Consider the following 179,068-nt stretch of genomic DNA (forward strand, 5'->3'; position numbering starts at 1 on the left):
TCATCCTACTGCGTAGCGCACCATGGCTCCAAATACAAGAAAGCCCGACTCATTGAGTTGGGCTTTTTTACGTCTGTGGGAAAGTGAAATAGCAAGCGAGTTAGCGAGAGTAAAGCTAGCGAGAGTAAAGCTAGCGAGTTGCACAGCGTCAACCTATACACCGTAGCGTGGGTTGAGTATTTGATACCCACGGAGAAAAGAACGCCACTCCCTCTCAGGGCCAATATTCACTTTTAAAACAGTTTAATAGCCTGTATTTCAATCTTGAAAACTCGGACTCTTTATAAGTAACCTACAAACTCATAATATCAATCTTAATACTTATGATTACTCGGTGTGCTAAAGCGTTTATACATGCTCGATGTAAAAAGAGTTTTTAATGACTTTTTACATCGAGGGTCGTGTGCGGCAGTGTTTAATAGGTAAAGAACAAGGTTTATGTCTACCGATAAAAACTCATTCTTTTCTATTTGTGTAGCTTTTTACTTCTATGAGCCTATGCAGGCCATCTGTTATTAAATAGTGAATGCTAACTGTATACCAGCGCCAAGTTCATTATCATTGGCTTTTTGTGCTGTTACATCTAAACGAACTGTACCAAATGGTGAGAAGCCAAAGCCGACACTCACAAAGTCATCCTGCTCGCCTTTAAAGTCATGAGAATAACCTGCGCGAAGTTGCACCCAGTCAAAGCCATTTAGTTCTAGACCTACTCGGGCATATTGACTTTTTTCTTCAAGACTCAAACGCTCCGCAGCATTAAGGTCAACGTCTGCTGCAAATGTCACTGTGTCATTTGCGTAAGCAACACCTAATTTAAACTCAGGGCCCACAGTATAAATAGGAGTGAGTCCTCTATGGGTAATTGCTTTAAACTCGTTTTCTATCAAGTTGCTTGCAGTAAAGCCTAGAGTAACGTTTTCCATTAACTCTGTTGCTAAACCAAAGTCGATATTAAACTGGCTATCTGAATTAGTGTAATCGTTTGCATCAAAATCATCTTCATCAAATTCATCAACACTTACAACATAGTTAAACGTATCAACCTGTTGAAACTTAGGTGTAACGCTCCAATATATAATTTGCTCTGAAATACTATATTGATTGCTATAAGAAAAACCAGCATCAGTAATAGAGGCTCCCACAAATTGTGTCTCTGAGTCGATACTTTCAAGCTCATCAGGAGTATCTGCATTGGCGATAACAACTAAATCGTTATCATCAATCATTACGTTAGCAACTAAATCAAAGTCAGCATTTACAAAAAGCGAAAAACCACCGGCCTGCGTAGGAATAGCTGTTGCAGCTGCAATATTGCCTTCGATAAAGGCTTGCCCATTCAAACGAGCTAAATTAGCTGCAACTTCAGCACGTGCCCGCTTTAACTCATCTTCAGAAACTCCACCGTTTTGATAATTATTTTGCTCTAGTAAGTCTGACAAGTTTTCAAAGCTATCTTGGAAGTCGTCTATAGAGTCAAAGAGTTCATCTTGATCTTGGATCTGAAAGTTTACGCTCGGTAGTAAAATACCAAAATCATCGTTTTCTTTTACCGTTTTTTGGAGCAAAGAGGGGTTGGCAATACTTGCTGATAAGTAATTAGATGACGCCACTGATGTACCGCCCATTGCATGAGAGCGAGTATCAGATGCTGCAAACGCGGCTGATGAACTAAGTGCAAGTAGGGTTAGGGGAAAAATTATTTTCACGTTTGGTTCCTTATGTAAACGCTGAAGAACTTTAAACTATTATTTCAGGTTGCAATTTTAGCAGTAATAGGGGGGATCACTAGTTTTTATTGTTAAAAACGAAATTTTTGCTTTAGCTATAAAGCACGTTATTTTAATTTATTGAAATTCATCGCATTGTTATTATTTGCGCTTTACACTGACTACTCACACTAAAGCTAAGGAAATGAAATGATTACTCAAGGCCAAAACTTACCAGCTGTAAGTTTAACTAAATTGACTGATGACGGAATGCAGACACTTACAAACGAAGATCTTTTTGCAGATAAAAAGGTGGTTTTATTTGCAGTACCCGGTGCGTTTACGCCAACTTGTTCAAATGCACACTTGCCTGAATTTGTTACGTTTGCAGATAAAATCAAAGCGAAGGGCATTGATGCTATTTATTGTGTTTCAGTGAACGATGCTTTTGTTATGAAGGCGTGGGGTGAACAACATAACGCACAAGAAATAAATATGCTTGCTGATGGTGATGCTAGTTTTACCAAAGCGCTAGGATTAGATAAAGATAGTGCTGGCTTTGGTGGTGTGCGCTCGATACGTTACGCCATGGTTATTGACGACCAAACGGTGATAGGCTTATATGTTGAGCAGGGTAAAGAATTTATTGTGAGCCGCGCAGAAGCGGTATTAAATACACTTTAATAAAAAAGCCGAGAAAAAACTCGGCTAAAAATCACCAGGGGAAACTGGTTATGTCAGAGCGACTTTAAAGCCGCTCTCGCTTTATTTATGGTTGGTATTGAGCATCAAGGGTAAGGCCAGAGAATGTTCTATAAGCGTTAACGCTCATATGCCATGTTCCGGCCTGTGGATTGCTAAATGTGCAGGTTTCTGCATTGCCATTTTTATAAGGGCGGCAATCGTAACTTGATGCACTCGGTTGGCTACCAAACTTAACAAATAAATCGGCATCGCCTGTACCACCAGAAGTAGTCACAGTAAAGCTTGCCATACCCGCAGGTACATCAAGAGTATAGTGCTTCCACTGCCCTGCATTAGCAGATACGTTTTCAACAGTACCACCGCCTGCTTGTGGGCTGCCTGAACCACCACCGGTAGTTGTTAAATTACCAACTAAGCTAACACCAGAATAAGCAGAATAGCCTCGCAGCATTACATGATAAGTACCAGCTGTTGGACTATCGATAGAGCACTCTTCACTATTACCGCCTTTATAAGGACGGCAATCGTAGGTTGAAGTGGTTGGTGCATTGCCTGCACGCACATATAAATCTGCATCACCCGTGCCACCACTCATTGTGAACGTCACATTGCTTGCACCACTTGGTATGGTCATTGTGTAAAAGACTTCACTGCTTGCTGCACCGCTTAAACCAGTTTGTGCTTGGCCATCAAGAAGCTCATTGTTGCCAACAGGAGGAGTACCACCACTGGCAGCTGCCACCGCTGCTGCGGCATCAACAATACCCGTACCACAGCTCGTACATGTTGCTGCAAATGAGCGTGTAGTTGATTTCAAAATACTTTCGACTTCATCAGGTGTAGCAGATGGTTTAGCTTGCTTAATTAGCGCTGCAACACCAGCAACATGTGGCGCGGCCATCGATGTACCTTGTGAATAGTGATAGCTATCACTTGAAGGACTTGATGAACCAGAGTTATGTGTTGAAAGTACGCCTTCAGAATCATTTGCAAAGCTTTGTGCGCCTCCAGGAGCTGCAACATCAATATTACTACCGTAGTTGGAGTAGTACGCACGGCCACCATTACGGCCAACAGATGCAACGTTTACTACGCCGCTACAGTTACCGGGGTTGTAGTTAGCTGAGTTATCGTTATCGTTACCTGCAGCAATGACTATGACAGTGCCATTTCCACGAGCTTGGTTAATTGCAGATTGTGTTGTTGAGCTACACGAACCACTGCCGCCTAAACTCATATTAATGACATCAGCAGGGTTTGCATTGCTTGGGATGCCAGAAACTGAGCCACCGGATGCCCAAATAATCCCGTCAGCGATATCTGATGTTAAGCCGCCGCATTTACCCAGTACACGTACAGGTACTACTTTGGCGTCATAAGCGACACCAGCAACACCTTCGCCATTATTAGAAACAGCTGCAACAGTACCTGCCACATGCGTACCATGCCAACTAGAGCTTTGTGCACCATGAGTGTAGCCACATTCATTTGCGCTAATCGCATCACCTGGGTCGCGAGCATCGTTATCACGTGCCCCACCATCATTGGCAACAAAGGTATCTGAAATCATATCGTAACCCGGTAGAATATTACCGTTTAAATCAATATGTGGACGATAACCAGTATCAAGTACAGCAACAGTGACGCCTGCACCTGTTGCGGTATCCCAGGCTGTTGGTAGGTTTAAGCCGCCAGCTTGCTCATAGTAATGCCATTGATCGGCATACATTGGATCATTAGGCGTGGCGAATGGTTTTAGCATTTGGTCAATTTCAATATATTCAACATTGCCTGAAGCAATAACTTCTTGCATATATTCTTGTGCTTCATCAGGACTTAGCTTTTTCTCGGCACGCATAACATGGTGATTACTCAAGGCCATTGCACGTATATACTGCGCCTTAACTTTGCCTTTTTTACTGGTAAAGTTTTTAACAAAGCCCTGTGCTTTCTTATTCATTATTTGTGGGCTGGTATCTGCGGTAGAAAGTGTTGCCATTTCGCTACTATTGTTTTTATATTTAATAATAAAGCGAGTACCTAAAGGGTCTTGGCCTTGAAGTTTTGCCGCTGTTTCAGCCATTGATGGCATAATTGCTTGACTTGGATTTGCCATACTGGTGGTTGCGCTAAAGAGTGTGCCTAATGTAAGTGCTATCGCACATTTTTTGAAACCTGTTGTAGTTGTCATAATTATCCCTAGATTGTTATGGTTTTTCTTCGCAATGAATTATCGTGAAGGGGAACAAAAGTAAATGATCTGTTAAAATAGTTAAAATAACGTTTTATTATGATTATCTCGAATTTGGTTATATAGAGATGCTTATATGGCTAAATGAGCATTTAGTTGTTGTTTTTTATTGGGTGTTAGTTACAAAGTGCTGGCTTTTGGTGTGTTGATAGTTATTTGTTTATTTTATTGCGAATAACACAGTAATTAAATTCAACTCATGGTATTGCTCTAAATTTGTTATAATCTAGAAAATTTTGCTCGAGATAATTAAATGACCCAAGTTGATGTAATAGTGATTGGCGCCGGAGCCGCTGGATTAATGTGTGCAGCGCAAGCTGGCTACCGTGGCCGAAGCGTTACAGTACTTGATATGGGCAAAAAGCCGGGTCGTAAAATTCTCATTAGCGGTGGTGGACGCTGCAATTTTACTAACGAAAATGCGAGTCCTGAGAACTATTTATGTGGTAACCCTCATTTTGTAAAATCGTGTCTAAGTCGTTATACCCAGCATGATTTTATTGAGTTGGTTGACCGTCATGGTTTGGCTTATCATCATAAAACGCTAGGTCAGTTATTTTGTGATAACAGCGCTCAAGATATTGTTGATATTTTGCTTACTGAATGCGAGTGGGCGGGTGTTAATATAGCGCTTCGTAATGAAGTATTAAATGTTGAAAGAACAGATAGTGGCTACCGAGTAACCACTGAGCAAAACGCTTACGATTGTGAATCTCTAGTGGTTGCTGCTGGCGGCTTAACCATGCCAAAACTGGGCGCTAGTCCCATAGGCTATAAAATTGCTGAGCAGTTTGGTTTGAACGTTTTACCTACAATGGCCGCACTTGTGCCATTTACATTGCACCAACACGATAAAGAGCGCTTTGATGGCTTGTCTGGTATTAGTATTCCCTGTGTGGTGAGTAGTGAAGATGGCACGAGTTTCAAAGAGAACATACTCTTTACTCATCGAGGTTTATCGGGCCCAGCCATTTTACAAATAAGTTCATTTTGGCGAGCGGGACAGGCGGTAACAATTAACTTATTGCCTGACGTTGATTTAAAAGAGCTGCTAGCACAATGGCGAGAAACTCAAGCGCAAAAGTCATTGAAAAATAGTTTGTCGGCTATTTTACCAAAACGGTTTATTGAAATTTTACATGACAGTAAAGCAATCCCTGATTGTAATGTTAATCAGCTCACTCATAGCCAAATAGATGAACTAGCTCAGTATATTCATAATTGGCAAATCAAACCAAATGGCACTGAGGGATATCGGACCGCAGAAGTTACTTTGGGCGGAGTAGATACTGATGAACTTAGTTCAAAAACCTTTGAGGCTAAAAAAGCTGAAAGTTTGTATTTTATTGGCGAAGTAACAGACGTAACGGGTTGGCTAGGCGGGTATAATTTCCAGTATGCTTGGAGCTGCGGCTTTGCAGCAGGGCAGTATTGTTAGGAAATTGGGGAATGGCTTCAGCCGTGATGATTTTGGGTGTGCGTTAAAGCCAATCGGCGCTAAAGCGCTCTCCTACGAGGCGCTAGGGTAGGCCACAATTTTAAAATTGTTATCACTATAATAAACGGTGTTACGGCCATTGCTTTTAGCTGTAAAGAGTGCGCTGTCAGCTCTTTCTAGAGAACTTTTTACAGTATCATCGCAGTGTAGCTCTGTTAAACCTATACTTATAGTGAAAAATGAATCTTCAAATTTTTGCTCACTAATATATTTTTTCAGTTCATGAGCTAGTGCTGCAGCATCAGTTAGAGTTGTGTTGGATAAAATAACTGTGAACTCTTCTCCTCCCCAACGTGCAATTAACGAATTGGTTGGCATTTTGTGTTTGAGCACAGTGGCAAACGTACTCAAAATATTATCTCCGGCTAGATGGCCATATGTATCATTTATATTTTTAAAGTGATCGATATCACAAATTAGCAAGCTATTAGATGTTGTAGCGTCTTTATTATCAGCTAATAACAGCGATAAAGTTTGATCAAACTTTTGTCGATTATACAGCCCTGTTAACTTATCGGTTTCGGCTAAATGTTGAATTTCAATATTACGAGCTTGTAGATGTTGGTAAGCTGAAAAGCGAGTTTTTTCGTAAAATCTAAAAATTATAATATGTGCAACACTCACTTCAATCACATTAAATAAAGAGCCGAGCCCTATAGTAATGACTTGCTGTTGTTGTTTGTAGGTAAGATAAGCACAAATACAAAAAGCAATGCCACTGAGAACACTGCCCCAAGTTCTTCCTACTAAAAAAAATGTTAAAGGAGGGATTAAAGTAGCCCAAAATAAAGTGTGGGCCCGACCGCTGGTTGAAATCACAAACAGCATAATTAAGCTAACGATGATTATAGCCACGGCCCAAGCAGCCATATCTACATCAGCAGTTTTAGTAAACCATGAATAAACAGCTAATGTAATACAAAGGCCAACAGTATCAAATAAAGCAATATCGTAACTTGCAAAGTAGAAGATATTCAGCAAAGTTAAAATTACAAAGTAGCAGCTTGCCAATAACAAAGTGTGAGCTATTAACTTTGTACGCCAAAAGTCTTTATGATCTTTTGGGTGTTTTGGTAGTTTTTTGTACCAAAAATCGAGCATGCCACTGTTCCTTCAATTTGAGAAGCGTCTATAACTGATTATTACTTATATTAGGCTTTTATTATAGTTTTTGGACGCTTCAATTATTATCGGCCAATAATAATACGCTGGTCTGGAACTTGCTTGCATAATAAAAGCAAAAACTTTTACCTGATTGTATATGCAAAGTAAGGGGAAAATGTGAAGGTTTAAATTTTAATCTATATTACTCAACTTTATTGCTTTTTACTCTAGTGATCGCATGTTTTAAATACTATCGCTGTTGCCCTTGCAAAGTAGCAATGATGCGTCTGCTTCCGCCGTGATCTCTATGTTCACCTAGGTAAACACCTTGCCATGTACCGAGCTGTAGGCGACCATTGTTAATAGGGAGCGATAATTCACAGCCTAAGGTGCTTGCCTTAATATGGGCTGGCATATCGTCATCACCTTCATAATCATGGCGATAGTAAGATTGACATTCAGGTACAAATTTATTGAAGTGGCTTTCCATATCCATACGTACGGTGGGATCTGCATTTTCGTTGATTGTTAAACTTGCAGAGGTGTGTTGTATAAATAGGTGGAGTAAACCTATTTTATAATTGGTTAATTCGGGAAGTTTTGAAGTGATTTCGTCGTCAATAAGATGAAAACCTCGCGAGCGAGGTTTCAAATTAATGCTTTTTTGTAGCCAGCTCATAGTTTATCAAAGCTAACTTCGATATTTGCATTACCTGAGTCTGAAGTGAAAGGGATTAATATTTTGGCACCTTCACTTTTGTGGGTAATAGTATGCTCAGAACCTGAGACTACAATAGGTGTTGCCATATCAAAGTCATAGCCTTTTTCACCAAGTAGGTTTTTTGCACCACCTGTTACCATATTGGTAATTTCACCAACCATGTCAGTTACTTCTTCATTGACAGAGTCAGGACGTTCACCCAGCATTCGTTCCATAATGGTAAGCGCTAAACTTTCGTCAAAAGTAATCGAGAATGAGCCTCTGGTTTGCGGACCAACCATACCGATTAGCCCTGAAACATCACCACAGGCAATTTCATCTTTTTTAATTCTAGGCTTGCCTGGCTTTAACTCTGTTTGCGCCATGGTGCTCAATACATTTAATAATGATGCTAGAAAAGGATTGATGAACTCTACATTCATATTTAAATTATCCCTTAAGGTTTACAGTTACACTGTTATTATACATTTAAGTGTAGCGGCTATTTTTACCGCTGCACAAAACTATTCAATACAAGATGCACATCTACCATGTGCTTCAATAGTTTGCCCTGAAACAACAAAGCCACTTTCACCGGCTAAGCTATTTAGCTCATGTGATATAACAGTGGAATGAAGCTCTTTAACAAAGCCACAACTATCACAGATTAAAAGTTGCACCGGATGAATATGATCAAAATGATGGCACAACATAAATGCATTTGTACTTTCTATTTTGTGAATAAAACCCAGCTCGGCTAAAAAATCAAGAGCTCGGTAAATAGTCGCTGGTTTTGCCCCAGATTCAGTGAGTTTTAATTTCTCTAATAAATCATAGGCACCAACACCACCTTGCGCACTTGCTAGAAGGCGAAATACTTTTTCACGGATTGGTGTGAATCGTGCACCACGATTGTCACACACTTGTTTTGCTTTACTAACGAGTGATTCTATATTCATCTGCTCTTATCCTTACGCTACCACGATATACTAACATATTGTGTTGTAGTTGCAGCGTTTTTATTAGACAGTTTTATTTTAGGAAGTCTAGCTCTGAATTAATTTTTAGCGATATTTATCTTTTTTTCAGTTATTGGTCCAATAGGTACGGTCCCTGTTTTTATTGCGGTTAGCGACTCATGTTCATAAATTAATAAGAGATAGTGGAACAAGTATAATTAGTCGGAGTATGGGGTTAATTTTATCTAGATTGTAGTTTGATAATTTTAATGAACTTGATTTCATGGACGTTGAACTTGCTGGTATTAACTACGAAAACCTAGTAAAAGAAAACAGATAAACAGTTATTTTAGCTTCCCCTTATTTACGAAGAGCTTATCATTGAAGCGCTAGCGCTATTTGTGTAAAATGCAGCGCTTTTAATGTTGTTTTGCTGCCTAAGGATTTTACTTTGAATAGACGCTTTTCTGTTGCCCCCATGCTTGATTGGACAGATCGCCACTGCCGTACTTTTCATCGTAAAATGACAAAGCACACAGTGCTTTATACAGAAATGGTTACTACGGGCGCAATTTTGTTTGGTCGTGGTGATTATCTTCATTTTAATCAGCATGAAAATCCGGTTGCTTTGCAATTGGGAGGCTCTGATCCCCAAGCGCTGGCTAAATGCGCTAAGTTGGCAGCAGAACGTGGTTATGATGAAGTCAATCTGAATGTTGGCTGTCCGTCTGACCGTGTTCAAAACGGACGGTTTGGTGCGTGTTTAATGGGTGAGCCGCAACTTGTAGCTGAGTGCGTTGCAGCAATGAAGGCCGAAGTGAATATACCAGTAACGGTTAAAACCCGCATAGGTATAGATGAGCAAGATTCATATGAGTTTTTATGTCAGTTGATTGAAGCTAGCCACAAGGTTGGCTGTGATGACTTTATCATTCATGCTCGTAAAGCGTGGCTAAATGGCCTAAGCCCTAAAGAAAATCGTGAAGTTCCTCCTCTTGATTACCCACGTGTTTACCAACTTAAAAAAGATTATCCTCAGTTACATTTAAGCTTAAATGGTGGCGTAAAAACAATTGCTGATAGCCAAACACATCTTGAACACGTTGATGGAATTATGATTGGTCGTGAGGCATATAGTAACCCGTTTATTCTTAGCGAAGTTGATGAAGCCATTTATAATGAGCAACCTTTCACTTTATCTCGCCATGATGTAGTACGTTCAATGTATGACTATATTGAGTTAGAGATGCAACAAGGTGCAAACTTTTGGCATATCGCACGCCACATGCTAGGTATTTTTCAAGGTCAACCAGGCGCTCGAGGCTTTCGCCGTCACTTGTCTGAAAATGGCCATGGTAAACAAGCGGACTTGTCAGTAATGGATAAAGCATTAAGTTTCGTTCCTGAATAATTAATTTATATTCAAATTAATTAGCGTCATCATCCGAGTCAAAAAGCTGCTTAATGCGGCTTTTTTGATCTCAAATTTTAGTCAAAATATTAATTTTTTCGTCAATTTGACACTTTTATGTTCAGCTAAAAGTCATCTGAATTTATCTGTATTATATTTTAACTTGTTGATTTTTAATTTTATTATGGGTTTTTGATTAACTTGGCATAAGTCTTGGAATCTACTTATTGTAATCACCCATCATCAACAGGAGATAATCATGGGCATAATGAACCGCGTTACAGATCTTATTCAAGCAAACTTAGTTTCGGCGTTAGATAAAGCTGAAGATCCAGAAAAATTATTAAACTTACTTATTCAACAAATGCAACAAACACTTGATGAATGTCGCTCAACAGCAGCCGTAATTTTATGTGAAGAAAAGGCATTAAAGCGTGAACAAGCACAAAAGCAAGTTAGCATTGATAGCTGGCAAACTAAAGCAGAGCTAGCTGTGGCAAAAGGAAGGGATGACCTTGCAACTGCGGCATTAAAAGAAAAACAACATGTAAGCGATGAGCTTGCAGCTATTGAGCTAGAGCTTGTTAAATTAGCCGATTCACTGAAGAAACTTCAAGACGATGCCCAGCGTTTACAAAGTAAATTGACTGAGGCAAAAGCAAAGCAGGCAAGCTTGCAAAAAGTTCATAACCTACTTGATGCCAGAATGCGTGTTAATCATCAATTAAATAGTGAAAAAATAGCAGATGCGCTATCCCGCTTTGATGTTATTGAGCGCCGTGTTGAGTCAATAGAGTCACAAGTTGATGCTTATGATATGACTAAAACGCAAAGTAGCACAGCAGTGCAAATCGATGCGCTCGTTAAAGATGAAGCATTAGAGCAAGAATTTGCAGCATTAAAAGCAAAAATGAAGCAAACAGCTTAGGAGATAATATGATGAATACTTATAACAATGAAAAGAATTGGTACAAAGACGCGTTGAATAAAAAAATTTCGGGTGTGTGTAGTGGTTTTGCACGTCGGTTTGACTTTCCTATCTGGGCGACGCGGTTAGTGACTATTCTGCTCTTTATTCAATTTCCATTATTTATTGGTGGCGGTTATTTGGCTGCACATTTTTGCTTAGATACTAAGGCGTAGTGGGGGGAGTCATGAAAATAATTGCAATTTGCTTATTAATAATCGTATTTATAATATATAGCCCATTTCAGGTGGTGCAGTTTGATTCATGGCAACTACCGCTTATTATTGCTGATTTAAGCTGGGTAGGTATTGAATTATTTGGTGCGTTGCTGTCTGTTGTAGCTGTAATTGCTGTGATAGCTCTGGTAAGTGCTGGGTTATTAGGTGCAGGTATTATTGTTGGGGTGGGCGTGGTCTTAGCATTATTGTTTGGCTCTGTAATGATAGCTTGGCCTTTATTGCTTATAGTCTGCTTGTGTTGGCTTATTGCAGATAATAAAAAAGCGGCTTAATTTTTACGAACTGTGCTGGTGTTGCTAATTTTACTGACTATTTTTTCACAATTATGCTAAATTTAGCCAATAAAATGATTTTTTATAACAAGGATAGAGATGACATTTAAGCCACTAATCACATTGCTTTCATCGGCTCTTTTAGTAATGAGCCTATTTCCGTCAATGGTAAAAGCACACGCAGATCATCACCATGATGAGGATAGTGAGATCATTGTAAATAATGCGCAGGTAAGAGTCTTCTTGCCAGCCAGCAAATCGACGGTAGGTTACCTAAGTATTGTTAATCATGGTAATGCAGATGTAACGCTAACAAAAGCCGCTATTGATGGTTTAGGGCGTGTAGAAATTCATGAGCATGCTCATGTTAATGGCATGATGAAAATGCAGAAAGTCGACACATTATTAATCAAAGCACATCAACAACTCGATTTTAAACCTGGCGGATATCATTTGATGGCGTTTGAGCCAAGCGAAGCAATAAAAGCCGGGCAAGAATTAAAACTCACGCTATATTTTAGTGATGGAAACCGAGTTTTTACTCAAGCTCAGGTTGTTTCTTTAGAAAGTCAGGTAGAGCAAGCTTCACAATCTAAGCAGCATCACACGCATCATTAGGAGGTTAAATGTCACAACATAAAGGGAAAATTATTGGGGCAATTGTACTTATATTTATTTTGTTTTACGCATTAGCTGTTTATTGGAGCGCAGAGCCTAGCCGAGTAAATGTGTTAACTCAAGCTAAGCAAGATGCCCAGCAACGCGGTGAAAAACTTGTTACAGGTTATACCACTACATCGGCGTTAATAAACGTAACCAGTACATTGTTAAATAAGCCTGGAGGTTATTTATCTAATGATATGATGCCGCCGAGTATACTTATGGATAATATGCCAGCTTGGGAGTATGGGGCGTTAGAGATGTCTCGTGATCTTGCTTTATCTATGCGCAAAGATTTTAGCCGCTCTCAATCTCAGTCAACTGAACATGTAGCACTGAAAAAAGCACAGCCACAATTTAATATTAGCTCAGAGGCATGGGCATGGCCGAGTGCTGAGAGCGAATACCAAAAAGGTATTGATTTTTTAATTGCTTATCGCACGCAAATTGCAGATCAAAATGATCGTGAAAGCCAATTTTACGCACGTGCAGACAACCTACGCAGCTGGCTAAAAGAAGCTGAAAAACGCTTGGGTAGTTTAAGTCAACGTTTAAGCGCAAGTGTAGGCCAAGATAGATTAAATACCGATTTAGCCGGTGATAAAGAAGCTCATCAAGCAACTTATAGCCCACTACAGAATCAAGTTAAAACCTCATGGTGGGAAATTGATGACGTTTTTTATGAGTCTCGAGGAGCAACTTGGGCTTTATTACATTTTTTGCAAGCTGTAGAATACGATTTTGCTGATGTATTAGAAAAGAAAAATGCCCGTGTTAGCTTACAACAGATTATTCGTGAGCTAGAGGCAACCCAAGAAACTGTTTGGAGTCCGATGATTTTAAATGGTAGTGGTTTTGGACTTGTGGCAAATCACTCATTAGTAATGGCAAATTATATTTCACGAGCCAATGCGGCTCTTATTGAACTTAGCGAACTTTTAGCGCAAGGATAAAACATGAAAAAGTACTGTCTAGCTGCTGCCCTTTCAATGGCATGTTTGGCACCAGCAGCTCACGCTGACACTTTATTAGGCTTATACGTAGGGGTTGATGCTTGGCAAGCGGACAATTCGGGTAGCTTTGCAGATCGAGGGAATATGCAGAGCTTTAATTTCGATGATGAAACCTTCACAAGTTACTACGCTGCTTTAGAACACCCAATTCCACTGGTGCCAAATATAAAGCTAAAATATACCGAGCTTGAGTTAAATGGTAACACCACTATTAGTGGTGATGGCTTTACGTTTGATGGTTCTACTTTTAAACCTGGAACAGATGCAACAGCAATGACTGACTTCTCTCATGTTGATTATATTCTTTATTATGAGATTTTTGACAATGATTTAGTATCAATTGACTTAGGTGTGAATGCTAAGCAGTTTGATGGGGAAGTTGTTGTTACTGGTGATATTAATACTTCTGATGGGCAAGGAGATACGGTCACAGAAACCGTCGATTTCTCTGGTTTTATACCATTAGTATATGGTCGTGCAGAAGTGGGCTTACCTTTAACTGGTTTGAGTGTTTTCTTCGAAGGCAGCTTATTAGCAATTGATGATAGTAAAGTGCAAGATTATCAAGCTGGTATTGCTTGGGAATTAATTGATAACTTAGCTGTAGATGTAGCGATTAAAGCTGGTTACCGCCAAATGACTTTAGAGCTTGATGATATTGATGATATTTATACTGATTTAGATGCATCAGGCCCATTCGCGGGTATCCAAGTTCACTTCTAAATCACTTTAGATGTTCATCGTGGCATTACTTATTAGTGTGCCACGTAACTTCAAACTCTTCCTCTAGCGCCGTGCTTAACAGTTGTTTATATCCCTTGTTAATTGGGATGTTGATAAGTTTTCGTAGCTCATCACCAGTTTGTGTGAATTTATAGTAACTTAATACCAAATCATTGTTTTTAGATTTCAGTGTAACGCGCTGGTTTAAAAATATTAGATTAAGTTCCTGCTCGCTTTTAAGTGCCGCAGATTCTATTTCTTTACGATAAATTAAACCTATGTCCATTAAGGTGAGTACATCAGGAAAACTAAGCCCGGCTTTACCCAAATTAAGCGAGACCTTATTCCCTTTACGTAGTAAGTCAAAAATCGAGGGCTTTTTGTAAAATCCAAGTAAAATTAGGTGGCTGTCATCTTTTTCATTAAAACCGCATATTGCAGCGCACTTTTGTAATGCATCGGCTTCGCGTTGGGTCATTTGTTTGAGTGTTTGTAGGCTCTTAATTGAAAAAGTACCAGGAGAGACTGTTTCACCTGCTAAAATTTTAGCCCAGAGCCTTTGCATCGATTCGTTCGCAGTGTCTTCACACAGTGCTATAAAGCGTTCCACCCAGTCACTGTCAGGCTGCCCGTTACTGGTTACATCAGGACAAAAGCTCATTGCCATTGCCATTATAGCTTCGATATTTTTTTGTTGGTTTACTAAAAGCAATTGTTGTCGGTTTTGTGCGCGAGTCAGTACTGTATTGTCGCTGCTTATTTTATACGGCAATTGACTTTGCCCTTGTGCACTATAACTGACATCACTATCAGGGCTTATACGAGAGGAGCTGTTCTTTACCATCGCATAGCCAAGCTTTGATTCAATAATATGCGCTAGGTTAATTTTTGCCTGAGCTGCTTTGACTGTCATCGTGACTCTCGCTATTTATGATGTGTAACTGCATAGTGGTTTTTAAGTTATTAAGACCAAGCTCTACCGTATTTGTTAAAAAATATTGATTTAATACAGCAAGATAACCACCAACAAGCGGAGTTGTTACTTCTGCGGTGATCTCGCAAGTTACCTGTGTGTATGCTTTTTTTTCTAAAAAGCGTATTGCTCCGCTCGCAATATGTTCTTCATTAAATAAAATATTAAACTTTATGGCGGATTCACTAATACTTGTGATGGTCATTTCTCCAGCGCCCCATTGGCTTTGCCAAAATTGATGGGCACCTACTCCAGAGCTCGGTTTTGCGATGTGAAATTCAATACTAGGGTCGAGTTTTTCCCATGGGGACCAAACCTGCCATTTGGCAAAATCACTCACATAGGGTGCTATTTCGGTTGCTTTAGCATTTATTTTGACGCTTTTATTTACTTGGTATTGTTGCGGTAATAATAAGCCAACAACAACAATTACAATGCTAATAAAGAAAGTAAACCGTATAAATTTTTGTAAAATCTTAATATTCATTCCTTAAAATATAATTGATTTCGAGTGTAACAAGGTGTTAATCATTGACTATAATAGCTAATGTGTCATTCACCTATATTAAACATTATTACTGTACCATATGCCAAATAATGATAAGTTAAAATCTTATAGGACATGGTTTTAGTTTAGGTGCCGTGCGCAGTATTTATAATTGAAGGATTTATAATGTCGTCAGAGCACAATGATTTTTTATTTACTGATCATGAAGAAGAGCCGCTTACTGAAACTATACCTACAGGGTATTGGGATATCTTAATTGTTGATGATGACCCTGAAATTCATTCTGTTACTAAACTTGCACTATCAGGTGTAGAGCTCTGGGGAAAGGCGTTACGTTTTCATCATGCTTACTCCGGCAGTGAAGCCGTTGAATTACTTTGTGGTATTAGTGATGTGTCTGTTTTATTGCTTGATGTTGTTATGGAATCTGATGATGCAGGTTTAAAAGTAGTAAAAGAAGTGAGAGAGACATTACAAAATCATAATGTGAGAATAATCTTACGTACTGGTCAGCCGGGTTATGCGCCGGAAGAACAGGTAATACGTAATTATGATATTAATGATTATAAAACTAAAACTGAGTTGACCCGCAGTAAGTTAGTAACCTCCTTAGTGACAGCGATTCGTTCGTATGAGCAAGTTTGCAAATTAGAATATCAAAGCAAAGCACTGAATAATATTCTATGCGCTTCAAAAGCTATTTTAGGTTTTACGGATATTAAAGCCTTTACCATGGCTGTGATAAAACAGTTATCGGTGATACTCGATTGCAAACCAAGAGGCATTGTGTGCGGCACATTAGATGACAATAATCGGGTATTTGTATTAGGTGGTTGCAGCGAGTTTAGTGAATTTTTTGGTCAAGGAATTGAGCAGCTTGATGATGGCCGAATAATTCTACAAGTGCAAAAATGCTTAGAGCTGGGTGAACATCAATACACCGAACACGACACAACATTTTTATTAAAAAGTAAAAACCGTCAAGCAGCATTATTTTTAGACTATGCAAAACAGCCAAGTTTAGATCAATTACAATTTGCAGAAATATTTTTAACTAACGTTAGTGTGGGGTTAGATAACGTTAGGTTATTTAACCGGCTCAGGGACGCTGCGTTTAAAGATGCACTGACAGGTCTGGCTAATCGTACTGATTTTATTGAGCAAGTAGAAAAGTATCATAGAGTCAATAATAACGAACATGTCTTTGTAATAATAGATGTAGCTCATTTTTCAGATATAAATAATGGTCTTGGTCAAGAGGCTGGCAATCACTTATTGGTTGCCATCGTTGAGCGGCTAAAACAGGAATACCCAACAGCCAAGTTGTTATCACGTATTGGCGCTGATGTGTTTGGTTTTTTAATAGAACGCGAACGCTTTGATACAGAAGAATTGTTTGAACACCTAAATTTGCCTTTTCTTGCTGCTGAGCATGTGCTGCCAATTAAATTTAGAGTGGGAGTATGCGAGCAAAAGGATTTTCAAGCCGCTGGAATGCAAACATTAAAATTTGCTTATATCGCACTGAATCAAGCTAAGAAACAAAAAAGTAATTTGGCAGTTTACTATACTCCTGATATGGAAGAGCAGATGACGTGGCGATTAGGCATTATTCGTCAACTGCGCCAAGATTTTGAAAGTAATAAATTAGAAGTCTGGTATCAACCGCAATTTGCTCTTGATGATTTATCATTAATTGGTTGTGAAGCTCTGTTACGTTGGCCATCTGGGCGAGGTAATTATATATCTCCAGCTATTTTTGTACCGCTTGCAGAAGATGCAGGGTTGATTGTTGATATTGGTCAATGGGTTTTAGAGCAAGCATGCCAGCAACAAAAGCGTCTTGAGTCGATAGGGGTTTTTGCACGAATTGCAGTGAATGTATCAGTGCCGCAATTTAAAGTTAATGGTTATGCACAGCAAGTAATAAATACCTTATTAAAATATCAGGTATCACCAAAGTATATTGAGCTTGAAGTGACCGAAAGCGTGGTGATGGACGAGCTTTGTATGGTAATAGATACTCTGCAAGAATTAAAAAGCTTTGGTATTGAAGTAGCTATTGACGACTTTGGAACAGGTTTTTCGTCATTGAGTTACCTACAAAAACTACCCGTTAACCGCTTGAAAATTGATCGGGATTTCATAAAAGATATTCCTGAAAACGACTCGGGGGCTATTGCTGCGCTGGTTATTGCACTAGGTGCTCAGTTAGGTCTGAAAACAATTGCGGAAGGTGTTGAAACTCAAGCACAAGCAGATTTACTCAAGCAATTAGGTTGTAATGAAGTGCAAGGTTTTATGTACGCAAAACCAATGCCGGAAGCCGAGCTAATTCAATTTATTGAACAGCAAAAGTAGCCACAAAGGCTGCTATTAAAGTATTTAGGATAATCGTTAATATCGCTTAGTGATTTATTCGGGTATACTTTGCGACCTTTTTTAAAGCAATTGGTCATTAATTATGAGCGCACTAAAAGCCGAACGAGCCTTATTCTCATACCCGAAGTATTGGGCTGAGTGTTATGGCACTGCACCATTTTTACCAACAACTCGTCAAGAGATGGATGCACTTGGCTGGGATAGCTGCGATATCATTATAATTAGTGGCGATGCTTATGTTGATCACCCTAGTTTTGGCATGGCTGTGATTGGCCGAGTACTCGAAGCGCAAGGCTTTAGAGTCGGCATTATTGCCCAGCCAGATTGGCAATCAAAAGATGCCTTCATGGAGCTTGGCCGACCAAATCTGTTTTTTGGTGTAACAGCCGGTAACATGGATTCGATGATAAACCGTTATACGGCTGAAAAGCGTATGCGCCATGATGATGCTTATACACCGGGTAATGTGGGCGGTAAGCGTCCAGATCGTGCCGTTATGATTTACTCGCAAAAATGCCGCGAAGCCTATAAAGGTATCCCTATTGTTATTGGTGGTATAGAAGCGAGCCTTCGCCGTATAGCACACTATGATTATTGGCAAGAAAAAGTACGCCGCAGTATTTTATTTGATGCCAAAGCTGACATCCTTATTTATGGTAATGCTGAGCGCCCGCTGGTGGAAGTTGCCCATCGAATTGCGGCTGGCGAAACCATGGACACCATTCAAGACATTCGTGGTACTGCGGTTATTCGTAAAGAGCCAATCCCAGGCTGGCGTGGCAGTGACTCCACAGCCATCGATAAAATAGGTAAAATCGACCCGATCCCAAATCCATATGGTGCGGATGATGTGGGTTGTAGTAAAAGTGAATTTAAAAAAGCCGGCATTGATTTAAAAGCCGAAGCCGCTAAGCCTATAACCATACAGCCGGCACGCCCTAAACCTTGGGAAAAAACCTACGTAAAGTTACCTGCGTTTGAACAAGTAAGCGTTAACAAGCCGTTGTATGCACATGCTTCACGTATTTTGCACCAAGAAACTAACCCTGGCTGTGCCCGTGCGTTATTTCAACGCCATGGCGATCGCTCTATTTGGGTAAATCCACCGGCATACCCGTTAGAAACACATGAAATGGATGCTGTATTTGGTTTGCCTTATCAACGTATTCCGCACCCAAGTTATGGTGATGCCAAGATCCCTGCGTACGATATGATCAAAACCTCGGTGAATATCATGCGAGGGTGCTTTGGTGGTTGCTCTTTCTGTTCAATCACAGAGCATGAAGGGCGAATTATTCAAAGTCGCTCACAAGAGTCGATCATTGATGAAATTGAACAAATTCGCGATAAAGTACCGGGTTTTACTGGGGTGATCTCAGATTTAGGCGGCCCTACAGCGAATATGTATAAGCTGCGTTGTAAGAGCAAAAAAGCAGAGAGTACCTGTCGCCGTTTATCATGTGTTTACCCTGATATTTGTAAACATATGGACACCGACCATACTCCAACCATCGATTTATATAAAAAAGCCCGTGAAGTAAAAGGAGTGAAAAAAATCCTTATTGCTTCAGGTGTGCGATATGACTTGGCTGTTCAAGATCCTCGTTATGTAAAAGAGCTAGTAACTCACCATGTCGGCGGGTACTTAAAAATAGCACCGGAGCATACCGAAGATGGGCCATTATCTAAGATGATGAAGCCGGGCATGGGGGCGTATGACCAGTTTAAAGAGCTATTTGATAAGTATTCTAAAGAAGCGGGTAAAAAGCAGTATTTGATCCCGTATTTTATCTCAGCTCATCCAGGCACTAAAGATGAAGATATGGTCAATATGGCACTTTGGCTTAAATCAAATGACTTTAAGCTTGATCAAGTGCAAAACTTTTACCCGTCACCGATGGCCAATGCGACCACGATTTATCACACTGAGATGAATTCGTTACGTAATATTAAAAATAACACTGAGCAAGTAGCGGTGCCAAAAGGGGCGCGTCAACGTCGCTTACATAAAGCCATTTTACGCTATCACGACCCTGCTGGTTGGCCAATGATCCGTGAAGCATTACGCAAAATGGGTAAAGCAAAACTCATTGGTAAAGGCCCTAACTGTTTAGTGCCAGAAGAAAGCCGCGATGAAAAATCAGCTAAAGCAAGTAAGGGTGGCCGTCCTGCTTTAAGTCGTCACACTGGTTTTAGTCAGTTTAAAAAGGCGAATACTAAACCAAGGGTTGGCGGTAACCGTCAACGCGCAAGGTAGTTTAAGGACAAATAAAAACGCCCAGTAATTGCTGGGCGTTTTTGTTTATGATTTTTACTCTTCAATAAATGCTTCGCCTTCAGTCATCCACTTTGCGGCAGGTTTGCCTTTTAAGTAATGATCAAAGTATTGCATCATACGAATCGAGAAATCCAGTTGGTTCGGGAATTTCTTTAAGTGATGTGGCTCGCCTTCGTATTGTAAGAAGGTGGCATCTTTACCAGCACGGCGCAGTGCTAAGTAATATTGCACACCTTCATGCCATGGCACAGCGTCGTCTTTATCACCAAACATGATTAAGATCGGGGTATTGACTTTGTCAGCAAAAAACACCGGTGAGTTTTCAATATAAAGCTCAGGCGCTTCAAACAAGTTTTTACCGATACGGCTTTGCCCAGTTTCATATTGGAACTGGCGCGCAAGCCCTGACTTTAAGCGAATACCACTGTAGGCACTGGTCATGTTAGACACTGGTGCACCCGATACCACCGCTTTGAACATGTCGGTTTCGGTGATCATAAAGGCACTTTGATAACCCGCCCATGAATGGCCTTGTAAGCCAATTTTATCTGGATCGGCAATTCCTAAATCAATTAGCTTTTGCGTTGCGTTGATCATAGTTTGCGTTGATGATTTACCAGGGTGGCCTATTTCAAAACGAATATCAGGCAAAAAGATAGCGTAGCCGTTTGATGTGAACATCGGGAAGTTAGGGCGATGATTGAGTTCCATTTTAGGAAAGTCATACATGCGCTGACTCATATAGCGGTAAAAATATACCACAACTGGCACTTTATCGCCTTTTTTGTAGCCTGCAGGTTTAATAAGTACGCCCTGTAGGTCTTCTCCATCAAACCCTTTATAGCTAATCAGTTCAGGCTCTTGGCCCCACGCAAAGTTATCAATTTGTGGATTTAAGTTAGTGACCTTTTGCGGTTTATTAAAGCTAAAGTCGGTTTGGTAGATATCAGGAAACTGCTGATACGTTTGCTCAGTAAACAAGTACTTATTGGCGTGTTTAGCTTTTTTAATAACATCAAAGCGCTTGTTACCGGTTAAAACCTTAGCAATTGTGTTATCTGCTAAGTTTAATTTGGCAATTTCAGTTTGTTTATCTTTTAAATTGGTTGCACTGACGAGTAGTATTTGGCCTTTATTAAAACCAACTTGTTCTTTATCAAGCTTGATAACGCGATATTGGGTGTTGCTTGGTTTACCATTTGTTAAGCGTGTGGCTTGTTGCGTATTTACGTCAAACGCCCAAATATCGTACTTACTGTAAACAAGTACTTGGCTGCTATCGTTTAGCCAGCCGGCAAAACCATAACCTGGTTGTGCTGACGGGTAGTCGTGCTTGTCATCAGCAAACGTTGCTTTAATCGCTTTAGTTAAGTTACTAACCTTATTGCTACCTAGGTCTTTAAGCTGAACTTGGTTGTCATTAAAGTAAGCTGCAAACTCACCATTTGGCGAAAGGCTTGGTCTAAAAGGGTAATCTTGAATAATTGATTTTTGTGCGCCCGTTTTTACATCAACCGCATAGTAATCAGCAAAAAAGCCACCATACATAATACGCTCTAAATACGGTTGGTTAGAGTAGCCAAGTAGCGCATCGCGTTTTGTATTGAGTGCGACCTCAGGCATCTCAGGTGTACTTAGTTGTACTGATTTGTCACTAGCTAAAAAGTAAACACCTTGATAGTGGCGGTTTTTATTGGCTTTATTCCATTGCTGTTCTTCACGAGGTTTAATTTCAGCATCGTTATTGTGCCAAACATTTAAGCCTTTTTGGTCGCGAATAGTATCGTAATCATACAATGATGCTTCATCGGTATAGTCTTTTGCTTTTATCTTAGCTGCAAGCTTTGGTCTGTTTTCAAAATATAGGCGTTCACCGTCTTCTGACCATTCTAGCTTGGCCGTTTTACCTATTTGCCATGCTGTATCGGCCGATTTTATATCAGTCAGTTGCTCGTTTTTATAAAGCTTTAATTGGTAGTCACGGCGGCGCATATCATCATTAACATAATTGCCTAGAGTAAAGGCGACAATATTTTGTGTTGGGTGCCACGCTATTCTATTAACCACAACACCTGGCTCATCAATCAGTACACTGCTGGTAAAATCATTATTAAGCGTGAGCAAGGTAACTTGGTTATCAGTCCCGTCGTTGTCTATTTGGCTGGCGAGTAACTGGTTTGCATCACTGCTTATTGCGTAGCTGAATACTTGTGAAATAGTGTGGCTGGCTTTATTGTTTAAGTTAACAACGACTAAGTCATAAGCGGTGTCTTTTTTATCGGGTTTGATCTCGCTTGTTTTGTCGCTATCAGCACTAGTAGAACTGTCTTTTTTATCGGCTTTTTTGTGTAAGCGATAAGAGAGCCAATTACCATCATCTGAAAGTTTATAGTCTTTTACATCATCAAACTGTTGCTGTTCACCACTGAGGGTATTAACTAACACTAGGTTATTTTTCAGTGTATCTTTCTTTTTAGTGGTTTCTTTTTCGAGCAGGGTAGGAACTTGGGTAAACACAACCCAATTTGCCGCTTTATTAATGGTGGGCTTTGTACCGCGAGGTACTTGTGCAATCAATTTGTTATTAGTTAGGTTATAAACTTGGCCAGTCGCATCACCACGGTAAGGTGCCGCACTAAAAGTAAGAATATTACCATCTTCAGACAGCTGAGTCCCTTTGGCTGCTTTAAAATCGAATACATCTTTAAACTGCAGTGCATCTTTGGCTGTAGCCGTTGCACTACCTAAGCTTGCTACAAGGGCAATGCTGAGTAGAGAGAGTTGCGCTTTCATTATTAATTCTCGTTTTGTTTCATTACCCTTATCATAACGAGTTTGTTAAACAATTCGAGTAGAAGCGATAGGCGGACGAAAAACGAGGTTAAATGTAAACTTAAACCTTGTGAGAAAACCCACAAGGTTAATACTCTTACGAGCTACGAGCTACGAGCTACGAGCTACGAGCTACGAGCTACGAGCTACGAGCTACGAGCTACGAGCTATAGCCAAATCTTTTGCAGTTCTAGCCACTGCTTTTCAAATTGAGCGCTTGGTTTAACCTTAAAGTCACTACGAACAAATTGATTCATTTTACCTTCTATATAGGCTAGTAAAAAGTTTGCTATTGTAAGTTCATCACTTTGGAAGGTTTTGCCTTCGCGTAATTTTCGTTCACGTAGTACTTGTTTTATTTGAGTTTCTAGTTTTTCAAATAGACTTTGTACACGTTCTCTTAATCGCTCTTGCTCACCTTGTAGTGCATCGCCGGTTAGAATTCGGGTGATACCCGGGTTTTTTTCAGCAAACGCCAACAGCAGTAATAAAATATTGTAGATGCGGCTTTGGGTTTCTTTTTCATTTTCAAGTATGAGGTTTATACGTGAAAGTAATGTATCTTCAATAAATTCAATTAAGCCTTCAAACATCCGTGCTTTACTCGGGAAATGACGATAAAGCGCAGCTTCAGACACGCCTACTTCAGCAGCGAGTTTTGCCGTAGTTATACGTTGGCCTAGGCTGGTTTCTAGCATCTGTGCGAGTGCTTGCAGTATTTGCTCTTTGCGATTACTTCTTTTTGTCGCAGGCATGAACATTCCTTTCTTTTTAATTATTTATTGAGCTTTGCCAGTGTTGGCCACTCATTTTTTGAGCTAATGAGTGGGGGTATGTTAATGTTTTATTCAGTTTCTTTCCAGCCTTTTTACAAACGTTTAGCCAGCTCAGTCATAACATTTAATGCGAGCGCACTTTTTGTATCTATTGCTAATTCTTTTTGCTCAGTATGCCAATAAAGTGTTAAAGCATTATGATCTGAATTAAAACCAAGGCCTGATTGTGAAACATCATTTGCACAAATCATATCGAGGTTTTTATTGCTCAGTTTGCCTTTGGCGTAGCTAGCAACATCTTGTGTTTCAGCGGCAAAGCCTACTGTATATGGTCGCCCTTGAGTTAGGTTTGCTACCGCAGCAATTACATCTGGATTTTTTACTAATGTAAGAGTGAGCTCATCACCTTGTTTTTTCATTTTTTGTTCAGCAATATTTGCAGCACGATAATCGGCCACTGCGGCGCAGCCAATAAATACATCAGATTGTCTTGCCAGAGAAAGAGACTCTTGGAGTAATTGTTCTGCGCTTTCGATATTTATAAGCTTTGCTGTACTTGGCGGGGTGATAGTAACTGGGCCTGATATAAGGTTTACAGCTGCGCCTAAATCAAGTGCTGCTTGGGCAAGTGCGTAGCCCATTTTTCCTGAGCTATGATTAGATATAAAACGAACTGGATCAAGTGGCTCACGAGTAGGGCCGGCGGTAATTGTAATTGTTTTACCTGCGAGTAATTGCGGTTGAGCTGGCTTAGTACAAAGAGCCACTAACTCGTTTGGTTCGAGCATTCTTCCAGCGCCAACATCACCACATGCTTGCTCACCTTTACCTGGACCCCAAACCTCTACGCCGCGCTGAGCAAGCGTGGATAAGTTAGCTTGAGTGGCTGGGTGAGCATACATTTGTTGGTTCATGGCAGGCGCGATGGCTACTTTTGCTGATGTTGCTAATAATAAGGTTGTTAGTAGATCATCAGCGATACCAGCGGCCATTTTGGCAATGATATTGCTGGTGGCGGGGGCGACTAAAATTAAATCGGCCCATTTGGCAAACTCAATATGACCCATTGCAGCTTCTGCTGAGGGGTCTAATAATGAGTCTGAGACGATTTCACCGCTGACGGCTTGCATAGTTAAAGGTGTTATAAAATGTTTTGCTGACTCGGTCATAACCACTTTTATTTCGCAGCCTTGCTCTTTTAAGCGCCTTACTAACTCAGCACACTTATAAGCTGCAATACCTCCAGTGATCCCAAGTACAATTTTTTTATTTTCTAACTTTGTCATTAACTCTGTCATGTGCTGATAAAACCCTTTGTCGATATGCGCTAACGATAGCAAATCTTTGGCTTTGGCACGAAGTTTTTAATTTGAATTTTATTTACTGTTTAACAGGCGAAATTCTATTTTTAGATTACAGTTAAATGAAAGATTTATTTTAGGGACAAAATAATGCAACTGAACTTGTTACCTGCCCAGCAGCGTCCGCGTGAAAAATTATTAAGTAAAGGTGCTAAATCGTTAAGTGATGCTGAATTGTTAGCTATTTTTTTACGAACCGGCTTACCCGGCATGAACGTTGTGGAGCTTGCACAGCATTTAATGGCCCAAAACGAAACTTTACATAATTTGTTTAATGCATCTATAGAAGATTTTTGCGCCCAAAAAGGCTTAGGCACAGCAAAGTACGTACAATTGCAAGCCGTACTAGAGCTTAGTAGGCGTTATATGATGGAGCAATGCCAGCGAAAAGCGGTATTTAATTCACCGCAATCAGTCTACGACTATTTAACTCTTGAACTTAGGGGCTTACAGCAAGAAGTTTTTATGGTGCTATATCTTGATAGCCAAAATCGACTTATTAAAGAGGAGACACTTTTTTATGGCACTATTAACTCAGCATCGGTTTATCCGCGTGAGGTTGTAAAAGCTGCGCTTAAAAATAATGCCGGGGCACTTATATTAGCCCATAATCACCCATCTGGTATTGCTGAGCCGAGCCAAGCTGACAAACTTATCACTAATAAACTGCAACAAGCACTACAATTAGTCGATATAAATATCTTAGATCATATCATTGTGGGTGCAGATAATTGTATTTCGTTCGCAGAGCGGGGCCTTATTTAGCTTTGTTTGCTAGTTAAGTGTGTTAAAAATAAGCTGTTTAAGTGTTTTTGACAAATTAGTTTAATTTAAATGCAGTTTTTACTTTCCCTAAGGGCTTTCGATCTTTATAATTAGCCGCTATCAAATTTACATATGAGCTGATTGGATAGATCATTGTTTGATCTTTGCCTGTAAAAGCTGTATAAAGAGCGCCCTTCGATTTATTCTCTAGGGCAGAAATACATGGCCTTAGGTTAAATTAAGCTCGAGCGAAGTTATTGGAGATATATAGACATGTCTAAAGTATGTCAAGTTACAGGTAAGCGTCCTGCGGTTGGTAATCACCGTTCACACGCGAGAAACGCGACTAGACGTCGTTTCCTACCTAACCTACAAACACACCGTTTTTGGGTTGAAAGTGAAAAACGTTTTGTAACATTACGCACTACTACTAAAGGTATGCGTATTATTGATAAAAAAGGCATCGACGCGGTTCTTACAGAAATCCGTGCTCGCGGCGAAAAAGTTTAAGGAACTGAATCATGCGCGATAAAATCCGTTTAGTTTCAACTGCTGGTACTGGTTTTTTCTACACTACCGACAAAAACAAGCGTAACATGCCTGAAAAGATGGAAATCAAAAAATTCGATCCTAAGGCTCGTAAACACGTGATTTTCAAAGAAGCTAAAATCAAGTAATTTTAGTTCTCTTCAGAATCTTAAAAACCCAGCTTATGCTGGGTTTTTTGTTTTTAGCGAGTCCTACACTGCGGCTTTCGGCTATCATTACCTCTGTAAATCCTTTAGCATAATCAACAAATTGTCATAACGGTAAACTACTATGTATATTGATAATGCGGGGAAGCTGCAAGGAGTCATTCAGCGGGCATGCACTCATTTTGATGAGCGACCATGCACAGAAGACATTTCTTTATTAGTCATCCATAATATTTCTTTGCCTGCAGGGCAGTTTGCAACTCCTTATGTAGATGATTTATTCATGGGCAATATTGATTGCCTAGCCCATTCTTCTTTTGGCGACCTGCAGGGGCTTAGAGTATCTGCACATTGTTTTATAAAGCGTACCGGTGAGGTTATACAGTACGTGCCGTTTAGCAAGCGCGCATGGCATGCTGGGAAGTCTTATTTTTTAGGGCGTGAGCAATGCAATGATTTTAGTATTGGTATTGAGCTTGAAGGAACAGATGTGAGCGGATATACCCAAATGCAGTATAATGCATTACAATCATTAACTAAGTTATTGATGAATAAGTACCCGGCAATAACCAAAACACGTATTGTTGGACACTGTGATATTGCGCCAGGAAGAAAAACAGATCCAGGTGAAAGTTTTGATTGGCAATATTATTTTGCTGCCCTTGTTTAACCTGCTTTTAGCAAAGAGACCGCTATGATTTTAATTTCTATTATTATCGCATTAATTTTGGAACGCTTAGGCGCACGCTCAGATTATTGGCAAATAAGCCACTATGCGAAAGGATATTTGGCTCGCAGTAATAAACAGTTAAGTGAAAAGGGGTTATTTAATTCCGCTCACGGTTTTTTAATTTGGCTGGTATTGCCCGTTATAGCAGTCGCTTTGGTTTATACGTTTTCTGATTTTGTACTTTGGCAACTCATTATCAATATAGTGGTACTTTTAGTTTGTTTTGGCTGTGCAAAGCATCGGGCGTTATATAAGTCTTACTTAAATGCACTCACTAGAGAAGACAGTGAGGCGGCCAGCTTATATGCCTTGCAAATGGGACAAAACAAAACGGAAGATGAACCCGGTGGTGAAACGTTTGGTCAAACATTGGCGTGGATAAATTTTCGTTTTTATTGTGCGGTGATTTTTTGGTTTGTCATATTAGGTGCGCCTGGTGCTGTACTTTATGCGTTGGTACGAACCTATGCTGATTTAGTGCGCGAAGACAAAAAAGTCGCATATGTGGCACGCTTCAAATTGATTCACAAGTTATTATTTTGGCTTGATTGGCTACCAGCACGAATTACCAGCTTTGGCTTTTTAGTTATTGGTAATTTTAATAAAGGCACCAGTTGCTTACTGCGCTACGCATTTGACTTTTCAGTAAGTAATCGAAAAGTAGTGACAAATACCGCATTAGCAGCGGAGCAAATTGAGCAGCAGCACTTTGGTTGTGCTGTTGAAGCAACGTGTATGATGAAGCTGGTAAAGCGTAACGTTTTGTTTTATTTGGTACTGATTGCACTGCTTACCTTATTTGGTGGTTTGGCGTAAAAGATAGGTGTTATGTTTTTTGTGGCAACGGGCTTTAGCCGTGATGGTTCTAAGTTTTGTGTTGAAACCAATCGGCGCTAAAGCGCTCTCCTACGCGGTTTGGGGTGTGATTTTACTTGTGGGAACAGACTTTAGCCGTGATTGTATTTGGTTATGTGTTAAAACCAATCGGCGCTAAAGCGCTCTCCTACGATGGTATATAGTGTTAAATACATTTTTATAGCCCGAAGCTCGCTACCCTTAGCCCGTGGCTTTTTTCATTCACTTCTTTGTATATAAAAGTCTATAAGTCATTTATTGATAGTAAATCATCGGCTTCTCAGAGCTTAACTGTCTGGTCAGACCATTTAAAGACTTAATGAAAAACCTTCCCAAAGCCACTCGTTATCACCTGCTGTTTAATCTTTGAGCTAAATGCGTTAGGCTAGTTTTGTATGCGGGCTGCTCATGAAATTGACAGTAAACTTGCTTTTTGATAACGTATGACCAAAATTTGGTATGACCAATTTACCTTTTGGTTTCGGCTACAGGCACAAACTGGTAGTTATGAAGCCAGAGCCTATTACAACGCGGACGTTGATTAATGTCTTTAAAGATTAAAGCAGCAAAATTGTCGGATGTTATTTTACAGCAACTTGAGAATATGATTCTTGAGGGATCATTAGCACCGGGCGAAAAATTGCCGCCAGAGCGTGAACTAGCTAAACAGTTTGAAGTATCTCGCCCTTCATTGCGTGAGGCGATTCAAAAGCTAGAGGCTAAAGGGTTGGTCACGCGCCGCCAAGGTGGTGGTACGTTTGTAAAGAATCAGCTGGAAGAAGGATTAACTGATCCGTTATTTGATTTGATCAGTAAGCACCCAGAGTCACAGTTTGACTTATTAGAGTTTCGTCATGCACTCGAAGGTATTGCTGCCTATTATGCAGCACTTAGAGGTACTAGCACTGACTTTGAAAAAGTGAAACAAAGTTTTGAGTGTATTGCCTTAGCTAATGATGATTTACAGCAAAAAGCGAAGGCCATTAATGCGTTTCATTTTAGTGTTGCAGAATCGTCGCATAATGTTGTGTTGCTTCACTTAGTGCGCGGGATGCAAGCGCTACTTGAACAAAATGTATTACAGAATTTAACGGTATTGCTAGAAAAACCGCATATTAGTAAGCAGTTAGCAGAGCATCGCCGTTTATTAATGGATGCAGTTATTGAAGGGAATCCTGAACAAGCTCGTCTTGCCAGTAATGCTCACTTAGCTTTCATTGAAGAAGCGCTACTTGAAGCAGGCAAAGAGCACTCGCGTATTGAACGCAGTTTAAGACGCACTAAACAGAATTAGAAACAAGATAATAATTTAACCAAGTACGGTATTGAAACACACAATACACGGTATTAATTAAAAACATTCGTATTTTAAACATAAGGAAACCTCCGTATGTCTGAAGTCAATAAAATTGACGTAGACGCGCTAGAAACACAAGAGTGGTTACAAGCTCTTGAATCAGTTGTGCGTGAAGAAGGTGTTGAACGTGCTCAGTTTTTACTTGAGCAAGTATTAGAGCAAGCCCGTTTAGACGGTGTTGATATGCCTACAGGCATCAACACAAACTACGTTAATACGATTCCGGTAGAACAAGAGCCTGCTTACCCAGGGGATGTAAACCTTGAGCGCCGTATTCGTTCTATTATTCGTTGGAACGCAATCATGATTGTATTGCGTGCATCGAAAAAAGACCTCGACTTAGGCGGCCATATGGCGTCGTACCAGTCTTCTGCTGCTTTTTATGAAGTGTGTTTTAACCATTTCTTTAAAGCGCCAAATGACGTAGACGGTGGTGACTTAGTTTATTATCAAGGTCATATTTCTCCAGGTATTTATGCGCGTGCATTTGTTGAAGGCCGTTTATCTGCTGCCCAGTTAGATAACTTCCGCCAAGAAGTAGACGGTAATGGTTTACCTTCGTACCCACACCCTAAGTTAATGCCTGAGTTTTGGCAGTTTCCTACCGTATCTATGGGTCTAGGTCCTATCGCGTCTATCTATCAAGCGCGTTTCTTAAAATACTTAGATGGTCGTGGTTTAAAAAATACTAAAAACCAACGTGTGTATGCGTTTTTAGGTGATGGTGAAATGGATGAGCCAGAATCACGTGGTGCTATCTCTTTTGCTGCTCGTGAGAAGTTAGACAACCTTTGTTACCTAATCAACTGTAATCTACAGCGCCTAGATGGCCCAGTAATGGGTAATGGTAAGATCATTCAAGAACTTGAAGGCCTATTCAAAGGTGCTGGCTGGAACGTTATCAAAGTTGTATGGGGCAGTGGTTGGGATATCTTACTTGCTAAAGATACAACGGGTAAGCTTTTACAATTGATGAACGAAACCATCGATGGTGATTACCAAACTTATAAAGCGAAAGATGGTGCTTACGTACGTGAACACTTCTTTGGCCGTTACCCTGAAACAGCAGCACTTGTTGCTGATATGACAGATGACGAAATTTTTGCCCTTAAGCGTGGTGGTCATGAGCCATCAAAACTATACGCTGCATTCAAAAAAGCTGAACAAACAAATGATCGTCCTACGGTTATCCTTGCTAAAACTGTAAAAGGTTACGGCATGGGTGAAGCGGCTGAAGGTAAAAATATTGCTCACCAAGTTAAGAAAATGGACATGACACACGTTGAACACTTACGTTCGCGTTTAGGTCTACAAGATCTTGTGTCTGATGAAGCAATTAAAGACTTACCTTACTTAGAGCTTGAAGAAGGCTCCGAAGAGTACAAGTACTTACACGCCCGTCGTAAAGACTTAGAAGGCTACACGCCAACACGCATACCTAATTTCTCTGAAAAGCTACAGCTACCAGAAGTAGACGCATTCAAGCCATTACTTGAAGAGCAAAAGCGTGATATTTCAACAACAATGGGCTTTGTTCGTGCACTTAACGTGTTATTAAAAGACAAAGGTATTGGCAAAAACATTGTGCCAATCATTGCTGATGAAGCGCGTACATTTGGTATGGAAGGTTTATTCCGTCAAATCGGTATTTATAACCCGCATGGCCAAAACTATACGCCACAAGACCGTGATATTGTTTCTTACTATAAAGAAGCGACTTCAGGTCAAGTATTGCAAGAAGGTATCAATGAATTAGGTGCAATGTCATCATGGGTTGCTGCGGCAACGTCATACAGCACGAATGACTTACCAATGATCCCATTCTACATCTACTATTCAATGTTTGGTTTCCAACGTGTTGGCGACATGGCATGGATGGCGGGTGACCAACAAGCACGTGGTTTCTTATTAGGTGCGACTGCGGGTCGTACAACGCTTAATGGTGAAGGTCTACAACACGAAGATGGTCACAGCCATATTCTTGCGAACACAGTGCCTAACTGTATCTCTTATGACCCAACTTACGCGTACGAAGTAGCAGTAATCATTCAAGATGGTATTCGTCGTATGTACGGTGAAGATCAAGAAAACATTTACTACTACCTAACGCTAATGAACGAAAACTACGCTCAACCAGCAATGCCAGAAGGCGCTGAAGAAGGTATTCGTAAAGGTATTTATAAGCTTGAAAGCTACGAAGGCAAAAAAGCCAACGTACAGTTGTTAAGCTCAGGTACTATCATGACTGAAGTACGTAAAGCAGCAGCCATTTTAAGTGATGACTATGGCATTGCATCAGATGTTTACTCAGTGACATCGTTCAATGAGCTTACTCGCGATGGTCAAGATGTTGAACGCTCAAACATGCTTAACCCTGAAGGTGAGCAAAAAACTGCGTACATCACTAGCGTATTAAATGATTCAGTGACTGTTGCAGCTACGGATTATATGAAAAATTACGCTGAGCAAGCGCGTTCATTTATTCCTAGCAATAACTACAAAGTATTGGGTACAGACGGTTACGGTCGTTCAGACAGTCGTGAAAACTTACGTCGTCACTTTGAAGTTAACGCAGGTTATGTTGTTGTTGCTACGTTATCTGAACTTGCTAAACGTGGTGAAGTTGAAAAGTCAGTGGTTGTTGACGCGCTTAAGAAGTTCGACATCGACACTAACAAACTTAACCCACTGTACGCTTAAGAGGTTTTGCAATGAGTATTGAAATTAATGTACCAGATATCGGTGGCGATGAAGTTGAAGTAACCGAAATCTTAGTTAGTGTTGGCGACGTTGTTGAAGTTGACCAATCACTTCTTACTGTTGAAGGCGATAAAGCATCAATGGAAGTACCAGCTGCTCAAGCGGGTACAGTTAAAGAAATTAAAGTAAACGAAGGTGACACGGTTACCACAGGCTCTTTAATTATGATTTTTGAAGGCGAAAGCGCTGGCGAAGAAAAAGCGCCAGAAGCTCCGGCTCAATCTGAAGACGCAGCTCCAGCTGCCTCTTCAGGCTCAACGACCAAAGAAGTGACCGTACCAGATATCGGTGATGATGAAGTTGAAGTAACCGAAATCATGGTTGCAGTGGGCGACAGCGTTGAAGAAGAGCAATCTATCTTAAACGTTGAAGGCGACAAAGCCGCGATGGAAGTGCCTGCACCGTTTGCAGGTACTGTTAAAGAAATTAAAATTGCGACTGGCGATAAAGTAAAAACAGGCTCTTTAGTATTTGTTTTTGAAATCGCTGGTAGCGACTCAGCTGCACCTGCACAAGACGAACCAGCACAAGAATCTGCACCAGCAGCAAGTGCTCAGTCAAGCAGCAAAGAAGTCAACGTGCCAGATATTGGCGGTGACGAAGTTGAAGTAACTGAAGTCATGGTTGCGGTTGGCGACAAGGTTGAAGAAGATCAATCAATCTTAAACGTTGAAGGCGACAAAGCAGCAATGGAAGTACCTGCGCCATTTTCGGGCACAGTGAAAGAAATAAAAGTAGCTACAGGCGATAAAGTATCGACTGGTTCACTTATTTTTGTTTTTGAAGTTGCCGGTAGTGCTTCAGCTGCAGCTCCTGCAGAAAAATCAGCGCCAGCGCCAAAAGCAGAATCAAAACCTGCACCAGCGCAAGCAGCACCAGCAAAAGCCAGTAATGAAAGCTTTGAGAACAACAGTGCTTATGCTCATGCATCGCCAGTTGTTCGCCGTTTAGCCCGTGAGTTTGGTATTAACCTTGCGAACGTAAAAGGCTCAGGTCGTAAAAACCGTGTTGTTAAAGAAGACGTGCAAAACTATGTTAAAAGTCTAGTTAAGCAAGTTGAGTCTGGTCAGTTATCTGCGGGCAAAGGCAACGCGGGTGGTGGTGAGCTTGGTTTAATTCCATGGCCAAAAGTTGATTTCGCCAAGTTTGGTGAAATCGAAGAGAAAAAGCTGTCTCGTATTCAAAAGCTGTCGGGTAAAAACCTACATCGTAACTGGGTACAAATCCCTCACGTTACACAATTTGATGAAGCAGATATCACTAGCCTTGAGGCGTTCCGTAAAGAACAAAATGCACTAGCAGAGAAGAAAAAGCTAGGTGTTAAAATTACACCACTAGTATTTGTAATGAAAGCAGCAGCAAAAGCATTGGCTGACTTCCCTACATTTAACTCGTCTTTATCTGAAGATGGCGAAAGCTTAATCCTTAAAAAGTACATTAATATTGGTGTTGCTGTTGATACGCCAAATGGTCTTGTAGTACCAGTATTCAAAGATGTTGATAAAAAAGGCATCATTGAGTTATCACGTGAATTAATGGAAGTATCTGTTAAAGCGCGTGAAGGTAAGTTAACGGCATCTGACATGCAAGGTGGCTGTTTTACTATTTCAAGTCTTGGTGGCATTGGTGGTACTGCATTTACACCAATCGTTAATGCGCCAGAGGTTGCTATTTTAGGTGTATCTAAATCTGAAATGAAACCAAAATGGAATGGTAAAGAATTTGAACCTAAATTAATGGTTCCACTTTCAATGTCATACGACCATAGGGTGATTGACGGTGCACTAGCAGCACGCTTTACTGTAACCCTTGCAAGTTACATGAGTGATATTCGTCAACTAGTAATGTAATAATTGATACATGTAGCTAAATAAATAGAATCAAATCCCAGCCAGTTGTTTTTTGCTGGGATTTTTACCATTTGCAATGATACAATCTTTGTATACTTTGCATAAATTTTTGATCTGCTCTGACTTTCTGCCCATGCAGAAACATGGCAGTTAAACTTTAGGGCAGTGTCCCGTTCAAACAATTAAGGTAAAAGCATGAGCAACGAATTAAAAACTCAAGTTGTTATACTAGGCGGTGGTCCTGGTGGTTACTCTGCGGCTTTCCGTGCTGCTGACTTGGGCTTAGAAGTTACATTAGTAGAATCTCGCGACACATTAGGCGGTGTATGTCTTAATGTGGGTTGTATCCCTTCAAAAGCACTATTACACGTAGCTAAAGTAATTGATGACGCAGCTGAAATGTCATCTCATGGTGTTACTTTTGGTAAGCCTGAAATCGATTTAGACAAAATCCGCTCATGGAAAGAGTCTGTAATTGGCCAGCTAACTGGCGGCTTAGACGGCATGGCTAAAATGCGTAAAGTGAAAGTAGTTTACGGTTACGGCAAATTCACTGGCAGCAACACCCTTGACGTTGAAGGCGCAGACGGCAAAACTACAATCACGTTCGATAATGCTATTATCGCAGCGGGCTCTCAACCAGTTAACTTACCTTTCATCCCTGAAGATGACCGTGTAATTGATTCAACTGGCGCATTAGAGCTTAAAGATGTACCAGAAAAACTACTTGTATTAGGTGGTGGTATCATTGGTCTTGAAATGGGTACGGTGTACCGTGCTCTTGGCTCTGACATCGACGTAGTTGAATTTGCTGATCAATTAGTACCAGCAGCAGATAAAGACGTTATCAAGATTTATCAAAAATACGTGAGCAAAAAGTTCAACGTAATGCTTTCTACAAAAGTAACTGGCGTTGAAGCAAAAGACGACGGTTTATATGTAACGTTTGAAGGTAAAAATGCACCGGCAGAGCCTGTACGTTACGACAAAGTACTTGTTGCTGTTGGTCGTACACCAAACGGTAAATTACTTGATGCTGACAAAGCGGGCGTTAACGTTGATGAGCGTGGTTTCATTAATGTTGATAAGCAGCTTAAAACAAACGTTAACCACATCTTCGCGATTGGTGACATTGTTGGTCAACCTATGCTTGCGCATAAAGCGGTTCACGAAGCACACGTTGCTGCTGAAGTTATCTCAGGTCAAAAACACTTCTTTGACCCTAAATGCATTCCTTCAATCGCGTATACTGATCCAGAAATCGCTTGGGTTGGTGTAACTGAGAAAGAAGCAAAAGAGCAAGGCCTAAGCATCGAAACTGCGGTATTCCCGTGGGCTGCATCTGGTCGTGCAATTGCATCTGCTCGTACAGAAGGTCAAACTAAGCTTATCTTTGATAAAGACAGTGGCCGCGTAATCGGTGGTGCTATGGTTGGTATTAACGCAGGTGAAATGCTTGGCGAAATCGGCTTAGCAGTTGAAATGGGTGCAGATGGCGAAGATTTAGCGCTTACCATTCATGCTCACCCAACATTGAACGAATCAATCGGCCTTGCTGCTGAAATTTTTGAAGGTTCAATCACTGACTTACCAAACAAAAAAGCTGTTAAAAAGAAGAAGTAAGTTCTATTAATTAATAGTTTAAAACCCAAGCCTCGGCTTGGGTTTTTTGTTTTTATAGCCGTCAGTAAAAGACAAGCTCTCTTGGCACCTAAGTTAATATAAGCAAAATTTTGTAGCTGATAGCTGACCTAAAATATTTATTGCTTAATTATCCAACTAAGCGTAAAATGCGCGCTCATTTCGGCCTAATTAATATTAATTCCTTGCCTTAAACCGACTGGCTGAAACGGTAGAAGGCTCTATTAACCGTAAGGAATATCCATGCGTCATTACGAAATCGTATTCATGGTTCACCCTGATCAGAGTGAGCAAGTTGCTGGTATGATCGAACGTTATACTGGTTCTATCACTGAAGCTGGTGGTACTATCCACCGTCTTGAAGACTGGGGCCGTCGTCAATTGGCTTACCCAATCAACAAGCTTCATAAAGCTCATTATGTTCTTATGAACGTTGAAGCACCAACTGAAGTAATCAGCGAGCTAGAAACTACTTTCCGCTACAACGATGCAGTGCTTCGTAACTTAGTTATGCGTACTAAAAACGCTGTAACTGAAGCGTCTCCTCTTGTAAGAGAAGAGAAGAAAGAAGCACCAGCTGCTTAATTGTTTTGAGTCCAAGCATGGCGCTGTGCAGTTGAGTTATTAAGATGAGCCAAAAGCTTAACCCTTACATGAATCAACTAACATTATCTGGAGTCGTTTGTAAAACGCCCAAATATAGCCAAAGCCCTGCTGGTATCCCGCATTGTATTTTTGTTGTAGAACATAAATCGATGCAAATTGAAGCAGACCTTAACCGTAATAGTTATGTCAGACTTCAAGTGGTTGCTAGTGGTAAGCAAATGCAACAACAGACTCAACATTTGCACGTTGGGCAGGCATTGCAAGTGAGTGGTTTTTTAAATCGCCACGAAGGCCGTAACGGCCTTAGCCAATTGGTTTTGCATGCTCAGCATATAGAAAGAATTAATTGAGGAATTTATCTCATGGCACGTTATTTCAGACGTCGTAAGTTCTGCCGCTTTAAAGCGGAAGGCGTACAACAAATCGATTATAAAGATCTAGCTACTCTTAGAAACTATGTTACAGAAAGTGGCAAAATCGTACCTAGCCGTATCACAGGTACAAGCGCTAAATACCAGCGCCAGCTAGCAACTGCTATCAAGCGTGCTCGCTACTTAGCCCTTCTTCCATACACTGACTTACATAAGTAAGCAGCGGATTAACAGTTTTTAAAAGGTGTAGAAACATGCAAGTTATTCTACTAGATAAGATCGCTAACCTAGGTGGCCTAGGTGACCAGGTTGTTGTTAAATCTGGCTTCGCACGTAACTTCCTTTTCCCGCAAGGTAAGGCAGTTCCTGCAACTAAAGCTAACGTTGAAACTTTTGACGCACGTCGTGCAGAGCTTGAAGCGAAAATCGCTGAACAGCTTGTTGCTGCACAAGCACGCGCTGACAAACTTGAAGCATTAGCAGAAGTTACACTAGTTTCTAAAGCTGGTGACGAAGGCAAGTTATTCGGTTCAATCGGTACTCGTGACATCGCTGACGCTATCTCAGCTGTTGGTGTTGAAGTTGCTAAATCAGAAGTTCGTTTACCTCTAGGTACTATCCGTGAGACTGGCGAATTTGACGTTGCAATCGCAGTACACTCAGACGTAACGGCTACTATTAAAGTAATCGTAATCGCTGAAGCTTAATTTTTAAATTAAGCGAAAAAGCCGTGCTGAAAAGTACGGCTTTTTTATTTATTATATCACTTGCATCTTGATTGGGTGATTGCTTAAATTTAACCGCAAGACATTAAAATTCCTTTTTTAGATAACGTCTCTACCTTGTTTGATCTAAATCCAAAAAAATAAAATCAATAGTTTATACTTAGAATAATGTAACTACATTGTTATAAAATTACAGGATCTTGACATTGACAGCGTTGTCACTGTATATTGTTTGTGCACTGGGCATAGTGTTAAGGATGTAGAAATTGAAAGATCTGACAGTAAATAATGTAAAGCTTACAGGTTTCACATTAGTTGAATTATTAATTGTTGTGGCAATTTTAGGTATTTTATACAGTGTTGCTATGCCTTCTTATACTGAGCATATGCAACGTAGTCGTCGTGCCGATATTCAGCAGGTGATGCTACAGCATGGAGCTGTATTGGAACGTATTTATTCGCGTAATGGTGGCTATCCCAATACTTTTAATACTGCGGCGAATACTGAATTTTATACTTTTACCTATGTCGCATTTGATCGTGCTGCAGGTGGTGCTGCCAATGCAAATTTTAAAAGTCGGGCATTCACATTAACAGCAACACCAAAGGGGGGGACAGCTCAAGCGGAGGATCGCTGTGGAGCATTAGTCATAAAGCATGATGGCACACAGACTGCTGATGCCAATGGTTGCTGGGAGTAATAATGGCTAAAACAACAGGGTTTACCTTAGTAGAGTTGATGATTGTGGTTGGGATCGTTGCGATTATGGCGGTATTAGCGTTTCCGTCTTTTAGTCAACAAATCATGCAAGATCGTGTCGTGACTACGGCTAATCAGTTGAATAGCGTATATAAATACGCTCGTAGTGAGGCGGTAAAACGCGATCGCGATATTAAGTTAGTGGTCAGTGGCGCTAAGTGGCAAGTAAAAGCCCCTGTAGATGGTGTTGAAACCGTTTTAAAAGAATTTGTAATCCAACATCAAGGTATCTCGGTAGGTTTAGTTGATCGTACTGTGTGGGCTAGTGGTGAAATATCAGCAGCAAGCGAAATTTTAATTCAAGATGATAATCATAAAACGGTAGATTACTATTTGTGCATTTTAAAAAGCGGTCAAAATTGGCTAGCAGAGAAAACTGCGGCATGTGCATGATGACGAAACAAAATGGTTTTTCATTATTAGAAGTGATGTTATCGGTTGTGATAGCTGGCATTGCTTTATTAGGCTTGGCAGCTGCGCAGCTTAAATCATTACAGTACGCAACTAATAGTTTTAATTACACCGTATCACTAGTGCAAGGGCAAAATACGTTAGAACGTATTTGGCCGCGGTTATGTGAACTCCAAGTTACTAACCCAGACCTTTTTAATGACGTTGGATTTCGTGCTTCACTTGGACCTCAAACAAGTGATTATCAACTGGCTTTACCTGCTGTATATGCGGATGACATGCAATTAAGCGTCGCTTGGTCAGATGAACGAATGACGGACGCAGCGGAGAACCAAATTTCTTTAAATGCCAGTTTTCCTGCACTACCAGTAGGATGTATTTAAAGTGACAGGGCTAAGTAATCGAGGTTATACCTTAGTTGAGTTAATGGTTGCATTAGCTGCGGGAGCATTTTTATTAGCCGGGGTAAGCCTGTCTTACTCTGCAATAAAAGGCACGATTCTGGTGAGCAAAGAGCTGGAAAATGCACAAGAAGTAATACGGTATACCAGCAAAGTATTTACTCGTAGTATCAAGCAAACACCCGAATTACCGGTGGTTTCAGCAGATGGTTTGAGTATCACTATTAAACAACCTACAGGTGTTATCACTTGTATTGGAGAGGTGTCTGCTACGGCTGTTGATGAGATTTACAGTTTGCAGGGAGAAAATTTGATGTGCAAACTCGGAGCCGCAGATGCTGAGCGACTTTTAACAGGAGTTAAAGCGTTAACATTTTCAATTAATAATAATTTGGTCAGCATTAATGTTGGCCCTGAAAACTTACCAGCGCAGTTTGGTAATACAATTAAAATTGATGTCGCTGTATCTAATGTGATTTTAAATAATGCCTTTGGGGGAGTGTAAGTGAATAATAAACAACATGGTTTTACACTTATAACGGTACTTATACTGACTAGCATGGCAAGTATTGTGGTATTAAATTCATTACGTGAAAATATTGTTCAAGAACGCATGAGCGGTAATTTTCAAAAGAAAATGAACAGCCGATTACTTGCTGAAAAAGGCGTGTTTGAAGAAGCTAAACTGTTACAGCAAGCTTTATTAAATGATAAAACATTAGATATCGATGGCTTAATTGCTGCAACAGGCAGTACCTCAGGCAGTGGCCTAATTGGCGATGATGCAACTTATAATGCCAGTATTAGTAAAAATGCAGCTGGTGAACTGGAAATAGCCAGCCTTGGACAGCGTTATGATGGTGATGCGCAAAGCAATTTAGTTGCGCGGTTTGGCTTCTCACCTGGTAAAGCAGGCTCTCCTTTTGAAAATGCAATCGTGGGTTGTGAAGGGGTATCACTTAGTGCTAGTGGTCGTATTGATAGCTACGATTCGAGCTTAGGCGAGTATGAAGCAGATAAAGCAGAAGCCGCAGCAGTAATTGGCACCGTTTATAAAGATAAAGACGTGACGTTATCTGGCGCCTCGACTATTTGGGGGAGCGTTCATGCAACGGGGAGTATTATTTTCAGTGGCTCATCACCCATTACTGGATCATTGCGCGCGAATAATAATATCACTATAGACTCTAATTTCACTGTGTCTACAGATCCACTCTTACCTGAAGGGTTTCCTTTAGATACGGCTGTGGGCGGCGATGTATTATCGGCAGGTGACGTAATATGGAAGCAAGGGAAAATACTGGGGGTTGTTCGCGCTAATAACGATTTAATTTTTCCAAATAATAGTGCAAGCACAATCCTCGTAAATAAAAATAATGAACCACTTGATGTTATGTATGGTAATACATTAAAAGCGCCAGCGGGCTTAGCTGAACACTTAAAGCAAGATGGTATTGCATATTCGGATGCACGCTATAATAGCTCGCCTGATGTTGAATTTGTACCTTATCAAGATCCTGATAACTTTGAAGTTAGTAAAGTACAATGCGATCCTATTGATATTGAAAACGTTGTAAATGACCTAATCGACCCAACAGCTGAAGATATTGTAGTTAAGCACAGCACCACAACTTTAGTTGCTGGCAAACCCGAAACTCGAGTGATTTATGAGTTAGCCCCTGAAATTGGCCAATCTAAAATAGCGAACCCTGGAAGCTACACTTGGGAAAGTTGGTTAGGTGAGCCACCGGCAACGCTGAATTATCAATTGGCTACAATTAACGAACAAGTTGACCAAAAAGTACTTAAATCAGGAAGTTTCACTCTAAATAATGGCAACTTAAAGGTGACAGGTGGTGATGTTACTTTAATTGTTAATGGTGATTTTATCATGATAGGCGATTCCTTCATTGATATCGCCGTAGATAGCAGTTTAACTCTTTATATTTCAGGTATAGTTTCAATGAGCGCTGATGATGGAGCTATTATTATGAAGCACGGTTTAACTGAGTCTGGAAAGCCAGTGTTTAGTATCTACTCGGGGTTTACTGGGTCTGATGGGATAGATATTAGTGCTAATTCAGATTTATATGCAGCAATTTATGCGCCTAAAACAGATGTTAACGTAGTCGCTAATGGTGGGTTTAGTGGGTCGATTCGTGGTAAAACAGTTACAGCTTCTGGGGATGGAGGGATTCATCACGACATGAGCCTAGCAAATGTGAGCGGAGGGGGGGCTACAGCAGATGCAAAGCTAGTTTTCCTAGGTTGGTCATATAAAGTTCCTGACAAAAGCATCGAAGAACCGGTTGAATCAAAAATTTAAATAAATTCCGTAAAATGGCTAACTTTTGAGTTAGCCATATTTTTTAAAACTAAAAAAATTTCATTCCATTTAAACCTTTTCACCACCTGCGCGCGTCTAACTATTCAAGAAACATAAAAACTCTGAAAATCGTATTTCCATAGTACTTGGGTATACACTTAGCTCAGAATAAAAACCATAAAGGGACAACATCAACGATGTTGATAGATGCAAAGCATGCTTTTAGTGAACACACAGAGTCAGTGTTAATCGAAAAAGTAAAAAGTGGCGATCAACAAGCCTATGCGACTTTATATGCAATGCATGTAAAGCGAGTTTATGGTTTGTGCTTACGCTTATTAGCGGATCGTGAACACGCCGAAGATGCCACTCAAGAAGTGTTTGTGCAACTGTGGCATAAAATTGCCAGTTTTGAAGGGCAATCACAGTTTTCAACTTGGCTGCATAGCGTGACTAGCAATATTGCCATTAGTTATTTACGCAAGCACAAAAACTGGCTGCAAAAGGTCGTGAGTTTTGAACAAAGTGGTATGGATGAGCAAAGCGCCGCTGACTGCCAAGGGCTAAATGGGTTAGACAAACTGGTTTTACGGTTACCAGAGCGAGCGAGAATGGTGTTTGTACTCCATGCTATTGAGGGCTACCGCCATGAGGAGATCGCAACCATGTTAGATATGGCAGTTGGGTCAAGTAAATCACAATATCATCGTGCAAGGCAGTTGTTAAAAGAGTGGTATGAAAATGAATAAACCAGATTTCGAGCAGTTTTTAACTCAGTCATTAAATGACACAAAGCATGAACTAGCGCCTGAGAAAGATTTATGGCCCGGTGTTGAAAGAGCACTGGCAAAACATGAAGTAGCTAAACCAGAAAAAAGTGGCTGGAATAAATTAGCAGCTATTGCAGCCTGTACTGTTGCGGCGCTTTTGACTGCGCAGTTATTTATAAAAACACCGCAAACTAACAGTGTTGTGGCAATGAGTGATTTTTTTGCAAAGCAAAAACAAAGTTTACTGGTGCAATACGAAGGTAGCCCAGCGGTTACAGATAATTGGCAGCAACAATTGAATGAACTTGAAGAAGCTGAAAGCGCAATAAAACAAGCGCTTGAGAATGAACCTAATAACTCAGCACTGTTAAGTATGTTAGCGCAAGTTTATCAACAACAATTAGATTTAATTAATAAGGTGCATGCACCTAAGTGGCAAACAATTTAGGAGTAGGAAATGAAAGCATTAATTTTTGCATTAGGGTTGTTGCCACTGATGGCAACAGCAGGACAAAAAATCGATGAACAAATTAGTGTACCAGCTAGTAAGCGTATTTTTATTGATAACCAGCGTGGTGATGTGCGTGTTGAAGGTTGGGATAAAGCTGAGCTTAAAATCAGTGGTGAACTTGATGATAAAGCTAAAGGTTACCGCCTTGAAGTTGAAGACGATCGTATTGAGTTTATTGTAAAAATGCCACGTAGTGGTAATTTGGGTTGGAATAGTGGAGATGGCTCTGAGCTGGTTATTTTCATGCCTAACAGTAGTGAATTAGAGTTATCAGGCGTGAATGTAAATGTTATCGCTAGCAAATTAAGCAATGGAGCAGAGATTGATGTAGTGAATGGTGATATTACACTATCAGCCATTGAAGGGGATATAAGCGTAGAAACGGTTAATGGTGATGTGAATGCAACAAACCTAAATGGTGATATTCGTTATGAAACCGTGAATGGTGAAATTAACGATAAAAACTCACAAGGCACGTTACGTTTTACAGCTGTAAATGGTGATATTAAATCAACGTCGAAAGCGCAATATGTGCGATTAGAGAATGTTAATGGGGATATCGATTTTACCCTTGATACTATTAAAAAATTACGCATTAACACAGTTAATGGCGAAGCAGAAGTGCGTATTAATCGTCTACTTGATAAAGCAGATGTCCGCTTTGAGTCAGTCAGTGGAGATGCTGAGTTTTATTTCCCAGTCGATGTATCAGCAGAGTTTGAAATAGAAGCGCACGCTAATGGTAAAATTATCAACAAATTAAGTTCAGATAAAGTGAATAAGGCGAAGTATGGCCCGGCCAGCGAGCTTGAATTCAGTATAAATGGTGGCAATGCTGATGTAGAAATGGATACCATAAGTGGGCGCATTGAATTAAAAAAACATAACTAGTCATAAAGTCTTCAAAAGGCTAAGCAGGAAAAGAATTCCTGCTTAGCTATTTTCACAACCCCAGCAAGTCGATAGAATAGGGCTATTCACTGTTAGTATTGCGAAGTTATGGCTAAACCAGATAAACAAGTCGACACCCTTAAAGTTCCTCCCCATTCCATTGAAGCTGAGCAATCTGTTTTAGGTGGCTTAATGCTTGATAATCAAGCCTTTGACCGTGTTGCTGAATTGGTCGTTTCGCAAGACTTTTATACCCGTACCCATAAGCTTATTTTTGAAGCCATGGTTGAGCTTGCAGAAATAGGCGATCCGATTGATTTAATCACGATTTCTGAAAGCTTAGAAAAAAAGAATACACTAAGTAATATTGGTGGTTTTGCCTATCTAGCTGAAATTGCGAAAAATACCCCAAGTGCTGCAAATATCGATGCGTATGCCAATATCGTTCGTGAACGCGCTGTTGTTCGTGAAATGATTGGTGTTGCCAACGAAATTGCAGAGGCTGGTTTTAATCCAGAAGGGCGAACAAGCCACGATTTGCTCGACTTTGCAGAAAGCAGAGTATTTAAAATTGCTGAGCAACGTACTAAAAGCACTGAAGGCCCGCAAAGCATTCATAACATACTTGAAAAAACCGTTGATAAAATCGAAGAGCTTTATCAATCACCGCAAGATGGTGTGACTGGGGTAAGTACTGGGTATGCTGATCTAGATAAAATGACAACTGGTTTGCAGCCATCGGATTTAATCATTGTTGCAGCGCGTCCATCGATGGGTAAAACTACGTTTGCGATGAACTTAGCCGAACACGCCGCAATGACGCAAGACAAGCCCGTGCTTATTTACTCACTAGAGATGCCCTCAGAACAAATTATGATGAGGATGCTGGCATCCCTTGGTCGTATTAATCAAACCAAAGTACGTACCGGTCAATTGGATGATGAAGATTGGGCACGTTTATCGTCAACCATGGGTTTGTTAATGGAAAAAGGCAAAATGTATGTCGATGATGCATCAGGCCTAACGCCAACCGATGTACGCTCTAGAGCACGTCGTATTGCCCGTGAGCACGGCGGTATTAGTATGATCATGGTCGATTACTTGCAGTTGATGCGAGTGCCTAGTTTATCGGATAACCGTACTTTAGAGATTGCTGAAATATCACGCTCACTTAAGTCTTTAGCTAAAGAGCTAAAATGCCCCGTTGTAGCACTTTCTCAGCTTAACCGTACCCTAGAGCAACGTGCTGACAAACGTCCAATCAACTCTGACTTACGTGAATCAGGCTCAATCGAGCAGGATGCCGATTTGATCATGTTTATATACCGTGACGAAGTTTATAACGAAGACAGTACAGAAAAAGGCATTGCTGAGATTATTATCGGTAAGCAACGTAACGGCCCAATCGGTAAAGTTCGGTTAACCTTCCAAGGGCAATTTTCGCGCTTTGATAATTACGCGGGCCCAGCCGTTGATGATGAATACTAATGCGTTTAGCTGTCGCTCAAATTAACTTAACTAACCTTGCGCATAACCTTACGCAAGTGAAGCATTTTGCGCCTAACAGTAAAGTGATGGCAGTATTAAAAGCCAATGCCTATGGCCATGGCTTAGTTAAAATAGCACAGTATTTAAATGATGCAGATGCCTTTGCCGTGGCAAGAATTGACGAAGCATTAGCACTACGCGCTGGTGGCCTTACAAAGCCTATTGTATTGTTAGAAGGTGTGTTTCATCCTGATGATTTACCCATTCTATTAGCCAATAACTTCCAAACAATAATTCACGATGAAAATCAGCTCATCGCACTTGAGCAAGCAAAACTTGACGCGCCAATTAGTTGCTGGTTAAAAATAAATACTGGCATGCATAGGTTAGGTATTGCGCCAGAGCAATTAGATGATTTTTATCAGCGCTTAAGCGTCACCCAAAACGCTAAGAATAGCATTAATTTAATGACTCACTTTTCATGTGCAGATGATATTAATGATAGCAAAACAGCTAAACAAATTGCTTTGTTTGATACGCTAGTTGCAGGCAAGCAACAAGCACATTGTTTAGCAAATTCAGCAGGTATAATCGCCTGGCCTAATGGGCATGGTGACTGGGTGCGCCCAGGTTTGATGATGTATGGCGTATCACCTATGCTAGGTGCAATAGGCAGTGATCATGGGTTAAAACCTGTCATGCGTTTAACCACCCGCGTTATTGCGATTCGAGATGTAGATGCGCAGCAATGTGTAGGCTATGGCGGGCGCTGGAAAAGTGACACGCCAACTAAACTTGCTGTAGTTGCAATGGGTTATGGCGATGGATATCCACGTCATGCAAAGCATGGTACCCCAGTTGTAATTGGCGATAAACGCTATGGCATTGCCGGTAATGTATCTATGGATATGATAAGCGTGGACATAGGTAACAATAGCGACAATATCAAAGTAGGTGACGAGGTCGTAATGTGGGGGCCAGAATTACCTGTTGAAGAGATAGCGCAATGTGCAACGACTATCCCTTATGAATTACTGTGTAACATTACCCCGCGGGTGAGCTACGAGTATCTCGATTAAGGCTATTCTTTAATAAAGTAGATATCAGCAAAACCCATTCGAGCAAACTCTTGATCGCGAAAGTTACGCACCGCTGCAGAACCTTTAGAGGTCATTTCAATTTGGCGTACCATATTTAAATAGTTGGTTAAATCGATGCCTTCTGCTGCTGCAATTGCTTGATACATATCTTGGTACTTATCTTTAGCAAAATTGATTTCACGAGGTTGGTTTTTAAAGGTGTACGTAATGCGTCGTGCCATAGGGTGCTCAAAAGGAAAACTAAATTAACCTGATTTTACACCTTCTTTGCCATCCTCTCTACCTTTGAATGACTTGTAAGCAACGCCGAGTTACAATAACGACACTATTTTTAGTGATGGGAACAATTAACAATGAAATTATCTGTAGAGATCAGTAAATACCCACTGCATCAGGATTACATTCCATTTATTAAAGGGTTTATCGACCGTTTAAATACGTATGATGATTTAAAAGTCATCACAAACACGTTATCAACCCAAATTTTTGGCGATTACGATTTAGTTATGTCGGTACTGAATACCGAAATAAAACGTTCATATGAAGAGTTTGGTAAAGCCATATTTGTATGTAAGTTTTTATCTGGCGATCTTTCTCCTGAATAACCATTAATACCTTAGTGAGCCAATAATGGACTTTATAAATCAAACTCTGGCTGGTTTTACTGCAATGTCGCATTGGGAATATATCGCGGTGGCGTTGTCTATGGCCTACCTATTGCTAGCTATCAAAGAAAACCTTTGGTGTTGGCCCGCGGCATTTTTTAGTACATTAATTTATACCATAATGTATTGGAACGGCGCTTTATTAATGGAGTCGTTATTGCACTTTTATTATATGTACATGGCCGTTTATGGTTGGCTAGTGTGGCGCAAGGGGGGAGCGAATAAACATGAGTTGGCAATCACCTCATGGCGGTTAAATCAGCACTTAGTTATTATTGCTGTTACTTCTCTTGTTGCCCTCATTCTTGGGTATATCATGACAACCTACACTCATGCAGACTTTGCCTATTTAGATAGCTTTACCACTTGCTTTGCCGTGGTGACGACGTATTTAGTGGCTAAAAAAGTGCTTGAGAATTGGTTATATTGGATAGTCATTGATGCTGCATCAATGTATTTATATTATGAAAAGGGCTATTATCCAACGCTAGCCTTGTTTGTGTTCTACACCATTATGGCAGCGTGGGGTTTTAAAACCTGGTACGAAGAGTACGAGCAAGACCAAGCTAAACCATTAGCGCAGTTGTAAGACCCATTATGACTTTGGATAAAATAAGCGCTATCTTTAGCGCTTTTAACCCACAGCTGAATATTCTAAGTAGTGAACGTTTACACAGTGGATTAAGTAATGACAATTTTTTAGTGCGCACAGGCAACTGCGCCTACTTACTGAAATGTTATCGCGATCATTGGCCACAGGTTGGGTTAGCCGCACAAGCAACATTTGCAACGCAGCAAGTTTGCCCCGCGCCAATGTGGACAGATAAAGCGAACAGGCTCGCTATTTTTGAATATATTGAGGGCGATATAGCACAAGGTAGTTACACCGCAAAGCTTATCAATAAGCTGGTACGTTTACATCAGCATACAGTGTCAACAGAGCCGATGGATATAAAATACGAGCTTGACTATTACCGTAACAGCGCACTTTACCAAAGCTATCAACAAACTGTTGAGGCATCGCTTGAGTATATTTACAGTCAACCTAGAGATGATGGTTTTTGTCACAATGACTTAGTCAAAGAAAATATTATCGCTAACTCATCGGGTATGTATTTAATCGACTTTGAGTATGCTAAAAGCAATGATGTTTACTTTGACTTAGCTGCACTAGTGGTTAGTTTTGAGTTAAACCTTAAGCAAAAAATGGCGTTACTTAACACTTACCAATGCTGTTTGTCTCAAGGGCACCCGTTTAACTTCTCAATAGAAAAACTGAAGCACTACCAAGTGGTGTTTTTAGTGTTGTGTATATGTTGGTACCACGAGCGTGGAGTGAAGGAAAAAGTTGAGATATTGGATAAGCAGCTGGCGTATTTAATTAAATAAACCAGCAGTGAAACAGTAAAGAGTTTAGCTATAAACCACCAAATCGTGCAGCTAGCTCTTTATACTTCGTTACTTCATCAGCGTCAAACTGTGGTTCACCATTGGCATCTTCTCCTTTAGCAATAAGTAAACTCTCTCTTGCTAGGCGTTTAACACGCTCCACTTTAACTCCTAAAAACTCTGCCACTTGCTCGGTTGACATTAAACTCATAGATTTACTTCCCCGTGCTTAGCCCTTTTATAAAAGAAGGCTTCATAACCTGAGATATGTTACAAAATGGTTATTATTTTTTGTTCAGTATTATTTAATAGCCGTTTTTTACCCGCTTGTGAAGTAAATTATTATATTTAGTCTAATTAATGAGCATATAAGCAACAGATGCTAGCATTTAGTTGAAGATGTCTTTATTATTGCCCGTGCTAAAGCATCGATATCGCGAGTCGGTGTGGCGGCAACAAATGTGCTCTCGTGGTGAAATGGATATCACGTGGCTCTCCGGAAGCTAAGTTGCAGGTTCGATTCCTGCCGAGAGCGCCATTTGCTTTTCTCATATATCATCCAATTTCCTTTGTTATACTTTAACTTTACTCTTTTGAGAACAATTATGGCTTATCAACCAATTGCGTGTGGTGATTACGATCAGTTTGAGCTTTTTTGTATACAGCAAGCTAAGGTCACAATTACAACAACTGACGATGAAACACTAACAGGTAAAGCGATTAATCTTGAAAACCATAAAGGGCTGGGAGAGTTTTTGTTGTTGGAATTGCCTCAAGGCGAACATAAAGTCCGCCTAGATAAAATTAAAGCCATTGTTTATTTTTAAAATAAACGCCAATACCGCCAGTAAGCACGATTAAAAATATTACAAATGCGCTAAACGCATACGGGTTATCAGTGCCCGGGATCCCTCCCACGTTAACGCCGAGCAGGCCTGTTAAAAAGCCTAGTGGTAAGAATAACGCGGCAACAACAGACATTACATACATACGCTGGTTAAGTTGCTCTGACACTTGATTGGTGATTGTTTGTTGAATTATTTGGGCACGTTCAATTGCACTGTCCAATTCTTCAAGGTATCTGACTAGTAAGTTAGTGGTTTCATTTAGTTTGGCTTTATCGGTTTCTTCTAGCCATGTAAAACGGTGAGTTGCAAGCGAGCTTAATGCTTCTTTTTGTGGGCGTATATAGCGTTTTAAAGCAATGGTTTGTCTACGCAGTTGTGATAAGCCTTGGTTATCAAAGGGTTTTGTAGGCTCGTCAATTTCACCTTCAAAAATATCTACAGTATCGTCGAGTTCATCAATTACACTTTGCATTCGAGACGTCAAATTTTGTGTTAAATGACACACAAGCTCAGAAATATTACATGGGCCATCGTTTTGCATTAATGAATCCAGCACATCTTGCACTGATAACAAGCGACGTTTACGAGTCGTGATCACAATGTCGTCATTAATAAATAGCCGTAGTGACACCATGTCTTCAGGGCTTTGTGCTGGGTTTAAGTTTACTCCTCGTAAAAATAACATCGAGCCTTTAGCTGCTTTACTTAGGCGCGGTCTAGTTTCATCGGCAATTAATGATTCTAATTCATAATCAGTCAAAAGCTTGCTGTTTCTTAGCCAGTCAACCGCTTGATCTTGAGAGTAATCTAAATGCAGCCAAAGTTTTCCTTGCTGCGGTTGCCAATTATCAAGAGTGCTACTAGTGTCTAGTGTGCGTGCACCGCCTTTGCCATCGAGTAGCACTGCGTGAAGTAAGCCGTTGAACATAGAAGATTTCCATTAATGCTTTATGGTGAATATAGTTGACTATAGTTAAGGTCAGGTCAATTAAAGTTTTTTATCGATAAGAGTAATTTATTTCGTTGGTGTTTATTTGGCAATCGCGTATAAGTCATTTTTTTATTAAAGGGCACATTTATGACGGCAAAAATAACAGTTGGTTGGCGTGAGTGGCTAAGTTTACCCGAACTTGGTATAGCTAAAATTAAAGCCAAAGTTGATACGGGCGCCCGTACGTCATGTATACATGCAATTAATATTGAAGAATTTGACCGCGAGGGTGAAAAATGGGTGAAATTTATAGCTCAGCCTTTGCAAAATGACGAGCATACCGAGGTGGTATGTGAAGCAAAAGTAAAAAAAATAAAGTATGTCACCAGCTCTAGTGGAGAGCGCCAATTACGTTACTTTATTGAAACCATGCTCCATGCAGGTAACAACAGCTGGCCTATTGAGGTGACGCTTACTCGTCGCTCAAATATGAAGTTTAGAATGTTACTAGGGCGTACAGCAATGGAAAATCGCATAGTCGTTGATCCGGCTTTATCTCATTTATTAGGTAGTTAAGGTTTTAACTATGAAAATTGGTATTTTATCTCGTAACAGAAATTTGTATTCAACGCGTCGTTTAATCGAGGCCGCAGAGCAACGTGGTCATGAAGTAAAGGTCATTGATGCATTGCGTTGTTATATGAATATTAACTCTGAGCAACCGGAGATCCATTATCGTGGCGAAAATTTAAAAGATTTTGATGCGATTGTTCCACGTATTGGCGCATCGGTTACATTTTATGGTTGTGCTGTTTTACGTCAGTTTGAAATGATGAATGTATTTCCGGTAAATGAATCTGTGGCTATTTCACGTTCTCGCGATAAATTGCGCTCATTACAGTTATTATCACGTAAAGGCGTTGGCATGCCGGTAACAGGGTTTGCTAGTAAGCCTGATGACGTAAAAGACTTACTTGAGATGGTGGGTGGTGCGCCAGTGGTGATCAAGTTATTAGAAGGCACACAAGGCATTGGTGTTGTATTGGCCGAAACGCGTAAAGCTGCCGAGAGTGTGATTGAAGCATTTATGGGCTTAAAAGCGAATATCATGGTGCAAGAATACATTAAAGAAGCCGGTGGCGCGGATATTCGTTGCTTTGTATTAGGTGACAAAGTTATTGCTGCAATGAAGCGTCAAGCGCAAGAGGGGGAGTTTCGTTCAAACTTACACCGTGGTGGTAGCGCGACTTTGGTTCGTATCTCGCCTGAAGAGCGTAAAACTGCGGTCGCGGCTGCGAAAGCTATGGGGCTAAATGTCGCAGGGGTTGATTTACTGCGCTCATATCGTGGCCCGTTAGTGATGGAGGTAAACTCATCTCCTGGCCTTGAAGGCATTGAAGTTGCCACAGGTAAAGACATTGCAGGCATGGTGATCGACTTTATTGAAAAAGCAGCAGTAACAAAAGGGACCGCAACACGTGGCAAAGGTTAATATAAATAGTGCGTTTTCTTTATTAGGTGAAACAGTAGGGGTGGGGGAGCGAAAAACGCTAGCACTTGAGGCCGCAAAGCTTTATACCCACTCTCCGTTAAATATCCCTATTGAAGTGGTTAACGGGGTGCAAGAAGGCCCTGTGCTGATGGTGTGCGCTGCTATCCATGGTGATGAGCTCAATGGTGTTGAAGTTGTGCGCCAGCTGCTTGCTAAAATAGATGCCAGCCAATTGCGTGGTACTTTGATTGCTGTGCCTATTGTTAATGTTTTTGGGTTTATTCATAAATCTCGTTACTTGCCTGATCGTCGTGATATGAACCGTAGTTTTCCAGGTTCTATACGTGGCTCATTAGCGGGTCGCATGGCGCATATGTTTTTCTCGCAAGTGGCAGTCCACTGCACCCATATTATTGATTTACATACTGGCGCTATACACAGAACTAATTTGCCGCAAATAAGGGCAAACTTAAGCGACGAAGCGACGGCTGAAATGGCAAAAGCATTTGGTACGCCAGCGGTAATTGACGCTTCACTGCGTAATGGTTCTTTACGTAGTGAAGCGGCTAATTTAGGTATTCCAGTTATTACCTATGAAGCGGGTGAAGCGCTTAGGTTTGACCCCATTGCCATTGCAGCAGGTATGCAAGGGGTCGATTATGTGATGCGCCACTTGAAAATGATTCGAGGTAAACGCGCTAAAAAGCTACCAGAGCCGATTATCGCAAGTTCAACCAGTTGGGTGCGCGCTGAAGTTGATGGGATTGTTCGTGCGCAAGTATCGCTAGGAGAAAGAGTCACTAAAGGACAGATCTTAGCTTATATAAGCAGCCCTTTGGGGGATGCTGAGCTTGAGTTATTAGCGCCCAGAAGTGGTATTGTTATTGGTCAGCAAACTATGCCACTGGTTAATGAAGGCGATGCTGTGTTTCATATTGCTTACTTTGCTCATGCGAATAGCTTAGTGGAACAACAGCTCGAAACCTTTATTGATGGCATTAATGATTTAGACGATGAACTCAAAACAGCAGATTTAAATAATTAATTAAATCTGCTGTAATAAGGCGCTTGTTGGGTGACTGACAAGCGCCTTTTTAGTTAGGTTTTTTAGGGCCTAAGATTCTTTTTATTGCAGCGGGCTTCGTCGGTTTGGGCTCTTTGTTCAAAACCATAACAGGGCGCGTTACAAATAGGTTATTAGGGTAAATAACACGATGGCCATCAATATGTTCTAACACAACATTCATCAAGCCCATTTCAACAATACGGCCTTCAACAAAGTTAGCTCCATCAATGACTCGTACCCAGTAACCAACCCGGCAGTCGTTTTGTATAAACATCAATAAAAACGAGGTTAAGTTACTCAGCAGTGACCATGCGGCAAATAAAGCGACGCCGAGCATAGCAAAAAGAGATGAGCCTAGAACAAGTAAGCCACGTAGTTCAATGCCCCAAAATACTAATACTAAGCATATCATCACAATCGCGAGGATAATTTTTAGCAGTAGCTCTGCGCGATATTTTCGGTGAATATCGACTTTACCTTTGATGGTTTTTTCGAGTAATTTTTTGGTGAATTTTAACAGTAAAGGGAAGGTTAATAAGGCAACGAAGGTTACTACCCATTTATATTGCATACTAAGAATATCAAGTAATTCCACAGTTTATCCAAATCAGTTGCACAGTTTAGTTATTTTAGCCTTTCTAGCAGCCTTTAAAAGGAGTTTTTAACAGTTACCAACCATTGCACAGAATCAACATCATCACTTCTATCAATCGGAGCTGCGATATCTAAGTGGATCACTGTGCCTGCATTTGCACGGCTCGGCGCAAGCCTGAGACCCAAGCCTACATTTTTTAAAACTTGTCCGTTGGCGCCATTGTGTTTATCGTCGAACCATGCGCGTCCAATATCAACAAAGGCAGCACCACCGACCTTAAATAATTGCAATAAGTCGTATTCCCAGTAATAACGTTTTTCCAAGTTGATTAAAAAGCTTCGATCACCTTGCTGGTAATTAAGAGGGTAACCACGTAGGCCGTTATCACCACCTAAATTAAGCTGTTTATCGTGTGTGAGGTTCTTTGCGTAATCAAGACGTATTTTAGCGTACCAAGATTGCTCAAAACTGGTATTTAAATAATATTGCACTTGGCTGGTGGCAAACAGGTTTTCGACTTCGCTTTGTTGTTCGTTCCAGTAACCATCCAGGCTGGCATAAAAACGCCATAGGGTGTTGTCACCACTAAAGTGAGCTTTTTTAGCATTAAATGAATACACAGCACGGCTATCGTCGTCGCTTATTTCTTCGCTAGAGTAACCAATTAAACCTTTTACATTCCAGCCGAGGTTTAAATCTTCAGTGCGGTAAATGCTGTCAAAATTGCGCACTTTAATGAAATGATCTTCAAACCAATGACCGCGAACATAGGGATAACTCAAATCTCGGCTTTCGGCCAATGGTGTATGAGTCGCTGGTATAGCATTAAATGAGTGTTCTTCAAAAATGTAGCCAACACTCAAACGCTGCGTCCAACTATTACCTAATTGCTTTGAGTGGCCAAAATGTAATTGGTTGTAATTGGTTTTTTGTTCAAACTCACTATACACTTCACCACGTTTGTAAAGTGACTCAAGACGCTGATCTGAATAGCTAATAAGGCCATAACTATAAGGAGTATCGATTGAGTAAAATGGGTAGGTCAATTCTAATAAATGGCGTTTACCATCGTCGTTATCTGAATACTCTACACGACCACGGTAGCGACTAGAAAGTATATTAGGGTCATCATACACAAACAAATAGCCATCGCGGTCAGCATCACTAGTGCGAGAGATAGATAAGCGTTTACCCCACCCAAATAAATTAGATTCACGAAAACCAATACTGGATTTATTTTCTCCACCAGTTCGACTGAAGCTTATTTCTGGTAATAGAGTCCATAAATCACGGGTTTCAACGTTAACATCTATATTGCCATCACAGTTAAGCTCAGCACTAATATCTGCATCGTATAAGTAGTTTTGCTTGCGTAAAAGGCGCTCGGATTCTGAAAGTTTTTTGGGTTGGTATTCGTCACCTGGTTCAAAGAGTAAAATATTTTTTATTACGTCAGGCTCTGTCGTCATATGGACGCGGTTGGCGAATCTAAACAGCGCGTTGTTTTCTGCTTCTAATTGGGTATTGAATACGTTGAGCTGATCTAAATTGATATTTGCTATTTTAGCACTCGCTGTTTTTTTTGGGAGTCGCTCATCGCCTTCTAGTTGGCGGCGCAAATTTTGCTCTGCAGGGGTAATAGTTCGTTGGTTACTACATCCGCTACTTTCGATAGAATCAGCCTTTATTAGAGGGCTAAATATAACCATGCTACAGTAGCTAAGCAGTAATGTTTTCCGATACCTATTTACGACCATTTAATTCCCTCATTTAGTGTTATCTACTAAACACTATGTGGTCGCTAATGTCTAGTTGATTATTGCATCTGAGTTATTAAATAATGTGTTAGAGCCGCAAGTAAATGCTCAGCTTCAACGCCCTCACCATTGATCCACACACTATTACTATAATGTTCAAAGTTCAAATTGAAGTTTTGATGTTCATAGTTAAAACGCAACTGATGGCGATCTGCACCGGCTTCAAATTCAGCTATTTTGATCTGTGGCATATGTAATAATAAATGTGCCCAAAGCTCAAAATCATCGTCATTTGGCATTTGACTAGGGGTGACAATAATAGCGTTATGCTGATTATCTAATTGAAAGTCGGTCATTGTGTTTCTCGTTATTTATGGCTGTGCGAGGTAGTTTCGAATAGCTGTTAAAAATGGGCTGCCGTATTTATTAAGTTTGGTAAAGCCAACACCTGACACTTTTAAAAACTCGCTATCGTTAGTCGGCATTAGCTGTGCCATTTCTGCCAGTGTTTTATCGTTAAATACCACATAAGGTGGTACATCATCGTCATCAGCAAGTTGCTTACGCAAGGCTCGAAGTTTAGCAAATAGTTTTTTATCGTAATTAAATTGCGCGAGTTTATCTTGGTAAACATGTTTAGCTTGCAGGCGCGGTTCAGCCATTTGCAAAGCGTATTCACCTTTTAAAACCGCACGAGCGCCTTCGGTCAAACGCAGCGCTGAGCCTTGGGTGATATCTTGGCTTAATAAGCCTTGGTGTATCAATTGGCGCAAAATACTGAGCCAAAATTCGCTACTTCGCTCTTTACCTATACCATAAGTACTGAGCTGGTGATGATTGTTATCACGAATTCTACTCGTATTGGCACCACGCAATAGTTCTACTATATATCCCAAGCCAAAGCGCTGTTCAGCACGGTAAACACAAGAAAGTGCTTGTTGAGCCACGAGCGTACCATCAAAAGTTTTTGGCGGGTTTATACATATGTCGCAGTTGCCACATTGCTCGCGCTGATATTCACTAAAGTAATTTAATAAAATTTGTCGTCTACAAGTTGGGGCTTCGGCAAAGCTTGCCATCGCATTGAAACGTTGCTCTTCAACTCGTCTACGTTGCTCATCTTCAATATCTTCAAAAAATCGCCTAACTCGACCAATATCAGCAGGGTCGAAGTACATAATGGCTTCTGCAGCGAGTCCATCACGGCCAGCTCGACCAGTTTCTTGGTAGTAGGCTTCAATACTTTTTGGAATGTCGTAATGCAATACAAAACGTACATTGGGCTTGTTAATACCCATACCAAAGGCAACGGTTGCAACCACTATTTGAATGTCATCACGGGCAAAGCCTGTTTGTACAAATTGACGTTGCTCGTTACTCATGCCTGCGTGGTAAGCGGCGGCATTTAAGCCTGCGTCAGCCAGTTTTTCGGCAATATCGTCAACTCGTTTACGACTCGTGCAATAGATAATTCCGCTTTGATTTTGTTGTTCTTTTAAATAGCGAAGAAGCTGTGTTAGAGGTTTGAATTTTTCTTCTATGGTGTAACGAATGTTTGGCCGGTCAAAGCTGCCTGTATGAATATATGGGTTTTGCAGACCTAATTGTTGAACTATATCAAAACGAGTTGCTTTATCGGCGGTTGCGGTCAGTGCCATCATTGGTACTGCAGGAAAGTGCTGTTTTAGTTCACTTAGACGGCAGTAATGAGGTCTAAAATCATGGCCCCAGTGCGATACACAATGTGCTTCGTCGATTGCAAATAAACTGATATTCAAGTGATTAAGGCGTTCTAAGAACTCTCTTTGCAGAACTTTTTCAGGGGCAACATATAACAGCTTGATTACACCATTGTGTAATTGCTGATAGATTTGCTGTTGTTCGTCTCGATTAAGGCTGTTATTGACGTAGGCAGCTTTAACTCCAAGAGCTTGCAACTGTGCAACCTGGTCTTGCATCAAAGAAATTAATGGCGAAATAACGACTGTTAAACCATCGAAAGCTAGCGCAGGAACTTGATAGCACACAGATTTCCCGCCACCAGTAGGTAGCAGTACAAGAGAGTCTTGGCCGTTCAGAGCTGCATTAATTACTGCTTCTTGGCCATCACGAAATTCACTATAACCAAATACTTGTTTAAGTATGGCTGCTGGAGTGCGTACTATAGTGCTTGGAGTTGGGGTCTGTGTATTCATCGCAGCTATTTTAGAGCTTTTAGGCGACCTTGCATAGGTGCTTTTTATCGCACTTTTCTTTTAGTTGTGCTTTACTCATCTTACCAGTTATGAAAGACAGACAATAATAATGAATAAAACAATGTTAATTAGCCAGGTGGCAAACGTATTTGTAGAAAAAATGCCGTTTAATCAGTTTTTACAAATCAGTGTGAAATCACTTGATTCTGAGCAAGCACAAATTACGTTCCCATGGCAGGATGTTTTTATTGGCAACCCTACTCAAAAAATACTTCATGGAGGGGTTATTTCTGCTGTGCTTGATAATGTCGGCGGCATGCTTGCCGCGGCTTCTATTATTGATAAGCTAGAAGAAATTGATGTGTTAAGTATTCAAAAGAAGTTGGCCACTTTAGGCACGATTGATCTGCGAACTGACTATTTACGCCCAGGTAAAGGACTTGAATTTACAGCCAGTGCCAAGCTTATTCGTTCGGGTAATAAGGTATGTGTGTGTAGAATGGAACTGCATAATGAGCAGGGGGTGCAAATAGCATTCGGCACTGGGACTTATTTAGTTGGATAAAACCCTATTCGGGGAGTAAACTAGCCGCCTTTTCCATGTTTAGAATATTTTTATGCCAACTAACCCTGAACAACGTAAAGGCGTTATTTTAGCCTGCTTAGCCTTTTTTATGTGGGGCCTTGCGCCTATCTATTTTAAGCTATTACAGCATATATCAGCATTTGAAATACTCATGCACCGTGTTGTATGGTCCGTTTTATTTATTATTGTAATTGTCTCAGTGATGAGGCAGTGGCATAAAATTAAACATGTGATAAAGCAACCTAGGTTATTATTAATGCTTGCTTTAACGGCAACCCTCTTAGGCTTTAATTGGGGCTTATTTATTTGGGCTGTGAATAACGATCATATGCTTGATGCAAGCTTAGGCTATTACATAAACCCATTATTAAATGTATTACTTGGCATGGTGTTTTTAGGGGAGAAGCTACGTAAGTGGCAAGGGCTCGCGGTGGCTTTGGCATTGAGTGGTGTGGCAATACAGTTGATCAGTTTTGGCTCTTTTCCTGTTGTTGCATTTTCATTGGCGGGTTCGTTTGCTATTTACGGGTTATTACGCAAAAAGCTGCCAATAGAATCTTTGCCAGGCTTATTACTCGAAGCGGTAATTTTATTACCAGTTGCTCTTGCTTATTGGGGCTTTATGACACCCTCTACAAGCTCTAACTTAACGTTAAATGAGTGGCATACTAATTTATTGTTGATTAGCGCGGGTGTTATTACTACATTACCGCTGCTTTGTTTCACGGGAGCGGCTAAGCGTTTACAGTACACAACTTTAGGCTTCTTCCAATATATTGGGCCAAGTTTAATGTTTATCTTGGCAGTGATGTTTTATGGGGAAGTCTTTAGCAGTGAAAGAGTCGTGACATTTGCGTGTATCTGGAGTGCTTTAGCTATTTTTAGTTGGGATTCATACCGACAATCAAAAAAACGTAAGCGTGAAAATAATCCTATGCCAACCAAACCAGTTTAAGCAACGACTTTATTACGACCGGTTTCTTTGGCTTCATACAATTTTATATCGGCCTGTTTTAATAATTCGTCAATTTGATACACCGGCTCTTGAGCAAAACCGCCAGAGATAGTGAATTTAATTTTCTCTTTGCTAAACTCGGGGCTGTGTAATTCAATAAAGCTACGGAACGTTTCTAATTGTTTCATTGCATTATCTTTATTAGTATCGGCAAAGTAAATAGCAAACTCTTCACCACCTAATCGAGCAACCAAGTGTTGCTCAAAGTGCTTTGCAAAGCAAATTGATAACCCTTTTAGGACCTCATCGCCGGTATCGTGGCCGTAGGTGTCATTGATTGCTTTAAAATGATCGATATCAATCATGGCCATAGCAGAGGTTGATTGCTGTTTTTTTAGTTGCTTTAGCGATTTACTTGCTTCTTCAAAAAAGTACCGCCTATTAGGGAGTTTAGTTAAATAATCGGTATTTGCTTGTAGCCGAATAGTGTTTATTTGCTCAAGCATGTCAACGTTTTGGCTTAAACGGCAATAAAACTCTTCATTATTAAATGGTTTTCGTAGATAGTCGTTTGCTCCGCCTTTCAAAAAGCGAGCTGATAGATAGGGTGCATCTGAACCTGAAATGCCAATAATTGCTTTTTCATCATTACTATAAAGCCTGCGAATCTCGCTACATAATTCATCGCCATTCATTTTAGGCATTTCATTATCGGTAATAATAACGGCTATATCGGGTGTTGCTTCAAGCATCGTAAGTGCTTCGATACCGTTATTTGCTTGGAGAATTTGGTATTTGTGTCGTCTTAAAAGCTCACAGATGTGTAAGCGGGTAGCAACTGAATCATCAACCACGAGTACTTTAACATTTTCATTGCGTGGTAGGCGTTGTAACTGTTTTTCTAAATAATGGTAAGCTTGTTTATTTTCTTTGGTGATGTAATCAATGATGGGGTACTTTTCAACGGTGTCTCGTGTGGTTGAGTCTATATTACCTGTCATCACAATGGTGGGTATATCTGCTCCCACAGTACATGGCACGGCCTCACCATTAGGCGCGTCAGGCAAAATAAAGTCCACCACTGCGCAATAGTAGTTATTTTTACTTATTAAGTCCTGTGCGTCTGCCAGAGAGCCCGCTATGTCGGCATCATAGCCAATCTTCATGGCGATATGTTGTTGAACACGGGCGATGGTTGGCGTATCTTCAATAATGAGTATCTTTCGTGTCACGCAACACCTTGTTTACTAACTTGTATAAGAAAAATATCTTATACAAGTTGTAACTGGTAATGCGCAAAAAAGCAAATTACATTATGTGTAAATCACTTATTTTGATTCATATCCCATCTGACTCTGCATAATAATCTCGGTTTTGTGGTACAGGCCCCGACATTTTCGAGCGACCAAATAAAGTATGAAACTTGGTTTTACAGGTTGTTAATTTTAGATACTTTAGCCATGCTCTTTCTATGGCATTATGTGGTTCTAAGTTTCCATTTATCACTGCGATAAATTGTTTTTGAATTTCGTTTTGAGGTTCCAAGGTTTTATTGTATAAACCTTTTAGCACAACACCGTGTTGCTCAAGAATACTGGCTTCAAGTAAAGTGAAGTTACCACTGCGGCTAAAGCCTCGTGGAAAGTTTTGGTCATCATAAAACTGGCGTTGGCTTACGAACGCTTGGCGAAGTAGTGAAATATCATTGCTCATGGCTGTTTCCTCATGCCCTATTTTCATGCTGGAGTATGGATCAAGTTGCGCAATTTATTAAACAAAAAATTTTTATCGTGAGGATAAATAATTGGATATAGATTTATTAAAAACGTTTGTAGAAGTTGTGCGCACTCGCCATTTTGGTAAAGCGGCTGAAAACTTATACATAACTCAATCTGCGGTAAGCTTTAGGATACGTCAATTGGAGCAGGGGCTTGGAGTGAACCTGTTTATTCGCCAGCGCAATAATATTCAATTGACGGCTCCCGGTGAGCGTTTATTGCCTCATGCGCAAATGATTATAACCGGTATGCAAAGAGCAAAGGTTGATGTAGCGCTTGCAGATAATATGCATAAACAAGTTAGTTTAGCTGGGACTCCCAATATATGGGATGCATTTTTACAATTTGGTATCACTAATATTGTTTCAGCTATGCCTGGAGTTTCGTTAGTAGCAGAGGTTAAAGCACAACAAGAGAGTACTCGGCTGTTATTAGAGCGTACGCTCGATTTGGCCATTCTATTTGACCCACCAAAAGTGGATGAGTTGGTGGTTGAGCGAATATGCGAGTTGCCGATTATTCCAGTGAGTGCGTATGAAGTAGCAGCAAACGAAAATTTTTTTGATAACCAATATGTTTATGTTGACTGGGGTACGTCGTTTTCACTTTGGCATGCGCGTCAGTTTACTGGACGAACTCCTCCTTATTTTAGAACCAGTACAGGGCGAATTGCGTTAGATTTAATTTTGCAATGTGGTGGGAGTGCGTTTATACCTGAGGTATTAGTTAAAAGTCATATAGAACAAGGTGAATTATTTGAGGTTCCTGATGTTGAACATACATCGCGTGATATTTTTGTTGCTTACCATAAAGATAATGAGCAAAAACAGTTGCTTGAAAAGCTTGTGAATTTATTAGTTGATTTGGCGCCACGAATTGGTAGTTAAAATACATAAGTAACATGACTGTTTCATGTCTTTTGTATTTCATTTTTCGGTGTTTTTTATTAATAAAATAAGTCATAAATATTTCTGTTGTAATATTACTGTCATCTAAATTGGGCAAACTGCAGCTGTTTTACAAATTAGCCAGTTGCGTTTATTGAGGAATTATTATGAAATTTGCCAAGTCTAGCCTTTTACTAGCAGTGCTAAGCGGTATGTCTTGTTCTGCATTTGCTGATGTAGATGTGTATGGTAAAGCAAATGTAACAGTTCAATCTTCTGATGAAGGTGAAGGGTCGTTTACTGAGGTTAAGAGTAATGCATCTCGTATCGGGTTCAAAGGCTCAGAAAAGCTGCATGAAGGTTTAGAGGCTGTTTATAAGTTTGAATTTCAGGTCAATGTATCAGATGACTCAAAAGATACTTTCACTTCTCGTAATCAATATGTTGGTTTGCAAGGCGGCTTTGGACAACTTGTAATTGGTCGCAATGATACAGCTTTAAAGCAATCTCAAGGGAAGTTGGACTTATTTAACGATCTTGAAGGTGATATAAAGAATCTATTTAAAGGTGATAACCGCTTAAGCGATACGGTTACTTATTCTTCGAATGACTTTAATGGTTTAAAAGTACTTGCAACTTATGTTGCCGAAAAAAGCAGTGAAGGAGAGAATGGTTATTCATTAGCTCTTACATATGGAGATTCGGGTCTTAAAAAAAGCAAACTTTATGCATCTATTGCAGCTGATAGCGAAGTAAATGGATATGATGTCATCCGTGCAAGTCTTCAAGGTAAAGTGGCTGATATTAAATTAGGCGCTATGTATCAAAAACAAGAAAAAGTTGATGGGACTGGTGAAGCTGATGGCTATTTAGTCAATGCGGCATATGCTTTGAATAGCAATACGTTCAAATTACAGTATCAAACGATTGATTTTAAAGATGGTGATAATAACTCTGCGATCTCAGTAGGTGTTGATCATAAGTTTACAAAGAATATTAAGTTGTTTGGCTTTTATTCAACCTATGATTTAGAGAGTGATGTGGATCAAGACTATATCGCGTTAGGTATGGAATATAAGTTTTAAGATTCTATATTAATTATTAAGGCCCCATTGCTATCGCTTAGGGCCTTGTAGTATCTTTGTATATTTAATGCTTTAAGCTTTTGCGTAAGCCGATTTACCAGCAAGCCAGCGTTGGATGAGTTTTTCTACTTGTTCTGGGTATTGGCTAAGCATTTGCATTGCGATAGGTCTTACTTGATTGAGAATGTGTTTATCACGACTTAAATCAGCGATTTTAAATTCAGCTAACCCTGTTTGCTTTGTGCCAAGCACCTCCCCAGGGCCACGTATTTCTAGATCACGCTCAGCAATAACAAACCCATCATTACTGTCTCTTAACACACCTAAGCGTTTTTGTGCTGTCACAGATAGTGGCGCGTGGTAAAGTAGTACACAGTGAGAAGCAACAGCACCACGGCCAACGCGTCCGCGTAATTGGTGTAACTGTGCAAGTCCCAGTCGCTCAGGATTTTCAATAATGATTAAACTGGCATTTGGTACATCTACGCCTACCTCTATGACTGTTGTTGCCACTAATACGTGAATGTTGCCTGCTTTAAATTCCCCCATTACGGCTTGCTTTTCTGCGGGTTTCATTCGCCCATGAACAAGACCTACTTTTAGCTCAGGAAGGGCTTGGGTTAACTGTAATGCACTGTCTTGGGCTGCTTGGCATTGCAGTACTTCTGATTCATCAATTAAAGTACAAACCCAATAAACCTGCCTACCTTGTTCACTACAAGCTGTTCTTACTCGGTTAATAATTTCATCACGGCGTGTATCAGGTATTGCCACCGTCGTAATTGGTGTGCGCCCAGGTGGTAATTCGTCTATCACCGATGTTTCTAAATCTGCGTAGGCTGTCATCGCAAGTGTTCGAGGGATAGGGGTTGCTGTCATTACTAACTGATGCGGGTAGCAGTCGCCAAAACGACCCTTTTCACGTAGTGATAATCGTTGATGAACACCAAATCTGTGTTGCTCATCAATAATAATAAGAACGAGGTTATTAAACTCTACTTGTTCTTGAAATAACGCATGCGTCCCTACAATCATTTGCGCTTCACCTGAAGCGATTTTTTCTAGTGTTGTACTACGCTCTTTCCCTTTGGTTTTACCACCAAGCCAAGCAGTTGTTATGCCTAAATCTGTAAACCACTGAGTAAAGGTAATACCATGTTGTTCTGAGAGGATTTCTGTAGGGGCCATTAATGCAACCTGATAGCCTTGTGCAATTGCTGTAAGTGCACTTAATGCTGCTACCAAGGTTTTACCAGAGCCTACATCACCTTGAACCAAACGCATCATTGGATAAGCATGTTGTAAGTCGGCTTTAATCTCGTTCACCACGCGACTTTGCGCGTTAGTCGGAGCAAAGGGGAGCTGAGCAAGAAAGTTTTTCTCAAGTTGCTGGCTAGCACTAAGCGCGACGGCTTTTACTTGCTGACCTTGTTGGCGCAACTTTAATAAGCTTAAGTTTTGTGCCAATAGCTCTTCGAATACCAGCCTTTGTTGAGCTGGGTGAGTACCAAGCTCTAATGCGGTAACATCTACATCATTGCTAGGGCGGTGAAGTAGATGTAAGGCCTGTGTTAGTCCTATTCCTGCATGTTGAAACTGCTCGGGTAATAACTCTTCAATGTGATATTTCTCTAATAATGTAATGGCTTGATCACTCAAAGCGCGGATAGAGAGTTGTTTTAAACCTTCGGTTGTTGAGTATACAGGTGTTAATGTTGTTGCTGTAGGTTGCTCAGAGGGGGTGTCGCTAATACTGTACTCTGGATGAGTCATTTCAAAGCCAACACGCCCGCGGCGAATTTCACCAAAACAACGAATGACTTTCCCCCCGCTCATGGCATTTTTTTGTGCAGCACTAAAATTAAAAAATCGTAGTGTTAACCTACCAGTGCCATCGTTTACTTGGCACACCAGCATTCGGCGCTTACCAAAAGTTATTTGACTGGTTTCGATGGTGGCTTCAATACTGACATGGCTGTGAGGTTGTAGCTCATTGATGGCATATATTCGAGTGCGATCTTCATATCGTAACGGCAAATGAAAGAGCATATCTTGTACTGTAATAATACCTAACTTCTTTAGGCGCTCAGCCATTTTTGGCCCAACACCTTTGAGCTCGGTAATTGGGTAATGGCTTAAATCAGGTTTTGACAAAATAGGCTCAACACTTTCATTTTTAGATATTTTTGAGTTTACGTGCGAACAAGCAAGGCATCAAGCATGTTTTAGTGTATGCCAAAAAGCTTCATCTGCGATGATCTCGCCATTGTCATCCAGTGCAGGGTAAGGTAAAGATTTTTCTTTGCACTTTTGTGCAATAATTGGATGGCAGCCTTCAAATAGCATCGTATGCTTTATGCTACTTTGCAGCATATCACGGTTGTATAAGCCCGCCTTTAAGCGCTGGTGTTGTGCTTCGAATAAAATCAGTGCGGCAGCCACAGATACATTTAATGATTGTGCCATTCCTTGCATTGGAATAATGATATTTTTATCGGCGTGGGCCAGTGCGGTTGGCGAAATCCCGGTTTTTTCTTGGCCTACAATAATTGCGGTGGGCTTTGTGTAATCAATATCACGATAATCAATTGCATCTGGGCTCAAGTGTGTTGCAAGTATTTGTACGTTTGGGTTGTGGCTACGCATTGTACTGACTGCATCATCTATATTTTTATGAAGATGTGTATCAATCCAGTTCTTGCTTCCTCCAGAGGTATTATTGGTAAGCCACTTTTGATTCTCAGGCCAGACTGCATGCACATGGTGACAGCCCACTGCATCAGCGCTTCTTACTATGGCTGATAAATTATGGTGCTTATGCACATCTTCTAAGCATACAGTTAAATCTGTTTGGCGACGATCCAATACACTTTTAACTCGATGAAAACGTGTGTTTTCCATTCTTTATTTTCTCTTTTAACTCGTAATTAACGTGATTATACCTTAAGGCATAACACTGCGGCTAATGGGGTTTTGCAGTGAGATCAGCGTTTCTGTCGATTGTATTGCTTCTATGGCCTGTATTTTATTGATTAAAACATCTTGTAGATGGTCAATTGAGCGGGTCATTACCTTTATAAATATACTGTAGTTACCGGTGGTGTAATACGCCTCAACCACTTCTTCAAGTTCTTTTAGCAGTATCAAGGTTTGTGGGTAATCTCGAGCATTATTTAAGTTAATGCCAATAAAGCAGCACACATCATAGCCAAGTTGTTTTGCATCAATCTTTACTTGCGTACCAGTAATAATACCTGCTTGCTTCATTTTTTCCACGCGCACGTGAATTGTGCCGGCACTTACAGCAAAGCGTTTAGCTAATTCGGCATACGCTGTTCGGGCATTATCCATTAAGGCATGTAGGATCTGTTTGTCGAGATTATCGATTTGATAATTTTCCATATAAATTTGGCTCTATAATTATTGAATCTTTATTTTTTATACCACTATTTTAATTGTAATTATATGCTATGACTGTTTTTGTTGTGGGTTATTGAATTTTATTGCCAAATGATTGAGGATTGCTTTATTGAGTTTGTCGCCGCGGCAAAATAAGCAAGTAACAATAACTGGGAATGAGGCCAATTATTATGAGTTCACACTATGTGCAGCAACAGCAGCAAATAAGTAAAGTTAAGCAATTTTTTTCACAACAGCTGGAGCAGCAATTAGGACTAATTGAAGTACAGGCACCTATTTTAGCTAAAGTGGGTGATGGCATTCAAGATAACTTAAGTGGTACAGAAAACGCAGTAAGCGTATCGGTAAAAACGCTCCCAGGTAGTCAATTCGAAGTTGTACACTCGCTGGCTAAATGGAAGCGTAAAACCTTGGCGCAACATGGTTTCACTGTAGGTGAAGGGTTATACACCCACATGAAGGCATTACGCCCAGATGAAGACTCTTTGAGTCCGATACATTCTGTTTATGTTGATCAATGGGATTGGGAAAAGGTTATTTGTGCCACGTCAGAACGTTCACTCGAGAAACTAAAAGAGACGGTAAAATCACTCTATCAAGGTTTAAAAGCTACAGAGCAGTTCGTAGCTGATGAATTTGGTATTGCAGGTTTTTTACCTGAGGAAATTACCTTTGTACACTCTGAACAACTTCGTCAGATGTATCCAGATTTTACTGCAAAGCAGCGCGAAAAAGCGATTGCACAAGAGTATGGCGCGGTGTTTTTAATTGGTATTGGTGGTCAACTAGGTGATGGTAAAATACATGATGTACGTGCGCCAGATTATGACGATTGGTCTACCCAAACGTGTGAACAATACAGTGGCTTAAACGGTGATATTCTTGTCTGGAACCCAGTACTAGAAGATGCTTTTGAAATATCATCAATGGGCATTCGAGTAAGTCCTGATGCATTAATGAAGCAGCTTGAAATTACCGCCGATCAAGCGCGTTTAGAATTCGATTGGCATAAACAGCTACTGGCAAATGAATTCCCACAAACCATTGGTGGTGGTATCGGGCAGTCTCGACTAGCAATGTTGTTGTTACAAAAGCCACATATTGGTCAAGTTCAGGTTGGTGTTTGGAGCGAAGAGCTAAAGCAAGAAGTAGCAGGAATACTCTAAAGTAAGTGTAGATTCAGAGGCGTAAGGCCTCTGAATTTTTCACTTTGAAGTTAATTAGTTTTAAACTCTACTTCAATCTTACCTTCTTGTAATTTCACATTGCAAGGAGGGTAGTTACGGTTTGTTTTCAACACCTTATCAAAAATATGAATTTCAACACCAGAGTGCAGAACCTGATTAACAGCTAAATTAGCATTATTAAGTAAGTCATGCAGATGGTGCTCTAATTTTGAAAGACGTTGTTCAAGCTGCTCCGCCTGTTGGCAGTAATGCTGTTGAGTGGCACCTATTTTTGCAATAAGTTGCTTTTTCTTATCGGCATCTTTAACTAAATCTGCTTTTTCTAAGGCTGCTTGCAAGGTATCGAGCTGTTCGTCTGTTTTAGCTAACTCCTTAAAACAGTTGTCAGTCTCTTCTGTGATGTCTTTCCCTGATGCAACCATGTTGATTAACATTTTAGCCCCAGATTCATTACCTATTTCGCCTGCGATAACCATCCCCGCATCAAGAACTTCACCGCCAAATATTTTGCCTTGCGGGTTATCTTTTTGACCAACTTGTAATAAACGAGTGGCTTTCATCATACAGTGGCTCGCTTGGCGCTCAATAAAAATATTGTTGCCGCTGATGAAGCTATATTGAGCATGAGAAAGGTGGATATCACCAGCGCTGATAATTTTGCAAGATAAAGACTTATCATCTAGCTGGTGGCCGATAACCCCTTGCTTGATAGTAATATTGCCTTGAGCGGTGAGTTCGCCAGACTCAACAGTACCCAAGACAGTAATATCACCTTTTGCAGTGACTTTCATACCAGGTTCAATATTTTGGGTAACGATAACACTGCCATCAAAGTTAACATGGCCGCTTTTAACGTTTACGTCTTTAATGGTATAAATGTCATCAACGCGCATACCATTGGTTATTTCAACAGGCACTCCGGAAATAGTCGAGACCAGTTCTAAAGGGTTTGTTTTTGATATTTCAGTGCCTTCACCTGCCACTAAAGAGAAGCTTTCGCCTGGTTTTGCTGAAAGCGAATCCCCAGTCACCGTAAAGCCTTCTTTGCCGGGGGTTGCAGGTTGTTGTTGAATAAGTAGTGCACCCGGCTCAACACTTGCGAGCTTGCCGAAGTCACGCATATCAACGGTGCCATCTTCACGCAGTTTGGGGGCATTTAAACGTTCTTTTAAAGTTTGTACTTGTGGTATTAACCGAGATGATAACCCATCTACCGGAAGGCGCCCTTTAGCTAATATTCCTTTCGCAGTGTGTCCTGCAGGTAATTCAAATTGTTGTTGTAATAGTTGCTCTAAAAAGGCTTGCTTATACCCTCTTGCGATACCTGCTTTTATTAATTGTTGTTTGGCTGTATCCAAGTCGAGAACTTTACCACCTTGCGCTAATGTTAGTTCACCGGTTGCAAGCATTTTATCGTCACTGATAGCTACAACGAGAGTAGCATCATGTTTACTGGCAACGACAATAGTACGCTCATTACTAGGTGCATCAAAATAGGCTTTAATGGACTCTTGATCAACACGACATTCACAAAACTTAGAACGTTCAAGCGCTTCAATTACAAAGGCGGCGCTGGGAGGTGAATGCTCTATTACATCCAGTAATACGTTACCATTATGGGCTAGCTTAAACACACATTATCCTTTTGCACTGCTAAAGTTAAAGGTTTTATTTTTATCATTATAGAGTGCTAGAGAAATTAATAACTGTCAAGAAATTAGGATGGCTTTCGCGAAGGGGAAGGCATCCTAATAGTTTGGATGCCTGATATGTTTAGTTGGTTGAAGGCAATTCCATGATGCCATCTATTTCAACTTGTACGTTTTTAGGTAAAGCGCGAACGCCTATTGCTGCACGGGCAGGATAAGGAGCTTTAAAATACTGGCTCATTACTTCATTAACAGTAGCAAAGTTTGATAGATCGGTTAGGTAGATATTCACTTTTACTAAATCCTGAATAGTCCCACCGGCTTCTTTACAAACTGCGCTGACGTTTTTAAACACTTGATGTGTTTGCTCAGCAAAATCTTCTGAGATCACTTCCATTGTTTCAGGCACAAGTGGTATTTGCCCTGATAGGTAAACGGCAGTGCCGACCTTAACTGCTTGGCTGTATGTACCAATAGCTGCAGGGGCTTGTTCGGTAGAAATAAATGCTTTATTCATGATTTTCCTATTATTTTTTACGATAGACTTTTTGCACATCAGGCATTACGCGAATACGGCGCATGATGTTAGCAACGTGAACACGGTTTTTAACGGTGATCCCAAGGTCTATCACATAGAGATTACTTTCTTTTTCATCAGTCGTTATTTCAACTATATTTGCTTGTGTAGTTGCCACGACATTGGTTAGTTTTGCTAGTGCACCTTGATGGTTAATTATTTCAACGCGCAGGGCTGCAATATATTCTTTCTCAGGGTTATCATCCCATTTTACGACTAGGTATTTAGAGCGTTCAGACTCCCAGCCTCGAATGTTTTTACATTCTTGGCGGTGTACGGTAACGCCTTTACCTTGGCTTATATGGGCAGTAATGGCATCACCTGGCACTGGGCGGCAACATTTTGAGTAGTTAACCAGCATGCCTTCGGTGCCGATGATAGTTGCTTTGGCATTCTTCGCTATATCGCTTAAATCTTCATCATCGTTTTGCAGCAAGCGCCGAGCGATTAACATACTCATTAGATTACCAGAGCCAATTTCAACCAGTAACTCTAATACAGTGTTTAAATTATGCTCGTCCAATACTCGTGTTATATTTTCATCAGGTAAGTCACTGAATTTTGTTTCACCTAATGCTGAATCAAGTAAGCGCCTCCCTAATTGCAGTGCTTCTTCCTGATGTTGATTCTTTAAGTAATTACGAATCCCTAAGCGTGCTTTACCGGTAACAATAAAGTTAAGCCAAGTTGCATTTGGGTGTGCACCAGAGCTGGTTATGACTTCGACTGTTTGGCCTGTATCTAATGCTTGACTCAGTGGGTAAGGCTTGCGGTTAACCCGGGCTCCAACACAGGTATTACCTACGTCAGTATGAACAGCATAAGCAAAATCAACAGCTGTTGCACCCATTGGTAACTCGACGATGCGGCCATCGGGAGTAAATACGTAAATTTCTTCAGGGAATAACTCGGTTTTAACGTTTTCAACAAATTCAAATGATGAACCTGCACTTTGCTGCAGCTCTAATAAGCTTTGCATCCATTGACGAGCACGTTGTTGCGCCGTGTGGCCTGCGCCATCACCCGCTTTTTTGTACATCCAATGTGCTGCGACCCCTTTATCAGCCATATGATCCATATCGTGAGTACGGATTTGTATCTCAACTGGGATGCCATGAGGGCCGACAAGTGAAGTGTGCAGAGATTGATAACCATTGGTTTTTGGTACGGCAATATAATCTTTAAAGCGCGTTTCTATAGGCTTATATAAGTTATGCGCAACACCTAACACTCTGTAGCAGGTATCCATAGACTCTACGGCAATTCTAAAGGCGTAAATATCCATGACCTCATTAAATAATAGCTCTTTATTTAGCATCTTTTTATAGATGCTATATAAGTGTTTCTCACGTCCAGATACAGTCGCAGCAATACCCGCTTCTTCAAGGCGCGCTGTTATTTCTGTTTGAATATTTGAGATAACTTCTTTGCGGTTTCCGCGAGCTTTAGCAACTTCCGATTTTAGCGCTCTGTGGCGCATAGGGTAGAGGGCCTGAAAGCCTAAATCCTCTAGTTCATTTTTAATATCATGGATACCTAACCGGTTTGCGATTGGCGCATAAATTTCAAGTGTTTCTCTTGCAATTCGGCGACGCTTGTCAGGACGAAGCGCTCCCAAAGTTCGCATGTTATGAGTACGATCGGCAAGCTTAATTAAAATAACGCGGATATCCTGCGTCATCGCCATAATCATTTTACGATAGTTTTCAGCTTGAAATTCTTTTTTATCTTTAAAGCTGAGTTTATCGAGCTTGCTTACGCCTTCAACGAGCTCTGCAACTGTGTCGCCAAAAATTTCGGCTAAGTCTTGTTGGCTGAAGTCGGTATCTTCGATTACATCGTGCATCAAGGCAGCCATGAGAGTTTCATGGTCTAAATGCATGCCCGCAAGAATTTGGCTCACTTCAACTGGGTGAGTTATATAAGGTTCGCCACTTGAGCGAGTTTGACCTTCGTGCGCTTCTCGAGCAACTACATAGGCTTTTTGTACCAGTTCTACATCTGCCGGTGGCAAGTATTCTGATATTTTCTTTTTTAAACCTTCAAAAAGATACATTCACACTCCAATGTTCTCGTGAAGCAAATAGGTAACGGTATGTTAAGAATATACGATGAAAAGAAGGGATTGCCAACGGCTAGAGTAGAAATACTACACCGTTGGCTAAATCAGACCGGGAAGTCAGATTATTGGTTGCCACCTACGATAGCAGCAACGGCAGCCATTTCAGCCGCTTCTTGGTGTTGTTGCTCTTCACGATCAATAACATCCATTGATGAACTATCAACTAAACCAAGTTCAATTTCACGTAAAGCAACGACTGTTGGCTTATCGTTTTCAGGGTCAACCAATGGGTTTTTACCACCCACTGCGATTTGGCGGGCACGACGAGCCGCAACTAAAATTAAGTCAAAACGATTACCAATTGCATCTACTGCATCTTCAACAGTTACGCGAGCCATCTTCAGCACTCCAAATAAATTTTTAAGCAAAGACGTAGTTTACTGCACCCAGCAAGATTCGCCAATAGCTAGTGGTTAATTTTTATCTATAAATATATCAATAGTTATTTTATTAAGTCAGCAATTAGCTCTTGATGACGAACTGACTGACACTGCAACGACAAGCGTTTTGCAAGCACGATTGTTTCAATTTGTGCCAGTGCAGTATTAAAATCATCATTTACAACTACATAGTCATACTCATCATAGTGAGAGCTTTCAGATTGCGCCTGTGCCATACGTCCAGCAATTACTTCGGCTGAATCTTGACCTCGGCTATTTAAGCGTGATTCTAATTCTTGTTTTGATGGAGGCAGAATAAAAATAGTTTTAACGTCATCAACTAATTTACGCATCTGTTGTGCGCCTTGCCAATCAATATCTAAAAACACATCGATACCAGCAGCGAGTTGCTCTTCAATAGCTTGCTTAGAAGTACCGTAATAGTTATCGAATACTTGCGCCCATTCAAAAAAGTCATTTTGTTCAATCAAGCGCTTAAACTCATCGACTGTTACAAAATGATAGTGAACAGCATTTTCTTCACCTAGGCGCGGCGAGCGAGTCGTGTGCGATACCGATACTTTCATATCGTTATGTTTAGCTAGTAGTGCATTGATTAAGCTTGATTTACCAGCCCCAGAAGGAGCTGATAATATAAATAAATTTCCGCGAGTTTGCGCCATAATTTGGTTCTCTACTAAAAATAAATAGGCTTGAGTTACAAGTAACTCAAGCCTTTAATAGTTCTATTGTACTTTATTTAAGTAATTGTGCTCAAGTTGAGCGAATAAACACTTATACAATATTTTGGAACTGCTTATTGAGTAGCGGCCTGGGCCTTAACAAAATCAATGGCTTACCGAAAGCAAAGCGTTCAAAAATGCTTGTTTCCCCACCAAACTGCCTATGGCTTTTACTAAATTTTAGTGGTTAACAATGGAAAAACAGTGCTGTTTAACGCTGTTGTTGGGATTAAAACATAGCAGTTTTGAAGGGCTTTATCGAGCACGATTTCCATCAACATAGCCTGGCCACTTTTTGGTTGTTCTATGTGATAGCAAAGCTGGGGGCTGGCATGACAGCAAACGAATAGGTCGAGTCGGCACAAAAGCCATATGGGATGCCTGGGTGAAATTGGTATTTCTAGCCGAGTCCTATGCTTTTATGAAAGAACTCGACTTGTGATCAAGAGATAGGCTGAGAGTTACTTATGATATCCCAAACAGGTTTCGACTTCGTTTTTAGAGCCTAAAATCACTGCTACACGTTGGTGGATGGCATCTGGTTGAATATCCATAATACGCTCAGTGCCTGTTGACGCGATACCGCCAGCTTGCTCGATTAACATGGCCATTGGGTTTGCTTCGTAAAGTAAACGCAGTTTATTTGGTTTGTTAGGATCTTTAGTGTCGGTAGGGTAGGTAAAAATACCACCACGGCATAATACGCGGTGGACGTCACCCACCATAGCGGCAATCCAACGCATGTTGAAATTGCGCGCTCTAGGGCCTGTATCACCAGCAATTAAATCGTTAATATAGTTTTGCATAGCTGGCTGCCAGTGACGCTGGTTTGATGCGTTAATAGCGTACTCATTGGTATCTTCTGGTACTTTAGCGAAATCTTCAGTTAACAAGAACGTGCCGTGAGTTTTATCTAAAGTGAAAAAGCGAGTGCCTTTACCTGTCGTTAGGGCTAAAACAGTTGATGGGCCGTAAAGTACGTAGCCCGCTGCAACTTGATTTTTACCCGGTTGCATAAAAATGCTTTGATCTGCAGGATCAGAGCCTTCAGGCGCTTTCATTATTGAGAAAATAGTGCCCACTAATGAGTTAATATCAGTATTTGACGAGCCATCGAGCGGATCAAACGCTACGATGTAATCTGCATCTGGGTTGCCTGCAACCGTGTAGTCTTCTTCTTCTGATGCGATGGCTTTAACGTAACCTGATTCCAGTAATATGTCTTTTAGTAGCTGGTTGGTTAGTACATCAAGTTTCTTTTGTGTTTCACCTTGAATGTTTTCGTCGAGGGTTGAACCAAGTACGCCAGATAATGCGCCTTGGCCGACACGGAATGAAATTTCTTTACATGCCGCTAATACTGTTCTGATCAACGAAATTAAATCTCTAGGGCAACCGTCTTCAAGTAATACTGGGGGTAGTCTACGCATTCTATTTTCCTGATAACGTTAAGGGCCATGATAATCATAGGGTGAGAGGGATCATCAAAGCTAGCGCTGAATTTCGTCTTAAATAGATGTATTTTAAAGTGGATACATTATACTGTCATCACCTTTAAACTTATTTAAAACGCGAATAACAAAGATAAGATTATGCAAAAAATACCACTGATACGTTACATACTCTTTACTGTGTTGCTAACTATGATAACCCAAGCGCACGCAGCAATTAAGTCTATAAATGATTTTACTTCACAAATGAATCATTTTCCTGGCTATTTTTCATTCTTTTACGATACCGAAAATGGCAAAGTCTACTTAAAGGTAGACAAATTAGAGCAACAGTTTTTATTACAGCAAAGCTTACCTTATGGTGTTGGTTCGAATGATATAGGTCTTGATCGTGGCCAATTAGGCAATACTCACCTGGTGCAGTTTGAGCACTTTGGCGACAAAGTGATGCTCAGAGCAATTAATACATATTACCGCGCAAATACCAGTAATAAAGCTGAACAAAAAAGTATTCAAGAAGCCTTTGCGTCGAGTATTTTAGCAGGCTTTAAAGTGGTTGCTAAAAGCCCCAAAGCGCTATTAATTGACTACACACCTTATTTATTAAGTGACGTTCACGGTGTTAGCCGCACACTGGCTGCTCGTAAACAAGGTAGCTTTAGTTTAGATGAGCAGCGCAGTGCGGTATTTATGCCGCGTTCAAAAGCGTTTATGAAAAATACTGAGCTTGAAGCTGTGCTTACCTTTAAAGGTAGTAAGCCGGGTAAATATATTCGCCAAGTCAGTGCTGACCCATATGCTTTAACTGTACATATGCATCACTCGTTAATTGAACTACCTGATGATAACTACACACCACGTGCGTTTCATCCGCAATCTGGTTACTGGAGTGTTGAACATAAAGATTACGCAGCTTCATTAAGTGACTCTATGTTAGTGCGTTATATTCCGCGTCATCGTCTTACTAAAAAAGATCCGTCATTGCCGATTAGTGAGCCTGTTGAACCAATAATCTATTATTTAGATCCAGGTGTACCAGAGCCAGTAAAAACAGCGTTATTAGAAGGCGGCAAGTGGTGGAATGATGCATTTGCAGCGGCAGGTTACAAAAATGCCTTTATCGTAAAAGTATTGCCTGATAGCGCAGATCCTATGGATATCCGTTATAACGTAATTCAATGGGTGCATCGAGCTACGCGTGGTTGGTCTTATGGCAGCTCAGTAATTGACCCTCGTACAGGGGAAATTCTAAAAGGCCACGTTACTTTGGGATCACTACGTGTGCGCCAAGATATTTTAATTGCTGAAGCTCTAGCTGCGCCTTATTTAGAGGGCAATGAAGTAGCTAAAGCTTTACAAGCAATGGCGCTTGACCGTATTCGTCAATTAAGTGCACATGAGATTGGTCATACATTAGGGATTGCACACAACTTTGCTGCATCAGTGGCCGATAGAGCATCTGTAATGGATTATCCTCACCCATTATTAAGCTTTAATGATAAAGGTGAGCTTGATGTGAGCCGTGGCTATGCGCACGGTATGGGGCAGTGGGATACTCAAGTTATTAAATATGGCTACAGCGATTTTACTGGTTTTGACGAAGATACAGAGCTGGCTGCTATTTTAGCCGAGAACAAAAGCAAAGGGCTGGAGTTTATCTCTGACAGCGATGCACGAGCAAAAGGTGGTGCACACCCAACGGCTCACCTTTGGGATAATGGCACTTCACCCAGTGATGAGCTAACCCGAGTGCTTGAGGTGCGCAAACATGCATTAGCTAATTTTGGTATTAACAATATTAAAACAGGTACTGCACTGTCGCAGCTTGAGGAAATGCTGGTGCCGCTGTATTTATTTCATCGTTACCAAGTAGAATCTGCGGTTAAGCTGATTGCAGGTGTTGATTATGACTATGAAATACGTAGTGAAGGCGCTATAAAAGGCGCGCAAGTTGTAAGTAAAGAAGTGCAACAACATGCACTCACAGCAATGCTTAGCACGTTAAAGGCTGACAACTTAGTTTTACCAGAAAGTATTTTGGCTCTTATCCCACCTAAGGCTTACGGTGAGTCTAAAAACCGTGAGAGTATTGTTGGTCGCACTGGTTTAACACTGGATGCTATGGCGTTGCCGGAAGTCGCAGCACAGCATAGTTTATCGCTTATGCTAAATGGCCAACGGTTAAATCGGTTAGCTCAACAGCAAGCGCGCAGTAATGCGTTTTTCAGTCTTGATGAAATGCTTGCACAAGTATATGAGCAAGTGTTTACAGCGAGTAATGAAACGCCAATGGCCGCTAAAATTAACCAGCGTGTGCAACTATTAACGGCGAAACAGTTTGCTGACTTGGTAGCCAGTAATAGTGTTGCTCCAGAAGTTCAAGCACAGCTGCGTTATTATTTAGTTAAGCTTAGTAAAGACTTCCAACAAGGTTCACTGCTTAGCAGTGTCAGTATTGGTGAAAGCGCCTTTAAGCAATATTTAGCGGAGCAAGTTAAGCTGTTTTTAGCATCTGGGCAGTGGCCAGATAACTTTAAAGTGTTACCAATACCACCAGGTTCACCTATTTAAATCGGGTTATTATACCCAAACCACCTCAAGGTGCAGAATTCAGCGTTTCACAGGGGCTTAATATCAAGGCGTTACTTTGCAAGAATGGCAGTCCCTTTTAAGAAGTAACAACGATGAGAATAAGTGCCTGTGAAACGCCCAAGGGGTTGGTTTAAAAGCGATTTATACTGCGTTATTGATTTTAACAATAGAACCACTATTACTTGCAATCAATGCCTTGCCTAAATCGCTTTTAATTCCAACTGAAACTCGCATCTTAAAGTGGCTTGGGTATAAACTCATTTACTAAATATATAAAGGGAGCAAACATGCTCCCTTAAATTTACCCTAAATTATATTATTACCTTGCTCGGGGTCACGAGACTCTTCTGCTTGCTCTCTAATTTCATCTGTATCACTACTGACATCATCAATATTTGTGTCGTCATCTTGGTGAATCGGTGTATCGACTCTGTTAGCTCTTTTGGCTTTAAGAGCTGACTTTTCATCATGATCGAGCGTAGGATAAATATCATCGCCTTGGCTATTTACGAGTACACGCTCACGCGCATCGTCGGGCATGCTAATACCTTGCTCAGTGAAGTTATTGACCAACTCTCGCATTTGTTGTGATGCAACTTTTAATACGCTGTGCTGTTCACTGTTAACCCAAAAATAAATAGTGAAGTTAACAGTGGCTGAGCCTAAGTCGTTAATAAGTACTTGTGGGGCAGGTTCACTCAAAACCGGCGCTTGTTTGTTCAGAATATTTAATGCAAGTCGTTGAGCCGCTTTAATATCATTATCATAGCCAATACCTAAGGTGAAATGACCACGCATTTTCGGGTTGGCGGTTAAGTTTTTAATAACATTTTTATATACATTCGCATTTGGTATCTGGATATGATTACCATCAAAATCAACCAGAGTGGTGGCACGGGCAGTTACCTTTTTTACTACGCCAAGATGACCGTTTACCTCTATTACATCATCTATTTTGAATGGCCTTTGTACACTCAAGAGCATACTTGAAATAAAGTTTTCGGCAATGTCTCTAAAAGCAAAACCAAGTATCAAACCTAGTAAGCCAGTACCACTCATTACGGCCACAGCAAATTGGGTCAGCCCCGCTAAGCGAAGAAATAAATATACGCCAAATAATATAATTAATATGCTAATAAAGCGCCTAGTTACGACATGTAATAAGCGACTTTCACTAACATACCCCAGAGGTTTAATGAGTAAGTAAGAGAGTGGTCGAGCAAGAAAATAGCAACCAATAATCGCGAGTACACCTAATATTAATGCGGGTAGCATTTGCCCAGCAGCATGTAAAAACTGCATGACTTGAGAGTTAACACTTGCAAGAGTTAACTGCCATGTTTGCTCGTTTGGTAGTATTTTTTCATTACTAGCTAAAGTGCTAGCGTATTGATTTATATTGCTAAAAAAATTATACATGGCTTTTTCCTGATGCGTTCTACACTCTCCATCTCAGTTTCTTAATGCAAGACGAAGGCCATACTGTATTGGCAAGCTGATTGCTATATCTAAAAGATTACATAACGATAATTCAGAGTTCTCAAATGCCACAAAGTCAATATGGTTATCAAGCTAACAAGCCAAATGAAATCCCATTGCGGGGTTGGTGGAGTGTTTGTAAGCGCGTTTATACAAGCCTTGCTCAAGATAATTTATCTTTTGTTGCCGCGGGTGTGGCGTTTTATGCATTACTTGCTATTTTTCCGGCAATTGCAGCTTTAGTTTCTGTTTATGCTTATTTTGCGTCACCAGCTGATATATCGGCTCTATTGAGTAAATTCATCACCTTGTTACCACCAAGCACCAGTGAAATAGTACTTGAGCAAGTCACTGCGGTGAGTCAAAAGTCACAAGCATCATTAAGTTTTAGTGCTTTAAGTACTGTATTATTAGCGGTTTGGAGTAGCAGTAAAGGCAGTCAAGCGCTGATCACTGCATGTAACATTACTTATCATGAAGATAATAAGCGTCAGTTTTTTATAGCTCTACTCTTTCGATTTATTTTTTCAGTCGGTGCAGTTACAGTTGCTGTTGCAGCGTTACTTATTATTGGTATTTTGCCGATTGTACTTAATTTAGTTGGCTTTACTCAAAGTATTGATCTCATTATTCAATTGATATCTTGGCCGCTGCTCGCATTTATTTTTAATTTTGCGTTGGCTTGCCTATATCGTTACGCGCCCCACAGGCGAGCAGCTAAATGGCGATGGGTGACACCAGGTTCATTATTGGCAACTATATTATGGATTGTTGCGTCACTTGGTTTCTCATTTTATGTTGCTACATTCGCTTCATATAATGAAACGTATGGTTCAATAGGTGGGGTGGTAATTATGCTCATGTGGTTGTATTTAAGTGCATACATCATCATTTTTGGTGCTGCATTAAATGCCAGTATTGAGCAACAAACCATGCAAGATAGTACCAAAGGTAAAGCAAAAAAACGCGGTGAGCGTGGTGCTTTTGTTGCTGACGAACTAACGAGTAAGCAGCAACAAATAGACGATGAAGATCACTAAAGTTAGCAAGTTAGTTATTTAGCAGTGTTAAGAACTCAGCTTTTGGAAGTGGCTTAGAAAATAAGTAACCTTGGCCGTAGTCGCACCCAAGTTCGAGTAATAAGTGGTGTTGCTCTTGGGTTTCGATACCCTCTGCAATAACTTTTAAGTTAAATTGATGAGCCATTGTAATAATTGCTTTGCATAGGGCAAGCTCTTGATTACCTACTTTTATGTTATCAACAAAGCATTTATCAATTTTTAGATAGTCAGCATCCATTTGCTGTAAGTAAGCAAGGGATGAATAACCCGTGCCAAAGTCATCAAGTGCAAGCTCCATTCCTGAGCGTTCTAACGTTTTAAGACGTTTTTGAGTAAGCGGCTCAGGTGTGATCATTAATCCTTCAGTTATTTCAGCCACTATGGCACTAAGTGGTAAATCAGCACTCTTTAATAGTTCAGGCCATTCATCAATGCCGCTATCTAAACAACTAAATTGCACGGGTGATACGTTAATACTTAATTGAAAATCCTTATCGATTTGTGATCTCAACGTTTTTAGCGTGTCTATTGCGGTAGTAAAAACAAATTGACCCAATGGATTTATGTATCGAGACTCTTCAGCTAAAGGTATGAATTGCACGGGGCTTATTAGGCCCTTACTTGGGTGTTGCCAGCGTATAAGGGCTTCGGCTTTATGTGTTTTACCGGTATCAAGACTTACAATTGGCTGGTAATACAAGTCAAACTCTTGTCGTTCTATGCCGTGGCGCATATCCTTTAATAGAGCCATTCTAGCTTGCGCTTGCTCTCGTAAATCTACATTGAAAAACTTATAACAATTACGGCCATTTTGTTTAGCTTGAAACATTGCTTGATCGGCTGCTTTAAGTAATTGTTCACAGCTATCTCCATCATTAGGAGCAATAGCAATACCGATACTTGCTGCAATATAAACTTCTTCACCTTCTAATTTAAAGGATGCTGACATGGCATCAAGTACATCTTGGGCAACTTTTTTAATGTGCTCTTCGCTGATCAATTTGGAATGTACTATAACAAACTCATCACCACCAATACGGGCAATAAACTCAATATCGCTGATGCTATCGAGTAACCTTTGAGCGATTAATTTTAAAAGCTTATCACCATAAAAATGTCCTAGGGTGTCATTAATATCTTTAAAGTGATCAAGATCAAGTAACATGACCACCAGAGGTTCATTTACGCTAACGTTGCTAGCTAAACGTTGATTTAAACGCTCTTTTAATTCAATTCTGTTGGGCAAGTTCGTTAAATGATCAAAGTGGGTTTGATGCCAAATAAGTTCATCGGCTTCTTTTTTCTCTGTAATATCAGTAAAAATAGCAACCCTACGATGAGGTTGGTAATGTTCATCATAAACAGTGTCTATGGTTAACCATTCGGTAAATAGCTCGCCATTTTTACGTCGGTTGATGACTTCTCCTTGCCAGCGGCCTGTTTCTTCTATTGCTTGCCACATTTTTTTATAAAAGACTTTTTTGTGATTGCCTGAACTAAGAATTGATATTGGCTTCCCTAATACTTCATCTTTACGATACTGGGTTAAATCACAAAATGCGGGATTAACATCTAATATAATTGCATTAGGATCGGTAATAACCATGCCCTCACTACTATTAGCGTAAACTAAAGAGGCTAAATTTGAGGCATGTTCGGCTTTTTTTCTCTGGCTGATATCTTGTAATACAATAGTGTATTCATTACTGGTTTGTTTAGCGCTGATCCTGACTTCGTATATATGCTTAGTACTAGGGGTACTTTGAACTACCTCAAATTGTGCAGTATCATTTTGTGTGGGTAATTTTTTTAGTATTTGCTTACTAGCTTCTTCATCAAGCAGATCTCGTAAATGCAATTTTTCTCGCACTTTCAAAGGGCTATTTAGCTTAGAGGATTGGCCTCCTAAATTAAGTACATTACCATGGATATTGATACGAATATAAATATCGGGTAGAGCACTTAATAAGCCGTTAAGCTCGTCGTGCTGCCGTTTTATGTGTGCTTCAGAAGCTAAACGAGTTTGAGCCATATATTCAAAATGTTTATATAAATTATTAAGCTCTTCACTTTTAAGACTAAATTGTTTGGGTAAATCACCTTTTGCAAGGTCTTGTATTGCTGTAGTTAAGCGTGCTAAGGGGGTTAATACGACTTGTTTTAATTGTATACGGGCAAAAATGCAAAGTAGAACTATCATCAGGATAAAAGCGAGCAGAGTATTAAAAAATAATTGATTCGCTTTACCTATTGGCGCGTTAAAAGGAATAGCAACATAAACATTAAGTGAATTATTAACGTTATCCCTATACATTTGCTGACTATGAATTACATAGCTTTTGTTTTTAAAATCAACAATGTTACTCACACCTGAAGTGCTATCGCTAAATCCATACTGGTTTATGCTTTGACCAAACATGTCACTATCATGATTTGAATTAGCAACAATACGGTTGTGGTTATCGGTGATAACGGCTATAGCTCCATCAGGTAAGCGAAAGTTGGCTAGCTTTTTACTCCACCAATCTAAAGTGATTACAGTAACGACTGCGCCATATGGGGTCTGTTGAGTGTCGAGCAGCGGGTATGCGAAATTGACTGTATGTGTACCTAAACTTCGATCTTTTTGAAAAAAACCTATAGCAAAACTTTGAGTTTCGAGTGCGTTGATGTAGTACTGGCGATCTGAGATATTGATATCTTTATTCATTCCGCTTAGTAAACATTGCGGTTGACCCTTAAGGTTAATAATACCGATATTTGCAATTTCAGGATTAAGAGACTGTATTTTTTCGAGGTAAGGCGGACAACCAGACTGTAACGGAGCCGTAAAAGCGTCTAGTTGTGCAAGCTCTACAGTAAAATGTTCAATCTCATCGAGTAAGCTTGTTTGTTGCGCCGCTAACTGTTCTGCAATAGCTAATGCTTGCAAACGGCTTTCTTTGAGCACATTTTCTTTTGCATGCCAAAGACTAAATAGAATTACTACAACGCCGGGTAAGCTTAATAAGACGAATAAACGATAAAGACGCTCTTGTAATGATGATGATAAAATGACGACACTCTTTACTCTTAACATTTGGACCAAATTGTAGTCAATAAATCATTAAAAAACCATGCTTTTAATAAGGTTATAGCACTTTTGGTGTAACCGAATGTAATAAACTGTTTTATTCACAGGGCTTTTTAAAGGGTGTGATTAAAGTATGAGGCATTTTTATTTAACTATAAGAGAATATTAGTAAAAATATATCTGTTGGAAATCTATGCATTTAGACAAGCATAAGTTGATCGCGCACTCGGATTTATGGGTTAAAGATTTCTTTGATTTATCATGTCGTAATCAGTTTTGCTCTATTGGGGCTTTAATTATTACAGTAAGCGCAAAAGCCAAGTGAATTTACCCACAGTACTGATAACACCAGTTGAGTTCTCATTCGATTTTAAAGCGTGGTAACCTGCGCCTGCCGTGAAGGCACTGGCTAAACCTGCCTTAGAGACGGTAAAGCGTTTTAACCTGTATTTAAATGCTTGTTGATGTTGGCGTTTTAATTCATCTAAGGTATCCATTTCGGTACTGAGTTGGTCGACCTTGCTTTGGGGTTTATGAATAAAATAATCTATTAGCATGCTATGACTCCGCTAAGTAATTTAATCTTCGCTTACATTAAGTAGTTGTTTGATACTACGAGACGTTTTATCAAAACCAATTTTACTGCTTACATGATTAATATTTTTCCAAAGCCATGCTAAACAAAGTAGCTGCATGGTTATCAATAAAACTGCAGTTAACCATGTGGATTGAGTTGCAGCAAAAATCGCTAATCCAATTGCTGCTAAAAGTCCGGCCCACAATAAAACAAGACCGCCAGCAAAGCTGACTAATAATATAATAGTAAGCGCGAGTGAGCGGGTTGATAAGCGCCATTCTGCAGCGGCAACTTTCTTACAAATGCCCGCTTGTTGGCGGTAATCTTGATAAATTTGCTCACCGTACTGAGAAAGCTTAGCAAGATGATCTTGCCACTGATCTGCACCTTGCGATGCAGACTCAGTGGTTTGATGTTCATTCTTACCAGTGTTGGTAGACTGTTCCATAATGATTATTACTTATTACGAACAAGTGCTGAAACTAACATACCTGCGGCAAAAGCAATACCAGCCGTAGCAAGCGGGTTCTCAGAAGCAAACTTACGGGTTTTACCGCTGTATTGATTCAACTTCTCTCGAGCAATTTGCTGTTTTTCTGAAAGGGTTTCAGCTGAGCTGTTAGCGCCCTCACGGATGCTTTGTTCTGCTGTCGCAGCACGTGTTGAAAGAGCATCAACAGCATTGTGAGCAGCAGATGTTGCTTTATCAGTAAAAGGGGCTTCAGCATGTGACGTTTTAGGATCAACTTTGCTGTTTGCAGAGGTGTTAGTGTTGGTATTAGTTGTTGCAGTAGTCATAGAATTCCTTCCTTAAATAATGAAACTTGGTGTGTTATGAATGTTGCAGTCTTCATACCAATATTTAAAAGTCATAAAATTCAGCCTGTTAATAAAAAAATAAAAACAAAACTCTTCTTCATTGGAGGGGGTGGCGTAACAATTTCAGATCTATTGAGTAAATTTTACAACGACAGAATTCAGAAGGGCTACTGTGCTCTGTTTTTGTAACTATTCATTGTTCATTCATTAAGCAGTTTAATTTACAGAACAGAGCAAATAACAGCGAAAAAAATATTTTTCTGTGTTTTCCACTTTTTCCCACGTAATTCAGTAGCTTTGCGCAAGCCCTTATTTTTTCTGGCTTGAACAACGAATTATAGGATTTTGCCGACTTGACAAAATGGCTTGTCAAGCCCTAAACTGGAGCACTGTGGTAAAAAGTGGTTTTTAGTGGATCAAATTGGATCAAACTTAATCTAAATGGATTAGTAACTAATTTAAATAGGCTTTTATGTTTCGCGGTGCGAGTTCGCTCAGTATGGATGACAAAGGACGTTTTGCGGTACCGACCAAGTACCGAGATACTCTGCTGTCTGAAGACTTAGGTACGGTGATTTGTACTATTGCTCTGAATGAGCCTTGTCTGTGGTTGTATCCACTTGCGCAATGGCAAGATATTGAAGAGCGCTTAGCTAAAGTTTCTAATATGAACCCACGCGCCCGACGCATGCAGCGTATGTTGTTAGGTAACGCGACAGAATACCAACTAGACAAAAATGGCCGAATCTTACTTGCACCGTCACTTCGTGCGCATGCAGATTTAGGTAAAAAAATAATGTTGGTCGGTTTAATGAATAAATTTGAGATCTGGGATGAAGAGCGTTGGCATGAACAAATGCGCCAAGATACCGAAATAGAACGACTCGGTGAATTTGAATCCAGCCCTGATTTAGATAATTTTTCTCTCTGATCAGCGAAATAAAAAGGCAAAAACTAACTAATGACAGCGCAATTTGAACACATATCCGTGCTAATGGACGAAACCATCGATGCCCTTGCTATTAAGCCAGACGGTATATACGTGGATGGTACGTTTGGTCGTGGTGGACACTCAGGACAAATTTTAGCGCGTTTAGGTGAACAAGGCCGGTTGCAAGCGATAGATCAAGATCCTCAGGCAATTAAAGCAGCTGAAAAATTTGCAAATGACAGCCGTTTTTCCATTGCTCATACGCGTTTTTCAAATATATACGATGTTGCACAGCAAAACGATCTGTTAGGCAAAGTAGACGGTATTTTATTAGATATTGGGGTGTCTTCACCGCAACTTGATGACGCGGAACGTGGGTTTAGCTTTATGAAAGACGGCCCACTCGATATGCGAATGGATCCCACATCTGGACGAAGTGCGGCGCAGTGGCTCGCAGAAGCTGAGCTTGAAGATATCACCCATGTGATCAAAACCTACGGTGAAGAAAAGTTCGGTCGGCGTATTGCGCACAAGGTATTAGAGGTTCGTGAACACACACCCATCACTACGACTAAGCAGTTAGCTGATTTAGTTGATGAAGCGGTGCCAGTAAAAGATAAGTTTAAGCACCCTGCGACTCGAACATTCCAAGCAATTCGTATCTATATCAATAGTGAACTTGAAGAGATTCAAACAGCACTGCAAGCTGCGATCAATGTATTAAAACCAGGCGGGCGACTCGTTGTTATTTCATTTCACTCGCTTGAAGATCGCATTGTTAAACAGTTCATTAAAAAACAGAGTAAGGGAGCAGCATTACCCAGAGGTCTGCCTTTAACTGAAGCACAAATAAATAAAGACCTAACGTTAAAAGCAGTGGGTAAAGCTATTAAGCCAAGCAAAGGTGAAATTGAACGTAATCCACGTTCGCGTAGTTCAGTACTTAGGGTTGCGCAGAGGTTGGGATGAAGGCAAAAGCGAATCATCGTCAGCCCAATTTATTTTTAGAGATTATCAAAGGCCTAGGAGCAAATAAGCTAACCTCGGCCTTGTTGGTTGTGATATTCGCATCAAGTTTGAGCGTGGTGCAAATTACCCATTTAGCTCGCCAAGAGTTAATTGAGCAAGATCAACTGCTGCAAGAGCGGGATGAGCTTGATCTTGAATGGCGTTATTTACTCGTAGAAGAAGAATTTTATTCACAGCATGCGCGCATTGAAGAAATTGCCACTATGCAACTTGAGATGAAACGGCCTACTAGCCAAGATGAACAGGTGATAATACTGCCATGAGAAGTAAAGGGAAGAAACCAGTCAATAGTTTGATCACGTGGCGCTTTATGTTGGTGTGTTCTGTTGTGCTGCTTGTCTTTGTTACTTTGGTAGCGCGGGCAGCTTATTTACAAGTTATTGAGCCAGATAAAGCGCGCTCAGAAAGTAACAAGCGGACAGTACGAGTTGAAAAACTACATGTTCAACGCGGAATGATATTTGACCGTCACGGCAAAGAACTTGCTGTAAGTGTTCCAGTTGTAAGCGTGTATGCTGATCCAAAAGCACTACATAAATCCCTGGTATCTAAAGTATTAAAACAAGCTCGTAGAAATGGTGAAGATCATAAAGCATTAGCACAGAACACCCCTTTACTTGAACAACGAGTGGCACAATACTATCAAAACGATCTTCGTTGGCGAGAACTCGCTGATGTGTTACGGATTGAGCCGAACAAAATCGACAGCCGTTTACGTAATGATGCTAGCCGTCGCTTTGTCTATCTAAAGCGTCAGGTTACACCTGCTGTAGCTAATTACATAGGAGACTTACGTCTCCCTGGTATTCACTTACTGGATGAGTCAAAACGTTACTACCCAGCTGGCGAAGTAACAGCCCATGTTCTTGGCTTTACCAATATTGATGGTAAAGGAATTGAAGGTATCGAAAAACTGTACGAAAATGCGCTTACAGGTGAAGAAGGCCGGCGCACTATTCGTAAAGATGCTAGAGGCCGTGAAGTAGAAGTGCTTGACGAACGTGAACGCGTAGAGCCTGAAAATATCCAATTAAGTATAGATCAACGTATTCAAGCTATTGCTTATAAAGCTGTTAAATCAGCGGTGTTAACTTATAAAGCCACTTCGGGCTCTGCCATGGTGGTTGATGTTAAAACCGGCGAAGTACTAGCAATGGTCAACAGCCCTTCATTTAATCCGAACAACTTAAATGATGCTGCCCCACATAAACGTCGTAACCGCGCGATAACCGATTTGTTTGAACCGGGCTCAACTGTTAAGCCTCTAGCCATTTTGGCTGGATTAGACTACGGCACAATCCAACCGGATGACAAGGTCGATACTTACCCAGGCTGGATGCGTTTAGGCGGCAGCTTAGTACAAGATACGCGTAACCATGGTGAAATGACTCTGCGTGAGATTTTAAAATACTCAAGCAATATGGGCGTGACCAAAATAAGCCAAACAGTTCCTAAAGATTACTTTGTAGGTTTATATCAAAAAGTAGGCTTTGGTAGTGACAGTGGTACAGGTATGGTTGGCGAGAGTAGTGGGCTATTTTATCCAAACCGTCGTTGGTCTGATCATGAAATTGCAGCACTATCGTTTGGCTATAATCTTGCCGTAAGTACTGCTCAAATGGCGCGGTTTTATGCGATGTTAGGTGCTGGTGGTGTGAATCGCCCACTCACTATCTTAAAACAAGATGGCATTCCTGAAGGTGAACGAATCTTTCAGCAGCAAGATGTTGAAGCTGTGGTTCATATGATGGAAAGCGTATTTGATGAAGGCGGTACAGCTAGGCGCGTAAAGGTTGATGGTTATCGTGCAGCAGGAAAAACAGGTACCTCTAAAAAAGCCGCTGTGGGTGGTTATGGCGATGAATATGTTGGCTATTTTGCAGGCTTGGCGCCAGCAAGTAATCCACGTTTAGCTGTGGTGGTATTGATCAATGAGCCCGGTGGAGATGTTTATTATGGCGGTGCAACAGCAGGACCTGCATTTGCCGAGATAATCTCTAACTCACTAAGAATTTTAAACGTAGCGCCAGATAAAGATGCAATGGCATACGTAAAGGGTGAAGACGATGGTGCGTGATTTAAAAGCGATGCTAAAACATATTGAGATTGATGCAACCAGCCTAGTGGTTAATGAGTTGCGACTTGATAGTCGTGAGGTAAAACCTGGTGATGTATTTGTTGCCATTAAAGGTCACCAATTAGATGGTGGTCATTTTATAAAGCAAGCAATTGACAATGGCGCGGTGGCGGTTATTGCAGATCGATTGTGTGAATTTGATAGCGATTTTGAGCAATTATATCTTTCTTCGGATTTAGATAAAAAACTTCCTGTACTTGCTAATCATTTTTATCAAAAGCCTAGTAAACAGCTCGATTTAATTGGTGTTACTGGCACCAATGGTAAATCCACAACCACAGCGATGATTGCTCATTTAGCAAATTACTGTGTAAAGCCCGCAGCGATTATTGGCACCTTAGGGTACGGCGCACCTGAGCAGCTAACACCACTTATCAATACCACGCCTTCGTGTGTTGATTTACAACGTATTTTATCTGAATTGGTGACAGAGCAAAAACAGCTCGTGGCCATGGAAGTATCATCTCATGGACTAGTGCAACACCGTGTTACTGGTAGCCAATTCAAAGCAGCTGTATTTACTAACTTATCTCGTGATCATTTAGATTATCACGGTGATATGGCAAGTTATGCTGATGCTAAGTTAATGCTAATGCGAGACTTTGAGGCCGAATTAGTCATCTTAAATCAAGATGATAATCAAGTGCAGCAGTGGTTAGAGCAATACGATTTCAATAACTTAATATGCTATGGCCGCAAAAATTTAGTGCCCAAAGGCGCTAGGTTTGTGTACTTTACCGATGTAAACTATCACAAATCAGGTATTTCGGCACAGTTAACGACAAGTTGGGGCGATATCGCTATAGAATGCCCATTGTTTGGTGAGTTTAATTTATATAATTTAACTGCTGCGTTTGCCACCTTATTGGGGCTTGGTTTTCCACTACAAAACTTGGCAGCAGGCTGTGCAAGCTTGCAACCTGTCGCAGGGCGTATGCAGGCTTTTAGTGCAGCAAATAAACCAACATGTATTGTTGACTATGCACATACACCAGATGCCTTAGCACTGGCATTACAAGCATTACAACAACATGTGCCAGGTGGTGTAAGTTGTGTATTTGGTTGTGGTGGTGACCGTGATAAGGGTAAGCGCCCGATGATGGCTAAGGCTGCTGAGCAGTATGCGAATAAAGTGATTGTAACTAGCGATAATCCTCGTAGTGAAGACCCTGAACAGATCATGTCAGACGTCGCGGCAGGCTTAGATAAACCGCAAGCAGCACACTTAGAATCGGATCGTAGCGCAGCAATCGCATTTGCTATTGATAATGCTAAAGATAATGAAGTGGTTTTAATCGCTGGCAAAGGGCATGAAGATTATCAAATTATAGGGTCGCAAAAAATTGATTTTTGTGACCGCAAATTTGTACAACACTACTTAAAAGAACAAATAAGAGGATCGCAGTTATGATCCCTATGGATTTTGATTGGCTAGCGAGTGTGCTGGCAACTGATAGCCCACGTGGCAATCAAATAATAAAAAACATAAACACCGACACCCGTACCTTGTGTGCAGGTGAGGTGTTCTTAGCGCTACAAGGGCCTAATTTTGATGGCCACAAATTCGTCAAACAAGCAAAAAGTAAAGGCGCAATCGCGGCGATTGTCCACCGTAAAGTTGATGTAGATATTCCTCAATTTTTAGTGGCAGATACTCGTTTAGCCTTAGGTGAAGTTGGTGCGGCAGTAATGGCAACTGTTGCTCCAAAGACCATCGCTATTACCGGTAGTGTCGGTAAAACCACAGTGAAAGAAATGTGCGCGGCCATTCTTTCATCGCACGGCGAAGTACTTGCTACTAAAGGTAATTTTAATAACGATATAGGTGTGCCATTAACTTTACTTAGGTTAGAGCCACAACACCAATATGCAGTTATCGAGTTAGGTGCAAACCACCTCGGTGAAATTGCTTATACTGCAGCGATGACAAAACCAGATGTAGCTGTGGTATGCAATGTTGCAGCTGCACATATAGAAGGGTTTGGCTCACTTGAAGGTGTCGCTACTGCCAAAGGCGAAATATATGATGGCTTAAAGCCAAATGGTGTCGCTATTGTTAATTGTGATAGTGAATTTAGCCAACAATGGTTAGATAAACTAGCGCAAAATAATATTAAACGTATATCCAGCTCGCAGCAGCTAGATGTATGGGCTGAAGACATTTCCCTTGATGCACATGCTCACGCGTCATTTTATATTTGTAATAACACACACCGAGTGCCCGTTAAGCTGGCTTTACCAGGGCGTCATAATGTGATGAACGCATTAATTGCTGTTGCATTAACCAGCGAGTTTGGTGTCAGTATTGAAAACGCAGCTGTCGCACTTGCTACTATGGGCGAAGTGCAAGGGCGCGTTAATATAATCAACGTGAGCGACACGTTGACTGTAATAGATGACACTTATAATGCAAATGTTGAATCTGTAAAAGCAGCCATTGACTTACTGAGTGATATTGAAGGACAGCGCATATTAGCCTTTGGTGACATGGGGGAGCTTGGTGAAGAAGCTCGTATGTACCATCAGCAAGTAGGTGAATACGCAAAAAATAAAGGCATCGATGAACTTTACACCTTAGGTGTGCTGAGTAAGTATGCCAGTGATGAATTTGAAAAACCAAATAGACATTTCTCTAGTCGTGACCAATTACTACAGCAATTAGAAGCTGGGTTAACTGACAAATCACAAAAAACCACCATAGTCGTGAAAGGATCGCGCAGTTCTCGAATGGAATTACTCGTACAAGATTTAGTTAACAGCCAGCAAGTTGGCAGCAATGGAGTACCTAGATGTTAGTTTGGCTGGCAGAATATTTAACTCAATATTACAGTGCATTTAATGTATTTTCATACCTAACGGTTCGCGCCGTATTTGGTATTTTAACGGCGTTATTAATTTCGTTATATTTTGGCCCTAAGCTAATACGTGGCTTGCAAAAAATGCAAATTGGCCAAGTAGTACGCAATGACGGACCAGAATCCCACCTATCGAAAAAAGGCACCCCAACGATGGGGGGCTTACTTATTTTAGCGTCAATATTTACCAGTACATTGTTGTGGGCAGATTTAGCAAATAAATATGTATGGGCAACTTTATTTGTAATTGGTTCATTGGGTATTGTTGGCTTTGTGGATGATTATCGAAAAGTAATTCGAAAAGACCCTAAAGGCTTGATAGCTAAATGGAAGTACTTTTGGCAATCAGTTATCGCGTTAGTTGTTGCCTGTGCATTGTTTTTCACTGCCAATCACGCTAATGAAACCTCGCTTGTAGTACCATTTTTTAAAGATGTATTACCGCAATTAGGTTTGTTTTATATCGTAATGACTTACTTTGTGGTTGTAGGCACATCGAATGCGGTGAATTTAACCGATGGTCTTGATGGCTTGGCAATTGTACCAACCATTTTAGTGGCGGCGGCCTTGGCAATTATTGCGTATTTAACCGGTAACGTTAATTTCTCAGCTTATTTACATATTCCGCATTTACCGCTGGCCAGTGAGTTAGTTGTTGTATGTACTGCGATTGTCGGTGCTGGGCTTGGATTTTTATGGTTTAACACTTATCCAGCGCAAGTATTTATGGGGGATGTAGGTTCCCTCGCACTTGGTGGCGCTCTGGGTATTATTGCCGTATTGGTTCGTCAAGAGTTGGTATTAGTGATCATGGGCGGCGTGTTCGTAATGGAAGCTTTGTCAGTAATCTTACAAGTGGGCTCATACAAACTTCGCGGTCAGCGAATCTTTAGAATGGCGCCTATTCACCATCATTACGAATTAAAAGGTTGGCCTGAGCCTAGAGTAATTGTACGTTTTTGGATTATATCAATCGTACTTGTGTTGGCAGGCTTAGTAACGTTAAAGATCAGGTAAATGAGCTATTTAAACGAGATACAAAACAAACGCATAACAGTGCTCGGGCTCGGTGTGACCGGTCTGGGCATTGTGCGTTTTCTATTGTCTCATAATATTACGCCAACCATTGCTGATAGTCGCCAGTCTCCCCCGGGAATAGATTGGTTAAACCAGTATGCCCCACAGCTTAATACTCAGTTTGGTGATTTAAATAATGCTGAACTCAACACTCAAGATATTATTATTATCAGTCCAGGGCTTAGCTTATCGACACCTGTTGTGGCTGAGGCAATTGCTGCGGGTGTTGAAGTAATAGGTGATATTGAATTATTTGCCCGACTTAACGATAAACCAGTGATTGCGGTTACAGGCTCAAATGGTAAATCAACCGTGGTGACACTTGCCTTTGATGTGCTCAAAACGGCTGGGTTCAAAGTGGGGTTAGGTGGCAATATTGGCACTGCGGTACTTGATTTACTTGCCGACGATTTTGATGTGTTTGTGCTGGAGCTTTCGAGTTTTCAATTAGACACCACTAAAAGCTTAAAACCTATTAGCGCCACAGTATTGAACGTATCAGAAGATCACCTTGATCGTTATGCTAATTACCAAGCTTACATAGACTCAAAACAAACAATTTATAGTCATGCTGCTTTAGCTGTGGTTAACAAAAGTGATGTGGCGACACATTGCGATATTAATCCGCAAGTGAGCTTTGGTTTATCAAACGCAGATTATTGTATATCAACATGCAATGGCGAGCCGTATTTTACAGCTTATGGTAAAGCCGTTTTACCTGTGAGCAAGCTAGGTGTTGTGGGCAGTCATAATCAACTCAATGCGTTATCAGTTATGGCGTTATTGCAACCTTTTGAGGTGCCAGTTGAGCAATTTGCTAAGGCATTTTCTGCATTTAAAGGACTTGCTCATCGTTGTCAGTTTGTTGCTGAGCAAGATGGAGTTAAATACTTTAATGACTCAAAAGCAACGAATGTAGGGGCTACAATTGCCGCAATAGATAGTCTTTCAGAGCAAGCAAAGCAACTTATTGTTATTGCTGGCGGAGATGCCAAAGGTGCAGATTTAGATGCGCTAAAGCCTTATTTGCAAGATAAAGTTAAAGCACTGATTTGTTTTGGTAAAGATGCGAATGCACTTGTGGCACTGAGTGATAAAGGCCGTTTGACAGAAAACATGCCACAGGCGGTAAATCTGGCTAAAACATTGGCTGAAACCGGTGATTATGTGCTGCTAGCACCAGCGTGTGCCAGTATTGACATGTATAACAACTACATGCAACGTGGCGATCATTTTAGCGAGTGCGTTAGGGCGGGTGAGCAATGATAGCACTGACAGATATTCGAGAAGCGCTTACACCTAAGCAGTCGGCTCAGCTTTATGATGTGCCTTTGCTTTATTGTGTGATCATGCTTATTGGTGTTGGTTTTGTCATGGTAACCAGCGCCTCAATGCCTACCGCTGAGCGTTTATTTGATAATCCTTACCATATCACTATTCGCCATAGTATGTTTTTAGCCATGAGCTTTGCACTATTTTGGATAGCGTGCAGTATGCCAATGGACTGGTGGAAGCGTTCAAACCCATATTTATTATTATTGGGCATGATGCTATTAGTCATTGTGTTAATTGTTGGCCGCGAAGTGAACGGTGCTAAACGTTGGATCCCCATAGGCCCTATTGGTTTTCAAGTAGCAGAAGCAGCAAAACTGTTCTTCTTTAGTTATATCGCCGGTTACCTGGTGCGCAAGCGTGCTGAAGTGCAAGAGAACATCAAAGGTTTTGCTAAGCCTATTGCGGTATTTGCAGTATACGCACTGTTAATTTTACTACAGCCGGATTTAGGGACTGTAGTGGTTATGTTTGTGACCACCGTTGGCCTGTTATTTTTAGCGGGCGCTAAACTTTGGCAGTTTTTTGCATTGATCTTAACGGGTATAGGTTTAGTGGTATTACTCATTATTGTTGAGCCTTATCGCATGGCACGTGTAGTTGGCTTTTTAGAGCCATGGGATGACCCATTTGGTAAAGGTTACCAGCTGGTACAATCATTAATGGCTTATGGTCAAGGTGGTTGGTTTGGTCAAGGGCTTGGCAATAGCGTACAAAAATTACAATACCTGCCAGAAGCACACAACGATTTCATTTTTGCTGTAATAGGCGAAGAGCTTGGCTTTATTGGCGTATTAAGTATTTTAATGGTGTTCTGCATTTTAGTTTTTCGTGCTCTTTTAATTGGGCAACAAGCACTTAAATGTGGCAAAGAATATGAAGGGTACTTTTCATTAGCGATAGGTATTTGGTTTGCCTTTCAAACGATGGTTAATGTAGGCGCCAGTGCCGGTATTTTACCAACCAAAGGGCTTACCTTGCCATTTGTCTCTTATGGTGGTTCCAGTTTATTGATTATGACCATTGCCGCAGGGATTTTATTCCGCGTTGATTTTGAAACAAAAATGGCAACCAAACAAGCAACATCCCGAGGAGGTAAGCGATGAGCAAAAAATTAGTCGTCGTTGCCGGTGGTACGGGCGGGCATATCTTTCCAGGTATAGCTGTAGCACAACATTTAGCACAACAAGGTTGGCAAGTAAGCTGGATTGGTACTGCGGATAGAATGGAAGCGCAGGTTGTACCTAAGCATAATATTGAGATTGATTTTATCGATGTTAAAGGGGTGCGTGGTAATGGCTTAAAGCGCTTAATTAAAGCACCTTTTATGGTAATGAATGCCATCTTGCAAGCACGTAAGGTACTTAAACAACAGCGCCCCGATGTAGTATTAGCCATGGGAGGCTATGTCACAGGACCAACTGGTATTGCAGCAAAAAGCTTAGGTATACCTTTGGTTATCCATGAGCAAAATGCGGTCGCTGGGATGAGTAATAAGTGGTTGGCAAAATTTGCTAATAAAGTACTGGCTGCATTTCCCAGTGCATTTGCGACTGGTCAGAGTGAGGTTGTCGGTAACCCTGTTCGTCAAAGTGTAACGCAGGTAGCTGTTCGCAATGCTACCAGTCCTATCAATATTTTAGTTGTAGGTGGTTCATTAGGAGCTCAGGTACTAAATAGCACACTACCTTCAACCTTTAAGCAATTATCTCATATGTGCGAGCTAAATATTTGGCATCAAACGGGTAAAGGGCATTTAGGTGCGGTTACAGAGGCTTACACAGAGCAAAATTTTAATACTGAGCAAATAAGAGCGGCTGAATTTATTGATGACATGGACACCGCTTATGGCTGGGCAGATATTGTTATTTGCCGAGCAGGGGCGTTAACTGTGAGTGAAATAGCAGCGGCAGGAAAAATGGCGTTATTTGTGCCATTTCCTCATGCTGTTGACGATCATCAGACTGCTAATGCTCAATTTTTGGTAAGCGCTGAAGCCGCTTTATTAATGCCACAATGGCAATTTAAACAAGACGCTATTGTAGATATGTTGCGCCCATTTTTAGCAAAACCTGAATTAATTGATCAGATGGCGAAGCGTGCAAAAACACTCGCCATACTGGATGCCACAGCGCATGTTGCACAGCACTGTGAGCAAGTAATAGATAAAAAGAGAGCCGTGTGAACGAATTAAATAAACAAGTAAATGCTGGTCAGCAAAGATCAACACGCCCAGCCATGAGACGAATCGACACCATTCACTTTATAGGTATAGGTGGCGCTGGCATGGGCGGTATTGCAGAAGTACTTGCCTTTGAGGGCTATCGAATCACAGGTTCTGATATTGCTCATAGCGCCATGACAGAGCGTTTAATTCAAGCAGGTGCAGAAGTATTTATTGGTCATCATCAAAGTAATGTAAAAGATGCCAATGTAGTGGTGGTTTCAAGTGCGATCGATGAAACAAACCCAGAAATTATTGCAGCAAAGGCGGCGCGTATTCCCGTTGTTCGTCGTGCTGAAATGTTAGCTGAGCTAATGCGTTTTCGCCACGGCATTGCGATTGCAGGTACTCATGGTAAAACCACTACAACAAGCCTAATTGCCAGTATTTATGCCCAAGCAGGGCTTGATCCAACCTTTATTATTGGTGGTTTACTTAATAGTGCCGGCAGCAATGCAAAGGTGGGGAAGAGTGATTTTTTAATTGCTGAAGCGGATGAGAGTGATGCGTCGTTTCTGCATTTACAACCCATGGTCTCAGTGATCACGAATATTGAAGAAGATCACATGGAAACCTACGGTGGTAGTTTAGAGAAAATGAAAGACACCTATGTGGATTTCATACATAACTTACCATTTTATGGCTTAGCCGTGGTGTGTATCGATTCAGAGGTGGCCGCTGAACTTATCCCACGCTTTGGTCGCCCAGTGATCACGTATGGTGAATCTGCTGATGCAGATTACCGCATGCTGAACTTTAGCCAGCAAGGTAATACGTGTGACTTTACAGTACGAACAAAGCAAGGCAATGAGCTAAATATTCAACTGAATATGCCAGGGATACACAATGCGCTTAACGCAACGGCTGCGATTGCTGTTGCCAAAGACCAGAATATTTCTGATCAGGCAATTTTACAGGCCTTACAAAAGTTTGAAGGCGTAGGCCGTCGTTTTCAGCATTATGGTAATTTTGCCACCGAGTGTGGTGATGTGATGTTAGTAGATGATTATGGCCATCATCCATCAGAAGTAGCGGCTACTATCGCAGCAGTGCGAGAAGGTTGGCCTGACAAGCGTTTAGTTATGATTTATCAGCCGCATAGGTTTACCAGAACCCGCGATTTATATGAAGACTTTGTTAAAGTTCTCGCTGATGTTGATCAACTTTTATTGCTTGATGTATACAGTGCAGGCGAGGATCCAATTATCGGTGCTGATAGTAAAAGTCTGTGTCGTAGCCTGCGTCAGCGTGGCAAAGAGCCGTTGCATATAGCAAGTAATTCAGAATTGGCTGGGGTGTTGGCAAATATATTACAGGACAATGACTTAGTTTTAACGCAAGGGGCTGGTAATATAGGTCAATTAGTTAAAAAGTTAGCAGCAACTGAGTTGTCAATTGAACAACTTAAGCAGGTAGAAGTATGACTCATTTAAGCACACAATTTGGCAAAGTTGCAGTATTATTAGGCGGCCACTCAGCTGAACGTGAAGTATCGCTAAAATCAGGTCAAGCAGTGCTTAATGCATTGCAAAATGCGGGCATTGATGCCGTTGCTTTTGATCCAAAAGAGCAGCCTTTGTGGCAGCTTAAAGAGCTTGCGGTAGAGCGTGTATTTATCGCCCTACATGGTCGCGGTGGTGAAGATGGTACAATTCAAGGTGCGCTTGAATTTATGGGCATACCTTATACGGGTAGTAATGTATTGGGGTCGGCACTGGCAATGGATAAAATCCGTTGTAAGCATTTATTTAAATCAGCAAGTTTAAGTACAGCACCTTACGCGGTGGTTGATAACAAACGCGGGTTTGATGCTCAAGCGATAATGAGTGAGCTTAAAAAAGTAATGGTTAAGCCTTCACATGAAGGGTCAAGCATTGGTATGGCACAGGCAAATAATGCTGATGAATTAACCGCAGCGCTCAATGATGCGTTCAAATTTGACAGCCAGGTATTGGTTGAGCAATGGATATCTGGCCGTGAATTTACTATCACGGTACTTGGTAATGATGTACAACCGGTGATTGAAATGACCACGCCGAATGGTTTTTATGACTATCAAGCTAAATATCAATCAACCACAACGCAGTACCATTGCCCTGCGGATTTATCTGCTCAAGATACGCAGCTACTGCAAGATATGGCACTACAAGCATTTGATCTTGTTGGAGCGAGTGGTTGGGGGCGAGTGGATGCTATGCAGGATGAACATGGTAATTTTTACTTACTTGAAGTAAACACTGTACCCGGAATGACTGAGAAATCATTGGTGCCAATGGCTGCAAAAGCCAATGGTGCAAGCTTTGAACAATTAGTTGTTCGCATTTTGGAGCAAACACTTTAATATGCATCCCCTTTTGGAAAAAGCGCAGCAGTTAAAACAGCAACTAAATTGGTCGCTAATTTTTGGTGTGAGCTTTTTTCTCGTGGTGATATTTAGCTTAGTACAAGTCACTAGTGGCGTAAGGCAGTGGCTGGTAGAGAATAAAGATGCTCAAATAAAGCACCTAGCGGTATTAGGTGAGCCTAAATACACTGATGAAACAGCCATTATTAAGGCAATTAAACAAGCTGATCTATCGAGCTTTTTTGATTTAGATGTAACCCATGTACAAAATTTAGTGCAGGATTTGCCCTGGGTTGCAACGGCATCAGTGCGTAAGCAGTGGCCAGACACGCTACAGGTTTACGTTGTTGAGCATAAAGCAGTGGCCATTTGGAATAGTGATTTATTGCTTAACCAAAGCGGTGAAGTATTTCAAGCCAGTAGTGAGGGATTGATTGAGCAATTACCTCAGCTGTATGGCCCAGAGGGCAGTGAAATTGAAGCTTGGACTGCTTTTAAACAGTTTAATGACATGCTTAGTTTAAACAATTTACAACTAACCAGCTTGGCATTGTCGGAGCGTTTTTCATGGCAGCTGTGGCTTGAAAATGGCATTAAGCTTAATTTGGGTCGAAAAGAAAAAGCAAAACGGGTACAGCGATTTATAGATGTGTACCCGAGAATGGAAAAACGTGCAGATGCACAAGTAGATGTAGTGGATTTACGGTATGATACCGGCCTTGCAGTGAGCTGGAAGCTCCTGGAAGAAGCGCAATTACAAAATAAGAGTAAGGCATGACTAAGTCAGCAGAAAGAAACCTAGTGATTGGATTGGACGTTGGTACCTCAAAAGTGGTGGCCACGGTTGGTGAAATCACCGCAGATAATAAACTCAGCATTGTTGGAGTTGGTAGCCAAGTATCCCATGGTATGGATAAAGGTGGTGTGAACGACCTTAATTTGGTATCAGAGTCTATTCGTCGAGCCATTGATGAAGCAGAGCTAATGGCTGATTGTCGTATTAGCTCAGTTTACCTGGGGATTTCGGGTAAGCACATCCAATGTCAAAACGAAAACGGTGTGGTGGCAATTAATAATACCGAAGTCACTGATGAAGATATCGAGAACGTAATTCACATTGCGCGCTCGGTGCCGATTTCTGCTGAACGCAAAATGTTGCATGCCTTACCGCAAGAGTACAGCATAGATATGCAAGAGGGGATTAAAAACCCACTAGGTATGAGTGGTGTAAGAATGGAAGCCCGAGCCCATATCATTACTTGCTCAAACGACATGGCAAAAAATATTGAAAAATGTGTTGAACGCTGTGGCTTAGAAGTTGACCAACTTATATTCACCGCACTTGCTTCGTGCTATTCAGTATTAACCGATGACGAAAAAGAGCTCGGTGTTGCGGTGCTTGATATTGGTGGTGGTACAATGGATATCACTATTTATATTAACGGCGCGCTACGTCATTCGGCGGTGATCCCTGTTGCGGGCAACCAAGTAACCGGTGATATTGCAAAAATATTTCGCACGCCGATATCACATGCTGAATCTCTCAAGGTACAATATGCATGTGCGAGTAGTCAGATGGCCAGTAGCGAAGACACGATTGAAGTACCCAGTGTAGGCGGGCGCCCAGCACGGTTAATGTCGCGCCATACTTTATCAGAAGTCGTTGAGCCACGTTTTAGAGAATTATTTGAACTGGCGATGGAAGAAATTCGTCGTTCAGGGTTAGAAGACCAAATTGCAGCAGGGCTCGTCATAACTGGCGGCAGTGCTAAAATGGCAGGCGCGATGGAAGTAGCAGAAGATATCTTCCAAATGCCAGTAAGAGTAGGCAAACCAATCGGGATGGTTGGTTTGACAGATTATGTAGATGATCCTTCATATGCAACGGCGGTTGGCTTATTGCAATACGGCCGCACAATGCAATCGATGAATGCACAAAAGTCGAAACCTGAAGGTGATAACAATTGGTGGAACCGTATAACGAAGTGGTTCCAAGGCGAGTTTTAATACTCAAGTCGGAGAGTAAACATGTTTGATATGATGGAACAACACAGCGAAGAAGCTGTCATTAAAGTAATCGGCGTGGGCGGCGGCGGCGGTAATGCTGTTGAGCACATGGTGAAGCAACAAATCGAAGGTGTGCGTTTTATCGCAGCGAATACAGATGCTCAGGCATTACGTAATTCATCTGCAGATATTACTGTGCAACTGGGTACTCAGATCACCTCAGGTTTGGGTGCGGGTGCAAACCCTGAAGTAGGACGTAATTCAGCTGAAGAAGACGCTGAGACGATTCGCAACAGCTTAGAAGGCGCAGATATGGTATTTATCGCCGCAGGTATGGGTGGTGGTACTGGTACTGGTGCAGCTCCTGTTGTTGCTAAGATTGCTAAAGATTTGGGTATCTTAACCGTTGCGGTGGTAACGCGCCCGTTTGACTTTGAAGGCAAAAAGCGTGCAGCTGCTGCTGAACAAGGTATCAATGAATTATCAGAAATTGTAGATTCACTTATTACAATTCCTAACAATAAATTGCTTAAAGTTTTAGGAAAAGGGACTACACTTCTAGATGCCTTCGCTAAAGCAAATGACGTATTGTTTGGTGCGGTGCAAGGTATTGCAGAATTGATTACCCGTTCAGGTCTAATCAACGTGGATTTCGCCGACGTTCGTACTGTAATGTCAGCGATGGGCACAGCGATGATGGGCACAGCGTCTGCATCAGGTCCTGATCGCGCACAAGAAGCAGCTGAAGCCGCTATTTCTAGCCCATTATTAGAAGATGTAGATTTAACTGGTGCAAAAGGTATCTTGGTTAATATCACCGCGGGTATGGATATCGCAATTGAAGAATTTGAAATTGTTGGTAACCACGTCAAAGCGCTTGCATCAGAAAACGCAACGGTTGTTGTGGGTGCCGTAATTGACCCAGAAATGAGTGACGAGTTACGAGTTACGGTTGTTGCAACAGGTCTTGGTGGCGATCGTCGTCCACAGTTTGGTATTGTAGATAATGGCTTTAAAAAAGCATCAGGCTCTGATGTGACAAGCTCTACTAATCAAACAAGCAGCATGTATGTACCAAGCTTTGCAAGCCAAGGCAATAGCAGCCAAGAAGCGGATGCAGCGCCTACAACTGAAAAGCAAGAGTCAAGCATGACCACGCAAAGCAGCAATGCGAAAACAGAACAAAGCAGTGGTAAATCTGATAAATCAGAAGGTGGCGATTATTTCGACATCCCTGCGTTTTTGAGAAAGCAGGCTGATTAAGCACAAAAATAATAATGTTTCTGTGTGAAAAGTAAACAAATTTGGCAGCTGATAGTATTTATGATATAATCCGCCGTCTAACTGTAACTATAAGTGAGCGAACCTATGATTAAACAGCGTACGATTGCAAAAGTAGTCAAAGCCATAGGAATTGGACTTCATAAAGGTGAGAAGGTCACAATAACTCTCCGACCTGCGAACGCAAATACTGGGATTGTATTTCGTCGTGTCGACCTTGATCCGGTTGTTGATTTTGAAACAACACCTGAAGCCGTTGGTGATACGCAATTGTGTACCTGTTTAACTAATAAAGATGGCGTTCGCTTATCTACAACTGAGCACCTTATTGCGGCGGTTGCAGCAATGGGCATTGATAATCTAATCGTTGAATTAGACAGCTCAGAAGTGCCTATTATGGATGGTAGTGCATTACCATTTATATACTTGTTACAAAAAGGCGGAATTGAAGAGCAAAAAGTTGCTAAACGCTTTATTCGTATTAAAGAAAAAGTACGTATTGAAGAAGGCGATAAATGGGCCGAGATTGAACCGTACGATGGTTTTCATATCGACTTTGAGATTGCTTTTGATCACCCAGCAATCAATGAAAGCCGCCAGCGTATTGGTTTAGATATTACGGCGCAAAGCTTCACTGAAGAGATCAGCCGTGCTCGTACTTTTGGTTTTATGAAAGACATTGAATACATGCATGCTAATAACCTAGCACTTGGTGGTAGCATGGATAACGCAGTTGTATTGGATGAATTTAAAGTACTCAATCCAAATGGCTTGCGCTACAGCGATGAATTTGTAAAGCATAAAATACTAGACTGTGTTGGTGATATGTTTATGACTGGTCACAATATTTTAGGTAAAATCACTGCCTATAAATCAGGTCATGACTTAAACAATAAATTACTTCGTAAAATTATGGCAACTGAGTCAGCATGGGAATGGGCTACATTTGATACCCCAGTTACAATGCCAGCACCAGGGCTCGAAGTAGCTACAGCTTAATTGCTTACACTAAACAGTTATAAAAAATGACGCTTATAGCGTCATTTTTTTTGCTTAAATATTATGTATGCCCTAGCTTTTAATTGTGAACCGTGAACCTTGAACCTTGAACCTTGAACCTTGAACCTTGAACCTTGAACCTTGAAGCTTGAACCTTGAACCTTCCTACAACCCCAAAAGCTGTTGTAATTGGACCAGTTTAGTAACCTTATACGTTGGCGTTATTCCTGATGGTAGTTCAAAGCCCGGGTGCTGTAACCAACATGTGTCTATTCCTGCATTCATACCACCAAGAATATCGCTGCTAGCAGTATCACCCACCATTAAAATTTGCTCTTTCGCTGGGTTGCCCATAAGCTCAAATGTATGGTCAAAAATTTCTACAGCAGGCTTAGCGATACCCACTTGCTCAGAGATAACCAGCCAATCAAACATATCTTGTAAACCTGTGTGTGCTAATCGGCGTGCTTGTAATTGAGTAAAGCCATTAGTAATAATGCCCAGCTTTGCATGGGGCTTAAGTTTAGTTAAAAGCTCTACTGCACCGGGTAGCGGCTGGCAAATTTCTGCCATTGCAGTTAAAAAATCATCATTGAGTTGTTGTGCTGGCACCTTGAGTTTAGTGGCCCATTCACTAAAGCGCGTTACCTGAAGATGAGTCGCCGATATTTTATTATCTTGGTAGGCGAGCCATAGTGACTTATTCGTTAGCTGGTAATGATCGTAATCAGCTTGTGTGAAATCTATATCGTAAGTGGCGAACATGCGCTTTAAGCCAGCGTAGGCATTAAAGCTAAACAATGTTTCGTCAGCATCAAATAGAATATGGGTATACTTCATTTAAACTTCCTTAGCGTAAAGTTCGGGATGTAAAAAAGGCGCCATAGCGAGTGTGAGTGCTTGAGTGTATGTACTTTGACGTGTGGCTTGGTTATTGGTTAATAAGCCAATAGCGCCCCCTTGCTGCTTAATATTGTGAGTGTTAAATGCATTGTCCATCACATCGCCAAGTTCTTCACCATTTAAGAGGGCATTATATAAAACTTGAGGCAGAGGTAAGTTGCTACTACGCCCGATACTCTGTTGTGTCGCATTGGCAATCACAACATAAGCAAAAGTGGCTGGCCCATAGCTAAACTGTGCAGCTCCACCTTCCATCGCAACATAAAAATCTACATGATGATGCTGTTTTGCATACGCTACACGATTTTCTGCGCCAACTCGGGTTTGTTCTTCACCAATAGGTTGGTCGGGCACCTCTGAAGGGGCATGTATACCTACACACTTTATTTCGTGTTGCGGGAAAAATGCAGTGAAAACATGTGCTGCGGCATTGATCTTAACAGGGTTCTTTGAGCCAACAAGAATGTTTAGTACTTGAGTATGAGACTTCATACACTACTCCTTTACGTCGCAAAGAGGTAGTGTACGTTATTTGTATTAAAAGTATATTTTAAAGAACTGATTAAATAGGGATATCTACAGGAGACAGATCAGCAAGGGCGCGTTTCTTTAAAATGATGTCTTTGATAAGTGGTGTTAATACCAACTCCATGGCTAAGCCCATCTTGCCACCAGGCACCACAAGGGTGTTTATTCGCGACATAAAGCTGCCTTCAATCATTTGTAAATAATAAGGGAAGTCCACATCATCAATTCCCCTAAAACGAATGACTACAAAGCTTTCATCTAATGATGGAATATCTTTAGCGCTAAATGGGTTGGAGGTATCAACGGTAGGCACGCGCTGAAAGTTAATATGCGTACGAGAGAACTGCGGTGTAATATGATTGATGTAGTCATCCATACTGCGCACAATAGAGCCCATAACTGCTTCGCGTGAGTGGCCGCGCTCAGAGGTGTCTCTGATCAACTTTTGGATCCATTCAAGGTTAATAATGGGTACCATGCCAATTAGTAAATCAACATGTTTTGCTACATCGTGGTCTTGATCAACAGCGCCACCGTGCAGGCCTTCATAAAACAGAATATCAGTGCTGCTTTGTAGCTCTTGCCATGGAGTAAATGTGCCTGGTAGTTGATTATAAGGCACGGCTTCATCGAAGGTATGTAAATAGCGGCGCAGCTTTCCTGTGCCAGTTTCACCATAGGTGCTAAACAGCTCTTCTAATGCGCCAAAGTCATTTGCTTCACGACCAAAGTAGCTAATATGTTTACCTTCTTGCTGCGCTTCACGCACTTTCTTATCCATTTCAGGGCGGGTATAGCGATGAAAGCTATCGCCCTCGATAAAGGCCGCTTCAATATTTAAACTGCGGAAAATATGTTTTACTGCGTTCGTCGTGGTGGTGGTACCTGCACCAGATGAACCAGTAATTGCAATAATTGGATGTTTAGCTGACATAGTTACTCTCGTTTTAAGTAGCACACTAGTTATAAGGGCAAGCATGGGGGTAGGTCAAGGGGCAGATCATTAACAAGTTTGTGAATCTTCTTAAAATAGCGCTATTATGTAGCGATAAAAATAATTAAAGAGATTGTTTAAATTGACTTTATACCGACATGGAATTGCCTGCACAGCATTATTATTGCCGTTTATAGCGCACAGTGCTATGCCAAAGAGTGAAATACTATTAGCGAAACCAAATACGGAGTATGGCTTACAAGTTAGTAGAATCACATCGGGCGATAGTTATAATAATCAGCCCCTGCTAACGAATAAGGGGATTTACTTTACCCAAGAAGTGCAGACATTAGCGCACAGTCAGACTGATTTAGCATTTTATAGTTTCGATGATCAGCAAACATACAATCTCACAAACAGTCCTGTTAGTGAATACTCCGCGACTTTAACCCCTAAAGGCGATGCACTTTCTGCGATTGTGGTTGAGGCCGATGGTAAACAAAAATTATGGCAATACCCGTTAAATATAGAGTTACCACCGAGTCGCATATTTGAGTGGATTGAACCGGTTGGTTACCATGCTTGGGGAATTGATAATGATCTTGTGATGTTTATTTTAGGTGAGCCGCATACATTACAATACACTAAAGTTGCAGCAGCTAAAGGACAGGTTGTTGCGCAAAATATAGGTCGTACTTTAACGTTTAATGATTCACTGGCTGCGTTTACGTTTACCTATACTAAAAATGCAGAAAATTGGTTGGCAAGCTATGCGCCTAATTCGCAAATGGTTACGGATTTATTTCGATTACCAGATAGTGTCCAAGATTACACCTTTAAAAATGACAACACGGTTATTTACGCACTGAACAACCGTATTTATCAGCGTAGTTTAAGTACGCCTGAGAATGTATCTCAATGGCTTGATTTAACACCTTATTGCAGTACACAAATTACAAGGCTAAGTTATAACAATGAACAATTGGCATTTGTTTGTCGTAAATAGCTAATTTATTTAGCTGTATTGATTTACAGCTAACAACCTAATAAGAGCAAAGTAACCTTATGGTAGCAACACCAGAGCAAATCAACGAACAACTCGTCGCACTAGATTGTCGCAGTAACTTTAAAATTAAGAATATTTCTGAATATATGCTGCCAAAATCAAAAGAAGCGATTTATTTGCATATTGAAGGTGGGCAAGCAAAGTTGGTATTACGCCCAGCGCTTGAAGTGTTTAGTGATGACTTCAATGCTTTTGATGGCGTTAGTCGAATTTCAGGCTTTTTCCACAGTAGTGAGATGACTCGTTTTCCGACGCGTATTTATAAAAGTGCAAACCCTATTCACTACGGTATTGGTTTTAAAATAACGACAGAAGAAGCAGCAAAAGAGTTTATTACTCTACTAGTGAAAATTATACATGGCTAATTTAAAATCTGTATTAAATAATTTTTTACTCAGAACAATATAAAAACGGCAAGCCATTGGCTTGCCGTTTTAGTTAACTTAAATTTATATTAATTAACGCTTTAAAAAGCTATTCACTGATTCAAGTTCACGCTCTTTAAGTGAAATACAGTTAGTGACGCTTTCTTCTAACTTACTTAATGTTCGCGCATAACCTGGTACATCCGCAATCTTATCGTTAAAGAAAGCTTGGGTCTTCGCTAAACTAGTTGCACTGCAGCCTGAGGTGGTAAAGTAAGGTAGGTTTGGTACAAAGAAAGGAGGTAGGTTAGCTGCTACTTTGTCGTAATTTGCATAAACCCAATTAATAAATAAAGCTTCACGTGGTTTTGTATACATTTGCCCCGACATAATCGTACGCATGTCTGATGCTGTTACGTCGTCAGTTAAGCTGTAATTAAGCACTTTAGTTTGCAGCTCAGGGGTACCAAAATAGCTCATCGCAGCAAGCATTTTAGTTCGTACTTGTGGGTCTTTTGTCGTTTTAAAAGTGTTGATGTACGCATCTAAAAGGTTTTTATCACCATGAAATGCCGCCAAGTTTAAATAGGTTGAAGCTAAGTAAGGGTCTACTTTTTCAGGGTTGTTTAAATATAATTGTGCCTGTGCTTTCGCTGTGTTTATAACATTTTGATCCTCGCCATCAAAACCAAGACGTGAAACAACTTGAGAGCGTAATTGAGCAATTGCAGCATCTTCATTTATTTGCGCTTTTAGGCCATATTGCTTAGCAGCAGGGGTGATACTTTTACGAATAAACGCAGGCCATAAATCGTGGTTGCTTTCATCGTCGAAAGTACGTTTTTGAGCTGCTAAATAGCCCAGTGCAGTACTTGCAACCCGCGGGTGTTTGTCACTGACAAATGTTTCCAGTGTTTGCATTAAATGCCCAGCAGAAATCACACCAGCATCTAATAGAGCATCAGCAGCTGATAATAGCGCTAAGCGCTCACGCACGGTGAGTTGCTCGGCTGCATTGTCGATTAATGATGCAAACTGTTTGTCATCCATCACCCAGCGGTAATAACCCAGTGCACCTTGATCTGGGTAAATCCATTCAGGGGTAAAGTCTAGTTCAACCTTTTGGGTATCTTTGCTGAGCAATACATTGGCTGTTTTTACTTTATCACCTGCGCCATATTTGATTGCAACAGGTACATTCCATAATTGTGCTGGTGCATCAACACCTGCATTAGTAAATCGGCTTTGCTTGATAGTAACCGTTTTACCTTGCTGACTTACTTTAATAAGTGGAAACGATGATTGTTCAATGAATGACTTTAATACACTTGCAACATCTTTGTTAGACGCTTCACCTAAGGCTTGCCATAAATCGGCTGCTTCAGCATTTTTATAAGAGAATTTTTTTAAGTAAGCCTGAATACCTTTTTGAAATGCATCTTCACCAATCCAGTTTTCAACCATAGCAAGTACAGAGCTGCCTTTACTGTAAGCAAGGCCTAAGCCGTCCATAATATCGGCTTCAGTTTTGATTGGTTTACGAATAGGTTTAGTGCTTAAGCGAGCATCTAGAGCCATCACTTGATTTTGTGGTAAATCTAGGTGAGATTCAAATTCAGGGTTCAACTGTGCGGTGATTTTAGCCGCCATCCAGCTTGCAAATGCTTCATTTAACCATAAGTCATTCCACCACTTCATGGTCACTAGATTACCATACCATTGGTGTGCAAGTTCGTGAGCTATAATAGATACATTGCGCTGCTTTTTACTGCGTGTTGCAGTTGCCAGATCTACTAATAAAATGTCTTCACGGTAAGTAACAAGGCCTGAGTTTTCCATTGCACCAAACGGGAATTCAGGGACTGCCACTGAATCCAGTTTTTTATAAACGTACGGACTGCCAAAGTACTCTTCAAGTGCAGCTAAGACGCGAGGCATATTTTGCTCAGCATATTCAGCTAAATGTATTTTACCTTGTGGTGTAATGATACGCCCAGGAATTGGCATACCTTTGACTTCGCGCTCTTCAAATGGCCCTACAGCCATGGCAACAAGGTATGATGGAATTGGCGGTGTTTTATCAAAGAAATGCGTTGTCATATCGCCATTTATAGTGGTTTTTAGTTCAGGCGTATTGGCATACACTTTTTGTGAACTCGGTGCGGTAATAGTCAACTGAAACGGAATCTTATAACTAGGCTCATCAAATACCGGAAACGCACGACGTGCATCACTCATTTCAAATTGAGTAAATAAATAAGGTGTGCCTTGATCTACTGTTTTATATAAGCCAACGCTTTTACGGTTATATGGCGCTGTAAAATCAATTTTTAGGGTGTATTTGCCCGGTTGAATTTGTTGTTCGCAGGCGAATTTTACTTTACCTGTTTTTAGCATTTGTGCACTAAGGTCACAATTCTCTGCGCCTAAAAGCTGTGCCATTTGAGTTGCATAATCAACACCATTAAGTTCAATATACTTGGTTGGTTTGAGTACTTCTAAGGCTATTTCAGTTTTACCGCTAAAGGTATCCTGGGCAGGATCTAGCGTTAGTGAAACCTGTTGAGAGCTTGGCTTGGCGAGTTTTTCTATAACGTATTCATTGGCATGAGCTGAATGCACAGCGATTGCTACACTAAGCGTAAGTAAGCTTTTAATAAACATAAGAGTCCCTGAACTGTTCTTGTTAGAATTTACATCCTAGCAGTTTTTAAGGGCTGAGTAATGAGCTTGTTGGTAACAAAGTTTGTCAGGCGCTGTGTCGAGCTGTGAACCGCTGCCAACGAATATGAGGGTTTATATTACGTACCTGTTGAATAACGTGATTAAGTAGTGTTATGTCTGCAAAGGTTTGTTTAGGGTATTCAATAAAGCCCATTAAATAATTAAAGGCATCTTTAGAGTTTGCTTGAATTGCAAAGATACGGATTTGTTGCTCAAAATTGAGTCGTAAACTACTAATTGCGGTTTTCATTCCTAATTGATCAACATTAGGAATATCGCACTTTTGTAAATACCCTGCGCGCTCACCTTCACCTGAAAACCAAATACGTACTTTTTCACTGTAGCGACCTGATTTTGAAGGTAAGTCAAACAGTAGACGGGTATGGTTTTGCTGTTTAAGTAAAGCAATGTATTCATTCAAGCCAGCATCAAATAATGCCTGATGAATAGGGACTAAGCGGGGTTTTATTTTTCCATGAGTATGAAAGTCAAAGCAGGCAATACCATTATAGGTAACAATATTATTTAGCTCTAAATGACCAATTTCGTCGCTATAAGCACCAGAATAATATGCAATTAATGGTAACCAAAAGTGCCAGTGTTTAGCTTGTTCTCGGGGTAAGCGTTGATCGCCATAAATATAGCCATGTGAGAGCGTATGTAATTCCATCGCTGAAAATGGGCGTCGACCTAGATGGGATTTCAACGTAATACCTTGAGACTATAGATTTACGCTAGTTTATAGCAAATTTTACTAAGCAAATAAACTAGCGTTTTCAGTATGTGCTTAAATTTACTCACTTAAAGCGCGAGCAAGGCCTACAGGTTCGATTTCAACACATACTTGATCGTCATTCCAGTTTAGTCCAATCAAGGCATCGTCTTCTTTTAGATCTTCAATCCATTCATCTAAAAACTCATCTAGGTTTATTTCTGCAGGAGCATAATCGGCCCACTCTTCTTTACACTGAGCTTTTGCAGCAGCTTCACTTTCCCACAGTAGTAACACATCCGTGCTTTCAAATTGGTTTGATTCGCAAACAACAAAACCACCATCTTGCGCACCAAGCGCCCAAACTTGCTCACTTTGACGCACTTTTTCTACAAAACTAACTAGTTCTGATTCAATTTCTATTTCGCTCATGTGTGTTCCCTTAATGTTAAATTCGAGGATCGGTTTGCTGTACTGCTTGTTGCTGAGAAAATGAATGATAGAACTTCATTAACTCAGTATGTCCTGTGAGATCTGTTAACTCGCGGAAGCAAATCCAATCGAGTAAGCAGTATAAACTTATGCACAGGTATTCACAGCTTTTAAATTCTGCATCGGCAAAATGGTTATTTAAATAGCTTAATGTTTCAGCAATGCGTTCATTCTGTAAATTAAAAAATAATTTATCATCCTGCGTATCGAATCCTGAACGCTGACAAAGTAATAGCTCAACCAGTGAATCATTGCATGCATTAATGATTGTTAACAAGTGCTCTTGTTGCCAATTCAGACGAGTTTGAGTGTGTTGTTCGAGCAAAAAGCGGATGATGTTATTTGAATCGGCCAACGTTTGCTGCTTAGTGATTAGCACTGGAATTTTTCGGGCTGGATTATTTTGTATCATTAGCTGACGATCAGTGTCTGAAAAAATATCTAAGTTGATAAACTCAAGATTGCATTGATTTAACAGTGCCCAAATACGAATGCGACGAACAAAGGGCGAGGTTGTTGAGCCTAATAGTTGCATGTGCTTTCCTTAGGATAAAAAGAAAGCCGCAGAGGCGGCTTTCTTTTGTTTAGCTATAAAACTAACGTTATTCTGTACGGCTGGTTACTTCTAATAAATGGTAACCAAACTGTGTTTGTACAGGGCCTTGTACTTGGTTGATAGGCGCAGAGAAAACAACCTTATCAAACTCAGGAACCATCATACCAGGACCAAACTCGCCAAGTGCGCCGCCGTCTTGACCAGATGGACAATTTGAATGTGCTTTAGCGAGTTCAGCAAATTCTTCGCCTTGTTCTATTTTTGCTTTTAAATCTAAACATTCAGCTTCGCTGTCTACTAAGATGTGTCGTGCGCTTGCCACTGTCATAAAATCTCCCGTTTACATTGTGGTGTTTTTTTAATCAAATTTGTTTCTATTCTAGTCTAATTAAGACCGATAGTACCAGTATAAATTTAAATCTTTGAAATTGCTTGTTCTATCGCTTCAGTTAGCTTGTCTGAGTTAGGCTTAGTTTTACTATTAAAGCGTTGTACACTACTGCGATCTGCTGAGACCACATACTTATAAAAATTCCAATTGGGTGAACTGGTTTGCGCGTTTAAGTGTTTAAAAATTGGGTTTGCGTCACTGCCACGCACCTCACTGGTTGCGAACATGGGAAAAGTCACACCATAATTTACATAGCAAACTTTTGCAGTTTCCTTTTCATCATCTTCTTCTTGGAAAAAATCGTCAGAGGGAAAACCTAATATCACTAAGCCTTGCTCTTGGTACTTTTGGTAAAGCGTTTCTAAGCCTTCAAACTGAGAGGTGAAACCGCAATTACTAGCAGTATTAACGATAAGTAAAGCTTTACCTTTGAATTGACATAGGTTTATTGACTCTTTTGAGCGTAACTTACGAATAGTAATGTTCGTAAAGTCATCGCAGCTTTGCTCGCTTGCAATATTTGATTCTTTCACTTGGTCAGCGTGGGCTAAAAAGCTGCTACTAAAAAAAGCACCGCACAAAATTAATTTTTTCAACATCTGACTATTCCTTTTATGGTCTGGCTGGTTAGTGCCATTTGCAGTAGTGTCGTTTTCATTGATACGGTACTATGCAATTTACTGATCAACAACTACTAAAACTTTATGATTACTCGATTAGCCGATAAAAACGACTTACCTGCCATTGTAGCTATTTATAACGAAACCATTGCCGGGCGTATGGTAACTGCTGACACGCAGCCTGTAAGTGTTGCAGATAAACAAGCTTGGTTTGATAGCCACACAGAAAAACGGCCAATCTATGTTTATCAACAAGGTAATAAAATTGTTGCATGGTTAAGTTATAAATCTTTTTATGGACGACCAGCATACGATGGTACAGTTGAAATTAGCATTTATATAACCTCGTCTGCGCAAGGACAAGGTTTAGGTAAAAAGCTACTAAAGTTTGCTGAGCAACAAGCCAAACAATTAGACATTAAAGTACTTTTAGCTTTTATATTTAGTCATAATGCACCAAGTATTAAGTTATTTGAAAAGTTTGCTTTTGCACACTGGGGTGAACTCCCTCATGTGGCTGTTATGGATGGCAATCTTTATAGTTTAACGATACTGGGTAAACACTTAGATTAAACACATCTTACTTGTGCTAATTGTGAAAATTTATACTACGCTTTGCTAAGGTAACTTTTTAGAGTGTGGTTAACTTGTGCGAAAAATTTTAATCGTTGATAGCAGTAGTGTATTAGCAATGCGAGTCAAAGTGTTACTTGAACTCATAGGCTGTGAGGTTGAACTGACTCATTTTTCAATGTTGCATGAGGAAGAGCTATTAAACGACTATGACTTAATTGCAATTGCACATGGTACGCCATTAGATATAGCACAATTGTTAGTGGCTCAAGTAAGTAAAGATAATTTTTTATTATTAGCCCCCAAAGCTGAAAATGGCGAGCAGCTAAATGCGTTCAGTGAACTTAATAGGCTGATGCCTAATGCGGTGGTTATCTATCCGTTTTTTGTCAATAAAGAAATCAGCTCTTTGCTTGAAAGCATCTTAGAACTTGGTTCCGATTTTATATTACAACTACCTACCGTATTGCTCGTCGACCATATTCCGCAGCGGCTAGAAAAAATAGAGAGAAGTTTGCTCGGTGCACATATTCCAACAAAATCCGCAAGTACTTTAAATGAAGCTGTAGCTCATGCAAACAAGCAAAAGTTTGACTTGTTGCTTAGCGACTTCAGTTTACCTGATGGCTCAGGCCTTGAAGTATTTGCCAAGTTAAAGCAGTTGCAACCACAGTGTCGCTGCTTGCTGTTTACCTCAAAACCGGATCAAGTTTCGATGATTGAAGCTATTCGCCAAGGTGTTGAAGACGTTTTAATAAAGCCACTTGATGAAAACGTATTGCTACAATCCCTGCATAAACTTTGGCAAACAGAATTATTAAAGCGTCATAACACTGAACTGGTTGAGCGACTTCAAGATACTGTTGATGCGCTAATTGAAAAAGACAGTTTATTGCGTGTTATTTATAAGCATACTCCAGATGCGATAATGTTATTTGAGCGTAATGGCAAAATTATTGAAGCGAATGATGCTTGTTCACGGCTGTTTTCTCTAGCTGCAAAAGATTTTCAAGGGCGTTCGGTGTTCGAGCTATTAGATAGTCCCTCTATTTCACAGATTAAAGAAAAAATAACCACACTTAATTTAAACCGACAGTTTAGCTGTGATTTATACTTGCCTCAAAAAGAGGGAGCTGGAATTCCTTTAGTCGGCTCATTTAATGAGATTGACCACCATGGAGAAATAGCATTGGCTGTCATCTTCAAAAATGTAACGCACTTGAAACAAAAAGAGGAGCTTTTATTAGAAGCTAAAGATATGCTTGAAGAGCAAGTCCGCGCAAGAACGTGTCAATTGGAACAAGCAAAAGATTTAGCCGAAGCTGCTAATCATAGTAAATCAGAATTTTTGGCGAATATGTCTCATGAGTTAAGAACACCCATGCATTCAATTTTAAGTTTTGCTCGGTTTGGGTTAGAGAAGCTTCGTAAAGGGGATTTCTCCGCTGATAAGTTACTTAAATACTTAACTAGAATTGAGTCCAGCGGTGAACGTTTACTTTCATTATTAAATAACTTATTAGATTTATCTAAACTAGATGTAGGTAAATTTCCGTTCAATCCACAGGCACATGACTTGAGTCATATAATTAAAACGGCAATAGAGGATGTTGCAGGGACTGCGATGGAAAAAGAAATAGAAATCGCATACCAGCCCCCCCAAACATCTGTCGTAGCTGATTGTGATGAAGAGCAAGTAAATCAACTTTTACGCAATATCTTAGGCAATGCGCTGAAGTTTAGTGGTCCTCATAGCGATATAACCTTAACACTAATGCAAATAGAACAGCATGCAATGATAGAAGTGATTGATAGCGGCGTGGGTATTCCTGAAGATGAATTAGAACATGTTTTCTCAAAATTTATACAAAGTAGTAAAACGAATAATGGTTCAGGAGGAACTGGCTTAGGTTTAGCTTTATGTAGGGAATTTGTGCTTTTACATCAAGGTGATATTACTGCGCATAATAATGATTTAGGCGGCACAACAATTAAGGTTAAATTGCCGCTGAAAACAACGACATCTTGTACACAGGAGAAATAAATTACTTAGACTGACTGGTAAGTGTTTTTTTTGAGACTAAACTATTAAAAGACAATATAAGAATGGATGACATATATTTATGCCTTTAACTCGAATTTTAGCTGTGGATGACGAACCTTTTAACCTCGAAATAATTGAAGAAATTTTGGAAGATCTTCCTTTTGAGTTAAAGGTAGCAAGTGGGGGGCCTGAATGCTTAAGTATGGTCGAAGAGTTCTTACCACAAGTTATTTTGCTTGATGTTAGTATGCCAAAAATGAATGGTTATGAAGTGTGTAAGCAATTAAAGGCAAACCCAAAGACTGAACATATGATAGTCATGTTTGTATCTGCCAGAGGCACGGTGGAAGAGCGGATGGAAGGTTATGCTGTTGGGGCAGAAGATTATATTGTTAAGCCATTTAGCCAAGATGAACTTAAAGCAAAACTTGTCCATTTAAACGACGTGTTACTTGAAAAAGCAAGTTTAGAGCAACAGGTAGAAGATGCAACATCGACGGCTTTTAATGCAATGGCCAATTGCAGTGAAATGGGGCAAATAGTTAACTATATTGAAAGTATTGCATTAATAGATAACGTTAAAGACCTAGGCCAAGCCTTGGTTAATTGTCTCAATAGTTTTGATTTACAAAGTAATATTGAGTTTAGATTAGACCCTGAGCCGGCACAGCATTTTGCTTTAAATGGTAGCTGTTCACCTATCGTGATAGAGCTATTTGATATGTTAAAGAGTAAAGGGCGTTTACATGAGTTTTCTCATCGCATTTTAGTTAACTATGAACTGATCAGTATGCTGATTCTAAATATGCCAGATCACGACCCAGATAAACATGGCCGAATTCGTGATCATGTGTGTTTTTTAGTGAGTGTGACAGAGCAGCAATTACGTGCAATTTTAACCTGTAAAAAATTAAAGTCTCAGCAAGATAATTTTAATAATGTGGTTACTATGCTACATAAAAAGTTTCAGAACTTGATAGAGTTACTTGATGAAAATAGAGTATCTAATGAAGCAGTGTTTAAACGCTTACAAGAAGAACTCGAAGAGCGGATCCCGACTATGGGGTTAGATGACGACCAAGAAATGTTTATTTATCAAAAGGTAGATCAAACGATTCAAAACTCAGTGGCTCGTGAGGCGTCTGTAAAAGGCGTCAAAGCGGCATTTAACGAGATTGAGCAAGACTTAACTCTTTTAATCAGCAAATAGCTATGCGTCTCGAGGTAGGCCTTTTTCGACAATTCTGATTAAACGAGCAGTTTTACGAAGCTGCTTTTGTTTTTTTAATTGTTGTTCGAGGGCCCAATCAATATGTTCTTTTACCAATTCAGATGCATGCTCTCGTGTGCTATTAAGAGCATCAATAATTGTTTGATTAAATTCAGCGTTTCCTAGCCCAACGGCTAAGTTACGCTGCCAACGCTGGTGGCCAATGCGCCTGATGGGACTGCCTTCGGTGTTTTTTAAAAAAGTAGCTTCATCCCAAGCAAACAGTTCAAGCAGATCTTTATCTTTGAGTTGTTTACGTGGGTGAAAGTCAGCTTCATCGGTAATTTGACCGTAGCGGTTCCATGGGCATACTAATTGGCAGTCATCACAGCCATAAACACGATTGCCTAATAATGCACGATATTGTTCAGGGATTGGACCTTGTAGTTCAATGGTTAAGTATGAAATACATTTGCGTGCATCAACCACATACGGTTCAACAATCGCCCCTGTAGGGCAGAGGGTTATACATGCTACACATTTCCCGCAGCCTTCAAATTCATTAGGTTTATCTATCGGTAGCGGTATATCAACAAATAACTCACCAAGAAAAAACCACGAGCCGGCTTCTTTGTTTATCAATAAACTATGCTTGCCACGCCAGCCAAGGCCTGCTTTTTCTGCAAGTTGACGTTCCATAACTGGGGCTGAGTCAACAAATGGACGAAAACCAAGTTGATCAACATGCTGCTCTATTTTTTGACCTAACTTTTTTATACGATTGCGCATCAACTTATGATAATCACGGCCAAGCGCGTAGCGACTAATATAAGCTTTATCAGTATTTTTAAGGTTTTTGGCAAAACTTGCATCTGGAGGCAGGTAGTTCATTTTGACCGAAATAACCCGTTGCGTTCCGGGGACAAGTTGGGCAGGGCGAGCGCGTTTCATACCATGCGCCGCCATATATTCCATATCGCCGTGATAACCTAAATCAAGCCAACGTTGAAGTTGGGCTTCATGCTTAGTTAAATCAATATCGGTAATACCGACCTCACTAAAGCCGAGCTCTTTGCCCCATTGTTTTATATCTAAAGCAAGTTGTTGGTAGTTAGGAGTTGAGCTTGTCACTTGGGCACGCTAATCATGAAAGTAGCGGCGCAATTTATCATAATCGCAGTGCAAAATCACTGTTCCTTAACGAAGCGCTGCAACTGTTGTTGAGTATGCTCACTGAGTCGTTGTGATTGTTGGCAGTCAGTTAGTGCTATATCTATTTGAGACTTAGCTTGTGAACCGAGTGCTACAATTTCCTCAACGGTCTGATGGGTCTGATTTTGGGTTTGCTCTAACTGGTGTACAGCACTGACTATTTGTTGAAGTTGTTGTTGGTTTTGTTCAAACTCAATGAGTCGTTGAGTAAAGCCATGAGAGGTCTTACTTATTGTTCCTTCCGCATTGCTTGAGTAGCTCATCAGCTGCTCTGACTCTTTATTTGTTTGACCTACAAGGGAGTCCATTTGATTGATAAAGTCACTTATTTGCCTGGTTGCGTCACTTACTTTCACTGATAAGGTTCTAACTTCGTCAGCTACAACTGCAAACCCTCTACCAGCCTCGCCGGCGCGAGCGGCTTCAATAGCAGCATTTAAAGCTAACAAATTAGTTTGATCTGAAAATTCCTCAACCATTTTTAATATACTACGAATATTTTCACTATTTTGCTTTAATCCGGAAATAGTCTTTGAAAAGTTACCAAGGACTTGGCCAATAGATTTTACTTGAGAGACTAATTCAGTGAGTTCGTTAGCTGAATCAGTAACAAAGTTTAAATGTTCAGAATTCACTTCATGCACACTATCAGTATTGGTGACAATACCTTGTAAGTTTTCAGTTATTTGATTACTCGCTGATGTAATTGTTTGACTAAAATTAATTTGCTGTTCGCTTAATGCTGCTGTTTGCTGCATTGAGTGAGTAACGTCACTGTTACTTTGCGCATTTGCTTGTGCGCTTTGGTAGGTGGTTGCAAGCAACTCAGTTAAATGAGTGGTAAATTGATTATATTGTTCGCTTATTTCACGAAATTCATCATAAGTAAACTGTGGCAATTTAGCGCTAAGGTTTGCATCCTGTTGATTTATTTGAGCGAGGGTGTCGCGCATAGCTGTTACTGGGCGTACGATTAAAAAACGCATGTAAAAAATAGTAAAAGCAAAACCGATGACAATTATGCCAGTAAGTAACCAAAATAAGCCTGTATTTGCATTTTGCTCATTCAGAGTTTGGTGTAACCAAATTAGAGTTACTAATTGAAAAGCAAAAACAAAGCTTAAATTACCGACTATTTTTCTTGTTAAAGTGAAGAATAAACTCTGTTCAATTAAATTATAAATACGCATATACCCACTCATCAATGGTCCGCTTGATTGCTGCATCGTGTTTTACTCAGTATCGTTCAAATTTAAATTAATTCAAGAATATAGGATAAACAACAACCTCTGAAAATACTTATAAGAGTGAATTTAAAATCATTTTAGTATTGCATGGGTAGTTAGTAAAAATACCGTCGACACCATATTCTAGCATTTGCTCTATGTCTTCTTGCTTATCAACAGTATAGGCATAAACTTCCAAGCCTCTGCTCTTGGCATCAGTAACAAACTCATGATTAATAAAGTTTTTGTCAATGTGAATGCTGTATGCATGCAGTCGCTGAGCAAACTCGGCGTAGTTAATAGGGATTGAAGCTGTTAATGCACCTATTTTTACCCATGGTAACTGTTGTTTAAGCCACATGAGTTGATGGTGATCAAACGACGACACTAAAAGGTTTTCGCGAGAGAGTTGATTGTCAGTTACACTTGCTTCAATCTGTGCAACAAACTTATCTAGAGAAAAAGTATGCTTGAGCTCTAAATTAACCAGTGTTTTGTTGTCTACCCAATCAATAAGTTGGCTAAGAGTCGGCACAAACTCTCCATTGCCTGCATCAAAGCGTTGAATTTGCTCACGGGTTAGTTTATTTACTTTACCGCGTCCGCTGGTGGTTCGGTCGAGCCAGGTATCATGGATGATCATGTAATCGTCTGAGCAACTTTGTACATCTACTTCAATGCCATCTACTTCTATTTCAACGGCTGCTTTGATTGCACTTTGCGTATTTTCAGGATAGTTACCGCTTGCGCCGCGGTGAGCAAATATTTTCATCATCTGTGTTTCCGTGTCACTGACCAGGTTTCGTAAAACGCAGCGCTGATCACTAAAGTTCCACCGACCAAAGTCAGTAATGAAGGGTGTTCATGTAATAATAAAAAAGCTAAAAATGTCCCGTATAATGGCTGTAAACAAGATATCAGCCCAGCCGTTGATGCAGATAAATACTGTAAACTAGCTGCAAATAACGAGTGTGGTGTTGCCGTAAAAATAACGCCTGCAACAATTAATAAACTTAAATCATATTGAGTTACTTGCGTGATGGGCACGTCTATAAAAGCACACAACATAAGACATGCCACTAGGGTTTGGTAAAGCATGGTTTGTGGACCGCCATACTGGCTAAAGTAGCGTTTATGAATGATGTTTCTAAAAGCAAAGAAAAAAGCCGATATGATGCCTATTATGATACCTAAAGTTACATCGTTACCAATATTTGCATCAGGAGTCAGTAAATAGATTCCTACCATGACAACAGCAGCGCTTATTAAATCTTTTAGTTTGGGCGTATCACCATGGAAAAAAGGCTCTATAAATACGGTGATAACAGGGTAAGTAAAAAATGCAATCATACCCACGGCAATCCCTGCTAGTTGCATTCCTGCAAAATAAGTTACCCAATGGAGTCCCACTGTTACTCCTAAAAAAAGCGCTATGGCGTTATCTTTAGTTGAGCGAAGCTTAACCGTTTTTTTTTGTACTACTAATAATATTAAAAGTGCAATTGCCGCGATTGCAGATCGGTACACTGTGATATCTAAGGCATTAAGATTAATCAATTTAGCAAAGAGCGCAGTACCGCCAAATAGAAGCACTGCAATGTGTAAATACATCAAGCTTTGTTGTTGTGGTTGCATCCCATTCCTTATTAAGGTTAGCACTTTATTTTGAAAATATAATGGCGCACTTTGTCGCTTTCTGTATGTTGATTATGACAAAAGTCAGTTTGATTAATGACAATTTACACTACACTAAGCCTGCTTTAAAAGAGATAGTTAATCTATTGAGATGATTAACTTCAGTAAGGTAAATTAACTATGAATAGTGCAGCATGGATGAGTTTATTAATCGCAGGCATTTTTGAAGTAGTGTGGGCGCTGGCAATGAAGCAGTCAAATGGTTTTACTAAACTGTGGCCGAGTGTGATTACGTTTATATCAATGTGGATAAGCTTTGCATTTTTATCATATGCCTTAAAGTCATTACCGCTTGGAGTAGGTTATGCTGTGTGGGTAGGAATTGGCACTGTGGGTATTTGTTTATTTAGCTTTGTCTGGTTAAAAGAGCCGTTGTCATTTGTTCAGCTAGGTTGTATTGCACTTATACTAGCTGGTGTAATAGGCCTGAAATTACACAGTGCATAATCGGGAATTGACGATGAAAATTATCAGTAATATAAAGTCAAAAACATTTTGGAGTTGGGGGCCTCTTTTATTTACTGGCTTCTACTTATTACCGACACTATTTAATTTTTCTCAACTAAGTGCATTAAATATAAGCGCCACATTAGGACTCTACATTGCATTTGTTGTCTTGTATATCAAGGCTGTTGGTAAAAGCGTAGGTCAGGTAACTGAGTTGTTTGTGGCGATGGTGATAGTTTGTGTGTCTGCCAGTTTTTTTACCACAGGTACTTCAACGTTATTTGGTTTTACGGCTTATATTGCAGGTTTTAGTTTTATAAAGCTACCTAGGATAGCTGCTATTGCAAGTGTGTTTTTAGGTGTTGCTGCGAGTGCTTATATTACAGGTATTCAAAACGCTGAATACTTTTTGGCGGGCTCATTAATTTTGAGTATTACGCTTTTTAGTTTTGGTGCCGCAGCGCGAAAAGAATATATTCATAAAATGCGTGAGCAGGAAAGTGCAAAGCAATTAGAACAATTAGCAGCAATTGCAGAACGGGAAAGAATTGCACGTGACTTACACGATATTTTAGGCCATTCATTATCATCAATTGCACTTAAGTCAGAGCTTGCCAGTAAGCTTAATCACGCCGAGCGTTACTCTCAAGCAAATAATGAAATTGAGCAAGTAGCGGAGCTTGCAAGAGCACTTCTTAGTGATGTTAGAAGTGCAGTGAGTGACTTGAAAGAACTGAATATTCATACCCAACTTAATACACTACATCAGCGTTTAATTGAGCAGGGTTTTACAGTTAAGCTCAAAGCAAAAGTTGATAAGCTTCCTGCTGCTGTTGAAGGCGTTGCAAACTTAATAATCAAAGAGGCTGTTACCAACTTAATGCGTCACAGTAGAAGTAAGCGCTGTGATATACATGTTGAGCAAACACAGCAGCAACTTTTTATAAATATTAGTAATCAAGATGACTGCTCAAACATAACCCTAGGTAATGGTTTAACAGGTATTAAAGAGCGTGCAGTACAACTTGGTGGCACTGCGGATTTGGAAATAGGACAAAGCTTTGGCTTGAAGATTGAGCTGCCATTATCACAGCCAGTAAAGGAGCTCATATGATAAAAGTTTATCTAGTAGAAGATCAGGGCTTGGTTCGCGGCGCAGTGGCTGCTTTATTAAGTTTGGACATAGGTATAGAGGTGGTAGGGCAAGCAACGAATGGCCAAACAGCGTTGCAAGAAATAGCCGATTTAAAGCCTGATATAGTGTTAACTGATATTGAAATGCCTATTATGACCGGCATTGAGCTCGCCCAAAAACTATATGTAGACTTTCCTGCAATAAAAGTGGTGATCATGACTACATTTTCACGTTCAGGGTATATTCGCCGCTCTATGGCCGCGGGAGTAAAAGGTTTTGTACTTAAAGAGGCACCCAGCGATAGCTTAATTGCGACCTTAAAAAAAGTGATGACAGGACAAAAAGTGATTGACTCAGAACTTGCCTTAAATGCACTGGAAGATAACGATCCACTATCAGACAAAGAACGAAAAGCATTGCAGTTAGCCAGTGAAGGGTTGAAAACTGCTGAAATTGCCACAAGGTTATTCTTAAGTGAGGGCACTGTGCGTAATTATTTATCAGAAGCCATTGCGAAATTAAATGCCAGTAACCGAGTAGATGCGGCACGAATAGCCAAGCAAAAAGGCTGGTTGTAGCTTTTTTTAGCCCCTTTAGCGTAACTAAATTGGCTTTCTTAAAAGTTTCATAGCTTTTGCCTGTCTCATTGTTCGGTTATGGGTTAAAATAACAACATAACCAATTAACAAGATAGTGAATGTCAAACCAAGATCCTAATCTCAGTCGAGAACAAGAAAAGTACGAAAACCCCGTCCCAAGCCGTGAGTTTATACTTACTCATATAAAAGACCGTGCAAAACCAGCCAACTTTCAGCAGTTATGTGAAGAAATGGCGGTGAACGACGACGAGCGTCAAATAGCATTTAAACGCCGTTTGCGTGCTATGGAGCGCGATGGTCAGTTATATTTCAATAAGTTTAAATGTTACGCCTTAATTGACGAAGCTGGCCTGACGAAAGGTAAAGTCATAGGTCATAGAGACGGGTTTGGCTTTTTAGAAGTTGAAGGCGAAAGTAAAGACTGGTTTATTGCCAAGCATCAAATGAATATGGTGCTGCACGGTGACATTGTACTCGCGAAAGGCACTAAACGTGGCTCTGGCGGTAAATGTGATGCACGAATTATTAAAGTGCTGACCAATGAACGTGCGCCAATTGTCGGTCGCTATTTTGTTGAGCATGGTATTGCAGTAGTGGTGGCTGAAGATCCTCGTATTACGCAAGACATTATAATTTTACCAGGTACTGAAAAAGGCGCTCGCCACAACCAAATGGTGCAAGTGCAAATAACGCAAAACCCTAGTCGCAATATGAACGCAGTAGGTAAAGTTATTGATGTACTGGGTGAGCATTTAGCGCCGGGAATGGAAATTGAAGTGGCGCTGCGTAACCACGATATTCCCCATGTATGGCCCGAAGCTGTTGAAAAACAAGTTGCTCATTTAGGTGAGTTTGTAGAAGAAGCCGATAAACAAAATCGCGTAGATTTACGTGATTTACCATTAGTAACCATTGATGGTGAAGATGCCCGTGATTTTGATGATGCCGTTTACTGTGAACGTAAAAAGTCTGGTGGTTGGCGTTTATGGGTAGCCATTGCTGACGTATCTCATTATGTTGGCATGAATACCCCACTTAACAAAGAAGCCATTGAACGTGGTAACTCAGTGTATTTTCCTGAGCAAGTTATTCCTATGCTGCCAAAAGTGCTCTCTAATGGGTTATGTTCATTAAACCCTGAAGTTGATCGTTTATGCATGGTTGCTGAAATGATGGTATCAGAAGCAGGTAAGCTCTCTGGTTATCGTTTTTACGAAGCGGTTATGAACTCGCATGCGCGCCTCACTTACACCAAAACCAATGCTATATTGCAAGGTGATGAAAAGCTACGTGAAGAATATGCCGCCGTGGTTCCGCATTTAACTGATTTACAGCAAATGTACATGGCACTTAAGTCAGCACGCCAACAGCGTGGGGCTATTGAGTTTGAAACATTAGAAACCCGCTTTGTATTTAATGCGCAACGTAAGATTGAATCAATTGTGCCAGTGGTACGTAATGATGCGCATAAGCTAATTGAAGAGTGTATGATTTTAGCCAATGTATCTGCGGCTAAAATGCTTGAAAAACATGAAGCCAGCGCGCTTTATCGTGTACATGATGAACCCGATGGCGAAAAACTCGGTAACTTTAGACAGTTCTTGTCTGAACTTGGCATTGAATCAACACTCAGTGATGAACCAACACCGAAAGAAATTACCCATGTATTGGCAAAGCTTGGCGACAGGCCTGAAGCTGAACTTATTCAAACCATGTTGCTGCGCTCCATGAAGCAAGCGGTATATCAAGCTGATAATATCGGGCACTTTGGTTTAGCGCTGGGTGAATATGCACACTTTACTTCGCCAATTCGCCGTTACCCTGATTTAGTGGTGCATCGTGCAATTAAAGGTATTTTAAAAGCACAAGGTATGCAAACTTCGGGTGACTATGTATATAGTGATGACGAAGTTGATCAGTTAGGCGAGCAATGTTCGACCACTGAGCGCCGCGCAGATGATGCCACACGTGAAGTTGCTGATTGGCTTAAGTGTGAATTTATGCAAGATCATGTGGGTGATGAGTTTGAAGGTGTTATATCTTCTGTTACAAACTTTGGTTTGTTTATTCGCTTAAATGATTTACAAATTGATGGTTTAATTCATGTAACCAATTTAGGTAGTGAATATTTCCAGCATGATGCAGCTAAGCATTGCTTGATTGGTGAGCAAACTCACAAGGTGTATCGCCTTGGTGATAAAGTCACTGTGCAAGTTGCCTCGGTGAGCTTGGATGAACGTCGTATCAACTTAACTTTAAGTGGTGATGTTGCTCAAGACCGTTATTCACGCCGTCGTGGTTCTGCAAAAGGGGGTCATGCCCCAGCCAGTGTACGTTCACAATTAAAAGCGGGTAAAATCCCTGGTAAAAAAGGCGATGAAAAAGAGCCTCGCAAAGGTAAGTCATCAGCGGGTACTAAGGGTAAATCAGACTCGCAAAGCAGTAGTAAAGGTAAAAAGAAACCTGCCAGTCGCAGCAAAGCTAAAGCGACAACCGATGGCGTAACTAAAAAGAAAACCAAGAAAAAGGCTGTTAAAAAGCCAAAAAGACCCGGCAAAAATGCCCGTAAACGTACCAGCCCAGGAGCAAATAATACGTGAGTAATGAATTAATTTTTGGCTTTCACTCTGTTGAAGCAATTTTAGCAAAAGAGCCTGAGCGTTTTTTAGAAATTTACGCCCTAAAAGGACGTGATGATAAGCGCTTAACCCCGATAATTAATGAAGCACGTAAATTTGGTATTTCAGTACAGTTTATGCAGCGTAAAGCACTTGATAACAAAGCAAAAGATGAGCAGCACCAAGGTATCATCGCTAATGTTAAAGCCGCGCCTACATACAATGAAAAAGATCTTGATGTGATCATTGCCCGTGAAGACACCCCGTTTTTGCTGGTGCTTGATGGCATTACCGATCCGCATAACCTAGGTGCCTGTCTACGTAGCGCTGATGCTGCTGGGGTCCACGCGATTATTGTTCCAAAAGATAAGTCAGCAAAACTCAATGGCACAGCACGAAAAGTAGCCTGTGGTGCGGCTGAAACTGTCCCGCTTATTCAAGTGACAAACCTTGCCCGCACTTTACGTGAAATTAAAGATGCAGGTGTATGGGTTGTTGGAACCGCAGGCGAAACAGACACCCATGTATTTGATGCAAACTTAACAGGGCCTATGGCCATTGTTATGGGCGCTGAAGGTGAAGGCATGCGCCGTTTAACCCGCGAACATTGTGACGTACTGGTTAAAATCCCTATGGCAGGAAGTGTTTCAAGCCTTAATGTATCCGTTGCCACGGGCATTTGTTTGTTTGAAGTGCTGCGCCAGCGTAATGCAACACAAGCTTAAAAAGCTCTAAGCCGTCAGTAAAAAAAGCTTCTCTTGACACCAAAGTTAATCTGAGAAACTTTGTAGCTGATAGCTGATAGCTGATAGCTGATAGCTGATAGCTGATAGCTGATAGCTGATAGCTGATAGCTGATAGCTGATAGCTGATAGCTGATAGCTGATAGCTGATAGCTGATAGCTGATAGCTGATTCCTCTTTACTTTAGCGTACACTGCGCCGAGCAATTTTTAGGTATCTAATCACTGTGACTAACACTTCAAACAATGCTGTCTTGGCCTTACGAGCACAGCAAATTAGCGAATCTCGACGTGAGTTTAATGCTCGTGGCGGTAAAATGGACCGTTGTGAACAGTGTTTGATTGCAAAGCATTATTGTATTTGTGAAGGCGTTGAGCAGGCTCAGTGTAATGCAGCTGTTTGTATGCTTATGTATCATAATGAAAGCTTTAAACCTTCTAATACGGGGCGTTTAATCGCTGAAATAGTGCCTGATAATTATGCCTTTCGTTGGGACAGAACAGACCCTGACCGTGAACTTTTAGCCTTGTTAAATGATTGTCGATATCAGCCTATGGTGATTTTTCCTGCAACAGATGTTGAAGATACTGAGCGAGTAATAACTGAGGTTAAATTGCAACCGAGTAAACGACCATTATTCATCTTTTTGGATGGCACATGGCGTGAGGCCAAAAAAATGATTCGTAAGAGTCCATATCTTGATAACTTACCGGTATTATCGATTACAGCTGAAAAACTGTCGGATTACCGTTTACGGGTTGCACCTCATGCACATCAACTTGGCACTGCTGAAGTCGCAATCATGGTGTTAGCATTAGCGGGTGAGTTTGATGCATCCCATAAACTTGAACAGCATTTTATGAAGTTTCGCGATGCATATTTATTAGGTAAACGAAATAAAGGTCGGCCATTATAGCGAGTAAAGTTATACGTTGCATGTATTACAATAAGATATAAATATTTATTAAAATGTTTTGTAAATAAAATATTGGTTTTTTTGATAGTTGAATTTCAGGCAAAAGAAAAGCGCGTACTATCTCTAGTCGCGCTTGCGGAATCTTCTAATTTTCTGCATCCTGCAATTGAACTTAATCAACTCCTAATTTTTACTAATCCATGTTATTACGCTTTTACTTATTCGTTCTGCGTAATTTAGGCTATCCGGGCCTGTATCCAAGTAGTATCCGTTCTTCCATGTTGGTAAAATCTATTACCTATCCCTTACGCACCGTCCTGATGCTATCCTTTTATTAAACAGTTCCATTGCGTTGCCTTTAAGGCCTGTCCATTCGTCCGCTTTGTAACTTCCTGTATAACAACTCTCTTTCGAGCCCTGTTGTTCATCCATTTCGCATCTTCTTGACGCTGTCCGTGTGTGTACTATCCTTTGTGTTACTCATCCTGAGCCTGTCCGTGAGTCCTTCTTTTCCTAACGTAACCTTAATCCGAGGTTGCTGAGTAATCATTCCTTGTCCGTTTACTCATTTAAGCCTGTTTGCTTAACCGATGAAGTAAGTATAGAGCGTTTAAGCAAACAAAATAGGCATCTAATTACACTTAAAATTAGGCTGTCTTTTATTATATGTAAATAAGTTCTTTATTAACAATGGGTTGGTTTGTTTTTGTGACGTTTGTCCTGTTGTTTATACTCATTAGCTGTCAGTACCGTAAGATATATCTCACAAGTAATTTCCTCTTATCTCTTTAGCTTAGATAATGGGTGCACTTTTTATAGGGAAAAGGTATTATTTGCTGATAATAATTACTATTTAGATGAAAAATACTTATGAAAAAAACACTCGCTATTTTGCTTGGATTGACAATATCAGCCCCTGTTTTGGCTGATGATGCAGTAAATATATATTCTTTTCGTCAATCATTTTTAATTCAACCTATCTTGGACGATTTTACCAAACAGACAGGTATTAAAACTAATGTGGTATTTGCTAAAAAAGGGCTGATCGAGCGCGTTAAGCGTGAAGGCAAACATAGCCAAGCAGATTTAGTACTTACATCTAATTTTAGTGATCTAGTCCAGTTAGATGAACTGGATTTAACCCAAGCTATTAGCAGTGAAACGGTTAATAATAATGTGCCAGCTAAGTTTCGTGATGATGAAGGGCAGTGGATTGCACTGACTAAGCGTGTGCGTAATGTATACTCATCTAAAGAGCGCATCGACGTATTGACGCATTTAAGCTATGAGGAGTTAGCTGATCCTAAATATAAAGGGAAGCTATGTACTCGCTCAGGTAAACATCCTTATAACTTAGGGTTAGTAGCATCTATGATAGCGCATCATGGTGAAGCTAAAACGAAACAGTGGCTTGAGGGAGTAAAAGCTAACCTTGCACGTAAACCACAAGGCAATGATCGCGCTCAGGTTAAGGCTGTTAAAGAAGGTTTGTGTGATTTAGCGTTAGGTAACAGCTATTATTTTGGCAAAATGATCCAAGACCCGGCGCAAAAACCGTGGGCCGATGCGGTGAATATCAACTTTCCGAATCAAGATAATAGAGGCTCACATATTAATGTATCGGGTGTGGTTATTACTAAGTACGCTAAAAACCCAGAAAATGCCTTGAAACTAATAGAGTTTATGACCGACAATAAGGCACAAAATATGTATGCCTCGGTTAATATGGAGTATCCGGTTAAGCCAGGTGTGGAATTATCAAGTTTAGTAGCGTCATGGGGTAGCTTTAAGGAAGACAGTTTACCACTTGATGAGATTAGCAAATATCGTCCGTTAGCGCTTAAGTTGATTGATGAGGTGAAGTTCGATCTTTAATGAGTTTTAATTTTTCGCCGTCACGATGGCAGTTTTTTGCATGGGTTACTGGCCTTGTATTAGTAACCCCATTATGCTTTTTACTTTTCGAGTCGCTACAAGGCGACTCTGATGTTTTTAGCCACCTTTGGAATACCGTATTATGGGATTACACTCGCAATACATTAGTACTTATTGTGGGTGTGTGCGTAGTGAGTTGTGCACTTGCATTACCATTAGCTTGGCTTACAGCCTATTGTAGCTTTCCTGGTAGAAAGCAGTTTGAATGGGCGTTAATGTTACCCCTTGCTATGCCAACTTACATTATTGCCTATGTGTACACTGACCTATTTGATTACGCAGGCCCTATACAAATAGCACTGCGGGATTGGTTTGGTTGGCAATCACCCGATGATTACTGGTTTTTTGATATTCGTACTTTGCCTGGTGCGATCATAATGATTGCACTGGTGTTATACCCTTACCTTTACTTAATATTTAAAACCGCATTACGCGAACAATCATTTAAATTAGTACAGGCAAGCCAAGGTATGGGTTTGTCTCCTTTGCAAAGCTTTTACCGTGTGAGCTTACCCCTGGCTCGTGGTGCAATAGTGGCTGGGCTTACCTTAATAAGCATGGAAACGATGGCAGATTTTGCCACAGTTAACTACTTTGCAGTAAGTACACTAACAACAGCTGTATACGACACTTGGCTTGGTTATTACTCATTAACTGCAGCGGCAAAAATTTCAGGCATTATGTTGTTAATACTATTTTTAACATTGATGTTAGAGCGCTTTAGCCGTCGAAAACAAGCTGTATTTGAGCGCCAATCAGGGTTTAACAGTGAAACCCTCTACAGCTTAAAGGGGAAGGCTGCTTGGTCGGCAACCTTGCTTTGTTGTGCGGTGTTATTTTTTGCGTTTGTACTACCTGTTGCGGTGTTACTCAATTATGCATTTGCGTATGCCGAGCAAGCGTGGAATGACGCGTTCTTTTTGTACGCGTGGCAAAGTTTTAAAGTTGCCGGCATTGTGTGTGTGATCACTATTATTTTAAGCTTGTTGGTGGTGTTTTATCAGCGAATTAGTACACAGCAATATTCACTTGTACCAGGGCGCTTAGCCAGTACGGGTTATGCATTACCTGGCACTGTTTTAGCAATTGCTGTACTACTACCTTTAACCCTACTCGATGACCGCCTTAATACTTGGTTAGAGCCTTTTGGGGCTGCACCAGGGTTGCTGCTTAGTGGAACGTTATTTGCCATAATCTTTGCCTATGTAGTGCGCTTTTACGCAATCGCGCACGGTGCTGTTGAAGCGAGTTTTATGCGAATTAGTCCATCGCTTGATATGGCAAGTCAATCTATGGGGAAAAGCTATGGGCAAACGTTACGCAAAGTGCATATTCCTTTATTACGACGTGGAATTTTAACCGCAGGCTTATTAGTGTTTATTGAATGTATGAAAGAGCTACCGGCTGCTTTACTGCTCAGGCCATTCAATTTTGAAACTCTGGCGACACATGTGTTCCAATATGTCAGTGATGAGCAATTGGAGCTGGCGTCTATCTCTGCGCTTGCTATTGTAGTGGTAGGCTTAGTGCCTTTGTATTTTGTTAATCGCTCAATGGAGCAACACAGTTAAATGAGTAGTTTAATTTTAGAAAATTTATCGTATCAATATAATGATACTGCAGTGATCGAACATTTAAATTTAACTGTTGAAAAAGATGAAATTGTTTGTCTGCTTGGATCTAGCGGTTGTGGTAAAACAACCACTTTAAAAGCGATTGCGGGTATTGTTACTGCTAACCAAGGCAAGGTGTTCATTGATACTAAGTTGGTTTCTGATGAGGATACTTTTTTAGCACCTGAGCATCGTAATATTGGCATGATGTTTCAAGATTATGCGTTGTTCCCGCATTTAACAGTTGCAGATAACATTGGATTTGGCTTAGCTAAAATGAGTAAAAGCCAAAAGCAGCAACGTGTTGACGAAATGCTTGAGTTAGTGCAGTTGCAAGGTTGTGCCATGCGTTTTCCGCATCAGTTATCAGGAGGGCAGCAGCAAAGAGTTGCTATTGCTAGGGCATTGGCTTATAAGCCAAGCTTACTGTTGCTTGATGAACCTTTTTCAAATATAGACACTCAAGTTCGTTTTGAATTAATTGCTGATATTCGCCGCATTATTAAAAATCAGCAGGTTTCAGCCGTGTTTGTTACTCACTCAAAAGAAGAGGCATTTGCGTTTTCTGATACGTTGGCTGTAATGCATCGAGGGAAAATTGCACAACAAGGCACGCCAGAGCAGCTTTTTAACGCTCCAAACTCAAAGGTGGTTGCAGAGTTTCTAGGTCAGGGCATATACTTAAATGCAGATGTATTAACGGCGACTGAATATTCGACATGCTACGGAGTGGTCGAATCGCTTATTGCGCATCACCATAGTACAGATAGTGGACAGCTATATATTCGCCCGCATCATTTAACTCTAACGCCGGCCTCGGTGCAATGTGAGCAAACAGTTAAGGTGCTAAGCCGTCGTTTTATTGGTTCAAGCTATGTTTATAAAGTAGTCGTGAATGAGCAAGAGATTGAAGTTGCCGCTGAACTAGCGCAGTCATTTGATATAAATGACCTAGTTACAATAAAAATAAAACCACACACGGTAAATTTTTTTACTGATAAATAATTAAAGCTGTGTCCAATTTAAGTTAAGGATGTTCCATGGCGCAAGCGCAATCAGGGATTTGTGCTGAAGCAAACTTACACGGTTTGCATTTGTTTTTTAATGTATTTGATGGTCATGATGAGTCGCTACGCAAAAAATTAAAGCGAGTTAGTGCTATTCAGGATGAGTTTGCCGATCAATTTTCAGAATCAATGCTATCTAGTTTTGTTGCTGTAGGTGCACAGTACTGGCCGCATATATTACCTGAATTTATTCCAAGTCAACTTCAAAGCTTTCCTAATATTACTCATAACGATCATGTGATGGGGGCTCAACCTTTTGATTTGTTTGTACAAATACGTTCTGATCGAGAAGATGTAAACCACCTTTTTGCGTTACAAATACTGCAGTTGTTCGCTCCTGATGTTGAATTAGTTGAACAAGTGCGTAATTTTCGGTTTTTAGATGGTCGCGATTTCAATGGCTTTATTTTAGGTGGAAATACTCCCCATGGCCGACAAAAGCGTGTTACGGCGTTGGTAAGTAACCCTGGGCATTTTGAAGATCAAGGCAGTTATATCCATGTTCAACGTTATAAACATGACCTAAGTGTTTGGCAGCATTTATCGCTCAATGAGCAAGAACAAATAATGGGTCGTACTCGGTTAGATAATAACTTATTAGAGCCTAGCGTTGATACTAGCCATGCGGTACGTACTGAGCTCAAAGATGAGCACGGTCAGGCTTTATTGTTAAGCCAAAGCATGCCTTATGGTGATGTTTATGAGCAAGGAGTTTTATCGATTAGCTGTGCAGCGCAAGGCGATGCATTTGAAACAGTATTAAAAAGTAGGTTAGGGCAGGGCGATTGCTACGACCATTGGCTCGACTTTACGCAAGCCGATATGGGCTCTGCTTTTTTCGCCCCATCAATTAACTTTTTAAAACAACTTTAAACGGTATCGAATAAGATGCGTACACGCTCTAGTGTGATATCTATTTCAGATATTTTTGCTGGTGCAATAAATATTGTATCGTCGCCAGCAATGGTGCCTAACACGCCATCGGCTTTACCTAAAGAGTCGAGCAAACGAGCAATTAATTGGGCGGCACCTGGGCTGGTACGAATGATGATCATCATTTCGTTATGCATAATATCAATAACCAGCTGGCGTAGCGGGCTTTTTGCTGTGGGTACACCCATTTCTGCAGGCAAGCAGTAAACCATTTCTTGTTTTGCGTTACGGGTTCGTACTGCACCAAACTTACTTAACATGCGTGAGACTTTACTTTGGCTTATATTATCAAAGCCTTGCTCTTTTAAGGCATCAACAATTTCGCCTTGAGAACCAAAGTTTTCTTCTTTTAAAAGTGATTTAAAGGCTTTAACTAACGCTTCTTGCTTATCTTGTGGTTGCATGTCATTTTTCTGCTTTGTTGTTTGATGTCCTAAATTCTACACAAAAATGAATATTTATGCAGTAGTTGTTTTTATTAGTGAATAGAGCTAATAAGTCGCTGTTTGAGGTATACTTTTGTCGATAGAACAGTTTATTTACAACTATGGTCGAAATTATATGCAAAATAAGCAGGATAAATTTGTTTTTAGGCGCTAATTTCTTTATCTTAGTGCCACAAATATTTTCTACCTTAAATTACGGAGAATTCCCATGAAAGTTGCTGTATTAGGTGCTGCAGGCGGTATCGGTCAAGCGTTGTCTTTATTATTAAAAACAGGTTTACCAGCTGGCTCTGAGTTATCACTATATGACGTTGCGCCAGTTGTTCCTGGTGTTGCTGTTGACCTTTCTCACATCCCAACAGATGTTAAAGTTGCAGGTTTTGGTGCTGACGCATTAGATCAAGCGTTAACTGGTTGTGATATTGTACTTATCCCTGCTGGTATGCCGCGTAAGCCAGGTATGGATCGTGCTGATTTATTCAACGTAAATGCTGGAATCATCAAAACATTAGCTGAAGGTATTGTTGCTAACTGCCCTAAAGCATTAGTAGGTATCATCACTAACCCTGTAAACGGCACTGTGCCAATCGTTGCGGAAGTATTCAAAAAAGCGGGTACTTATGATGCAAACCGTGTTTTCGGTATTACAACGCTTGACGTAATTCGTTCAGAAGCATTTGTTGCTGAGCTTAAAGGTGTTGATGTTGCAACTGTAAAAGTACCAGTAATTGGTGGCCACTCAGGCACAACTATTCTACCTCTACTTTCTCAAGTTGAAGGTGTTACTTTCACTGATGAAGAAGTTGCTGCTCTTACTCCACGTATCCAAAATGCAGGTACTGAAGTAGTAAATGCTAAAGCAGGTGGCGGTTCAGCTACATTATCAATGGGTGCTGCAGCAGCTCGTTTTTGCATGTCTCTAGTTAAGGGCTTACAAGGTGAAGACGTTGTAGATTACGCTTACGTAGCTATTGAAGATGGTGATGCAGAATACTTTGCACACCCTGTACGTTTAGGTAAAAACGGCGTAGAAGAAATTCTTTCTTATGGTGAGCTAAGTGCGTTTGAGCAACAAGCTAAAAACGACATGTTAGATACACTGAAAAAAGACATTCAAGAGGGTGTTGATTTCATCAATGCATAATCTTGTTATTACTGCCAAGTAGTTGGTGGTAATAAAAAAGCCTGCTTTTGCAGGCTTTTTTTATGCTCGAAGTGTTATATATTGTAATACGTGTTTTTAGTGGTTTCGGTCAACCGCAATACGGGCTAGGCTAACTAACGCTTCTTTATAAGGTGAATCAGCTAACACAGATAAACAAGCTATGGCTTTATCGGCTTCTTCATCTGCTTTATTCATAGTAAATTCTAATGCGTTTGTTTCTCGTAACGCTGTTAATATAGCCTCTAAGTGATCCATGCCGTTGCTGTGTTCTATGGCATCACGGATTAGCTGAACCTGCTCTGCATTGCCTTGCTGCATTGCATAAATAAGTGGCAGGGTAGGTTTACCCTCAGCGAGATCATCGCCAATATTTTTGCCTAACTGTTCAGCGTCAGCATTGTAATCAAGTACATCGTCTACTAATTGAAATGCAGTACCTAAATGCATACCGTAAAGGTTGAGTGCTTTTAGAACCGTATCGTCTTGTTCTGTTATAACGGCAGCAAGTCCTGTAGCTGCTTCAAACAACTTTGCTGTTTTAGAGTAGATGACCTGCATATAACTGTCTTCGCTGGTATCTGGGTCATTGCAGTTCATTAATTGCAATACCTCACCTTCAGCGATGACATTGGTTGCATCTGCGAGTATTTGCATGACTTGCATCTTGCCTATACCCACCATGAGCTGAAATGAGCGAGTATAAATAAAGTCACCTACCAGCACACTGGCTGCATTACCAAATTCAGCATTCGCAGTGGGTGTACCGCGTCGCAGGTTTGATTCATCAACAACATCATCATGTAATAAGGTTGCGGTATGAATAAACTCCACGATGGTCGCTAAAGTGATGTGATCTGAACCTTTATAGCCAAGTGCTCTCGCTGCTAAAATAGCTAACATAGGGCGAACGCGCTTGCCGCCACTGTTTACTATATATAAGCCAAGTTGATTAACTAACGCGACATCAGAACGCATTTGTGTGTGAATAAGTTGATTGACGTCATTCATATCGTTTTCGATTAACGCCTGGATAGCTTTTATATCCATTGATCTCCGAGCCAATTTTAATGGGTATACGCAGCCGATTGTACAACAAAAAACGCGTCCGCTCGATATTTTGTGACAATTCACTGAAAAAATAGGTTTAAAGTGCATTTTTAACTCGTTTCGCTAGGGGAAAGTTAAAAATAGCGATAATTCACATGGTTATTTTTTATTCTGATGATGACTTTGCATAAGCTGTAATTTATTTGTCACCATGTGTTAAAAAGCGCTTGGCATAACGGTAATTTAATATAAAATAGGTGAAAATATTGAATTGCTCTCAACGCAGCTATTTTTTATTCATTTAATTAAAAAACAGGCTTGCTAGTTTTTACGCATTAGCGTAAACTTCGCGCCCTATTGAAGAATATTTTAGTTGCGTCGATTTGAGGGCGCACAGACGGAGTTAATTATGTACGCGGTTTTCCAAAGTGGTGGTAAACAGCACCGTGTGACTGAAGGTCAAACAATTCGTCTTGAGAAATTAGACGTTGAAACTGGTGCAGCAGTTGAATTTGATTCAGTACTTTTAGTTGCTGATGGTGAGAAAATCGAGATCGGTGTACCGTTCGTAAACGGTGGTAAAGTAACAGCTGAGGTTGTTTCACATGGTCGCGGTGAGAAAATTAAGGTTGTTAAATTTAGACGCCGTAAGCATTCTCGTAAGCAAATGGGCCATCGTCAATGGTTCACAGAAGTTAAAATCACTGGCATTAGCGCTTAATTAGAGGTACTTAGAAATGGCACATAAAAAAGCAGCTGGTAGTACTCGTAACGGTCGCGATTCAGAAAGCAAACGCCTAGGTGTTAAGCGTTTTGGTGGCGAATCAGTTCTAGCGGGTAGCATCATTGTACGTCAACGTGGAACTCGTTTTCACGCTGGCGCAAACGTAGGTATCGGTAAAGACCACACTATCTTCGCAAAAGCAGATGGTAAAGTTCAGTTTGAACAAAAAGGTCCTTTAAACCGTAAATACGTAAGCATCGTATCTGAGTAATCAGAGCCGGTTCTTAAAAAACCCCGCCTTTGCGGGGTTTTTTGTTTTAAGCTTAAAGAATATATACCCAAGTGTTTTTACGCATAGTGTGCTCTATAGGCCACTTGGGTATATAATAGAGTAATTAACAAGCCAATCCTAAAGTGAGTAATCATGAAGTTTGTAGATGAAGTAGAAATTCGCGCAGAAGCTGGTGACGGTGGCAGTGGTATCGTGTCTTTCCGTCGTGAAAAGTATGTCCCAGATGGTGGCCCAGATGGCGGCGATGGCGGCGATGGTGGCAGTGTTTATCTACAAGCAGATGAAAACTTAAATACCTTGATCGATTATCAGTTTGAGCGCTTCCATCGTGCTGAACGTGGTACTAATGGACAAAGTCGTAACTGTACCGGTAAAAAAGGTGAAGACCTATATATTAAAGTGCCAGTAGGAACGCGTGTAACAGACGTTGATACTCAGGAATCTTTAGGTGATTTAACACAAGATGGCCAACGTTTAGTTGTGGCTAAAGGTGGTTTTCATGGCTTAGGAAACGCACGTTTTAAATCAAGTACTAACCGTGCGCCACGTCAAAAGACATTAGGCACACCTGGTGAAGTGCGTATGCTTAAGCTTGAGCTAATGCTACTTGCTGATGTGGGCTTACTTGGCTTGCCAAATGCAGGTAAATCAACCTTTATTCGCAGTGTATCTGCTGCAAAACCAAAAGTAGCTGATTACCCGTTTACGACGCTAATACCAAACTTAGGTGTAGTACGTCCAGATGCAAATAAGTCATTTGTTATTGCTGATATTCCAGGTCTAATTGAAGGTGCCTCAGATGGCGCAGGCTTAGGTATTCGATTCTTAAAACATCTAGAGCGTTGCCGTGTATTACTACATATTATCGACATAATGCCTGTTGATGGTTCTAGTCCTGTTGATAATGCGTTTGCCATTATTAATGAGTTACATCAATATAGCCCTAAACTTGCAGAGAAGCCGCGCTGGTTGGTGTTTAATAAGATTGACTTACTTCCAGAAGATGAAGCACAAGCATTGTGTGAACAAATTGCAGAAGAGCTAGGTGAAGAAACAAATATTTACCGTATCTCAGCTGTTAATAAGCAAAATACACAAGCACTTTGTCACGATATCATGGCGTTACTTGATAGTATGCCTAAAGAGAAGTTTGTACCAATCGAAGATGAAGAAGTTGAATTTAAGTGGGATACCTACCATAAAGATGCAACTAAAAATAGCGATGATGATGATTGGGAAGACTGGGACGAAGATGACTATGATGTTGAAGTTGTCTACGAACGTTAGTAGCGTATAGATTTTAAAAAGGAGCTGATGCTCCTTTTTTCTTGTTTAGTTATAAAGTATTAGGTGATTACTGTGAAGATTTCAATGATTGCAGCCATGGCGAACAATCGTATTATTGGCCAAGATAATAAAATGCCTTGGCATTTACCTGCTGATTTACAGCATTTTAAAAGTGTGACTATGAGTAAGCCAGTGATCATGGGTCGTAAAACATTTGAGTCGATCGGTCGTCCATTGCCAGGCAGAAAAAATATTATTATTAGTCGTAATGCTCAATACAGTGCGCAAGGGATTGAAGTAGTAACATCGCCAGAAGAAGCGTTATTGCTGGTTAAAGACTGTGAGGAAGTGATGATTATTGGTGGTGGAAATATCTATCAGCAGTTTTTATCACAAGCAAGCACACTGTATTTAACTTTTATAAATCTTGATGTTACAGGAGATACTCAGTTTCCTGACTATGAAAAAGTTGCTAATTGGCAGGTGGTTGAAGAGCAAATTAATAACCCTGATGATAAGAATTTACATCAGTATAAATTCGTAACCTTGGATAAAGTTGAGTAACATTATTGCGCTTAAACTTATAGATTGGTACAATAATAACCAACAAGCGTAGGTAAAAAGTATTACTCAAGGGTGTCAAATGGTTAAATTATCAACATTGCTAGTTGTTACTGCTGTTATTTCTGGTTCGGTGGCTTTTAGCGCCCCGGTTAAAGCTGATGATCAATTAGCTGTGTCAATTTGTGAGTATATCGCGGCAGACGATAAAAACCGTCTTCGCAGTAAGCTAAAAAGCTCTCGTGTAAAAATTCGTAATATTTATGATGCAGTTTTATGTAACGGTAACAATTTATTACGCCATGCAATTGCTAGTAATGCAGTTGATGCGGGTGAATATGTAGTTAAAAATCTATCTAAAAGCTCATTATCAGATGGTGCCGATATAGCCTGGGCTGAATCAAATGGCCATGGCGGTTCTGCACTTATTCCAGTAATTAAAGATCGTGCTGGTTTATAAGTTAAAAAGCTAAAATAAATCATAAAAAACCGCACTTGTTGCGGTTTTTGTTTTTTAGTATTAAAAAATAAGAATGAGTTCGAATGTAGTTGCTTTAAAGTAAAGTCATGCTACTATTTTTCGCCAACTCGCCAACTCGCCAACTCGCCAACTCGCCAACTCGCCAACTCGCCAACTCGCCAACTCGCCAACTCGCCAACTCGCCAACTCGCCAACTCGCCAACTCGCCAACTCGCCAACTCGCGCCTTTTATAAGAAATAACCAACTCGCTAATTTAGCTTTAGATGTATAGCCGTCCATTGACATTTATCCTTAAAATATTCACAATAGCGACCTATTTTCAAGGTGCTTGCTAAATACATCAGTATAGGTTTCAAGGTATTGAAATTTGTAGCAGGATAATCGGGAAGTTGGTGCATGCTCATGATGAACATAATCCCAACACTGCCCCCGCAACGGTAATGTGCTTTAAAGCACAGAGTCCGGAGACCGGCCTTGAAACAAACTTACTATTACTTGTGCGGTGGGCACGGGTCAGGGGATATCATGCTAACTAAATCTACTCTAGGCGTAGCAATCGCTGCTGCGTTATCTTTTTCTGTGTCAGCAGAGCAACCAATTGAACGTATTACAGTAACAGCAAATAAATTTGAGCAATCAATTACTGATACGCTGGCTACCGTTGATGTTATCGAGCGTATTGAAATTGAAAAAAATAATTACCGAGACCTACCGTCAATATTAAACACGATTGCTGGTGTAGATGTTGTACGCAATGGCGGTTTTGGCCAAAAGGCCGATGTATTTGTTCGTGGTGCGAGTGCTAAATATACCTTAGTGTTAGTTGATGGCGTAAGAGTCAGTGACGCAAGCTCTGGTAGTGTGTCGTTGACCAATATACCTGTAAACAGCATTGAACGAGTAGAGATAGTTAAAGGGGCTAGAGCTGCTATTTATGGCTCGGATGCAATTGCTGGTGTTATTAATATTATAACTCGTAAGGCTAGCCGAAATACGCTATCTGCGACATTGGGTAGTGATAGTTATGAAAACTATCAATTAGCAGGTGGGGTTGTAAAAGACGCCGTTACTTTTAATTACAACTTAGGTTATGAAGATACCGATGGCTATGATGTAACAGGTAAAGATCCATCACTACCAGTCACTAAAGATCATGATGACGACGGCTATACTAATAAAAATGTAGGCTTTAACTTAGCTTATCGAACTGAAAGTGCAGGTGAATTTAGTGTACTAAGTCAGTATAGCGAAGGCCAAGGCGAGTATGATAACGCTTTTGGTAATGATGCCTATGATTTTGAGAACTACACTGCACAACTAGGTTGGAACCAAAGCTCAGCTATTTATACCCAAAGTGCCTCTGTGAGTATTTCACAAGAAGAAAATATTCAAACAGGCACAAATGTAGAGCAAATTTATAGTACTGAACGTGTTGAGTTTGAATACAGTGGTTTGTATGCCCTAACAGACACCGTAGAGCTTACCGGTGGCGTTAATTTTTTAAACGAAGACTTGTCTGAATCCTCAGCTACATCATCTGAACAAGAGCGCGATAACAATGCTCTCTTTGTAGGTGTATTTTACGATGATGAAACTTGGTTAGGTAATGCAGTAGTCAGAACCGATGATTACGACTTTCATGGCCGTGCAAACACCTATACAACAGCTTTAGGTTATAAAGCAAACCAGTATGTTACGTTACGTTTAAGTCATGGCACGGCTTTTAGAGCGCCATCACTGATTAATGCATTTGTCACTGATAGCCCATGGTATTTACCAAACAATGATATTAAACCTGAAGAGTCAGTTAATAATGAATTTGGCGTTACTATAGATACGCAATGGGGTCGTTATGATATTGCTATTTTTGACAATAAGATCGATAACTTAATCGACAACAAGTATGATGCAGACACTGGTAAGTATGTAGCAACTAATATTGATAAAGTATCTATGCAAGGTGTTGAGTTATCAGCTGATTTTGAAGGTTTTGGATTTCAACATAACATCAACTTAAGCTTATTAGACGCTAAAGATGAAACAACTAATACAGATTTACCGCGCAGACCATCTGAAACATTTAATTATACCCTTGGCAAAAGCTGGGGCGATTTTGACGCTAATATCGCAATGCAATACCGCTCTTCGCGCCCATCAATCGCTTATTATGATACTGAATTGGCAGCTTATACAGTGTTCAATATAGCTGCAAATTATCAATTATTGGATGAATTATCATTTCAGGCTCGAATTGAGAATATTACAGATAAAGAATATTTTACGGCAGGTACTGGGTTTGCCGCTAACGGTGAATTACTTGGTTACAATGCAGCAGGACGACAGTTCTTTGTCGGTGCAAGCTATCAGTTTTAACTACATCTAGTGGACTGAACTTTGGTTAATCACCCCCCCTAAATATAAAGCCCGTTATGGATTAATCCACAACGGGCTTTATTATTTATTTGAGCATCTAGCCTTTTAAAAACTGCTTATAGTCTTTTTCAAAACGTTGTAACTTGGGTGCAATTAATATGCTGCAATAACCTTGTTCTGGGTTTTGCTCATAGTAGTCTTGATGATATTGCTCAGCTGGGTAGAAAGTGGTTGCAGGGCTTACCTCAGTGACTATTTCTTCACGTATCTGGCTTTGTAGTTTAGTAATGTAATCTATGGTTTGGATACGCTGCTCATTATTGTGGTAATACACCACACTGCGATATTGTGTGCCAACATCGTTACCTTGGCGGTTTAATTGCGTTGCGTCATGTAAGGTAAAAAACATAGCTAATAAGCGCTCATAGCTTATTTGAGAGCGATCAAATTCAATATTTACCACTTCTGCGTGCCCTGTTAGGCCTGTACATATCTGTTGGTAAGTTGGTTCATCAGTTTCGCCCCCTGTGTAGCCTGAGCTTACATGAGTAACGCCTTCCACGCGCCTAAATGCAGCATCAATACACCAAAAACAACCGCCGCCAAATGTTGCCGTTTCAATTGCTTTGCTCATTACTTACTCCATAAAACGTTAAATAGCGAATATGCCTAGCCTATCAGAAGAACGAGTAAGGTGGTTTTTTATTTCTTGAAAACAAAAGAGAAGCGCTGATATATGATTATATCAGCGCTGAATATCGCTTAAAGTTCTTCTTTGAGTGGTTTGTCTGCTTCTTGTTGGTTAAGTTTTTGCTGTAAAAACTCAGGTGATTGCGTATTACGAGCTAATGCATAATATGCTGCTGGTACAACAAATAATGTCAGTACTGTAGCGACGATAACCCCAGTAAATACAACCACACCAATTACCATACGGCTCTCAGCGCCGGGGCCTGATGCAAGTACCAATGGCACTGCGCTCATTACTGTGGTGAGTGATGTCATGATAATAGGGCGCAGGCGCTGACTTGCTGCTTGTACAATTGCTTCACTAAACTCAACACCTTTATCACGCAGTTGATTGGTAAATTCAACAATTAAAATACCATTTTTAGCGCTTAAACCAATTAACATGACGATGCCGATTTGGCTATAAATATTAAGCGTAAGGCCTGCCGCCCATAAGCCAAACATGGCGCCCATTAAGCCCAGTGGTACTGTGAGCATAATTACAAATGGGTGCATAAAGCTTTCAAATTGAGCTGCTAACACTAAAAAGGTGACCGTCAGTGCTAAAATAAACACATAGGTCATTGCAGAAGCCCCTTCGTAAAATAACTGTGACTCACCTTTATAATCAATCGCACCATCAATATCATTTTCTTCGGCAGCGACTTTATTTAAAAAGTTAAGCGCTTGTTCGAGCGTATAACCCTCAGCAAGGTTTGCACTTAATGTTATCGCACGCATACGGTTGTAGCGATTCAAACGTGATGCTGTTGCTTCTTCTTTTAGGCTGATTAAGCTATCCAGTGGGACCAATTCCTCACTGCGTGATTTTAAATAAATATTTGAAATATCGGTAGGGTTTGCAAAATCAGCTTTAGTCCCTTTCAAAATGACATCGTACTCTTCACCACGATCGATAAAGGTGGTAACACGACGTTGTCCAAGCATTGTTTCAAGAGTGCTTCCAACATCAGACACAGACACACCTAAATCGGCTGCTTTGTTTTTATCAATACTGATTAAGAATTGTGGAAACGTTTCTTTGTAATCATGGTCTATACGCACTAACCCTGGATTTTTCTCTGCGCGTTCAATTATACGGTCGCGCCAATCAGCTAATTGATCGTAATCGTTACCTTGTAGTACAAATTCGATAGGTCGAGAGGACCCCCCTCCGCCAATACCGCGTCGCATGATAGCAAAGGCACGTACATCGGTGACTTCAGTCATTTTACCACTGATTTCATCCATTACTTCCCAGGTTGAACGTTTACGCTCATCCCAATCAGCCATGCCAACAATAGCAACACCGCCACTGCCGCCCCAGCCAGGAACGCGAATTAGAACGCGGCTAAGCTCTCCCGATTCAGAGTAGGGCATTAAGCGCTCTTCGATCTTTGCCATATTAGCAGCATTGTTCTCATAGCTTGCGCCTTCAGGAGGGCTCATCATTATAAAGAAGGTACCACGGTCTTCTTTAGGGGTTAGCTCTGATGGTATTTGCTGGAACAATAAATAACTAGCAAAACCAGCAAGCAATAAAGTTAATGTCAGGCCACCAGAGCGGGTCATATTTGAGCGCAGTGAGTTTTGATAGCCTTGTTCTATTTTACTGAATAAACGGTCCATCCCTTGGTTAAATTTACTTGGCTTATCAGAGTGTTTTAATACTTTAGAGCACAAAGCCGGAGAGAGCGTTAAAGCCGTAATACTAGAGAAAAATACCGCAGCGCTTACGGCCATAGCAAATTCAGTAAATAGAGCACCAATACGCCCATCCATAAATACTAAAGGTACGAAAACCGAAATAAGTACGAGTGTGGTGGCAATAATAGCAAAGCCAACTTCACGAGCACCTCGGTAGGCCGCCAATAGAGGAGGCTCTCCAAGCTCTATACGACGGTGAATGTTTTCAAGCATTACAATGGCATCGTCTACAACCAAGCCAATCGCAAGCACAAGTGCAAGCAAAGTTAGTAAGTTGATAGAGTAACCCATAGCTAGTAAAAACATAAAGCTTGCTACTAATGCAACAGGAACTGTAACAGCAGGAATTAAGGTTGCGCGGATATTACCTAAAAAGATAAAGATTATAAGTACTACAAGGGCCATTGAAATCGCAAGCGTGTTATATACTTCATTAATTGACTCTTTAATAAAGACAGATGAGTCATAGCTATCTTGAATGGTTGTACCTTCAGGCAAGTTACGCTTGATTTTTTCAAGCTCAGCTCGGGCGTTATCAACAACTGTGAGGGTATTGGCTTTGGCTTGTTTTACAATGCCAAGTCCTATCATATTACGGCCATTACCACGGAATAAGCTCTCGTCGTCTGCGGCCTCTAAATGGACATCAGCAACTTCTCCAAGACGAACCAGATACCCGTCATCACCACGTTTAATAACAAGGTTTTTAAAGTCACGCTGATCTTTATAACTACGGGCAGTTCGCACGGTAAAGTCACGGTCAATAGACTCAATTTCACCGGCTGGCAGCTCAACATTTTCTGTACGTAGAGTGTCTTCAATATCGCTTGAGGTAATTCCGCGTGCAGCCATGGCTTGGCGATTTAGCCAAATTTTCATGGCGTATTTACGTTCACCACCGACACGTACATTAGATACACCATCAACAACAGCAAGACGATCGACAATAAAGCGTTGTGCGTAATCAGATAGCTGTAATGAGTCCATAGTGTCGCTATTTAATACAAACCAAGCAATAGGGCTTTCATCACTGTTAGATTTAGATACTTCAGGTGGACGAACTTGTTCTGGTAAGCTGTCTAGGGCACGGGCAACACGTTCTCGTACATCGTTTGAAGCAGCATCAATATCACGACTAATGTTAAACTCAATAGTGATATTAGAACGGCCGTTTCTACTTGATGAGTTTATGCTTTTTATACCTTCAATCCCTGATATACGGTTTTCAAGTACTTGGGTGATCTTAGTTTCAATTATTTCTGCAGAGGCACCAGTGTATTCAGTGCTTACACTTACTATAGGGGATTCAATATCTGGGTACTCACGTAGTGGTAGCATAGAAAATGCGACCAAACCGAAGGTAAGTAATAATAAATTTATAACGATTGCAAAAACGGGGCGTTTGACGCTTGTATCAGTAATTTTCACAGGTTACCCCTTCACTGTTACTTTACTGCCTGAACGAATTTTTATAATTCCTTCAGTCACAATTTGTTGACCATTGCTGATCCCTTGATCTATTGCTACCCAACCGTTATGACGCCCTGCTACGTGTACTTCTACTTTTGTTGCTACGCCATCTTCAATTTGGAAAACATAATGTTTATCTTGTTGTGGGATTACCGCTTTTTCTGGCACCATCATCGCTTGATCTGAGCTAAGTTGTAGCGCAGTGTTTAGTAACATGCCTGGGCGTAAAAGGCCTGATTTATTAGAAAAACTAGCCGTTACTTCAACACTGCGAGTAACTGCATCAATTCGGGCGCTCACATGAGTTACTTTCCCAGTAAAGGTTTTTTCAGGATAAGCATCATTTTGCGTCATGACTTTCATACCAAGAGAAAGCTGTGCTAAATATTTTTCAGGTACTTTAAAATCAACTTTTATTATGCTGATATCGTCTAAGCTGGTAATAATCGTGGTGTTACTGACATAAGCACCGATAGATATTTGGCGTTTGCCTAAGATCCCTGAAAAAGGTGCCTTGATAGTCATTTCAGCTAACTTGGTTTTAGCATTTTCTAACTGTGTCTGCGTGGCATCAACTCGTGAAAGCTGCTCTTCTAATAGTGATTTAGCGGTTGCTTGAGAGCGTGATAACTCAGTTAAACGTTCTAATTGGCGTTTTTCTTCGCGTAAATTAATAGCGAGCTCTTTAACGGTTAATTCTTCTTGTTGTGACTGAAGTTGTACTAGCTTTTGGCCCTTACTGACTAGGTCACCATCATTAAAAAATATATCAGTTACATAATCATTTTGTGCGCTTTTTATATATATTGCTTGATTAGCGCGAGCACTCCCGATAGCCTCAATTAAAACAGCATTTTCTTCACTTGCAACGGTATGTGCTGTTACTTGTGTAGCAGCGGGGGTATAGCCTAATTGCTCACCTTGGCTACTGGGTAAATAAAGATAAACACATAACCCTAAGAGTAGAGTAATAATAAACGGAAATAGCGCCTTGCCTGATTGCTTTGAATACATCTGATTTTTACCGGAAGATTAATTAGCTATAGTGTACAAAATAACCCCGTAAAAAAGTTGTCGCGTATCTCATAAATATGTCAGTTTGGCGTAAATATAAGTTAATAAATTGCTTGTTCCTGTTTTGTAAAGGGAAATGTATGTTATGAAATTTAAAACTGACTGCCCACATTGTATGAAAATTCGCAAATTAATAATATGGGCTATAATTATGTTTGTTTTTTATATGGTTTTTTATCGTCATGGTTGAACAGTCAAACTTACTTTTAAAACTCCGGGCGCAAGGTGCTGCGCATGGCATTGAAATTTTACTCGTGGGCGCATTTGGATTGACGTTTATTATGTTGTTCAACTTGCTAAGACCGGGAACAATTAGCATTATCGAGATATTTTTAGTTAGCTTATGTTTAGCCGCTGTATTTGTCGGTTTTTTGAAGACACAAGAACCATTTTATAGTTTAATTATTACTGAACAACTACTTACATATCATCATAAGTATGGCTTTTGGTCTCTCAATAGAGAAAATTTGCATCATAGTGGTATTCCTAAAGTTGAGCACGGGTTAGAGTACCTTGAGTTAAATGCTGTGGGTATTAAGCTTAATGATAGTGATGAGTTTTTAATGCATATTTCACCAAGGCTTGCGGGTAAATTATTGATAGAACAGCGACACTTATTTATGCAGGCAGTGCAAAAACATTGCAAAAATGGTAATTGCCCATCAGAATGGTTGGTAGAAGATAGTTTTTATACCTCTTTGAATGGTCACAACTTTAATGGACTAATTGCAATGTTCGCAAATAGAATGCGCCATTTGCAGCAATTAACAGGGTATGACTTGCTGTTACCTGCGAGTGTATTAGATCGAAGTATTTGGGATTTTAGTCATAACCTTAATAGGTGGCGACAAAATCCCAAGCAGTTTATTCAATCTCAATTAAAGGGCTAAAAACGCCTAAGTAGACGTTAGTAGGATAAAGTGATGAGTCAAGAAAGATCATTTATCAAAAGTGGCAGAAATACAATTATCCATAAAGAGAAAAAACTCGATTTAGTGATCGTAAACTCTGAAACTCACCCAAAAATAAAAGTAACGCAAAATGGTCTTGAGCCGTTTAAAGAAGATTTGCCAAAAAATCGGCGTGAGGCAAAAGAGCGATACTTAGAAGTAGTTTATATAAGCTCAGTAGATGTATTTGGTGAAGAAAAGCGTTTGCTGTTTATCCAGGCCTTAGATGGCCGCGAATACAAAATAGACTACAGTAAAGTAGGCACTAAACTTTTTGTACGTATCCATCAAGATAGTTACCTTTAACACTACTTAAACAATTGGCACTGTTGTTGCTTACTATCAAGCTTAAGAATGTAGCGTTAAGTATTTGTGCTGCAAAATTTTTTAATGTAGATGAGGAAGCAGTGCATGAGAGTGCTTTTCGTTATATTACCGATTATTTCTTTGTTAAGTGCGTGTGGCGGTTCGGGGGGCGGTAATGATAACCCTGAAGTTGCCACTTCAGTAAATGCTGGAGTTGATCAACAAGTTATTGAAAAAATTGAATTTACAGTTACGGCATTAGGCTCGCCAGCCGATGGTACATTTACCTGGCAGCGAGTGAGCGGCCCGAGTATTGACGGCCTACCCGCTGACGGCGCTGAGCAAACACTGACTGCTCCAGATATTAAAGCAGACAGCGAGCTTGTATTACGTGTTAATTATCAGACAGCAGATGGTACTCTAGTCAGTGACGATCTTTTAATAGAAATAGCGTCAAATAATCAACTCCCAGAAGCAATAGTGACGCAAACAGCGCCAACTGAATTGCCATCAGATTATAACGATACCATTACTTTGAGCGCTCAAACATCCATTGACCCTGATGAAAACGGGGCAATCAATAGCTACAGCTGGCTACAGCTTTCTGGACCATCAATGGTTATTGATAGCGCTAGTAATGACACCATCAGCTTTACTCACCCTTTACTCGATGTAAACACCACTTTAGTTTGGCAGCTAACCGTTGTAGATGATGAAGGCGGTGAAGACAGCACAGAATATACACATATTCTAAATAAAACAGATGAAGTAGTGATTGCAAATGCTGGCGCTGATCAAACTGTAATTGAAGTGGAGCAAGTAACTTTAGATGCGACCTCAAGTGAAACAGTCACTGATACCTTCTCATGTTATTGGCAACAATTGACTGGCAATGCAACCTTAGCTAACCAACGGCAATGCATTATTTCTTTCACTGCACCCAATACTGACGCAATCAATACGTTAACTTTTGAAGTGACTGTGACCGATAGCAAAGGACGTACTGATACTGACTCTGTGAATATTACTGTCGAGTCTAAACCGCTTGGGTTGATTAATGACTCGGGTATGGGTAAGTGTTACAACCATACGCAAGAAGTTGCTTGTACTAGTCCTGATTTCCCACGTCAAGATGCAGCGGTTGGCCGTGATAGTGTGGTTGATACACATATCGATAAAGTAGGGGCAGGTGAGCATGCCTTCGATTTTACTAAACTTAATGAATTTGCTGATGAGTTGCCTGACACTGAATCTGAATTTAGCTGTGTACGCGATAATGTCACAGGCTTAATTTGGGAAGTGAAAGCGCAAAATACAGGGACGGTGCCAAATACTCAGTTAAGAGAAGGGCAAAATCATTATACTTGGTATTTAAACGATAATAACGGCGTACAAACAGGGAGTAGCTTAGGGGCTGCTAATAGCACTTGCCCAAGTACATCTAATTGCGGTTTGCAAGCTTATGTTGATGCTGTAAATGGACTTGATTATTGTGGTGGTACTAATTGGCGAGTGCCAACTTATACAGAATTAATGACATTATTAGATTATGGTAAACAAGGGCAATCATTACTGTTAGATGATGACTATTTCCCTAATACACCCAGTCAAAATACCTTTACTCAGGCGCCTTACCTACCTTATTGGACATCGCAAACCGCAGCTGATGGTACGAGTTTGTCGCAGGCTTATATTATCGACATGAGTAATGGTAACGATTTAGCTTATCCAAAAAGTAAAACTGCATTTGTACGATTAGTGAGAACAGCGGGGGGCACGCAATGAAAGCTTTATTAGTACTAACGCTATTATTTACACCTTCAATCTTGGCAGCTAAGACCTGTTATGATTCGATTAGCGAAACTACACCAAGTACCCGTTTTACGCTAAATACTGATGGTACAGTCAGCGATAGTGTTACGGGATTAATGTGGCAAACTTGCAGTTACGGGCAAAGCTATGATGCTGATACCAAAAGCTGTACTAACAGCGCAATTAAAACGACTTGGCAAGAAGCGCTTAGAGCATCAGTTAATGACCGTACCGGTAATTATGATGATTGGCAAGTGCCAAATATTAAAGAGCTGGCGAGTATTTTAGAGCATAAATGTGTAACGCCAAGTATTAATGAAGACGTTTTTATTGGTAGTAAAAACGACAACTATTGGACAAATACATCAAACGTGACGGATCCAAGTTTTGCTTGGGTATATACTTTTGATAGAGGCCTTAACAGCTTGCATGCTAAAGCCTCAAATGTTTATTTGCGTTTTGTCCGTTATGAAGAATAGTTAGCCAGTATTTACGTTAGTTAAAATAATCTTTGAAAATTTCAAGCCGCGCGTTCTCTAGCGCGGTTTTTATTTGTGCTCCTTGCACACCTTGGGCAATAAATTGTTGCGGGTTAATAGCCCTTGCATCTTTGGTTGCATTGATGAGCGCAGTATAATTAGTAACAGGCCCACAGTTAGCAATTTCTAAAGCGATTAATAACGCACTAAATCGCTCCGGGCGACGCCATAAATCTAATTGATTACAGGTCGTAAGTAACTGCGAGGCATCGATAGCTTGATTACTTAAAGTTGTTTTATAGCGCTGTAGATACAAGGCCATATCTCGCACGTCATTTGGTAATCGAATCGCTTTTGCTAAAGTATTTATTTCATTGTCATTTAGAATGCTCGTTGCTTGGCAAAATAACAAACTAGGCTCAGTAATCGCATGTTTATATGCATATTGAAAACGGGCTTGCAGTTGTTCGTAAATATCATTATTCCACTGTGCTGCCAATGCCTGACTAATAACCGACAACGCATCGAGATTAGCCAGTACCTGTAAAAACTCGGCAAACGCGCCATCACTGAGCGATTTTTCGCATTCAAGCCAAATACGCTCTGGTGTGAGTGTTGTTAATTCACCATTAGCGACCATGCTTTTTAATAAACTTTGTGTTTCGTCAGCAATGGTGAAACCCAAGTAATGATAGCGAGCGGCAAATCTGGCAACTCTTAGTATTCGCAGCGGATCTTCACTAAAAGCACTTGATACGTGACGTAAAATGCGATTATCTAAATCTTGCTTGCCACCGTATGGGTCAATTAAATGACCATCATCGTCTTTGGCTATTGCATTAACAGTTAAATCACGACGGCGAAGGTCATCCTCTAGTGTTACATCGGCAGAAAATTCGCAAACGAACCCAGTGTAACCTTGGCCCTGTTTACGTTCAGTGCGGGCAAGGGCGTATTCGTCTTTACTTTTTGGATGTAAGAATACAGGAAAGTCTTTTCCGACTTGTTGATATCCTTGTTGCAAAAGTTGCTCAGGAGTTGCTCCCACCACAACGTAATCACGCTCTTTTACTTTGCGTCCAAGAAGTTCATCTCGTACTGCACCACCGACCAAATAAACCTGCATAATTCACCTAAAAATTAACTGTTCAAGTTATTTTACGTTATTTAACCAATAAAACGCTAACAAGGTTTTCACTTAGTGTGTTTTTTTGCCATTATAGGCGCTGATTTACTCAGTAAGGAAATTCAGGGTGTATTTAAGCTATTTTGGCTTGTCGGAAAAACCATTTTCAATCGCGCCAAACCCACAGTATTTGTTTTTAAGCGAACGCCATAAAGAGGCTTTGGCTCACTTAACCTATGGTTTAGGTGAAGCGGGTGGCTTTGTGTTGTTAACAGGTGAAGTGGGCACAGGAAAAACTACCCTTACCCGTAGCTTGCAAGAGCAACTGCCAGAAAATACCCAAGTGGCTTTGATCCATAATCCTGCTTTGTCGCAGCTAGAATTATTGGCCAGCATTTGTGATGAGTTTGCCATTGATTATGATGAGCAAAATGCCACCTTAAAAACCTTAACTGATGCCATCAAAAAACATTTAGAAGCGAACCATCAAGCAGGTGGCCATACTATTTTGTTAATTGATGAAGCACAGTTATTATCACCTGATGTGCTTGAGCAGCTCAGACTCCTTACTAATATAGAAACAGATCATAAAAAGTTACTGCAAATAGTGTTGGTGGGTCAGCCTGAATTACAAGCGTTGCTCAAGCGTAATGAGTTGCGCCAGTTGGCACAGCGGATCACTGCGCGATACCACTTGTTACCGCTTACTGAGGGGCAAACAATTGCCTATATTAAACACCGTTTGTATGTGGCTGGTTGTGAACGGGCATTGTTTTCACCTGATGCAATAAAAACAGTGTATGTTGCGACCCAAGGTATTCCTCGATTAGTGAACCTATTATGTGAGCGTTGTTTAATGGGCGCGTTTTCAAAGCAGCTCATGGTGATAGACAGCGATATAGTCATGCGATCAGCAGAGGAAGCATTACCCCCTAGTGCCATTAAAAGTGAGTTAAAGACTGAACAAAGCTCTATTAATTGGTTACTACCTTTAGGTTTTCTTGCTGTGCTTGGTATGGGTATTGGCTTGTCGTTTATTTTTTAGTAGTGGTAAATTATGTCGTATTTATTAGATGCGTTAAAACAATCTGAACATCATGATGAAGCATCTGCTTATGATCAAAGTGCTCAGCAGCTTAAGCAACAACAAGAGCTAAAACGCTACCGTTTTATTGCACTATCGCTCGGTGTAGTGTTGGCTTTAGGGTTAACTTTAGTTGCTGGTTTTATGATTGGAAAGTGGCTACAAACTGACACTATACAATTCAATGATGCTCAAGTAGCAGAGGTAGCAGAACCTAAGCAGCAAGAAGAAGCAAAACCCAAAGTAGAGCAAGTAACTGCTAGTGTTGTGGAAAAACCTGTACAAGAGAGTACAACACCTTCTCAGACAGGGGGCGCATCGCTGCTTAACCAATCTGCGGCGCACGTAATGCCTCAAGGTAGCCTGCAACCTGCTCAGCAATATCAATGGGTTCAAGTACCTGTTAACTCAGTACCTACTTACCCGCAGAATCAACCAGTGCTTATACAAACGCCAAATGGCTATCAGCAAGTTTACAATGCACCTGCGCCACAGTACCAAGCGATGGTGAATCAACAGCCACAACTTGCTCAACAAGCAGCGAATACGAGTTCAAGCAATGTGGATTTAAGTAAATATAAAGTGCTTGGTAAGCCTATTGGTGAACCTAACACAGTTAAAAAGCCTGCCACTGTGAGCGATGATGAGTTAGATTCTGTGCCCAGTGAGCTCAAAAATGCGTTTGCTCGCGCAATTAAAGACACAGAGCAAACACCTACACATCAAGTAACGCAAGGGACTAAAAACTCATCTTATGCGCAGCCTGTTGAGCTTCTACCAGATGGTTTATTAGCTATTTTGCCCAGTATTAAATATCAAGCTCATATTTATTCTTCTTCGGTAGAAAAGCGCTGGATAAAGCTAAACAATCGAGAGTTGTATGAAGGCGATCGCTTCGGTGATTTTGAAGTGTTAGAAATTACCCCTGAGCAAAGTGTATTGAGCTTCGATGGTTATGAATTTAGTTTAAAAGCCCTACAAGACTGGCCTGAGTAACTAAAACTGATAACTTAAAGCTAATTTTATGGTTCGGCCAAATATTGGTCGGCCATAAAATAATGGTTCTTGATGAGTTAAATCATCTCTTGGATTTCCTTCCGTTAAACCTAGCGTATTAGTTAGGTTTTTTACTTGTAGCTGTGCGCTTAGTTGCTCATTAAATATAAACTCAGCAAACATATCCCAACTTTGATAACTAGGGAGTGCAAATTGATTGGCAATATCCGAATAACGCTCACCCACATAAGACCACGTAACGGCGACGGTTATAGACCCTGCTTGGTATTTTGGCGTCAGGCGTAGTTGCAGCTCTGGTGTGCGAGTTATTTGGTTTCCATTAAATTCGCTTTGCGGCAATTGCGTTGGAATGCCATAGAAGCCCGCATCTTGCCATACACCTATCGCCTTAAATTGCCAAGCTTGATTAAATTGATAGTCGTATTCAAACTCTAGCCCTTGGGTTTGTGTGTTGATCAACACAGCTTGTTGTGTGCTTGCAGCCCCCCGATAGACGGTAAACGGTAGCGGATCAAAATTAGTATCAAACAAAGTGCCACTAAATTGCCAGTGCATTGCATGATAGCGTAAGCCCATTTCAGTTAAGGTTAAACTTATCGGTTGGCCGAAGTGTTGCTTATTGCGTTGCTCAGCGTCTTTTGCCCAACCACGGGCATTGCCATAGTTAATTAAACGTGGCATTTCAAACGCATCTGCGTAGCGAGTAAATACCGCCAGCTGTTCATTAATTTGATAGTTAGCGCCAAAACTAACAGCGTTTTGATTAAAAGAATCGCTAAATGAGCTATTGGCAGAGTAATGTGAGTAATAGTCTTTGGCTGTGCTTGTTTGGCCAATTTCGCCTTGCTGTGTACTACTGGTTAATGTGAGTTGTTCATTTCTGAGGGCAAAATCAATCCTCAGCTTATCGGATATTTGCCAATCAAAGCTGGCGTACAATGAATGCGAACGTGATTTTCCTTGGCCTGTTAAATACACCGGTCCCGCGTAAGATAAAAAGCCCTGCTCAGTGAAGTTTGCGACAATATTATCTTGTTCATCTACCAGTACAATATCAAGGCGCTGTGGTTGATGTTGTACATCGGTCAGTATTTGCCCAAGCCACTGATCCAGTGGTAATGAATTAAAGTTATTATGCGCATACATATGGCCTAGCCTGAGCGACCACTGCGGTTGGTAATAATTGACATTAAAATGATTAATAAATTGCTGTTGCTTATAGCGCGAATACAAAGGATAGCTCGATGTGATAAGACCGTTGTCATTGAGCAAAGACGGGTCTTGGATCAGAGTATTATCAGCGCTGCGCAGGTACTTTGCTTGCACATTCGATTTAGGAAAATCATTGATGAATGTATTTACATCTTCTGCGCCTAAGCGACTGGTAGCATCAATAATAGTCTCATTCCCTAAATTCATTAAGGTATAAAGCTGGTTATTTAGGTTTGAATACCGAGCATTGTTATCGATATGCCACTGCTTTGATAAAATGCCTTTAAATTGCACAGTATAGCTGTTCATTAAGCTTTGCTGCGCGTCTTCTAAATCCCGTTTTATTTGCCCTTCAGGGGTGTGAAAGTCTAAATATTGCAAATCATCACTTAATAAGGTGCCGTAATCATAAGGGAGGCTGGGCAGCTGCTTAATGTTGTTATAGTTTTGCATGACTAAGGGCGCATAAAAACTGGTTTTATCGTTTAGATGTTTAAAGCTTAGGTCTAACTCAAAATCATCCCTTATCCAGCTTATTTGCGCGCTGAACTGGCCACCCAAGTCACTGTTAAAACCGGGCTCGCGAATGCCATTGGAGGTACGATAAAAACCACCAAGACTATAAAAAAGTTCTTCATTAATTGGGCCGCTAAATACAGCGTCTAATCTGCTGTAATCATAATTAAGAGCGTGGCTAAATTTAACTAAATTAAAAGGGAGATCAGAACCTCGTCTGGTAATATAGTTAACCATGGCCGCTGGGCCATTAAGGGTAAAAATACCGCTACTACCGCCACGTACAGCCTCAATTGTTTGGTGAGTGAGATCAGGACGTAAAAAAAAGTCACTCCAAATACCATCGTAAGTAATAGGTAATCCATTTTCCATTAAACTAATAAAACGAAACCCTTCACCGCCTCTAAGTCCCCGTGGCGATACATTATTATTGGTTTCACCGCCGGAATCTTCAACCCAAAAGCCGGTAACCTCCTTTAGAATTTCGGCGCTAGAGTAGGGGGTGTGTTGTTCAAGCTGTTGAGTAGATAACTGAGTAATTGAAATGGAAGAGTTTAAAATATTACGGGTTTTACCACTGACACCCGTTACGATGATCCGCTCAAAATCATGTTCTTTTTCAGATATAGTGAATGTTACAAAAATTCGCTGCTGTTGTGGGTCTAAATGAAATTGGTACTGACTACTTTCAAAGCTTTTATTCAGTAGTTCCTCTAAACTAAAGCGCCCTTGTAATGGGGTTAATAGCGTTTGCTCAGGTAACGCTGCGGCACTGAGCTGCCAACCACTTTGCGTTGCAACATCAAGCAAGCGCTGCTGCAAAGTTGCCTCAGGTAAATTAAATTGATAATCGCTCGTAGCATGTGCATAGCTACTAAATAATATTAACCAAGCCAGTGGCTTGGTTAATAACCTTAATAACATAGTTTGATTCAATGTTTTTATTATTGTCCAAACTTTGTACCATTTTTAGCTCGCGTATGCCATGCCACTTTTAGCTAATCTAGCTAGCCAGAATTCAGTTTAGTTAGCCGTTAGGGTGAAAACGCCTCCCTGCTGGCTAACTTTTATTGGGTATATTTTATCTAGGCTATTGAGCCAAGAGTTAATTTCACTGGTCAGCAGAGTCCCATTATAGGTTAGTTGGGCCAATTGCTCATTGCTCAGAGTGACTTTTAACTCACTATAACGCGCCACATCATTGAGTACATCGCCTAGACGTGCATTTTGATAAACTAAACGGCCTTGCTGCCACGCCATAGTCAGTTTATCTCCTTGTGCTTTGCTTCGGCTGATCATCCCTGTACTGGTTACTTCAGCGGCTTGTCCTTGGGTTAACTTAACTGGCTGCTCTGCTGCGACGGCTACAGTGCCTTCAAGTACATCAACACGGATCGATGCGGGGTTAGCGCGTACATTAAATACAGTACCTAATGCTTCAACCTGATTGTGCTGATGGCGAACAATAAATGGACGTTGTTTATCTTTGCTGACGCTAAAAAGCGCTTCGCCTTGGTATAAGGTCAGCTCTCGAAAGGTATCACTATAACGCACCGCTAATTGACTGTTAGCGCCTAAATCAACTTGGCTGTTATCGGCTAAAGTGATAGTACGATGTTCATTGATATGAGTGCGATAAAATTGGTTTTGTACGTCGCTTGTTACTTTACTACTCTTGGCTACCGTGGCCGTTTGTTTACTAGGTTGTTCAACATTAAAGTAAACGGTAAAGCTTAATAAAAAAAACGCAGCAGCAAGTGCAAAATAGCCGATTTTAGAGCGCTGTGTGGTTTGCTTGTTGATGCTATCTGACTCAGGTAATTGCGCGAGTTGTTGCTCGACATAGTCAGTGTCTAATTGCGTAGAAATGTGCCAAAGCTGCTGCATTTTTTCAAAAGTATCGCTGTGTAGCTTGCTTTGTGCTAACCACTCATTAAGCTGCGCTGGATAACTCTCACTGTTGCTCAGCGATAGTTGCTGCTCTTGAAGGAATAGCAGCCAGTCTGCTGCTTGCTCTTCAATAGCCGATAAATCATCAGGGGTTGGGTTCATGCTAATATCCTTAAAACTCATGATCAAAGCTCATGTTGTAACTGCTGATAGCAATGACGAACTGCACGAAGTACATATTTTCGTACCATACTGGGTGAAACTTGTAAGGTCAAAGCAATCTCTTCATAGCTTTGTCCACGTATTTTATAGAGCAAAAATGCAAGTCGGCATTTATCTGGCAAACAGGCCAGAGACTTCTCCATTTCTTTTAATAGCTCTTGTTGATGATGACTTTTTTCTGGGTTGGCGCTGCTATTAGGCTGACTCACCTGCTCGCTATCATGAGCATAATCATCAAACGGGCTACGGGCTTTGCGGCGCAATTTATCAATGGTTAAATTGGTCGCTATTTTATATAAATAGGCCGCAACATAATTACTCACTTGTGTTTGCTCAAGACCTAACAGTTTCACAAATGCTTCTTGGGCAATATCTTCAGCTTCGCGCTTATCAAGCCCTTTAGCCATAATATGACGCACTAATTTTTGTTGCTGCTGCAAAAACAATTGTTCCACTTGCTGGCGGCGAATAACTTGCTCATCACTAGTGTGAGTGTCTTGGTTTAATTGCTTGTTACTTTTCCAAAGTGGTAGCAAACTGCTCATTTTAAATCCTTATTGAATCTAATCCCTCTTATCTAAACGAACGAAAGGCGCGAGTTGAGAATAACTGATTAAAAAAAAGCCCTAAATACGTATTTAGTATTAGGGCTTTGGGCGGTTTTAGTTTACGGCAATTTCATCAATATACAGGGGGAGTTTGGGGATTTGGATATCGTCAGATTGCTTAGCGTTAATAGCTATTACTTTTAAATATCGCACTTTAATCGGGGCAAATGACAGCACAGACATAGGGCCGTGAGGTTGTGTAATTGTTGCTAGGTTTTGCCAATTTAGCTGATCATCTGAACCTAGTATTTGGATTTTTGTTGGCGGGTGCAATTGACGATGACGACCACTGTTATAGCCTAAGCTTACTTGTTTGACTAACGTTGGGGTGTCAAAATCAATTACTGCATCAAGGTCGCTGTGGTAAAAAATAGCATAATCATCAGCGTTATAAAATTGATCATAGGCGAATTTCCCGTCTTGTAATTTTACAGCAGAGTCACCAGCGGCGGGGTTCTTTAATGTTATTTTTTTACCAATCGCTAAATGTGGCGATAGCGTTAGACGGGCATCACCGACAAGCCGAGCCTGCGAGTCAACATAGCTGCGAGCGCGTAATTGACTGTGCTTAGTAATAACAATGGGTCGCTGGTATTGTGCTGAATTTAGGGTTGGCTCACTACCATCCAAAGTGTAGTAAATCGTCGGACCCGCTATATCTGTGGTGATTTTTGCTACTAACTTATTATCTATAACTTCACTGCTGATAATCGGTTTGTAGCTACTATTGGCAGTATTTATCTGCATTTGTTGATAGCGCTTTAGTAAATTAGGCAAGCGATGCTGACTATAATCAGACCACGATTTATTTACTTTGTTTGACCATAGAGTTTCAGCTAAAGCACTTAAGCGCGGAAACAGCATATACTCGGCATGGCGCGGGGTTTTAATGTACTCGGTCCATAAAGCGCCTTGTGCGCCAATAATATACCTCTGTTGCTCATCAGTTAAGTGACTAGGTTGAGGGTCGTATTGGTAGACATCTTTTAACCTGGTTAAGCCATGAATAGCTTTGGGTTCGTCGAGGTTTCGCGATTGATAAGCATCAAAATAAATATATTGATAAGGGCTCATAATCACTTGATGGCCCATCTTAGCGGCCTCAATTCCGCCTTCGGTGCCTCGCCATGACATGATCAAAGCATCATCAGCGACACCGCCTTCAAGAATTTCATCCCAGCCGATTACCTTTTTATCTAGCTCTTGGACAATTTTAGCTACCCGTTTTATAAAGTAGCTTTGTACTTGTTCGGGGGTTGATAGGTTATGTTGTTGCATCAACTGCTTCACAATTGGGCTTGCAAGCCATTGTTTTTTGATTACTTCATCACCGCCAATATGAATGTACTGGCTAGGGAATAACTCTGCCACTTCTTTATATACTTGTGCAAGAAACTCAAATACATCCTCTCGCGGACAAAGTACATCTTCAAAAATACCAAACTGCGGTTGCACATTAACTGCTTGCTGATGACACGATAACTCTGGGTAAGCGGCAAGAATTGCACTGCTGTGGCCCGGAATATCTATTTCTGGAATAACGTCAATATGACGGGCCTTAGCATAGCTAATAACCTCTTTTATTTGTGCTTTAGTGTAAAAGCCTGATACCGGTTGGTTATCAAACAGTGGTTTATAATCGTAAGTATGACCTACAACCGTATGTGGGCGAGTACCACCAATTGTGGTTAATTTGGGGTAGGCGTCTATTGCAATACGCCACCCTTGATCGTCAGTTAAGTGCCATTGAAAAGTATTTAGTTTATGCATGGCTAGCCAGTCGATGTAGCGTTTAACAAAAGCGACATCAAAAAAGTGACGGCTGACATCCAAATGCATACCACGATAAGAAAACCGAGGCTGATCTACAACCTCAACTGTAGGAATAAGCCAGCTCTGGCGATTGATTGGCATACGAGACTCTATTTCGTTGGGTAGTAATTGCCGTAACGACTGCATGGCCCAAAATAATCCCGTTGCAGTGCGTGCTTTTACTTCGATAAAGTCTTGTTTGACGATTAATTGATACCCTTCTTTGTTTAGTGGTAAATCCACTATTTTGAAGGCGATGGTTTGTTTAATCGTATTATTAGCTTGCGTTACCGGTAATTGATACCCCGTAGGTGCGCGTAAAAATTGGGCTAGTTGTTCTGCTACAGGCTGCGCCGTATTATGGTTATAACTAATTTGACTGTGATGCGTTAGGTTAAAGTGGCCTTCCCCGAGTACCATATTTGTTGGCTTTGGGATGATATGTGCAGCAAGGTAGAATGGGGCAAGTAAAACAGTAAATACAAAAAAGCAGCTGCGCAGGTATTTACATAAAGCGTGTTTATTCATTGTAAAATCCTAAGAAAAGCCCGCAAATGCGGGCTTGAGTAAACTAATTAGCACTGGGCATAGCGCAAATTAGCAAGGGGACGTTAAAAATTAAGGGTTAAAGAAGCACTTATCGTGCGCCCTAAAATAGGCCGAGCGTAGTAATAATCGTAACCAGCTTGCACGTCGTTAATTGCACGTGGATTACCTTCGGTGAGGCCAAGCTCATCGCTGATATTTGTGGCCTTAACATGCAAGGCAACGCTGTCATTAAAGCGATAATTGACACCCATATCGAATGTGGTATAGGCGGGTAGCTCAAACTTGTTTTCGCCATCAGAATAACGTTCACCTAAATGATGCACCGTTAGGTAGATATCACCGTTATCAAAATAGTAAGTAGGCGTTAATCGAAATTGTACTTTAGGGGTACGTTTAACTTGTTTACCTTCCCAGTGGGAAAATGCGCCGGTGAAGCCTTCCATTTTCGGGTCTTGTAAAACTCCTGTCAGTTCAAATTGCAGATCCTCAAGAGCCTGCCAAACGGCTTCAAATTCAATCCCATCTGTTACTGTGTCTATTGTTTGATTAGCCACTTCTCCATTACTGCCAGTAAAGTTTCGCTCAACCAAGTCATTAAATTTCGTTCTAAATAATGTTACTGATGAACCTAAGGTATCGCCAGAATAACGGGCTCCCAACTCACTAAAGGTTAGGTTTACGCTGTCATTAAAGTCGGCATCAATGCCGGCATGAATATTTTGCCCATAGCTCATTAATCGTGGCATTTCAAAGGCATCAGCGTAGCGACCAAACATTGAAACATCGTCTGAAAAGGTATAATTAAAACCAACAGTCCAAGCGGTTTCGGTTTCACTGCGTTTTTTAGATAAGTATTTTGTTGAAGTCGTATCGACGTAGTTATTTGCTAGGTTGTTATCAACATCATTGCCATTGGCATCAAATGCGCCATCGACTGGTTTTGCAAACTCAGTGCCAGATGCGGTGCTCTCAAGCTCTAGCCATTCAACTCGAATACCACCATCAATACGAAGGTTGTCAGTGGCTTGGAACTGTTCATTAATAAATAATGAGTTAGAGGTGCTAGTACCAAACGCTGTTGCTTGTCCCCAGCCTGGCGCATAACCCGTTGAGCCGTTATCCGTGAGCTGACCAACAACTTGTTGGTTGTTATCTACGGCGACAATATCAAGCAAGCGGGCGTTATCTTTAACTTCGGTTAAAAATTGCGATTCCCACTTATCCACTGGTAATGAATCGGCATCAACATAAGCAAATAGCCAGCCCATTGTAAGGGTGTGTTTATCGCCTTCGTAAGTAAAGTTAAGCTTATTTACAAACTGTTCTGCGTCGTAGCGTGAATACAGAGGGTAGCTGGTGGTGACTAAACCATTGCCGTTTAAGTTATTTAGATCGCTGAGCATCTCACCGTTATCAACATAACGATATTGAGCGGCCACTGCGCCGTCATCAGCAAATTGATCAAGCATAGACAGTACGTCTTGTTGACCCAGTCGATCGTTGGCATTCACTAAAGTTGAGTTATCAAAGTTAAGCAAAATGTACATATCGTTTTCGAAGCTCGAGTAGCGCCCGGCTGTATTTAATAACCAGCGATCGTTAAGCTCCCAATCTAGGTTGTAGCCCAAGGTACTAAACTTGGTATGTTGGCCATCTTTTAGGTCACGGGTATGGTAACTACCGTCTTCTTGTAGATAGTTTAGCAAACGCTGACCATTACCAATTAGGGTGCCATGTTGGGGATCAACGCCGGGTATTCCTTTTGGATTGTCTTGATCTTGCAATGGAATAGGCACAAAAAAAGTGGTGTGATCATTAAGATGCTTAGCAGAGAGAGTTAATTGTCCTTTATCAAATTCGCGCACTAGGCTGAGTCGTAATTGGCCCCCATGATCGGCGGTGAATTCGGTGTCTCTTACGCCATCAGAACGACGATAAAAGCCACCTAGCGACATTTTCCAGTCATCACTGATTGGTGTGCCGTAAAAAAATTCGCTGCGATACATACCATAATCGGCAGTGGTCAGGCGAATCGTGGCTTCTTCCACATCATCGGGTTTACGAGTAATAAAGTTAACTAAAGCAGCTGGGCCGTTGGTGGTGAGTAGGCCAGATGTGCCACCGCGCACTGCTTCCATGTGTTCGATAGTTATATCTTGACGCTGATAGAAATCGACCCACACGCCATCATAAACGACGGGGAGACCATCTTCTTCAACCCCAATATAACGAAACCCTTCACCGCCACGCAGGCCTCTTGGCGCGACGTTATTATTGGTTTCGCCGCCTGAGTCTTCAACCCAAAAACCAGGCACTGATTCAAGTAAGTCTGCGGTGCCAAGTGGCGCTTCACGGGCGAGTTGCTCACTGTCTAGGGTGGTGATAGATACCGAAGACTCAAGCTTAGTTTGCCCGCGTCCACCACTACCTGTAACGACGATGCGTTCAAGGTCGAGTAGTTTTTTTTGCTGGGTGTTGGATTGAGCACTTTGCTCTGTACTTTGCTCGGCTGCTATTGCATTGAAACTGAATAATGCGCTGCCCACAGCCAGTGCAATAAGATGTTTGTTGTAAGATTTGTTGTTGTTCATCGTATTCCCTTCGTTGTTGTTGTATACAAAGCTGACGGATTAATGGCTTTGTAAACTTATAAACGAACGAAGGGAGCGTTTTAGGAATAATTAGTTAAAATAAAAAAGGGCGCTTAAAAGCGCCCTTAAATAGTTAGTCGTTAACTTTACTCGTCATCTTCAACCAAGGTCATTAGTGATGTATTACCACCAGAGGCCGTAGTATCAATACTGATGGTCTTCTCAGTTACTAAGCGCTTGATAAGCGTATCGTAGTACTCAGAGCTTATTACAGGCAAGATTGCGCCTTTGCGCTGTGCTAGCTGTTGGCTAAAGTAACCTAGACGCGACGAACGCGCAGCAACTAAAGCGCCTGCTAAATGAGGGTGCGCTAAAAGAGCTTGTAACTGGTTCGGTTTAGCTACTTGGAATACACCTTCTGCAACACCTGTAGAAATAAACTTATCTTTAAACGCCACGGCTTCATCATAAAACAATTCAGACGCTACAGTGATCACAGTATTACCCGCAGCAAGTGCAGTGATGATTGAGATAGCCCAAAAGTTAAATGATGTACTCTTATCTGCATAACATACTACACAGCCACGAGCTTCAAGGTGTAAAGTGTTTGATTCACCCGTAGGTCCTGGCAGTGTCGTAAATTTACGCATGTGCTTTTCTAGGCGATTAAGTTGAGCACGCGCATCGGCAAGTGTTAATGCTAAATCGTCGGCAAGCTCGTCGATAATATCAACGGTAGCAACTTTTGCGAGTAACTGACGTACAGCCGAAACACGGTCGTTTAATGGTGTTGCGCGCCAGATTTTTTCATCGCGTAGTGAGTTTGCCATTAACTTATCAACTTGTTCGTTTGCACCCGAGTAATGGTGTAAATCAAGCTCGTCTGGAGTTAGGTTTGTCATTTGCACGTTATCTGGTGATGCTTTTTCTTTCACTAAGCGTTGTAAGTAGTTAGGACCACCGGCTTTTGGACCAGTACCTGATAACCCACGACCACCGAAAGGTTGCACACCAACGATTGCACCAATCATGTTACGGTTAACGTATACGTTACCTGCACGCGACATCTTAGCTAGGTACTCACAACGCTCTTCGATACGAGAGTGAATGCCCATGGTTAAGCCAAAGCCAGTCCCATTGATTTGATCAATAACACTGTCAAGCTCAGTCCCTTTAAAGCGAATGATATGCACACATGGGCCAAATACTTCACGTTTAAGTACTGATAAATCTTTGATTTCGTATAAACGAGGAGCAAAGAAATAAGCACCATTTTCACTGTTATCAGGAATGTCACATTGATAATGCAGTGTTGCGTTACCTTTTAAGTACTCAACATGGTCATTTAAGCTTTTTAGCGCTTTTTCGTCGATTACCGGGCCAATATCAGTCGAAAGCAAAGAAGGATCGCCTACGTGCAACTCTTTAAGTGCACCTTTGATCATCTCTATCACGCCATCAGCAATGTCTTCTTGTAAAAATAATACTCGAAGTGCTGAACAACGTTGACCGGCACTTTGGAAGCCTGAACTAATTACATCATCAACCACTTGCTCTGGAAGTGCAGTTGAATCAACGATCATACAGTTTTGGCCACCGGTTTCTGCGATTAGCGGTACTTGAATATCGTTACGTGCAGCTAATGTTTGTGAAATGATGGTGCCTGTTTCTGTCGAACCTGTGAACATAACTGCTTGAATACGCTCATCAGGTACGATTGTTTTACCGACTTCACTACCGCGGGCAATAACTGGTTGCACAACATACTCAGGAAGGCCAACAGAGAGCATTAGTTCAATGGTGCGAAGCGCAATATAACTTGTTTGTTCAGCAGGTTTTGCGATTACTGTGTTACCGGTCACGATGGCAGCTGCGACTTGACCTAAGAAAATCGCAAGCGGGAAGTTCCACGGGCTGATACATAAGATCACACCACGCGCTTCAAAGCGTTCATCTTCGCTAAGCTCTTCTGCACGCGCTGCGTAGTATCGGCAAAAATCAACGGCTTCACGCACTTCGTCAATACCGTCTTGAGCAATTTTACCCGCTTCTTTGATGCAAATAGCCACTAGCTCATCGTGATGGCGCTCTAAAATATCCGCAATACGACGTAATAAGTTAGCACGCTCTTTAACTGGTGTTTGCGACCAAGACTCAAACGCAGTTTCGGCGTTTTCAAGTAAAGTGAGCATTTCATCGCTGTTTTGCAGTTTTACATGACCAATGACTTCTTTGTGGTTGGCAGGGTTTTTAACTGCAAGTGCACCTTCAGGAACATCACTTTCGCTAATACGGTGTTCTTCAAACCACGAATCTAGGTTTTCTTTAAATGGCGTAATAACGTTAATGTCTGTTAAATCCATGCCTTTTGAATTAGCACGTTCTGCACCATATAGATCAATTGGCATTTTGATTTGAGTATTGTATTTATTACGTAAGCCTTGCAGTGTTTCAACAGGATCTGGCAGTAATGCTTCTACTGGCTGAGTTGTATCAACAATAGCGTTTACAAATGATGAGTTAGCGCCATTTTCAAGTAAACGACGTACTAAGTAGGCAAGTAAGTCTTCGTGTTGACCAACAGGTGCATAAACACGACATTGAATTTTTTCTTGTGTTACGATTTGGTCAAATAAAGATTCGCCCATACCGTGTAAACGTTGGAATTCAAATCCATCGTGATCGCCTTTAGCAACTTCTAAAATAGTCGCTGCTGTATAGGCGTTATGAGTGGCAAATTGTGGATAAAGCACGTCACGGGCTTCAAGCATTTTAATTGCACACGCTTTATAGGAAACGTCAGTCGTTGCTTTACGGGTAAATACTGGGTAGTGATCTAAACCATCTTGTTGAGTGGTTTTGATTTCTGTGTCCCAGTATGCGCCTTTTACTAAACGTACCATTAATTTGCGACCAACACGGGTAGCTAGATCAGTTAGCCATTCAATAACAAAAATCGCACGCTTTTGATAAGCCTGTACAGCTAAGCCAAAGCCATTCCAACCTGCTAGGTCTTCATCGCTAAATACAGCTTCAATAACATCGAGAGAAATATCTAAACGATCAGCTTCTTCAGCATCAACGGTAAAGCCGATATCATAACTTTTAGCAACAAGCGCTAGCTCTTTAAGTTTTGGAACTATCTCTTCCATCACGCGTTCTTTATGAGTGAACTCATAGCGTGGGTGAATAGCTGAGAGTTTTACAGAAATACCGGGGCTCTTAATTGGACCACGGCCATTTGCAGCTTTACCAATGGAGTGAATCGCATTTAAATAACTTTGATAATAACGCTCAGCATCTTTCATAGTGCGTGCGCCTTCACCTAGCATATCGTATGAATATACATAGCCTTTACGCTCGGTTTCTGCTGCACGTTCAATCGCTTCGTCAATGGTGCGGCCCATAACGAATTGCTTACCCATGATCTTCATAGCAAAGTTCACAGATTTACGAATTACTGGCTCACCTAAACGACCAATGGTTTTTTTCAATACACCAAACTGTTGTTCTTTGGTTTTGTCTGTGTAGTTAACCATTTTACCGGTAACCAGTAGACCCCAAGATGATGCATTAACAAATAAAGAATCGCTGCTGCCTAAATGTGAGCTCCAGTCGCCTTTTGCTAATTTGTCACGGATAAGGGTTTCTTGAGTGGCTTTATCTGGCACACGTAACAGGGCTTCTGCCAAACACATTAGTACCACACCTTCTTCACTCGAAAGTGAGAATTCATTTAAAAGTGCATCAACACCGCTTTGACCATCTTGGTCTTTACGAATATTGTGAACTATCTGACGCGCACGCTCCCATGCACGACTACGGGCTTTAACGCCTACTTCGGCAAGGGGTAAAATATGATCGATTACTGCATTTTCGTCAATGCGGTAAAAGTCACGGATTTTTTGTCGAATTGGACACGTTGTAGTCAAATCGCCGTTGAATAACATAAGTAACCTCAAAAGTGTGGAGTCTTGCAGCGAAAAAAGTTTGCTGCTCGATTATCATGTTGTTTAATGCGTGCATTCTAATTAAATTCCAGCAGAATATGCTGGTTAAATTTGCCGATTTACGATAATTTACAGGGCATACCTTAAACTTATCCGCATAAAATTCTGTTATGACAAGTCCCAATAGATTACGCCTGCTTGATCGTATCGATTTAGCAATTTTAGACGTTCTGCAAAAAAACGGCAGAATTTCTAATGTTAACCTCGCAAAGCAGGTTAACTTAAGCCCTAGCCCTTGCCTTGACCGCGTAAAACGACTTGAGCAAGAAGGCTATATAGAAGGTTATTTTGCAAAGCTTAGCGAAGCAAAACTTAATCAGAGCTTATTAGCGCATGTGCAAGTGTCATTAGTAACATCTAATACGGCTGTGTTTAAAGTGTTCCGTGAACATATCTTAAAAATAGATCAGGTTGTTGAGTGCGATATGGTTGCTGGTGGCTATGATTATCTTCTGAAAATACGGGTATCTGATATGGATGAGTATCGCCAAGTATTGGGCGATTTAGTCGATATACCAGGAGTAGGGACCCATCATACCTACATGGTGATTGAAAAGATAAAACAAGATAAAGGCTTAAAGTTGGATTAATCTTTTGTTTTGAGTTTATAAATAAAAAAAGCACCTAGGGTGCTTTTTTATAATCAAGTATCTGTGGGTATCGTTTATGCCCAGCCGTCGTAACGTTTACGACGAGATAATACGATAGTTAAGATAATCCCTAAGAACAAGCCAATAAATGCAATTGCACCACCATAGGTTAATAGTTGACGCTTCTCTTTTGCACCCGCTTGTTGCTTTTGCGTACGCTCAGTATTTAAGGTGCTTTTAAGTTTAGTAATTTGCTCTGATAACAATGTGTTTTGATCAGTCAGTGTTTGGTTTTGTTCTTGTAGTTGTGGTAATTCAATTTGTGCTTGGCGAAGTTGCTCTTGCATTGATGCCATTTCTTCGCTCAAAGTGCGGTATTGTTGATGAATACCTGCTGTTTTTGACACAAACTTAGCTTCAACCCAGCCTTCACGCTCTTTATCGTCAACAACTTTGACAAAGCCATTTTCTTCCCCTGATAACTGCGTTAACTTTGTACCCGCATCAACTGAGCCAATAATTCGGTAGTTTTTACTCGAACCCGAATGCATAAACGTATATAGGTTATCAACAATATAAGCCGTATTGTCATCGCTTGCTGCATTGGCTTCTTCAGCGTGGCTTGCAAAAGCAACCGCACTTAGTAATAAAGCTAATAAATAATGTTTTAACATCAATCTACCCTGTTAATGTAACCGTGATTGTTACGGCAATTTATTCGTATAAGTATAGAGATAGTATGGATTTAGCACGCTAATAGCAAGGCTGATATTGTAATCGCTTTACATTGGAGAAGGGGAAATCTCACTAAAAAATTTGCATTACAGCTGTGCTTTGTTTATTTTGAGCTCTTATTTATTTTAAAGGTAATCCTCAAGCCTAATGGATACTGAGATAGAACTGAAGTTTTTGGTGTCAGATGCCGTTGTTCCACTGATCCCCGCGTTAATTACTCAATTTGCAAAAACCGTTACAAATAAGCCTTCTCGAAGTTTGCAAAATGCATACTACGATACGCCAAGTCGTGAGCTTAGAGCGCTTGATATTGGTTTTAGAACGCGTTGTTCTGATAGCCAATGTGAGCAAACAATTAAGCTTGCAGGTGAAGTGATGGGGGGACTACATCAACGCCCTGAATATAACTTACCACTTGAGAGCAATCGTCCAGACATTAGCGCTTTTGATAGCAGTATCTGGCCTCATGGTATGCAAGTGAGTGCAATTGCAGCAAACTTATATCCTATTTTCAGTACTAACTTTATTCGCCGTACTTGGTTAATCGAAACCGACAGCGGTGCAAAAATTGAAGTGGTTTTAGACAAAGGCGAAATTTCAGCATCTGGGCAAATGGAACCAATCTGTGAACTTGAAATTGAGTTGATGGAAGGTAGCCGCGATGAACTTTTTGCCTTAGCCGATAAATTAGTAGCACACAATAATATTCGCTTAGGTTTATATTCAAAGGCAGCGAGGGGCTACCGTTTAGCTGATGAAAAACCGCTAAAGCCGAGTAAATCTATAGGTTTTGTATCATTACCTAAAAAACCAACGCAAGAACAAGCATTAATAGCTGCAATTGGCTTTGGCATTCGTTTTGTGCAAAAACATGAGCAATGTTATTTCAATAAACCAAGCTTAAAAACACTTAAGCGTGTAACGGATGGCATTAGCTTAATTCGTCATACATTTTGGCTGTTTGATGACATCGTTGATAAAAGCACCACGGAATCTTTACGTGTGGAGCTAAAGTGGCTGTTAAGTGAGCTTGCTTGGGTAGAAAATGCTATTCAGTTAAAAATGTATACTTCAAAACGCCACGCTTACTATAAGAAAATAAACAGTGCGCCTGAGCTAACGCAAGTTATAAATGACTTAAAAGAGCTACAGCCGAGTATTGACGATATTAATAAACTGTTTCATACCGCACGCTATAACCGACTCTTATTAGCCTTGACCACTTGGCTTGTTGATAAGCAATGGCGCAAAAGCTGGAGCCAAGCTGAATACCAAGCTGCGGAGCAACCGGTGGCTGACATTGCAAGCCGATTATTCAATAAAGATTGGCAAGACTTACATCAATTGCTACCAGAACAACAAGCTATTAGCTCTAAAGAGTACTTAAATCTTAGGGCGCGTTTAGAAAATAGCCTACTGAGTGGTAATTGTTTAGGTGCGTTGTACGATAAAGAAGAGCGTAATGAATTTCGTATCCCTTGGTTAGACATTTCTCATGGGATTTATGAGTTAAGTACCTTGGAATACCTAAAGCAGTTATGTGCAGGACAAGACGACGAAGAGCTTGCAAAGATTCAGAGCTGGCTTGAGAAAAAATCAGAGTTTTTAGTCGCAGCGATGGAACAAAGCCGTCAAGCGTCCTTTAAAATACTGCCTTATTGGCAATAAGCGCTTGTAATAAGCAGCGCAAAGGAATGTGAATGCTAACCAAATTACTGTTATTAATTACTGCTTGTTATTGTTTAACTGTGCATGCACAGGAAAAACAATGGCAATTGTGGAAGCAGCAAGATGGCGCTAGCATTTCCTATAAAAAACATGACAACGGTATATTTGAAGTGCGTGGTAGCATCACGGTAGCAGGGCGTACCGCTGATGATTTTATGGCGCTATTGAGTGATACTCAACAAGCGCCGTTATGGATAGAAAATGTTACCTCTGTCGAAGTACTGTCTCGCCTCAGTGCTTCAGAAACAATCGTATATACACGGCTCGACTCGCCGTGGCCAGTTACAGACCGAGATATGGTGAGTTATTCTTGCTATCGACGATTGAGCCCCTCTCAAACCGAGTTAATTATTAAAGCTTATCCCGATTATAAGGCTGAGCTTGACTCAGTAATTAGAATAAAGGATTTACAAGCCCGCTGGTTACTAGATGAGAAAAACACCGAACATGGTCGCAGCTTAACCCTTACGCATGACGTTTATGCCGATCCCGGTGGTGCAATCCCGCATTGGATAAGTAATAAAGTTGGGTTAAAAAGCGCCCTAAAAACGTTACTTGAGTTACGCCGACAGCTCAATATGAAAGCATACACTCCTGCGCTACAGATAAGCCAAGCAGGTGATTGTGCTAAAGGTATTTTGCATTGAGTTCGGGTTATATTGAATTAATAATAAGCTTTTTATTGTTGATGATTAATAAACCGGTAAAATCGACCTTTATCGCTGTTATTCGATTCTGAACAACTTTTGAAAGTTAAGTTTAGATTACGCAAATTTAAGATATAAAAAAAATGAATAAACCAGAAATAAACTTAATTAATAAGCCCAACGGCATTGGTCTTGGGCGTATTATTAAAGCAACTAAATGCTCTATTAAAGGGTTTAAAGCTGCATTTAAAGAAGAGTCTGCCTTTCGAACAGAGCTCGCCTTAGGTCTCCTGTTACTACCATTGTCATTTTGGCTTGCGCAATCACTGCAACATTGGGTGATATTAATCGTTAGCTTTTTATTTTTATTAGTTGTGGAGCTACTTAACTCAGCCATTGAAGCGTTAACCGATAGAGTTGGGGTTGAGTACCACGTATTATCGGGTCGAGCGAAAGATATTGCCTCTGCGGCTGTAACCCTTGCTTTAATTATTTTGATAATTGTATGGGGTTCGGCGGGTTATGAAAAAGTGTCAGTACTTCTTTGATTATTAAATATTTAAAGTTGAAATTAATAATGGTTTTACAAATTCTATTAAGATAAAAAGTACACCTAGATTACTCCAAGTAAAAATAGCAGAGGGTTTTAATAGGTTATTTCCTACATGTTTACTATTCTTAAATACTTAAGTGATTTTTTTATTGAGATGTGATGAGATATGTAGTTGTTTTTTTATTATTAATAGAAAGTCACATAGTGTTTTCGCATGAATACACTGTTGGTGTTGTACCTCAGTTTGCCTCACAAAAGTTAAATGAAATATGGCAGCCGTTGTTAGTAGAGGTATCTAATCGAACAGGGGTTACATTGAAACTCGTTACTGAAAAGTCTATCCCCGCATTTGAGAAGAGTTTTCAGGAAGGTAAATATGACTTTGCTTATATGAATCCATGGCACAGTGTAATAGCCTATGAAAAGCAAGGCTATATCCCTTTCATTAAAGATGGTTCCCGTAAATTAAGAGGTATTTTAGTCGTAAATAAAGAAGCTCTAATCACAAATATAACAGAACTAGATGGCTACGAAGTAGCTTTCCCTTCAGCGAATGCTTTAGGGGCTTCTTTACTTATAAGGTCTGATTTGAAACAGTTATTTGATTTAAACATAAAACCTTTATACGTAAAAACTCATCCATCGGTATACTTTAACGTCGCTTTAAAGAAAACCATTGCTGGTGGTGGTGTGATGGGGACCTTACAAACACAGCCACAGAATTTACAGGAAAAACTAAAAGTCATTTACCAGACACGGGAAGTGAGTCCACACCCTATGACAAGCCATCCTAGAGTTCCGCTTGAGGTAAAGAAAAAAATACAAACCGCTTTTATCGCCATATCAAATGATCCGCATTATCAGTACCTTTTGAATGGGATCCCTATAGATAAAGCTGTTGAAGCGACCACTTCTGACTATGCGGTTCTAAAAGAGTGGGGGCTAGACGAATTCTATGTTGAAAACTAGTTGGCTGAATAATTTACGTGCTCAAAGCTTTATTGTAGTGTTATGTTTAGGCTTGTTACTAGCTGCTGTTTTTATATTTTATGCTTTACCAGAACAAGCTCGATGGGTTAATAATGATTTATCCAAGGCTGCAAAACGTTCATTACAGCAACTTTCAGCATCGATAACCTCACCCTTATTGACGCAACAATACGCACAACTTTATGAAAATATAGATAGTCAATTAGCTATACATCCGAATTGGCAGGCAATGAAAATAACAGATGCTGTTACTGATTTACAGCTTTACCCATTAGATTCTTGGCCCCAATTCAATCATCCTGATGATAAAGTAATTAAACACACGGTTCTTTTTTTAAATAAGCCATTAGCTAATATTGAACTGGTAGTTAACTTTAAGACTGAAATTGCTGAATCATCAAAATTACATTACACATTAATATATAGCCAATTTTTTATTCTTTTCATTGTATTTAGTGGCGTCGCTTTTTTAGTTGATAGGCTTATTACTAAACCATTAAAAGAATTAGAAGTGGCGTTTAAGCGTTTAGCAAAAGATGATTTTGAGTGTCAGTTGCCGTATATGCCAAGTAATGAAGTTGGAAGCGTTATAAGCGCATTTAATAATATGGTGGAAGAAGTTTATATTAATCACAATAATCTAAACTCATTAAGAGTAAAAGCAGAGACTGCCAGCCGAGCTAAATCTGATTTTATGGCTAGTATGAGTCATGAATTACGTACTCCATTAAATGCAATTTTAGGTTTGGCGCAAATTTATAATTATGATCCAGAGGCGACTGATACCCATAAAAAAAATGCGAAGAGTATTTATCAAGCAGGAGAACATTTACTTTTATTGATTGATGATGTGCTTGATTTAACATCGATTGAATCAGGAAATATGCAATTTATCTTCGAGTATCTTCCACTAAAAGGTATATTGTCTGAATCAGTTAAACTAGTATCTGAACTGGTTAAAGTTAATCAAGTCAAAATATTCATAGATGATACTTCAGTGGCTGATGATGTTTACTTGTATATTGATAGGCGACGGTTTAAACAAGTTATGCTGAACCTTTTGTCAAACGCAATAAAGTATAATAAACCTCAAGGCCGCATAATCGTAAGCTGCAAAATTGATAAAAATAGTCGATGTGAAATAAAAGTTGAAGACACTGGTTACGGTTTTTCAGAAGCCGCTAAAGAGCGTTTATTTAAGCCATTCGACCGATTAGGCGCGGAAACAAGTAATATCAATGGCACCGGAATTGGTCTTGTTATCACAAAGCAACTGGTAGAGCACATGGAGGGCGAAATTAGTGCTGAAAGTGAAGTAGGTGTCGGTTCAGAATTTAGTCTTATGTTTACAGCATTTATACGCCAGCAAGAAACCCTAGATGAGCCAAATCAAGCTATACATAGAAAGGTTGAAAATGAAATACTTGTTCAGAGCACTTTAAAGGTATTGATCGCAGAAGATCAAATTACGAATCAGCAAGTGTTAAAGCAGCAGTTAAATATTTTAGATATTGAGCCTACATTTGCTTCAGATGGTGAGCAGGCGTGGGAAATACTTAAAAAAGAAGCATTCGATATTTTGCTTACAGATATTCAAATGCCTAAACTAAATGGGCTAGAGTTAGCAAAAAGAATTAGAGCACAGAAGCAGTTTAATAATTTAATTATTATTGCAATTACAGCTAATATTATACAAGAAAATGTACATGCGTGTGAAAAAGCAGGTATGAACGACTTTATTACAAAGCCAATTGAATTAAATAAACTAAGTGAACTTTTGAATAAGTATGCACGAATGACAAATGAGTCTTCAAAATTAAGTTCGCAGGAGCTGGAATTTAATGAACTTGAGCAGCTAGACTTGGAACTTTTACAGGCCATGTTAGGCGATGATACTGCTATTCACTGCTTGGTTTTTGAAGCGTATCTAAAGTCAGTTAGTGAGCAAGTTAAATTAATACTTAAACATAAAAAAAGTCTAAATTATAAAGAGTTAGCTTTTCAAGCGCATGGTTTAAAGTCATCGTCAAAGTCGATCGCAGCAATTAACCTTGCTAATATTTGTGAAAAAATAGAAGGTGACGCAGAAAAAGAGCTATGTGACGAAGCAACATTTAATCAATTTGAGTTATGTTTAAATGAGGTGATAACTCAGATTCAAGGATATTGTTTTAAATATAAGAACTAGAATATCTAATTTGGTATATAGTAAACTAGGATATAAAAATCTTAAAATAAGTTCTTATAAAGAAGATATAAAAAAAGCGCCAATTGGCGCTTTTTTTAATTCGAACAAAGGCTGGGGTTAAAGGCCAGCGGCTGCGCGAAGTGCGTCAGCTTTGTCTGTGCGTTCCCATGGGAATTCATCGCGACCAAAGTGACCATAAGCCGCTGTTGGTTGATAAATAGGACGCTCAAGATCAAGCATTTGAATTAGGCCATAAGGACGTAAGTCAAAATGTTCGCGAATAAGTTCGATTAAACGACCTTCTTCTAATTTACTTGTACCAAACGTTTCAACACTGATTGACGTAGGCTCTGCAACACCAATTGCGTAAGACACTTGTAGCTCACACTTGTCAGCAAGACCAGCAGCAACCACGTTTTTAGCAACGTAACGTGCTGCGTATGCAGCTGAACGGTCAACTTTTGATGGATCTTTACCAGAGAATGCACCACCACCATGACGGGCCATGCCGCCATAGGTATCAACGATGATTTTACGGCCAGTTAAACCACAGTCGCCCATTGGGCCACCGATAACAAAGCGACCCGTTGGGTTGATGAAAAATTTAGTTGCTTTAGAGATAAGCTCTGCAGGAAGTACTGGTTTGATGATGGTTTCCATCACAGCTTCAACTAAATCATCTTGTGAAATTGAATCACAGTGTTGTGTTGAAAGTACAACTGCATCAATACCTACAGGCTTGCCATTTTCATATGCAAAAGTAACTTGTGATTTTGCATCAGGGCGTAACCAGTTAAGCTCGCCGCTTTTACGCACTTGCGCCTGGCGCTGTACTAAACGGTGAGAATAAGTAATAGGTGCAGGCATTAGCACTTCAGTTTCGTTACAAGCGTAACCAAACATTAGACCTTGGTCACCAGCACCTTGCTCTTCAGGGCTAGTACGGTCAACACCTTGGTTGATATCAGGTGATTGCTTACCGATAGTGTTTAAAATTGCACATGAGTCTGCATCAAAACCCATATCAGAATGCGTATAACCAATTTCACGCACTGTTTTACGGGTGATCTCTTCAATATCAACCCAAGCACTGGTAGTAATTTCACCACCAACCATCACCATACCGGTTTTTACGTAAGTTTCGCACGCAACACGGGCATGAGAGTCTTGCTCTAGGATAGCATCAAGTACCGCATCAGAGATTTGATCGGCGATTTTATCCGGATGACCTTCAGAAACAGATTCAGAAGTAAATAAATGTTTTGCCATTGTATTTCTGCTCACAAATATTGCGCTTCACAAACGTCGGTATTAGCGCTAAAAAATTAAGGGGCGTATTTTATCTAAAACAAGGGTACTTGCATAGTTTTTTTACGCCTAGACGTCTAAATAAAATTACTAATAACTTTTTGTTCTTAAAAAAAATTCATAATGCCCAATTTAATCAGGTTTTTAATTGCACACAGCCCCCACAATAAGTAAGAATGGGTGTTCTTGTTAAACACACAATAACCAGCGCAAATACAGTTAAAGGTAGGAGAATTCATGCCGTCTCGCAAAGAACTTGCAAATGCTATTCGCGTCTTATCAATGGACGCAGTACAACAGGCCAAATCTGGCCACCCTGGAGCCCCTATGGGCATGGCTGATATCGCAGAAGTACTATGGCGCGATTATCTAAATCACAATCCAACGAATCCAGAGTGGGTAGACAGAGATCGATTTATACTCTCAAACGGCCACGGTTCAATGCTTATTTATTCTCTTTTGCATTTAAGTGGTTATGATTTGCCAATTGAGGAAATTAAAAACTTCCGTCAAATGCATTCAAAAACACCGGGTCACCCAGAGTATGGTTATGCACCAGGTATTGAGACTACTACGGGCCCATTAGGTCAAGGGATCACAAATGCGGTAGGTATGGCGATTGCTGAAAAAGCATTGGCAGCCCAATTTAACCGCGAAGGTCACGATATCGTTGATCACTATACTTATACATTCTTAGGTGATGGTTGCCTAATGGAAGGTATTTCTCACGAAGCATGTTCACTTGCAGGTACATTAGGCCTTGGTAAGTTAGTTGCATTTTGGGATGACAACGGTATTTCAATCGACGGTGAAGTAGAAGGTTGGTTTAGCGACGATACCCCTGCGCGCTTTAAAGCATACGGTTGGCATGTAATTAGCGGCGTTGATGGTCATGATTCAGACGCGATTCGCGCAGCAATCGAAGAAGCACGCAGCATTTCTGACAAACCAACACTCATTTGTTGTAAAACCGTGATTGGTTACGGTTCACCTAATAAGTCAGGTAGCCACGATTGTCACGGTGCACCATTAGGTGAAGACGAAATTAAAGCAGCGCGCGAGTTCTTAGGTTGGACAGGTGAGGCATTTGACATTCCTGCTGATATTTACAGTCAGTGGGATGGCAAAGAAAAAGGTAAGCAACTTGAAGCGAGCTGGGATCAAAAGTTTGCCGCGTACGCAGCAGCGCACCCAGAACTAGCAGCAGAATTTAAACGTCGTACAAGTGGTGAACTACCAGCTGATTGGGCTGAAAAATCACAAGCGTATATTGAGCAACTTGATGCAAACCCAGCCAACCCTGCTTCACGTAAAGCATCACAAGATGCATTAAATGCATTTGGCCCTTTGTTACCTGAATTTATGGGCGGCTCTGCTGATTTAGCCGGTTCAAACCTAACAATTTGGAAAGGCTCTAAAGGGCTTGAGGCAAATGACGCTAGCGGTAATTACATCTATTACGGTGTGCGTGAATTTGGTATGTCTGCGATTATGAATGGTATTGCATTGCATAAAGGCTTTATTCCTTACGGTGCGACATTCCTTATGTTTATGGAATATGCGCGTAACGCTGTACGTATGGCTGCATTGATGAAAGTGCCAAGCATTTTTGTTTATACCCATGATTCAATTGGTTTAGGTGAAGATGGTCCAACTCACCAACCAGTAGAGCAAATTGCGAGCATGCGTTTAACGCCAAACCTTGTTAACTGGCGCCCGTGTGACCAAGTTGAATCCGCGATTGCTTGGCAACAAGCGATTGAACGCAAAGATGGCCCAACGTCACTTATCTTTACGCGTCAAGGTCTTGCTCAACAAACTCGTTCAGCGCAGCAATTAAGCGAGGTGAAAAAAGGTGGTTATGTACTTAGCTGTGATGGCGAGCCAGAGCTTATCTTAATCGCGACAGGCTCTGAGGTGCAATTAGCGCAAGACTCAGCGGCAGAACTACGTAAGCAAGGTAAGAAAGTACGTGTTGTGTCTATGCCATCTACTGATGTATTTGATGCACAAGACGCAGCCTACAAAGAAAGTGTACTACCAGCTGCAGTTTCACGCCGCGTAGCAGTCGAAGCGGGTATTGCTGATTACTGGTACAAATACGTAGGCCTAAATGGCGCTGTAGTAGGTATGACCACCTTTGGTGAATCAGCGCCTGCTAACGAGCTGTTTGAACACTTTGGCTTTACAGTAGAAAACATCGTAAACAAAGCAAACGACTTGTTTTAATCTTTAACGATTAAAATTTAAAAGCCCGCACTGTGCTAAATGCAGTGCGGGCTTTTTTTGTTCGTAGGATACCATTCAGTTTAATGGAGGTTAGGAAGTCAGGGCTCAATCTACGTCACAGCATTTTCACAGTCTGGTTGGGTACGAGCTCACTGTCTTCCCGATGTGATAAGTGCTAGCTAAACACTCATCAAGAAGAGATACAAGGTTGGTTGGGTAGAGCGAAGCGAAACCCAACAGCCCAAGCCGTCAGCCATCAGCTGTCACTTTTAGTGCTTGCTTTAGTCTTTTTAGGTTTCATTATAATCGTTATGGGTAGTGGAATTACTGCTAATATGAGACAAGGCAGTTATGATTGAATCTGGTTATTAAAAGGTAACGGGGATTTAATCTCTTATTTAGCCTTTAAACCTTGACGCGCTAAAGCACGGGCTACACTGTTAGCCCGAAGCCAAATGAACTTTTTTCACATCACTACACTTGCAAGCCTTAGACGTATCAGGCACTGTGTTATTAATTAAAATTATAAACTTAAATAAACAGGAGTGAGGATGTCTCAGTTTGATAATGTAAGTGTTGTTAAAGCAGCGAATGTGTACTTTGATGGTAAAGTTTCAAGCCGTACAGTAATTTTTGCTGATGGCAGCACCAAAACATTAGGCTTTATGCAAGCGGGTGAGTTTGAATTTGCGACCAGTAAAAAAGAATTAATGGAACTCAATGGCGGTCAGTGGCAAGTTTTACTACCAGGTGAGAGCGAATGGCAAACTATGTCAGCAGGGGAGTCATTTAATGTTGATGCTAATGTAACTTTCCAAGTTAAAGTCACCGATTTCGCTGATTATTGTTGTTCGTACACTTAATATACAAAAATGAACATGTAGCTGAAAGCCCCGCACCACGCGGGGTTTTGCATATTTAATTCCCGATACTTGTTCTTAATCACCTTTAATAACAAATAAATGTCATATTTATGAGTTTTCTGCTTGTGTAAATCTAAATAGCCCCCAATACTAGTTATGAGGTAACAAAAAAAAGGATACCCTATGAAAATTAATCTTTCTGGTCACCATGTTGACGTTACTGACTCTATTAGAGAACACATCAACGAAAAGTTTTCAAAAATTGCGAGCCATTTTCCATCTCTGATCGCACTCGATATTATTCTTTCAAAAGAGCATCATAAGCTCCAAGCAGAAATTAGCACCATTTATGAAGGCGCGCGTTTATCAGTAAAAGGTGAAGATGAAGTTCTTTATCCTGCAATTAAAAACGCGGCTAAAAAACTCGATGCGGCACTAAAACATCGTAAAGGACAAATTAAAGCGAACCTACACGAAAAACCAGTGAGCACCACACCTGAAATTGCTCACGAAAAAGTTCAAGAAATGGACTTGCGTTAAAAATAAAGGCGCTAGATTCTAGCTAACTAGAATCTAGCGAACCGCATAATCTACCACTAATTTCTCACTTTCAATCCTCAGTAAAACGCTGTAACTTGCTTATTAATAAAAACAATATAGTAAGCACACACATGCAATCAGCAGTATCAACTTGGCAAACCCGTTTAAACGCACTAGGCCCTGGCATTTTAATGGCTACAGCGGCAATTGGTGGTTCTCATTTAGTAGCATCAACCCAAGCAGGCGCAATCTTTGGCTGGCAGTTATTTTGGCTAATTGTGGTGGTAAATATTCTTAAATATCCGTTTTTTCGCTTTGGTATAGAGTACACGCTAGCTACTAAAAAAAGCCTGGTGGAAGGCTACCAAAGTAAAGGCCCGTGGTTTTTTTACAGCTTTATTGGTTTGAATATTATTGCCGCTATAGTCAACACGGCGGGAGTGTTATTACTCACAGCCAGCCTACTGCATTATGCGCTGCCTGTTAGTATTTCAGTGACCTTATTATGTTGGTCAATACTAACAGTGTGTTTAGTTATTTTATTACTTGGCCATTTTAAAGCGCTTGATAACGTGGCTAAAGCGATTATGGGCTTACTCACCCTCGCTACAGTAATTGCCCTCGGGATAGCATTTAATAACGGTTCAATGGCTCCTGCTGATTATGTTGGGCCATCTCCCTACGAGCTTGTCATGCTGGGTTTTATGGTGGCGTTAATGGGCTGGATGCCAGCACCGATTGAAATTTCAGCATTAAGCTCATTGTGGCTTAAAGAAAAACAAAGCCAACAAACGGTAACGAGATCGCAGGGGTTATTTGATTTTAATTTGGGTTACTGGTTAACCGCAGCATTAGCGCTGGTGTTTTTCTCCTTGGGTGTGCTAGTGCAGTATGGCCAAAGCAGCGAAATTGCGTTAGGTGGCGTGGCGTTTGCAAAGCAGTTGATTGATATGTACGCCCTGACTATCGGTGAATGGGCACGACCTTTGGTATCGGTTATCGCTTTTTTATGTATGTTTGGTACTACTTTAACTGTGCTTGATGGCTATGCCCGAACCCTTAACGAATCACACAAACTGCTTGGCTTTAAGCAAAGCAAACACAGCTTAAATATCTGGTTAATACTGCAATCTCTTGCGGGTATGGCGGTGATCTTGTTTTTTAAATCAGCCCTCGGCCCCATGCTCACCTTTGCCATGACACTTGCATTTGTCACCACCCCGGTATTTGCGTGGCTAAACTTCAGCCTAGTGCGCTCAGAGCCAAGTATTAAACATTCTAAACTGGTGCGAACATTGAGTTGGGTTGGCTTGGTTTATTTGGTCGGCTTTGCATTGGTGTTTTTGGGTTGGAAGCTGGTTTAATTAAGTTAGCGAGTTACAAGAGTAAAGTTAGCGAGTTACAAGAGTAAAGTTAGCGAGGGTAGAGCAATAATAGCTAGCTTTGAAAGTGTACGTTTATTGCGTATATTCAATTGATGAATTGTAGATTTAACAGCAGATCAAAAGAAACAGTTAAAAGACTTTATGGAGGCGTGGCGCAATGAGCAAACGTGATTTATTTTCAGAACTAAATACAGCCCTTATTGATGCTAAAGCACATTCACAAGGTAAACTTACGCTACGTACACATGCAGTAAATGACATAGATGAGCTCGCCATTACACCTGATGAAATCATCAATATTCGCGAAACGTTTAATATGTCGCGCGGTGTATTTGCAAACCTGTTACATACATCAGCAAGAACCCTCGAAAACTGGGAGCAAGGGCGCAGCGCACCCAATGGTCAGGCCATTACTTTATTAAAGCTAGTACAGCGCCACCCTGAAACGTTGGATCATATAGCTGAGTTGTGAGTTGGTATTTCTAGATGTATGGACTCCCTCTCCCTGAGGAGGTACGGTCTTAATCCGACAAAAGATTAACCAAAGGAGTCCATACATGAAAGATACTAATATATTGGCTATTGATTTAGCAAAGAATGTTTTT

Annotated in this window: 165 protein-coding genes, 1 tRNA gene, 1 pseudogene and 1 riboswitch; of the genes and pseudogenes, 105 read left to right on the top strand and 62 right to left on the bottom strand. The window is 40.6% G+C overall.

Translation table 11 applies throughout. From position 1 onward, the window contains the following. Nucleotides 1–515 precede the first annotated feature (515 nt). Entirely contained in the window at nucleotides 516–1,709 is a 1,194-nt protein-coding gene (gene traF / locus AAEU30_RS13610; RefSeq protein ID WP_421960957.1) for a conjugal transfer protein TraF, read from the bottom strand. A 210-nt stretch (nucleotides 1,710–1,919) separates the two neighbouring features. On the opposite strand from traF, the gene AAEU30_RS13615 reads away from it, so the two are divergent. Continuing rightward, on the top strand, nucleotides 1,920–2,393 hold the full coding sequence (locus AAEU30_RS13615) for a peroxiredoxin (RefSeq protein ID WP_421960958.1): 474 nt from the start codon (nucleotides 1,920–1,922) through the stop codon (nucleotides 2,391–2,393). Nucleotides 2,394–2,478: 85 nt separating this feature from the next. Here the strand turns inward: AAEU30_RS13615 and AAEU30_RS13620 are convergent, their stop codons facing one another. Then, nucleotides 2,479–4,605 carry a S8 family peptidase gene (locus tag AAEU30_RS13620; RefSeq protein WP_421960959.1) on the bottom strand — a complete coding sequence of 709 codons (2,127 nt, stop codon included), beginning with the start codon at nucleotides 4,603–4,605 and terminating at the stop codon, nucleotides 2,479–2,481. A 313-nt stretch (nucleotides 4,606–4,918) separates the two neighbouring features. Here AAEU30_RS13620 and AAEU30_RS13625 point away from each other — a divergent pair, with 313 nt between their 5' ends. Continuing rightward, on the top strand, nucleotides 4,919–6,103 hold the full coding sequence (locus tag AAEU30_RS13625; protein ID WP_421960960.1) for a BaiN/RdsA family NAD(P)/FAD-dependent oxidoreductase: 1,185 nt from the start codon (nucleotides 4,919–4,921) through the stop codon (nucleotides 6,101–6,103). A 72-nt stretch (nucleotides 6,104–6,175) separates the two neighbouring features. On the opposite strand, the gene AAEU30_RS13630 is transcribed toward AAEU30_RS13625, so the two are convergent. The 4 genes from AAEU30_RS13630 to AAEU30_RS13645 all read right to left on the bottom strand — a co-directional run bounded on the left by AAEU30_RS13630 (nucleotide 6,176) and on the right by AAEU30_RS13645 (nucleotide 8,926). After that, a complete protein-coding gene (locus tag AAEU30_RS13630; protein WP_421960961.1) occupies nucleotides 6,176–7,264 on the bottom strand; it encodes a GGDEF domain-containing protein in 1,089 nt (362 codons plus the stop codon). A gap of 253 nt (nucleotides 7,265–7,517) precedes the next feature. Continuing rightward, nucleotides 7,518–7,946 carry a secondary thiamine-phosphate synthase enzyme YjbQ gene (locus tag AAEU30_RS13635; protein ID WP_421960962.1) on the bottom strand — a complete coding sequence of 143 codons (429 nt, stop codon included), beginning with the start codon at nucleotides 7,944–7,946 and terminating at the stop codon, nucleotides 7,518–7,520. After that, a complete protein-coding gene (locus AAEU30_RS13640) occupies nucleotides 7,943–8,410 on the bottom strand; it encodes a chemotaxis protein CheX (RefSeq protein ID WP_087531175.1) in 468 nt (155 codons plus the stop codon). The genes AAEU30_RS13635 and AAEU30_RS13640 overlap by 4 nt, the downstream gene beginning before the upstream one ends. 81 nt (nucleotides 8,411–8,491) lie before the next feature. Further along, nucleotides 8,492–8,926, bottom strand: coding sequence for a transcriptional repressor (locus AAEU30_RS13645; RefSeq protein WP_421960963.1), 435 nt, complete (start codon nucleotides 8,924–8,926; stop codon nucleotides 8,492–8,494). A gap of 154 nt (nucleotides 8,927–9,080) precedes the next feature. On the opposite strand from AAEU30_RS13645, the pseudogene AAEU30_RS13650 reads away from it, so the two are divergent. The 8 genes and pseudogenes from AAEU30_RS13650 to AAEU30_RS13685 all read left to right on the top strand — a co-directional run. After that, nucleotides 9,081–9,173: pseudogene (locus AAEU30_RS13650) on the top strand (MarC family protein); the annotation flags it as partial. A gap of 231 nt (nucleotides 9,174–9,404) precedes the next feature. Further along, nucleotides 9,405–10,337, top strand: coding sequence for a tRNA dihydrouridine(20/20a) synthase DusA (dusA, locus tag AAEU30_RS13655; protein ID WP_421961088.1), 933 nt, complete (start codon nucleotides 9,405–9,407; stop codon nucleotides 10,335–10,337). Between the two features lie 259 nt (nucleotides 10,338–10,596). Then, nucleotides 10,597–11,265 carry a PspA/IM30 family protein gene (locus AAEU30_RS13660; protein WP_421960964.1) on the top strand — a complete coding sequence of 223 codons (669 nt, stop codon included), beginning with the start codon at nucleotides 10,597–10,599 and terminating at the stop codon, nucleotides 11,263–11,265. An 11-nt stretch (nucleotides 11,266–11,276) separates the two neighbouring features. Then, complete coding sequence (locus AAEU30_RS13665) at nucleotides 11,277–11,480, top strand: PspC domain-containing protein (protein ID WP_421961089.1); 204 nt, start codon at nucleotides 11,277–11,279, stop codon at nucleotides 11,478–11,480. An 11-nt stretch (nucleotides 11,481–11,491) separates the two neighbouring features. Next, nucleotides 11,492–11,815 (top strand): hypothetical protein, encoded by a 324-nt coding sequence (locus AAEU30_RS13670; protein ID WP_421960965.1) that lies wholly within the window; start codon nucleotides 11,492–11,494, stop codon nucleotides 11,813–11,815. A gap of 99 nt (nucleotides 11,816–11,914) precedes the next feature. Next, nucleotides 11,915–12,433, top strand: coding sequence for a copper chaperone PCu(A)C (locus tag AAEU30_RS13675; protein WP_421960966.1), 519 nt, complete (start codon nucleotides 11,915–11,917; stop codon nucleotides 12,431–12,433). Between the two features lie 8 nt (nucleotides 12,434–12,441). Next, complete coding sequence (locus AAEU30_RS13680; RefSeq protein ID WP_421960967.1) at nucleotides 12,442–13,428, top strand: DUF2333 family protein; 987 nt, start codon at nucleotides 12,442–12,444, stop codon at nucleotides 13,426–13,428. Nucleotides 13,429–13,431: 3 nt separating this feature from the next. Beyond that, nucleotides 13,432–14,211, top strand: coding sequence for a TIGR04219 family outer membrane beta-barrel protein (locus AAEU30_RS13685; RefSeq protein ID WP_421960968.1), 780 nt, complete (start codon nucleotides 13,432–13,434; stop codon nucleotides 14,209–14,211). Between the two features lie 25 nt (nucleotides 14,212–14,236). Here AAEU30_RS13685 and AAEU30_RS13690 read toward each other — a convergent pair whose 3' ends face one another. Both AAEU30_RS13690 and AAEU30_RS13695 read right to left on the bottom strand, forming a co-directional pair. Further along, nucleotides 14,237–15,124: a TIGR03899 family protein gene (locus tag AAEU30_RS13690; protein ID WP_421960969.1), complete on the bottom strand. Its 888-nt coding sequence runs from the start codon at nucleotides 15,122–15,124 to the stop codon at nucleotides 14,237–14,239. Next, complete coding sequence (locus AAEU30_RS13695) at nucleotides 15,093–15,671, bottom strand: SRPBCC family protein (RefSeq protein ID WP_421960970.1); 579 nt, start codon at nucleotides 15,669–15,671, stop codon at nucleotides 15,093–15,095. Before AAEU30_RS13695 ends, AAEU30_RS13690 begins: the two co-directional genes overlap by 32 nt. 186 nt (nucleotides 15,672–15,857) lie before the next feature. Between AAEU30_RS13695 and AAEU30_RS13700 the strand changes: the two genes are divergently transcribed. Further along, the gene (locus AAEU30_RS13700; RefSeq protein WP_421960971.1) at nucleotides 15,858–18,053 is read left to right on the top strand and encodes a bifunctional diguanylate cyclase/phosphodiesterase; all 2,196 of its coding nucleotides are present in this window, start codon (nucleotides 15,858–15,860) and stop codon (nucleotides 18,051–18,053) included. 103 nt (nucleotides 18,054–18,156) lie between these two features. Further along, on the top strand, nucleotides 18,157–20,331 hold the full coding sequence (locus AAEU30_RS13705) for a YgiQ family radical SAM protein (RefSeq protein ID WP_421960972.1): 2,175 nt from the start codon (nucleotides 18,157–18,159) through the stop codon (nucleotides 20,329–20,331). 54 nt (nucleotides 20,332–20,385) lie between these two features. On the opposite strand, the gene AAEU30_RS13710 is transcribed toward AAEU30_RS13705, so the two are convergent. The 3 genes from AAEU30_RS13710 to coaBC all read right to left on the bottom strand — a co-directional run bounded on the left by AAEU30_RS13710 (nucleotide 20,386) and on the right by coaBC (nucleotide 25,246). Next, nucleotides 20,386–23,145, bottom strand: a complete 2,760-nt coding sequence (locus AAEU30_RS13710; RefSeq protein WP_421960973.1) for a S9 family peptidase — start codon at nucleotides 23,143–23,145, stop codon at nucleotides 20,386–20,388. Nucleotides 23,146–23,351: 206 nt separating this feature from the next. Next, entirely contained in the window at nucleotides 23,352–23,939 is a 588-nt protein-coding gene (gene slmA / locus AAEU30_RS13715) for a nucleoid occlusion factor SlmA (protein ID WP_087531162.1), read from the bottom strand. Between the two features lie 113 nt (nucleotides 23,940–24,052). After that, nucleotides 24,053–25,246 carry a bifunctional phosphopantothenoylcysteine decarboxylase/phosphopantothenate--cysteine ligase CoaBC gene (gene coaBC / locus AAEU30_RS13720; protein ID WP_421961090.1) on the bottom strand — a complete coding sequence of 398 codons (1,194 nt, stop codon included), beginning with the start codon at nucleotides 25,244–25,246 and terminating at the stop codon, nucleotides 24,053–24,055. A gap of 165 nt (nucleotides 25,247–25,411) precedes the next feature. Here coaBC and radC point away from each other — a divergent pair, with 165 nt between their 5' ends. From radC to alr, 23 genes are all read left to right on the top strand, one after another. Beyond that, the gene (gene radC / locus AAEU30_RS13725) at nucleotides 25,412–26,086 is read left to right on the top strand and encodes a RadC family protein (protein ID WP_421960974.1); all 675 of its coding nucleotides are present in this window, start codon (nucleotides 25,412–25,414) and stop codon (nucleotides 26,084–26,086) included. A gap of 273 nt (nucleotides 26,087–26,359) precedes the next feature. Next, nucleotides 26,360–26,596 (top strand): 50S ribosomal protein L28, encoded by a 237-nt coding sequence (gene rpmB / locus AAEU30_RS13730; RefSeq protein WP_006793236.1) that lies wholly within the window; start codon nucleotides 26,360–26,362, stop codon nucleotides 26,594–26,596. Nucleotides 26,597–26,607: 11 nt separating this feature from the next. Continuing rightward, nucleotides 26,608–26,763 carry a 50S ribosomal protein L33 gene (gene rpmG, locus AAEU30_RS13735; RefSeq protein WP_004587947.1) on the top strand — a complete coding sequence of 52 codons (156 nt, stop codon included), beginning with the start codon at nucleotides 26,608–26,610 and terminating at the stop codon, nucleotides 26,761–26,763. 142 nt (nucleotides 26,764–26,905) lie between these two features. Then, a complete protein-coding gene (ampD, locus tag AAEU30_RS13740; RefSeq protein ID WP_421960975.1) occupies nucleotides 26,906–27,451 on the top strand; it encodes a 1,6-anhydro-N-acetylmuramyl-L-alanine amidase AmpD in 546 nt (181 codons plus the stop codon). 24 nt (nucleotides 27,452–27,475) lie between these two features. Beyond that, on the top strand, nucleotides 27,476–28,327 hold the full coding sequence (ampE, locus tag AAEU30_RS13745) for a beta-lactamase regulator AmpE (protein ID WP_421960976.1): 852 nt from the start codon (nucleotides 27,476–27,478) through the stop codon (nucleotides 28,325–28,327). A gap of 583 nt (nucleotides 28,328–28,910) precedes the next feature. Continuing rightward, nucleotides 28,911–29,660 (top strand): pyruvate dehydrogenase complex transcriptional repressor PdhR, encoded by a 750-nt coding sequence (gene pdhR, locus AAEU30_RS13750; protein WP_087531158.1) that lies wholly within the window; start codon nucleotides 28,911–28,913, stop codon nucleotides 29,658–29,660. 96 nt (nucleotides 29,661–29,756) lie between these two features. Then, complete coding sequence (gene aceE / locus AAEU30_RS13755; RefSeq protein ID WP_421960977.1) at nucleotides 29,757–32,423, top strand: pyruvate dehydrogenase (acetyl-transferring), homodimeric type; 2,667 nt, start codon at nucleotides 29,757–29,759, stop codon at nucleotides 32,421–32,423. Between the two features lie 11 nt (nucleotides 32,424–32,434). Beyond that, nucleotides 32,435–34,333 (top strand): pyruvate dehydrogenase complex dihydrolipoyllysine-residue acetyltransferase, encoded by a 1,899-nt coding sequence (aceF, locus tag AAEU30_RS13760; RefSeq protein WP_421960978.1) that lies wholly within the window; start codon nucleotides 32,435–32,437, stop codon nucleotides 34,331–34,333. Between the two features lie 195 nt (nucleotides 34,334–34,528). After that, nucleotides 34,529–35,956, top strand: coding sequence for a dihydrolipoyl dehydrogenase (lpdA, locus tag AAEU30_RS13765; protein WP_087531155.1), 1,428 nt, complete (start codon nucleotides 34,529–34,531; stop codon nucleotides 35,954–35,956). Between the two features lie 261 nt (nucleotides 35,957–36,217). Further along, nucleotides 36,218–36,559 (top strand): 30S ribosomal protein S6, encoded by a 342-nt coding sequence (gene rpsF, locus AAEU30_RS13770; protein WP_036980061.1) that lies wholly within the window; start codon nucleotides 36,218–36,220, stop codon nucleotides 36,557–36,559. 68 nt (nucleotides 36,560–36,627) lie between these two features. Next, nucleotides 36,628–36,930 (top strand): primosomal replication protein N, encoded by a 303-nt coding sequence (priB, locus tag AAEU30_RS13775; RefSeq protein ID WP_087531192.1) that lies wholly within the window; start codon nucleotides 36,628–36,630, stop codon nucleotides 36,928–36,930. A 12-nt stretch (nucleotides 36,931–36,942) separates the two neighbouring features. After that, a complete protein-coding gene (rpsR, locus tag AAEU30_RS13780) occupies nucleotides 36,943–37,170 on the top strand; it encodes a 30S ribosomal protein S18 (protein WP_002962753.1) in 228 nt (75 codons plus the stop codon). A 35-nt stretch (nucleotides 37,171–37,205) separates the two neighbouring features. Continuing rightward, a complete protein-coding gene (gene rplI / locus AAEU30_RS13785) occupies nucleotides 37,206–37,658 on the top strand; it encodes a 50S ribosomal protein L9 (protein WP_421960979.1) in 453 nt (150 codons plus the stop codon). Between the two features lie 284 nt (nucleotides 37,659–37,942). Beyond that, complete coding sequence (locus AAEU30_RS13790; protein ID WP_421960980.1) at nucleotides 37,943–38,377, top strand: type IV pilin protein; 435 nt, start codon at nucleotides 37,943–37,945, stop codon at nucleotides 38,375–38,377. Between the two features lie 2 nt (nucleotides 38,378–38,379). Next, complete coding sequence (locus AAEU30_RS13795) at nucleotides 38,380–38,829, top strand: GspH/FimT family pseudopilin (RefSeq protein ID WP_421960981.1); 450 nt, start codon at nucleotides 38,380–38,382, stop codon at nucleotides 38,827–38,829. Then, nucleotides 38,826–39,230 carry a type IV pilus modification PilV family protein gene (locus tag AAEU30_RS13800; protein ID WP_421960982.1) on the top strand — a complete coding sequence of 135 codons (405 nt, stop codon included), beginning with the start codon at nucleotides 38,826–38,828 and terminating at the stop codon, nucleotides 39,228–39,230. Before AAEU30_RS13795 ends, AAEU30_RS13800 begins: the two co-directional genes overlap by 4 nt. Before the next feature lies 1 nt (nucleotide 39,231). Next, nucleotides 39,232–39,753, top strand: a complete 522-nt coding sequence (locus AAEU30_RS13805) for a prepilin-type N-terminal cleavage/methylation domain-containing protein (RefSeq protein ID WP_421960983.1) — start codon at nucleotides 39,232–39,234, stop codon at nucleotides 39,751–39,753. After that, nucleotides 39,754–41,574, top strand: a complete 1,821-nt coding sequence (locus AAEU30_RS13810; RefSeq protein ID WP_421960984.1) for a DUF7305 domain-containing protein — start codon at nucleotides 39,754–39,756, stop codon at nucleotides 41,572–41,574. Between the two features lie 197 nt (nucleotides 41,575–41,771). Then, nucleotides 41,772–42,323: an RNA polymerase sigma factor gene (locus AAEU30_RS13815; RefSeq protein WP_421960985.1), complete on the top strand. Its 552-nt coding sequence runs from the start codon at nucleotides 41,772–41,774 to the stop codon at nucleotides 42,321–42,323. Next, on the top strand, nucleotides 42,310–42,792 hold the full coding sequence (locus tag AAEU30_RS13820; protein ID WP_421960986.1) for a hypothetical protein: 483 nt from the start codon (nucleotides 42,310–42,312) through the stop codon (nucleotides 42,790–42,792). The genes AAEU30_RS13815 and AAEU30_RS13820 overlap by 14 nt, the downstream gene beginning before the upstream one ends. A gap of 9 nt (nucleotides 42,793–42,801) precedes the next feature. Next, entirely contained in the window at nucleotides 42,802–43,746 is a 945-nt protein-coding gene (locus tag AAEU30_RS13825; RefSeq protein WP_421960987.1) for a DUF4097 family beta strand repeat-containing protein, read from the top strand. Between the two features lie 108 nt (nucleotides 43,747–43,854). Continuing rightward, nucleotides 43,855–45,234, top strand: coding sequence for a replicative DNA helicase (dnaB, locus tag AAEU30_RS13830; protein ID WP_421960988.1), 1,380 nt, complete (start codon nucleotides 43,855–43,857; stop codon nucleotides 45,232–45,234). Further along, nucleotides 45,234–46,313 carry an alanine racemase gene (alr, locus tag AAEU30_RS13835; RefSeq protein WP_421960989.1) on the top strand — a complete coding sequence of 360 codons (1,080 nt, stop codon included), beginning with the start codon at nucleotides 45,234–45,236 and terminating at the stop codon, nucleotides 46,311–46,313. Before dnaB ends, alr begins: the two co-directional genes overlap by 1 nt. A 2-nt stretch (nucleotides 46,314–46,315) precedes the next feature. Here alr and AAEU30_RS13840 read toward each other — a convergent pair whose 3' ends face one another. Continuing rightward, nucleotides 46,316–46,555 carry a DUF2960 domain-containing protein gene (locus AAEU30_RS13840; protein WP_087531146.1) on the bottom strand — a complete coding sequence of 80 codons (240 nt, stop codon included), beginning with the start codon at nucleotides 46,553–46,555 and terminating at the stop codon, nucleotides 46,316–46,318. A 132-nt stretch (nucleotides 46,556–46,687) separates the two neighbouring features. Between AAEU30_RS13840 and AAEU30_RS13845 the strand changes: the two genes are divergently transcribed. The 3 genes from AAEU30_RS13845 to AAEU30_RS13855 are packed head-to-tail and all read left to right on the top strand — an operon-like array spanning nucleotide 46,688 to nucleotide 48,388. Then, nucleotides 46,688–46,939, top strand: a complete 252-nt coding sequence (locus AAEU30_RS13845; protein WP_058560330.1) for a hypothetical protein — start codon at nucleotides 46,688–46,690, stop codon at nucleotides 46,937–46,939. A 25-nt stretch (nucleotides 46,940–46,964) separates the two neighbouring features. Then, a complete protein-coding gene (gene pnuC / locus AAEU30_RS13850; RefSeq protein ID WP_421960990.1) occupies nucleotides 46,965–47,588 on the top strand; it encodes a nicotinamide riboside transporter PnuC in 624 nt (207 codons plus the stop codon). 8 nt (nucleotides 47,589–47,596) lie between these two features. After that, nucleotides 47,597–48,388, top strand: coding sequence for a phosphotransferase (locus AAEU30_RS13855; RefSeq protein ID WP_421960991.1), 792 nt, complete (start codon nucleotides 47,597–47,599; stop codon nucleotides 48,386–48,388). Nucleotides 48,389–48,416: 28 nt separating this feature from the next. On the opposite strand, the gene AAEU30_RS13860 is transcribed toward AAEU30_RS13855, so the two are convergent. Continuing rightward, complete coding sequence (locus AAEU30_RS13860; protein ID WP_421960992.1) at nucleotides 48,417–48,599, bottom strand: helix-turn-helix domain-containing protein; 183 nt, start codon at nucleotides 48,597–48,599, stop codon at nucleotides 48,417–48,419. Between the two features lie 252 nt (nucleotides 48,600–48,851). Here AAEU30_RS13860 and AAEU30_RS13865 point away from each other — a divergent pair. After that, a tRNA-Arg gene (locus AAEU30_RS13865) sits at nucleotides 48,852–48,926 on the top strand. A gap of 67 nt (nucleotides 48,927–48,993) precedes the next feature. Beyond that, nucleotides 48,994–49,215, top strand: a complete 222-nt coding sequence (locus AAEU30_RS13870) for a Rho-binding antiterminator (RefSeq protein ID WP_421960993.1) — start codon at nucleotides 48,994–48,996, stop codon at nucleotides 49,213–49,215. On the opposite strand, the gene zntB is transcribed toward AAEU30_RS13870, so the two are convergent. Continuing rightward, on the bottom strand, nucleotides 49,193–50,164 hold the full coding sequence (zntB, locus tag AAEU30_RS13875) for a zinc transporter ZntB (RefSeq protein WP_421960994.1): 972 nt from the start codon (nucleotides 50,162–50,164) through the stop codon (nucleotides 49,193–49,195). The two genes, AAEU30_RS13870 and zntB, sit on opposite strands and share 23 nt — an antisense overlap. Before the next feature lie 150 nt (nucleotides 50,165–50,314). Between zntB and AAEU30_RS13880 the strand changes: the two genes are divergently transcribed. The 3 genes from AAEU30_RS13880 to AAEU30_RS13890 are packed head-to-tail and all read left to right on the top strand — an operon-like array spanning nucleotide 50,315 to nucleotide 52,704. After that, entirely contained in the window at nucleotides 50,315–50,743 is a 429-nt protein-coding gene (locus AAEU30_RS13880; RefSeq protein ID WP_421960995.1) for an ATP-dependent zinc protease family protein, read from the top strand. A 10-nt stretch (nucleotides 50,744–50,753) separates the two neighbouring features. After that, entirely contained in the window at nucleotides 50,754–51,659 is a 906-nt protein-coding gene (gene rimK / locus AAEU30_RS13885) for a 30S ribosomal protein S6--L-glutamate ligase (protein WP_421960996.1), read from the top strand. After that, complete coding sequence (locus AAEU30_RS13890) at nucleotides 51,646–52,704, top strand: succinylglutamate desuccinylase/aspartoacylase family protein (protein ID WP_421960997.1); 1,059 nt, start codon at nucleotides 51,646–51,648, stop codon at nucleotides 52,702–52,704. Before rimK ends, AAEU30_RS13890 begins: the two co-directional genes overlap by 14 nt. Before the next feature lie 49 nt (nucleotides 52,705–52,753). Here AAEU30_RS13890 and AAEU30_RS13895 read toward each other — a convergent pair whose 3' ends face one another. The 4 genes from AAEU30_RS13895 to recQ all read right to left on the bottom strand — a co-directional run bounded on the left by AAEU30_RS13895 (nucleotide 52,754) and on the right by recQ (nucleotide 57,272). Beyond that, complete coding sequence (locus tag AAEU30_RS13895) at nucleotides 52,754–53,296, bottom strand: mechanosensitive ion channel domain-containing protein (RefSeq protein WP_421961091.1); 543 nt, start codon at nucleotides 53,294–53,296, stop codon at nucleotides 52,754–52,756. Nucleotides 53,297–53,373: 77 nt separating this feature from the next. Continuing rightward, on the bottom strand, nucleotides 53,374–55,077 hold the full coding sequence (locus AAEU30_RS13900) for a POTRA domain-containing protein (protein ID WP_421960998.1): 1,704 nt from the start codon (nucleotides 55,075–55,077) through the stop codon (nucleotides 53,374–53,376). A gap of 59 nt (nucleotides 55,078–55,136) precedes the next feature. Next, the gene (locus tag AAEU30_RS13905) at nucleotides 55,137–55,433 is read right to left on the bottom strand and encodes a DUF3630 family protein (protein WP_421960999.1); all 297 of its coding nucleotides are present in this window, start codon (nucleotides 55,431–55,433) and stop codon (nucleotides 55,137–55,139) included. Nucleotides 55,434–55,448: 15 nt separating this feature from the next. After that, a complete protein-coding gene (gene recQ, locus AAEU30_RS13910; RefSeq protein WP_421961000.1) occupies nucleotides 55,449–57,272 on the bottom strand; it encodes a DNA helicase RecQ in 1,824 nt (607 codons plus the stop codon). Between the two features lie 109 nt (nucleotides 57,273–57,381). Between recQ and AAEU30_RS13915 the strand changes: the two genes are divergently transcribed. Next, the gene (locus AAEU30_RS13915) at nucleotides 57,382–57,837 is read left to right on the top strand and encodes a thioesterase family protein (protein ID WP_421961001.1); all 456 of its coding nucleotides are present in this window, start codon (nucleotides 57,382–57,384) and stop codon (nucleotides 57,835–57,837) included. A 52-nt stretch (nucleotides 57,838–57,889) separates the two neighbouring features. Then, complete coding sequence (rarD, locus tag AAEU30_RS13920; RefSeq protein WP_421961002.1) at nucleotides 57,890–58,813, top strand: EamA family transporter RarD; 924 nt, start codon at nucleotides 57,890–57,892, stop codon at nucleotides 58,811–58,813. Here the strand turns inward: rarD and AAEU30_RS13925 are convergent. Beyond that, nucleotides 58,810–60,045 (bottom strand): diguanylate cyclase, encoded by a 1,236-nt coding sequence (locus tag AAEU30_RS13925; protein WP_421961003.1) that lies wholly within the window; start codon nucleotides 60,043–60,045, stop codon nucleotides 58,810–58,812. The genes rarD and AAEU30_RS13925 overlap by 4 nt on opposite strands. Before the next feature lie 106 nt (nucleotides 60,046–60,151). Continuing rightward, on the bottom strand, nucleotides 60,152–60,526 hold the full coding sequence (locus AAEU30_RS13930) for a MaoP family protein (RefSeq protein WP_421961004.1): 375 nt from the start codon (nucleotides 60,524–60,526) through the stop codon (nucleotides 60,152–60,154). Nucleotides 60,527–60,617: 91 nt separating this feature from the next. Here AAEU30_RS13930 and AAEU30_RS13935 point away from each other — a divergent pair, with 91 nt between their 5' ends. Both AAEU30_RS13935 and AAEU30_RS13940 read left to right on the top strand, forming a co-directional pair. Then, on the top strand, nucleotides 60,618–61,478 hold the full coding sequence (locus tag AAEU30_RS13935) for a LysR family transcriptional regulator (RefSeq protein ID WP_421961005.1): 861 nt from the start codon (nucleotides 60,618–60,620) through the stop codon (nucleotides 61,476–61,478). A gap of 167 nt (nucleotides 61,479–61,645) precedes the next feature. Further along, on the top strand, nucleotides 61,646–62,563 hold the full coding sequence (locus AAEU30_RS13940) for a porin (protein WP_421961006.1): 918 nt from the start codon (nucleotides 61,646–61,648) through the stop codon (nucleotides 62,561–62,563). Nucleotides 62,564–62,635: 72 nt separating this feature from the next. Here the strand turns inward: AAEU30_RS13940 and recG are convergent, their stop codons facing one another. The 3 genes from recG to asnC are packed head-to-tail and all read right to left on the bottom strand — an operon-like array spanning nucleotide 62,636 to nucleotide 65,965. Continuing rightward, nucleotides 62,636–64,717, bottom strand: a complete 2,082-nt coding sequence (gene recG / locus AAEU30_RS13945) for an ATP-dependent DNA helicase RecG (RefSeq protein WP_421961007.1) — start codon at nucleotides 64,715–64,717, stop codon at nucleotides 62,636–62,638. Nucleotides 64,718–64,777: 60 nt separating this feature from the next. Next, a complete protein-coding gene (trmH, locus tag AAEU30_RS13950; RefSeq protein ID WP_421961008.1) occupies nucleotides 64,778–65,464 on the bottom strand; it encodes a tRNA (guanosine(18)-2'-O)-methyltransferase TrmH in 687 nt (228 codons plus the stop codon). A gap of 42 nt (nucleotides 65,465–65,506) precedes the next feature. Further along, nucleotides 65,507–65,965, bottom strand: coding sequence for a transcriptional regulator AsnC (gene asnC / locus AAEU30_RS13955; protein WP_087531123.1), 459 nt, complete (start codon nucleotides 65,963–65,965; stop codon nucleotides 65,507–65,509). A 188-nt stretch (nucleotides 65,966–66,153) separates the two neighbouring features. Here asnC and asnA point away from each other — a divergent pair, with 188 nt between their 5' ends. Next, a complete protein-coding gene (gene asnA, locus AAEU30_RS13960; RefSeq protein ID WP_421961009.1) occupies nucleotides 66,154–67,149 on the top strand; it encodes an aspartate--ammonia ligase in 996 nt (331 codons plus the stop codon). Between the two features lie 50 nt (nucleotides 67,150–67,199). Here the strand turns inward: asnA and AAEU30_RS13965 are convergent, their stop codons facing one another. The 6 genes from AAEU30_RS13965 to AAEU30_RS13990 all read right to left on the bottom strand — a co-directional run bounded on the left by AAEU30_RS13965 (nucleotide 67,200) and on the right by AAEU30_RS13990 (nucleotide 74,071). Further along, nucleotides 67,200–68,804, bottom strand: coding sequence for a flagellar assembly protein A (locus AAEU30_RS13965; protein ID WP_421961010.1), 1,605 nt, complete (start codon nucleotides 68,802–68,804; stop codon nucleotides 67,200–67,202). A 139-nt stretch (nucleotides 68,805–68,943) separates the two neighbouring features. Continuing rightward, nucleotides 68,944–69,336 carry a RidA family protein gene (locus AAEU30_RS13970; RefSeq protein ID WP_087531119.1) on the bottom strand — a complete coding sequence of 131 codons (393 nt, stop codon included), beginning with the start codon at nucleotides 69,334–69,336 and terminating at the stop codon, nucleotides 68,944–68,946. Between the two features lie 10 nt (nucleotides 69,337–69,346). Next, nucleotides 69,347–71,452 carry a bifunctional GTP diphosphokinase/guanosine-3',5'-bis pyrophosphate 3'-pyrophosphohydrolase gene (gene spoT, locus AAEU30_RS13975; RefSeq protein ID WP_421961011.1) on the bottom strand — a complete coding sequence of 702 codons (2,106 nt, stop codon included), beginning with the start codon at nucleotides 71,450–71,452 and terminating at the stop codon, nucleotides 69,347–69,349. 128 nt (nucleotides 71,453–71,580) lie between these two features. Beyond that, entirely contained in the window at nucleotides 71,581–71,856 is a 276-nt protein-coding gene (gene rpoZ / locus AAEU30_RS13980) for a DNA-directed RNA polymerase subunit omega (protein ID WP_058560306.1), read from the bottom strand. Between the two features lie 104 nt (nucleotides 71,857–71,960). Then, entirely contained in the window at nucleotides 71,961–72,581 is a 621-nt protein-coding gene (gene gmk, locus AAEU30_RS13985) for a guanylate kinase (protein WP_421961012.1), read from the bottom strand. A gap of 521 nt (nucleotides 72,582–73,102) precedes the next feature. Next, nucleotides 73,103–74,071 (bottom strand): class 1 fructose-bisphosphatase, encoded by a 969-nt coding sequence (locus AAEU30_RS13990; RefSeq protein ID WP_421961013.1) that lies wholly within the window; start codon nucleotides 74,069–74,071, stop codon nucleotides 73,103–73,105. Between the two features lie 162 nt (nucleotides 74,072–74,233). Between AAEU30_RS13990 and AAEU30_RS13995 the strand changes: the two genes are divergently transcribed. Beyond that, complete coding sequence (locus AAEU30_RS13995; protein ID WP_421961014.1) at nucleotides 74,234–76,663, top strand: zinc-dependent metalloprotease; 2,430 nt, start codon at nucleotides 74,234–74,236, stop codon at nucleotides 76,661–76,663. Between the two features lie 327 nt (nucleotides 76,664–76,990). Here the strand turns inward: AAEU30_RS13995 and AAEU30_RS14000 are convergent, their stop codons facing one another. Continuing rightward, complete coding sequence (locus AAEU30_RS14000; RefSeq protein WP_421961015.1) at nucleotides 76,991–78,103, bottom strand: mechanosensitive ion channel family protein; 1,113 nt, start codon at nucleotides 78,101–78,103, stop codon at nucleotides 76,991–76,993. Between the two features lie 125 nt (nucleotides 78,104–78,228). Here AAEU30_RS14000 and AAEU30_RS14005 point away from each other — a divergent pair, with 125 nt between their 5' ends. After that, complete coding sequence (locus AAEU30_RS14005; protein WP_421961016.1) at nucleotides 78,229–79,203, top strand: YihY/virulence factor BrkB family protein; 975 nt, start codon at nucleotides 78,229–78,231, stop codon at nucleotides 79,201–79,203. Between the two features lie 10 nt (nucleotides 79,204–79,213). Here the strand turns inward: AAEU30_RS14005 and AAEU30_RS14010 are convergent, their stop codons facing one another. The 4 genes from AAEU30_RS14010 to AAEU30_RS14025 all read right to left on the bottom strand — a co-directional run bounded on the left by AAEU30_RS14010 (nucleotide 79,214) and on the right by AAEU30_RS14025 (nucleotide 83,672). Then, nucleotides 79,214–82,303, bottom strand: coding sequence for a bifunctional diguanylate cyclase/phosphodiesterase (locus AAEU30_RS14010; protein WP_421961017.1), 3,090 nt, complete (start codon nucleotides 82,301–82,303; stop codon nucleotides 79,214–79,216). Nucleotides 82,304–82,596: 293 nt separating this feature from the next. Further along, a complete protein-coding gene (locus tag AAEU30_RS14015) occupies nucleotides 82,597–82,854 on the bottom strand; it encodes a hypothetical protein (RefSeq protein WP_421961018.1) in 258 nt (85 codons plus the stop codon). A 21-nt stretch (nucleotides 82,855–82,875) separates the two neighbouring features. Next, nucleotides 82,876–83,322 (bottom strand): hypothetical protein, encoded by a 447-nt coding sequence (locus AAEU30_RS14020; protein WP_421961019.1) that lies wholly within the window; start codon nucleotides 83,320–83,322, stop codon nucleotides 82,876–82,878. 8 nt (nucleotides 83,323–83,330) lie between these two features. After that, a complete protein-coding gene (locus AAEU30_RS14025; RefSeq protein ID WP_421961020.1) occupies nucleotides 83,331–83,672 on the bottom strand; it encodes a DUF883 domain-containing protein in 342 nt (113 codons plus the stop codon). Nucleotides 83,673–84,165: 493 nt separating this feature from the next. On the opposite strand from AAEU30_RS14025, the gene mraZ reads away from it, so the two are divergent. The 16 genes from mraZ to lpxC all read left to right on the top strand — a co-directional run bounded on the left by mraZ (nucleotide 84,166) and on the right by lpxC (nucleotide 101,909). Beyond that, nucleotides 84,166–84,624 (top strand): division/cell wall cluster transcriptional repressor MraZ, encoded by a 459-nt coding sequence (mraZ, locus tag AAEU30_RS14030; RefSeq protein ID WP_421961021.1) that lies wholly within the window; start codon nucleotides 84,166–84,168, stop codon nucleotides 84,622–84,624. Nucleotides 84,625–84,654: 30 nt separating this feature from the next. Continuing rightward, nucleotides 84,655–85,593, top strand: a complete 939-nt coding sequence (gene rsmH, locus AAEU30_RS14035; RefSeq protein ID WP_421961022.1) for a 16S rRNA (cytosine(1402)-N(4))-methyltransferase RsmH — start codon at nucleotides 84,655–84,657, stop codon at nucleotides 85,591–85,593. After that, nucleotides 85,590–85,916, top strand: coding sequence for a cell division protein FtsL (gene ftsL / locus AAEU30_RS14040; RefSeq protein WP_290210468.1), 327 nt, complete (start codon nucleotides 85,590–85,592; stop codon nucleotides 85,914–85,916). Before rsmH ends, ftsL begins: the two co-directional genes overlap by 4 nt. Beyond that, the gene (locus AAEU30_RS14045; protein ID WP_421961023.1) at nucleotides 85,913–87,730 is read left to right on the top strand and encodes a penicillin-binding transpeptidase domain-containing protein; all 1,818 of its coding nucleotides are present in this window, start codon (nucleotides 85,913–85,915) and stop codon (nucleotides 87,728–87,730) included. Before ftsL ends, AAEU30_RS14045 begins: the two co-directional genes overlap by 4 nt. Beyond that, complete coding sequence (murE, locus tag AAEU30_RS14050) at nucleotides 87,723–89,201, top strand: UDP-N-acetylmuramoyl-L-alanyl-D-glutamate--2,6-diaminopimelate ligase (RefSeq protein WP_421961092.1); 1,479 nt, start codon at nucleotides 87,723–87,725, stop codon at nucleotides 89,199–89,201. The genes AAEU30_RS14045 and murE overlap by 8 nt, the downstream gene beginning before the upstream one ends. Continuing rightward, nucleotides 89,198–90,586, top strand: a complete 1,389-nt coding sequence (locus tag AAEU30_RS14055) for a UDP-N-acetylmuramoyl-tripeptide--D-alanyl-D-alanine ligase (protein WP_421961024.1) — start codon at nucleotides 89,198–89,200, stop codon at nucleotides 90,584–90,586. The genes murE and AAEU30_RS14055 overlap by 4 nt, the downstream gene beginning before the upstream one ends. After that, nucleotides 90,580–91,662, top strand: coding sequence for a phospho-N-acetylmuramoyl-pentapeptide-transferase (mraY, locus tag AAEU30_RS14060; RefSeq protein WP_087531102.1), 1,083 nt, complete (start codon nucleotides 90,580–90,582; stop codon nucleotides 91,660–91,662). Before AAEU30_RS14055 ends, mraY begins: the two co-directional genes overlap by 7 nt. Next, nucleotides 91,663–92,988 carry a UDP-N-acetylmuramoyl-L-alanine--D-glutamate ligase gene (gene murD / locus AAEU30_RS14065; RefSeq protein WP_421961025.1) on the top strand — a complete coding sequence of 442 codons (1,326 nt, stop codon included), beginning with the start codon at nucleotides 91,663–91,665 and terminating at the stop codon, nucleotides 92,986–92,988. It abuts the gene before it with no gap. Continuing rightward, on the top strand, nucleotides 92,985–94,160 hold the full coding sequence (gene ftsW, locus AAEU30_RS14070) for a cell division protein FtsW (RefSeq protein ID WP_421961026.1): 1,176 nt from the start codon (nucleotides 92,985–92,987) through the stop codon (nucleotides 94,158–94,160). Before murD ends, ftsW begins: the two co-directional genes overlap by 4 nt. After that, nucleotides 94,157–95,239: an undecaprenyldiphospho-muramoylpentapeptide beta-N-acetylglucosaminyltransferase gene (murG, locus tag AAEU30_RS14075; protein ID WP_421961027.1), complete on the top strand. Its 1,083-nt coding sequence runs from the start codon at nucleotides 94,157–94,159 to the stop codon at nucleotides 95,237–95,239. Before ftsW ends, murG begins: the two co-directional genes overlap by 4 nt. Before the next feature lie 53 nt (nucleotides 95,240–95,292). After that, nucleotides 95,293–96,702 carry a UDP-N-acetylmuramate--L-alanine ligase gene (murC, locus tag AAEU30_RS14080; RefSeq protein ID WP_217896156.1) on the top strand — a complete coding sequence of 470 codons (1,410 nt, stop codon included), beginning with the start codon at nucleotides 95,293–95,295 and terminating at the stop codon, nucleotides 96,700–96,702. Beyond that, a complete protein-coding gene (locus AAEU30_RS14085) occupies nucleotides 96,699–97,619 on the top strand; it encodes a D-alanine--D-alanine ligase (RefSeq protein ID WP_421961028.1) in 921 nt (306 codons plus the stop codon). The genes murC and AAEU30_RS14085 overlap by 4 nt, the downstream gene beginning before the upstream one ends. A 1-nt stretch (nucleotide 97,620) precedes the next feature. After that, the gene (locus AAEU30_RS14090; protein ID WP_421961029.1) at nucleotides 97,621–98,400 is read left to right on the top strand and encodes a cell division protein FtsQ/DivIB; all 780 of its coding nucleotides are present in this window, start codon (nucleotides 97,621–97,623) and stop codon (nucleotides 98,398–98,400) included. After that, nucleotides 98,397–99,629, top strand: coding sequence for a cell division protein FtsA (gene ftsA, locus AAEU30_RS14095; protein ID WP_421961030.1), 1,233 nt, complete (start codon nucleotides 98,397–98,399; stop codon nucleotides 99,627–99,629). Before AAEU30_RS14090 ends, ftsA begins: the two co-directional genes overlap by 4 nt. Before the next feature lie 21 nt (nucleotides 99,630–99,650). After that, entirely contained in the window at nucleotides 99,651–100,892 is a 1,242-nt protein-coding gene (gene ftsZ / locus AAEU30_RS14100; protein WP_421961031.1) for a cell division protein FtsZ, read from the top strand. A 105-nt stretch (nucleotides 100,893–100,997) separates the two neighbouring features. Continuing rightward, nucleotides 100,998–101,909 carry a UDP-3-O-acyl-N-acetylglucosamine deacetylase gene (gene lpxC / locus AAEU30_RS14105; protein WP_421961032.1) on the top strand — a complete coding sequence of 304 codons (912 nt, stop codon included), beginning with the start codon at nucleotides 100,998–101,000 and terminating at the stop codon, nucleotides 101,907–101,909. Nucleotides 101,910–102,074: 165 nt separating this feature from the next. Here the strand turns inward: lpxC and yjjG are convergent, their stop codons facing one another. The 3 genes from yjjG to AAEU30_RS14120 all read right to left on the bottom strand — a co-directional run bounded on the left by yjjG (nucleotide 102,075) and on the right by AAEU30_RS14120 (nucleotide 104,274). Continuing rightward, nucleotides 102,075–102,749, bottom strand: coding sequence for a pyrimidine 5'-nucleotidase (gene yjjG / locus AAEU30_RS14110; protein WP_421961033.1), 675 nt, complete (start codon nucleotides 102,747–102,749; stop codon nucleotides 102,075–102,077). Continuing rightward, the gene (gene yjjX, locus AAEU30_RS14115; protein ID WP_421961034.1) at nucleotides 102,750–103,304 is read right to left on the bottom strand and encodes an inosine/xanthosine triphosphatase; all 555 of its coding nucleotides are present in this window, start codon (nucleotides 103,302–103,304) and stop codon (nucleotides 102,750–102,752) included. 70 nt (nucleotides 103,305–103,374) lie between these two features. After that, nucleotides 103,375–104,274 (bottom strand): phosphoribulokinase, encoded by a 900-nt coding sequence (locus tag AAEU30_RS14120; protein ID WP_421961035.1) that lies wholly within the window; start codon nucleotides 104,272–104,274, stop codon nucleotides 103,375–103,377. Nucleotides 104,275–104,416: 142 nt separating this feature from the next. On the opposite strand from AAEU30_RS14120, the gene AAEU30_RS14125 reads away from it, so the two are divergent. Both AAEU30_RS14125 and AAEU30_RS14130 read left to right on the top strand, forming a co-directional pair. Continuing rightward, nucleotides 104,417–105,280, top strand: coding sequence for a hypothetical protein (locus AAEU30_RS14125; RefSeq protein WP_421961036.1), 864 nt, complete (start codon nucleotides 104,417–104,419; stop codon nucleotides 105,278–105,280). Nucleotides 105,281–105,339: 59 nt separating this feature from the next. Next, nucleotides 105,340–105,705, top strand: a complete 366-nt coding sequence (locus AAEU30_RS14130) for a hypothetical protein (RefSeq protein WP_421961037.1) — start codon at nucleotides 105,340–105,342, stop codon at nucleotides 105,703–105,705. 93 nt (nucleotides 105,706–105,798) lie between these two features. On the opposite strand, the gene AAEU30_RS14135 is transcribed toward AAEU30_RS14130, so the two are convergent. The 6 genes from AAEU30_RS14135 to AAEU30_RS14160 form a co-directional block, all read right to left on the bottom strand. Further along, nucleotides 105,799–108,369, bottom strand: coding sequence for a M1 family metallopeptidase (locus AAEU30_RS14135; RefSeq protein ID WP_421961038.1), 2,571 nt, complete (start codon nucleotides 108,367–108,369; stop codon nucleotides 105,799–105,801). Between the two features lie 85 nt (nucleotides 108,370–108,454). Then, entirely contained in the window at nucleotides 108,455–109,135 is a 681-nt protein-coding gene (locus AAEU30_RS14140; protein WP_421961039.1) for a site-specific integrase, read from the bottom strand. 87 nt (nucleotides 109,136–109,222) lie between these two features. Then, the gene (locus AAEU30_RS14145) at nucleotides 109,223–109,573 is read right to left on the bottom strand and encodes a DUF2750 domain-containing protein (RefSeq protein ID WP_087531085.1); all 351 of its coding nucleotides are present in this window, start codon (nucleotides 109,571–109,573) and stop codon (nucleotides 109,223–109,225) included. 16 nt (nucleotides 109,574–109,589) lie between these two features. Then, nucleotides 109,590–110,168: a glutathione S-transferase family protein gene (locus AAEU30_RS14150; protein WP_421961040.1), complete on the bottom strand. Its 579-nt coding sequence runs from the start codon at nucleotides 110,166–110,168 to the stop codon at nucleotides 109,590–109,592. Between the two features lie 67 nt (nucleotides 110,169–110,235). Next, nucleotides 110,236–110,517 (bottom strand): peptidylprolyl isomerase, encoded by a 282-nt coding sequence (locus AAEU30_RS14155; RefSeq protein WP_087531083.1) that lies wholly within the window; start codon nucleotides 110,515–110,517, stop codon nucleotides 110,236–110,238. 86 nt (nucleotides 110,518–110,603) lie between these two features. Beyond that, on the bottom strand, nucleotides 110,604–111,179 hold the full coding sequence (locus tag AAEU30_RS14160) for a glutathione peroxidase (protein WP_421961041.1): 576 nt from the start codon (nucleotides 111,177–111,179) through the stop codon (nucleotides 110,604–110,606). A 105-nt stretch (nucleotides 111,180–111,284) separates the two neighbouring features. Here AAEU30_RS14160 and AAEU30_RS14165 point away from each other — a divergent pair, with 105 nt between their 5' ends. From AAEU30_RS14165 to AAEU30_RS14175, 3 genes are all read left to right on the top strand, one after another. Continuing rightward, nucleotides 111,285–111,773 (top strand): GNAT family N-acetyltransferase, encoded by a 489-nt coding sequence (locus AAEU30_RS14165; RefSeq protein WP_421961042.1) that lies wholly within the window; start codon nucleotides 111,285–111,287, stop codon nucleotides 111,771–111,773. Nucleotides 111,774–111,891: 118 nt separating this feature from the next. Further along, nucleotides 111,892–113,817, top strand: coding sequence for a hybrid sensor histidine kinase/response regulator (locus AAEU30_RS14170; RefSeq protein ID WP_421961093.1), 1,926 nt, complete (start codon nucleotides 111,892–111,894; stop codon nucleotides 113,815–113,817). Nucleotides 113,818–113,896: 79 nt separating this feature from the next. After that, entirely contained in the window at nucleotides 113,897–115,027 is a 1,131-nt protein-coding gene (locus AAEU30_RS14175; protein WP_421961043.1) for a response regulator, read from the top strand. Here AAEU30_RS14175 and queG read toward each other — a convergent pair whose 3' ends face one another. The 4 genes from queG to AAEU30_RS14195 all read right to left on the bottom strand — a co-directional run bounded on the left by queG (nucleotide 115,028) and on the right by AAEU30_RS14195 (nucleotide 119,100). Then, on the bottom strand, nucleotides 115,028–116,158 hold the full coding sequence (queG, locus tag AAEU30_RS14180; RefSeq protein WP_421961044.1) for a tRNA epoxyqueuosine(34) reductase QueG: 1,131 nt from the start codon (nucleotides 116,156–116,158) through the stop codon (nucleotides 115,028–115,030). It lies immediately after the preceding gene. A 56-nt stretch (nucleotides 116,159–116,214) separates the two neighbouring features. Then, the gene (locus AAEU30_RS14185; protein ID WP_421961094.1) at nucleotides 116,215–117,441 is read right to left on the bottom strand and encodes a methyl-accepting chemotaxis protein; all 1,227 of its coding nucleotides are present in this window, start codon (nucleotides 117,439–117,441) and stop codon (nucleotides 116,215–116,217) included. Between the two features lie 97 nt (nucleotides 117,442–117,538). Next, nucleotides 117,539–118,240, bottom strand: a complete 702-nt coding sequence (locus AAEU30_RS14190; protein WP_421961045.1) for a glycerophosphodiester phosphodiesterase — start codon at nucleotides 118,238–118,240, stop codon at nucleotides 117,539–117,541. Beyond that, nucleotides 118,237–119,100 (bottom strand): DMT family transporter, encoded by an 864-nt coding sequence (locus AAEU30_RS14195; protein WP_421961046.1) that lies wholly within the window; start codon nucleotides 119,098–119,100, stop codon nucleotides 118,237–118,239. Before AAEU30_RS14195 ends, AAEU30_RS14190 begins: the two co-directional genes overlap by 4 nt. Nucleotides 119,101–119,280: 180 nt before the next feature. On the opposite strand from AAEU30_RS14195, the gene AAEU30_RS14200 reads away from it, so the two are divergent. The 10 genes from AAEU30_RS14200 to AAEU30_RS14245 all read left to right on the top strand — a co-directional run bounded on the left by AAEU30_RS14200 (nucleotide 119,281) and on the right by AAEU30_RS14245 (nucleotide 131,106). After that, a complete protein-coding gene (locus tag AAEU30_RS14200; protein ID WP_421961047.1) occupies nucleotides 119,281–119,607 on the top strand; it encodes a DMT family transporter in 327 nt (108 codons plus the stop codon). Nucleotides 119,608–119,620: 13 nt separating this feature from the next. After that, complete coding sequence (locus tag AAEU30_RS14205; protein ID WP_421961048.1) at nucleotides 119,621–120,721, top strand: sensor histidine kinase; 1,101 nt, start codon at nucleotides 119,621–119,623, stop codon at nucleotides 120,719–120,721. After that, entirely contained in the window at nucleotides 120,718–121,320 is a 603-nt protein-coding gene (locus tag AAEU30_RS14210) for a response regulator transcription factor (RefSeq protein ID WP_421961049.1), read from the top strand. The genes AAEU30_RS14205 and AAEU30_RS14210 overlap by 4 nt, the downstream gene beginning before the upstream one ends. A 119-nt stretch (nucleotides 121,321–121,439) precedes the next feature. Next, a complete protein-coding gene (gene rnr / locus AAEU30_RS14215) occupies nucleotides 121,440–123,941 on the top strand; it encodes a ribonuclease R (RefSeq protein ID WP_421961050.1) in 2,502 nt (833 codons plus the stop codon). Beyond that, a complete protein-coding gene (rlmB, locus tag AAEU30_RS14220) occupies nucleotides 123,938–124,684 on the top strand; it encodes a 23S rRNA (guanosine(2251)-2'-O)-methyltransferase RlmB (protein ID WP_087531074.1) in 747 nt (248 codons plus the stop codon). Before rnr ends, rlmB begins: the two co-directional genes overlap by 4 nt. A 244-nt stretch (nucleotides 124,685–124,928) precedes the next feature. After that, complete coding sequence (locus AAEU30_RS14225) at nucleotides 124,929–125,618, top strand: tRNA-uridine aminocarboxypropyltransferase (RefSeq protein ID WP_421961051.1); 690 nt, start codon at nucleotides 124,929–124,931, stop codon at nucleotides 125,616–125,618. Nucleotides 125,619–126,488: 870 nt separating this feature from the next. Then, a complete protein-coding gene (locus tag AAEU30_RS14230; protein ID WP_421961052.1) occupies nucleotides 126,489–127,493 on the top strand; it encodes a Fe(3+) ABC transporter substrate-binding protein in 1,005 nt (334 codons plus the stop codon). Continuing rightward, a complete protein-coding gene (locus tag AAEU30_RS14235; protein WP_421961053.1) occupies nucleotides 127,493–129,124 on the top strand; it encodes an ABC transporter permease in 1,632 nt (543 codons plus the stop codon). The genes AAEU30_RS14230 and AAEU30_RS14235 overlap by 1 nt, the downstream gene beginning before the upstream one ends. Continuing rightward, the gene (locus tag AAEU30_RS14240) at nucleotides 129,125–130,171 is read left to right on the top strand and encodes an ABC transporter ATP-binding protein (protein ID WP_421961054.1); all 1,047 of its coding nucleotides are present in this window, start codon (nucleotides 129,125–129,127) and stop codon (nucleotides 130,169–130,171) included. A gap of 35 nt (nucleotides 130,172–130,206) precedes the next feature. Further along, nucleotides 130,207–131,106, top strand: coding sequence for a Dyp-type peroxidase (locus tag AAEU30_RS14245; RefSeq protein WP_421961055.1), 900 nt, complete (start codon nucleotides 130,207–130,209; stop codon nucleotides 131,104–131,106). Here the strand turns inward: AAEU30_RS14245 and argR are convergent. Continuing rightward, nucleotides 131,103–131,570: a transcriptional regulator ArgR gene (argR, locus tag AAEU30_RS14250; RefSeq protein ID WP_421961056.1), complete on the bottom strand. Its 468-nt coding sequence runs from the start codon at nucleotides 131,568–131,570 to the stop codon at nucleotides 131,103–131,105. The two genes, AAEU30_RS14245 and argR, sit on opposite strands and share 4 nt — an antisense overlap. A gap of 250 nt (nucleotides 131,571–131,820) precedes the next feature. Here argR and mdh point away from each other — a divergent pair, with 250 nt between their 5' ends. Continuing rightward, the gene (mdh, locus tag AAEU30_RS14255; protein ID WP_290210148.1) at nucleotides 131,821–132,756 is read left to right on the top strand and encodes a malate dehydrogenase; all 936 of its coding nucleotides are present in this window, start codon (nucleotides 131,821–131,823) and stop codon (nucleotides 132,754–132,756) included. Nucleotides 132,757–132,852: 96 nt separating this feature from the next. Here mdh and ispB read toward each other — a convergent pair whose 3' ends face one another. Beyond that, the gene (gene ispB / locus AAEU30_RS14260; protein ID WP_087531068.1) at nucleotides 132,853–133,824 is read right to left on the bottom strand and encodes an octaprenyl diphosphate synthase; all 972 of its coding nucleotides are present in this window, start codon (nucleotides 133,822–133,824) and stop codon (nucleotides 132,853–132,855) included. 409 nt (nucleotides 133,825–134,233) lie between these two features. On the opposite strand from ispB, the gene rplU reads away from it, so the two are divergent. From rplU to AAEU30_RS14285, 5 genes are all read left to right on the top strand, one after another. Continuing rightward, nucleotides 134,234–134,545 carry a 50S ribosomal protein L21 gene (rplU, locus tag AAEU30_RS14265; protein WP_004587921.1) on the top strand — a complete coding sequence of 104 codons (312 nt, stop codon included), beginning with the start codon at nucleotides 134,234–134,236 and terminating at the stop codon, nucleotides 134,543–134,545. A 16-nt stretch (nucleotides 134,546–134,561) separates the two neighbouring features. Beyond that, nucleotides 134,562–134,819: a 50S ribosomal protein L27 gene (gene rpmA / locus AAEU30_RS14270; protein WP_087531066.1), complete on the top strand. Its 258-nt coding sequence runs from the start codon at nucleotides 134,562–134,564 to the stop codon at nucleotides 134,817–134,819. 153 nt (nucleotides 134,820–134,972) lie between these two features. Further along, on the top strand, nucleotides 134,973–136,127 hold the full coding sequence (cgtA, locus tag AAEU30_RS14275) for an Obg family GTPase CgtA (protein WP_087531065.1): 1,155 nt from the start codon (nucleotides 134,973–134,975) through the stop codon (nucleotides 136,125–136,127). Nucleotides 136,128–136,199: 72 nt separating this feature from the next. Then, nucleotides 136,200–136,691, top strand: coding sequence for a type 3 dihydrofolate reductase (gene folA / locus AAEU30_RS14280; RefSeq protein WP_421961057.1), 492 nt, complete (start codon nucleotides 136,200–136,202; stop codon nucleotides 136,689–136,691). A 79-nt stretch (nucleotides 136,692–136,770) separates the two neighbouring features. Continuing rightward, nucleotides 136,771–137,148 carry a DUF3718 domain-containing protein gene (locus AAEU30_RS14285; RefSeq protein WP_087531063.1) on the top strand — a complete coding sequence of 126 codons (378 nt, stop codon included), beginning with the start codon at nucleotides 136,771–136,773 and terminating at the stop codon, nucleotides 137,146–137,148. A gap of 94 nt (nucleotides 137,149–137,242) precedes the next feature. Here the strand turns inward: AAEU30_RS14285 and AAEU30_RS14290 are convergent, their stop codons facing one another. Then, complete coding sequence (locus AAEU30_RS14290) at nucleotides 137,243–137,449, bottom strand: hypothetical protein (protein ID WP_421961058.1); 207 nt, start codon at nucleotides 137,447–137,449, stop codon at nucleotides 137,243–137,245. A 59-nt stretch (nucleotides 137,450–137,508) separates the two neighbouring features. Next, nucleotides 137,509–137,661, top strand: a riboswitch (cobalamin riboswitch). A gap of 34 nt (nucleotides 137,662–137,695) precedes the next feature. On the opposite strand from AAEU30_RS14290, the gene AAEU30_RS14295 reads away from it, so the two are divergent. After that, entirely contained in the window at nucleotides 137,696–139,543 is a 1,848-nt protein-coding gene (locus AAEU30_RS14295) for a TonB-dependent receptor domain-containing protein (protein WP_421961059.1), read from the top strand. Between the two features lie 97 nt (nucleotides 139,544–139,640). On the opposite strand, the gene msrA is transcribed toward AAEU30_RS14295, so the two are convergent. The 3 genes from msrA to AAEU30_RS14310 all read right to left on the bottom strand — a co-directional run bounded on the left by msrA (nucleotide 139,641) and on the right by AAEU30_RS14310 (nucleotide 144,463). Next, complete coding sequence (gene msrA, locus AAEU30_RS14300; protein ID WP_421961060.1) at nucleotides 139,641–140,177, bottom strand: peptide-methionine (S)-S-oxide reductase MsrA; 537 nt, start codon at nucleotides 140,175–140,177, stop codon at nucleotides 139,641–139,643. Between the two features lie 128 nt (nucleotides 140,178–140,305). Next, on the bottom strand, nucleotides 140,306–143,407 hold the full coding sequence (locus AAEU30_RS14305; protein ID WP_421961061.1) for an efflux RND transporter permease subunit: 3,102 nt from the start codon (nucleotides 143,405–143,407) through the stop codon (nucleotides 140,306–140,308). 3 nt (nucleotides 143,408–143,410) lie between these two features. Further along, on the bottom strand, nucleotides 143,411–144,463 hold the full coding sequence (locus AAEU30_RS14310) for an efflux RND transporter periplasmic adaptor subunit (protein ID WP_421961062.1): 1,053 nt from the start codon (nucleotides 144,461–144,463) through the stop codon (nucleotides 143,411–143,413). Between the two features lie 242 nt (nucleotides 144,464–144,705). Between AAEU30_RS14310 and AAEU30_RS14315 the strand changes: the two genes are divergently transcribed. From AAEU30_RS14315 to AAEU30_RS14330, 4 genes are all read left to right on the top strand, one after another. Further along, nucleotides 144,706–145,413 (top strand): DUF2982 domain-containing protein, encoded by a 708-nt coding sequence (locus tag AAEU30_RS14315; RefSeq protein WP_421961063.1) that lies wholly within the window; start codon nucleotides 144,706–144,708, stop codon nucleotides 145,411–145,413. A 33-nt stretch (nucleotides 145,414–145,446) separates the two neighbouring features. Then, a complete protein-coding gene (locus AAEU30_RS14320; RefSeq protein ID WP_421961064.1) occupies nucleotides 145,447–145,779 on the top strand; it encodes a hypothetical protein in 333 nt (110 codons plus the stop codon). Between the two features lie 105 nt (nucleotides 145,780–145,884). After that, nucleotides 145,885–147,564, top strand: a complete 1,680-nt coding sequence (locus AAEU30_RS14325) for an Lcl C-terminal domain-containing protein (RefSeq protein ID WP_421961065.1) — start codon at nucleotides 145,885–145,887, stop codon at nucleotides 147,562–147,564. After that, nucleotides 147,561–148,070, top strand: coding sequence for an Lcl C-terminal domain-containing protein (locus AAEU30_RS14330; protein WP_421961066.1), 510 nt, complete (start codon nucleotides 147,561–147,563; stop codon nucleotides 148,068–148,070). The genes AAEU30_RS14325 and AAEU30_RS14330 overlap by 4 nt, the downstream gene beginning before the upstream one ends. A 16-nt stretch (nucleotides 148,071–148,086) precedes the next feature. Here AAEU30_RS14330 and AAEU30_RS14335 read toward each other — a convergent pair whose 3' ends face one another. Beyond that, nucleotides 148,087–149,196, bottom strand: a complete 1,110-nt coding sequence (locus AAEU30_RS14335) for a tRNA nucleotidyltransferase/poly(A) polymerase-related protein (RefSeq protein WP_421961067.1) — start codon at nucleotides 149,194–149,196, stop codon at nucleotides 148,087–148,089. Between the two features lie 127 nt (nucleotides 149,197–149,323). Here AAEU30_RS14335 and AAEU30_RS14340 point away from each other — a divergent pair, with 127 nt between their 5' ends. Together AAEU30_RS14340 and AAEU30_RS14345 are read left to right on the top strand one after the other, a co-directional pair. Further along, nucleotides 149,324–150,241, top strand: coding sequence for an ExeA family protein (locus AAEU30_RS14340; protein WP_421961068.1), 918 nt, complete (start codon nucleotides 149,324–149,326; stop codon nucleotides 150,239–150,241). A gap of 12 nt (nucleotides 150,242–150,253) precedes the next feature. Next, nucleotides 150,254–151,276 (top strand): general secretion pathway protein GspB, encoded by a 1,023-nt coding sequence (locus AAEU30_RS14345; protein ID WP_421961069.1) that lies wholly within the window; start codon nucleotides 150,254–150,256, stop codon nucleotides 151,274–151,276. On the opposite strand, the gene AAEU30_RS14350 is transcribed toward AAEU30_RS14345, so the two are convergent. The 6 genes from AAEU30_RS14350 to putA form a co-directional block, all read right to left on the bottom strand. Further along, complete coding sequence (locus tag AAEU30_RS14350; protein ID WP_421961070.1) at nucleotides 151,277–153,949, bottom strand: TonB-dependent receptor; 2,673 nt, start codon at nucleotides 153,947–153,949, stop codon at nucleotides 151,277–151,279. It abuts the gene before it with no gap. A gap of 99 nt (nucleotides 153,950–154,048) precedes the next feature. Then, nucleotides 154,049–155,077: a FecR family protein gene (locus AAEU30_RS14355; RefSeq protein WP_421961071.1), complete on the bottom strand. Its 1,029-nt coding sequence runs from the start codon at nucleotides 155,075–155,077 to the stop codon at nucleotides 154,049–154,051. 23 nt (nucleotides 155,078–155,100) lie between these two features. After that, the gene (locus AAEU30_RS14360) at nucleotides 155,101–155,682 is read right to left on the bottom strand and encodes an RNA polymerase sigma factor (RefSeq protein ID WP_421961072.1); all 582 of its coding nucleotides are present in this window, start codon (nucleotides 155,680–155,682) and stop codon (nucleotides 155,101–155,103) included. Between the two features lie 117 nt (nucleotides 155,683–155,799). Continuing rightward, nucleotides 155,800–158,085 (bottom strand): beta-N-acetylhexosaminidase, encoded by a 2,286-nt coding sequence (locus AAEU30_RS14365; RefSeq protein ID WP_421961073.1) that lies wholly within the window; start codon nucleotides 158,083–158,085, stop codon nucleotides 155,800–155,802. An 83-nt stretch (nucleotides 158,086–158,168) separates the two neighbouring features. Beyond that, on the bottom strand, nucleotides 158,169–160,697 hold the full coding sequence (locus AAEU30_RS14370) for a TonB-dependent siderophore receptor (RefSeq protein ID WP_421961074.1): 2,529 nt from the start codon (nucleotides 160,695–160,697) through the stop codon (nucleotides 158,169–158,171). Between the two features lie 146 nt (nucleotides 160,698–160,843). Further along, nucleotides 160,844–164,647, bottom strand: a complete 3,804-nt coding sequence (putA, locus tag AAEU30_RS14375) for a bifunctional proline dehydrogenase/L-glutamate gamma-semialdehyde dehydrogenase PutA (protein ID WP_421961075.1) — start codon at nucleotides 164,645–164,647, stop codon at nucleotides 160,844–160,846. Nucleotides 164,648–164,817: 170 nt separating this feature from the next. Here putA and AAEU30_RS14380 point away from each other — a divergent pair, with 170 nt between their 5' ends. Then, the gene (locus AAEU30_RS14380; protein WP_421961076.1) at nucleotides 164,818–165,297 is read left to right on the top strand and encodes a winged helix-turn-helix transcriptional regulator; all 480 of its coding nucleotides are present in this window, start codon (nucleotides 164,818–164,820) and stop codon (nucleotides 165,295–165,297) included. 74 nt (nucleotides 165,298–165,371) lie between these two features. On the opposite strand, the gene AAEU30_RS14385 is transcribed toward AAEU30_RS14380, so the two are convergent. Continuing rightward, nucleotides 165,372–165,971 (bottom strand): TIGR04211 family SH3 domain-containing protein, encoded by a 600-nt coding sequence (locus tag AAEU30_RS14385; RefSeq protein ID WP_421961077.1) that lies wholly within the window; start codon nucleotides 165,969–165,971, stop codon nucleotides 165,372–165,374. 208 nt (nucleotides 165,972–166,179) lie between these two features. On the opposite strand from AAEU30_RS14385, the gene AAEU30_RS14390 reads away from it, so the two are divergent. The 5 genes from AAEU30_RS14390 (at nucleotide 166,180) to AAEU30_RS14410 (ending at nucleotide 172,138) form a co-directional block, all read left to right on the top strand. Beyond that, nucleotides 166,180–167,700 carry a CYTH and CHAD domain-containing protein gene (locus AAEU30_RS14390; protein ID WP_421961078.1) on the top strand — a complete coding sequence of 507 codons (1,521 nt, stop codon included), beginning with the start codon at nucleotides 166,180–166,182 and terminating at the stop codon, nucleotides 167,698–167,700. A 32-nt stretch (nucleotides 167,701–167,732) separates the two neighbouring features. Next, a complete protein-coding gene (locus tag AAEU30_RS14395) occupies nucleotides 167,733–168,407 on the top strand; it encodes an START domain-containing protein (RefSeq protein ID WP_421961079.1) in 675 nt (224 codons plus the stop codon). A gap of 143 nt (nucleotides 168,408–168,550) precedes the next feature. Next, entirely contained in the window at nucleotides 168,551–168,955 is a 405-nt protein-coding gene (locus tag AAEU30_RS14400) for a diacylglycerol kinase (protein WP_421961080.1), read from the top strand. Between the two features lie 164 nt (nucleotides 168,956–169,119). After that, nucleotides 169,120–169,929 (top strand): phosphate/phosphite/phosphonate ABC transporter substrate-binding protein, encoded by an 810-nt coding sequence (locus AAEU30_RS14405; RefSeq protein ID WP_421961081.1) that lies wholly within the window; start codon nucleotides 169,120–169,122, stop codon nucleotides 169,927–169,929. Between the two features lie 250 nt (nucleotides 169,930–170,179). Continuing rightward, entirely contained in the window at nucleotides 170,180–172,138 is a 1,959-nt protein-coding gene (locus AAEU30_RS14410) for a response regulator (protein WP_421961082.1), read from the top strand. Between the two features lie 117 nt (nucleotides 172,139–172,255). Here the strand turns inward: AAEU30_RS14410 and metK are convergent, their stop codons facing one another. Further along, nucleotides 172,256–173,407, bottom strand: coding sequence for a methionine adenosyltransferase (metK, locus tag AAEU30_RS14415; RefSeq protein WP_421961083.1), 1,152 nt, complete (start codon nucleotides 173,405–173,407; stop codon nucleotides 172,256–172,258). Between the two features lie 276 nt (nucleotides 173,408–173,683). Between metK and tkt the strand changes: the two genes are divergently transcribed. The 5 genes from tkt to AAEU30_RS14440 all read left to right on the top strand — a co-directional run bounded on the left by tkt (nucleotide 173,684) and on the right by AAEU30_RS14440 (nucleotide 178,935). Then, a complete protein-coding gene (tkt, locus tag AAEU30_RS14420; protein WP_421961084.1) occupies nucleotides 173,684–175,675 on the top strand; it encodes a transketolase in 1,992 nt (663 codons plus the stop codon). A gap of 551 nt (nucleotides 175,676–176,226) precedes the next feature. After that, a complete protein-coding gene (ppnP, locus tag AAEU30_RS14425; RefSeq protein ID WP_421961085.1) occupies nucleotides 176,227–176,538 on the top strand; it encodes a pyrimidine/purine nucleoside phosphorylase in 312 nt (103 codons plus the stop codon). A gap of 183 nt (nucleotides 176,539–176,721) precedes the next feature. Then, the gene (gene hpf / locus AAEU30_RS14430; protein WP_087531037.1) at nucleotides 176,722–177,078 is read left to right on the top strand and encodes a ribosome hibernation-promoting factor, HPF/YfiA family; all 357 of its coding nucleotides are present in this window, start codon (nucleotides 176,722–176,724) and stop codon (nucleotides 177,076–177,078) included. Between the two features lie 131 nt (nucleotides 177,079–177,209). Beyond that, a complete protein-coding gene (locus AAEU30_RS14435) occupies nucleotides 177,210–178,442 on the top strand; it encodes an NRAMP family divalent metal transporter (RefSeq protein ID WP_421961086.1) in 1,233 nt (410 codons plus the stop codon). Between the two features lie 178 nt (nucleotides 178,443–178,620). Beyond that, the gene (locus tag AAEU30_RS14440) at nucleotides 178,621–178,935 is read left to right on the top strand and encodes a helix-turn-helix domain-containing protein (protein WP_421961087.1); all 315 of its coding nucleotides are present in this window, start codon (nucleotides 178,621–178,623) and stop codon (nucleotides 178,933–178,935) included. Nucleotides 178,936–179,068 lie beyond the last annotated feature (133 nt).

The organism is Pseudoalteromonas mucoides (genome assembly GCF_049257175.1).
Lineage (GTDB): Bacteria > Pseudomonadota > Gammaproteobacteria > Enterobacterales > Alteromonadaceae > Pseudoalteromonas.

Bases quoted from the DNA above. Each gene is read 5' to 3' on its own strand.
- AAEU30_RS13615 (WP_421960958.1), top strand. From the start codon at position 1,920: ATGATTACTCAAGGCCAAAACTTACCAGCTGTAAGTTTAACTAAATTG.
- AAEU30_RS13620 (WP_421960959.1), bottom strand. From the start codon at position 4,605: ATGACAACTACAACAGGTTTCAAAAAATGTGCGATAGCACTTACATTA.
- AAEU30_RS13625 (WP_421960960.1), top strand. From the start codon at position 4,919: ATGACCCAAGTTGATGTAATAGTGATTGGCGCCGGAGCCGCTGGATTA.
- AAEU30_RS13630 (WP_421960961.1), bottom strand. From the start codon at position 7,264: ATGCTCGATTTTTGGTACAAAAAACTACCAAAACACCCAAAAGATCAT.
- AAEU30_RS13635 (WP_421960962.1), bottom strand. From the start codon at position 7,946: ATGAGCTGGCTACAAAAAAGCATTAATTTGAAACCTCGCTCGCGAGGT.
- AAEU30_RS13640 (WP_087531175.1), bottom strand. From the start codon at position 8,410: ATGAATGTAGAGTTCATCAATCCTTTTCTAGCATCATTATTAAATGTA.
- AAEU30_RS13645 (WP_421960963.1), bottom strand. From the start codon at position 8,926: ATGAATATAGAATCACTCGTTAGTAAAGCAAAACAAGTGTGTGACAAT.
- dusA (WP_421961088.1), top strand. From the start codon at position 9,405: ATGCTTGATTGGACAGATCGCCACTGCCGTACTTTTCATCGTAAAATG.
- AAEU30_RS13660 (WP_421960964.1), top strand. From the start codon at position 10,597: ATGGGCATAATGAACCGCGTTACAGATCTTATTCAAGCAAACTTAGTT.
- AAEU30_RS13665 (WP_421961089.1), top strand. From the start codon at position 11,277: ATGAATACTTATAACAATGAAAAGAATTGGTACAAAGACGCGTTGAAT.
- AAEU30_RS13670 (WP_421960965.1), top strand. From the start codon at position 11,492: ATGAAAATAATTGCAATTTGCTTATTAATAATCGTATTTATAATATAT.
- AAEU30_RS13675 (WP_421960966.1), top strand. From the start codon at position 11,915: ATGACATTTAAGCCACTAATCACATTGCTTTCATCGGCTCTTTTAGTA.
- AAEU30_RS13680 (WP_421960967.1), top strand. From the start codon at position 12,442: ATGTCACAACATAAAGGGAAAATTATTGGGGCAATTGTACTTATATTT.
- AAEU30_RS13685 (WP_421960968.1), top strand. From the start codon at position 13,432: ATGAAAAAGTACTGTCTAGCTGCTGCCCTTTCAATGGCATGTTTGGCA.
- AAEU30_RS13690 (WP_421960969.1), bottom strand. From the start codon at position 15,124: ATGACAGTCAAAGCAGCTCAGGCAAAAATTAACCTAGCGCATATTATT.
- AAEU30_RS13695 (WP_421960970.1), bottom strand. From the start codon at position 15,671: ATGAATATTAAGATTTTACAAAAATTTATACGGTTTACTTTCTTTATT.
- AAEU30_RS13700 (WP_421960971.1), top strand. From the start codon at position 15,858: ATGTCGTCAGAGCACAATGATTTTTTATTTACTGATCATGAAGAAGAG.
- AAEU30_RS13705 (WP_421960972.1), top strand. From the start codon at position 18,157: ATGAGCGCACTAAAAGCCGAACGAGCCTTATTCTCATACCCGAAGTAT.
- AAEU30_RS13710 (WP_421960973.1), bottom strand. From the start codon at position 23,145: ATGAAAGCGCAACTCTCTCTACTCAGCATTGCCCTTGTAGCAAGCTTA.
- slmA (WP_087531162.1), bottom strand. From the start codon at position 23,939: ATGCCTGCGACAAAAAGAAGTAATCGCAAAGAGCAAATACTGCAAGCA.
- coaBC (WP_421961090.1), bottom strand. From the start codon at position 25,246: ATGACAAAGTTAGAAAATAAAAAAATTGTACTTGGGATCACTGGAGGT.
- radC (WP_421960974.1), top strand. From the start codon at position 25,412: ATGCAACTGAACTTGTTACCTGCCCAGCAGCGTCCGCGTGAAAAATTA.
- rpmB (WP_006793236.1), top strand. From the start codon at position 26,360: ATGTCTAAAGTATGTCAAGTTACAGGTAAGCGTCCTGCGGTTGGTAAT.
- rpmG (WP_004587947.1), top strand. From the start codon at position 26,608: ATGCGCGATAAAATCCGTTTAGTTTCAACTGCTGGTACTGGTTTTTTC.
- ampD (WP_421960975.1), top strand. From the start codon at position 26,906: ATGTATATTGATAATGCGGGGAAGCTGCAAGGAGTCATTCAGCGGGCA.
- ampE (WP_421960976.1), top strand. From the start codon at position 27,476: ATGATTTTAATTTCTATTATTATCGCATTAATTTTGGAACGCTTAGGC.
- pdhR (WP_087531158.1), top strand. From the start codon at position 28,911: ATGTCTTTAAAGATTAAAGCAGCAAAATTGTCGGATGTTATTTTACAG.
- aceE (WP_421960977.1), top strand. From the start codon at position 29,757: ATGTCTGAAGTCAATAAAATTGACGTAGACGCGCTAGAAACACAAGAG.
- aceF (WP_421960978.1), top strand. From the start codon at position 32,435: ATGAGTATTGAAATTAATGTACCAGATATCGGTGGCGATGAAGTTGAA.
- lpdA (WP_087531155.1), top strand. From the start codon at position 34,529: ATGAGCAACGAATTAAAAACTCAAGTTGTTATACTAGGCGGTGGTCCT.
- rpsF (WP_036980061.1), top strand. From the start codon at position 36,218: ATGCGTCATTACGAAATCGTATTCATGGTTCACCCTGATCAGAGTGAG.
- priB (WP_087531192.1), top strand. From the start codon at position 36,628: ATGAATCAACTAACATTATCTGGAGTCGTTTGTAAAACGCCCAAATAT.
- rpsR (WP_002962753.1), top strand. From the start codon at position 36,943: ATGGCACGTTATTTCAGACGTCGTAAGTTCTGCCGCTTTAAAGCGGAA.
- rplI (WP_421960979.1), top strand. From the start codon at position 37,206: ATGCAAGTTATTCTACTAGATAAGATCGCTAACCTAGGTGGCCTAGGT.
- AAEU30_RS13795 (WP_421960981.1), top strand. From the start codon at position 38,380: ATGGCTAAAACAACAGGGTTTACCTTAGTAGAGTTGATGATTGTGGTT.
- AAEU30_RS13800 (WP_421960982.1), top strand. From the start codon at position 38,826: ATGATGACGAAACAAAATGGTTTTTCATTATTAGAAGTGATGTTATCG.
- AAEU30_RS13815 (WP_421960985.1), top strand. From the start codon at position 41,772: ATGTTGATAGATGCAAAGCATGCTTTTAGTGAACACACAGAGTCAGTG.
- AAEU30_RS13820 (WP_421960986.1), top strand. From the start codon at position 42,310: ATGAAAATGAATAAACCAGATTTCGAGCAGTTTTTAACTCAGTCATTA.
- AAEU30_RS13825 (WP_421960987.1), top strand. From the start codon at position 42,802: ATGAAAGCATTAATTTTTGCATTAGGGTTGTTGCCACTGATGGCAACA.
- dnaB (WP_421960988.1), top strand. From the start codon at position 43,855: ATGGCTAAACCAGATAAACAAGTCGACACCCTTAAAGTTCCTCCCCAT.
- alr (WP_421960989.1), top strand. From the start codon at position 45,234: ATGCGTTTAGCTGTCGCTCAAATTAACTTAACTAACCTTGCGCATAAC.
- AAEU30_RS13840 (WP_087531146.1), bottom strand. From the start codon at position 46,555: ATGGCACGACGCATTACGTACACCTTTAAAAACCAACCTCGTGAAATC.
- AAEU30_RS13845 (WP_058560330.1), top strand. From the start codon at position 46,688: ATGAAATTATCTGTAGAGATCAGTAAATACCCACTGCATCAGGATTAC.
- pnuC (WP_421960990.1), top strand. From the start codon at position 46,965: ATGGACTTTATAAATCAAACTCTGGCTGGTTTTACTGCAATGTCGCAT.
- AAEU30_RS13855 (WP_421960991.1), top strand. From the start codon at position 47,597: ATGACTTTGGATAAAATAAGCGCTATCTTTAGCGCTTTTAACCCACAG.
- AAEU30_RS13860 (WP_421960992.1), bottom strand. From the start codon at position 48,599: ATGAGTTTAATGTCAACCGAGCAAGTGGCAGAGTTTTTAGGAGTTAAA.
- AAEU30_RS13870 (WP_421960993.1), top strand. From the start codon at position 48,994: ATGGCTTATCAACCAATTGCGTGTGGTGATTACGATCAGTTTGAGCTT.
- zntB (WP_421960994.1), bottom strand. From the start codon at position 50,164: ATGTTCAACGGCTTACTTCACGCAGTGCTACTCGATGGCAAAGGCGGT.
- AAEU30_RS13880 (WP_421960995.1), top strand. From the start codon at position 50,315: ATGACGGCAAAAATAACAGTTGGTTGGCGTGAGTGGCTAAGTTTACCC.
- rimK (WP_421960996.1), top strand. From the start codon at position 50,754: ATGAAAATTGGTATTTTATCTCGTAACAGAAATTTGTATTCAACGCGT.
- AAEU30_RS13895 (WP_421961091.1), bottom strand. From the start codon at position 53,296: ATGCAATATAAATGGGTAGTAACCTTCGTTGCCTTATTAACCTTCCCT.
- AAEU30_RS13900 (WP_421960998.1), bottom strand. From the start codon at position 55,077: ATGGTCGTAAATAGGTATCGGAAAACATTACTGCTTAGCTACTGTAGC.
- AAEU30_RS13905 (WP_421960999.1), bottom strand. From the start codon at position 55,433: ATGACCGACTTTCAATTAGATAATCAGCATAACGCTATTATTGTCACC.
- recQ (WP_421961000.1), bottom strand. From the start codon at position 57,272: ATGAATACACAGACCCCAACTCCAAGCACTATAGTACGCACTCCAGCA.
- AAEU30_RS13915 (WP_421961001.1), top strand. From the start codon at position 57,382: ATGAATAAAACAATGTTAATTAGCCAGGTGGCAAACGTATTTGTAGAA.
- rarD (WP_421961002.1), top strand. From the start codon at position 57,890: ATGCCAACTAACCCTGAACAACGTAAAGGCGTTATTTTAGCCTGCTTA.
- AAEU30_RS13930 (WP_421961004.1), bottom strand. From the start codon at position 60,526: ATGAGCAATGATATTTCACTACTTCGCCAAGCGTTCGTAAGCCAACGC.
- AAEU30_RS13940 (WP_421961006.1), top strand. From the start codon at position 61,646: ATGAAATTTGCCAAGTCTAGCCTTTTACTAGCAGTGCTAAGCGGTATG.
- trmH (WP_421961008.1), bottom strand. From the start codon at position 65,464: ATGGAAAACACACGTTTTCATCGAGTTAAAAGTGTATTGGATCGTCGC.
- asnC (WP_087531123.1), bottom strand. From the start codon at position 65,965: ATGGAAAATTATCAAATCGATAATCTCGACAAACAGATCCTACATGCC.
- asnA (WP_421961009.1), top strand. From the start codon at position 66,154: ATGAGTTCACACTATGTGCAGCAACAGCAGCAAATAAGTAAAGTTAAG.
- AAEU30_RS13970 (WP_087531119.1), bottom strand. From the start codon at position 69,336: ATGAATAAAGCATTTATTTCTACCGAACAAGCCCCTGCAGCTATTGGT.
- spoT (WP_421961011.1), bottom strand. From the start codon at position 71,452: ATGTATCTTTTTGAAGGTTTAAAAAAGAAAATATCAGAATACTTGCCA.
- rpoZ (WP_058560306.1), bottom strand. From the start codon at position 71,856: ATGGCTCGCGTAACTGTTGAAGATGCAGTAGATGCAATTGGTAATCGT.
- gmk (WP_421961012.1), bottom strand. From the start codon at position 72,581: ATGGCGCAAACTCGCGGAAATTTATTTATATTATCAGCTCCTTCTGGG.
- AAEU30_RS13990 (WP_421961013.1), bottom strand. From the start codon at position 74,071: ATGCGTAGACTACCCCCAGTATTACTTGAAGACGGTTGCCCTAGAGAT.
- AAEU30_RS13995 (WP_421961014.1), top strand. From the start codon at position 74,234: ATGCAAAAAATACCACTGATACGTTACATACTCTTTACTGTGTTGCTA.
- AAEU30_RS14000 (WP_421961015.1), bottom strand. From the start codon at position 78,103: ATGTATAATTTTTTTAGCAATATAAATCAATACGCTAGCACTTTAGCT.
- AAEU30_RS14005 (WP_421961016.1), top strand. From the start codon at position 78,229: ATGCCACAAAGTCAATATGGTTATCAAGCTAACAAGCCAAATGAAATC.
- AAEU30_RS14010 (WP_421961017.1), bottom strand. From the start codon at position 82,303: ATGTTAAGAGTAAAGAGTGTCGTCATTTTATCATCATCATTACAAGAG.
- AAEU30_RS14015 (WP_421961018.1), bottom strand. From the start codon at position 82,854: ATGCTAATAGATTATTTTATTCATAAACCCCAAAGCAAGGTCGACCAA.
- AAEU30_RS14020 (WP_421961019.1), bottom strand. From the start codon at position 83,322: ATGGAACAGTCTACCAACACTGGTAAGAATGAACATCAAACCACTGAG.
- AAEU30_RS14025 (WP_421961020.1), bottom strand. From the start codon at position 83,672: ATGACTACTGCAACAACTAATACCAACACTAACACCTCTGCAAACAGC.
- mraZ (WP_421961021.1), top strand. From the start codon at position 84,166: ATGTTTCGCGGTGCGAGTTCGCTCAGTATGGATGACAAAGGACGTTTT.
- rsmH (WP_421961022.1), top strand. From the start codon at position 84,655: ATGACAGCGCAATTTGAACACATATCCGTGCTAATGGACGAAACCATC.
- ftsL (WP_290210468.1), top strand. From the start codon at position 85,590: ATGAAGGCAAAAGCGAATCATCGTCAGCCCAATTTATTTTTAGAGATT.
- AAEU30_RS14045 (WP_421961023.1), top strand. From the start codon at position 85,913: ATGAGAAGTAAAGGGAAGAAACCAGTCAATAGTTTGATCACGTGGCGC.
- AAEU30_RS14055 (WP_421961024.1), top strand. From the start codon at position 89,198: ATGATCCCTATGGATTTTGATTGGCTAGCGAGTGTGCTGGCAACTGAT.
- mraY (WP_087531102.1), top strand. From the start codon at position 90,580: ATGTTAGTTTGGCTGGCAGAATATTTAACTCAATATTACAGTGCATTT.
- murD (WP_421961025.1), top strand. From the start codon at position 91,663: ATGAGCTATTTAAACGAGATACAAAACAAACGCATAACAGTGCTCGGG.
- ftsW (WP_421961026.1), top strand. From the start codon at position 92,985: ATGATAGCACTGACAGATATTCGAGAAGCGCTTACACCTAAGCAGTCG.
- murG (WP_421961027.1), top strand. From the start codon at position 94,157: ATGAGCAAAAAATTAGTCGTCGTTGCCGGTGGTACGGGCGGGCATATC.
- murC (WP_217896156.1), top strand. From the start codon at position 95,293: ATGAGACGAATCGACACCATTCACTTTATAGGTATAGGTGGCGCTGGC.
- AAEU30_RS14085 (WP_421961028.1), top strand. From the start codon at position 96,699: ATGACTCATTTAAGCACACAATTTGGCAAAGTTGCAGTATTATTAGGC.
- AAEU30_RS14090 (WP_421961029.1), top strand. From the start codon at position 97,621: ATGCATCCCCTTTTGGAAAAAGCGCAGCAGTTAAAACAGCAACTAAAT.
- ftsA (WP_421961030.1), top strand. From the start codon at position 98,397: ATGACTAAGTCAGCAGAAAGAAACCTAGTGATTGGATTGGACGTTGGT.
- ftsZ (WP_421961031.1), top strand. From the start codon at position 99,651: ATGTTTGATATGATGGAACAACACAGCGAAGAAGCTGTCATTAAAGTA.
- lpxC (WP_421961032.1), top strand. From the start codon at position 100,998: ATGATTAAACAGCGTACGATTGCAAAAGTAGTCAAAGCCATAGGAATT.
- yjjG (WP_421961033.1), bottom strand. From the start codon at position 102,749: ATGAAGTATACCCATATTCTATTTGATGCTGACGAAACATTGTTTAGC.
- yjjX (WP_421961034.1), bottom strand. From the start codon at position 103,304: ATGAAGTCTCATACTCAAGTACTAAACATTCTTGTTGGCTCAAAGAAC.
- AAEU30_RS14120 (WP_421961035.1), bottom strand. From the start codon at position 104,274: ATGTCAGCTAAACATCCAATTATTGCAATTACTGGTTCATCTGGTGCA.
- AAEU30_RS14130 (WP_421961037.1), top strand. From the start codon at position 105,340: ATGGTAGCAACACCAGAGCAAATCAACGAACAACTCGTCGCACTAGAT.
- AAEU30_RS14135 (WP_421961038.1), bottom strand. From the start codon at position 108,369: ATGTTTATTAAAAGCTTACTTACGCTTAGTGTAGCAATCGCTGTGCAT.
- AAEU30_RS14145 (WP_087531085.1), bottom strand. From the start codon at position 109,573: ATGAGCGAAATAGAAATTGAATCAGAACTAGTTAGTTTTGTAGAAAAA.
- AAEU30_RS14150 (WP_421961040.1), bottom strand. From the start codon at position 110,168: ATGCAACTATTAGGCTCAACAACCTCGCCCTTTGTTCGTCGCATTCGT.
- AAEU30_RS14155 (WP_087531083.1), bottom strand. From the start codon at position 110,517: ATGACAGTGGCAAGCGCACGACACATCTTAGTAGACAGCGAAGCTGAA.
- AAEU30_RS14160 (WP_421961041.1), bottom strand. From the start codon at position 111,179: ATGTTGAAAAAATTAATTTTGTGCGGTGCTTTTTTTAGTAGCAGCTTT.
- AAEU30_RS14165 (WP_421961042.1), top strand. From the start codon at position 111,285: ATGATTACTCGATTAGCCGATAAAAACGACTTACCTGCCATTGTAGCT.
- AAEU30_RS14170 (WP_421961093.1), top strand. From the start codon at position 111,892: ATGCGAGTCAAAGTGTTACTTGAACTCATAGGCTGTGAGGTTGAACTG.
- AAEU30_RS14175 (WP_421961043.1), top strand. From the start codon at position 113,897: ATGCCTTTAACTCGAATTTTAGCTGTGGATGACGAACCTTTTAACCTC.
- AAEU30_RS14185 (WP_421961094.1), bottom strand. From the start codon at position 117,441: ATGAGTGGGTATATGCGTATTTATAATTTAATTGAACAGAGTTTATTC.
- AAEU30_RS14190 (WP_421961045.1), bottom strand. From the start codon at position 118,240: ATGATGAAAATATTTGCTCACCGCGGCGCAAGCGGTAACTATCCTGAA.
- AAEU30_RS14195 (WP_421961046.1), bottom strand. From the start codon at position 119,100: ATGCAACCACAACAACAAAGCTTGATGTATTTACACATTGCAGTGCTT.
- AAEU30_RS14200 (WP_421961047.1), top strand. From the start codon at position 119,281: ATGAATAGTGCAGCATGGATGAGTTTATTAATCGCAGGCATTTTTGAA.
- AAEU30_RS14205 (WP_421961048.1), top strand. From the start codon at position 119,621: ATGAAAATTATCAGTAATATAAAGTCAAAAACATTTTGGAGTTGGGGG.
- AAEU30_RS14210 (WP_421961049.1), top strand. From the start codon at position 120,718: ATGATAAAAGTTTATCTAGTAGAAGATCAGGGCTTGGTTCGCGGCGCA.
- rnr (WP_421961050.1), top strand. From the start codon at position 121,440: ATGTCAAACCAAGATCCTAATCTCAGTCGAGAACAAGAAAAGTACGAA.
- AAEU30_RS14230 (WP_421961052.1), top strand. From the start codon at position 126,489: ATGAAAAAAACACTCGCTATTTTGCTTGGATTGACAATATCAGCCCCT.
- AAEU30_RS14235 (WP_421961053.1), top strand. From the start codon at position 127,493: ATGAGTTTTAATTTTTCGCCGTCACGATGGCAGTTTTTTGCATGGGTT.
- AAEU30_RS14240 (WP_421961054.1), top strand. From the start codon at position 129,125: ATGAGTAGTTTAATTTTAGAAAATTTATCGTATCAATATAATGATACT.
- AAEU30_RS14245 (WP_421961055.1), top strand. From the start codon at position 130,207: ATGGCGCAAGCGCAATCAGGGATTTGTGCTGAAGCAAACTTACACGGT.
- argR (WP_421961056.1), bottom strand. From the start codon at position 131,570: ATGCAACCACAAGATAAGCAAGAAGCGTTAGTTAAAGCCTTTAAATCA.
- mdh (WP_290210148.1), top strand. From the start codon at position 131,821: ATGAAAGTTGCTGTATTAGGTGCTGCAGGCGGTATCGGTCAAGCGTTG.
- ispB (WP_087531068.1), bottom strand. From the start codon at position 133,824: ATGGATATAAAAGCTATCCAGGCGTTAATCGAAAACGATATGAATGAC.
- rplU (WP_004587921.1), top strand. From the start codon at position 134,234: ATGTACGCGGTTTTCCAAAGTGGTGGTAAACAGCACCGTGTGACTGAA.
- rpmA (WP_087531066.1), top strand. From the start codon at position 134,562: ATGGCACATAAAAAAGCAGCTGGTAGTACTCGTAACGGTCGCGATTCA.
- cgtA (WP_087531065.1), top strand. From the start codon at position 134,973: ATGAAGTTTGTAGATGAAGTAGAAATTCGCGCAGAAGCTGGTGACGGT.
- AAEU30_RS14285 (WP_087531063.1), top strand. From the start codon at position 136,771: ATGGTTAAATTATCAACATTGCTAGTTGTTACTGCTGTTATTTCTGGT.
- AAEU30_RS14290 (WP_421961058.1), bottom strand. From the start codon at position 137,449: ATGGACGGCTATACATCTAAAGCTAAATTAGCGAGTTGGTTATTTCTT.
- AAEU30_RS14295 (WP_421961059.1), top strand. From the start codon at position 137,696: ATGCTAACTAAATCTACTCTAGGCGTAGCAATCGCTGCTGCGTTATCT.
- msrA (WP_421961060.1), bottom strand. From the start codon at position 140,177: ATGAGCAAAGCAATTGAAACGGCAACATTTGGCGGCGGTTGTTTTTGG.
- AAEU30_RS14310 (WP_421961062.1), bottom strand. From the start codon at position 144,463: ATGTATTCAAAGCAATCAGGCAAGGCGCTATTTCCGTTTATTATTACT.
- AAEU30_RS14315 (WP_421961063.1), top strand. From the start codon at position 144,706: ATGGTTGAACAGTCAAACTTACTTTTAAAACTCCGGGCGCAAGGTGCT.
- AAEU30_RS14320 (WP_421961064.1), top strand. From the start codon at position 145,447: ATGAGTCAAGAAAGATCATTTATCAAAAGTGGCAGAAATACAATTATC.
- AAEU30_RS14325 (WP_421961065.1), top strand. From the start codon at position 145,885: ATGAGAGTGCTTTTCGTTATATTACCGATTATTTCTTTGTTAAGTGCG.
- AAEU30_RS14330 (WP_421961066.1), top strand. From the start codon at position 147,561: ATGAAAGCTTTATTAGTACTAACGCTATTATTTACACCTTCAATCTTG.
- AAEU30_RS14335 (WP_421961067.1), bottom strand. From the start codon at position 149,196: ATGCAGGTTTATTTGGTCGGTGGTGCAGTACGAGATGAACTTCTTGGA.
- AAEU30_RS14345 (WP_421961069.1), top strand. From the start codon at position 150,254: ATGTCGTATTTATTAGATGCGTTAAAACAATCTGAACATCATGATGAA.
- AAEU30_RS14350 (WP_421961070.1), bottom strand. From the start codon at position 153,949: ATGTTATTAAGGTTATTAACCAAGCCACTGGCTTGGTTAATATTATTT.
- AAEU30_RS14355 (WP_421961071.1), bottom strand. From the start codon at position 155,077: ATGAACCCAACCCCTGATGATTTATCGGCTATTGAAGAGCAAGCAGCA.
- AAEU30_RS14360 (WP_421961072.1), bottom strand. From the start codon at position 155,682: ATGAGCAGTTTGCTACCACTTTGGAAAAGTAACAAGCAATTAAACCAA.
- AAEU30_RS14365 (WP_421961073.1), bottom strand. From the start codon at position 158,085: ATGAATAAACACGCTTTATGTAAATACCTGCGCAGCTGCTTTTTTGTA.
- AAEU30_RS14370 (WP_421961074.1), bottom strand. From the start codon at position 160,697: ATGAACAACAACAAATCTTACAACAAACATCTTATTGCACTGGCTGTG.
- putA (WP_421961075.1), bottom strand. From the start codon at position 164,647: ATGTTATTCAACGGCGATTTGACTACAACGTGTCCAATTCGACAAAAA.
- AAEU30_RS14380 (WP_421961076.1), top strand. From the start codon at position 164,818: ATGACAAGTCCCAATAGATTACGCCTGCTTGATCGTATCGATTTAGCA.
- AAEU30_RS14385 (WP_421961077.1), bottom strand. From the start codon at position 165,971: ATGTTAAAACATTATTTATTAGCTTTATTACTAAGTGCGGTTGCTTTT.
- AAEU30_RS14390 (WP_421961078.1), top strand. From the start codon at position 166,180: ATGGATACTGAGATAGAACTGAAGTTTTTGGTGTCAGATGCCGTTGTT.
- AAEU30_RS14395 (WP_421961079.1), top strand. From the start codon at position 167,733: ATGCTAACCAAATTACTGTTATTAATTACTGCTTGTTATTGTTTAACT.
- AAEU30_RS14400 (WP_421961080.1), top strand. From the start codon at position 168,551: ATGAATAAACCAGAAATAAACTTAATTAATAAGCCCAACGGCATTGGT.
- AAEU30_RS14405 (WP_421961081.1), top strand. From the start codon at position 169,120: ATGAGATATGTAGTTGTTTTTTTATTATTAATAGAAAGTCACATAGTG.
- AAEU30_RS14410 (WP_421961082.1), top strand. From the start codon at position 170,180: ATGAAAATAACAGATGCTGTTACTGATTTACAGCTTTACCCATTAGAT.
- metK (WP_421961083.1), bottom strand. From the start codon at position 173,407: ATGGCAAAACATTTATTTACTTCTGAATCTGTTTCTGAAGGTCATCCG.
- tkt (WP_421961084.1), top strand. From the start codon at position 173,684: ATGCCGTCTCGCAAAGAACTTGCAAATGCTATTCGCGTCTTATCAATG.
- ppnP (WP_421961085.1), top strand. From the start codon at position 176,227: ATGTCTCAGTTTGATAATGTAAGTGTTGTTAAAGCAGCGAATGTGTAC.
- hpf (WP_087531037.1), top strand. From the start codon at position 176,722: ATGAAAATTAATCTTTCTGGTCACCATGTTGACGTTACTGACTCTATT.
- AAEU30_RS14435 (WP_421961086.1), top strand. From the start codon at position 177,210: ATGCAATCAGCAGTATCAACTTGGCAAACCCGTTTAAACGCACTAGGC.
- AAEU30_RS14440 (WP_421961087.1), top strand. From the start codon at position 178,621: ATGAGCAAACGTGATTTATTTTCAGAACTAAATACAGCCCTTATTGAT.